We start from the raw sequence: 219,750 nt of genomic DNA on the forward strand, positions 1-219,750 counted from the left end.
GTCGGTGAAGGGGTGTCTAGAGCCACTCTCAAAGAGTCGCAACCCCCTTTTTCAAAGAAAATCACAGATTTGAGAAATTGTTCCGGAAGCGGCGTCATATCAGCGGCTTGGGATTTCGGGCAGACGGATCACCGGCACGACTGCCCCTGGGACAAGCGAGCCTCCCCGCCTGGTTCAAGGCCAGAAACCCGTCGCGACTCGCGAATCCCGCCCAAATTCGACCGGCCATCCGCGCCCGACTGGACGCTGAACGGTCCCTCAAGGTATGCCAAGGAACAGCATCGGAGAGCCCATGAAAATCGCGACGTTCAACATCAATGGCATTAAGGCCCGCATTGGCGCCCTCACGGATTGGCTCGAAGAAGCGCAACCCGACGTGGCCGTCCTGCAAGAGATCAAGTCGGTGGATGCGAACTTCCCCGCGGCCCATTTCGAGGATCTCGGCTACCAGGTCGAAACCCACGGCCAGAAGTCCTTCAATGGCGTCGCGATCCTTTCGAAGCTGCCGCTGGAAGACATCAGCCGGGGCCTTCCCGGAGATGATGCCGACGAACAGGCCCGCTATATCGAGGCCACCGTGATGGGAGACGTGCCGGTGCGCGTCTGCGGCCTCTACCTGCCCAACGGCAATCCGGCACCGGGACCCAAGTTCGACTACAAGCTGGCGTGGATGCAGCGGCTGGAAGCGCATCTCGCCACCCTCCTGCCCCGGGAAGAGCCGATGGTGATCTGCGGCGACTACAACATCATTCCGCAAGCCGAAGACGCGGCGCGCCCCGAGGCCTGGCGCGACGACGCGCTGTTCCGCCCCGAGAGCCGCGCCGCCTGGCGTCGGATCGTGAACCTCGGGCTGACCGAGGCCTTCCGTGCCTGTCATCCGCATATGCCGCCGCATCCCGGCCCGGAACATTACAGTTTCTGGGATTACCAGGCCGGAGCCTGGAACAGGAATGACGGGATCCGCATCGATCACCTGCTGCTGTCGCCGCAAGCCGCTGACCTTCTGAACGATTGCCAGATCGACAGCGCCATCCGCGGCCGCGACAAACCTTCCGATCACGTGCCGGTCTGGATCGACCTTGCGGCCTGAGCGCAATTTGGCGGGCGCTCTGTTCTACCGCGCCGCCCCGTTCTTCTTGGCCAAAATACTCACCCTGCGCCGCGCAGCGGCGCCCGGCCCAACGGGAGGCGCCCCGCAAGGGGCAACGACGGGCGGGAGCCGCCCTGCGACAGGGAGGCCACCAAGCACCTAGTCCTTGGTGACGTCGTGCCCGTGCAACCAGTCGAACCGGTTCAATGCGGCCTTGGGCGCCAGCTTGCCGCCCAGTTTCAGCGCCGCCAGCGCGCCAGACCGCAGCGGCGTGCCCAGGTGATAGGCGCGGGCGTTGGTATCGGCCCCGGCCACGATCCGGCGACAGCGGTCGATGCGCCGGGTTTCATAGGCCGCCAGCCCGGTTTCCGGTGAAGCGGCGTTTGCCAGCGCATCGGCCAGAACCCAGGCATCCTCGATGGCCATGCAGGCGCCCTGTGCCAGGAACGGCAGGGTCGCATGGGCGGCATCGCCCAGCAGGGCCAGCCGTCCCAGCGACCACACCTGCGCCACCGGCCGCTTGAACAGGCCCCACAGGTAGACCTCCTCGATATCGGCCAGCAGGGCCTGCGCCTCGGGGGCGAAATCGGAAAAGGCCGCCTGCAGGGTTTCGGGATAATCCTGCTGGGTCCAGCCCTCGCCGACCCAGTGATCCCGCTCCTTCACTGCCACCACGTTCATCGTCCGGCCATCGCGCAGGGGATAGGCCACCATGTGGCGTCCGGGGCCGAGAAAGACCTGCACCTCCGGGGCCACCGCTTCGGGCTGCGGAACCAGCACCCGCCAGGCGGTCTGGCCGGTAAACGCGGGCTCTTCCTCGCCGGCCACCACCGCGCGCGCCTTCGACCGCACGCCATCGGCCGCAATGACCAAAGGCCGGGTCAGGGTCTCGCCCGAAGCCATCTCCAGCTGCACCCCGCCATCCACCGGCAACAGGGTCTCGACCCCGGTATTCAGGCGAATTTCCACGCCGACACCGATGCAGGCCGCGTGCAGCACATCGACCAGATCGGCCCGGTGCACGAACAGCCAGGGCTGCGGCGCCTTCAGGCCGGTCAGATCCATCTCGACCACGGCCTTGCCGGTCAGCCCGTCCCGCAAGGTGACTTTCTGGCCGCGCACCGAGCGCGCGATCAGTGCATCGGCCACCCCCAGGGCGTCCAGAACCGCCATGCCGTTGGGGCTGACCTGAATGCCGGCCCCGACTTCGGTGACCTCCGCCGCCTGTTCCAGCACCTCGACCCGCGCACCGCGCATGGCCAGCGCAAGCGCTGCGGTCAGCCCGCCGATGCCAGCGCCGATGACGGTGATATCCTGTCCGATCAGCATGAGACGCCCTCCCTTGGGAAACGAAAAACACCCGGGCGAGACCCGGGTGCCTTGACAAATATCAGCTTGCGCCGAAATTCAGTCGTCGCGATGCACTTTTTCACGGCGCTCGTGACGTTCCTGCGCTTCCAGCGTCATGGTGGCGATGGGACGCGCATCCAGTCGCTTCAGCGAAATCGGCTCTCCGGTCGCTTCACAGTATCCGTATTCACCTTCGTCGATTCGGCGCAGGGCGGCGTCGATCTTCGACACCAGCTTGCGCTGACGGTCACGGGTACGCAATTCCAGCGCCCGGTCGGTCTCTTCTGACGCGCGGTCCGTCACATCCGGAAAATTCCGCGAACTGTCCTGAAGACCTTCGATGGTATCTCGGCTTTCCACCAGGATATCGTTCTTCCAGGCCGTCAGCTTGCGACGGAAATATTCCAGCTGTCGATCGTTCATGAAGGGCTCGTCCTCGGCGGGACGATAATCATCGGGCAAAAACACCTCGGCCTTCATCTCTGCTCCCCTTTTTCTCCCGGCAGGGACCTCGGGTCTCGCGGCCATACATGACCGAAATCCTTGGTAAACATGCGGGTCTGGTCCTACAGCGCCCGAATACAAGAACCCCAACAGCTTGTCACGCTGATTCCACCCTTCTTTAACGCCCGCTTGCAGCACCGGCACGCTGTGCTAGGTTCGCGCGGATACCAAGGATGGGCAGGACGAGTAGCATGAAGTTCACAGGCACGGATACCTATGTCGCCACCGACGATCTGACCGTCGCGGTCAACGCCGCCGTGACGCTGGAGCGCCCGCTGCTGGTCAAGGGCGAACCCGGCACCGGCAAGACCGAACTGGCCCGGCAGGTGGCCGAGGCGCTGGACCTGCCGATGCTGGAATGGTCGATCAAATCCACCACCAAGGCGCAGCAGGGCCTGTACGAATATGACGCCGTTTCGCGCCTGCGCGACAGCCAGCTGGGCGACGAACGCGTGCACGACGTGGCCAACTACATCCGCAAGGGCAAGCTGTGGCAGGCCTTCGAGGCGCCGGGCAAGGTGGTCCTGCTGATCGACGAGATCGACAAGGCGGACATCGAGTTTCCAAACGACCTGCTTCAGGAACTCGATAAAATGGAGTTCTTTGTCTACGAAACCGGCCAGACCGTGCGTGCCGCCCATCGGCCCATCGTCATCATCACCTCGAACAATGAAAAGGAACTGCCCGACGCCTTCCTGCGCCGCTGTTTCTTCCATTACATCCGCTTTCCGGACACCGAGACCATGAAGCGCATCGTCGAGGTGCATCACCCCGGCATCAAGCCCGCCCTGCTGACCGCCGCGCTTGAGCAGTTCTATGAGATTCGCGACACCGGCGGGCTGAAGAAGAAACCCTCCACCTCCGAGGTTCTGGACTGGCTCAAGCTGCTGCTGGCCGAGGATCTGGACCCCGCCGACCTGAAGGCCGACGCCAGCTCCGCCCTGCCCAAACTGCACGGCGCGCTGCTGAAGAACGAGCAGGACGTGCATCTGTTCGAACGGCTCGCCTTCATGGCGCGGAGCCAGCGCAGATGAGCCCGACCATCCGCCCGGTGCGGCCCGAGGATCGCACCCGGTGGCAAGCGCTCTGGACTGGCTACCTGGACTTCTATGACACCACCCTCCCCGCCGAACAGTTCGACCGGCAATTCGCGCGGCTGACCGCGCCCGCGCCCGAAATCCACGGGCTGGTGGCCGAACAGGATGGCGAGCTTCTGGGGCTGGTGCATTTCCTGTTCCACGCCCACGGCTGGAAGGCCACCGACGTCTGTTACCTGCAAGACCTCTATACTGCGCCCGCGCAGCGCGGTACCGGCATCGGCCGGGCGCTGATCGAGGCGGTTTATGCAACCGCCGACGCGCGCGGCGCGCCGGATGTCTACTGGCTGACCCAGACCTTCAACGCCCCCGCACGGCAGCTTTACGACCGGATCGGCACCGCCACGCCCTTCATGGTCTACAGGCGGTCCTGACGATGATCCGGCACGCGCGCCTGCTGGCCGCCCTCGCCGTGGCCCTGCTGCTGTCGGCCTGTGCCCAGCCGTTCGACACCCCGCCGGCCCAGCCCAGCCCCGAGATGATCGCTGCCACCCGCGCCCTGCCGCCGATGAAAACCTTCGGCGCGGCCCATCCCGAACCGCCCCGTCGCTCGAACACCGAACTGGCGCGCGATTTCATCGACTTGACCATGAAGCTGGAAAATGGCGAGAGCCTGCCGGTCTTCACTCGGTTTTCCGAACCGGTCACCATTGCCCTGACCGGCGATGTCACTCCGATCTTCCGCACCGAACTGTCGCGGCTGGTCACCCGCATCCGCCGCGAGGCCGGCGTCGACCTGCGGCAGGTCAAGGCCCCGGACACCGCCGCCATCGTGATCGAGGCCATCGCCCGCGCCGATCTGCAAAGCGAAGTGCCCGCGGCGGCCTGCTTCGTGCTGCCGCGCCATATCACCTGGGCCGAATTCAGCAGCCGCCGCCGCATCAGCGGGCTGAACTGGTCGGGGCTGACCGAACGCACCGCCGCCACGATCTTCATTCCAGCCGATGTCAGCCCGCAAGAGATCCGCGACTGCCTGCACGAGGAAACCGCCCAGGCGCTCGGCCCGGTCAACGATCTCTACCGGCTGGAAGACTCGATCTTCAATGACGACAACATGCATTCGGTGCTGACCGGCTTCGACATGCTGATCCTGAAGGCCACCTATGATCCGGCCCTGCGCAACGGCATGACAGCGGGCGAACTGGCCGCCGTGCTGCCCGGCGTCTTCAACCGCATCAACCCAGCTGGGCGCCGCTATGCCACCCGCCCCTACGAGCCATCGACCAAGTCGTGGCTGCGCGCCATCGACGGGGCGCTGACCCCCGACCGCTCCATGGGCGCGCGCCGCAATTCGGCCACCCGGGCGCTGGAACTGGCGCTCGACGCGGGCTGGGACGACACACGGCTGGGCCTGTCCTTCCTGACCAGCGGACGACTGGCCGCCGGCGGCAACGGCCCGCAGGCGCTGGAGGACTTCTTTCAGGCGGGCTATGTCTACCAGCAGCGCGACGCCACCGCGATCCATGGCGCCAACGTCGGCATCCAGATCTCGGCCTTCGCACTGGCCACCGGCGAGATGGACACCGTCCTGCGACTGGCCGACAAGCACATCCCGGCCGCCGAGCAGGCCGAGAACGCAGCCCTGCTGGCCGATTTCCTGCTGGTGAAGGCGGCAGCGCTTGACGCGCTCGGCCGGACAGGCGAAGCCAGCGCCACACGCCGCGACGGCTATGGCTGGGCGCGCTACGGGCTGCGCTCGGACGCCGACGTGTTGCGGCGGGCCGCTGAAATCGACGCATTGGTGCCGCGCGCACTGGAGGGAACATGATCATCTTGATTGCCGCATTCGCCGGCGCACTCTGGGGCAGCCACCTCGCCCGCAAGCGCAAGGGCAATCTTGCCGACATCCTGCAATACGGCGCGGGCTACGGCATCGCCTTCGCGCTGCTGGGCCTGTTCGTCACCATCCTCGTGAACCGGATCGTCTGAGGGATGTTCCTGCGCTTCTTCGAAAATCTGCGCAGCGCCAAGATCCCCGTCAGCCTGCGCGAATACCTGTCGTTCCTCGACGGCATGGCCGCCGGGCTGGTGACCTATGACGTGGACGGCTTCTATTACCTCGCCCGCACCGCCATGGTGAAGGACGAACGCCATCTCGACCGCTTCGATCTGGCCTTCGCCGAGACCTTCAAGGGGCTGGAACACGTCGATCTGTCGGAACTGGTCAGCCAGGTCGATCTGCCCGAGGAATGGCTGAAGAAACTGGCCGAAAAGACCCTGACGCCCGAGGAAAAGGCCGAAATCGAGGCCCTGGGCGGCTTCGAGAAGCTGATGGAGACCCTCAAGGAGCGTCTCAAGGAGCAGCAGGGCCGCCACCAAGGCGGCAGCAAGTGGATCGGCACCGCCGGCACTTCGCCTTTCGGCGCCTATGGCTACAATCCCGAAGGGGTGCGCATCGGCCAGCACGAAAGCCGCCACCGCCGCGCCGTCAAGGTCTGGGACAAGCGCGAGTTCCGCAATCTCGACGACACCGTCGAACTGGGCACCCGCAACATCAAGGTGGCCCTGAAACGTCTGCGCCGCTGGGCCCGCGAAGGCGCTCATGACGAGTTGGACCTCGACGGCACCATCCGCGCCACCGCCGAACACGGCTACCTCGATGTAAAAACCCGCCCCGAGCGGCGCAACGCCGTCAAGGTGCTGCTGTTTCTCGACGTGGGCGGCTCGATGGACGATCACATCGGACTGGTGGAAGAGCTGTTCTCGGCCGCCAAGGCCGAATTCAAGCATCTCGAACACTACTACTTCCACAATTGCCTGTATGAAGGCGTCTGGCGCGACAATTCCCGCCGCTGGACCGAGCAGACCCCGACCTGGGACGTGCTGCACACCTATGGCCCGGACTACAAATGCATCTTCGTCGGCGACGCCTCTATGAGCCCCTACGAGGTCATGTATCCCGGCGGCGCCAATGAACACTGGAACCAGGAAGCCGGCGAAACCTGGCTGCGCCGCGCCTGCCAGCAATGGCCCGATCATTTGTGGATCAACCCCGTGCCGGAAAAACACTGGGGCTATACCCAGTCCATCGGCCTGATCCGGCAGGTGTTCGAAAACCGCATGGTGCCGATGACGCTGGAAGGGCTGGACCGCGGGATGCGGGTGCTGGGCTAGGCCCGGCGGAAGACCCCGGCCCCGGCAAAGCGCCGGAACCGGGACGGATATGTGCGCCTAGCCCCGTTCGGACTTCAGCCCCTTGTAGATCGCCCAGCACATCAGCAGCAGGATGACCGTGAACGGCAACCCGGTCGAGATCACCATGGCCTGCAAGGCCGCCAGCCCGCCGCCGATCAGCAGCACGATGGCCACCGCGCCTTCAAAGATGCACCAGAACACCCGCTGCGGCACCGGCGCGTCGATCTTGCCGCCCGCCGTGATCGTGTCGATCACCAGCGAGCCGCTGTCCGACGAGGTGACGAAGAACACCACCACCAGGATGATGCCGATGAACGAGGTGATGCCACTCAGCGGCAACTCGCCCAGCATCTTGAACAGCTTCAACTCCAGCGGTGCCTCGCTGACGGCGGTGACGCCATCCTGCACGACCTGCTGGATCGCGGTGCCGCCAAAGACGCTCATCCACAGCACGCAGACCAGCGACGGGATCAGCAGCACGCAGATGATGAACTCGCGCACCGTGCGGCCCCGGCTGACGCGGGCAATGAACATCCCCACGAAGGGCGACCAGCTGACCCACCACGCCCAGTAGAAGGCGGTCCACCCCTGGCTGAAGTTCACATCCTCGCGGCCCAGTGGCATCGCCAGCGCCGGCAGATATTCCACGTAAGCCAGCAGGCTGTCGGCAAACCCGGTCAGGATCGCCACCGTCGGCCCCACGATCAGCACGAAGAGCAGCAGCAGAAAGGCCAGCCCCATGTTGATCTCGGACAGGATCTTCACGCCGCCATCCAGCCCGCGCACCACCGAAATCAGCGCCACGGCGGTGATTGCGGTGATCAGGATAACCTCGGTGGTCGAACTGACGGGCACCCCGAACAACTCGTTCAACCCGGCATTGGCCTGCGTCGCGCCGAACCCGAGCGAGGTCGCCAGCCCGAACAGCGTCGCAAACACCGCCAGCGTGTCGATCACATGACCCCACCAGCCCCAGACACGTTCGCCCAGCAACGGATAGAAGGCCGAGCGGATCGTCAGCGGCAGCCCCTTGTTATAGCTGAACAGCGCCAGCGCCAGCGCCACCACCGCATAGATTGCCCAGGGGTGCAGCCCCCAGTGATAGATGGTGGCGGCCATGCCCAGCCGGATCGATTCCGCCTGGTCTCCCGCAGCGCCACCCAGCGGCGCCCAGTCGGTGCGCGCGCCGTCTTCCACCGTGGTACCGCCCATCGAGGTGCCGAAATGGCTCATCGGTTCGCTGACGCCATAGAACATCAGCCCGATGCCCATGCCGGCGGCGAACAGCATCGCGAACCAGCCGATATAGCTGTAGTCCGGCGTCGCATCGGACCCGCCCAGTCGCACCTTTCCCAGCGGCGAGACGATCAGGAACAGGCAGAACAGCACGAAGATGTTGGCCGCGCCCATGAAGAACCAGTCGAAATTGCTGGTCAGCGCCGGGCGCAACCAGCCGAAGAAGCCCGCCGCCTGCTCGGGCAGGGCCAGCGCGTAGAAGACGAAGGCAATGATGCTCAGCCCGGAAATCAGGAACACCGGGTTGTGGATGTCCACGCCGAAGGGCCCGACCTGGGTTTCGAAATTGTCCTGTCCGAGGGTGTAATCGGTTTCGATGATCTCCGCGTCGCCTTCCGGCGCCGGAATACTGGTGTCGGTCGCTTCGGTCATGAGGATCTCCCTGTCAGTTCGTGTTGCCGGGCCGTGGTGATCACCGCACCACCAGCACGCTCACATGGGCGTGCCCCGCGATCTTGCCGCCATTGGTGGGCCAGACGTAATTCAGGATGCCGGGATCATGGCTGGCCATCACCACCAGATCGGCGCCGGTGTCCTTCACCGCCTGCAGCAGCGCCCCGTCCAGATCGACGGCGGGATCATGGTCGATGATCGCATGGGACTCGGTGGCGATCCCCTGCCCGGCCTGCCCGGTGGCAAAGCCCGCCAGCTTGGCCTTGTACTCGGCCGGGGTATGGGCCACCTCGGTCGGCGCCGCGGCGGTGACACCGACATAGATCACCGTGGCGTCGTAAAGCTTGGCCAGATCATGGGCGCAGGTCAGCGCCCGGGCCTGGCTGTCGAGATGCCTCAAGTCGATGGGCATCATGATGCGTTTGAACATGCCGTCTCCCTTCCTGTCCGCCCGACGGGTCCGGCCGGGCATGTCTCACCCTGCCCCACCATAGCGGAGTTCCGGTGATTGTCTCATGGATGATTGCTGACCCAGCGTAAGACAGCGCAGCCCCGGCACTGTCCCGGCAGCGCCGGGTCGGCCCGGAAATGCGACATGGCGGGGTGGGCGCGCTTTTTGCTGGCGCGTCACGGCCCGGTCTGCTTTGCCGGGGGCATGACCCTGAAAGCCCTGCATCACGTCGCCCTCATCGCCTCCGACCTCGACGCCAGCCTTGCCTTCTACGGCGATCTTCTGGGGTTCGAGGTCGTAGACCGCAATTTCCGCGCCGCGCGCACCTCGTGGAAAGTCGACCTGCGCCACCCCTCGGGCATCGGCATCGAACTGTTCACCTTTCCCGACGCGCCGCCGCGCCCCTCCCGCCCCGAGGCGCAGGGGTTGCGCCATCTCGCCTTCGCGGTTACCGACCTCGAGGCCGCGATCGCGCCGCTGAAAGCCGCCGGCATCGCGGTCGAGCCGATCCGCACCGATCCCTATACCGGGGCCCGTTTCACCTTCTTCCCCGATCCCGACGGGCTGCCGCTGGAATTCTACGAAAGCTGAGCGGCGCGCGAGCCATACACGCGCCATACGTTTTCCATACACATTCCAGCCCCTTTTTTCTTGCCGGAACCGCCCCGCGCCCCCATCTCTAGAGCATGTTGAAACTGACCCCGATCCTGCTGGCCGTGCTCTACGGTCTGGCCATGTACATGGTCTCGGCCTTCCGCACCCGGCGCGAGCTCGACGCCAAATCCACCGAACTGGTGGATCCGGGATTGTCGCGTGAATTCAACAAGCTGGCCGCCGCTCTGGACCTGCCGCGCATCAAGGTCAACCTCTACAACATCGACCCGGTGAACGGGCTGGCGGCGCCCGACGGACGGGTGTTCATCACCCGCGGCTTCTACAACAAGTACCGCGCGGGCGAGGTCACCGCCGCCGAAATGACCAGCGTCATCGCCCATGAGCTGGGCCATGTCGCCCTCGGCCACGCCCGCAAGCGACTCATTGATTTTTCAGGACAAAATGCCCTGCGTAGCGCCCTTGCAGTGGTGCTGTCGCGGTTCCTGCCAGGCATCGGCGTCTGGATCGCCAACGGCCTGGCCACCCTGCTGGCCGCGCATCTGTCGCGCGGCGACGAATTCGAAGCCGACGCCTATGCCTCCGCCCTGTTGGTCAAGGCCGGCATCGGCACCGCGCCGCAGAAATCGCTGTTCCGAAAACTCGACGGGCTGACCGGCGCCCATGGCGCCACCATGCCCGCCTGGCTGCTCAGCCACCCCAGGACCGACGCCCGGATCGCGGCCATCGAGGCGCTGGAATCCCGCTGGCAGCCCGAAGGCTAGTCCCCGGTTTTTCTTGTCAGAAATACTCATCGCGCCGCGCAGCGGCGCCCGGCCCAACCCGCCGCGCCCCGCAAGGGGCAAGGCGGGGCGGGAGCCGCCCCTCAGGCTGCGGGCCGTTGTGCGAAGGCATCATCCAGCACCGCGCGCAGGACCTCTGCCGGGACATCCTCGGTGACGAAAGCCGCACCGATGCCCCGCGCCAGGATGAATCGCAGCGTGCCGTCTACAACTTTCTTGTCCTGCCCCATCAGCGCGATCAGCGCCTCAGAACCCGGCAATTCCCCGGGAATATCAGCAAGATCGCGCTTCATGCCCATTTCCTGAAGATGCGCTCGCACCCGGCTGGGATCTTCCTGCGCACACAGACCCAGCCGCGATGACAGCTCGAAGGCCAGCGCACAGCCAATGGCCACGCCTTCGCCGTGCAACAGCCGGTCGGAAAAGCCCGTCGCCGCCTCGAGCGCATGGCAGAAGGTGTGCCCGAGATTGAGCAGCGCGCGCTCGCCCTGCTCGGTCTCGTCGGCCACCACGATCTCGGCCTTCATCTCCACCGATCGGCGCACCGCCTTGATCCGCGCGGCCTCGTCGCCCGCCCGCAGCGCCGGGCCATGTTCTTCCAGCCATTGGAAAAAATCGGCGTCGCCCAGCAGCCCGTACTTCACCACCTCGCCATAGCCGGCAAGGAAATCGCGATCCGGCAGGGTGGCCAGAACGCCACTGTCGGCCAGCACGAGACTGGGCTGGTGGAAGGCGCCGATCAGGTTCTTGCCCTGCGGCGCATTGATCCCGGTCTTGCCGCCCACCGAACTGTCGACCTGCGCCAGCAGGCTGGTCGGGATCTGCACGAAGCGGATGCCCCGGCGCAGCACCGCCGCCGCAAACCCCACCAGATCGCCGATCACACCACCACCCAGCGCGATGACCACATCGCGGCGTTCGATCTTTTCTTCCAGCAGCCATTCGACGGTGCGGGTAAACTGGGGCCAGCCCTTGGTGCTTTCGCCTGCCGGCAGCACGAGCGCGCTGCTGTCGATGCCCGCGGCCGCCAGCGCGGCCTCCAGTCCAGCCAGATGCCGCGCCGCCACATTGTCATCGGTGACGATGGCCACGCGGGGGCGTTTCAGCAATGGCGCGATGTGACGCCCGGCATCCGCCAGCAGTCCCGGCCCGATATGTACGTCATAGGCCCGGTCGCCCAGAGGGACATGAACGGTTTCAACGGCAGGCATGGTTGGTCACCTTCAGAATGTCGGGATGTTCGGTCAGCGCCCGGATCACCGCGTTGGCCATGTCATCGACGGAGTAATTGGAAAACGACGAGACATGAATTGCCGCCTTCGCGTAGACCGGCGTGCGCGCCTCGAACAGGGTTTTCAGCGTCTCATAGGGATTCTCTGTACGCAGCAGAGGCCGCGTGTCGCGATACCGCACCCGCGCCCACAGCAGGTTCAACTCGGCATTCAGCCAGACCGACACGCCCGAGGCCGCGATCAGGTCGCGGTTGCGTTCCGACATGAAGGCCCCGCCGCCGGTGGACAGGATGCAGGGCGGTCCGGCCAGCAGCCGCGCCAGCACCTGGGTTTCCTTCTCGCGGAAGAAGGCCTCGCCATAGGTCTGAAAAATCTCGGAAATCGTGGAATTTGCCGCCGCCTGGATCTCGTCATCCTGATCGATGAACGGCACTCCCAGCTTGCGCGCCACAGCCGTGCCCACGGCGGTTTTCCCCGCTCCCATCATTCCCACCAGAACGACAGTTTTTTTCAGCTCCTGCGCCAAAAGGCCGGCCCTTTCCCTCATCTGTTTATTTACGTCTCTATGACGTGATCTTGCGGCAATTCCCATATAGAATGTGATGAAAGCGGTCAAAACGCTGACAGAACAGAGGCTCAGGCATCGTGCGACTAGTCAAGATCATCTCCGTCCTTCTTCTTCTGGCTGTGCTCGGTCTGGTGGGATTCGCCTATCTGGGCGATCTCAGCCCGGCGCAGACGGAAACCCGGATCCCTGTGGATCTGAATGCGCAATAGACGCATTGCCGGGGCCCTGCTGGGCGCCTGTCTGGGCGTGGCCACCACGGTCACGGCCAGCGATGATGCGCCCTTGTCAGCCATTCCATGGCTGTCGGACACGCTGGAAGCCCCCACCGAAAGCTACGAACCGCCCGCCACTCCGCTGGACGATCCCGCCCCCATCGACGTGGCCCCGCTTGAGCCGCCGGAACTGGGCACAACCGGGCTGATCGCCCCGGCCAGCGTCGGGCTGACGACGGATCTTTGGGCGGCCTCCGACGCCGACACCGTGACCCGGCTGATGCGCGCCATGCCCGGACTGCTGCATCCTGCCCTTCAGACGCTGTTTCGCAATCTGGTTCTGGCCGAGGCGATCCCGCCCACCGGCTCGGGCGAGGCATTTCTGCTGGCCCGCGTCGATGCGTTGCTGACGCGGGGCGATCTGGTGGCGGCACAGGCCCTGCTCGAGCGCGCCGGTCCCGACACGCCCGAGTTGTTCCGCCGCTGGTTCGACATCTCGCTGCTGCTGGGAACCGAGGATCGCGGCTGCGCCACGCTGGCGGCCAAGCCCGACCTGGTGCCCAACATCGAGACCCAGGTCTTCTGCCTGGCCCGCTCGGGCCGCTGGCCCACCGCCGCGCTGACCCTGGAAACTGCCCTTGCCCTGGGCCGCATCACGCCCGAAGCGCGCGACCGCATGGCCCGGTTCCTTGATCCCGAACTGTTCGAGGGCGAGCCGTCGCCGCCCCACCCCGATCCGGTGACGCCGCTGGATTTCCGGCTGCTGGAAGCCGTGGGCGAGCCCATTCCGACCCGTGACCTGCCACTGGCCTTCGCCCAGACCGACCTGCGCCACATCATCGGCTGGAAGGCTCAGATCGAGGCCGCCGAGCGTCTGGCCCGTGCCGGTGCCCTGCCGGTGCAGGACCTGCTGGCCATCTATACCGCGCGGCGCGCCGCCGCCTCGGGCGGGGTCTGGGACCGGGTCGATCTGATCCAGCGGCTGGATGTGGCGCTGACCGCGGGCAATGCCAATGACGTCGCCAACCTGCTGCCAAGGGTCCGTGAGGCCATGCACCAGGTGACGCTGGACGCGGTTCTGGCCGCCCTCGTGCAGCCCCGGTTGGAGCGATTGCGCCTGCCCGCCAGCCTCGGCCCGCTGGTCTATGAGATGGCGCTGCTGTCCAACGGCCGCGCGCGATTGGCGGTGTCGCCGGTGCCGCCCGACACCCTGCCCTCGACCCTGCGGAATGCCGCTGCGGTTCTGGGCCAGGACGCGCCGGTGGACCCGGATGTGCCACTGGCCGCCGCCCTCGCCGCCGGGCTGAAGGCTGACACCCTACCCGCCCGCTATTCCGATCTGGTGGCACAAAACCGCACCGGCGAGGCACTGCTGCTGGCCCTGCGCGATCTGTCGGAAGGCCACGGTGGCGACCCCACCGATGCCGGTGAGGCCGTGCAATTGCTGACGGCGCTGGGGCTGGGCGACACCGCCCGCCACGCGGCGGCGCAAATCCTGCTGCTGGACCCACGGGGATGAGCGAGGCGCTCATCAGCCGGTTTCTCGAGGCGCAGGCCGCCGAACTTGGCGCGGCCCGCAACACGCTTCTGGCTTACGGGCGCGACCTGAAGGACTATCTGACGTGGTGCACGCGCCGGGGGTTGAATTTCGACACCGCACAGCGCGCCGACATCGAGGCCTATCTGGGTTTCTGCACCGATCAGGGCCTGTCCCGCGCCACCCGCGCCCGCAGGCTGGCGGCGATCCGGCAGTTGTATCGCTTCACCTTCGAGGAAGGCATGCGCGGCGACAATCCCGCGATCCAGATCAAGGGGCCGGGCAAGACCCGCGCCCTGCCCAAGACCCTGAGCGAGGCCGAAGTTTCGGCGATGCTGGATGCCGTTCCTGCGCAGGGCCGCACCGAGGCTGATCGGTTGCGCAACACAGCCCTTCTGGAAATCCTTTATGCCACCGGCCTGCGGGTCAGCGAGTTGGTGACCCTGCCGGTCTCCGCTGCCCGGGGCGATCCGCAGGTGCTTCTGGTGCGCGGCAAGGGCGACAAGGAACGGCTGGTGCCGCTGTCGCGTCCCGCCCGCGCGGCGCTGACCCGATGGCTGGAATCGCGCGACGCGACCGAAGAGGCCGCCGTCGCCGAAGGCGCCAGACCCTCGCCCTACCTGTTTCCCAGCCGCGCCGCCGCCGGCCACCTGACCCGGCAAAGCTTTTTCCTGATGCTCAAGGCGCTGGCGGTCTCGGCGGGGATCGACCCCACCAAGGTCACGCCGCACACCCTGCGCCACGCCTTCGCCACGCATCTGCTGGAACACGGCGCCGATCTGCGGGCAATCCAGACGCTGCTGGGCCACGCCGATCTGTCCACCACCGAGATCTACACCCATGTGGTGGAAACCCGCCTGCGCGAGTTGGTCCTGACCCATCACCCACTGGCGGAAAAGTAAACCGCCCGCGCCCATTGCCAGCCCGCCGCGAAGCATTAGTGTGAGCCGGAACGCAAACAATCGTCCGAGCAGACCCATGCATATTTCCCGTCGTTCCTTTGGCCTTGGGCTGGCCGCCCTCGGCCTTGCCGGATGCAGTTCCTCCATCCCGCAATCGCGGGCCGCCAGCGGGCTTTCCGCCGACCTGAAACCGGTGCCCAACGCGGCCTATGACGCCTGGGTGTCGGGGTTTCGCGGCCGGGCGCGGGCGCAGGGGATCACGAGTGCGACCCTTGATGCGGGGTTCCGGGGTGCGGGTTATCTGCCGGGCGTCGTCAAACGGGACCGCAACCAGACCGAATTCAAACGCAGCCTTGAAGACTATCTGTCCATCGCCGTCTCGGACGAGCGGGTCTCGAAAGGCCGCGCGGCCTATGCCCGGCACCGCAGCACGTTGAATGCCATCGCCAGCACCCATGGCGTCGATGCCACCATCATCACGGCGATCTGGGGGCTGGAAAGCTATTACGGCGAGCGGCGCGGCGATGTGCCGGTGATCTCGGCCACCTCGACGCTGGCCTATGACGGGCGGCGCGGCGCCTTCTTCGAGAAACAGCTCATCGCGGCGCTGAAGATCATCCAGAACGGCGATATCGCCGCCAACAACATGACCGGAAGCTGGGCCGGGGCTATGGGGCATACCCAATTCATCCCGACCTCGTACCAGGCCTTTGCCGTGGATTACACCGGCGATGGCCGCCGCGATATCTGGTCCGATGATCCCAGCGACGCGCTGGCCTCGACTGCCGCCTATCTGGCGCGCAACGGCTGGACCAAGGGCCTGAAATGGGGCGGCGAGGCCGGGGTGCCGGGCACGCCGACAGGGCGCACCATCCAGCCGCAGGCGGGCGGGCCGAAATTCGTGGTGACCCGCAATTTCAACGTGATCAAACGCTACAACAACTCGGACGCCTACGCGCTTGGCGTCGGGCTTCTGTCGGACCGGATCGGCGGCGCCGGCCCCCTGCGCGGCAGCTTCCCGCCCGATGAATACGGGCTGACCAAGGACGACCGCATCGCCTTGCAGGAGGGCCTCACGGCCCGCGGCTTCGACACTGGCGGCAGCGATGGCGTGATCGGCCCGAATACCATCCAGGCAATCCGCGACTACCAGCAGAACCGGGGTCTGCCGGTGACCGGGGAACCGTCGAAGGCCTTGCTGGCAAGTCTTGGCTAAGCCGCGCTTTCGCCCTATGTCGGCGCCATGACAGAGACACTTCACATCATCGGCGGCGGAATGGCCGGCTCCGAGGCCGCGTGGCAGGCCGCCAATCTTGGCGTGCCCGTCACCCTTCACGAAATGCGCCCCAAGGTCGGCACCTTTGCCCATCAGACCGGCAATCTGGGCGAGATGGTCTGCTCGAACTCCTTCCGCTCGGACGACAGCGAACAGAACGCCGTGGGGCTGCTGCATTGGGAAATGCGTCAGGCGGGCGGGCTGATCATGGCCACCGCCGATACCCATCGGATCCCGGCGGGCGGCGCATTGGCCGTGGATCGCGAGCCCTTTGCCGAGACCGTCACTGCCAAACTGAAGGCACATCCGCTGATCACGGTGGAGTACGGCGAGATCACCGCCCTGCCCGACGACGGCCATTGGATCATTGCCACCGGTCCGCTGACCTCGGGCGGGCTGGCCGCAGCGATTCAGGCAGAGACCGGTGCCGACGCGCTGGCTTTCTTCGATGCCATCGCCCCGATCATCCACGCCGACAGCATCGACATGTCCAAAGCGTGGTTCCAAAGCCGCTATGACAAGGGCGAGACCGAGGCCGAACGCACCGCCTATCTGAACTGCCCGATGGATCGCAACACCTACGAGGCCTTCATCGACGCCCTGCTGGCCGCCGAGAAGACCGAGTTTCACGACGGCGAAACCGCCAAGTATTTCGACGGCTGCCTGCCGATCGAGGTGATGGCCGAACGCGGCCGCGAGACCCTGCGCCACGGCCCGATGAAGCCGGTAGGCCTGACCAACCCGCACCAGCCGGACATCAAGGCCCATGCCATCGTGCAGCTGCGCCGCGACAACGCGCTTGGCACGCTGTTCAACATCGTCGGCTTCCAGACCAAGATGAAATACGGCGCCCAGACCGAGGTGCTGCGGATGATCCCCGGCCTTGAAGAGGCCCGCTTTGCCCGTCTGGGCGGCATACACCGCAACACCTTCATCAACTCGCCGACCTTGCTGGACGGTCAGATGCGATTGAAGTCGAAACCTCATATCCGTTTTGCCGGGCAGATCACCGGGGTCGAGGGCTATGTCGAAAGCGCTGCCATGGGCCTGCTGGCGGGCCGTCTGGCGGCGGCTGAAATCAAGGGGGAAACGCTGAACGCCCCGCCTGCGGAAACCGCCACCGGCGCGCTGATCACCCATATTTCCGGCGGGGCCGAGGCCAAGACCTTTCAGCCGATGAACGTCAACTTCGGCCTGTTCCCGCCCGTGGACCTGAAAGGCGGGCGCAAGAACCGGCCCGCGCGCTACAAGGCCTATACCGACCGGGCGAAGGCGCTTTGGACCGTGTGGCTGGCCGGATAGGCCCGCCCCCTTACCCCGGCGTTGCGGCGGACCGGCAAGGCTGGCACCGTTGACGGCCTACGGGTCGCGTCCCGCTGAATCGGGGCGCTCGCCCGGCGGCAGGCCGGACTTGAAACCGCTGCGGGGCTGCCCTAGGTACTGATGTAACGCGGATTAACTTCCGCTCCGCAACAGGGGTCACCCATGAACTATATCCTTGCCATCCTGCTGCCGCCGCTGTCGATCCTGATCGCCGGGCGGCCTTTCGTTGCCATTGTCACCTTCCTGATCTGGATCCCGGCGCTGATCTTCTCGGGCGGGCTGACCCATCCGATGTTCATCATCCTGGCATGGTTCCTGATCCACCAGTCGGGCACCGCTAAGATCATGCGCGAAGGCCGCTGACCGGCGCTCAGGGCAACAGGGTACCGACCGTCTGGCCAAGCCGCGCGGGGCGGCGTAATCAGACCCCATGCGCACCCGCTTTGCCCCCTCGCCCACAGGCCCGCTGCATCTGGGCCATGCCTTCTCGGCACTGGTCGCCGATGATCTGGCGCAGGCCGTGGGGGGCACCTTTCTGCTGCGGATCGAGGATATCGACCAAAGCCGTGCCCGCCCTGAATGGGAAGCGCAGATCTACGACGACCTGCGTTGGCTGGGGCTGGACTGGCCCGAGCCGGTGATGCGGCAGTCGGACCGGATGGATGCCTACGGACAGGCGCTGGACCACCTTTGGGCTGCCGGGCTGCTCTACCCCTGCGCCTGTACCCGGCGCGATATTGCCGAGGCGCTGTCGGCCCCGCAAGAAGGCGCGCCGGCCTTCGGCCCCGACGGCCCGATCTATCCCGGCACCTGCCGTCCTGTCACGGCACCCGGCGGCCCACGTCCCCGCGACGCAGTGCTGCGCCTGAACATGTCCGCCGCGCTGGCGCATCTGGGCGCATCTGACTGGAGCTTTACCGAGACCGGCATCAACGCAGGTCCGACCCGCGTCGCCTCCGATCATCTGTTGACACATGTGGGCGACGTGGTGCTGGCGCGGCGCGGCATGGGCACCTCCTATCACCTTTCGGTGGTGGTGGATGACGCCGATCAGGGCATTACCCAAGTGGTGCGCGGGGTGGATCTGGCCGAGGCCACGGCGTTTCACATCGTCCTGCAAGACCTGCTCGGCCTGCCCCGCCCGGTCTATCACCATCATTGTTTGATCCGCGACGCGAAGGGCAAACGTCTGGCCAAACGCGACGATGCCCGCGCCATCGCGCTGTATCGCGCCGAGGGCCGAACGCCCGCCGATATCCGGCGGATGGTCGGGCTCTAGCCGCGCGGCCCCATCAGTTCGACTTCGGCACCCTCTCGCACGGCGGTGTAGAAACACGTCCGGCGGTTGGTGTGGCAGGCGGGACCGTCCTGCCGGACCAGCAGCAGCAGGCAATCGCGGTCGCAATCGAAGCGCATCTCGACCAGGGTCTGCACATGGCCCGAGCTTTCGCCCTTGGCCCAGAACGCCTGCCGCGAGCGCGACCAATAGGTGACATGCCCGCCTGCCAGCGTGCGCCGGATGCTGGCCTCGTTCATCCAGGCCATCATCAGAACCTCGCGCGTGTCGATGTCCTGGGCGATGGCGGGGATCAGGCCCTGCGCGTCGAAGCGCAGGCTTGCGGGGTCGAATTTCATCACAGGTCCTTTGCGCGGGCGATCTGGGGGGCTATGTATCCGGGACGCCCAGAGGAGAAAAGCCGCGATGGCCGAAAGCGACCTGATCAATCTCTATTCCAAGCGCATTCTGGCGCTGGCCGCCGATATTCCGCATCTGGGCCGGTTGGAGGCCCCCATGGGCACGGCAAGGGTCCGCGCGCCGTTGTGCGGGTCGGTGGTGACGGTCGATCTGGATCTGGACGACGGGCGGATCAGCCGCTTCGCGCAGGACGTGAAGGCCTGTGCCCTGGGACAGGCCGCGGCCTCGGTTGTGGGGGCGGGGATTGTCGGCTCCACGCCCGCGCAGGTCGCCAGGGCCCGTGCGCAACTGGCCGCCATGTTGAAGCAAATCGGCCCGGCTCCGGATGCGCCTTTCGACGGGCTTGAAGTGCTGATGGCCGCGCGGGACTACACCAACCGCCATGCCTCGATCCTGCTGAGCCTTGATGCGACGCTGCAAGCCATCGAGGCCAGCGGCAAGACCGCCAGCGCCTGACGCTTTCCACCGCAACAGCCTGTTCCAAAAAGAAAACGCCGCACTCCCGGGCTCTGGGAGGCGGCGTAAGTAGGGGCGGTACCGGAGCCGGGTTCGGACGGGCAGGACCGAACCGGGCGGACCATTGGGGATGGAAACTTCCGGTCTCGCAGGCAGATCAGAACGTGGCAAGCAATGCCGGCAGGTGGAGGAGCGACACGAAGGTCACACCGAGAGCGGCAACACCGACGAGATCTTTCCAAAGCGTCTGGGACGAGCGGTCAAGCGCGGTTCTGACATCCTGGATCATCGGGGTTCCCTCCGGTCACATCTGATATGTTCTTGGTATGTTCTCCGCTGAGTCGTGTAAAGAACTTTTTAGGAACATTTAACGAAACACGAAGATCGGGCCGGGCAGTTTTCAAGCCGCCAGCGGGAGTATTTCTCCCAAGAAGAACGGGTTAGCCCGCACGCAGAAGCGCCAGCGCCTGATCCTGTTCCAACAGCCACAGAAGGTGACGCGCGGCCTCGCCTCGCGGCGAGGAAAGCGTCGAATCGATGGCCAGCAGGGCGCGGGCATCGTCGCGCGCGGTTTCCATCAGCCCGGCCTGGCTGTCCAGATCGGCCACGCGGAACCGGGGCAGGCCCGATTGCGCGACGCCGATCATGTCGCCGGCCCCGCGCATGGCCAGATCTTCCTCGGCCAGCCGGAAGCCGTCTTCGCTGTCGCGCAACAGGGTAAGGCGGCGGCGGGCGCTGTCGGTCAGCGGGGTGTCGTAGAGCAGCAGGCAGGTGGATTTCGCAGTACCGCGCCCGACCCGGCCGCGCAGCTGGTGCAACTGGGCAAGGCCGAAGTGCTCGGCCCCTTCGATGACCATGATCGAGGCGTTGGGCACATCGACGCCGACCTCTATCGCGGTCGTGGCCACCAGAACGCGCGTGGTGCCTGCGATGAAACCGGCCATGGCGGCATCCTTGCGCTCGGGCGGCATCTGGCCATGGACTAGTCCGACATTGCCGTCGCCCAGACGTGCGCGCAGCGCCTTGAAGCGTTCCTCGGCGGCGGTGGCATGATGGGTCTCGCTTTCCTCGACCAGCGGGCAGACCCAATAGGCCTGCCGGCCCTCGGCGATGGCTTGGCGCAGGTGATCGACCACCGTGTCGAGCTTTTCCGCCGCCATCAGGGCGGTCTTGATCGGGGTGCGGCCCGGCGGCTTCTCGTTCAGTAGGGAGAGATCCATATCGCCGTATTGGGTCAGTGCCAGAGAGCGGGGGATCGGCGTTGCCGTCATCACCAGAACATCCGGGCGCAATCCCTTGCGGGTCAGTTCCAATCGCTGGCGGACACCGAAGCGGTGCTGTTCGTCGATCACCACGAGGCGCAGGTCGGCGAAGCCCACATCGGGTTGGAACACCGCATGGGTGCCGCAAAGGATGTGGATATCGCCCTCGGCCAGTGCGGACAGTTTGGCTGCGCGGGCGGTGCCGCTGTCGCGGCCGGTCAGTACCTCCATCCGGACCCCGGCGGCCGCGACCAACGAGGCGAGGCCCGCAGCGTGCTGGCGGGCAAGGATCTCGGTCGGGGCCATCATCACCCCCTGCCCGCCCGATTCGACCGCGGCCAGCAGGGCCATCAGGGCAACAAGGGTCTTGCCCGCGCCCACATCGCCCAGAAGCAGCCGGTTCATCCGCTGCGGGGCGGCCATGTCAGACTGGATTTCGGCAATGGCGCGGGTCTGGGCGCCAGTGGGGGCGTAGGGCAGGCTTGCCAGAACCTTGTCTTGCAACTGACCGGTGGCGCGGTTTTCCCGTCCGGCCTGTTTGCGTGCGTGTTGGCGCGCCAGAGCCAGGGTCAACTGGTGGGCGAAGAGCTCATCATAGGCCAGACGAATGCGGGCCGGAGCCGAAGGCGCCAGATCGGCGCCGCTGTCGGGGTGGTGCGCCGCGTGCAAGGCGGCCGCGAAGTCCGGCCAGTCCCGGCCGGACAATAGCGGCCCATCGATCCATTCCGCCATTTCGGGCAGCAGCGCCAGCGCACCTTGCGCGGCTTTGGCCATGGCTTTCTGGGTGAGCCCGGCGGTCAGTGGATAAACCGGTTCGAACGCTGGCAGCTTTGCCGCTTCCGCCTCGGGCAGGACGTAATCCGGGTGGGAGATCTGTGCCTGCCCGTCGAAATACTCCAGCTTGCCCGAGATGGTCCGCGCCTCGCCCACCGGCAGCAGCTCTTGCAAGTAGCGCGGGTTGGGGCGGAACCATACCAGCGTGATTGTTGTTTTCGCGTCATCGACCAGAACGCGATAGGGGCGGCCCTTGCGGGCCGGGGGATGGTGGGCCAGAACCTTGGCGCTGACCGTGACCACGGCCCCTTGCGGAACGCCCTGGACGCTGGGACGCGGACGCCGATCAACCCCGCCGCTGGGCAGGGTGAACAGCAGGTCGCGCGGCTTGGTAATTTGCATCTGCTCCAGCGCTTGTGCGGATTTCGGGCCAATCCCCGGCAGGTTGGTCAGCGCTGCGAAGAGCGGGAACAGGGCTTGGGGCCGTCCGCTCATGCGCCGTCGATCAGCGCACGCCAGGCGTCTTCGTCGATGGTGTCGACGCCAAGATCGATGGCCTTCTTCGCCTTCGACCCGGCCCCCGGTCCCGCGACCACCAGATCGGTTTTCTTCGACACCGAACCCGACACCTTGGCGCCCATGGCCTCGGCCCGCGCCTTGGCCTCAGCCCGGGACATGGTTTCCAGGTTGCCGGTGAAGACCACGGTCTTGCCGGCCAGCGGCGAGCCTTCGGTCTGCGGTGCCGCCACCGGCTGGATGTCGAGATGCGCGATCAGCCGGTTGATCGAGGCGCGCTCAGCCTCCTGTCCCAACGTCGTGACCAGACTGTTGGCCATGACCGCGCCGATGCCGTCGATGGAAAGGAAGTCGTCCATGGCCTCGGCGTCCCCGGCCGCCGCCTCGGCGGTTTCGGCCAGCGCCTGCCAGGTGCCGAAGTGGCGGGCCAGAAGCTTGGCAGCAGCCTCGCCGATGTGGCGGATGCCCAGCGAGAAGATCAGGCGATCGAGCGCGATCTGGCGCTTGGCCTCGATGGCGGTGAAAAGGTTTGTGGCCGATTTTTCGCCCCAGCCCTCGCGGTTCTTCAATTGTTGCAGGCCGCTGCCATAGCGCTCCTGCAGCGCGAAGATATCAGCGGGTTCTGCGATCCAGTCGTCGGAATGGAACTGTTCGACCTGCTTGGCGCCCAGACCTTCGATGTCGAAGGCCGCGCGGGAGACGAAGTGTTTAAGCTTCTCGACCGCCTGCGCGGGGCAGATCAGGCCGCCGGTGCAGCGGCGCACGGCATCGCCCTCCTCGCGCACCGCGTCCGATCCGCAGCGCGGGCAGGTGGTCGGGAAGGCATAGGGTGCGGCATCCTTGGGCCGACGCGACAGGTCTACATCGGCCACCTTGGGGATCACGTCTCCGGCGCGATAGACCTGCACCCAGTCGCCTTCGCGAATGTCCTTGCCGTCGCGGATGGGCAGGCCATCGCCGCCGCGCCCGGCGATGTAATCCTCGTTGTGCAAGGTGGCGTTGGAGACGACGACCCCGCCGACGGTGACCGGTGTCAGCCGCGCCACCGGGCTGAGCGCGCCGGTGCGCCCCACCTGGATCTCGATCTTTTCCAGATGGGTCCAGGCCAGTTCGGCAGGAAACTTGTGAGCGATGGCCCACCGCGGCGTGGTGGAGCGCACGCCGAGCCGGGCCTGATAGGCGAGGCTGTCCACCTTGTAGACCACCCCGTCGATGTCATAGCCCAGATCGGCGCGCTGCTGTTCGATCCGGCGGTAGTGTTTCAGAAGGTCGCTCAAATCCTGGCAAACCCGGGTCAACGGGTTGATCTGGAACCCGAGGGCGCGCAGCCGCTCCAGCGCCCCGAACTGGGTCTCGGCCAGCGGCGCGGAAAGCTCTCCCCAGCCGTAGGCGAAGAACCGCAGCGGGCGGGCGGCGGTGATCCGGGCATCAAGCTGGCGCAGCGATCCGGCGGCGGCGTTGCGCGGATTGGCGAAGGTCTTGTCTCCGGCCTCGGCCTGACGCTGGTTCAGGGCGGCGAAATCCTCATGGCTCATGTAGACTTCGCCGCGCACCTCCAGCACCTCGGGGGCATTGGTCAGTTCGGTGGGAATGTCGGAAATCGTGCGGGCATTCGCGGTCACGTTTTCGCCCATGGTCCCGTCGCCGCGCGTGAGCGCATGGATCAGCCGGCCGTCTTCATAGCGCAGGGACAAGGACAGCCCGTCGATCTTGGGTTCCGCGGTCAGCGCCAGCGCTGCTTCGTCGCCCAGCCCGAGGTATTTGCGCACGGATTTGACGAATTCGGCAACATCCTCGTCCTCGAAGGCGTTGCCCAGCGACAGCATCCGTTGGGCATGAGCGGTCTTGCCGAACCCCTCCGCCACCGGCGCCCCTACTTGATCGGAGGGGCTGTCGGTGCGCTTGAGATGCGGAAACTTCTCTTCGATGGCCGCATTGCGCCGCTTGAGCCGGTCATAATCGGCATCCGGAATCTCCGGCGCATCATGGGTGTGGTAGGCGGCGTTGGCGCGGGCCAGTTCATCGGCCAGCCGCGCCAGTTCTTCGCGGGCGGATGCCTCATCCAGCTTGTCGACGTCGATCTCGGCCATGCTGCCCCCCCCTGCGCTACTGGCAAGGTGATAGGCACCTCATCAGCCGAGGTCCAGTCTCTCCATCACCATGGTCTACGCCTGAAGGGCGAGGGACGCCGCATCGGTTTCAGGATCGCGCAGCACATAGCCCCGGCCCCAGACGGTTTCGATGTAGTTGTCGCCGCCGGTGGCCTGGCTGAGTTTCTTGCGCAGCTTGCAGATGAACACGTCGATGATCTTCAACTCGGGCTCATCCATGCCGCCGTAGAGATGATTGAGGAACATCTCCTTGGTCAGGGTGGTGCCCTTGCGCAGTGAAAGCAGTTCCAGCATCTGGTATTCCTTGCCGGTCAGATGCACCGGGATTTCGCCCGCCGCGACGGTCTTGGCATCCAGATTGACCGTGATCTTCCCGGTCCGGATCAGCGAATGCGAATGCCCCTTGGATCGGCGCACGATGGCGTGGATGCGGGCGATCAGTTCCTCGCGGTGGAACGGCTTGGTCAGATAATCATCCGCACCAAAGCCGAACCCCTTGATCTTGTTCTCGGTATCGTCGGCCCCTGACAGGATCAGGATCGGCGTTTCGACCTTGGCCATGCGCAACTGGCGCAACACCTCGTGCCCGTTCATGTCCGGCAGGTTCAGGTCGAGAAGGATAAGGTCGTAATCGTACAGCTTCGCGAGATCGACCCCTTCCTCCCCCAGATCCGTGCAATACACGTTCAGATTGGCATGGGTCAGCATCAGTTCGATGCTTTTCGAGATCGTCGGGTCATCCTCGACCAGCAGCACACGCATTTTGAGCCCTCCGCAACAGCTACCGCAATACGGTTAACGTGACCAAGTATCGTTAACTGCGCGTTACTTTCGCCGACCTGCCGACGGATACCCCTAAACTTGTCTGTATTTCTGCAAGCTTGTGGTCTTCAGAGCATCTTCGCCGAAACGGTCCACGGCCATCGCCCAACTTTCGAGTTCGTCGTCGGACAGATGGTATCGAGACTTGGCCTCGTCCCGAGTAAGAAGGCCGAATTTCACCGCCTTGACAACCGTTGCCTTGCGACTCGCCACCCAACGCTGGGTTCTGGCCGACGGCAGATCGGCGCGCGACAGGGTAGAACCGTCCGGCAGCTTGACCAGACGGGGACCGTCTACTTTCTTGAGATACATAACTTTTTCCCTCACTAACCACGTGAGAGATGGTGCGCGGGGCGTGTTAACGGGCTCTGAAATCGCCCCCTTGTTTGTCCCTACACTTTTCCTATATTTTGGCGCCTGTTTCCGCAAAATCGAAATGTCGCACATATGACCCAGACCCTGAATTCCCTTGGCTTTGCCAAACCCGAGGCCGACACCCGCGTGGTGGTGGCCATGTCGGGGGGCGTGGACAGTTCTGTCGTGGCCGCGCAACTGGCCGAGGAAGGGTATGACGTGGTCGGCGTCACGTTGCAGCTTTACGATCACGGCGCGGCGCTGGCCAAGAAGGGCGCCTGTTGTGCGGGGCGTGATATCCACGATGCGCGCCGGGTGGCCGAGGAGATGGGGTTTCCGCACTATGTTCTTGATTACGAGAACATTTTCCAGGAAGCGGTGATCGATGAATTCGCCGATGCCTATCTGGGCGGCGCGACCCCGGTGCCTTGCATCCGCTGTAACGAGCGGGTCAAGTTCAAGGATCTTCTGGAAACCGCCAAGGATCTGGACGCCGATTGCATGGCCACCGGCCACTATATCCAGCGCAAGGTCGGCCCGCACGGCCCCGAATTGCATGCGGCCGTGGATGCGTCACGGGACCAAAGCTATTTCCTGTTCTCGACCACGCCCGACCAGCTCAGCTACCTGCGGTTTCCGCTGGGCCATCTGCCGACCAAGGATGCAACGCGGGCGTTGGCGGCGAAATACGGGCTGGCGGTGGCGGACAAGCCCGACAGCCAGGACATCTGTTTCGTCCCGGACGGCAACTATGCCAGCGTGATCGAGAAACTGCGCCCCGGCGCCGCCGATCCCGGCGACATCGTGGATATGAACGGCAATGTTCTGGCGCAGCACCGCGGGGTGATTCACTATACCATCGGTCAACGCCGGGGGCTGGGAATCGGCGGGCTGAGCGAGCCGCTGTACGTGGTGCGGCTTGATCCCGACAATCGTCGCGTGGTGGTCGGCCCGAAAGAGGCCCTGAGCACCCGCATCGTACCGGTGCGCGAGATCAACTGGCTGGGCGACGCCCCTTTCACCAGCCAGGCCGAATGGCATGTGTCGACCAAGATCCGCTCGACCCGCCCCCCGCGCGAGGCGATCCTGCGGCCCACCGGGCACACCACCGCCGAGGTGGAACTGCTGACGCCCGAAGAAGGGGTCAGCCCCGGACAGGCCTGCGTGTTCTACGACAGCGGGTCGAGCCGGGTGCTGGGCGGCGGCTGGATCTGGCGCGGCGATTGATCGGACGCTCCTCGTCTGAATGGCGGGGGACGCCTCCGGCGGGAGTACTTCTCCAAGAAGAAAGAGCGCCGCGCGCAATTGATCCGGGGTGTGGTTCAGGGGATGGCGCAGCGGTCTGGTTGTTGACCTGAATCATTCCGGGGTGGCAACTCGTCGGCCCCTGTGGCGCGCCCTAGCGCGCGGGGCCAAGACCGTCCAGAACCGCGCGGGCGGCGCGTAGGCCGGGGGACTCGCCCCCCCGGCCCAGGGCCTGCATGGTCTTTCGGGCCGCCAGATGCTGGGCCGCCGGATCAGCCATGACACCTGCCAAAGCGCGGGCCATCGGTTCGGGTCGGCAGTTTTCGCCCAGGAATTCCGGCACGACTCGGCTATCAGTGATGATGTTGACCAGCGTGACCGTGTCGATCAGGGCCATGCGCTGCATGATCTTCATGGTCAGCCACGCCATGTCGTAGCCGATCACCATGGGCGTATCGGCGGCGGCAAGCTCCAGCGAGACCGTGCCCGAGGCGGCCAGCGCCACATCGGCGGCCGCGAAGGCGGCGCGCTTCTCCGGCCCGTCCCCGCCGTCCAGAAGATGCAGGGGCTGTGGCCAGTCTGCTGTCAATTGTCGAACCAGATCAGCCACATGCGGGGCCGCGGGCAACAGCACCTGCATGTCGGGATGGCGGTCCCTCAGAAACGTCAGGGCAGCGCCGAAGCGCGGGGTCAGGCGCGTGACCTCGCCCTTGCGTGACCCCGGCAAGGCCAGCATCAGCGGGGCGGTCTCGGCAATGCCCAGGCGCTGACGCAGGGCCGCAACCTCGGCCGGGCTGGCCTGCGGCTGGGTGACGACCGGATGCCCGACGAAGTCGCAGCGCAGGCCCACGGCCTCCATATACGGTGGCTCGAAGGGCAGAAGGGCCAGCACCTGATCCACATGGGCGGCCATTTTCTGCGCGCGCTTGGGCCGCCACGCCCAGACCGAGGGGGCAACATAATGGACGATGCGGATGCTCGGGTCGGCAGCGCGCACGATACGGGCCACCCGCAGGCAGAAGTCCGGACTGTCGATGGTGACCAGCGCGTCGGGTCTGGCCGCCAGCACCGCCTCGGCGGTCTGGGCGATGCGGCGTTTCAGATGCCGGTATTTCGGCAGGACCTCGGCCAGCCCCATGACCGACAGTTCCTGCATCGGAAACAGGCTGTCCATGCCCTGCGCTTGCATGGCCGGCCCGGCGATGCCCTGGAACGAGATATCGGGCTGCAACTCCTTCAGACCCGCCAGCAGAGCGGCCCCGAGATTGTCGCCCGAGGCCTCGCCCGCGATCACGAACAGCCGCGTCATGTGCTGTCTCCGGCCGGGCGCACCCACAAAAACAGGCCTGCGACGTCAGCGCGGCGCACCACCTCGTCGCGGTCCAGAACCATGACGCCCTCGGCTTCGATCACGATCCCGGCCAGACCGGCCTCGGCCACGCGGGCGACGGTATCGACGCCGATCACCGGCAGGTCGATGCGCCGATCCTGTCCGGGCTTCGGTCCCTTGAAGAACACACCGCGCGCGCCGTCGGGATTGGGGCGGCAGGCGTCGGCGATCTGGGCCACATGGGCCAGCATCCGGTCGGTGCCGGGGGCGGCCTCGATCGCCAGGGCCTGTCCCTGCGCCACCACGGCCCCCTGCCCCACATCCGCCGCTGCCAAGACCGAGACGATGCGGGCAGCCCGGGCAGCATCCTTGCGGTCCCGGTCCGAAGGCTGAGCGGCTGTCAGGATGCCAGGTTTCGGCAGCAGGTCCGGGGCGAGGTCATGCGCAGCACGAATCGTGAAGCCCTCACCTTCGAAAATGCCCAGAACCGTGCGCAGCAGCCCGTCATCGCCGCCCTTGATGGCCGAGACGAATTTCGGGGCCAGCGTCATGGTCTTCAGATCAAACTTGCGGGCGTCGATCTGCGGACGCCCCACGGCGCCGGCAAAGACCAACTCCTGCACCCCGGCCTTGCGCAGCGCCTTAAACAGCGCGCCCAGCTTTTCCACGCGAAACGGGATCAGGTCCAAGCCGTCCGGATTGTCGGCGGGAAACCCGTTCATCTCGGCCAGAATCACCTCGCGGCCCCGCGCGCGCAGAGTGCGGGCCAGATGGACCGGCAACAGCCCGCGCCCTGCGATCATTCCGACGGGCCCGGCCATGGGCTATTTCGGAGTCAGGAAGTGGCGGTCGGAGTCCGACTGCAGGAAGGCCACGATTTCCTGCACATAGGGGCTGGTGGTTTCCTGTCCCAGCCGCGTCACGCGTTCCATGAAGGCGCCCTCGCCCTGCGCCAGCATCTGGAAGGCGGCCCGCAGGGCGGTGATGTCCGACCGCTCCACGCCCTTGCGCTTGAGGCCGACGAGGTTCAGTCCGTCCAGCTCGCCGCGCGGCCCCTGCACCAATCCGTAGGGCATCACATCGTTGGTCACCATGGTCACAGCGCCGATGATGGCGCCGCGGCCGATGCGGACGAACTGGTGGATGCCGGACAGGCCGCCGATGATGACATCGTCGGCAATGATGCAATGGCCGGCCAGCGCGGCCTGGTTGGCCAGAATCACCCGGTTGCCCACCTGCACGTCGTGACCCACATGGGCACCGGTCATGAACAGGCAGTCGTCACCGACGCTGGTGATGCCACCGCCGCCTTCGGTGCCGGTGTTCATGGTGGCGCCCTCGCGGATGCGGTTGCGCTTGCCCACCACCAGCCGGGTTTTCTCGCCCTTGAACTTCAGATCCTGGGGGATCTCGCCGATCACCGCGCCGGGAAACAGGATCGTGGCCTCGCCGACCTCGGTGCGCCCGGTCACCACCGCATGGCTTTTCAGAACCACGTCCGCGGCCAGCGACACCTCGGCGCCGACGACGCAGAACGGGCCGATCTCGACCCGGTCCCCGATCACCGCACCGGGTTCGATCACCGACGAACGGTGGATGTTGGCCGTGGGCGCGATGCTCACCGGCTCAGGCTCCGCGTCGGTCGATCATGGCGGTGAATTCGCATTCCGCGGCCACCTCGCCATTCACCGTGGCCTTGCCGGCGAATTTCCAGACCTTGCCGCCGCCGCGCAGGGCATCGACGCGCAACTCAAGGATGTCGCCCGGCACCACCTTGCGGCGGAACTTGCACTTGTCGACGCCCATGAAGTAGACAACCGCGCCGCTGTCCACCAGATCCAGCGAGAGCGACACCAGAACCGCCGAGGTCTGGGCCAGCGCCTCGATGATCAGCACGCCGGGAAACACCGGAAGTCCCGGGAAATGGCCCTGAAACTGCGGTTCGTTCATCGACACGCATTTGACGCCCACGGCGCTTTTCGACGGGTCGATGTCCTTGACCTTGTCCAGAAAGAGGAAAGGGTAGCGATGCGGAATCGCCCGTTGAATGAGGTCGATATCAGCCGTGGTGGGGATCGTGTCGCTCATGCTCGTATCCGATTTGCAGTAAATTCCTGCGATTGGGTAACAACTGACGGGGCCGGAAACAAGCGCGGGCCGCTATTGGGCATCCGCGTCCGGCGCCGGGGTGACATCGGGGATCGGGCTGGTATCGGCGGCGGTATCGGGGTTGTTGGGGTCGGAACCCTCGTCGGCATCGGGATTGACCTCAGCCAAGGCCCCCGATCCGACCAGTTCGTCGATGGTGGCAATGGCCCGCTCGGTAATATCCACGCCCTCGACGGCGAAAATCACCGCGTCACGATCCAGCAGCACCGATGCCCCGGCTGCGCGCAGAACCTCGATCAAGGCCGGGCCGATCAGGGACAGGAAGCGTTGCCGCTCCAGTTCGAACTTCCGCTGAAGCTCCAGCGCCTTGCGATCCTGTTCCTGCCGGATCTGCTGCACCCTGGCGTCGAAAGCATCGGCCTTCCGCGCGAAGGTGGCGGCATCCAGCAGGCTTCGCTCTTCGGTCAGGGCCAGTTCTTCGGCGATCAACTCCGATTCGATCCGGCGGTTTTCGGCTTCCAATGCCGCGCGTTCGGCCCCCAGTTCCTGCTGCACCCGGATGCCAAAGCGCGAGCGCAGGAAGATTGCATCCTGATCCAGTGTCGCCACCGGCAGGCTTGCAGCCGGTACATCCGCCACCGCAGCTTGCTGGGCCGCGACCGGAAAAGCCGCGGTCAGCGCCAGGGCCAGCAAGGCCGCAAACCGGCGCCGCAGGTCAGAAGCGGGTCGAGACCGTGAAGTTGAAGTTACGCACTTCGTCATAGTCTTCCTTCTCGATCGCGCGAGTGAAGTCGAACCGCAACGGGCCAATGGGCGTTTCCCAGAACACTGTCGCACCGATCACCTGGCGCAGGTGGAAATCGTCGTCCACCGGGCCGTTTGTTCCCTGTGTGATATCCAGTCCCCAGATCGAGCCGACGTCGTAGAAGACACCGCCACGGATGCCGTATTCTTCCGGCAGGCCCAACGGGAAATCGGCTTCCAGGCTGACCCCGAAGGCGAAGTTGCCGCCCAGGGCATCGTCGTTGATGGCCGTGGTGTCGCGCGGGCCAAGACCGTTGCGTTTGAAGCCCCTCACAGTGCCGCCGCCACGGTAGCGATCTATGACCCGGCTGGAGCCTTCGACGAAATTCAGCGCCTGGCCGATGAAATTGGCGGTCAGGCCGATATCCTCGTTGAAGACCTTTGTGCCATAGTCGGCAGAAACGATGGTCTCGACATAGTTGGTCTGCCCGCCCAGCCCGGCAAAGTTCTGACGAAACTCGAACCCGTAACGGGTGTTCGGGTCAAGGCTGGTCCGGCGCGAGTTGAAATTATAGGCATAACCGAGGGCGCTGGTGGTCAGGGCACCCGCCTCGTTCTGAATGATGATCGAACTGTCGTCGCTCACGTCCGAGATATCGTCGTCGGACAGGCGATAGTTGAGTTCCAGCCGGCCATTGTCGCTGATCGGAAAGCTGATCGACGGTTCGAACCCGAGGCTGGTGGTGTTGAAAAAGGCGCTGAATTGCTGTGTGGCCTCATAGTAGAGGTCGAACACCCCGGTGACATTGCGCCCCAGCAAGGCCGGTTCAACAAAGCGCAGCCGCGAATCCACGTTGTCGACCCCGCCAGAGATGCTGAAATCAAGCTGCTGGCCGCGGCCAAGGAAGTTCCGCTCGCTCAGGCCGAACACCAGCCCGACGCCGTCTTCAAGCGAGAAGTTGGCGCCAAGCTGCAACGATCCGGTGGGCTGCTCCTCGACGTTCACATCGACGATCACGCGGTCCGGGGCGGTGCCTTCGCGGGCGTTCACATCCGCCACGGTGAAGAATCCCAGAGCCCGGATGCGCTCGGCGCTCTCGCGGATCTCGCGCGGGTTGAACGGATCGCCCTCGACGATACGGAACTGGCTGCGGATCACCCGGTCCAGCGTGGTGGAATTGCCTTCGATATCGATGCGTTCCACGAAGATGCGCGGGCCGCGGGTCAGGTTGAAGGTCAGGTTCAGGGTCAGGTTGGTGTCGTCGCGGTCGACCACGGGATCGGCGCGGATGAAGTCGATGCCCTCTTCGATGGCGCGGCGCTCCAGCCGGGCGATGGTGTCGTCAAGCCGTGCCGGCGAATAGGTCTGGCCCTGACGGATCTTGATCGCCCCGTCGAACAGCGCCAGATCCAGTCCCGGCACGTCGGTGGCAAGGTCCACGGTTCCGATCTTGAACTTCTGACCTTCCTCGACATTGAACGTCAGGAAGAACGCGTCCCGCTCGCGCGAGAATTCGGGCGTGACGGACAACACCCGGAAATCGACAAACCCGCGCGACCGGTAGAAGTCGGTCAACACCTGGCGGTCGAACTGGATGCGGTCGTCGATATAAGTGTCGCGGCGCACAAGCTGGCGGAACAGACCGGCCTGCTTGGTGCTCAGTGCTTGCCGCAAACGGCGGTCCGAATAGCTGCGGTTGCCGACAAAACTGATGCGCTCGACCTCGACCACGGCGCCTTCGGTCACTTCGAACACCAGATCGACCCGGTTCTGGCTGCGCGGGATGATCTTCGGCGTCACCGTGGCGGCAAAGCGGCCGGCCTGGAAATAGGCATCGGTGATGGCGCGCGCGTCGGCACCGGCAATCGTCGGGCTGTAGACCCGGCGGGGCTGCGACGACAACAGCGCCTGCAGGATATCATCGTTCAGGCGGCGATTGCCCTCGATGCTGATCTGGTTGATGGTCGGAAACTCGGCGACCACGAAGGTCAGCGTATTGCGCCCGGCCTGGATGTCGACGCTTTCGAACAGGCCCGAGCCGAGAATCCGCTGTTTCGCGTCGTTGATCTGGCCGGTGGTGACCCGCTGGCCGGGCTCGATCCCGGCATAGGTCAGAACTGTCGAATCCTCGATCCGCTGATTGCCTTCGACCCGGATCGCACCAAACGACGATTGCGCCAGCGCCGCTCCGTTGCCGATCAGGCAGAGCATCGTGATCGCCATCGCGGCGACCCACACCACTTGTCTACGCAGCGCGCCCGTTGCCATATGCCTGCCCTCGCCCTTCTGCTTCTTTGCATCAGGGGTTAGTGCGGGACCGCCAAGATGTCAAAACCACACTGCACCGATGGCGCGGATATCGCGCAGCCACGCCACAGTTGTGCCGCGATCAGGGGCAGAAGATGTCGTTCGTGACGGCAAAGATCATCAGCGACAGGATCAGCGCCAATCCGCCGGCCATCAGCACCCGCAAGGCGCGGTCGCTGGGGGCCGAGCCCGTGACCGCTTCCCATGCATGGAACACCAGGTGGCCACCGTCCAGGACCGGCACCGGGAACAGGTTGATCAACCCCACCGCCGTGGACAGCACCGCGATGAACCAGATGAAGCTGACCGCGCCCTGGCTGGCCGCCGCGCCCGAGGTCTCGGCAATGCCGATGGGCCCGCTCAGGTTGCACGAGGAAATCGCGCCTGTGATCATGTGGTAGAGGCCCGACAGGCTCTGCTGCACGATGTTGCCCACCTGGCTGAAGCCGAACCCCAGCGCCGTGATCGGCCCCAGCGTCTCGGTCTCGGGCACGAAGAACAGCCCGCCGGTGACGCCGATCAGATAGCGCTGCTCGAAACCGCCGTCCTCGCTGGGCACGTCCATTTCGCGCGGGGTCAGGGTCATCGGGAAGGCGTCGCCGTCGCGCCAGACTTCCAACTCCAGCGGGGCGCCATTCGAGATCAGGACCGCGCTGCGCAGATCCTCGAACGAGGATATCCGGGTATCCCCCACCGACAGGATCACGTCGCCGGTTTCCAGCCCGGCGTCCATCGCCGCCGATTGCGGCGTGACCGAGGTGACCAGCGGCGGATAGGGATAAGGGCCGGGGAAGGTCAACTCGCGCCCGTCGCGGTCCACCGTGTAGTCCAGTTCGGGCGCCACCGGCAGGTTGTTCACGAACGTCCCGAAGCCGCTGAAGTCGGGCACGTCGCGGCCGTGGATCTCGACGATCCGGTCGCCGGGCATCAGCGCCTGCGCGCCAAAGGGCATGGGCCGCAGTTCCGCGATGGTCAGCGGCGCCTTGGCCTGCCCCTGGAACATCGCGATCAGGGCAAAGACGATGATCGACAGGACGAAGTTGAACACTGGCCCCGCCGCCACCGTGGCCGAGCGCGCCCACAAGGGTGCGTCGTGCATGGTGCGGCGACGCTCCGCCGGGTTCATTTGCTCCAGCGCCCGCGCATCCTTGCCCGAGGCCGCATCGCTGTCGCCCAGAAACTTGACGTAGCCGCCCAGAGGCAGGGCCGCGATCTGCCAGACGGTACCGCGCCGGTCCGTCCAGCGGGCCAGGACGGGGCCGAAGCCCAGCGAGAACACCTCGGCATGGATCCCGCTCCAGCGCCCGACGATGTAGTGGCCGTATTCATGCACTGCCACGATGACCGACAGGGCCACCACGAAGGCCGCGATCGTATAGGCCAGGCTGCCGAAGTTGGGGATCAATCCGATAAGTTCCAAGGGCTGGAAACGTCCTTCTTGCAAATGGGTGCCGGTATACGGCCTTGGGCGGTCAGGCCGCGGTCACGCGTGCGACCTCATCTCTGGCGATTTGGTCCACATGCAGGACATTATCAAGGGTCGGGGCCGCCGACAGGGCCGGATCGCCCGCAAGTCGGGTCAAAACCCCGTCAACCGCGGCCGCCATGTCCAGAAACCCGATGCGCCCGGCAATGAACAGATCCAGCGCCCGCTCCTTGGCGCCGTTGAACGCGGCCCCTGTCAACCCGCCCGCCGCCATCACCGCATGGGCCAGCCGCAGCGCAGGATAGCGGGCCGGGTCGGGGGCGCGAAAGGTCAAGGCGCCCACCTGTGCCAGATCGAGCCGCGCCACCGGCAGGTCGCGGCGCGCGGGCCAGTTCAGCGCATAGCCGATGGCGTGGCGCATGTCCGGCGCGCCCACATGGGCCATCAGCGCGCCGTCGCGAAAGCCCACCAGTGCGTGGATCAGGCTTTCGGGATGCACCACGGTTTCGATTTTCTCGGGCGCGATGTCGAAGAATTCATGGGTTTCGATCAGTTCCAGCGCCTTGTTGAACATCGACGCGCTGTCGATGGTGATGCGCTGGCCCATGTCCCAGTTGGGATGGTTCGAAGCTTCGGCCACGGTGGCCTTCGCCAGACGCTCCAGCGGCCAGTCGCGGAAGGCGCCGCCCGAGGCGGTGATGACGATGCGCTCCACCGCCGCCATGTCTTCGCCCACAAGCGCCTGGAACACCGCTGAATGCTCGCTGTCCACCGGCAGGATGCGGGCACCATGGGCGCGGGCCTCGGCCATCAGCAGCGGCCCGGCGCAGACCAGGCTTTCCTTGTTGGCCAGCGCCAGCGTGGTGCCGTGGCGCAGGGCGCGCAGGCCGGGCGCCAGCCCCGCCGCGCCGACGATGGCCGACATGATCCAGTCCGCGGGACGATCTGCCGCCTCGATCAGGGCTTCGGGGCCCGCCGCGGTGGCGATGCCGCTGCCCGCCAGGGCGGCCTTCAGATCATTGTGGCGGGCGGGATCGGCGGTCACCGCAAGCTCGACCTGAAACTCGCGCGCCTGCGCGGCCAGCTTGTCGATGTTCTGGCCCCCGGTCAGGGCCACAACCTGGAACGCAGATCGCCGTCGGCGGATCAGATCAAGCGTGCTGCATCCGATGGACCCGGTTGCCCCGAAGATGGATATCCGGCGCATGGCTCATCCGCCCCCCGGCGGAAACGGGACGACTTGTTCCACCAGCAGGAACAGCACCGCCGCGCCCAGTACCCCGTCGAACCGGTCGAAAAAGCCACCATGGCCGGGCAACAGGTTCGAGCTGTCCTTGACGCCGACCTGTCGTTTCAGCGCGCTTTCGGCGATGTCGCCCATCTGCGACGCCATCGAAAGCGCAATGGATATTCCGATCACCTGAGATCCGGCCATAGAGGTCTTGAAGGCGACAAACCCCACCAGCCCCGCCGCGACCCAGCCCGCCACGGTGCCCGACCAGGTTTTCTTGGGGCTGACGCGCGGCCAGAATTTCGGCCCGCCGAAGGTCTTGCCGGCGAAATAGCCGGCCACATCGGTGGCGATCACGATGCCCAGCAGCCAGACCAGCCATTTCCACGATATGTTCTCGCGCAGGTCCACAAGACCGTAGCCCGCCAGCAGCACCATCACCGAAAACAGCGCGAAGGCCAGCGGCTGGCGCCGGGCCTGCCCCACGCCCAGCAATGCGGGCAGCATCAGCAGCGGCACGCCGTAGCCGTCGGGGACCAGCGACAGCACGAGGCTGGCCACCCCGGCGGCCACCGCCACCAGCAGGCTGCGCGACACCCCGGTCATGGTGGCCAATTCCCAGGTGATCAGGGCCACGGCGACGGCCACGAAACCCACGAACCAGATGCCGCCCAGATAGATTGCCGCGATGGCCGCCGCGACCAGCACCACCGACGATCCGATCCGCGGTGCCAGATCCGCCCAGCGTCCCTTGCCGGTCCTGGCAGATGGCTGTTCGTTGCCGGTCATCCCGGCAAAACCGCTCCGAAACGCCGTTCGCGGCCGCCAAAGGTCAGCAGGATGTCCGCGAAATGTTCGGGGGAGAAATCCGGCCACAGGGTCGGGGTGAATTCGTACTCGGCATAAGCCGACTGCCACAGCAGGAAATTCGACACCCGGCTTTCGCCCGAAGTGCGGATCACCAGGTCGGGATCGGGAATCGCGGCAGTGTAGAGATAGGTGTCAAAAAGTTCTGGCGTGATGCTGTCGACGCAGACCTCGCCGGCGGCCACAGCGCGCGCCAGACGGGTGGCGGCCATCGTGATCTCGTCCCGCGCGCCATAGTTCAGGGCCACGGTCAGGTTCAGGCGCGTGTTGTCCGCCGTCTGCCGCTCCACCTGCTCCATCAACTGGACGAGCTTGGCGTTGAGCGGCGTGCGGTCGCCGATGAAGCGCACGCAGACGCCGGATTCCATCAACTCCTGCGCCTCACTGACCAGATAGCGGCGGAACAGCGCCATCAGGCCCGAAACCTCTGCCGTCGAGCGGCGCCAGTTCTCGGTCGAGAAGGCGAAGAGGGTCAGGTAGCGGACGCCGTTGTCGGGGCAGGCACGCACGATTTCCCGCACGCGGGTCGCACCGGCATGGTGGCCCTTCAGACGCGGCAAGCCGCGTCGGGTCGCCCAGCGGCCGTTGCCATCCATGATGATGGCCACGTGTTCCGGCGCGATCTGGCGGTTGTCCTTTGCCGCCATCAGTATGTCTGCCCTGGACGCATCAAGCGGGGCTCCTGTCCTGATCTGCCCTGCTTAAACCTGCATGATCTCGGCCTGTTTGGCCTCAAGCGCAGAATCCACCATAGCAACATATTTGTCGGTCAGTTCCTGGATCTCGTCGGACCAGACCTTGTTATCGTCTTCACTCATCCCGGCGGACTTGGCGCGTTTCAGCTGGTCCATCCCGTCGCGGCGCACATTGCGCACGGCGACACGGGCGTGTTCGGCATATTGCGCGGCGACGCGGGTCAGGTCCCGGCGGCGTTCTTCGTTCAACTCGGGGATCGGCAGGCGGATGATCGTGCCATCGACCACCGGGTTGATGCCCAGACCGCTGTCGCGGATGGCTTTCTCGGCCTTCTGGACCATCGACTTGTCCCAGATGTTGACGGTGATCATCCGCGACTCGGGAACGTTCACAGTGCCGATCTGGTTGAGCGGGGTCATGGCGCCATAGGATTCCACCATGATCGGATCCAGCATGCTGGCCGAGGCGCGCCCGGTGCGCAGCGACAGGAATTCCTGCTTCAGCGAAGCCATTGCCCCGTCCATCCGGCGGGTCAGATCATCGATGTCGATTTCAAGCTCGTCTTCGGCCATGTGTTCTTCCTTTCAATCGGTGCGCTTCCGACCGCCTTCAAAACCCGAACCCTACAGGGACCATTGACGGGTTTAAATGCCTATAAGGTTAACCGTGCACGGTTGTATAGGTGCCTTGGCCGCTGAGGATCCCGCGAAAGCCCCCCTGCTCGTCGAGCGAGAACACGATGATCGGCTTGTTGTTGTCCCGCGCCAGCGCGATCGCCGAGGCATCCATGACGCCCAGATGCTTTTGCAGAACCTCGTCATAGGTCACCGTGTCATAGCGTTTCGCATCCGCGTGCTTGACCGGATCCTTGTCATAGACCCCGTCCACCTTGGTGCCCTTGAAGATCGCTTCACAGGCCATTTCATTGGCGCGCAGCGTCGCGGCGGTGTCGGTGGTGAAATAGGGGTTGCCGGTGCCGGCGGCGAAGATGCACACGCGCTTCTTTTCCAGGTGGCGCACGGCGCGGCGGCGGATGTAGGGCTCGCAGACCTGATCCATCGGGATGGCGCTGACAACACGGGTATAGACCCCCATGCTTTCCAGCGCGCCCTGCATGGCCAGCGCGTTCATCACGGTGGCCAGCATGCCCATGTAGTCGGCTGTGGTCCGCTCCATCCCCTGGGCCGATCCGGACAGCCCGCGGAAGATGTTGCCGCCGCCAATGACCATGCAGATCTCGACGCCCAACTCGTGGACCGACTTCACTTCGGACGCGATGCGTTCCACGGTGGGCGGATGCAGGCCATAGCCCTGCGATCCCATCAGGGCCTCGCCCGAGATCTTGAGGAGCACCCGCTTGAACTTGATGCCGCTGTCGGAAACGTCGCCACTCATGACTTCTGCCCTGCCTTCTTCCACGTCGCCCGCACAATGAAGCAGGTTGGCCGCGCTTTCAATTGCGTTCGTTCACACTTTCGCTGCGTCGCGGCATATGATGCGTTCGCACAACGGCAACAGCGGCGGGGATTGCATCCGGGGCCGCGCTTTGCCATGCGACAGATTACATGATCCAGGACCTTCTCGAAACCCTGCCGCCCGCGCGCCCCGTCCTTCTGGCGGGTCCGACCGCCTCTGGCAAGTCGGCGTTGGCGCTGGCCGTGGCCGAGGCCCAGGGCCGGGTGGTGGTCAATGCCGATGCGTTGCAGGTCTATGACTGCTGGCAGGTGCTGAGCGCGCGCCCCGCGCCCGACGAACTGGCCCGCGCCGAACACGCGCTCTACGGCCATGTCGCCTATGACGCCGCCTATTCCACCGGGCACTGGCTACGCGAGGTTGCGCCCTGCCTGGAACGCGACCCCGCGCCAATCATCATCGGCGGGACAGGCCTGTATTTCATGGCTTTGACCGAGGGGCTAGCGGATATTCCGGCGACCCGCCCCGAGGTTCGCGAAGCGGCATCGGCGCATCGCGCGCGGGTCGGGCTGGAGACGATGGCGGATGATCTGGACCCGGCCACGCGGGCACGGATCGACCTGAACAACCCCATGCGGGTGCAGCGCGCCTGGGAAGTGCAGCAGCAAACCGGGCGCGGGCTGGCGGACTGGCAGGCCGAGACGCCGCCTGCGCTGTTGCCCGCCGATCGGGCCGCCTGCTGGCAGATTGCCGCCGACCCGGTCTGGCTGAACGCCCGCATCGACCGGCGGTTCGACGCGATGATGGCACATGGGGCACTGGACGAGGTGCGCGCCATCCTGCCGGTCTGGGATCCGGCGCTTCCCTCTGCCAAGGCCATTGGCGCGCCCGAGTTGGTTGCCCTCCTGCGTGGCGAGATCAGCGAATCGGATGCCGTGGCCCGCGCCAGGATCGCCTCGCACCAATACGCCAAACGGCAGCGCACGTGGTTCCGGCGTCGCATGACGGGGTGGCAGTTGCTGGATGCCTGTGCAATCGGAGCGTGATTGCGGCAACACACCGCTGATTCGTCTCAAGTTTTGGAAACTATTCGTAAACCCGCCTTGGACGAATCTTTCCCCCGTAAGTAATCTGACGCCAGACAGGGAGAGTCCATGTTCGACAGCCAGTCCTCAGATTCCACGCAACGGCCCCTGAAGGCCGTCCCGATCTCGCAACTGGCCCGCCAGGGCCGATGGGAAATCGACACGCCGCGCAGTTATCTCGTGCCGGTGCTGCTGTGGTTCACCTGCGGCCAGGGCCGCCTGTCCATCGATGGCGAGGTGCGGGGGTATACTGCGCATAACGCGATCTTCCTGCCGGCCAACACCGCGCACGCCTGCCAGGCCTTGGGCCGCACGCAAGGCACCGCCCTGTTCATGGGAGGACGCAAGGATATACCGGTCCCGCAAGAGGTTCTGCATCTGCGGTTGTCCACGCTTCAGGACCAGGCCGAGTTGAACCAGCTGGTCGAAGGCTTCCGCACCGACTGCCGCTCGACCCTGCCGCTGACCGACGAGGTGCTGCATCACCGCGCCAGCCTGATTTCGCTGTGGTTGACCCGCAAGCACCTGATGTCCGGCACCCGCAGGCTCATTCATCAGCCTGAACTGCCCGTCGCCCGACGCAGCGGCGCGGCGGACTGAACCGAAAACGACCCCGCGGCCGGTTGCGGTGTTTCGGTTCGGGGTTCCGCAGATCCTGTTGCCCTGAAAACAGGCGCGCGGGATGATGCGAAACCAATTCCGCCACACCTTATGCGCCAAGGGTCCGCCACCATGACTGTCCCGGTTCCTCCGCTGACCCCGCCGTACCACGTGGTTGTGTTCACCTCGCTGCTGCGCGCCCCCGATCCTGCCTATGAAGCCATGGCGCAGCGCATGGTCGCGCTTGCCCGGGACGCACCCGGATTCCTGGGAATGGACAGCGCAAGGGGCACCGATGGTCTGGGCATCACCGTCAGCTACTGGACCGATGAAGCGGCCATCGCCGCATGGAAGGCCGACACCCGCCATCTGGCAGCGCAACGGCTGGGGAATGCCGACTGGTATGCCAGCTATTCGCTGCATGTGGCGCGGGTGGAACGCGCCTATTCCGGTCCGCGCGACACCGAAACGCCTGCCTCCTGAACGTCAGGCCACACGGGGCAGCAACCTGAAACCGCCAGTGGGTCGGCTCAGGCGTCGGCGGCTTTTTCTTCCAGCGTCAGCCATTCATCCTCGGCGGCGGCCAGCGCGGTCTGGCGTTCCACCAGCGCCTCGGTCGCTTTCTGGAACTTCACCGGCGCCTCGGTGAACAGTTTCGGATCGGCCAGGAACTCTTCCAGCTTGGAGATCTCGGCTTCCAGCCGTTCGATGACGGCGGGCAGCTTATCCAAACGATGCCGCTCGGTATAGCTCAGCCCCTTGTCCGCAGCCTGCCGGGCCGCCGGCGCGGCTTGCGCGGGTTTTCGGGGGGCCGTCTTGGGGCGGGGTGCCTCCACCGGCGGGTTTTCCGCACGCTGCGCCCGGTAGTCGCTCCAGCCCCCGGCATAGACCACGGCGCGGCCATCGCCCTCCATGGCGATGGTGGTCGAGGCCACCCGGTCAAGGAAATCCCGGTCGTGGGAGACCAGCAGCACGGTGCCGTCGTAGTCGCCCAGCACGTCCTGCAGCAGGTCCAGCGTTTCCACGTCCAGATCGTTGGTCGGCTCGTCCAGCACCAGCAGGTTGCTGTCGCGCGCCATGATCTTGGACAGCAGCAGACGCGCCTTCTCGCCCCCGGACAACGAGCGTACCGGCGCGCGCGCCTGCCGCTCGTCAAACAGGAAATCCTTCAGGTAGCCGACCACATGGCGCGGGGTGCCGCGCACCATGATCTGATCGGCGCGTCCCGACACCCGCATGGTCGGATCGCCCGCAAGGGTTTCCCACAGGCTCAGGTCGGGATCCAGTTGCGCGCGGTTCTGGTCGAAGACCGCCATTTCAAGGTTGGACCCAAGAGAAACCGTGCCGCTGTCGGGCGCGACCTCTCCGGTCAACATCTTCAGCAGCGTGGTCTTGCCGACGCCGTTCGGCCCGACGAAGGCCACCCGGTCGCCGCGCAGCACGCGCAGATCGAAGGGACGCAGGATGATGCGGTCGTCGAAGGTCTTCGAAATGCCCTTGGCCTCGATCACCTTGCGGCCCGATTTCTGGCCCGCGGCCAACTGCAGGTCGGCGGCCCCCTGACGACGGATCTGGGCGGCGCGGTCGGCCCGCAGATCCTTCAGCGCCCGCACCCGGCCCATGTTGCGCTTGCGCCGGGCCGAGATGCCCTCGACCGCCCAACGGGCTTCGGCCTTGATCTTGCGATCCATCTTGTGACGCGCCTCATCCTCTTCTTCCCAGGTCTTGTCGCGCCAGGTCTCGAAGGCGGCAAACCCCTGTTCGCGCCGCCGCACCGCGCCCCGGTCGATCCACAGCGTGGCCCGTGTCAGCGCGGTCAGGAAGGCGCGGTCGTGCGAGATCAGGACAAAGGCGGCGCGGGTGTCCTTCAGGCGCTGCTCCAGCCAGCCGATGGCCTCGATATCCAGATGGTTGGTGGGTTCGTCCAGCAGCATCAGGTCGGGATCTTCGGCCAGCAGCTTGGCCAGTGCAGCGCGGCGACGCTCGCCACCCGAGGCGGCCGCGATGGCGGTGTCGGGGCTGAACTTCAGCCCTTCGGACACCATCTCGATCTTGTAGGCCTCGGCCGGATCCAGCGCGCTGGCGGCATAATCGCCCAGGGTGGCAAAGCCCGACAGGTCGGGATCCTGCTCCATGTAGCCCACCGAGATGCCGGGCGTGACCACCCGCTCGCCCCGGTCAGGCTCGACCAGGCCGGCCATGACCTTCATCAGGGTCGATTTGCCGGATCCGTTGCGGCCCACAAGGGCCACACGGTCGCCGGGTTGAACCACCAGACCGAGGTCGGAGAAGACCGGATCACCGCCGAAAGTCAGCGAGATGCCGGAGAGCTGGAGCGCGGGAGGGTTTGCCATGGCGCCGGGCTAGAGGAGCGGTGCCGCAAGATCAAGGGCCAGACGGCCCGCCCGGTCACAACCGCGTGGCTGGCGTCCCGGTTGCCTGCGTGCGTCTTGGCGATGCCCGCCCGCTGCCCTAGGTTTCAGGGGAACCGGCGTCACCGACCGTGCCGCTGCCGGACCCACGCCCGAACAGGAGGCCACCGATGGACAAGATCATCAAGACCGAGGCGGAATGGCAGGCCGAACTGTCGCCGCTGGCCCACAAGGTCACCCGCAAGCACGGCACCGAGCCGGCGCACAGCCATGACAATTTCCCCAAGGAGCCCGGCACCTATCGCTGCCTGTGCTGCGATGCCCCCCTGTTTCACCAGAACACCAAGTTCGACAGCGGCACCGGCTGGCCCAGCTTCTATGCGCCGCTCGACCCCGAGATGGTCGGCGAGAAAGAAGACCGCAGCTGGTTCATGCGCCGCACCGAGGTCCACTGCAACCGTTGCGAAGCGCACCTTGGGCATGTGTTCCCGGACGGGCCGGCGCCCACCGGCCTGCGCTATTGCATCAACGGCGTGGCCCTGACCTTCGAGCCCGAGGACGACTGACCCTATTCCAGGAAGTCGCCAGCCGTGGGCGAACCGACATTGCCGAAGATCTGGCGCAGCAGGCCGCGATCGGCAACCGACGGATTGGTGACGCGAGCGGTCAGGGTGACCACCTGGCCGTCCTGCTCGTCCAGACGGACGATGTTGCGCACGGTGCCGTTGTCGTTGAACAGGATGGCCACGACCTCGCGTTCGACCACCTTGGGGGCGCGGGCGCCGAAGGTTTCGCGGGTGCTGGCCACATAATACCAGGCCCGGTCGCCATCGATGCCCTTGTTCAGCGGCAGGCCGATCTTCTCGGCCACGCTGTCGCGGGTGTCGCGGCCGACCGAGACTTCCGAGAGTTGATCCTCGGGCGGCACATAGCCATGATTGCGCACGATGGGCTGGCAGGCCGCCACCAGCAGCACGCCTGCAACCGCAGCCAATCGGCCGCTGCGGCGGATCCGTGGGAAAAGCCCGTTCATCATCTTGCGCCTTGCCTGAGAAGTCGTCATCTGGCACCCGGATTAGCGAAGCCTCCCCCAGTGTTCAAGAATGGATGCCGCATGACACAGGAAACCCCGAACGATCGGCCCGCGTCAGATCGCCGGATCCGCCTCGATTCGCTACGCCAGCGCCGCGCGCATGACTTTGCCGTTCGCCTGACCCGCGAGGAAATGGAAGCCGCCGCCGGACGGCTGGGTCTGATCGCGCTCGACAAGGCGCGGCTGACCTGCACCCTGCGGCCCAGCGGCCAGCACGACTGGGATTTGGATGGCCAGATCGGCGCGACGGTCACGCAGGCCTGCGTGGTGACGCTGGCCCCGGTGCGCAGCCGCATCGACGAGCCGCTGACGCGGCGGTTCCGCGCCGACTATGTCGAGGCCGAGATCGAGGAAGACGCCGAGATCGAAATGCCCGAAGATGACGCGCTGGAGCCCCTGCCCGCCGCACTGGACTTCCTGGCCCTGTTCGAGGAATCGCTGTCGCTGGCCCTGCCGCCCTATCCCCGCGCCGAAGGCGCCGAGGTCATCGAGCAAAGTTTCGCCGAACCCGGCGTGAAACCCCTGACCGATGAGGATACCAAGCCCTTTGCCGGTCTGGCCGGGTTGCGCGACAAGCTGAAGGGCGGCGAAAACTGACACGTCGTTGACGGGATTCCGAAAAAACCGCTTGCGCGGCACCGGAAAACCGCTAGAAGACCGACTTCATTTCCATGCGTGCCGCTGACACCGGTCAGAGAGGTCACGCCCCTATCCGAAGGTTGAGACATGGCTGTCCAGCAGAACAAAGTCACGCGGTCCCGCCGGAACAACCGTCGCGCTCACGACGCCCTGGTCGCCGGGAATCCGAACGAATGCACCAACTGCGGCGAGCTGAAGCGCCCGCACCATGTGTGCCCGTCCTGCGGCCACTACAACGATCGCGAAGTCGTTGCTCTGGTTGAGGAAATCGAGCTGGACGACGACGCGGCATAAGCCGCCCCTTACCCCGGGATACCATGATGGCACGGATGACACGGCAAGGCTCGGTCCGTGCCGAATCAGGTCCGATCACGATTTCGGTCGACGCCATGGGCGGCGACCGGGGCCCCGGCGCAATCATTGCCGGCATGGGCCGGGCGGCCCGCGACAATCCCGATATCCATTTTCTGGTCCATGGGGCCGCGGCCAAGCTGGAACCGCTGGTCGCCAAGCGGCGTGACCTTTCGGGCCGCTGCAAGGTGCGCGATGCCGAAGGCGTCGTGACCATGGATGCCAAGCCCAGCCATGCCATGCGCAACGGCAAGGGCACCTCCATGTGGTCGGCCATCGAAGCGGTGCGCGATGGCGAGGCGCAGGTCTGCGTGTCCTGCGGCAACACCGGCGCGCTGATGGCCATGTCCATGGTGCGCCTGCGCAAGATCCCCGGCATCAACCGTCCTGCCATTGCCTGCCTGTGGCCGTCGCGCAATTCCGGCGGGTTCAACGTGATGCTGGATGTGGGCGCCGACATCCGCGCCGATGCCGAAGACCTTCTGCAATACGCACTGATGGGCACCTCCTATGCCCGCGTCGGGCTGGGCCTGCCGCGCCCGCGCATCGGCCTGCTGAACGTGGGCACCGAGGAGCACAAGGGCCGGGCCGAACTGAAGCTGGCCCATGACATGATCGCCGCCGCCTCGGAAACCGCACAATTCGATTTCGTGGGTTACGTCGAAGGCGGCGACATTCCCTCCAATCGCGTCGATGTCATCATCACCGACGGCTTTACCGGCAACGTCGCTCTGAAGACCGGCGAAGGCACCGCCAAGCTGATCCGCGAGCTTCTGCGCGAGGCCTTCAACCACACCATCCTGTCGCGGTTCGCCGCCCTTCTGGCGATCACCTCGCTGCGGCGCCTGGCCAAGCGGATCGACCCGCGCCAGGTCAACGGCGGGGTGTTTCTGGGCCTGAACGGTACGGTGGTGAAGTCCCACGGGTCCGCCGATGCCACCGGCATCGCCGCCGCGATCAAACTGGCCGCCGAACTGGGCCAGGCCGATTTCCCGGAACGTATCGCCGCACGGGTTGCATCCCTCTCCGACACGGGCCAAGGTGGCCGGACGTCCGGGCAGGTATACGGAACCCACAAATGACAACACGCGCCGCAATTCGGGGAGTTGGCCACTATCTCCCCGAAAAAGTATTTGAAAACAGCGAGTTTGCGGCGACTCTGGACTCCTCCGACGAATGGATCCGGTCGCGGTCCGGGATCGAACGGCGGCATTTCGCAGCCGAAGGCGAGACCACCTCGGACATGGCCGCAAAGGCCGCCGAGGCCGCCCTTGCGGATGCCGGCCTGGGACCGGATGACATTGACGCCATCGTGCTGGCGACCTCGACCGCCGATCTGACATTCCCGTCCGCCGCCACCATGGTGCAGGACAAGATCGGCATGACTGGCGGCTTCGCCTATGACGTGCAGGCGGTCTGCGCCGGTTTCATCTTTGCCCTGACCAACGCCAACGGGCTGATCCTGTCGGGACAGGCCGAGCGCGTTCTGGTGATCGGCGCCGAGACCTTCAGCCGGATCATGGACTGGACCGACCGTGGCACCTGCGTGCTGTTCGGCGACGGTGCCGGGGCCGTGATTCTGGAACGTGTCACGGGCGACGGCAGCAATGCCGACCGCGGCATCCTGGCCAGCGACCTGAACTCCGACGGCCGCTACCGCGATATCCTGTATGTCGACGGCGGCGTCTCGACCCATACCACCGGCCATTTGCGCATGCAGGGCAAGGAAGTGTTCCGCCACGCCGTCGAGAAACTGGCCAGCACCGCGCATACCGCGCTGGAAAAGCTGGGGCTGACCGGCGCGGATGTGGACTGGATCGTGCCGCATCAGGCCAACCTGCGCATTATCAAGGCCACCGCCCAAAAGATGGGTGTGCCGATGGAGCGCGTGGTGGTCACGGTGCAGGATCACGGCAACACCTCGGCGGCGTCGATTCCCCTCGCGCTGTCCGTTGGCAAGGCCCGCGGCCAGATCAAACCCGGCGATCTTGTGGTCGTCGAAGCCATCGGTGGCGGTTTGGCATGGGGTTCGGTGGTCATTCGCTGGTAAATGCCGCGCGACTCAAGCCATTGACACCAAAGGCATTGACAGGCTTTCGCGCCTCTCTCTATCCTGCCCTCGGACCTGGAGACGAGTGATGACTGGCAAGACCCTGACCCGTATGGACCTGAGCGAAGCCGTTTTTCGCGAGGTCGGCCTGTCCCGAAACGAATCCGCGCAGCTTGTGGAATCGGTTCTCGACCATCTCAGCGACGCGCTGGTCGATGGCGAGTCGGTGAAGATATCGTCTTTCGGCACCTTCAACGTGCGCGACAAGGCCGCCCGCGTGGGCCGCAATCCCAAGACCGGGGAAGAGGTGCCGATCCACCCGCGCCGCGTCCTGACCTTCCGGCCCTCGCACCTGATGAAGGAACGCGTGGCCCAGGGCAACAAGCGCTGATCCGCGACACCGATGCGCAAATCCGCCGAAGCCTTCCGCACCATCAGCGAGGTGGCCAGATGGCTGGACACCCCTGCCCATGTTCTGCGGTTCTGGGAAAGCCGGTTTCCCGAAATCGCGCCGGTCAAGCGGGCCGGGGGGCGGCGCTATTATCGTCCCGACGACATGCGCCTGCTGGGCGGCATCAAGCACCTGCTGCACACCGAGGGCCACACCATCAAGTCGGTGCAGGAACGGCTGCAGACCGAAGGCACGGTCGCCATCGCGGCCTTCAGCCCCTCGCTGGACCTGAAAACAGACGGTGACGCCGCCGCCGCACCCGAGACGTCAGACAGCGTGACCCCGCCCGCTGCCACACCGACAGCAGACACCACCCCATCACCGCAGACAGATGTGTCCGGCGAAGACCCGGCGCCCGGCGAGATACCCATTGCGGCGCAGAGCGAGGACATCCCGCCCATCGGGTTCTTCTTCGACGACAGCGAAGACGCGGACCCGGCCGAGGATCAAAGCGGCACCTTCGCCAGCAGCCAGATGCCGCCTCCCGAAGATCGCTCTGATCCGGCGGATGTGGCAGCACCCGAAGCCGCCATGCCGGTGGAGGTTCCGCCGCTGGCTCCTGTCCCCTATCTGCCCGGCACCAGCCACGCCCTGCGTGCCCTTGTGCCCGCCGATCTGCCCGCCGCCCATCGCGCCGCCCTGCGCGACGCCGCCACCCGCCTGCAAGCGCTGCATAGCCGGCCCTGGTGAGCCGCGTTCGGGGCTGCATTTTTTGCGATCTTCCGCCTTGCCCTGCCGCCCAGAAATGATAAACAGCGCGAACGTCGGGCCATGGCGCAGCCTGGTTAGCGCGTCCGTCTGGGGGACGGAAGGTCGTGAGTTCGAATCTCGCTGGCCCGACCATCAAAAAGGCCCGTGCCCAGTTCCGGGTGCGGGCCTTTTGTCTGAAGGAGCTCTGCCGCGCCCATGACCGACCCGAGCCCCGCCCGCCAGGGCGTCTTGCCGATCCAGACCCTCCGCGCCATGGTGGACCGAGGTCAGATCAGCGGCGATCCCGCGATCCTCGAAGACCAGTATCAGCCCGCCTCGCTGGACCTGCGGCTGGGCCGCGTCGCCTACCGGGTGCGCGCCTCCTTCCTGCCCGGCAGCCAGGCCAACGTTGCCGACCGTCTGAGCCGCTTCGAGATGCATCGGATGGATCTGGACGCCGGCGCCGTGCTGGAAAAGGGCTGCGTCTACCTGGTGCCGCTGATGGAGTCCCTGACCCTGCCCGCCGGCATCACCGCCGTGGCCAACGCCAAAAGCTCCACCGGTCGGCTCGATCTGCTGACCCGCGTCATCACCGACAAGGGCAGCGAGTTCGACCGCATCGCCGAAGGCTACACCGGCCCGCTCTACGCCGAGATCTGCCCGCGCAGCTTTTCCGTGCTGGTGCGCGCCGGCATGCGCCTGAACCAGATCCGCTTTCGCGCCGGCAAGGCCGAGTTGGACGACGCCGCCCTCACCGCGCTGCACGCCGCAGAACCGCTGGTGGACGGCGCGGCCCATATCGATCAGGGCCTGGGGTTCTCCGTCGATCTACGCCCGCGCGAAGACGGCGTTGTGGGCTACCGCGCCAAACCCCATGCCGGGGTGATCGATCTGGATCGCATCGCCGCCTATGAGCGCGCCGATTTCTGGGACGAGCTGCGCAGTGACGGCGACGGGCTGATCCTCGACCCCGGCGCCTTCTACATCCTCGTCAGCCAGGAAGCGGTCACCATCCCGCCCGACTACGCCGCCGAGATGGCCCCCTATATGGCGCTGATGGGCGAATTCCGTGTGCATTACGCGGGGTTCTTCGATCCGGGCTTTGGCCATGCCAGCGCCGGCGGCAAGGGCTCGCGCGGCGTTCTGGAAGTGCGCTGCCACGAATCGCCCTTCCTGCTGGAACACGGGCAAAGGGTCGGACGGCTGGTTTATGAACGGATGAGCGAACAGCCCTCACGCCTTTACGGTGCCGAGATCAAATCGAACTACCAGGGCCAGGGCCTGAAACTCTCCAAGCACTTCCGCTAAACTCGCTCCTCCACAAGCCCCCCCCGCGCGGCCGCTTCCGGGCGCACGCCCCCTTTTTCTTGTCCGAAATACTCCGGGGGAGCGACCGCCAGGTCGCGGGGGCAGCGCCCCCAATACCCCCAAACGAAAAAAGCGGCCCCAGTGGGACCGCCCGTCGTTTCGCGATGATCGCGCTTGTGCCTCAGGAAGCTTCGGTGATGAACTTCACCGCGTCGCCGAAGGTCTGGATGGTTTCGGCCGCGTCGTCCGGGATCTCGATGCCGAACTCTTCTTCGAAAGCCATCACCAGTTCCACGGTGTCCAGGCTGTCGGCGCCCAGGTCATCGATGAAAGAGGCACCTTCGGTGATCTTGCCTTCTTCCACGCCCAGGTGCTCGACAACGATCTTCTTCACGCGATCTGCGATGTCGCTCATGTCATATCCTCTATGTCTTTCGGGGTCTTGCCCGTTCTCGATCAACAGCTCCGAAGAGCCACTTCAGGCCACTGGGCCTTCAACTTTTCCCAGAAATGGGTCCCTGCCCCCGGGCAAGTTGCGAGGCCTATAGCATATGGAATGGGGAAGGCAAACGCTTTCGCCTTTCCCGTCCATCCTCAGATCATCGCCATGCCGCCGTTGACATGCAGCACGGCGCCGGTGGTGTAGCCGGCCTCGGCGCTGGCCAGATACAGCACCGCAGCCGCGATCTCGCCGACCTCGCCCATGCGCCCGGCGGGGATCTGGCCCAGTATCGCGCCCTTCTGGTCGTCGTTCAGCTTGTCGGTCATGGCGGTGGCGATAAAGCCCGGCGCCACGGCGTTGACGGTGATGCCGCGGCTGGCGACCTCATAGGCCAGCGATTTCGACATGCCCACCAGCCCCGCCTTGGAGGCGGCATAGTTGCCCTGTCCGGGATTGCCGGTGGCGCCCACGACCGAGCTGATGTTGACGATGCGGCCCCAGCGTTTCTTCATCATGCCGCGCAGCACGCCCTTGCTGAGGCGGAAGGCCGAGGTGAGGTTGACCTCCAGAACGCTGGACCATTCCTCGTCGGACATGCGCATGAACAGGTTGTCGCGGGTGATGCCGGCATTGTTCACAAGGATATCGACACCGCCCATGGCCTCGACCGCCTGTTTCGGCAGCGTGTTGACCGCCTCGGCGTCGCTCAGGTTGCAGGGCAGCACGTGGGCGCGTTCGCCCAGGTCCGCGGCCAGCGCCTCCAGCGGCTCCACTCGGGTGCCCGACAGGCCGACGGTGGCACCGGCGGCGTGCAGGGTGCGGGCGATCTCGGCCCCGATGCCGCCCGAGGCGCCGGTGACGAGCGCGGTTTTTCCGGTCAGATCAAACATGTGACTTCCTTCTTTTGCACGGCTCAGGCGAGCGCGGCCTTGATATCGTCAGGGGTCGAGATGGCGGTGCAGGCGATGGACCGTTCGATGCGCCGGATCATGCCCGACAGGGCCTTGCCCGCGCCCACTTCCCAGACCTCGGTCACCCCGTTTGCGGCCATGAACTGCACGCTTTCGCGCCAGCGTACAGCCCCGGTCACCTGGGTGATCAACTGCGCGCGTATCGCCTCGGGGTCCGAGGTTGCCTGCGCCGTGACATTGGCCACCAGCGGTGCAACGGGGGCAGCGATGGTCACATCGGCCAGCGCCCCGGCCATGACGTCGGCGGCGGGCTGCATCAGGGCGCAGTGGAACGGCGCGGACACCGGCAGCAGCAGCGCCCGCTTGGCGCCCTTCTCCTTGGCCAGCACCGTGGCCCGTTCGACGGCCGCCTTGTGGCCCGAGACCACGACCTGTGCGGGATCATTGTCATTGGCGGCCTGGCAGACCTCGCCCTGCGCGGCGGCTTCGGCCACCTCGGTGACGGCGGCCAGGTCCAGCCCCAGGATCGCGGCCATGGCGCCCTCGCCCACCGGCACGGCGGCCTGCATGGCCTTGCCCCGGATGCGTAGCAGGCGCGCGGTGTCGGTGACGCTCAGCGCCCCGGCGGCGGCCAGCGCCGAATATTCCCCCAGCGAATGCCCGGCCACGAAAGCGCCGTCGGCGATGGACACGCCCTCGGTCTCCAACGCGCGGACGGCGGCCAGCGAACAGGCCATCAGCGCCGGTTGCGCGTTCTGGGTCAGGGTCAGGGTGTCGATATCGCCGGTCCAGATCAACTCGGAGAGCTTCTCGCCCAGAGCCTCGTCCACCTCGTCGAATACCGCCCTGGCGGCCGGGCAGGCCTCTGCCAGGGCCTGTCCCATTCCGATCGCCTGGGCCCCTTGTCCGGGGAATACAAATGCGCGGCTCATGGCTCCTCCGTCGCGGTTCTGTGAACACTGGTTGCCGGTCGGGATAGCCCAGCGGCGCAGGGCGCGCAATCCGGCAGACCCGCGCGCATCCCCGCAGGCCGCCTGTGCGGTCAGCGCGGTTTTGGCCTGCGCACAAATGCACTAGCTTTCCCGAAAAGCTTCTTGACGGAGATCGTCCATGTCCGACGCCACCCCCCTTGGCAACACCGCCTATGCCTATGGCAATGTGACCAAGATGTTTCACTGGCTCACCGCGCTGCTGATCCTGACCGCCTTTCCGCTGGGCATGATCGCCAACGGCTGGCCCTATGACAGCTCGCAAGCCCTGATGATCAAGGGCGTGCTGTTCAGCCTGCACAAGACCGTCGGCGTGACCGTCTTCTTCGTGGCGCTGGCGCGGATCCTCTGGGCGCTGAACCAGACCAAGCCGCACCCGCTGCATCCCGACCGCCGGGTCGAGCATTTCATGGCCGAGCTTGTGCATTGGACGCTCTATGCCGGGCTGGTGCTGGTGCCGCTGTCGGGCTGGCTGCACCATGCCGCGACCACCGGCTTCGCGCCGATCTGGTGGCCTTTCGGCCAGTCGCTGCCCTTCGTGCCCAAGAATGATGCGGTGGCGCATGTGTTCGAAGGCTGGCACCTGGTCTTCACCAAGATCCTCGGCATCGCCGTGCTGTTGCACATCGCCGGGGCGGTCAAGCATCAGGTCGTTGACCGCGACCTGACACTGGCGCGGATGCTGCCGGGGCGGATCGAGGCCGGGCGGGACGGCGGCGACCACAGCCGCAGCCCGTTCTGGATGGCGCTGCTGATCTGGGCCGTAGCCATGACCGCCGGCACCGCCCTGGGCTGGCCCCCCGCCGCGCAAACCGAAGCCCGCGCCATCGAACTGGCCCCGGCACCGGTTGCGCCGACCGCCAGCGGCTGGACCGTTCAAAGCGGCACCTTGGGGCTGAGCGTGGTACAATTCGGCGCCGATGTCGCGGGCAGTTTCGCCGACTGGACGGCCGATATTGCCTTCGATCCCGACGCGCCCGGCCCCGATCTGGGCACTGTCGCGGTCGACATCGCCATCGGCTCGGTCACACTTGGTTCGGTCACTGCCGAGGCGGTGAAGCCCGAGTTCTTCGATGCCGAACAATTCCCCACCGCGCATTTTGCCGCCACTCTCCGCGCTGCGGACGACGGCGGGTACCTTGCCGAAGGCACCCTGCGCCTGAAAGGCACCGAGGTGCCGGTCACCCTGCCCTTTGACCTCACGTTGACCGGAGATACCGCCGAAATGACCGGCCAGACGACGCTGGATCGCCGCGACTTCGAGATCGGCACGACCGCCCAGAAGGACGATGCGACGCTGGGCTTTCCGGTCACCGTCTCGATCATCCTGACGGCACAGCGCAACTGACCGGCCGGGACCTGGGTCAAGGCGGCCCCGGCCGCTTTGACCAACACTTTCGTGTTTGGCCCTGTCAGGCGGTGCCGCTTGTGGTTTCACTTCGGCCAACACGACAGCAAAAAAGGGCCGCCCAATCGGGCGGCCCTTTTTGGTTCGAGAGAATAAACGTTGTCCGTTTGTTACGACGGGTTTCCGTCGGCCAGCATCGCCTCGATCGAGATCTGAACCGCCACTTCATCGCTGACGAAGGGCGCGAACTTGTCGACGCCGAAATCCGACCGCTTCAGAACGGTCGTGGCATCGAACCCCAGCCAGGGTTTCTGGGCCATGGGATGGACGCCCGCCTGGTTCAGGGTGGTGTCCAGCACAACCGCCTGGGTGACACCGTTCAGGGTCAGATCGCCGGTGATCAGCGCGGTGGTCTCGCCGGTGACCTCGATCCCTGTCGACACAAACGTCACCAGATCGTCGTCATCGGCACCGAAGAAATCATCCGACAGCAGGTGCGCATCGCGCTCTTCCCAGCCGGTGAACATCGCGGTCACGGGCATGGACACCGACACCAAGGACGCCGCCGGGTTGTCCGCGTCGAACTGGATCTCGCCCTCGAACCCCGAGAACAGACCGTAGGTCGTCGAGAAGCCGAGGTGGTCATAGCTGAACAGGATCTGGCTGTGGCTGGCATCCAGAACATAGGCCTCGGCATCGGCAAGAACCGGCGCGGCGAGGGTGGCAGTGGCAAGGCCAAAAGCGGCGGCGAGGGCGGTGGTTTTCATGATTGTACCCTTGTTGTCATATCGAAACGAGCGCTGTGCTCATGCGGATAGACATCGGGTCGCGCGCCGGAATGGACAATTCCGCGCCAGTTCACAGGACCCGTTCAGGAATGAACAGGCCACCGTGCAGGAGGAGCGCTATTCGCCGGGGCCGGGGCGCGCCAGGTCGATATACGCCGGGTCGATGGCCGGGATCCCCCGCGCTTCGGCCAGGCGCCCCAAGGTGGCCGAGGCCGCCCGCTGCAACAGGATCGGCACCGCTGCGTCATAATTGCGATAGCGTCCCAGCGCCCGCCCCACCGCGGCAAAGGCCAGCAGGTCGCGCGGCATCCCGCGCCGGTTCAGAAGGCCGGGCTTGGCCGCCATGCCAAAAAGGGTCAGGAACACGCCGAAGGTTTCTTCGAAGGCGCCGGGCTGCGGCGCCGGAAAGCGCGCGCGCTGAATGTAGACCAGCGGTGCGTCGCCGTCGTTCCATGGATGCACATGGCTTTGTCGGGGCGGCATGTGCACCGTGTCGCCGGCCTCGGCGGTATAGGATTCGCCCTGCAGGCTGTAAGTGGCGTGACCCTCGACGATCTGGAAATTCTCGTCCCAGTCCAGATGCACATGTTCCGTCACATCGGGTGCGGCGCGTGGCTGGCAGGTGATCTTGATGCTGAACCCGCAGGACCCGGTTTCCGCCGCCCCTTCCAGAACCTCCCAGCGGCTGCCGGTCAGCCGGTTTATGGCGATGGTGCCCCGTTCGATCATCATTCCCCCTCCGGCTCGACACGAACCCCCTCGGGCATCCTAGCACGACCCGGCGACATTTGCGGCACGGGGACTTGTCCCCATGGTCAAGAACTGTATAAGGGCGCGGTTCCGCAAACCATTATTCGGCGCAGCCTCTCGTGGACAGGGGCGGAACCATGTGAGCCTGTCCTATGAAATGCGCCCTGACATAGGAGCTGATATGCCGCTTTACGAGCATGTCTTCATCTCTCGGCAGGATCTGTCGAACAGCCAGGCTGAAAGCCTGGTCGAGCACTTCTCCACCGTCCTCGCGGACAACGGCGGCAAGGTCGTCGAAAGCGAGTACTGGGGCGTGAAGACCATGGCCTACAAGATCAACAAGAACCGCAAGGGGCACTATGCCTTCCTGAAAACCGACGCTCCGTCGCCGGCAATCCAGGAAATGGAACGGCTGATGCGCCTGCATGACGACGTGATGCGCGTTCTGACCATCAAGGTCGACGAACACCCCGAAGGCCCGTCCGTCCAGATGCAGAAGCGCGATGATCGCGACCGCGGTGATCGCGGCGATCGCCGTCGCTGATCGGTTCATAGAAAGGACATAAAGCCATGGCTGCAAAACCGTTTTTCCGTCGCCGCAAGGTGTGCCCGTTCTCTGGCGACAACGCGCCGAAGATCGACTACAAGGACACCCGCCTGCTGCAACGCTATATTTCCGAGCGCGGCAAGATCGTGCCGTCGCGGATCACCGCTGTCTCGGCCAAGAAGCAGCGTGAACTGGCCCGTGCCATCAAACGCGCCCGCTTCCTCGCCCTGCTGCCCTACGCCGTGAAATAAGGAGACCGACCAATGGACGTTATCCTTCTCCAACGCGTGGCCAAACTGGGCCAGATGGGTGAAGTCGTTTCCGTCAAGGAAGGCTATGCCCGCAACTTCTTGCTGCCCCAGGGCAAGGCGCTGCGCGCGAACGAGGCGAACAAGGCCCGTTTCGAAGAGCAGAAAGCCCAGCTGGAAGCGCACAACCTGGAAACCAAGGCAGAAGCCGAAGCCATGGGTGAAAAGCTGGATGGCCAGCAGTTCATCGTGATTCGCTCTGCCTCTGACGCCGGCGCCCTCTACGGTTCGGTCAGCACCCGTGACGCCGCCGAAGCGGCCACCGAGGCCGGCTTCACCGTGGATCGCAAGCAGGTCAAACTGGCCAAGCCGATCAAGGATCTGGGCCTGCACGAAGTGCATGTGACCCTGCACCCCGAAGTCGACGTGACCATCCAGCTGAACGTGGCCCGTTCGCCGGAAGAAGCCGAGCTTCAGGCCTCGGGCAAGTCGATCCAGGATCTTGCCGCGGAAGAAGAAGCCGCCGCCGAATTCGAGATCGCCGAACTGTTCGACGACATCGGCTCGGCCGCTGTGGACGACGACGAGTCGGGCGACAACACGCCCCAGCCGGACCTGACCGAAGACAAGTAAGCTTCGCGTCGATACGACCTCAGGAAAAGCCGCGCCCTCAGGCGCGGCTTTTTCGTGTCTGCGCGCCGCCGCCCTTGCCGGCTGGCCCCATCGCCCGGCGAACCCGGCTAAGCCACGCGGTTCGGATCCCCCGCACGCCCCCCACGAAAAAGGCCGCCCCGAAGGGGGCGGCCTGTGTGCGTGACTGTCTTGGGAGTTACTCGTCTTCGAGCGACTTCACAGCTTCCTGCAGGTCGTCCTTCGAGACTTCCTTTTCCGCAATCTCGGCCAGTTCGAAGATGTAGTCGACGACCTTGTCCTCGAACAGCGGCGCGCGCAGCTGCTGCTGCATCTGCTGGTTCTGTTGCACGAATTCGAAGAACTGGCGCTCCTGACCGGGATACTGACGTGCCTGGCTCATGATCGCCTGGGTCATTTCGGCGTCGGAGACCTCGACCTCGTTCTTCTGGCCCAGTTCGGCCAGGTACAGGCCAAGGCGCACACGGCGCTCGCCCAGTTTGGTGTGCTCTTCGGTCGGCTCGACTTCCGGGTGATCGTGACCCTGAACGTCCGGGTTTTCATCGTGCCACAGCTGATGCGCGATCTGCTTGGCTTCGGCCTCGACCAGGCTCGGCGGCAGGTCGAAATCAACCAGCTCGTCCAGCTTGTCCAGCAGCGCGCGCTTCATCACGGCGCGGGCGGCACCGGCGTACTCGGCTTCCAGACGCTCGCCGATCTGGGTTTTCAGCGCGGCCAGATCCTCGGCGCCGAACTTCTTGGCCAGTTCGTCGTCGATCTCGGCAGCCTTGGGCGCCTTGACCGCCTTGATCTTGCACTCGAACACCGCGGCCTTGCCGGCCAGATGCTCGGCCTGGTAGTCCTCGGGGAAGGCCACCTCGACATTCACGTCGGTGCCGGCCACGGCGCCGATCAGCTGATCCTCAAAGCCCGGAATGAACGAGTTCGACCCCAGCACCAGCGGGTAATCCTCGGCGGCACCGCCTTCGAAGGGCTCGCCATCGACCTTGCCAAGGAAGTCGATCACGACCTGATCGTCCTTCTCGGCCGCCGCACCTTCGTCACGATCTTCGAAATCCTGCGCGGTGGAGGCGAGGTTCGCCAAAGCTTCTTCCACGTCGGCCTCGGCAGCCTTGACCACCAGCTTTTCCAGCGTGATCGACTTCAGGTCGGCTTCCGGGATCTCGGGCAGCGCTTCGTAGTTCAGCGCCACGATCACGTCGTCGCCTTCTTTCCAGTCCTCGTTGGTCATCTTGACCTCGGGCTGCAGCGCCGGGCGATCGCCGGTTTCCTCGAAGTGCGAGGACATGGCGCCATCGATGCTTTCCTGCATCGCTTCGCCCAGAACCCGCGGGCCAAACTGCTTTTTCAGCAGCGCCATCGGCACTTTACCTTTGCGGAAGCCCTTCATTTCGACTTCGGGCTGCGCTTCGGCCAGTTTCTCGTTGACCTTACTGTCCAGCTCGGCGGCTGTCAGCGTGATCTCGTAGCCGCGCTTGAGGCCGTCCTTCAGGGTCTCGGTGACCTGCATGTGCTTTGTCCTTCATTCGTCTCGTGGTGCGGGTGGAGGGACTTGAACCCCCACGCCTTGCGGCGCCAGAACCTAAATCTGGTGCGTCTACCAATTTCGCCACACCCGCGAAAATCCGCACGGGCCACAGAGCGCGACCCGCAAGTTCCGGGCCTTCTAACAAAGGCGGAAAAGGGATGCGAGGGGGAATCGTGCGCGCGGCGGCCTTGTCAGACCCCCAATTGCGCAAAGATCGCCGGAAGGGCTTCGGGCAGGTCCTCGGCAATCAGCCCGGCCCCCAGATGGCGGCCCGCCGCGCCATGCAGCCAGGCACCGGTTTCAGCCGCCTGAAACGGGGAAAATCCGCGCGCCAGAAGCCCCGTCACCAGCCCGGCCAGAACATCGCCCGAGCCTGCGGTGGCCAGCCAGGGGGCCGCCGCCTTGCCGGTCAGATGCAGTTCGGCCAGATGACCCGAGGGATCGGCGATCAGCGTTACCTCGCCCTTCAGCAACACTGTTGCCCCGCAGCGGGCCGCCGCTTGGGTCACCGCCGCACGGCGCACTTCCAGACGGGATTCGCGGGGGTCGGCTTGCAACGCTTTGGCCAGATCCGGGAAGACCCGTGCAAACTCGCCCATGTGCGGGGTCAGCACCGCGTTTGAATGCAGCAGTGCAAAGAAGGCGCGGGGATCGTCGGCAAAGGAGGTCAGCGCATCGGCGTCCAGCACCACCGGGCGGCGGCTGGCCAATGCCACGCGCACATGGTTGCGGCTGACCGTGGCAATGCCCAGACCCGGCCCCATGCAGATGGCGTTCAGGCGCGGATCTTCCAGCGCCTCTTCCAGACCGGCCGAGCCGTCCAGCGGGCGCAGCATGATGGCGGTCACCTGGGCCGCGTTCTCGGCCAGGGCCTCGGGCGGGCATCCCAGCGTCACCAGCCCCGCCCCTACGCGCAGCGCGGCACGGGCGGCCAGTCGCGCGGCCCCGCCCCGGCCCGGCCCGCCGGACAGGATCAACGCGTGACCGTGGTCGTACTTGTGCTGATCGGCCCGTTTCGACAGGCGCGCGATCAGGGCCGGAGACAGTCCGGTGCGCGGCATGCGGGTCAAAGCCCGATATCCGCGATGGCAACGGCCATGCCCGAATCGGCCAGCGCCACATGCACCGGCTTGCGGCAATGAAAGGTCACCGCCAGTTCCGCCGGAAAGGCGGCATCACGGGTCAGGGTCTGGCCGTCGGCGAGTATCCCGCTGGGCACGTCGACCGACACCCGGCGGGCCTTGCGCGGCACCTGATCCATCACGCGCGCCACCGCGGGCGACAGGGGACGGGTCAGACCGATCCCGAACACTGCGTCAATCACCAGATCCGCCCCTTCCATGGCCGAAGCCGCTTCCGGCCATGGCATGACCTCGCCGCGCGCCGTCCAGCGATCATGATTGGTTTGCGCGTCGGGGGGAAGCCTGTCCGTGGCGCCAAGTGCCACCACGGTCACCGCCCACCCCTGCCCTTGCAACAGCCGCGCGATGACATAACCGTCGCCGCCATTGTTGCCCGGACCGCACAGGATGCAGGCACGCCCGGGCGCGGCCAATACGTCGGGCCACTGCCGGGAAATGGCCTGCAGGACGCCTTCGCCGGCGCGCTCCATCAAGGCGATTCCAGTGACCATTCCCGAGGCCATTGCCTGTTTTTCAAGCGCCTGCATTTGTGCAGCGGTCAGGATTTCGTCGTTTCCGCCTGTAGCCGAAGTTTTCATTTTGCTCACTTGTTGTGCAGTACGCTCAATTTTTGACATCACGACGGGGAATCCCGCGACGCGGTGAAACACGGCGACCCTAGCCAATTGTGGCCCCCCGGTTAAAGTGTTCTGACGCTCGAAACACATTCCGGCGCGGGGGACTCAGGCATGAAGAAAATCGAAGCCATCATCAAGCCGTTCAAACTTGATGAAGTGAAAGAAGCGCTGCAGGAGATTGGCGTTCAGGGCCTGTCGGTCATCGAAGTCAAGGGCTTCGGCCGCCAGAAAGGCCATACGGAACTGTACCGTGGCGCCGAATACGTGGTGGACTTCCTGCCCAAGGTGAAGATCGAGGTCGTGCTGTCGGACGACCAGCTGGATGGCGCCGTCGAGGCCATTCTGAACGCCGCCAAGACCGACAAGATCGGCGACGGCAAGATCTTCGTGTCAACCATCGAGCAGGCCATCCGCATCCGCACCGGCGAGGACGGGGACGCGGCGCTGTAAGCCATTCAATCGAAAGTACCCCGCACGGCTGCCCCGTTCGGGATCAAGTTCAACTAGCAAAGGGGAGATACGGTCCATGAGCAAGGACGCAGTTCTCAAGACGATCAAGGACGAAGGCGTCGAATACGTCGACATCCGCTTCACCGACCCGCGCGGCAAGCTGCAGCATGTCACCGTGCTGGCGGACCAGGTTGACGAAGACTTCCTGGAAGAAGGCTTCATGTTCGACGGGTCGTCGATTGCCGGCTGGAAGTCGATCGAAGAATCCGACATGAAACTGATGCCGGACACCGACAGCGCCTACATGGATCCGTTCTATGCAGAAAAGACGCTGTGCATCCACAACTCGGTCGTCGAGCCCGACACCGGCGAACCCTATTCCCGCGACCCGCGCGGCACCGCCGAGAAGGCCGAAGCCTACCTGAAGTCCAGCGGCATCGGTGACGTTGCATATTTTGGTCCGGAAGCTGAATTCTTCCTGTTCGACGACGTGCGCTTCCAGGTCGACATCAACAAGGTGTCCTACCAGGTGGACGCGCAAGACGCGTCGTGGAACACCGACACCGAATACGAAATGGGCAACATGGGCCATCGCCCGGGCGTCAAGGGCGGCTACTTCCCCGTGAACCCGGTCGACGATGCGCAGGACATCCGCTCCGAGATGCTCTCGACCATGAAGCGCATGGGCATGAAGGTCGACAAGCACCACCACGAAGTGGCCTCCTGCCAGCACGAACTGGGCCTGATCTTCGGGTCGCTGACCCATCAGGCGGACGAACTGCAGAAGTACAAATACGTCATCCACAACGTGGCGCAGGCCTATGGCAAATCGGCGACCTTCATGCCGAAGCCGATCGCCGGCGACAACGGCACCGGCATGCACGTCAACATGTCGATTTTCAAGGACGGCAAGCCGCTGTTCGCAGGCGACCAATACGCCGACCTGTCGGAAGAGGCGCTGTATTATATCGGCGGCATCCTGAAGCACGCCAAGACCCTGAACGCCTTCACCAACCCGTCGACCAACAGCTACAAGCGCCTGATCCCGGGCTTTGAAGCGCCGGTTTTGCGCGCCTATTCGGCTCGGAACCGTTCGGGTTGTGTTCGTATTCCGTGGGCGGAGTCGCCGAAAGCCAAGCGCGTGGAAGCCCGCTTCCCCGATCCCGCGGCCAACCCCTACCTGTGCTTCGCGGCACTGCTGATGGCCGGCCTCGACGGCATCAAGAACAAGATCCATCCGGGCGAAGCCTCGGACAAGGACCTGTACGACCTGCCGCCGGAAGAACTGGCCGGGATCCCGACCGTCTGTGCCTCGCTGCGCGAAGCCCTGGACAGCCTGGCCGCCGATCACGACTTCCTGCTGGCCGGCGACGTGTTCACCAAGGACCAGATCGAAGGCTACATGGATCTCAAGTGGGAAGAGGTCTACGCCTACGAGCACACGCCGCACCCGGTGGAATTCAAGATGTACTACAGCTGCTGAGTATCTCGGCACGCAAGATTGGGGGCGTCCTTCGGGGCGCCCTTTTTCGTTGTGCAACTGTCACGCCGCAGACATGCCCGTGACACAGGCCCGGCCTAAGGCTCGCAAACCCTGACATGATTTACCGAGGTTGCGATGTTCAAGCCCCTGCTGCTGTCTTCCCTTCTGGCCACCGCCTCTGCGGCAACCGCCGCCGAGCCGTTCTCCTTCGTCCTGCTGGGCGACGCCCCCTATGGCGCGCCCGAAGCCGTCTATGCCCCATTCCGCACGATGATCGACACCATCAATGCGCAAGACCCGACGCTGGTCGTCCATGTGGGCGACACGAAGTCGGGCTCGACCCCCTGCTCTGACCAGATGCTGGACGATCAGCTTGACTTCCTGAACAGCTTTGCTGCACCGACGCTGTATTCCCCCGGCGACAACGAATGGACCGACTGTCACCGCGCCAAGGCGGGCGGCTTCGACCCGCTGGAACGTCTGGACTACATCCGCAACACCTATTACGTCGATCCCGCCACCAGCTTTGGCCAGGCCCCGGTGGAGGTGACCCATCAGGGCGATGCCGGCTATCCCGAGAACACGCGGCTTCTTCTGAACGACGTGATGTTCATCACCACCCATGTGGTCGGCTCGAACAACAACTTCGAAATCCGGGATCCCAGCGCGGTCGCGGAATTCATGGCCCGCGATGCCGCCAACCTTGACTGGCTGAAGGCCAGCTTTGCCGCCGCCGACAATGCCGCCGCCATCGTTCTGGCGATCCACGCGGACATGTTCGAGTTTGGTTTCGGCACCTCGTCGAATCCGGAGGCTTTCGTGCGGCATTCCGGCTTTCAGAATTTCGGGTCTGAGCTGGTCCGCCTGGCCAACGGCTTCGGCAAGCCGGTGCTGCTGGTGTTTGGCGACAGCCATACATTCCGCATGTTCCGCCCCTTCCCCAAGACCAGCCCGCATGTGATGGCGCTGGAAACCTTCGGGTCCAAGGACATGCACGCGGTCGAGGTCACGGTGACCCCCGAGGACGCCTTTCCCTTCGCGATCCAGCCGCTGCTGAACCCGGCGGTGCCGATCACGGCGCCGCAGATGTGAGGGGGCTCGAAGCTTCCGCGAAACGCAAAGGGGCGCCCGATGGCGCCCCTTTGGTGTCTGTGATCCGGATCAGGCCGCCTTGCGCGGGCCCTTGCGGCGCGAGCGGCTGCGGGCACCGGCAGGCTTGCTGCTGCCTTGCGGCTTGCCGCCGCCGCGCCCCGGACGGGGTCCACCCCGACCCTTGCCACCACCACCACGGGCGGGCGGGCTGACATCTTCCCACGGCGTGCCTCCGGCCACCGGGATCGAGGTCTTCATGGTCCGCTCGATGTCGCGCAGCTCGCCCATCTCGTCGGGGGCGCAGAAGGCCACGGCCCAGCCGTCGGCCCCGGCACGGGCGGTGCGGCCGATGCGGTGGACATAATTGTCGGCCACATTCGGCAGGTCGTAGTTGTAGACGTGCCGCACATCGGGAATGTCGATGCCGCGCGCGGCCACATCGGTGGCGACCAGAACCTTGATCTGACCAGCCTTGAAGGCGGTGATGGCGCGGTCGCGCTGGCCCTGGCTGCGGTTGCCGTGAATGGCCGAGGTCGCAAACCCGGCTTTTTCCAGATGCCGCGCCAGACGGTCGGCCCCGTGCTTGGTGCGCACGAAGACCAGTGCGCGATCTTCATTGTGCTTGCGCATCAAGTCGATCAGCAGGTCGGTCTTGCCGGCCTTGGCGACGAAATGGATCGACTGGTCCACCTTGTCGGCGGCCTTGCCCGGAGGGCTGACGGCCACGCGCACGGCGTCGGTCAGATAGGCATTCGACAGCTCGGCCATCTGCTTGGGCATGGTGGCCGAGAACAGCATGGTCTGCCGTTCGGGCGCCAGCAGCGGCGCGATCTTGCGCAGCGCATGGATGAAGCCCAGGTCCAGCATCTGGTCGGCCTCGTCCAGCACCAGGAACCGGGTCTGGTCCAGGAACACGGCCTTGCGGTCGAGCAGGTCCAGAAGCCGCCCCGGGGTGGCGACCAGAATGTCGGTGCCGCGCTCAAGCCGCTTGATCTGGGCGTTGATGGACACGCCCCCAACCACCAGACCGATGCGGACATGGCCGCCGGCGGAATAGGCCATCAGGTTGTCGGCGATCTGCTTGGCCAGTTCCCGCGTCGGGGCCAGCACCAGGCCACGCACGCTTTTGGGCGCGGGTTTCGAGCCCATGCCCGAGATCACATGCAGCAGCGGCAGGCCAAAGGCGGCGGTCTTGCCGGTGCCGGTCTGCGCCAGACCCATCACGTCACGGCCGTTCATGGCGTGCGGGATGGCCTGGGTCTGAATGGGTGTCGGGTCGGTAATGCCAAGGTCTTTCAGCTTGGCCACAAGGCGGGGCGCAAGGCCCAGCATGTCAAAATCCATGAAGGATCGTCCTTTCGGCAGGCACAACAACGCCTGCTTGTGCCGTCTGCCAAATGCAGCGGCGGTTGCAGTGGACGCCCGGAGCGGCACGCCTTGCGCGCCGAATGGGGCCCTGACCCCTGCGTGAAATGGAACCAGAAAACGATGTCAGGCCTATGCCGTCGTCCCGATGCACGGGGCGGCTTACTGCTCACGCGGCAGTGGCCTTGAGGGGCACATGGGGCATCGCGGCGCAGATGTCAACATTTCTGCGCCCGGCCTCGCGAACTGTCACCCTTGCGTGACAGCATGGCCACCGCCCTTGTCCACGACCCGGCCCTGCCGCATCTTTGACACACTCTCAAAACGACGGGGTCGTCATGGCGACAGAACGCTTCACTTTCGAAGGGCAGGACGGCTTGCGTCTGGCGGCACAGCTGGATCTGCCGGATGGGCCGGTGCTGGCCACGGCGCTGTTTGCCCATTGCTTCACCTGCGGCAAGGATATCGCCGCCGCGCGCCGCATTGCCGGACGCCTGTCGGCCATGGGCATCGCGGTGTTGCGGTTCGATTTCACCGGGCTGGGCCACAGCGAAGGCGAATTCGAGAACACCACGTTTTCCTCCAACGTCGCCGATCTGGTCGCGGCGGCGCGGGCGCTGGACGCGCGCGGACTGTCTCCGGATCTTCTGATCGGCCATTCGCTGGGCGGGGCCGCGGTGTTGCGGGCTGCCGCCCAGATCCCGTCGGTGCGCGCCGTGGCCACCCTGGGTGCGCCCTTCGATCCCGGCCATGTCACCCATAATTTCGGCGGTGCGCTGGAGCGGATCACCACGGATGGCGTGGCCGAGGTTTCGCTGGGCGGCCGCCCGGTGCGCATCGGCAAGGGCTTTGTCGAGGATATCTCGAACGCCTCGCTGACCGAGGCCATTGGCCATCTGGGCAAGGCGCTTCTGGTTCTGCACGCGCCGCGCGACGCGGTGGTGGGCATTGAAAACGCCGCCCAGATCTTCCAGGCCGCGCGCCATCCCAAAAGCTTCGTCACGCTGGACGAGGCTGACCATCTGATCTCGCGTCCCGCCGATGCCGAATACGCCGCCGAAGTCATTGCCGCATGGGCCAGACGCTATTTGGACCTGCGCCCGCCCGCGCCGCCGCCCGGCGTGCCCGAGGGGATCATCCGGGTGGCCGAGGCCGACCCCGACGGCTTCCTGCAAGATGTATCCAGCGGCCCCAAGCATCACGCGCTGGCCGATGAGCCGCTGGCCTATGGCGGCACCGACCGGGGCATGTCGCCCTATGGATTTCTGGCCGCCGGTCTGGGCGCCTGCACCTCGATGACCATCCGCATGTACGCGCGGCGCAAGGGCTGGGACCTGGACCATGTGTCGGTGGATGTCTCCCACGACAAGATGCACGCCCAGGATGCCAATGCCGGGGTGACCCCGCGCATCGACACCTTCCATCGGCTGATCCGGCTGGAGGGCGATCTGGACGACGCGCAACGCGCCAAATTGCTGGAGATTGCCGACAAATGCCCGGTGCACCGCACGCTGGAAAGCGGCGCCAAGGTGGTCACCGAATTGGCTAACCCCGGCGCCCGCGACTGATTATTCCGCCGCCACCCGGCGCCGGGGATCGAGCATGCCCTTCAGGTAGCGCCCGGTGTGGCTGCGCGCTTCCTGTGCGATCTTCTCGGGCGTGCCCTTGGCCACGATCTCGCCGCCGCCGTCGCCGCCCTCGGGACCAATGTCGATGATCCAGTCGGCGGTCTTGATGACGTCGAGGTTGTGTTCGATCACCACCACGGTGTTGCCCTGCTCCACCAGTTCGTGCAGCACTTCCAGCAGTTTGCGCACGTCTTCGAAATGCAGGCCGGTGGTCGGTTCGTCGAGGATATAGAGGGTTCGCCCGGTCGACCGTTTGGACAGCTCCTTGGCCAGCTTCACCCGCTGCGCCTCGCCGCCCGACAGGGTGGTCGCCTGCTGGCCTACCTTGATGTAGCCCAGCCCGACCCGCATCAGCGCATCCATCTTGTCCCGGATCGATGGCACCGCCTTGAAGAATTGCTGCGCGTCCTCGACGGTCATGTCCAGCACGTCGGCGATGGACTTGCCCTTGAACTGCACCTCAAGCGTTTCGCGGTTGTAGCGCGCGCCGTGGCAGGTTTCGCAGGTCACATAGACGTCCGGCAGGAAGTGCATCTCGATCTTGATGACGCCGTCGCCCTGGCAGGCCTCGCAGCGCCCGCCCTTGACGTTGAAGCTGAACCGCCCCGGTTTGTAGCCGCGCGTCTTGGCCTCGGGCAGCCCGGCGAACCAGTCGCGGATCGGGGTGAAGGCCCCGGTATAGGTGGCCGGGTTGGAGCGCGGCGTGCGCCCGATGGGCCGCTGATCGATGTCGATCACCTTGTCCAGATGCTCCAACCCCTTGATGGTCTCGCAGGGGGCCGGGGTCTGGCGGGCCCCGTTCAGCCGCATCGAGGCGGTCTTGAACAGGGTTTCGATGGTCAGGGTCGACTTGCCGCCGCCCGACACGCCGCTGACACAGACGAAACGGCCCAGCGGAAACTCGGCGGTGACGTTTTTCAGGTTGTTGCCGGTGGCCTTGACCACCTTGACCTTCTTGCCGTTGCCCTTGCGGCGCGTGGCGGGCACGGCGATCTCGCGCCGTCCGGCCAGATAGTCGCCTGTGACGCTGGCCTCGGTCGCCATGATCTGGGCGGGCGTGCCCTTGGCCACCACCTCGCCGCCATGCACCCCGGCGCCGGGACCGATGTCGAAGACGTAATCTGCCTCACGGATGGCTTCCTCGTCATGCTCCACCACGATCACCGTGTTGCCCTGATCGCGCAGGTTCTTCAGCGTGGTCAGCAGCCGGTCGTTGTCGCGCTGGTGCAGGCCGATGGACGGCTCGTCCAGCACATAGAGCACCCCGGTCAGGCCCGAGCCGATCTGGCTGGCCAGCCGGATCCGCTGGCTTTCGCCGCCCGACAGGGTGCCGGCGTTGCGCGACAGCGTCAGGTATTCAAGGCCGACGTTGTTCAGGAAGCCCAGCCGTTCACGGATTTCCTTCAGGATGGCGCGGGCGATCTCGTTCTTCTGCTTGGTCAGATGGTTCGGCGCATCCTCGACCCAGTCCAGCGCCTGGCGGATCGACATTTGCACCACCTGCCCCACATGAACGCCCGCGATCTTGACGGCCAGCGCCTCGGCGCGCAGACGATGGCCTTCGCAGGTGTGGCAGGGGCGGTTGTTCTGGTAGCGTTCGAATTCCTCGCGCACCCAGTTGCTGTCGGTTTCGCGATAACGCCGCTCCATGTTGGGGATGACCCCTTCGAACACGCGGGAGACCTGATAGACCCGGCCGCCGTCGTCATAGCGGAACTCGATCTCTTCCTCACCCGAGCCGTGCAAGAACACCTGCTGCACATGGGCGGGCAGATCCTTCCACGGCGTCGCCTTGTCGAATTCATAGTGGCGGGCGATGGCTTCGATGGTTTGCAGGAAATAGGGCGACTTGCCCTTGCGCCACGGCGCCAAGGCCCCGTCGTACAGCTGAAGGGTCTGATCCGGCACCACCAGCCGTTCGTCGAAGAACAACTCCATCCCCAGACCGTCACAATCCGGGCAGGCCCCGAAGGGCGCGTTGAAGGAAAACAGGCGCGGTTCGATTTCCGGAATGGTGAAGCCCGACACCGGACAGGCGAAGCGTTCCGAGAAGGTGATCCGCTCGGGCTCGCCGTCTTTCGGGGCGGTTTCCAGAATGGCAATGCCATCGGCCAGATCCAGCGCCGTGCGCAGACTGTCGGCCAGCCGGGTTTCCAGACCTTCGCGCACGACGATCCGGTCCACCACCACGTCGATGTCATGGCGGAACTTCTTGTCCAGCTTCGGCGGCATGTCCAACTCGTAGAACTCGCCATCCACCTTGACCCGCTGGAAGCCCTGCTTGCGCAGTTCCAGCATTTCCTTGCGGTATTCGCCCTTGCGGTCGCGGATGATCGGGGCCAGCAGATAGCCGCGCGTGCCCTCTTCCATCTCCATGATCCGGTCGACCATATCCTGCACCTGCTGCGCTTCGATGGGCTTGCCGGTGGCGGGCGAATAGGGCGTGCCGGCCCGGGCGAACAGCAGCCGCATGTAGTCGTAGATCTCGGTCACCGTGCCAACGGTCGAGCGCGGGTTCTTCGAGGTGGTCTTCTGTTCGATGGAAATCGCCGGGCTGAGACCCGAGATGTGATCCACGTCGGGCTTTTCCATCATGTCGAGGAACTGCCGGGCATAGGCCGACAGGCTTTCCACATAGCGGCGCTGCCCCTCGGCATAGACCGTGTCGAAGGCCAGCGAGGATTTTCCCGACCCCGAAAGCCCGGTGATGACCACCAGCTGATCGCGCGGAATATCCACGTCGATGCCCTTCAGGTTGTGCTCGCGCGCGCCGCGCACCTCGATGTTCTTCTGCTCGGCCATGACCCACCTCGACGATATCCGCATAACCTAGGGGATCGGCGGCGAGTCTCCAATGAGAAACTGTGAACAAAGAGTGAACTTCATGCGCAATCTTGATGGGCGTCGGAATTGCGTTCCTGACGCGCGGTTCCCGAAAATCGGAAAATGGTTTACGTTAGGGCAGCATAACCGCCGAGGAGGCCCGTGCCATGATCCCGCCAGACATGCTCATTGTTTCTGTTGCTGCGATGGTGATCATCATCGGCTTCGCGATTTATGTAAGCGAGCTGTTCTATTCGGACCCTATCGTCAAACCAAGTTGCCGGGTTCAGATCACCGCAGCAACGGCCGCGACAATTGCCCTTGGAATACTCTATCTGCCAATGCTGATTATCTTTCCGCGCGGCTTTTTTGCCGTGACAATGACTGAAATCGCGATTGTTGCAGCAATTGTCGTGATTCTGATTCTTTTCTTCACTCAGAAAGCACTGCCACATTACAAAGCTAAGATACGCAGCAAAGCCCGACTCGACTATGGCGCTGATCTGTTCACAACCCTCATGGGAAAACCGCCGACCGGTTCATCTGGCGATCCCACTGCTGAATTGATCTCATTCTGGGACCTCGCAGCGCTTGGCGGTCTGGACAAGGAAAAACTCACGGAGCTTGCAGATCTGGCCGCGCGGCTCAAGGCAGACGAGGAGGCCGCCTATGATCCCACCGAACTCTGGGTTCATCTCGGCTCGGTTTCCGGCGGACAACGGGCGGCATTGACTGCAATCAACTACTTATTGGATGCGATCGAAACCGCATTGAAAGGCGGCGACCTGACCGATGAGGAGCGGGAAAAGCTGGAGCAACTCAAGCGGGATATTCAAGAGCTTCGTGACAAGGCCCCGACGCAGTGACCCGGCGGCCGGCGCGCCCCGTCAGCCCTTGTCGCGCCACCGGTTGACGATGGGATAGCGGCGATCCAGCCAGAAGGCGCGTTTCGACAGGCGCACGCCGGGGGCGGCCTGGTGGCGCTTGTATTCGCTGATGTAGAGCAGATGCTCGACCCGCTTGACGGTGTCGCGGTCAAAGCCTGCCGCCACCACCTCGGCGACCGAGGCGTCCTCGTCCACCAGCATCTCCAGAATGCGGTCCAGCACCTCATAGGGGGGCAGGCTGTCGTCGTCGCGCTGGTCGTCGCGCAATTCGGCCGAGGGCGGCTTGTCGATGACGCGGGGCGGGATGACCTCGCCCGCCGGGGCCAGCATCCACGGCGCGTGGTTGGCGTTGCGCCAGCGGCACATGGCGAAAACGCGAGTCTTGTAGAGATCCTTGATCGGGTTGTAGCCGCCCGCCATATCGCCATAGATCGTGGCATAGCCCACTGCCACCTCGGACTTGTTGCCGGTGGTCAGCAGCATTTCGCCGAACTTGTTGGACAGGGCCATCAGCAGCAGGCCGCGCATCCGCGATTGCAGGTTTTCCTCGGTCAGGTCGGGCTTGGTGCCCGCGAACAGCGGCGCCAGTGCTTCGGTCGCGGCATCCACCGGGCCCGAGATCGGCAGATCATCCAGACGACAGCCAAGCTGGGTTGCCACGCCCGCTGCATCCTGAAGCGAGGTCTGCGAGGTATAGCGCGACGGCAGCATCACGCAGCGCACGTTTTCGGGGCCAAGCGCATCGGCGGCGATGGCCGCGACCAGCGCCGAGTCGATGCCGCCCGAAAGCCCCAGCAGCACCTTGGAAAAGCCGCTTTTGGCCAGATAGTCCTGCAGGCCGATGACCATGGCCCGGTAATCCTGCGCAAAGCTGTCGGGCCGCGCCGGGCGGTCGCCGTCGACGATGCGCCAGCCGCCGGGGGTTTCTTCCAGATCCACATGGGTGATCGACGTGTCGAACAGCGGCATCTGGAAGGCCAGTACGCCACCGGGGTTCAGCCCGAAACTGCCGCCGTCGAAGACCTGGTCATCCTGCCCGCCGACCATGTTGAGATAGATGATCGGCAGCCCGGTCTCGATGGTGCGGGCGACCATGTGGTTCAGGCGTTCGTCGTGCTTTTCACGATGATAGGGGGAGCCATTGGGCACCAGCAGGATCTCGGCGCCGCTTTCGGCCTGTGCCTCGGCCACATCCGGATGCCAGGCGTCCTCGCAGATGGGCGAGCCGATCCGCAGCGGCCCGATCCGGTAGGGCCCGGAAATCGCGCCCGAGGAATAGAGCCGCACCTCGTCGAACACGTCGGAATTGGGCAGTTCGTGCTTGAACACCCGCGCCACCACATGCCCGTCCTTCAGAACGTGATAGCCGTTGTAAAGCTTGCCCTCGGCCATCCAGGGCGCGCCGATGGCAAGCGCCGGGCCGCCGGTCAGACCGCGCGCCAGCGCCTCGAGCGCGCCCATGCAATCGGCCACGAAGGCCGGTTTCTTCACCAGGTCCTGCGTCTGGTAACCCGACAGGAACATCTCGGGCAGCGCCACCATGTCGGCGCCCGCGTCGCGGCCGGCCTCCCACGCCTGCCGGGCCAGCGCGGCGTTGTCCTCCAGCGCGCCAAGGCGCGGGTTCATCTGGGCCAGGGTCAGGCGAAAGGTCTGCGGCATGGGCGGTCTCCTGCTCTTGCCCCTTCCTTAAATTGCTGGCGCGGTAAGGGGAAGCGCCTGTTCCGGGCATGTTGCTCCGCCCCGCGCGATGATCTAGCACTTGGGCACGAGAACCGGGAAGGCAGGCAGGTCATGATGGGGCGGAAACGCGCGGTACGGGCATTGGCGGCGACGGCACTGGCGGCACTGGTCGCAAATGCCGTCTCGGCGCAGGATCTGGGTCCGGTGGTGACGCAGCAATACACCAACGGCGGCGTCTACGAAGGCACCATGAAAAACGGCAAGCCGCATGGACAGGGCCGCTATACCCTGCCCAACGGGTATGAGTACGACGGCACCTGGGCGGATGGCGAACGCACCGGCACCGGCACCACCAAATTCGTCGACGGCAGCATCTACGAGGGCGAGGTCGAGAACGGCCTGCCGCAGGGCACCGGCCAGGTGGCGCTGCTGGATGGCTCGGTCATCATCGGCACCTGGGTCGAGGGCGCGCTCAGCGGCGAGGCCACGGCCACCTATGCCGACGGCTCGGTCTACATGGGCACCTTCGAGAACAACCAGCGCCACGGCACCGGCACCTGGACCCGCCCCGACGGCTATGTCTATGACGGCGGCTGGGACGCGGGAAAGCGCAGCGGCAGCGCCACCATCACCTTCCCCGACGGCGCCCGCTATGAGGGCGAGATGCGGTCGGACAAGCGCAACGGCACCGGCAAGCTGACCATGCCCGACGGGTTCACCTATGACGGTGCCTGGATCGACGACCAGATGAACGGCTTTGGCCGCGTCACCTATGTCAACGGCGACGTCTACGAAGGCGTGCTGGTGCAGGGCCAGCGGTCGGGCAACGGCAAGATGACCTATGCCAACAGCGACATCTATGAAGGCGCCTTCGTCGCGGACGAGCGCAATGGCACCGGCACCTTCATCGGCACCGATGGCTATCGCTACGAAGGTGAATGGGTGGCGGGCACCCATCATGGCCAGGGTCGGCTGACCTATCCCGATGGCTCGGTCTATGAAGGCCAGTTCGACAACAACCTGCCGCACGGCGCGGGCCGCGTCACCTATGCCAATGGCGATGTCTACGAAGGCGACTGGCTGGAGGGTGAGATCAACGGCCAGGGGGCCAGCCGCTATGCCAGTGGCGTGGTCTACGAGGGCAGCTTTCAGGCCGGCGTGCCGCAGGGCCAGGGCACCCTGACCGGCCCCGACGGCTATCGCTATTCTGGCGGCTGGGATGCAGGCGTGCGCGATGGCGCGGGCGAGGTCACCTACCCCGACGGCTCGCGCTATTCCGGCACCTTCCGCAACGATCAGTTCCACGGTCCGGGCCGCTGGGAAAGCGCCGATGGCGTGATCTATGACGGGGTCTGGCAGGATGGCGCCATCACCGGCGAAGGCCGGGTGACCTATGCCTCGGGCGATGTCTATGAGGGCGCGCTGGTGGACGGCAAGCGCGAAGGACAAGGCACGCTCACCTACGCCTCGGGCGAGGTGCTGACCGGCCTGTGGCGCAACGGCGTGATGATCGATGGCGAGACCCTTCCCGCACCTGAACCAGCCCCTGAGGCCGCCGCAGACACGGCCCCCGACGCCGCGCCCAACAGCGCCCCCGCAACGGACTCGCAATAGAGCGCGCAGCGCCCGCGAAAGGACACCCCATGCCCATCACCACCGTCGTCTTCGACGCCTACGGCACGCTGTTCGACGTGACCGCCGCCGCCCGCACCGCCGCGCAGTCGCCCGAGTTCCCACAACTGGCCGAGGTCTGGCAGGCGCTGGCCCGCGACTGGCGAGCCAAGCAGCTGGAGTATTCCTGGCTGCGCGCCGTCACCGGCAATCACACCCCGTTCTGGGAGGTCACGCAGGACGGGCTGGACTGGGCGATGGAGGCCAACGGGCTGCAAGGCGAAGAGCTGCGCGCCCGCCTGCTGGCCCTGTATTGGGAATTGGACGCCTACCCCGAGGTGCCGGACCTGCTGCAACGGCTCAAGGCCGAGGGGCTGACCACGGCGATCCTGTCCAACGGCTCCCCCGAGATGCTGGAGGGCGCGGTGAGCTCCGCCAGCCTTGAAGGGCTTCTGGACGGGGTGCTGTCGGTGGAAAGCTGCGGCGTCTTCAAACCCGACGCGGCAGTCTATGACCTTGTGCGCGATCAACTGGGCAAACGCGCCGACGAGGTGCTGTTCGTCTCGTCGAACGGCTGGGACGTGTGCAGTGCGGCCGCCTATGGGTTCCAGACCCTCTGGGTCAACCGCATGGGCCAGCCGCTGGATCGGCTGCCCGAACCGCCCGCCGCCATCGAACCTGACCTGAGCCGCATTCCCGACCTGCTGGCCTCGGGCCGCTTCACCCGCCCCGATCTGCACCCCGAACCGCAGTATTTCACCGCCTCGGACGGGCTGAGGCTGGCCTATCGGGACGAGGGAGAGGGCCCGGCCCTGCTGTGCCTGTGCGGGCTGACCCGCAACATAGCGGATTTCGACTTCGTCGCGCGCGACTTCTCGGATCGCGCCCGGATCATCCGGCTGGACACCCGCGGGCGCGGCCAGTCGGACCATGATCCGACCTATCTGAACTACAATCTTGGCCGCGAAGGGCTGGACGCGCTGGACCTGCTGGATCACCTTGGGCTCGACAAGGCGGCGATCCTGGGCACCTCGCGCGGGGGGCTGATCGCGCTGACGCTGGCCGTCACCCACAAGGACCGCCTGACCGGCGTCTGCCTGAACGACATCGGCCCCGAGATCGACCCCGAGGGGCTGGCCTTCATCTTCGGCTATCTGGGCATCCAGCCCGCGTTCCAGACCTATGACGAAGCCGCCGACGCGCTGGTCAAGACCACCGCCGCCCGCTTCCCCGGCGTACCGCGCGGCCGCTGGCGGCTGCACGCCGAACGGATCTGGACCGAGACCGACGACGGGTTGCGCATTCGCTATGACGCCAAGCTGCGCGACGCGGTGATCGAGCAATCGGCCACTGGCGACGTGCAGGATCTGTGGCCGTTCTTCGACGCTTTCGCCGATCTGCCGCTGGCGCTGATCCGGGGGCAGCATTCGGACATCCTGCCCGCAAAAACCGCCGCCGAAATGCGCCGCCGCCGTCCGGACATGATCCATGCCGAGGTGCCTCGGCGCGGCCATGTACCGTTTCTGGATGAACCCGAAGCCCGGCGCGCCCTGTCCCAATTCATCGACAGCTTGCCATGACTCCCGACGTCATCGCCGCCGCCGAGGCCCGCATCCGCCCGTTCCTGCGCCGCACCCCGCTGCTGGAATCGCCACAGTTGAACGCCCTGGCCGGTCGCCGGGTGCTGGTGAAGGCCGAATGCCTGCAGCACACCGGCTCGTTCAAGTATCGCGGCGCAAAATCCGCCGTGACTGCCATCGCGGCCGAAGGCGGCTGTTCCGGCATCATCGCCTATTCCTCGGGCAACCATGCCCAGGGCGTGGCCCGCGCCGCGCAGGAAGCCGGGCTGCCGGCGGTCATCGTGATGCCCTCGGATGCGCCCCGCGCCAAGGTCGAGGGCACGCGCGCCTACGGGGCCGAGGTCGTGCTGTACGATCGCTGGAAGGAAAGCCGCGAAGAGATCGGCGCGCATCTGGCCGCCACCCGCGACCTGCGGCTGGTGCGCCCTTATGACGAGCCCGAGGTGATCGCCGGACAGGGCACCTGCGGGCTGGAACTGGCCGAACAGGCGCGCGCGGCGGGCGTCACCACGGGTCAGGTTCTGGTCTGCTGCGGTGGCGGCGGGCTGACCTCGGGCATCGCGCTGGCGCTGGAACAACAGGCGCCCGGCCTGTGTGTGCGCCCGGTGGAACCCGAGGCCTTCGACGATGTCACCCGGTCTCTGGCCGCTGGCAAAATCCTGGGCAATGCCCCCGGCGGCACCAGCATCTGCGACGCCATCGTTACCCCCCAACCCGGCGACCTGACCTTCCCGATCCTGCACCGCCTGTGCGGACCTGGCCTGACAGTCAGCGATGCCGAAGCCCTGACCGCCATGGCGGTGGCCTTGCGGCATCTGAAGATCGTGGTGGAACCCGGCGGCGCGGTGGCGCTGGCCGCCGCGCTGCATCGCAGCGACGCCCTTGGTTCGGACCCGGTGATTGCCGTCGCCACGGGTGGCAATGCCGACCCCGACATTCTGGCCCATGCAGTCGCCGCGATCCCCTGATCGGGCGCCGCCCCACCGCCCGGGGGCAGTGATTGTCAAGTGGTCAAGAAGTGTTTATATTCAGTACGAGCGTTATATCCCGCTGCATCGGTACGTTTTCCCGCGACCCATCGTTTCGAAAGAAAGTACCGCCAGGGCGATCTGCGGTAGGGTGCGCCTGTCCGGATCGGACATCGAGACGACAACCGGATGGGGCGATGTGGTCGCACAGGTGCAGGAACATGAAAGGTTACGTGAGCGTTATGAACAAACTCGCGTCAGTCGAAAGAGATATTGGCAACGGGGATCCGTTGCCGCCGGAAATGGCGACCAATTCCGCCCATGCCGCGGCTTTCCTCAAGGCGCTGGCCCATGAAGGCCGGCTGCTGATCCTGTGCCATCTCAACTCGGGCGAGAAATCGGTGACCGAACTTGAAAAGCTGCTGGGCCAACGTCAGGCGGCGGTCAGCCAGCAATTGGCGCGTTTGCGGATGGAAGGGCTGGTGCGCTCGCGCCGGGACGGCAAGACCATATTCTATTCGCTGGGCGACGAACGGGCCGAGCGGATGATCGGCCTTCTCTACGACATGTTCTGCGCTTCGGACGACGACTGACGTCTTCCGAAAGACTCTGGATGGAAACGACGCCCTCTGCGTGAGGCGCCGCAGGAAAGACCGCTCGCCATGCCGCCCTCCCCCCCGGATCTTGCCGCAACCATCGCCGACACCCTGCCGCCGCCCGCATCCGGGCAGCGGCTTCTGGTGGCCATCGCCGGCCCGCCCGCATCGGGAAAATCCACGGTGGCCGAGGCGCTGGTGGCGCGGCTGGGGGCCGAGGCCATTCTGGTGCCGATGGACGGGTTTCATCTGGACAACCGCCTGCTGGAACAACGCAGCCTGCTGCCTCGCAAGGGTGCGCCCGAGACCTTCGACGCGGCGGGCTTCTGCCATGCCATCGGGCGCCTGAAGACCGAGCCGTCGGTCATCCTGCCCAGCTTTGACCGGTCCCGCGACCTGTCGGTCGCCGGGGCGATCGAGGTGACCCCACTGCACCGGATCGCCGTGGTCGAGGGCAACTATCTGCTGTTCGACGCCGACCCCTGGCGGAAACTGGCGACCCTTTGGGATTTTTCGGTCTGGACCGCGCCCGACGAGACCGTCCTGCGCAGCCGCCTGATCGCGCGCTGGCGCGACCACGGGCTGCCCCCGGACGCTGCCGAGGCGCGGGCCGAGGCCAACGACCTGCCCAATGCCCGCCGTATCCTCGCGTCCCGGCTGCCCGCCGATCAGGTGGTCTGAGCCTCCTACTTGGGCCCGGCAAAATACCAGATGATCAGGCCGATCACCGGCAGGATCGCGACCACCAGCACCCAGATGATCTTTTGCAGGGTCGTGGCACCGGATTGGATGATTTTCACGATCGCGTAGATATCGGCGACCAGGATGACAAGACCGAGAATGGCTTCCATGTGACGTCTCCCTTGGAAATTTCGCGTCCAGTCTAGCGCCACACTGCCGGGCTGTCGCGATCAGATATCAGGCAACGCGCACCATCAGCAGCAGGGCGGCCAGCGCGCAGCCGATGCCCGCGATCTCGCGCCAGGCCACCGGTTCATCAAAGACCATCACGCCGATGGCACAAAGTGCCAGCAGGCTGAACATGGCAAAAGCCACCCCGGCCTGCCCCAGCGATATTTGTTGCACGGCCACAAACCAGAACATCCCCGACAGGACGTACAGCGACAGCCCGGCCAGCCCGGCAGGGGCGTGCAGCGGTTGCCCCTGATCGGCGGCCAGCTTGATCAGCGTGTCTCCGAAGATGACCACAAGCGCGCAGAGCAGCGCGCTGCCATAGCCGATGACGATCTGCATGGTGCCCTCCCGCCTTGGTGCTCGGTAACTGAGGTTAACACGACCCAAGCAACGGGTCAGGGCGGGCATTCCGGAACCCGGACACCGGCGCCGGGCAGCAGTGATGGCGCGCAGAGTTGGCTACCCTCCTAGCTGGGATTGAGCGGCGGCACGGCCTCAGCACCATGGCTGGCGCCTGCAAGACGTCGCTGGCGTTCGGCCTGGAAGGCCGCCGACACCGCCGACCAGTCGCCGCCGCCATCGGGCATATCACCATAGCGGCCTGCTCCGATCCCTGCCAAGGCACTCTCAAGGTCTGGCGCGTCATGCCCCGGACATCTGTCGGACCAGATGGCAAGCGCGCAATGGGTGGCGGAAAGATCCTTCCGCCCGATGGCCTGCCGGACCCCACGCGCCGCATAGCCTTCGCTGGCCTCCCACGCGGTCTTTCTCCTGTCCCGAAGGCGGCGCAACGGCGGCAACGCGTAAAGGCGCAGACCCTGAGCCACAAGCAGCAGCAGGATCACTCCGCCAATCAGCAAGGCGATCTGGCGCGGCGTAAACCGCGCGGCCACCGGCGGGCCGGGCGCGTCCACGTCCAGGGTCACGCCCTCAAGTTGCGCGGTTTCCATCGACCCGGTTTCGGTGTTGAACCAGTTGATCGAGATCGGCGGCAACTCGACACTGCCCCCGTATTGCGCGACATAGCTGACGGTTTCCGTCCGGCTGCCCGACAACACGCCCCGGTCAGAGGTCTCCGCGATGGCCGGATCCTTGGGATAGGCCCGCACGGCTTCGGACTTGACGGGTGGGATCAACGAGGGAATGAACAGCGCCGAGGTGCCCGAGATCTTGGCCGTCACGCTGCGGCTGGCGGCATCGCCTTCGCCCAACGGCCCATCTGCGCCGTCGATGGTCTGTTCCAGCGTCAGGCCGCTGGCGAGGATCAGGGGGTCTAGCCCGGCGGCGTCTTCGGGCACCGTTGCGGTGAAACGGACCGGATCGAGGCTGGCCTCGAACGTCACAGGGGCCGAGGTGTCCGGATCGGCGTAGGTCACGGTGATGGTCTGGGCCGGCAGGCTGACGTCGCCGGGCACCATGGGATAAAGCCGATAGGCACGGCTGACACCCGACCAGGTTTCGCCCCCCACGGAGTCGCTGATCGGCCCCGAGGCGCCTTCGGGCAAGCGCACGATCACATTTGGCACATCCAGCGCCGGGAAGGCGGGCGGATCGGGCAGCCAGGTGGGCACCAGAACCTTGATCCGCAGAACCAGAGGCTGCCCGACGACGGCGGTGTCCGGTGTCAGCTCCGCCGTCACCTGCGGTTGGACGGCCTCGGCGGGTGGAGCGGTCGCGGCCGCGTCGTCCTGTGCAGCAACCGGACCGGGAACGGCGAATATCAGAACCGCTGCAAGCACCCGCCACTGGCGCGATAAACGGGATCGGGGCGCGGCGGTCATTGGGAGCCTCCCGCAGAATTCTCCTGCAAGAAGCGGGTTCGCAGGAAATCGCCCATGTCGGTATCCACCGACCGCATCCATTGCTCGGTGGTCTGGAACTCCGGCGCGGCGTCTTCCTCGGTGAAATCGGTCTGGGTGTCGGCGCCCCGGTTGGCCTCGTTGTCGAAGACCACGTCATCGGCCCCGATACCGGTCTCCTCGCCGGTATCGCTTTCTTCGCGGGCGATCTCGACAAACTCCAGAATGGCGCGCGTCACCGCGAGGTTCCATTCGGCCTCCGGGAAGTCGGGGCGCAGTTGCAGGGCTTTTTCATAGGCCGCGATGGCGGGCCGGTATTCGCGGTTGCGGGTCCGTGCCATGCCCTCGGCGAAGGCCGCCTCGGGCGTGTCCAGCCGCGAATAGAGATCGGCGGCTTGCGGATACTGCCCCGCGCGGAACAATGCCAACCCGCGCCACATCGGGGCCTGGAACAGCCCCGCCGCGTCGGAAAACCGCGTATCGCGGTAGGCCCGCATCCCCTGCTGGTCTGGGGTGAAAAACCAGTCCACCACATCGGCCTGCGCCGGGCCGGGGGCGGTCAGACCGGTGGCAAGCCCGACAACCAATGCCCACCGCATGGTCCAGCCGCGCCGGAACCACAGCAGCAGAAGCGGCATCGCCAGCCATGCCAGCATCCAGCCGCGATCGTCCCAGTCCAACCGCTCGTCCCCCAGCAGGGCGGCGCGATAGGCCGAGGCCGCAGCGCTGTCGATGGCTTTCAGATCCGTGTCATCGGCGGTCAGTTGCACGACCGTCGCGCCGTCCAGTTGATCCAGCGCGCTCCGCGGGCTGCCTTCGGGTGCGGCCACCAGGAACAGGACCGGCGTTTCCCGTGCTTGTACCTCACGGAAGGCAGAAAGATCGGCCTCGCTCAATTCGTCCAGAACGAACAGGATTGCGCCCGGGGTTTCGGATTTCGCCAGTTCCGCGCCCGCCAGCGTCAGCGCCGCGGTGGCATTGTCGCCCTCTTCAGGCATGACTTCGGGCGTGAGCGACTCCAGCATCGAGCGCAGGATATTCGGATCTTCGGTCAACGGGGCGACGCGATGGGCGGTGCCGGAATAGGCGATCAGCGCGGTACGGGCCCCGGCGCGGCGTTCCACCAGATCGAGGATCTTGAACTTGGCCCGGTCCAGTCGGTTGGGCGGCAGATCCGGCGCCTCCATCGAGCGGCTGACTTCCAGCGCCACCACCATCGGCGCGGTCTGGGCCAGCAGCGGGTTGGGCACCCGGCTCCACGTTGGGCCCGCAGCCGCCAGCGTCAGCAACACCAGACAGGCTACGACCCCGTCGATGGGCAGTACCCGCCGCCGCCCGGTGTTGCCGACTGTCAGCGCCTCGGCCAGATGCGGGGCAATCCCGCGCGTGGGGGCGTTTGTCGTCGCCGTCCCGCGCCGGGCGCGCCACCACAGCCCGGCGATGGGCAGCAGAGCCAGAAGCCAGAGCGGGCGCAACAGGTGCAGCGCCGCAAGCGCATCGAGAACCGCATCCATCATGCCGACCTCCGCGATGAGGACAGTTGCAGCGACAGCAGCGACAGCAGCGACAGCGAGGCGATCATCACCGCCAGGGCAAAGGCGATCCATGCCAGCGGACGCTTGGGCTGGAAGTTGACGGTTTCGGTGACGCGCGGGTTCAGACGGTCGATCTCGGCATAGATTTCCTGCAGCCCGGCCCCGTCGGTGGCATAGTAGAAGGCCCCGCCGGCGCGCTGCGCGATGTCGTCCAACGCCTGAAGATCGACCTTGTCTTCGCCCGCGCCTTCGGGATTGCCGACGCCGATGGTAAAGATCCGCACCCCCTGCTGCTGAGCGATCTCGGCGGCATTGACCGGCGACATGCGGCTGGAGGTATCGGCCCCGTCGGACAGCAGCACCAGCAGGCGCTGGTCAACCTCCGAGGTCTCGAAGGTGCGGATCGATAGACCGATGGCATCGCCGATGGCCGTATCCGGCCCGGCCATGCCCACGGTCGTCGTGTCGAGCAATTCACGGACCGAGGCGAGATCCTCGGTAAACGGCGTCTGCACGAAGGCGCGGCTGCCAAAGACGATCAGCGCGATACGGTCGCCGTCGCGTTGCTCGATGAAGTTGCCGACCACATCCTTGACCACCTGCAGGCGCTGCGCCTGCGTACCGTCCGGCCCCTCCATGTCGCGGGCATCCATCGAGCCTGAAATATCCACGGCCAGCACCATGTCGCGCGCTGCTGTTTCCACGGTGATCTTCTGACCCAACTGTTCGGGGCGCGCGAGGCCGAGCACCAGCAGCCCCCAGCACAGGATTGCGGTGATCATCTGGATGCGGGCGCGCCGCAGCACCATCGCACCGGGCTTGGGGTCCAGACCCGCCGCCTCGGTCAACTGCCGGAAGAACGGCATCCGCACCGCCGAGGTCTGGTGGCGATAGCGGGGCGCGAATTGCCACACCAGCCAGGGCAGCGGCAGCAACAGGACTGCCCAGGGGAAGGCGAAGGAATAGCTCATGCCGGGGCCTCCCGGCGATGCGCCTTCAGCCAGTGCCGGGCCAGACCGGTCACGCGCGGATCGGGGGGTTCGTCGCGCCACGGCGCCCGCAGCAGGATCTCCCCCGCATCGCCGGAAAACCCGGCCCCCGGACAGGTTTCGGACAGGAACGCCAGCCAGTCCGGCCCCAGCAGCCCGACCACCTTGCGCCGGGGATAGGCGACCAGTGCCGCGCGGCGCAGGATGTCGGCCACCTTGGCGGGGTCATCCCCGGCGGCATCCAGTTCCTTCAGCGCAGCACGACGATAGGCATTGGCCTGCCAGTGCCGCGCTGCCCGCCACCCCAGCCAGACAAGCGCGGCCAGCACCGCAAGCGACAGCCAGATCCAGCCTTGTGTTGCCGGGATCATCGAGATCGGTTCGGGTTCGGGGATCGGCTTGAGCATGTCGAGCATCTCGACAAGGTTCTTGCCCTCGGTGTCGGGGGGCTGCGCCATCAGCGTCGCCCTCCGGGCAGCCCCATGAGATCCAGCAGTTGCCGCAGGGTTTCACGCCCCGCGCTCAACGGCAGCACCGGGATGCCATAGGTGCGGGTCCAGCCGATCGCGCGGTTGATGCGCGCGCCGAAGGCGTCCTCCACCCGGTGCCTGATGTCCCCGTCCGCGCTGTCCAGTTCCACCTGCAATTGGCCATCCGAGGCGACGACCCGGAAATCGTCGGGCAGACGTGTGGCGGAGGGATCGGTGACCGGGAACAGGATCACGTCGTTGTGCTGGGCCAGCCGCCGCACAAGGCGTTCGGTCTGGTCGTCTACCTCGCCGAAATCCGAGAACACGAGGATCAGGTTGCCCGTCGTGGCAATGCGCGCCGCCGCTTCCAGCGGACGGTTCAGCGGCATCGACACCGGCACGTCAAGGTCGGCGCGCAACCGGCAATTCGCCTCGGACAGGGTCGAAATGAAGCGGTTGAGCGCAAGGTTCGACGCGCGCGGCCGCAACTCGGCGACCTCATCATCCGAGAAGATGACGCCCCCGACCCGGTCGCCCTGCGCCCGGATCCGGGTGGCCGCCAGCGCCGCCGCTTCGGCGGCGGTGACCGATTTCATGTTGAGCTGCGTGCCATAGAACATCGACATGCGCTGATCGACCAGCAACAACGCCGGGCGGTCCCGCTCTTCGGTGTAGACCCGCACGTGCGGCTCGCCGGTGCGGGCGGTGACCTTCCAGTCGATGGTGCGCGGGTCGTCGCCCACCTGATAGTTGCGCAATTCCTCGAAATTCAGCCCCCGGCCCCGCAGCCGCGAGGCATGGCGCCCGTTGAACGCCGATCGTGCCGGTTGGCGCGGCAGGAACGACAGCGCGCGCGCCGATCCCGCCAGCCGGCGCAGATGCGCAAGGTCGGTATGGATACGCGGGTCGGTCTTGCGCGGCACCTCGGGCATGATCCGGCCTCAGGGCAGCGCCACGAGCGACACGATCTCGTCGACCACGGCGTCGGTGGTCTTGCCCTCGCCCTGCGCCTCGAAGGACAGCGCGATCCGGTGGCGGAACACGTCGTGCACGATGGCGCGCACATCCGCCGGATCGACATAGTCGCGCTGCTTCAGCCAGGCATGGGCGCGGGCGCATTTGTCCAGCGCGAGACTGCCACGCGGGCTGGCGCCGATCTCGATCCAGCGCGCCAGATCCTCGGACAAAGCGGCGGGCGTGCGGCTGGCCTGCACCAGGTCGGCCATGTAGCGATCCATCGCCTCGGACACATGGATGCGCCCGATCTCGGCCCGCGCATCGAATACCGCCTGTTGCGGGATGGCGTCCGGTGGGGTGCTTTCTCCCCCGGAAGCCGAAGCCTGCTCCTCGCCACGCACGAGGCGGATGACCTCCACCTCATCCTCGACCGGCGGATACAGCACCTGCACATGCATCAGGAAACGGTCGGTCTGCGCCTCGGGCAGCGGATAGGTGCCTTCCTGTTCGATCGGGTTCTGGGTCGCCATCACGATGAACAGCGGCGGCATCTTGTGGGTGGTGCCGGAGACGGTCACCTGCCGCTCTTCCATCGCTTCCAGCAATGCCGCCTGCACCTTGGCCGGGGCGCGATTGATCTCGTCGGCCAGCACGATGTTGGCGAAGATCGGCCCCTGCTCGAAGCGGAACTGGCTGCCTTCGGGGCCCTGGTGATAGACCTCGGTGCCCGTGACATCCGACGGCAGCAGGTCCGGCGTGAACTGGATGCGCGAGAAATCGGCCTCCAGGTTTGTGGCCATCGCCTTGACCGCGCGGGTCTTTGCCAGACCGGGCAGGCCTTCGATCAGCAGGTTGCCATTGGCCAGAAGCCCGATCACCAACCGTTCGATCACATCCTTCTGGCCGATGATGGACTGCGCCATGCGATCCTGTAGGGCGGAAATCTGTTCTAGCGCGGTCATGGCCAAATCCTGCAATGGTCGTTTCGATGGAACACGGGGCGAAATAGCCCGCCGTGATTGCGTGGCAAATCACGGCGGGCCTGTTCGCAGCATGGACCAACGCCCCGGAACGGTGCAACACCGTGACAGCGCGGACGGTCAGCCGGCCAGGTGCCGCGCCAGACGGTTCTGCCGTTCGATCACGGTCGGCAGATCGATGGTGACGACCTGGCCGTCGCGCACGATCTGGCGGCCTTCCACGAAGGAATGCTTGACCCGCGTCGGACCGGCCAGCAACAGCGCCGCCGGATCCCAACTGCCCGCGCTGTCGATGCCCGAGACATCCCAGACCGCGATATCGGCACGTTTGCCCACAGCGATCTGGCCGCAATCGGGCCGGTTCAGAACCTCGGCACCGCCGCGCGTCGCGATCTCCAGCGCCTCGCGCGCCGACATGGCATCGGCGCCATTGGCCACCCGCTGCAACAGCATGGACTGGCGCGCCTCAAGGATCAGGTTGCCGGTGTCATTGCTGGCCGAGCCATCCACCCCCAGCCCGACCTTCACCCCGGCGTCGCGCATCCGGCGCACCGGTGCGATGCCGCTGCCCAGCCGGCAGTTGGAACAGGGGCAATGGGCGACGCCGGTGCGGCTGCGCGCGAACAGGTCGATTTCCTGCCCGTCCAGCTTGACGCAATGGGCGTGCCAGACGTCGGAGCCGGTCCAGCCCAGATCCTCGGCGTATTGCCCCGGCCGGCAGCCGAATTTCTCCAGCGAATAGGCGATGTCCTCGTCATTCTCGGCCAGATGCGTGTGCAGCATCACGCCCTTGTCGCGCGCCAGAACCGCCGCGTCGCGCATCAGGTCGCGGCTGACCGAGAACGGCGAACAGGGCGCCAGCCCGACCCGCACCATCGCGCCGTCCGAGGCATCGTGGAAGGCGTCGATCACGCGGATGGAGTCCTCAAGGATTGCCGCTTCGCGCTCCACCAGACTGTCGGGGGGCAGGCCGCCGTCGCTTTCACCGATGCTCATCGCCCCGCGTGTCGGATGAAACCGCAGCCCGACCTCACCCGCCGCCGCGATGGTATCGTCCAGCCGCGCGCCGTTGGGATAGAGATACAGGTGATCCGAGGTCAGCGTGCAGCCCGACAGCGCCAGTTCGGCCAGCCCCACCTGCGCCGAAACAAACATCTCTTCCGGCCCGAAGCGCGCCCAGATCGGATAAAGCGTCTGCAGCCAGCCGAACAACAGCGCATCCTGCCCGCCGGGCACTGCCTTGGTCAGCGACTGGTAGAGGTGGTGATGGGTGTTCACCAGACCGGGGGTCACAACGCAGCCGCGCAGGTCGTGGGTTTCGCCGGTCGTTGTCAGCGCACTGCCAATCTCGACGATCACACCGTCGCGGATGCGCACATCGGCCCGCGAAAGCTCGCGGCGGTCGTCGTCCAGCGTCAGGACGGTGTCGGCATTTTTCAGAAGGATCTCGGTCATTCGGGTCCATTCCTCGGCGACCGTCTCATCAGGGGGAATGCCCGGCCGGTGGAAAACGGGTAAGAACCGACCGCTGAAGTGATAGCGAACCGATCCTGCCCGGGTCAACGGATTTGTATGTGACGGGTGTGGGAGCAGACGTGTTCCTCGGGCGGCCCGCCCCCTAAACATGCAAATTACTGTGGGTGGAACAGTCAACGGAACGCCAGCTAGAATTGGACACCATAGAATGGCCCAACGGCTCCTTGGGTTTTGGAAATGATAATCCTAACGTAGTCAGACCGTGTTCTTGTCATTGTGGTTCCGTTACGGCAGCAAACATGAATTTTTGAAATCCCCCATGAAAGCAAATAGAATGTACCTAACTAAGTTCTGCCATACAAAAGACCATCCCAGCAATCGGGGGACCCTTAAACTAGGAACCTTACACAGCTACAGAAATGAAGAATTGGGAGAGATCCATGACCCCGAGGAGGGCATTTGGACTACTCAGCTTGTATTTGATCCCAGCACTCAGTTCTCCAAGTCTTGGCTGAAGGACGTATTGTTTGGTGCTGTCATTCCAAAAATGGGAAACTTTATACAACAACAACAAAAAACCATTGTTTCCTCTCCATTCGACCACCCAGGAAAAATGATCATTGACGTAGAAAAAGTTGTAACTTTAGAGGAAACGCAAACACACGCCAGACTATCCGGTCAGGCAAAAATCACAATTGACTTGGAAAACATACTCATTTTTTGCATGAGTATCGATCTGGATGGGAATATGGACAGTCCATTTAGCTACGACTCAAAGTGGTCACTCCCCAAAAGCAAAGCACCCGCATTTAGCAATCTAATTGGGGGCCTTCTCCCGAGCATACCATTAACATCCTTGGATCTCTCAACACATGATGGCATCCAACTTCATCATACCTCGGGCATCCGAATCGCTGGTAGCTATGGTGAGGTCAGGTACATAGACAAAGAAATCAAAATTCAAGAAGAAGCTGATTTTACTAAAGAAATGATGGAAGAAATATTCAAAAACTGCCACATGACCAAAGACACAAAATTCCAGCCGGAAAATGAGTTTAGATTTTGGTACCGATTCTCACTCGGCTCCAGCATCGTCCCTGTAACGGGCGACTTTTTTCCTATGGTGAACCAACTTGTTGGAATCGGCGGGCGTTAACGTCCCCGCCGCTTCACCACCCCGCCGCGCTGCCCCGGACGGCCGGCGGTGGACCGGCCCTTGCGCTTCATCGCGCTTTCGGCGGCGGCTTCGACGGCGCTTTGCCGGGCCAAAGGATCGTCGGCGATGGCCAGATCGACCGCTTCCAGCCGCTTGATCTCGTCGCGCAGGCGCGCAGCTTCCTCGAATTCCAGGTTCTCGGCGGCCTTGCGCATCTCGTCGCGCAGCCCGTCCAGATGGGCCTGCAGGTTGGCACCGACCAGCGGCTTGTCCACGGTCGCCGTGACCCGCGCCATATCGGTGTCGCCCTTGTAAAGCCCGGCCAGAACATCCTCGACGTTCTTCTTCACCGTCTCGGGCGTGATCCCGTGTTCCTCGTTATAGGCGATCTGCTTGGCGCGGCGGCGGTCGGTCTCGCCGATGGCCCGCTCCATCGAGCCGGTGACCCGGTCGGCATACATGATGACCTTGCCCTCGGCGTTCCGCGCGGCCCGTCCGATGGTCTGGATCAGCGAGGTTTCCGAGCGCAGGAAACCTTCCTTGTCGGCGTCCAGAATTGCCACCAACCCGCATTCGGGAATATCCAAGCCCTCGCGCAGCAAGTTGATGCCCACCAGCACGTCGAAGGCGCCCAGCCGCAGGTCGCGCAGGATCTCGATCCGTTCGATGGTGTCGATGTCCGAATGCATGTACCGCACCCGGATGCCCTGTTCGTGCAGGTATTCGGTCAGATCCTCGGCCATGCGCTTGGTCAGAACCGTGGCCAGCACGCGCTGGCCCAACTCGGCCACGCGCCGGATCTCGTCCAGCAGATCATCGACCTGGGTCTTGACCGGGCGGATCTCGACCTGCGGGTCCAGAAGGCCGGTGGGGCGGATCACCTGTTCGGTGAAGACACCGCCGGATTGCTCCAGCTCCCAGCCCGCCGGGGTGGCCGAGACGAAAACCGATTGCGGGCGCATGGCATCCCATTCCTCGAACTTCAGGGGGCGGTTGTCCATGCAGGACGGCAGCCGGAAGCCGTGTTCGGCCAGCGTGAACTTGCGGCGGTAGTCGCCCTTGTACATGCCGCCGATCTGCGGCACCGAGACATGGCTTTCGTCGGCAAAGACAATGGCGTTGTCGGGAATGAACTCGAACAGCGTGGGCGGCGGTTCGCCCGGGGCCCGGCCGGTCAGGTAGCGCGAATAGTTCTCGATCCCGTTGCAGACGCCGGTGGCTTCCAGCATCTCAAGATCGAAATTGGTGCGCTGCTCCAGCCGCTGGGCCTCCAGCAGCTTGCCCTCGGCCACCAGTTGATCCAGCCGGATGCGCAGCTCGGCCTTGATGCCGATGATCGCCTGTTTCATCGTCGGCTTCGGCGTGACGTAATGCGAATTGGCGTAGATGCGGATTTTCTCGAAGGTGTCGGTCTTTTCGCCGGTCAGCGGATCGAACTCGGTGATCGCCTCCAGTTCCTCGCCAAAGAAGGACAGCCGCCAGGCCCGGTCCTCCAGGTGCGCCGGCCAGATTTCCACCACATCGCCGCGCACCCGGAAACTGCCGCGCTGGAAGCCTGCGTCGTTGCGGCGGTACTGCTGGGCCACCAGATCGGCCATCACCTTGCGCTGGTCGTAGTCATTGCCGGTGTGCAGATCGACCGACATCGCCGAATAGGTCTCGACCGAGCCGATGCCGTAGATGCAGGACACCGAGGCCACGATGATCACATCATCGCGTTCCAGCAGCGCGCGGGTGGCCGAGTGGCGCATCCGGTCGATCTGTTCGTTGATCTGCGATTCCTTCTCGATGTAGGTGTCGCTGCGCGGAACATAGGCTTCGGGCTGGTAGTAGTCATAGTAGCTGACGAAGTATTCCACCGCGTTGTCGGGGAAGAAGCCCTTGAACTCGCCGTACAATTGCGCCGCCAGCGTCTTGTTCGGCGCCAGGATGATGGCGGGCCGCTGGGTTTCCTCGATCACCTTGGCCATGGTGAAGGTCTTGCCGGTGCCAGTGGCCCCCAGAAGCACCTGGTTCTGCTCCCCCTCGCGCACCCCTTGGGTCAGTTCCTTGATGGCCGTGGGCTGATCGCCGGCCGGCGAGAACTCGGTCTGCAGGATGAACCGCCGCCCGCCTTCCAGCTTTTCACGGCCGCCGGTGCGATCCACGGTGGGCGACTTGTCGGAATGGGCATAGGGCATGGCGAGTCTCGCTGACGGCTGCAACCTTGGAAACTTAGGGCCCAGCACCGGGTTGTGCCAGTGCCGGTATCGACCCCTCCTGACAGGAGGGTGTCAGGAGGGAACGCCCCTGTTTCTCGGCAGGCAGGGATATTTCCCTTCAGTCACCATTGATTCTTGAGAGAATCAATTGAAACCGATAGTGTCCCGTGATTGAAGACGAACGCTGGTCGCCGCCTCTCTGTAACTCCGACACCTACGCGTGCGGCGACCGGCTTTCTTCCCTTTCCCGTCAACAGCGCCGCTTTGCCGCTTCCCGCCCGCGCCCCGATCGTGGTATCGCACGTCAAAACACGGAGGCTGACATGCGCGCACGCATCTATCGTCCTGCCAAGACGGCAATGTCATCGGGAACCGCCAAGACCCACGACTGGGTTCTTGAATTCGCGGCTGCGTCGCAGCGCGAGGTCGATCCGCTGATGGGCTGGACCAGCAGCAGCGACACCCAAAGCCAGGTGCGGCTGCGGTTTGCCACCAAGGAAGCCGCCCGGAAATACGCGCAGGATCACGGCATCGACGCCGAGGTGAGCGAACCCAAGACCCGCAAGCCGAACATCCGCCCGCGCGGCTATGGCGAAAACTTCGTGCCGGATCGCCGGGGCGCCTGGACCCACTGAATCAGTCCCGACCCTGCCGGGCGCCGGTCACACGCGCCCGGATCCCCAGCTTTGCACCAGTTTCCGCGCGGCGATGAATTGCGCGAGCAGCCCGCTATGATCGGCCTGCGGCGTCAGGATGGTCTCCGGCGCGGCCACCAATACATCCCCGCCTGAGGCGCGCGCCGCCAGCCGCGCCACGCCCAGCGCCGTGCGCTCGGGAACTTCAGACAGGCGCAGGGACTTCCTTGTCACATCGGCCAGAAACTGGCAAAAGCCGCGATTTCGGGCCATGCCGCCATCGACGCCGATGGGGCTGGCGATGGGGCCATGACGTTCGAACTCCTGCAGGATCTCGGCCATGCGCAGGGCAACCCCTTCGAACACTGCCCGCACCATGTCATGTGGGCGGGTGTCCAGCGTCAGCCCCAGCCAGCCGCCCTTGGCCGCCTCATCCCAATGCGGACAGCCCAGCCCGGACAGCGACGGCACGAACACCAGACCACGCGCCAGCATCGGCGGGCCTTCGAGGTCGGCCAGGTCCGAGAAATCGTGGAACAGCCCCAGATCGCGGACCCAGTTCAGCGCACTTGAGGCGGTGAATATCCCCCCGTCCAGCGCGTATTGCATCGGCTGCCCCGCTTCGCGCCAGGCCACGGTGGGCAGGGCGGCAGTTGTGCTGGCGGGCGGCGTGTCGCCCAGAAGGGTCAGCGCAAAGGCGCCGGTGCCGAAGGTGATCTTGGTGTCGCCGGCCTGGTCCACCCCGTGGCCGAACAGGGCCGCCTGCTGATCGACGATGGCGCTTTGGCAGGCCAACCCCTCCGCCTGCCCCAGTTCGCCGTTGCAATCGGTGATGGCGGGCAGACTGCTTTCCGGCACCCCGAACAGCGCGCAAAGTTTTACATCCCACGTGCCGCTGTGCAGGTTCATCAGCGAGGTACGCGAGGCCGTGGCCACATCGGTTTCGAAGCGGCCGGTCAGAACATCGCGGAAGTAGGCATCGCTGGTGCCAAGCCGCAAACGCCCGACATCCCGCAGCCTGCGCGCCTCGGGCAGATGTGCGAGGCACCAAGCCAGCTTGGTGGCCGAGAAATAGGGCGACAGCTGCAGCCCGGCGCGCTCCCGCACCAAGGCCGCGTGCCCCGCCGCCTTCAGCGCGGCGCAACGATCGGCCGTGCGGGTGTCCTGCCAGACGATGATCGGGCCGAGCGGTAACTTGGTTTCCGCGTCCCACGCCAGACAGCTTTCGCCCTGATTGCCCAGCCCGAAGACCGTCGCCCCGGCCGCCTTTCCCGCCTGTAGGGCAGCGCGGATATTGTCGACGATCTCGCCCGCGTCATGTTCCACCCACCCCGATCTCGGATAGAGTTGCCGGTGGTCGCGGGAAAAGACCTTTTCGGACGTGCCATCCGGGCGGAACAGGAAGGCGGTGGTCGAGGTCGTGCTCTGGTCGATGGCAAGAACGGTCATAGCGCCTCCGGGGTCGGGTGCAGCGGCACGGTGATGCGGCGTTCGGGACGCGAGGCGATCCAGTGGCTCTGGCCCTGCACCCGCACCTGTCCCGAAAACGGCTGGCGCAGACGCATCTGCACGCGGTCGAAGGCGGGCACGGCCTGCGTTGCCGGGGCGCAGATCTCCTGCGGCAGGGCGTAGGCCAGCGCATCGCCCTGCCTTACCCCGGTCACGGCAAGCGGCGTGGCGGCATCGCGCGGCGGCAGGGAACCGTTCAGCGCGGCGGCCATGCAGCGCGCCACCCTGCGGCCCTCGTCCCAGCACCAGCCCGCAGTTTCGATGGGATGCAGCACATTGCCCGCCGAGAAATAGGCGGGATCGGTCACGCGTCCGTATTGATCGACGCGCGGCCCAAGGCTGCCGGGATCCAGCGCCAGACCGGCGGCACGCAGAAGGGCGTTTTCGGGCCGGAAGCCGCCGGTCACCACCACCCCGTCACAAGCGATGTCGCGCGACGTGTCGTTGGTCTCCACGGTGATGCCGTTCACCTGTGCGCGCCCGTGGATCGCGGTGATCCGCGTGTTCAGCAACAGCGGCACGCGCATCGCACGCGGGGCCATGGCCATGACGCCCCGCGCGGTGATCTCCGGACCCGGCTCCAGCATCGCCACCGGGCGCGCGTCAACGGTCCGGCAGGTCAGCAGCGCGGAGAAGGAGACCAGTTCGGAGCCAAGGATGACAGGATTGTGGAACGGGCGGTGCTTCGAGAAAGCCGCGAAGCTTTGCAGGGTGGCGGTGTTCATCACGCCGCCGGGCTTGGTGCCGCCGATCAGGCGCGCGGCGCGGGGGGATTCGCGGGCGCCAAGGGCCAGCAGAACCACCCGCCCCCGGATCCGGCGCGGGCCGTCTGGTGTGCTGACGTCTACTTCGCCGCCGGGATGCAGCGCGGTGACGGTGGTCTGACAGCGGATCTCGGCACCCGCGCCTTCGGCCTCCCGCACCAGACGTTTGGCATAGGCGGGGCCGAACATGAGCCGTTTCCACTCGCGCAGGCCATAGGGCGAATGCAGGCAGTGGCGCGGGATGCCGCCGGGGGTGGCTTCGCGCTCCAAAACGACCACCCGGCCGACACCCAATCGGCGCAATTCGGCGGCCGCCGACAAGCCCGCCGGACCGGCCCCGACGATCAGGGCATCGACGATTTCGGGAAGATTGCTCATGCGTCGGTGCCTTCGGCCAAAAGATCCTGCACCGCCTGCCCGCAATAGAAGCCCTGGCAGCGGCCCATGGTGGCGCGGGTGCGGCGCTTCAGACCGGCCAGCGTGTTGGGCGCCAACGGATCGGCCAGTGAAGCGCGCGCCTCGCGCCATGTGACCCGCTCGCAGTGACACAACATGCCGTCATTGCCCGGCGCTTGCCAGTCGCGCGATCCATCCTCGGCCAGCATCGCCATGCGCGGCACATGCGGTGCGGGCAGAGGCGCGGGCGTGTGCCCCTGCCCCTGCAACAGCCGCGCCACATGCGCCGCCGTGCCCAGGGCCGAACTCAACCCGGTCGAACGGATCGCCCCGACCGTGACCATGTTGCGCCCGGCATGGGCGCGGATCTGATAGTCCTTGTGTTCGCTGGCGGGACGCAGGCCGGCGTAGATACTTGTCACTTCCTCTTGCGCCAGCGCTGGCAGGATCTCGGCCCCCTTGGCGTGCAGCATGTGCAGGGTCTCGGTCTCCAGACAGGCGGTGTCGCGGTCGTCCTGGTCCTCGGCGGTGGGACCGACCAGCAGGTTGCCCCAGACCGTGCGGCAGACAACGATGCCCTTGGTGGTGGCGGTGGGCACCGGCAGCAGGATGTGCCGTGCAAGCCCGGCGGCCATCTTGTCGAAGACCACGAATTGCCCCTTGCGCGGGCGGATGGTGAACTGCGTCTGCCCTAGCAGCGCCGCGTCGATCCGGTCGCCGTAAAGGCCCGCGGCATTGACCACATGGCCTGCCTGCAGCGACCCCTGCGTGGTGTCCAGCGTCCAGATTGCCCCGTCGAACGACCCGCCCGAGACCGCGCAATTCCGCTTCAGGGTCGCGCCGTTAAGCAAGGCTTGCAGCAGATAGGCATGGGGCGCCGACCACGGATCGATCAGGCTTTCGCGCGGCACCCTGAACGCGGCGCGCACGTTCGGGTTCAGGTTCGGCTCCAGCGCCAGGGTTTCGGTCCCAGTCAGGGGGGCCACGTCATCGACCCCATTGGCGCGGGCCTGCTCCATCAGCTCGGGCAGACGGGCCTCCTGCTCGGCGCTCCACGCCAGCACCAGCGCGCCGCAGCGATCCAGCGGCAGGTTGAATTGCGCATGCAGCGTCTCGTATTCGCGATAGCCCTCCTGCACGCAGGCCAGTTCCAGCGAGTTCTTGGGGGCGTCGAAGCCGGTGTGCAGGATCGCGCTGTTGGCCTTCGACGCGCCGTCCAGAATGTCGGCGGCTTTTTCCAAAACCACCACCCGCGCTCCTTCCAGCGTCAGACGGCGGGCAATTGCGCAGCCGATGACCCCGGCACCGATCACCGCGATGTCATAGGTCTGGGCAGTCTGGGTCATGGGCAAGGGGTTCCGATTCCTGAACGCGCGCTGCCACCTTTCTGACCACGGATGACCGACCAGTCAATCCGGGCCAGAAAATCTGACTGTTCGGGCACAAATCAATTGACAGCAGCGCTCAAGGCTTGTGCAAATGGGCGGCACGGGGGGTTGATGCGCGAATGTCGGCGATGAAGAGCACACAGCGCCAGGATCGGATGGCGGCCTTCGTGGCCCACGAGGGCGAGGTCACCGTCGACACCCTTGCCGTGCGCTTTGACGTGTCGGTGGAAACCGTGCGCCGCGATCTGGCCAAGCTGGAAAATCAGGGCCGGTTGCGCAAGTTTCACGGCGGCGCCCGCCCGGTGCCGACGCAGCAACGGCTGCATGTGGAAGCCTCGTTCGAGGCCCGCATGAACGAAGAACGCGCGGCCAAACAGGCCATCGCCGCCAAGCTGACCCAGATCGTGCATCCCGGCGACACGCTGTTTCTTGACACCGGCTCGACCACGCTGGTGGCCTGTTCGGTGCTGGCCGAACTGCGCGGGCTGACCGTCATCACCAATTCCGTGGCCGCCGCGGACAAGCTGACCCTCGGCGGCCAGGGCCAGGTCTATCTGCTGGGCGGCGCCTATGCCCGCGGCAACAGCCAGACCGTCGGCCCGATGGTTCTGGAACAGATTGGCCGGTTCCGCGCCGATCACGCGGTGCTGACCCCGACCGGGCTGGATGCCGAGGCCGGTGTTACGGACGCCAACGCGGATGAGGCCGAAATTGCCCGCGCGATGATCAATTCCGCCCAAAGCGTCACATTCTTGACCGTTCCGTCAAAATTCGGCCGCAAGGCCGCCTTTCACGTTTGCGGGCTGGGTCAGATTCAGACCGTTCTCGCTGCGGGACCACCCGACGACACCCATCTCAAGGCCCTGGGCACTGCCGGCGTGGCGATCCCCTGAGGCGGACGAACAGGAAGAAACGAAGGACAGCATGCCGAAAGCACTGCAAATCTACGTCAGGACCATCGATCGGATATCGGACTATATCGGCATCGTGGCGATGTACCTGATCTTCGCCATGATCGGCATTCTGCTGATGGATGCGATCACCCGCAATGTTCTGGAAATTCCCGTGCACTGGGGCATCGAGGCGGCACAGTTCACGCTGGCGGCCTATTACTTCATGGGCGGGGCCAAGACCATGAAGGACGGCGACCATGTGCGCATGGACCTGCTGTACGATCGCCTGTCCGAGCGTGGCAAGCATCGGCTGGATGCGATCACCACCGCCTGCCTGCTGTTCTATCTGGTGGTGCTGTTCATCGGCTCGATCTCCTCGCTGGAGTACGCCATCCAGACCGACGAGCGGCGGTTCTCCATGTGGAACCCGTCGATGATCCCGATCAAGTCGCTGATGGTGGGCTGTATCGCCCTGATGATCCTGCAAACCGTGTCCGAATTCGTCAAACACATCGCCGCCCTGCGCGGGGAGGTTCTTCATGAGTCCTGAACTCATCGCGATGACGATGTTCGGAACCACCATGATACTGCTTCTGACCGGCCAGCGGGTGTTCGGCGCCATCGGCTGCGTCGGCGCGGGCATGGTGCTGATGCTGTACGGCACCGGCGGGGTCGAGATCCCCTTCTCGGCCGCCTTCAAGCTGTTCAACTGGTTCCCGATGCTGACGCTGCCCCTGTTCATCTACATGGGCTACGTGCTGTCCGAAGCGGGCATCGCCGAAGACCTGTACAAGATGCTGCACGTCTGGTTCGGGCGGGTCAGCGGCGGGCTGGCCATCGGCACGATCTTCCTGATGGTCATCATTTCCGCCATGAACGGGCTGTCGGTGGCGGGCATGGCCATCGGCGCCACCATCGCCCTACCCGAAATGCTGCGGCGAGGCTATGACAAGGTGCTGATTACCGGCGTGGTGCAGGGCGGCTCGTCGTTGGGTATCCTGGTGCCGCCGTCCGTGGTGATGGTGCTGTTTGGCATGATCGCACGCCAGCCGGTGTCGCAACTGTGGCTGGCAGGCGTGTTTCCGGGCCTGCTGATGGCCACCTTTTTCGTGATCTACGTGGTGATCCGCACCAGGATCAATCCCGACCTCGCCCCCGTGGTGTCGGACGAGGAGTTGAACATGCCCATGCGCGAGAAGCTGAAACTGCTGCGCGCCGGCATTATCCCCTTCCTGATCTTCTTTGCCATGACCGGCCTGTTCATCATGGGCATTACCTCGCTGGTGGAAAGCTCGGCGGTGGGGGCCACGGCGGCGACGCTGGCGGCCATTGCCAAGGGGCGGTTCTCGTTGCGGATGATGCATGACACGGCGCGCAAGACGCTGGGCGTGTCCTGCATGTTCCTGTGGCTGATCCTTGCGGCCCTGGCCTTCGGCGCCGTGTTCGACGGCATTGGTGCTGTGCGCGCCATCGAAAGCCTGTTCATCACCCGCTGGGAACTGACCCCCTGGCAGGTCATCATCATGATGCAGCTGTCGTTCATCGTGATGGGGATGTTCCTGGACGACACCGCAATGCTGGTCATCGTGGCACCGCTGTATGTGCCGCTGGTCAAGACCCTGGACCTGGGCTTCGACAACCAGCTGATCTGGTTCGGCGTGCTTTACACCATGACCTGCCAGATCGCCTATATCACGCCGCCCTTCGGCTATAACCTGTTCCTGATGCGCTCGATGGCGCCCAAGGACATCACCCTTCCCGACATTTACCGCTCGATCTGGCCGTTCGTCCTGATGATGACGTTCACCATCGTGCTGGTAATGGTGTTCCCGCAGATCGCGCTTTGGCTGCCCGAGGCTGTGCGGAACTGATCACCTGAGAAAATCAAGAGAACCCAACAGAGAGAGAGGTCACCATGACAAAAGACAACAAACCGGCCCCGTCCAGCAAGATCCTGTCCACCCGTCGCAAGTTTCTGGCAGGCTCGGCCATCGGCGCGGCCTCGACGCTGGCGGCCCCGGCGGTGATCGCCCAGCAGGGTCCGATCAAGTGGCGGCTGCAGACCTATTCCGGTGCACCGCTGGGCGCGCATGTGATCAAGCCGCAGATCGAGGCTTTCAACACCGCCGCGAACGGCGAGATGGAGATCGAACTGTATTACGCCGACCAGCTGGTCCCCACCGGCGAATTGTTCCGCGCCCTGCAGAACGGCACGCTGGACGCGGTGCAGTCGGATGAAGCCACCATGGCCTCGCCCGTCGATATCTCGGTCTTCGGCGGCTATTTCCCCTTCGCCACGCGCTACTCGCTCGATGTGCCGGCGCTGTTCACCTACTACGGGCTGAACGAGATCTGGAAAGAGGCCTATGACGAGGTTGACAATGTGACCTGGCTGTCGGCCGGTGCCTGGGATCCGCTGCACATCTTCACCAAGGAACCGATCCGCTCGCTCGCCGATATGCGCGGCAAGCGCGTCTTCGGCGTGCCGACCGCGGGCCGCTTCCTGTCGCAATACGGCCTGATCCCGGTGACAGTGCCGTGGGACGATGTGGAAGTTGCCCTGCAAACGGGCGAGCTGGACGGCGTTGCCTGGTGTGGCTTCACCGAGGCCTATGAGGTCGGCTGGGCCGACATCTGCAACTATGCGCTGACCAACTCGGTCACCGGTGCGTGGTTCGGCTCGTATTTCGCCAATACCGCCAGCTGGGATAAGGTGCCGCCGCACCTGCAGGAGCTGTTCAAGATCACCATCGACCAGTCGCACTATTACCGCGCCACATGGTACTGGGGCGGCGAGGCCAAGCTGCGCGTGGAAGGCGAGAAGATGGAGCTGACCTCGCTGCCGCCGGAAGAATGGGCCCAGGTCGTGGCCGATGCCGAAACCTTCTGGGACAGTGTCGCCGACAAGGGTGGCCGTCCAGCCAAGGTGGTCGAAGCGTTCAAGACCTACGCCGCGACGATGGAAAAGGCGGGCTACCCCTACCGCTGATAGACCCGATCGCGACAGGCGGGACACCCTGCCTGTCGCCCCCATGACCACGGCCAACGGTGTTCCGGCACACAAAGCTGGAGCGTCTTGCTTCCATGTCGAACCTGAGGGGGGGAATGGTGGGCGACCCTGGAATCGAACCAGGCGTGGGTCTCCCCGGCGGAGTTACAGTCCGCTGCCGCACCTTGCAGCCCGTCGCCCGTCTGCGATGCGCTGCACCGTCTGACGTGGGCCGCTGGATAGCCCCCCGCATGGAAGCCGTCAACCGGAAAATATCGCCGCCGCGCCTTGCCCGAAGATCAAGTTTCGCGCATGGTGCCGCCCCTGCCACAGCGAGGAAGCGGACCCGTGAAAAAACCGAAATGGGTGATCGAAAAGGAACAGTCCCGCCGGGCCTCGGCGCAGGAAACCGTGTGGCTATTCGGGCTGCACGCGGTGCGCGACGCCCTGCAGAACCCGGCCCGTGACCGGCTGCGGCTGGTGGTCACCAAGAACGCCGCCGACAAGCTGGCCGAGGCCATTGCCCTGTCGGGGATGGAGCCGGAAATGGCCGATCCGCGCCGCTTTCCGGTGCCGCTGGACCCCGGCTCGGTGCATCAGGGGGCGGCTCTTGAGGTCAAACCGCTGGATTGGGGCGGGCTGTCGGACTGCTGTGCACCGCGCAAGGACACCAATGCGCTGGTGGTTCTTCTGGACCGGGTGACCGACCCGCACAACGTGGGCGCCATCCTGCGCTCGGCCGAGGTGTTCGGCGCGCGCGCGGTCATCGGCCCGCAGCGCCATTCGGCGCCGGAAACCGGGGCGCTCGCCAAGACCGCCTCGGGGGCGCTGGAACGGCAGCCCTATCTGCGGATTCGCAACCTGGCCACCGCGATGGAGGAGCTGCGCAGCATGGGCTACCTGCTGCTGGGGCTGGCCGGCGAGGCCGAGCACAGCATCGAGGATACCCTGCAACCGCTGCCCCCCGGCCCGGTCGCTCTGGTGCTGGGCGCCGAAGGCCCCGGCCTGCGTGAAAAGACCCGCGACACCTGCGACAGTCTGGTCAATATCCCGGCCATGGGCGCATTTGGATCGCTCAACGTCTCCAACGCGGCTGCCGTTGCCCTATATGCTGCAAGGCACGTCCACCGGAGCTGACCCTTGCCGCAAGGAACCAAGATCGCCACCTGCTGCTATTGCGGCACCCGCGCCGCACTGGTGCTGACCGGGCGCGCGGGCCATGAACTGGCCTGCGCCTCTTGCGGCGCACCGCTGCACGATCTGAAGGCGCTGAAGACGCAACCGGCGCCAGTGAAGCCGGGGAAAACCCGGATGAAGACTTCGAAGCCCAAAAAGAAGAAGCGGAAAAAGTCGCTGTCACGAAAGCTGATGGGCGAAGCCTTCGATCTTCTGGACGATATTTTCGACTGACCTCTTCACAAGTTTGTCACCGCGACCGGGGGCCCCTTCCAATATGAGGCTTGCACCTTACATCTAACGTGTCGGCAAGCTGGAACTCTTGCCCTTTCAAACTGTCCCTCGTTCCACGACTTCAGCGCCCGGTGTTTCCCGGGCGCTTTTTTCTGCGTAAGACTGCTATGACCCTTTCCGACGAAGACCTGCGCCAGATCTGGACCGACACCAGCGTCATTGCCTGTATCGGCGCCTCGCCCAATCCGGCGCGGCCCAGCCACTATGTCTCTCAATACCTGCGCGGGCGTGGCTATCGTGTGATCCCGGTCAATCCGGGTCAGGCCGGGGCGCAGATGTTCGGCGAAACCGTGGTGGCGACAATCGCGGACCTGCCCGCCGAGGTCGAGATGATCGACGTATTCCGCAACTCGGCCCATGTGGCCGGGGTGGTAGAGGCGGCGCTGACGCATCTGCCAGCCCTGCGCACCATCTGGACACAATTGGGCGTGCGGGATGATGAAGCGGCCGCCAAGGCCCGCGCGCGAGGAATACGCGTGGTCCAGAATCGCTGCCCGATGATCGAGATCCCCCGCCTGTTCGGCCCCGGATCGCTGTAATCCCGGCACAGATGGTCGCGGTTTCCCCGCTTGCCGGGCAAAATGGGGAACATTTTAGGAACATTTAAGCGAATCCCTGCAAGACCTTAGGGCCTGCCAAGGAAAACGCTGCCATGTTTCAAACTCAATGCGCTCCGCCGCCCCGCCCGCACCCGTCGCTGATCGAAGCCGAGGTTTCCGCGGCTCTTGAGGACAACCGGATCACGCTGGCGTTTCAGCCGGTGGTTCAGGGGGCCGATCCTTCAAGGGTCGCCTTTCACGAAGGCCTGTTGCGCCTGCGCCGCCCGCACGGCGGGCTGGTGGCGGCGGGCGCGTTCATGCCGGCGGTCGAGAATCGCCCGCTGGGCTTCCGTCTGGACGTGCGCGCCCTGCAACTGGGTCTTGCAGAACTGGGCCGCCGCCCGACGCTCAGGCTGGCAGTGAATGCCGCGCCCCGGTCCCTGCGCGACCCGCAATGGTGGCACACCCTGACCACTGGACTGGCCGCCGCGCCCGATCTGGCGGAACGCCTGATCGTCGAGGTCACCGAATGCAGCCGCCTGACCACGCCGGACATGCCCGCGATCTTCGAACGGCTGCATGCGCTGGGTCTGTCGCTGGCGTTGGACGATTTCGGCGCGGGCAGCACCTGCTTCAGCACCCTGCGCGCCCTGCGCTTCGACATCCTGAAGATCGACGGCCAGTATTCCCGCAATGTGGATCACGATCGCGACAATCAGGTGTTGTTCGACGCGCTGCTGGGACTGGCCCGGCACTTCGACCTGTTGACCGTTGCAGAATCGGTCGAAAGCCATGCGCAGGCCGCATACCTGGCATCCCGGGGCGTCGACTGCCTGCAAGGTTATGCCTTCGGGCGGCCCGGCCCCAAGCCCTGTTGGCCCTCCGCCCATTCCGCACCCTGTTCCCTCGGAACCCCGATGGCGCGCTGAGACACAAAGTCAGTTGCTCCGCCGGGGTCCACCGCCTATCCAAGGCGGGTCAGGCGGTCTCCCCCGAACCGAAACGCGCCGCCTGTCGAGAGACAACGGAAGGAATACCAATGACCGACGTCGTAATCGCATCGGCTGGCCGCACCGCGGTTGGAAGCTTCCTGGGATCATTTGCGAACACCCCCGCGCATGATCTTGGTGCTGCCGTGCTGGAGGGCCTTGTCGCCCGCGCCGGAATTGACAAATCGGACGTATCCGAAACCATCCTCGGCCAGGTGTTGACCGCCGCCCAGGGCCAGAACCCGGCCCGTCAGGCGCATATCAATGCCGGCCTGCCGCAGGAAAGCGCCGCCTGGAGCATCAACCAGGTGTGTGGCTCGGGCCTGCGCGCCGTCGCTCTGGGCGCCCAGCACATCATGCTCGGCGATGCCTCGATCGTCGCCGCCGGTGGCCAGGAGAACATGTCCATGAGCCCCCATGCCGCCGCCCTGCGCGCCGGTCAGAAGATGGGCGACATGAAATACATCGACACGATGATCAAGGACGGCCTGTGGGATGCTTTCAACGGCTACCACATGGGCCAGACCGCCGAGAACGTGGCCAACCAGTGGCAGATCACCCGCGAACAGCAGGATGAATTCGCCGTGGCCTCGCAGAACAAGGCCGAAGCTGCCCAGAAGGCCGGCAAGTTCGTCGATGAAATCATCCCATTCACCGTGAAGACCCGCAAGGGCGAGACTGTGGTGGACGCGGATGAATACATCCGCCACGGCGCCACCATGGAAGCCATGCAGAAGCTGCGCCCCGCCTTTACCAAGGACGGATCGGTCACCGCGGCCAACGCCTCGGGCCTGAACGACGGCGCCGCCGGCGTGCTGCTGATGTCCGCCGCCGAAGCCGAAAAGCGCGGGATCACCCCGCTGGCCCGCATCGCGTCCTATGCCACCGCCGGTCTGGACCCGTCGATCATGGGCGTCGGCCCGATCTACGCGTCGCGCAAGGCGCTGGACAAGGCCGGCTGGGCGGTTGACGATCTGGACCTCGTGGAAGCCAACGAAGCCTTCGCCGCGCAGGCCTGCGCCGTGAACAAGGACATGGGCTGGGATCCGTCGATCGTCAACGTGAACGGCGGCGCCATCGCCATCGGTCACCCGATCGGCGCCTCGGGCGCGCGGGTTCTGAACACGCTTCTGTTCGAAATGCAGCGCCGCGATGCCAAGAAAGGCCTCGCCACACTGTGCATCGGCGGCGGCATGGGCGTCGCGCTCTGCGTGGAACGTCCCTGATCCGCGAAAGCACACGAATGAAAGGGTGCCCGCAAGGCGCCCTTTTTTTCAGGAGACTCCGCGCAGCCGGCAGGTTGCGTCAATTTACCAAGCGCAACAATGTTGCTCATGACAAATCAACTCCGTAACAGAGTTACAAGATTTTAAGCCAAACTGGAGGGACACCATGGCAAGAGTAGCACTCGTCACCGGCGGATCGCGCGGCATCGGCGCTGCAATCTCGAAAGCACTGCTGGAGGCAGGCTATCAGGTTGCAGCCACCTATGCGGGCAACGACGAGAAGGCCGCCGCCTTCACCGCCGAAACCGGCATCAAGACCTACAAGTGGGACGTGGGCAACTACGAGGCCAGCGAAGCGGGCATCGCCCAGGTCGAGGCCGATCTCGGCCCCATCGACGTGGTCGTCGCCAACGCCGGCATCACCTGGGACGGTTTCTTCCACAAGATGAAGCCCGAGCAGTGGCAGAAGGTCATCGACACCAACCTGACCGGTGTTTTCAACACCGTGCGCCCGATCTGGCCCGGCATGCGCGAACGCAAGTTCGGCCGCGTCATCGTGATCTCGTCGGTCAACGGTCAGAAAGGTCAGGCCGGTCAGGTGAACTATGCCGCCACCAAGGCCGGTGATATCGGCATCGTGCGGTCTCTGGCGCAGGAAGGCGCGCGCGCGGGCATCACCGCCAACGCAGTCTGCCCCGGCTATATCGGCACCGAGATGGTTCTCGCCATCGACGAGAAGGTGCTGAACGAGCATATCATCCCGCAGATCCCGGCAGGCCGTCTGGGCGAGCCGGAAGAAATCGCCCGCTGCGTGGTGTTCCTGGCCTCGGAAGACGCTGGCTTCATCAATGGCTCGACGATTTCGGCCAACGGCGCGCAGTTCTTCGCGTAAGCGACTGCCACATCCCAATGTTCAACGGGCCGGTACAATCGTACCGGCCCGTTTTTTCTTGGGGGTGCGGCTGGCCGGATCAGGTGGACCGCCCGAAAAGCGCGGCCATCAACGCGCGGAAGGCATCGGAACGGGCCGCATGTGCGCGGCGGTAGGCCAGGCGGCTTTGGCAGGTCGGGGTGGCTTCGAACATGGCCATGGCAGTCTCCTTTGGATGTGACCCCAAGGTGATCTTTTCCACCACGCTCTACAAACGAGACTTTTCACGCCTATAGATTAGTTTTATTTAACCATATGCCCGACCGACTTCCGCCCCTGACCGCCCTGCGTGCCTTCGAGGCCGCCGCCCGCCACCTGAGCTTTGCCCGTGCCGCGGACGAGTTGAACGTCACCCCCGCCGCGCTGAGCTTTCAGATCAAATCGCTGGAAAGCCACCTTGGGCAGCCGGTGTTTCACCGCCTGACCCGCGCCGTTGCGCTGACCGAGGCCGGCGCGCGCCTGCAACCCGGTGTCGCCGATGGCTTTGCCGCCCTGCACAGCGCCTGGGCCGCCGCCGCGCGGGTTCAGGATGAAAACGTGCTGACAGTGACCGCGGGACCGGCTTTCACCTCCACCTGGCTGGCGCCCCGCATGTATGACTTTGCCCAGGCCCATCCGGAGGTCGAGCTGCGGCTGCTGGCCTCGCTGCGCCGGGCCGACCTGGTGCGGGACGGCGTGGATGTGGCGATCCGATACGGGGTCGAGGCGCCGTCAGGGCTGCACAGCACCGACCTGTCAACGGATTGGTTCACCCCGATGATGGCACCCCAACTGGCCCGGCAGGTGTCGCAGCCGTCAGACCTGCTGCGCTTTCCCCTGGCCCGGCAGGAGGACACGCAAGTGCTGGAACCGATGATGAACTGGGCCGCCTACCTGAAAGCCGTGGGCGTCACCGACGCCCCGACGCCCGGCCCGTCGTTCTCTCATGCCGACCACGCGTCCAATGCGGCCATTGCCGGGGCCTGCATCATCCTTGGCCGCGTCACCCTGACCGCGCCGGCCCTGCGCGACGGACACCTTGTGGCGCCGCTGAAGGCGACCTTCGCCACGCGGTCCCGGTTCCGCTTCCTCTGCGTGCCCGGCACCGAAGATCGCCCCGCTATCCGGGCCTTTCTGAGCTGGCTGCGATCGGAACTGGCGCAGATCGACATCCTGACGGCGCATCGGACGATCCATCCCGCCACCCCATGAAAAAAGCATGCCCAAAGGCATGCTTTCAATCGTGAACCCGATGTCCCGCCGGGCGGGACGGACTGTCTAGTCCTGACCGGACAGGCGGTGGATTTCTTCCTTGATCTGAAGCTTCTGCTTCTTGAGGGCCGCCACGTGAAGGTCGTCGATGCTGGGACTTCGTTGGGCGCGCTCCACTTCGCTGGAGAGGACCTGGTGCTTTCTGCGAAGCTCCTGAAGATGCGCATTCATCGACATCGAATTCTCCCTTTCATGTTTGAACGTGATCAGACGACCACAGAATCCGGCGGCTGTCACGAAAAACAGACACCGCTCGTATAGATTTAGGAATTTCGCCCGCAATTCACGCGCTGGAATCGCAAGAAAACCCGGGCAGAGCTGCGACATTTCGGAACACCTCGGCGACCTCGGGGCGGTAGTCCTCGGCGTCGCTCAGATGCCGGGGGCCCGCGTGCAGCACCAGCGGTGCCCGCAGCGAAAACCGAGTGCGCCGCCCCTTGATCGCCCGCAGCAGGACAAGATGCGCCGGACGCCCTTCGCGCGGGGCCAGGGGCAGCACCTCGACCGCACCGAGGCGGCCGTCCAGCGCCGCCAGCAGATCGGGCAGACGGTCGGCTTGCTGGATCATCGTCAGGCAGCCGCCGGATTTCAGCCGCCGCGTCGCGGTCTCGACCCAGGCCGCCAGCGGCGTGTCGCCCGCCAGTGCGATGTCGCGCCCCGCATCTTTTGAGGCCGGCCCCTGACTGCGTTGGTAATACGGCGGGTTGGCCAACACATGGTCGAAGCTGCGGTTGCGCAGATCGGGCGGCAAGGCGGCGATATTGGCGGTGGCAACGGTCAGATCGACGCCGGTCTCGATCGCGTTGCGCCGCGCCAGATCGGCATAGGCGGGCTGAATCTCCACCCCGGACACCGCCAGATCCGGCACCCGCACCGCAAGGCACAGGCTGGCGGTGCCGACGCCGCAGCCCAGTTCCAGCACCGACTGGCCGGGCCGGGCCGGCACGGCGGCCGCCAGAAGCACCGCGTCCACCCCGGCGCGGAAACCCTTTCGGGGCTGCCAGATCACCACGCGCCCGCCCAGCAGCAGATCGCGGGTCAGATCGTCGGTCATGGGCTTACCCTTCGGGATCGATGCCATTGTCCACAAGGACGGCACGGGCGCGGAAATGATCGGATGCCCGCACCATGATTCGGCGCGGCAGGATGCCCACCGACCCTTCCAGCACGCTCATGTGGACGTCGATGGGAAAGCAGTCTATATCCTCACCTCGGAGGAGTGCCGAGACGAAGGCCAGCACCGTCGGATCATTGGTACGCAGAAGCTCCTTCATATCAGACAGTTATGACAGGCCACCCGGCTTGTCGAGACAGCATACGGAACCGTGATGAGCCTCGATACCGCCTCTGTGAAACCGATGGAGCGCCTGAGCGCGGAACTGGCCGACGACATGGAGCGGGTCAACGCCCTGATCCGCGCCCGGATGGTGTCGGAACACGCCCCCCGCATCCCCGAGATCACAGCCCATCTGGTCGAGGCCGGGGGCAAGCGCCTGCGACCGATGCTGACCCTGGCCACCGCGCGGATGTGTGGCTACCGGGGCGAGGATCATCTGCTGCTGGCGGCCACGGTGGAGTTCATCCATACCGCGACCCTGCTGCACGATGACGTGGTGGATGAAAGCGACCAGCGGCGTGGGCGGCCCACGGCCAACCTGCTGTGGGACAACAAGTCCTCGGTTCTGGTCGGTGACTATCTGTTCGCGCGGTCGTTCAAGCTGATGGTCGAAACCGGCTCGCTGCGGGTGCTGGACATCCTCTCCAGCGCCTCGGCCACCATCGCCGAGGGCGAGGTGCTGCAACTGACCGCCGCCCAGAATCTGGCCACCACCGAAGCGATCTACACCCAGGTCATTCGCGGCAAGACCGCGGCGCTGTTTTCCGCCGCGACCGAGGTCGGCGGGGTGATTGCCGGGGCGGATGAGGCCATCGTGCGCGACCTGCACACCTATGGCGATGCGCTGGGAATGGCCTTCCAGATCGTCGACGACCTGCTTGATTACGGCGGCAGCACCGCCACCATCGGCAAGAACGTCGGCGACGACTTCCGCGAGCGCAAGCTGACCCTGCCGGTCATCAAGGCCGTGGCCAAGGCCGATGACGAGGAGCGCGCCTTCTGGCGCCGGGTGATCGAGAAGGGCGACCAGCGCGACGGCGATCTGGAGCACGCCCTGTCCCTGCTGGACAAGCACGGGGCGATGGCCGCGGCGCGCGACGATGCGCTGGCCTGGGCCGCGACCGCCAAGGCCGCGCTGGAGCAGGTACCGCAGACCGCCCTGCGCGAGATGCTGGAAGACCTTGCGGACTATGTGGTGGCGCGGATCAACTGATCCGGCGCGCGGCCCAGCACCGGGGCCGCGGTGACCCACCAGCCCGGCTGCGCGCGGGCCAGCGCCCCGGCGGCGGCGGCGGCTGCGGCTGCCTCGGCAAACAGACCGAAACAGGTGGCCCCCGACCCTGACATGCGCGCCAATCCGCATCCCGGCTGCACCGCCAGCGCCGCAAGCACGGTGTCTATGACCGGCGCCTGCGCGCGGGCCGGGGCCTCCAGATCATTGCGCTGCACCGCGAGCCAGGCCAAGGCCGCGCCCGCATCGGCAAAAGCCGGAACATCCGGCATCGGCGGGTTGGTCTTGTTGGTCAGGGCGCGGAACACCGCTGGCGTCGGCACATCGACACCGGGATTGACCAGCACCAGCCAGAGCGGCGGCAACTCCGGCACCGGCGACAGATCCTCGCCGATCCCTGCCATCCGCAAGGGATCGCCCGCCAGACACACCGGCACATCGGCCCCCAGCGTCAGCAACGCGGCCTGGGGCGGCAAGGCCCGCCCGCCCAATTGCGCCAGCAGGCGCAGGCAGGCGGCCGCATCGGACGAGCCGCCGCCGATCCCGGCGGCCGCCGGAAGGTGTTTTTCAAGGGTCAGGGCGACCGGCACCTCGGGGCGGAACAGGCGCGCGGCCTTCAGCACAAGGTTGCTGTCGCCGGTCGGCACCCCCGCCGCGCGGGGACCGGTCACAGTCAGACGTGTTTCCGGGGCCAACTGCCCGCGCAGGCGATCGCCCACGCCCGCGAAGACCACCAGCGACTCCAGCAGGTGATAGCCATCGGCCCGCTGTCCGGTGACATGCAGTGTCAGGTTGACCTTGGCCGGCGCAAAGGCCTCAGCCGTCTTCGACAACGCCAAGAGGGGCGGCTCCCTCGTCTTCCAGAACCTGATCCAGCCCGACCTCAAGCTTGCGGCGGATGCGGGTGGCTTCGTCCTCTTCCGGGTCGAAGGACAGCGCCCGGCGCCACTGGAACTGCGCCTCGATCTGCCGGCCCACGGACCAATAGACGTCGCCCAGATGGTCGTTGATGATCGGATCCGTGGGCATCAGCGCGGCGGCGCGCTCCATATGACCTACGGCCTCGTCATAGCGGCCCATCCGGTACAGCACCCACCCCAGCGAGTCGGTGATATAGCCATCGTTGGGCCGCCCGGCGACGGCGCGTTCGATCATGTCGAGCGCCTCGTCAAGGTTGCTCTGCATCTCGACAAGGCTGTAGCCGAGGTAGTTCAGCACCTGCGGCTGCTCGGGCTGCAGTTCCAGCGCCCTGCGGAAATCGGCCTCGGCGGCCTCCCATTGTCCGATACGTTCCAGCGCGATCCCGCGCGAAAAGAACACCGGCCAGTTGGTGGCATCGGGCGTCTTGATCAGCGCAACCGCGCGATCATAGACCGGCTGCGCCTCTTCGAACCGATCAAGCCGGCGCAGGGTGTCGCCCAGCTTGTTCTGCACCTGCAACAGCTCGGGGTGCGCCTTGGCCAGCTGCTTGAGCACCTCGACGGCGGCATCGTCACGGCCAGCGGCCAGCAGCGCGTCGGCGCGACCGATCTCGGCGGTGACGAAGGCCGCATGGTCGTGCGGAACCGCGTCATAGGCGCGGGTGGCCAGGTCGTATTGCTCCAGATCCTCCAGCAGCGCGGCGATCAGCAACAGCGCATCCACGTTGCCGGGGTTCAGATGCGACGCCAACCGGGCATAGACCAGCGTATACCCATCGGCGGCCTCGCCCACCAGCGCCGAGGCGATGGAATGGAACACCTCGCCAATACCCTGGCCGGCATCGGTGGCCAGTGTGAACGGCACCTGCTGTCCGGTGGCCAGATCTTCCAGAAGCTGCGCGAAGATCGGCGCGGGATTGGCACCGAACGCCTGTTCGATCAGGTCGATGGCGCCTTCGTTGCGATCCAGTTGGCTGAGCACCTGCACATGGGCCAGAACGCCCCGGCGCGAGACCTGCAGCGGCCCCTCGGCGCGGCCCGAGAAGATCTCGTCCGCGCCTTCGAAATCCCCGACCGAGGCCAGCGCCAGCGCCTTGTGATAGAGCGCGAAGGACTTCAGCCCCTGCTGGCTGGCCACCTCGTCGAATTTCTCCAGCGCCAGACTCACCTGCCCGGCCCCCAGCATCGCCCAGGCCGCGGTCAGCCCGTCCACCAGCGCGCCCACGGACTGGCCGCTTTCGAAGCTTTCGACGATCTGGGAAAACTCGTCCTGCGCGGCCATGTCAGCCAGAACGACCATGGCGGCCACCTGGCTGGGCATTTCAGAGTCGATCATGACCTGCGCCACTGGCACGGCCCGATCGACCCAGCCGGCGTTGACGTTCACCGTCACCACGTTGTCCATCAACCCCGGATTGTTGGGATCGCGAGACAGGGCGCGGGTGAAATACTCCGCCGCCGCCACATAGTCGTTGTTGATGCCCGCATGGCGGGCCGCAAGATAGGCGCCGGAAGACCCGGCAGCCGCCGCCGAGGCGGTCAGTTGCACGGCCAGGGCCAGGGCGAACAGGGGGCGTGTCAGGCGCAAGGGGGTACTCCGTCAGACGTCTTCATCCCGAAAGGCTAGTGCGCGCCCGCCCCATTGGCAATGCGGGCCGGGACAGTCATCCCGGCGCCGCCATCACATGTTCGGGTAATTCGGCCCGTCGCCGCCCTGCGGCGTGGTCCAGGTGATGTTCTGGGCCGGATCCTTGATGTCGCAGGTCTTGCAGTGCACGCAGTTCTGGAAGTTGATGACAAACCGCGGCTGCGCGGCATCCTCCTCCTGCACGAACTCATAAACGCCGGCCGGGCAATAGCGGGTCGAGGGGCCCGCGTACTTGTTCCAGTCGACCGAGACCGCCAGATCCGGATCGGTCAGCTTCAGATGCGCGGGCTGGCTTTCCTCGTGGTTGGTCGCCGCGAAGCTGACATTGGTCAGCCGGTCGAAGCTGAGCGTGCCATCGGGCTTGGGATAGTTGATGGGCGTGTGCCGGATCGACCGCTCGGTGGCGTCCGCATCGGTCTTGCCGTGGCCCAGCGTGCCCAGAACCGAGAAGCCCAGTGTGTTGGTCCACATGTCCAGACCGCCAACCATCAGCGATGTCGTCAGACCGTATTTCGACCACAGCGGCTTGACGTTGCGCACCTTTTTCAGGTCCTTGGCGATCGGACCCGACCGCACGTCGGCATCGTATCCGTCAAGCGTGTCACCCGACCGGTCCTCGGCCAGGGCCGCATGGGCGGCTTCGGCGGCGGCCATGCCCGACAGCATGGCGTTGTGGTTGCCCTTGATGCGCGGCACGTTGACCATGCCCGCCGAACAGCCCAGCAGCGCGCCGCCGGGGAAGGCCAGCTTCGGCAGCGACTGCCAGCCGCCTTCCGAGATCGCCCGCGCGCCATAGGCCACGCGCTTGCCGCCCTTCAGCAGCTCGGCCACCATCGGATGGTGCTTGAACCGCTGGAATTCCATATAGGGCGACAGATACGGGTTCTTGTAGTTCAGGTGCACCACGAAACCGACGTAAACCTGATTGTTGTCAAGGTGGTAGATGAAAGATCCGCCACCTGCGTTCGACCCCAGCGGCCAGCCCATGGTGTGGGTAACGGTGCCTTCGCGATGCTTGTCCGGGTCGATCTCCCAGATTTCCTTCATGCCGAGGCCGTATTTCTGCGGCTCGGCATCGGCGTCCAGATCGTATTTGGCGATGGCCTGTTTCGACAGCGATCCGCGCACGCCCTCGGACAGGAAGACGTATTTGCCCTTCAGCACCATGCCCGGCTCATAGGCCGGACCGGGGGTGCCGTCGGCGTCCTTGCCGAATTCACCGGCGACCACGCCCGCGACCTCACCATCATCGCCATAGACCAGTTCGGAGCACGCCATGCCGGGGAAGATTTCGACCTCAAGCGCCTCAGCCTGTTCGGCCATCCAGCGGCAGACATTGGCCATCGACACGATGTAATTGCCGTGATTGTTCATCAGCGGCGGCATCGGGAAGTTGGGCACACGGACCTTGCCTGCCTCGCCCAGCATATAGAAATTGTCCTGGCGGACCGGCACGGTAATCGGCGCGCCTTTCTCCTTCCAGTCGGGGATCAGCTTGTTCAGACCGCAGGGATCCAGAACCGCGCCCGACAGGATATGCGCCCCCACTTCCGAGCCCTTCTCAAGCACCACGACCTGAAGCTCGGGATCGAGCTGTTTGAGACGGATCGCGGCGGACAGGCCCGCAGGTCCGGCGCCTACGATGACGACGTCATACTCCATCTCTTCGCGTTCGATCTCGGTCATTGGCTTCATCCTCTGCTGCGCGGGGTCTCGATCCCGTCGGGACCCGGACACCTGACTTCGGCTTACCGGGGTTATCGGCTGTGGCGGCCCGCAGGGTCAATTGCGACGTTGCGCCTTTTGCCCGGCCCATCACGCGACCTTGGGTAGCACCCGGCAAGCCGTTGCCACCGCCGCATTCCGCCCCTTGCAATCCGGTCTGCCATTTGTTCAGGTTGGGGCTGGTCGCGTCCGTCCCGGACAAAATCGGGATGCAGGCAGGATAAAGAGACTCATGGAAAAGATACCGCTGACCCGCGCGGGTTACACCGTGCTGGACAAAGAACTCAAAACCCTCAAGTCGGTGGAACGCCCGGCGGTCATCAAGGCCATTGCCGAAGCGCGCGAACATGGCGATCTGTCGGAAAATGCCGAATATCATGCCGCCCGCGAGAAGCAGAGCTTCATCGAGGGCCGCATCAAGGAGGTCGAATCCATCCTTGGCCGCGCCGATGTGATCGACACCTCGAAACTGTCCGGCGCCATCAAGTTCGGCGCCCGCGTGACGCTGCTGGACGAGGATACCGAGGAAGAAAAGACCTATCAGATCGTCGGCGAACCCGAGGCCGACATCGAACAGGGCCGTCTGAACATCAAGTCACCGCTGGCCCGCGCCCTGATCGGCAAGGAAGAAGGCGACAGCGTCGAGGTGCGCACCCCTGGCGGGGATCGGGCCTATGAAATCCTGACCATTGTCTATGGCTGACAGCGACCGGACGGGCCGCCCCACCGTGGGTTCCGCCCCCGGCTCGACGTCCCGGCGCGCAAGGGCCACGGCGATCATCGCCATTGGTACAGGCGCGGCCCTGGTTTGGGCGGCACTCTATCTGCTTGTGCTGCCGCGCGCGGGCGGCGGGTTGCTGGGCACAGCTCTTGGCCTTGTCCTGCCGCTGGTGCTGATCTGTCTTGCGACCGTCCTGGCCCGCGCCCTGCATCAGGCGCGCGGCGAACTTGAGACCCTGAAGGCGCAGCGCGCGCCGCAGCAGGCACGCCCGGAAAAAGCGCCGCCCCCGCGCACACCCGATCCCGTGCCGGTGTCGGTGTCGGCTATGCCGCGCTCCCAGCCACAACCGGCGCTGCCGATGGACCCGGTGCCGGTGCAACCGCTGGCCCTGCCAGACCTGATCCGCGCCCTGCATTTCCCCGAAACCCAGGACGATGCCGAGGGTTTTCGCGCCCTCGCCCGCGCCCTGAAGGATCCGCAGTCCCGACAGGTGGTTCAGGCCGCCCAGGACATGCTGACCCTGCTGTCGCAGGATGGCATCTATGTCGATGACCTGGACGTGCCCCAGCCCGATGCCGCCACATGGCAAGCCTTTGCCGAGGGCGCGCGCCAAGATGCCGCCACCGCGCTGGCCGTGCTACAGGACACGCCCGAAGCCGAAAAATGCCGCCGCCAGTTGCACACCAACACGGTCTATCGCGACACAGTGCACCATTTCCTGCGCCGCTTCGATCACCTGATCACCAGCCGCCTGCCGGATCTGGACGAACCCGCCATCACCGCCCTGACCGCCACCCGCAGCGCCCGCGCCTTCCTGCTGCTGGGCGCCGCCGCCGACATGTTCGGCCCGCGCTGAGCACAGCTGTCGGGCACCGGTCCTGGGGGAGATGGGTCATCGGGGGAGGCTCCCCTACCCGCCCCGCACCCCAAAGCTGACATAGGGCACAAAGCGCACCGGATCACCGGGAGAAATCTCGCGGGCGTCTTCGTCTAGTTCCACCAGGCCAGAGGCCCAACTCAGCCCTGAGACCCGGCCCGAGCCTTCCGAGGCAAAGACCTCTGCCCGCCCATTCGCATTCAGCCGCGCGCGCAGGTATTCCCGCCGCCCCGCTTTCTTGCGCTTGGAGAATGCCGCCGGAACCGTGAATCCCTGTGGTGCGGGCCAGTCCTGACCGGACAGCGCCGCCAGCATCGGGCGCGCGAACACCAGGCTGCAGACGAAAGCCGCCACCGGGTTGCCCGGAAGACCGACCACCGGCACCCCCTGCCACAGCGCCAGCGCCAATGGCCGCCCCGGTTTCATCGCAACCCGCCAGGTCTGCAAATGCCCCTCCGCGCGCAGCAGGGCCGAGACGTGGTCCTCATCCCCCGCCGAGGCCCCGCCCGAGGTCAGCACCGCATCCACCTGCGCCGCTGCGCCATCCAGCGCCGCGCGCACGGCGTCGCGGGTGTCGGCGACCTGCCCAAGGTCCACGGCTTCAAGGCCCCAGTCGGCGATCAGCCCCAGCAGCATCGGGCGGTTGGCATCGAAGGTCTTGCCCGGATCCATGTCCTGCCCCGGCGCCACCAGTTCGTCGCCGGTCGAGATCACACCCACCCGCAGGGGCCGGTGCACCGCGACCTCGGCCAGCCCGGTGGCGGCCAGCAGCGCCAGTTCGGGCGGTCCCAGCCGGCGGCCCGCGGCCAGAATCTCGGCCCCGGCCTGCACATCCTCGCCGGCCTTGCGCGCATTGGCGCCGGGCTTTACCGGCCCCTCGAATGCCACCTGCCCGCCACCCAGCGAACAGTCTTCCTCCAGCACCACCGTATCGACGCCCTCGGGCAGCAGCGCCCCGGTCAGAATGCGGATCGCGTGACCCTTGGGCACGCGTCCGCGATACGGTGCCCCGGCGGCGGCGCGTCCGTTTACCAGCGGCAGAACCTGCGGCCCCGCGCCGATCGAGGCGCCGGCAAAGCCATAGCCATCCACCGCTGAATTTGCTCCCGGCGGGTTGGCACGGCGCGCGATGGCGCGTTCGGCCAGCACCCGGCCAAGGGCATTCGACAAGGGCAGGCGTTCAGTGCCGGTCACCGGGCGGATCCGGGCGCGCAGGGCGTCCAGCGCCTCGGCCACCGGCGTCCAGAGAACACCCTGCGGCAGGGCGAAACAATCGTTGCGCAGCGGCGGCGGGCGCAGGGGCGAATCATCTTGCGCCGCCTGACGCAACTGCGCCTCGGCCCCGGCCCCCAGAACCCAGCCTTCCACATGCGCCCCGCTCGGCGCGGCGGCGAACAGCGGTCCAAGGCCATCCCTTGCGGCCAATCGGGACAAGGCCCGCGCCAGCACCTCGACCTGCACCGCGTCCTTGAACGATGCGGGGTCCTTTGCCATCGCCGCCGAGACCTGATTGGACAGTATCGAGGGATAGACCTCGGCCAGAACCACGTCCGCCTCGGTTACCGGTTCGAACGGCCAGACGGCCACGCGCCCGGCCAGCGCGCGCCGCAGCCGCGCCAGAACCGGCAGCCCCATCAGGGTTTGCGAGCCCACGGCGCCCGCCCCGGCCAACTGCCAACAGGAAAACGCGCCGGGCACCTGCGTTTCAACCTGCCGCCGCTCGGCCAACCCGGTGGCGGCGCGGTCCAGCCCCTTGGTACCGCGCCGCAGCCCGGCGATCTCGCGCTTCAGACCATTGCCCCAGAACGGCCCGTCGCCGGGAAACCGGGCGTTGATCTCTCCGGCCAGATCGAAGCGGTTGTTGTCCTCGGGCGCGTCGGTGATCCGCGCCTCGACCCAGTCCCACAATCCCAGCGCATCGGCGCGCCCGGTCAGCGCCTCGGCGAATCCCGCCGGATAGCCGAAGGCGAAGTCGAAGCCGGCCAGAACCCGGCGACCGGCGCGCAGTTCGGCCTCCAGAAATTCCCGCAGGGCGGCTTCGGCCACCTGACGATTGCGGTGATAAACCGGCGGCTCCACGACACCGTCGCGGGCAACGCAGGTCCAGATGGCATCGGCCTTGGGCGTGGCCCCGCGATCCTTGCCGCCGGACCAATCGACCACCAGAACCGTATCGAAGCGCGTCACAGCCCGACCTCGGACAGGATGAAATCCGCAATGGCGCCGGTGTCGTCCAGATCGAATCGTGGCACCGGCAGATCGGGCAGCACCACGTCCGACGCCACAGCCCGGATCGTCGGATCCTCGGGCGCGATCAGCGCGTGCCCGGCTGCTTGCCGCCAGGCCTCGATCTTGGGATGCCGCTCGCGCTTGTAGCCCTCGACCAGCACCAGATCGACGGGGGACAGCTTGGCCAGCAGCATCTCCAGCGGCGGCTCTGCCCGGTTGCGCAATTCATGCATCAAGGCCCAGCGATGGCCCGAGGCCACAAGAACCTCGGTCGCGCCTGCCTGCCGGTGCCGATGGCTGTCGCGCCCCGGATGATCCACGTCAAAGGCGTGATGGGCGTGTTTCACCGTCGAAACGCTGAGGCCCCGCCCGGTGATCTCGGTCACCAACCGCTCCATCAGCCCGGTCTTGCCCGCGTTCTTCCAGCCCGCGACGCCGAACAGCCTCATTGCACGCCCTCGCGCACCATCCGCTCGGCGCGGGCCAGATCCTCGGGCGTGTTGATGTTGAAGAAGGCGTCGTCATGAAAAGCGGTCGAGGCCGCGCCATGCTTGTCGGTCCACAGCACCACCTTGCGCAAACCGCCCTCAAGCGCGGCCCGCAGATCGGCGCGCAGCGCCACGGGCCACAGCCCGAAGGTCGGATGCCGGGTCATCCGCCCGCCTTCCTGCGTCGCGGCCAGCGCAATCGGCGTGGCGGCACGTTCGGCCGCGCGCGCCAGACGCGGGGCAAGGTCGGCGGGAAAGAACGGCGTGTCGGCGGCGGCGGTGACGATATGGGTCAGCCCCGCCTCGGACGCCCAGTCAAGACCGGCCAGAACCCCTGCCAGCGGCCCCGGATATCCCGGCAGGCTGTCGCCCCGGACCGGCAACCCGTATTCGGCAAAGCGCGCGGCATCGCCGTTCGCGTTCAGCATCATCGGTCCCACCTGGGGGCCCAAGCGGTCGATCACCCGGTCCAGCAGGCTGCGCCCGCCCAGCACCAGCGCGCCCTTGTCGCCGCCGCCCATGCGCCGCGCCTGACCGCCCGCCAGGATGACGCCGCCAAGGTTCAGCACCCCGAAACTCATGCGGGCGCCCCCTTGCGGCGATGGCGGCGGTCCTCGGCCGGCTGCGCCGCCGGATCCGCGTCCCAGACCAGCCGCTCGGCCCCGCTGAGGCAGACGAACCGCTGCCCGCGCATCCGGCCGATCAGGGTCAGCCCCACCTGCCGGGCGATCTCCACCCCCCAGGCGGTGAAACCCGAGCGTGAGGCCAGCACCGGAATGCCCATCAGCGCGGTCTTGATCACCATCTCAGACGTCAGGCGGCCGGTGGTATAGAGCACCTTGTCCGCGCCCGTGGCCCCTTCGGTCACCATCCAGCCCGCGATCTTGTCCACCGCGTTGTGGCGGCCAACGTCTTCCATATAGACCAGCGGCTGATCTCCCTTGCACAGCACCGAGCCATGGATCGCCCCGGCCTCTAGGTAAAGGCTGGGCAACGTGTTGATCTGCCGCGCCAGCGCGTAAAGGTCCGAGGTGCGCACCTGCGCGGGCGGCAATTCCAGCCCCTCCAGCCCCTCCATCATGTCACCAAAGACGGTGCCCACGGCGCAACCCGAGGTTCGGGTCTTCTTCTTCAGCTTGTCCTCGTGGTCGGTCTGTTCTGCGGTGCGCACCACCACGACCTCCAGTTCGGCATCGAAATCGACGCCGGTGATCGCATCATCGTCGCGCAGCATCCCCTGGTTGCGCAGGAAGCCGACGCCCAGATACTCGGGATAATCTCCGATGGTCATCGCCGTCACGATCTCGCGGCTGTTCAGATAGATAGTCAATGGCCGTTCTTCGACCACCGACAGGTCGCAGGGCTGGCCAGTGTGATCCACGCCGGCTACGGCGCGGGTCAGACCGGGGGCCTTGGGATCGGGAGCAATCAGCAATGCGCGGGTTTCGGGTCGCTCGGACAATTGCCTCTCCTGCCTGACTGGCGTAGCTCGGGCTTGTTCACAAGACGTTAAGGAGTCGCCGTGACAGGTTCCAGCGCGAATTCATCCCAAGGCGGTGTCATCGCAGGCAATTTCGGCAAGGGTGCTGTGGCCGGTGCCCCGTTCCTGCTGGTCATCATCCCCTTTGCCCTGCTCTTCGGCGTGGTCGGCACCGAGGCCGGGCTGAACCTGGCCCAGGTCATGGCGTTTTCCATGCTGGTGATCGCCGGCGCGGCCCAGTTCACCGCTGTGCAACTGATGGTCGAGGATGCGCCGACGGTGATCGCGCTGCTGACCGCACTGGCGGTCAACCTGCGCATGGCGATGTACTCGGCCTCGCTGGTGCCCTACCTCGGCGCGGCGCCGCTGTGGCAGCGGCTGCTGATCAGCTACGGGCTGATCGACCAGACCTACGCGGTCTCGATCGCGCGCTACGAACGTCCGCCCGCGATGACCGTCAAGGAACGCGTCGCCTATATCCTCGGCGCCTTCACGATGATCTCGATCCCCTGGTATGGCGCGACGCTGCTGGGCGCGGTTCTGGGCGCCGCGATCCCGCAAGGGCTGCCGCTGGACTTCGCCTTGCCCATCACCTTCCTGGCGCTGATTGCCCCGGCGCTGAAAACCCTGCCGCATGTGGTGGCAGCCCTCACCTCAACCGGCGCTGCGCTGGTCTTCAGCTGGGTTCCCTACAGCCTGGGCCTGATCGTGGCCGCCGTGCTGGCCATGGCCGCCGGGGCGGTCTGCGAAATCTGGATGGAGCGGCGCGCATGACTCAATCCGACGCCACCATCTGGGCGGTGATCGCCGGCCTCGGGATCGGCACCTACCTGATCCGCTTTTCATTTCTGGGACTGGTGGGCAATCGCCCACTGCCGGACTGGCTGTTGCGCCTGCTGCGCTATACCCCGGTGGCGGTGCTGCCGGGCCTCGTGGCGCCGCTGATCCTGTGGCCCGAGGCCACCGACGGCACGCCCGATCCGGCCCGTCTGGCCGCCGCCGCGATCACCCTCGCCGTCGGGCTCTATACGCGCAACGTCGTCGCGTCGGTGCTGGTGGGCATGGTCACGCTGTTCGGGCTTCTGGCGCTAATCCCCTGACCCTTTTTCTTGGCGAAAATACTCCCGCCGGAGGCGATCCCTCGCCCAGCAACAGGCCTAGTCGTTGAATTCCAGGTCCAGATCCGACCAGTCGTCGGGACTGTCATCCACATACAGCCGCGTGACAACACCGGGATAGGCATCGAATGCCCGCTCGGCCTTGCGCGGCCGCCAGGTCATCGGGAAATCCTCGAACCCGGGCAGTTGCCGCAGCAGGCCCGCAATCGACAGGGTACAGCGCGCTGGCCCGACCGAGCCGACCTGCTGCGCCAGCGCCAGTGCCTGCGCGGCGACCTCGGGCGGCACCTCAAGGGTCTGGGCCTTGATGCGATAGGTGATCCGCGCGTGATAGTTGAAGAACCAGTTTTCCATGCCGGGGGTGAACCCGTAATGGACATCGCCGCGTTCGGGCGCCAGCGGATGCCGCCAGCTTCCGGCGGGATTGAAGACCACCCGCTCCGGCCCGTTGATGATCAGCGCCGAATGCGCGCCGCTGTCATCGGCGTTGCGAATCGAGGTGACCAGCGTCAGCGACGGCGGCGCGCTGGACACATGGCGGGCCTGCGCGATCTCGACAGGCCCCGCTTGCGGCGTCGGCTGCGCGCAGGCGCCAAGAACAACCAATCCCGCCATCAGGACGAAGGCGCGACACAAGACAGATGAAAACCGCATCTCGGCGCGCCCGGCCCGGATCAGCCGTTGACCAGACCCATGAAGATCAGAACGCAGATGCAGAACACAGCCCCGTAGGCCACGGACTTGGTGAAGCCTTCGAAGGTCTTTTCCTGGACGCTGATGTCCATCTCGCCGTGCTTGTAATCAGACATAGGTGATCTCCCTTTTACGCCCGAACCGCTTTAGCGCAGCCAGAGTGGCGTGTCACGCCCCTGATCCCGCGCACAAAATGTCACAGCGCCTGCCACAGCCACGCGCCGTCGTCCCGCCGCCAGCGCCGCAGCTCGCCGCGTTTCATCAGATGGTTCAGATGCGCCACCGCCTCGACCAGCGCCAGGCCATAGGCGCTGCCGCCGATCTCGCGCTTGAACAGCGGCAAGAAGCAGTCCCCGGCGGTCTGCGGCGTGGCCAGATGGCCGCGCAGCCGCGCCAGCGCGCCATGGTGATTGTCCTCAAGCTGGCGCACCCGCAGCGGCAGGCCGGTGAAGGGCAGCTTGTGCCCCGGCAACACGAAATGACGCTCCTCGGCAAGGTCCGCGAAGCGTTGGCAGCTGTCGAACCAGTCGCTCAGCGGATCGGCCTCGGGCTCGGTCGCATAGACGCCGATGTTGGGCGAGATCGACGGCAGCAGTTGGTCGGCGCCCAGCACCAGGTCGTCATCGCGGCTCCAGAGCGTCGCCTGTTCCGGCGCATGGCCGTTGCCGATACGCACGTCCCAGTCGCGGCCCCCGAAGCGGATCACATCCCCTTCGGCGATTCGCGTGAAGCCCAGCGGCAGGGGGGCGACCACATCGGCAAAGTTGAAGGGCCGTTCGGCCAGACGCTGTTCCAACACCTCAGGCGCCATGCCGGCGCTGCGCCAGAAGGCCTCGGTCTCGGGGGCCACCTGCGGCTGTTCATCCAGCGTCAGCATCCGCGCGAACAACCAGGCGGTGCGGGTGCAGATCAACTCGGCCCCGTGGTCTGTCTGGAACCAACCTGCCAGCCCCATGTGATCGGGGTGATGATGGGTGACGATGACCCGCACCACCGGCTTGCCCGCCAGCGGCCCGTCCAGCAGCGCCTGCCAGGCCGCTTTCGACCGCTTGGTGCCGATACCGGTGTCGATGGCTGTCCAGCCGTCCGCATCCTCGAACAGGTAGATATTGACGTGATCCAGCGCCATGGGCAGCGGCAGCCGCGCCCAGAGCACACCTTTGGCCACCGTTGTCACCTCGCCCGGACCGGGGGCCTCGGGAAAGGGCGTCACGATCCCCGGACGCGCCGGCACGGTCACGCGCCCAGGTCTTCCAGGCTCAGAGCGTAAAGATCATCGGCCCCGACCCGCACCTCTTCCAGCAGGCCCAGGTATTCCGGCAGCAGACGTCCCATATAGACCCGCGCCAGGGCTGAGCGCGCACCGCTGCCGCCCTCGGCCAGCGCCGCCTTCAGGTGGTAATGCCCACCCAGCACGCGGGCGAAGGCGCGCAGATATGGCACCGCACCGGCGAAACGCTGGTTGGCATCGGACTGGCCGACCAGCCATTCGGTGGTTTCGCGCAGGCTTTCCGAGGTGTTCCACACCGCATCGGCCAGATCCGGCAGGGTTGTGCGGGCGGATTCGGCCTGGGTCTCGATCTCTTCCAGCAGACGATAGGCGGCCTCGCCGCCGTCCATCAGCTTGCGCGCGACCAGATCCATCGCCTGGATGCCGTTGGTGCCTTCGTAGATGGCGGTCACGCGCACGTCGCGGCTGAACTGCGCGGCGCCGGTTTCCTCGATCACGCCCATGCCGCCATGCACCTGCACGCCCTCGCGGGACACGGCGATGCCAACGTCCGTGCCGAAAGCCTTGGCGATGGGGGTCAGGAAGGCGGCGCGTGCCGACCAGTCGGCCGAGCCCGTGGCGGTTTCCATGTCGATGGCCACGGCGCAGGCCAGTTCGATGGCGCGCGCGGCAAAGATATCGGCCTTCATCGCCGTCAGCATCCGCCGCACGTCCGCATGATCGACGATGGTGGGATGCCCGGTCGGGGTGCGGCCCTGCTTGCGCTCCAGCGCATAGGCCAGCGCGTGCTGATAAGCGCCTTCCGCAGCCCCAACCCCCTGCGCCCCGACGTTCAGGCGGGCGTTGTTCATCATGGTGAACATGGCCGCGATGCCGCCATGCGGGTCGCCGACCAGCCAGCCGGTGGCCCCGTCATACTGCATCACAGCGGTGGGCGAGCCGTGCAGACCCATCTTGTGTTCAAGGCTGACCACGCTCAGGCTGTTGGCCACGCCGGGGTTGCCGGCGTCGTCGGGGATGTACTTGGGCACCAGGAACAGGCTCAGCCCCTTGGTGCCGGGCTTGCCGTCGGGCAGCCGCGCCAATACCAGATGGCAGACGTTCCCGGCCACATCGTGATCGCCCCACGAAATGTAGATCTTCTGGCCGGTGATCGCATAGGTGCCGTCGCCATTGTCCGCAGCCTTGGAACTCAGCGCGCCCACGTCCGACCCGGCCTGCGGCTCGGTCAGGTTCATGGTGCCGGTCCATTCGCCCGAGATCAGCTTCGGAAGGTACAGCGCCTTGAGCTCGTCGCTGGCATGGGCCTCCAGCGCCTCGATCTGGCCCTGGCTGAGCAGCGGACACAATTGCAGCGACAGGCAGGCCCCCGACATCATGTCGTTCACCGCCACCGACAGGGCAAAGGGCAGCCCCATGCCGCCATGCTCGGGGCTGGCCGAGATTCCGACCCAGCCGCCCTCGGCAATCGCCTTGTAGCCTTCGGCAAATCCCGGAGAGGTGCGCACCACACCGTTTTCCAGCCGCGCAGGTGTCAGGTCCCCGGCCCGGTTCAGGGGCGCCATGATGTCATCGCACAGCCGTCCGGCCTCGGTCAGGATCGCCTCGCAGACATCCGCCGTGGCCTCGGAAAACCGGTCGGTGGCCGCGACCTGAGCCAGATCCACCACATGATCCAGCGTGAACTTGAACTCCGATACGGGGGCGGTATAGGGCATCATCTTCCTCTCAAACGGCGCAACGGCACAAAGCGGGCCTGTTGTGCCCGTCCCGACACCAGACTAATCAAGCGATCATGGCAAACAATCAAGACGCGGCGTCACAACCGCCGGACCGCAAGACCCGGATGCTGGCACCGGATGCCGAGGGGATCAACGTGGCCGCCGCGTTGCTGCGCGCGGGCAAGCTGGTCGCCTTCCCGACCGAGACGGTCTACGGGCTGGGTGCGGATGCCCGCGACGATGCGGCGGTGGCCGGGATCTATGCCGCCAAGGCGCGCCCGGCCTTCAACCCGCTGATCGTGCATCTGCCGGATCTGGACGCGGTCCGAACCATCGCCGAGGTCGGCCCCGCTGCGGAAGACCTGGCTGCCGCCTTCTGGCCCGGTCCGCTGACGCTGGTGTTGCCGGTGCGAGACGCCAGCGAGCTGTCGCGGCTGGTCACCGCCGGGCTGGAGACTGTGGCCGTGCGCGTGCCGGCCGCGCCGCTTGCGCAGGAATTGCTGCGCGCGGCGGCGATCCCGGTGGCCGCGCCCTCGGCCAACCCCTCGGGCCGGATCAGCCCGACCCATGCCGCCCATGTGATGCAGGGGCTGGTGGGGCGCATCGATGCGGTGCTGGACGGCGGCGCCTGCGAGGTCGGGGTGGAAAGCACCATTCTGGACGTGACCGGCCCACCGAAGCTGCTCCGCCCCGGCGGCCTGCCCGCCGAGGCGCTGGAAGCGGCCCTTGGCGCCCCCCTGGCCCGGTTGCCGGACCATCAGCCCGACCGGCCCTCGGCCCCCGGACAACTGACGTCGCACTATGCCCCCAACGCCCGGCTACGCCTGAATGCGGAAGTGCTGCGCAAAGGGGAAACGCTGCTGGGCTTCGGCCCGGTGCCGGATGCCGCGCTGAACCTCTCTCCCACGGGTGACCTTGTGGAAGCGACGGCGAACCTGTTTGCCATGCTGCATCGGTTGGACACCCCCGAGGTCACCACCATCGCGGTCTCGCCGATCCCCGACCATGGGCTGGGCACGGCCATCAACGATCGGCTGAAGCGGGCCGCGGCGCCGCGCGTGTGACCTGCGCTGGTCACGCCGGATCTGGCGGGTGAGGATTGTGGCGGGGTTGGATGAGTATTTCTGACAAGAAAAAGCAGTCGCCCGCGCGGCGGCTCAGGCGCGCCCGGCGGCGCCGGACAGGGTCAGCGGATCGATGCCCATGAGGGCCAACGCAGCTGTCCATTTGGCGGAGCTGTCGGCGGAAAACACGATCTGTTCGTTGGCCTCGCCCACGAGCCAGGCGTTTTCCTGCAATTCGGTCTCGATCTGCCCCGGCCCCCAGCCGGAATATCCCAGCGCCAGCAGGCAGTCATGCGGGCCAATGCCGCGTGCGATGTCTTCCAGGATGTCCATCGTCGCGGTCATGCCGAAGCGGGCGTCGACCTGAAGCGTGCCCGCCGCGCCGTGATAATCCGCCGAATGCAGCACGAAGCCGCGCGCGTGTTCCACCGGCCCGCCGAGATAGACCACCGGCATGGGCGCCTGGCCCGCGCCGGGATCGATCGACAGTTGTTCCAGCAACAAGGGGAAGGACAATTCCCGCGCGGGGTGGTTGATGACCAGTCCCATGGCGCCTTCGTCCGAATGCGCACACAGGAAGATGACGCTTTTCTGGAAGCGCGGGTCGGCCATGCCCGGCATGGCGATCAGCAGTTTGCCACTGAGATCCATCGCTGTGTCGTCACCCTGTGTCATCCTTTAAGGATGGGGCAAACACCGCCCTTTCTTCAAGGGGGCGCGACACCTTGGTAACACACTCTCCGGATTGTGACTTTTCTCGGGGATCGGGGCATGTCAATCCGGTTGTCATGACATCATTTCGCGCCCTGATTGCATCCTCTGCCTTTGCCCTGTGGGCCGGGGCGTCTTCTGTCGCGGCCCAGGATATGGGCGATCTGATCGGGATCACCGTTCTGGATGGCTGGCAGACCGAACGCGGCACCGTGATGGCGGGGCTGCGGATCACGCTGGACGCCGGGTGGAAGACCTATTGGCGCAATCCGGGCGACAGCGGCATCCCTCCGCAGTTCGACTGGGGCGCGTCCGACAATCTGAGGGCGGTTCAGGTTTATTGGCCCCGGCCCGAGATTTTCCAGGAAGCGGGGGCTGAAACCCTTGGCTACATGAATGAATTCGTCCTGCCGGTGGAACTGTTCCCGCGCGATGCCGCGGCCCCGATGCGGCTGGACGGGCTGGCCTCGGTCGGCGTCTGCCGCGAGGTCTGCGTGCCGGTGGAGGCGGTGTTCGGCGGCACGGTCGGCCAGGGCGACCCGGGCCATGCGCAGGCCATTCGCGGCGCGCTGGCCGCGCAGCCTGACCGGGTGGACGGGCCGCGCACGGTGTCCTGCCGGGTGACACCCATTGCCGATGGCCTGCAACTGACGGCGCGAATCGCGGTGCCGTCGCAGGGCACGACGGAACGGGTGGTGTTTGAAACCGGGCGGCAGGATTTGTGGATTTCGGCGCCCGTGACCTCACGCGAGGGTCACATTCTTGTGGCCACCGCCGAGCTGGTACCGCCCGAGGCCCGGCCCTTTGCCTTCAGCCGGTCGGAGCTGCGGGTGACCGTGCTGGGCCAGACCCGCGCGGTGGAGATGAAGGGTTGCAAGGCCTCCTGAGGGGTCAGGCGGCCCCGCGCCGCAGTTGCAGCATCGCGGCCACCAGATAGACCAGAAGGGTGGCCATGACGGCGCCCACAGCGAAGATCGCGAAGGCCATGCCGATGGCGCCGATCTCGTGCAGCGGTCCCAGCGGCAGCAGCATGGTCCCGGTCACGATCTGTGCCCCCAGCGTCACGGCAAACCAGCCCGCCAAAGCCACGGCCAGACCCGCCGATGCCCAGGACGCCACTCCGCCCCTCCGCCCGGCCCGCAGCGCGCGCCGCCCGGCCCGCAGGCTTTGCGAGAAGTCCTGCCCCGCCGCCAGCAGGGCCGGCACCACGAACAGCACCATCACCACGCCGAAGCCCAGCCCGTAGACCAGTGTGATCACCGTGGGCTTGAGGAACTGCGCCTGCACCGAACGTTCATACAGCAGCGGCGCAAGCCCCAGCACCGTGGTCAGCGTGGTCAGCAGCACCGGGCGCAGACGATCGCAGACCGCATCGATAATGGCCGGACGCAGCCCGCGCGACTTGCCGTAGTCGTCCACGGTGGTGATCAGCACGATGGAATCGTTGATGATGATGCCGGTCATGCCGATCAGCCCGACGACCGAGAACATCGACAGCGGCACATCCCAGATGTAGTGACCCCAGATCGTACCGACCAGGCCGAAGGGAATGATCGCCATGATCACCAGCGGCCGCGCCCAGCTGGCAAAGATCCACGCCAGCGTCAGATAGATCCCCAGCAGGCACAGGGTGAAACCGACCGAGGCATCGGTGAGGAATTCGTTTTCCTGCTCGGCCAGCCCCGACAGACGCCAGCTGACCTGATACTCGGCCTCGATCCTGGGCAGGATCTCGGCGCGCAGGGTTTCGACGATTTCTTCGGCGCGGGCCGCGTCATCGTCTGAAATATCGCCGCTGACGGTGATGGTCTGCACCCCGTTCTTGCGGGTGATGGTCGAGAAGCCCGGCTCTTGCCGCACGGTGACCAGATCGGCCAGCGGCACGTATTGCCCCGACGGCGCCCGCAGCAGCAGGCTTTGCAGGTAATCGGCGGTTTGTTCTTCCTCGGCGACCTCGACCCGGATCGTGGCGGTGCGGATGCCATCGGGGAAGCGCGCGGCCTCGATCCCGTTCAGGCGCTGGCGCAGGACCCGCCCGACATCGTCGATGGTGAAGCCCAGAACCCGGGCCTGCGGGGTCAGGTCGAGGATGATCTCGTCCTTGTCCCACGACATGCTGTCCTGCACCGCCGAGACCTCGGGATAGATCACCACTTCGCGCTTCAGCGCTTCGGCGGCTTCCTTCAGGCGACGCGGATCGGTGCCGTAGAGCCGCACGTCCAGCGCATCGCCGCCGGGGCCGGAACGCCAGCCGCGAAAGCTGATTTCCTCGGTCTGCGGCAGGCGGCGGGTTTCTTCCTGCAGGGCGGCGACGAAGGCAAAGGCGGAATAGGGGCGCAGATCGGCGTCGATCAGGTCGATGGCCAGCGATCCCAGCAGATCGTTGTCCTTGTTCTCGGCCGAGGCGATGCCGCGCCCGGTGGTACCGCCCAGCTGCGCCAGCACATAGGCCAGCGGGTTGGCGCCATGTTCGGCTTCCAGACGCTCGGCCACCACCTCGGCGGCGCGCTGCATCTCGACCATCTGGGCAAAGGTGTCTTCGCGGGTGGCGCCTTCGGCCATGGCGAAATTGCCGGTGACCGAGCCCTGTTCCGGCGCATTGAAGAACCGCCAGGTCACCTTGCCATCCAGGAACAGCACCACCTGCGTGGACAGGATCAGCAGCACCCCGGCAATCACCGGGTAGCGGGCGGTGATGACCAGCCCGATCAACGGGCGGAACAGATGTTCGCGCAGCCAGCGGAAGCCGTCGTTGAACTTGCGGCTGGGCCAGTCGTACCAATGGTCCTGCGCCGTGTGCATCAGCGCATGGCGCATGTGGTGCGGCAGGATCAGGAAGCATTCCACCAGCGAGGCCGCCAGCACCGCCACCACGGTGATCGGAATGTCGCGGATCAACTCTCCGAAACGGCCGCCGATGGTGGTCAGGGCCCAGAAGGCGATGATCGTTGTGATGGTGGCCGAAAACACCGGCAGCGCCATGCGGCGGGCGGCGTTGATGGCGGCGTCCTCGGGGCTTTCGCCCAGCCGCCGGGCGCGGAAATCGGCGTGTTCGCCGACCACGATGGCATCATCCACCACGATGCCCAGCGTGATGATCAGCCCGAACAGCGAGATCATGTTCAGCGACACGCCGCCTGCATACATGATCGCCACCGCCGTCAGCATCGCCACCGGAATGCCGGCGGCCACCCACAGCGCGGTGCGGGCGTTGAGGAACAGGAACAGCAGCCCCACCACCAGCGCCAGCCCGGTCAGCCCGTTGGTGAGCAGGATGTTCAGACGCCCGGTGATGGCTTCGGACCGGGTGCGGATCAGGTCGATGTGGACGCCGGCGGGCAAGTCCAGTTCCATCTCGCGCGCCACGTCCTCGACGGTGTTCTGCAGGTCGATGGCATCGCCCTGGGCCGAGCGGTCTACCCGCAGCGAAATCGCCGGGTTGGTGCCCACGAAATAGGCCTGTTCGCGATCCACGCCGCCGGTTTCAAGCCGGGCGATATCGCCGATGGTCAGGGTCGTGCCATCGGGTTCGGACCGCAGGGCGATGGCGGCGATCTCGTCGGCGCTCCGCCGCTCGGTGCCGCTGCGCAACCGGGCGTTGGCGGCATCGACCTCACCGGCGGGTTCGGCGGCGGCCTCGGCACCGATGGCGGCGGCGATCTCGGCCAGCGAGGTATCGTGCCGGATCAGGTCCCGGGTTTCGACGATCACCAGGATCTCTGGCGCGGCCACGCCGCGCAGGGTGGTGCGGGTGACCCCCGCCTCGAACAGGCGCAGGGTCAGGTCATCGGCGAAGCGCGCCAGTTGCTCGACCCCGACGGGGCCGGTGATCACCACATCCGTGACCCGGTCGCGCCACGCCCGGCGGGTGACCTCGGGCGGATCGGAATCAGCGGGCAGATCGGTGACCGAGGCGACGGCGGTTTCCACGTCCGCCTGCGCCTGTGCCATGTCCCAACCCGGTTCGAACTCCATCGTCAGGATGGCACGGCCTTCGCGGGAATTGGCGGTGGTTTCCACGGCGCCATCCACGTCGCGCACCGCCGGCAGCAGCGGGCCGATGATGGCGCGGTCCACGTCCTCGGGCCCGGCGCCGTCCCAGTCGACGCGGATGTTGATTTCTTCCAGCACCACGTCGGGAAAGAACTGGGCGCGCATCTGGGGGGCGGCGGCCAGCCCCAGCACCACAAGAATCACCAGCAACAGGTTGGCGGCGGTGCCGTGGCGGGTGAAATAGGCGATGATGCCGCCGCGCATCGCGTCACCTGAGGGCAGATGGGGCAGATGCATGGCCTAGCCCCCCATCCGCTCTTCGATGCGTTCGACGACGCTTGCGGGCACCTCGTCCTGCGCAAGGATCGACAGCACGCGGTCGCGCGCCTCGGCCGGCATCCGGTTGTTGCCCTGCACCGCCGCGATAAGGCGGGCGCGGTGTTCGGGCGTCAGGGTGACCATGGGTTCGGGCGCGGGCGCCTCCGTGCCTTCGGGGCGGATCGGGCGGACCTTCAGGCCGGTGCCCAGCGACGGGATGCGCTGCGCCACCACTTCGGCCCCGGCAAGATCGGGGGCGCGGACCAGCACCGTGTCACCCTGCCGCCGGATCAGTTCCACCGGTTGCGCCTGCAGCCGGTCGTCGTCGCCCACCACCAGCACTGCGCCGTCGCTGCCAAGGGCGCGGGCGGGCAGACGGGCGACGCCGCCGATGGGTGCCTCGCGGATCTGCACGGTGACGATATCGCCGGGGCGGAAGCCCACGGAGGTGCTGAGCCGGGCAAAGACCTCGCGCCCGGACTGGCCCTCGCCGACCTCGGCGCTGACCCGCTCGATGGCGCCCTCGGCGCGCAGGTTCAGGCCGGCCACATCCATCCGCACTTCGATCGGTGCGCGGCGCAGGTTACCGCTGTCATCCAGAAGACGGGCGTATTGGGCGGTGGACAGGCGAAAGGCCACCTCCAGCGCCGAAGGATCGACCAGCCGCGCCATGCGTTCGTTGGCCGAGACCAGCCCGCCCTCGACCACCGTGACATCCGACAGGGTGCCGGTGAACTTGGCGCGGATGCTTTTTTCGTCCAGCAGCCGCTGGGCTTCCTCCATGGCGATGCGGGACCGGTCGCGCTTGGCCGCCGCCTGTTCGATGCGGGTTTCCGCCGTGGCCACGGCCTGCCGCCGCGATACCACCGATTGCCGTGCCTGCGCCGCGGCCAGCGCGGCGGTTTCCACGGCCGAGACGCTGCCGACCCCGCGGTCCGACAGGTCATTCTGCCGCGACAGCGCCTGTGCGCGCAGATCGGCCTGTTCGATGGCCACGTCCAGTTCATCCTGTGCCAGCTCCAGCGCGCGGCGGGAATCGCGCAGATCGGCCTCGGCCTCGGCCAGATCGGCGCGGGCCAGCGCCAGGTCGGCCTTGGCCTTGGCCGGGTCGATCAGGGCCAGCAGATCGCCCTCGGCCACCTCGCCGCCATCGCGGAAATCGGGCGAAAGCTCGATCAGCTTGCCGGTACTGGTGGCACGCACTTCCAGAATGCGATGCGAGCGGATCTCGCCGAACACATCCATCACCGGCACCACGCGCTCGGGCGCCACGGTCACCACGTTCACCGCCAGCACGACCTCACGCGCGGGGCGCTGACGGTCCTCTTCGGCCAGCATCGCCTGCACGGCCCGATAGACCGAAGCCCCGGCCCAGCCGAGCGCCCCGAAGGTCAGGGCAAAGAGCAAAACGCCGGTCAGGGCGCGCCGCAGGAACAGCATCAGGTGACGTCCTTGTTACTCGGGTCCGGCGTCCCGGACCCCCCGTCAAATCTAGTCCGCGCAGACCGCGCATCCAAGTTACAGTGTCTTGAACGGGTCGCGCGCCTACTTCCGTCGCAAATGTTCGTCCAGACGCGGCAAAATTTCCACGAAATTGCACGGCATGTGCCGATAATCGAGTTGGTTGCTTAAAATCCCGTCCCAGGCATCCTTGCACGCGCCCGGAGAGCCGGGCAACGCGAACAGATAGGTGCCCTGCGCCACACCGCCAGTGGCGCGGCTTTGCACCGCCGAGGTGCCGATCTTCTCCATCGACAGCAGGGTGAAGACCGTGCCGAAGGCCTCGATTTCCTTTTCATAGACATCGCGGTGCGCCTCGACCGTCACATCGCGGCCGGTCAGCCCTGTGCCGCCGGTGGAGATCACCACATCGATCTGCGGATCGGCGCACCAGGCGCGCAACTGGTCGGCGATCTCGGCACGCTCGTCGCGCAGGATCTTGCGGTCGGCCAGAACATGACCCGCCGCCGCGATGCGGTCCACCAGCACCTGCCCCGAGCGGTCGTCTTCCATCGCCCGGCTGTCGGACACGGTCAGGACCGCGATGCGAACCGGGATGAACTCTTTGCTGTCGTCGATGCGCGCCATGGGATGTCTCCTTGCAATGGACGCACCTAATCAGGGGCTTGGCGCAAGGTCCAGCAAGCCTGCGTGATTCCCACTGGTCGCGCGCGTCTGGCGCTGGCATGGTCGCGGCGCCACTGCCCGGAGGTCCCATGTCCAACCGCCCCCTGCTTGTCGCCGCCGCCTTCGCCACGCTGGCCCAGCTACTGTGGGCGGGCAATTTCATCACCGCGCGGGCGCTGCGCGAGGTGATCGACCCGATCAACCTGAACTTCCTGCGCTGGTTGCTGGCGGCGCTGATCCTGCTGCCGCTGGTGCTGCGCGACCGGCGCGCGATTGCAGCCGCCCTGCGCGCCCAGCCGTTGCAGATCCTGATGCTGTCGGCACTGGCCATCACCGGGTTCAACACGCTGCTGTACGCAGGCCTGCAGACCGCCACGGTGGCCGAGGCGGGGATCATCACCGGGCTGGCGCCGATCCTGATCCTGCTGCTGGCACGGTTCTGGGACGGCACCGCCCTGACCGGCGGCCAGATCGCCGGCGGTGCGCTGGCGTTTCTGGGCGCGCTGCTTGTGCTCAGCGGCAAGGAGGGCGGCGGCGTCAGCGGCATCCGCGGCCCGGCCTTCCTGCTGGGCGCCGCCACGGCCTGGGCGGCCTATACGGTCGCCTACCAGCGCTTCAAGATCCCGCTGAAACCGCTGTCGGCGCTGGGTCTGTTCGCGGCACTGGGCAGTCTGCTGATGCTGGCGCTGGTCCCCTTTGCGCCCACGCCCATCGGCCAGATCCCCCTGACCGGCGAGGTGATCTTCGGCCTGACCTATATCACCCTTGGGGCGTCCATCCTGGCGCTGTATTCCTGGAACCGGGGGGCCAGCGTGCTGGGCCCGGCGCGGGTCGGGGTGTTCCTGCAGCTGATCCCGGTCTTCGCGATGATCCTGGGCGTGCTGATCCTGGGCGAGACGGTGACCCCGATGCAGATCGCCGGTCTGGCCTGCGTGTTCGGCGGGGTGCTGGTGGCGCAGCGGCGCGGGCGGGTCTCAGCCGTTCAGGCGGGCGCGCAACGCTAGCAGGTCGGCCCAGGCCTCGCGCTTGGCGGCCGGGTTGCGCAGCAGGTAGGCCGGGTGGAACATCGGCAGCGCCGGACGGCCAGCGGCCTCGCCCCAGGTGCCGCGCAGGCGGGAGATGCCCTTCTTGCCCAGCATGCCCTGACAGGCGACATTGCCCATCAGCACCAGAACCTCGGGCGCGGCCAGATCCACATGCCGACGGATGAACGGGCCCAGCATGGCGATTTCCTCGGGCGTCGGCGTGCGATTTTGCGGCGGCCGCCATGGCAGGATGTTCGAGATATAGACCGCGCGGTCTGGATCCCCGGCCTGCCGGTCCAGCCCGATGGCGGCCAGCATCCGGTCCAGAAGCTGCCCGGCGCGGCCCACGAAGGGCTTGCCCTGCTGATCTTCCTCGCGCCCTGGCGCCTCGCCGACGATCATCACCCGCGCGCCCGGCACCCCGTCCGAGAACACCAGTTGCGTCGAGCCCAGCTTCAGGTCGCAATGAGTGAAGGACTCCATCGCTTCACGCAGCGCCGGCAGATCGGCGGCGGCATCGGCCATGGCCTGCGCCTCGGCCACCGGATCGACCTGCGGGGCGGCGATGGGCACGGCTGTCGCCGCAGGTGATGCAGGGGCAGCTTGCGCGGGTCGCATCGGGTCCACCGGATCGGCATAGCGGTTCACCGGCGCCTCCCCGATGGGAAGGTCCGCGCCCAGTTCTGCCTGCCAGTCCAGCAGGGCCTTCAGCGCTTCGGCTTCGGTTCCGTGATCCATGGCCGCGACCCTATCGCCGCGCGCAGGCCCGCGCAATTGCGCCGGCGCCGCTTGCCGCCTTTGACCCGCCCCCGTATAACCCCGGCGACACGCAGACAGATCGGGGCGCGCATGACTTACCGCGGACGGCACCTTTTGGGCATTGAACCGCTTCACCCGACCGAGATAACGACGCTTCTGGATCTGGCCGACAGCTATGTGGACCTGAACCGGCGGTCGAAAAAGCGCTCGGACGTGCTGGCCGGCCTGACCCAGATCAACATGTTCTTCGAGAATTCGACCCGCACGCAGGCCAGTTTCGAACTGGCAGGCAAGCGTCTGGGCGCGGACGTGATGAACATGGCGATGCAGGCCAGTTCGATCAAGAAGGGCGAAACCCTGATCGACACGGCCATGACCCTGAACGCCATGCATCCCGACCTGCTGGTGGTGCGGCACCCGCATTCGGGGGCGGTGGACCTGCTGGCCCAGAAGGTCAATTGCGCGGTGCTGAACGCCGGCGACGGCCGCCACGAACACCCCACGCAGGCGCTTCTGGACGCGCTGACCATCCGCCGCGCCAAGGGCCGCCTGCACCGGCTGAACATCGCCATCTGTGGCGATATTGCCCACAGCCGCGTGGCGCGGTCCAACATCCTGCTGCTGGGCAAGATGGAAAACCGCGTCCGCCTTGTGGGTCCGCCGACGCTGATCCCCGGCCCGATGAAGGATCTGGGGGTCGAGGTCTATGACGACATGCGCGAGGGTATCGCGGGCTGCGACGTGGTGATGATGCTGCGGCTTCAGAAGGAGCGTATGGATGGCGGCTTCATCCCGTCCGAGCGCGAATACTACCACCGCTACGGGCTGGATGCCGAGAAGTTGAGCTGCGCGAAACCCGACGCCATCGTCATGCATCCCGGCCCGATGAATCGCGGAGTCGAGATCGACGGCACGCTGGCCGATGACATCAACCGCTCGGTCATTCAGGAACAGGTGGAAATGGGCGTCGCTGTGCGCATGGCGGCGATGGATCTGCTGGCCCGCAACCTGCGAGCGGAGGCTGCCTGATGGATCTGGACCCCAACGTCGCCCCCCATGAAAGCGGCGTGCTGCGCCTGTACCGGCTGGACACCGACAGCGCCGAGGGCGCGGCCCTGCGCACGGCGCTGGCCACCGAGGCACCCGAGGCCGCCGATCTGGCCGCGCAGGCTTTCGGCGTGGCCTCGGTCGATCCGTGGTGGCTGACCCTGCTGCCCCTGTCCGACATTCAGGACATGGGCCTGCACGCCTATCTGGCCGAAGGCCACGACGTGCCCCGTGACCAACTGGACGCCGAGGCCGCGCGGCTGGCCACGCTTGACGGCACCCTGTTGATCGCCCAGTCCCGCGCCTTCGACGGCGGCGACGTCACCCTGCGCCCCGCCGCCTGTCTGACGCCGGTGCTGATGCTGGACAGCACCCGCGCGCCCGCCACCGCGCGCCCGTTGGCCCGCGCCAAGGTGGACCCGGTCGCGGTCACACCGCCCGCAACCGCGCAGCCGCCGCAGAAGGCACCCGCCGGAAAATGGATGCTGGCCGCGCTGCTGGCCGCTGGCCTGCTGGTGCTGACGGTGGCCTTTTTGGGCACAGGGGGCTGACGTGACAGGCAACGGCTGGGACGACATCCTGGAGCCCGGGGAAGAGCTGCTCTGGCAGGGCCAGCCCGACCCGCGCCCGGACTGGCGCGCCCAAACCCTGCGCGAGACCCTGTTTGGGCTGGCGGTGACCGCGTTTTCGCTGTTCTGGATGGCCAAGGCGCTGGGGATCGGCGCCGATGCGACCTTCATGGGGCTGGTGTTTCCGCTGATGGGGTTGCCGTTTCTGGTGATGGGGCTGAACCGGGCGGGCGGCAAGATCGCGCTGGGGGTCTGGCGTCGCCGCCACACCTGGTACTCGCTGACCACCCGGCGCGCCTTCATTGCCACTGACCTGCTGGGACGCCGCACGCTTGACGCCTATCCCATCGGCCCGGCCACGCCGCTGGACCACGAGGAAGGCCCGCCCGATCACATCTGGTTTGCCACCGATTTCGTGAAGACCGCACAAGGCAGCAAGCGCCGCCGCATCGGATTTACCCATCTCCCCGACAGCCGCGCGGTCTATGACCAGATGCGCCGCCTGCAGCGAGAGGCCCTATGACGCTACTTTTCCACAATGCCCGCCTGATCGACCCCGAGGCCGGAACCGAGGCGCCCGGCGCATTGCTGGTGGACCGGGGCGTGATCGCCCGCGTGCTGCCCGCAGCCACAACGCCCGCCGATCATCCCGAGGCCACCGCCGTCGACTGCGATGGCCAATGCCTGGCCCCCGGCATCGTCGACATGGGCGTGAAAGTGGGCGAACCGGGCGAGCGTCACAAGGAAAGCTTCAAGACCGCCGGTCTGGCCGCCGCCGCAGGTGGGGTGACGACCATGGTCACCCGCGCCGACACCGCGACCCCGATCGACAACCCCGAAACGCTGGAATTCGCCATGCGGCGCGGCTATGACGCCTGCCCGGTGCGCATTGCCCCCATGGCCGCCCTGACTCGCAACCGCGACGGCCGCGAGATGGTCGAGATCGGCTTTCTGAAGGATGCCGGCGCCGTCGCCTTTTCCGATGGCGACCGGGTGCTGACCAACACCAAGGTGTTTTCGCGCTGCCTGAGCTATGCCGCCGGTCTGGGCGCGCTGGTGGTGGCGCACCCGCAGGAGCCGGGGCTGAGCGCCGGGGCGGCGGCCTCGGCGGGCAAATTCGCCACGCTGCGCGGCCTGCCCTCGGTCTCGCCCATGGCCGAGCGCATGGGGCTGGAGCGCGACCTGGCGCTGGTCGAGATGACCGGGGCGCGCTATCACGCCGACCAGATCACCACCCGCGCTGCCCTGCCCGCCCTGCGCCGCGCCAAGGCGGCGGGGCTGGATGTGACCGCCGGGATCTCGATCCATCACCTGACCCTGAACGCGCTGGACGTCGGCAACTACCGTACCTTCTTCAAGGTCAAGCCGCCCCTGCGGGACGAGGACGACCGGATGGCCATGGTCGAAGCGGTGCGTGAGGGGCTGATCGACACGCTCAGTTCCTTCCACACCCCTCAGGACGAGGAATCCAAGCGCCTGCCGTTCGAGGAGGCCGCCAGCGGCGCCGTGGGTCTGGAAACCCTGCTGCCCGCCGCGCTGCGCCTGTATCACGCGGGCCAGATGGACCTGCCGGGGCTGTTTCGTGCCATGGCGCTGAACCCGGCCCGGCGGCTGGGTCTGCCCGGCGGGCGGCTGGCCGAGGGCGCCCCGGCGGACCTGGTGCTGTTTAACCCCGACACGCCCTTCGTGCTGGACCGTTTCGACCTGCATTCGAAATCCAAGAACACGCCCTTCGACGGCGCCCGCCTGCAAGGCCGGGTGCGCGGCACATGGGTCGGCGGCACGCGGGTGTTCTGCGCATGATCCCCGCACTGACCACCCCGCTGGCCGGCCTCGCCCTGACCGCGCTGCTGGCCTACCTCCTGGGCTCGATGCCCTTCGGCATCGTCATGGCGCGCGTCTTCGGGCTGGGCGACCTGCGCCAGATCGGCTCGGGCAACATCGGTGCCACCAACGTGCTGCGCACCGGCAACAAGCTGGCCGCATTCCTGACGCTGGTGCTGGATGCGGGCAAGGGCGCCATCGCGGTGCTGACCGCCCGCGCGCTGGCGGGCGAGGACGCGGCGCAACTGGCGGGATTTGCCGCCTTCCTGGGCCATTGCTTCCCGGTCTGGCTGGGCTTCAAGGGCGGCAAGGGCGTGGCGACCTTCCTGGGCACGCTGCTGGCGCTGTCCTTTCCGGTGGGGCTGGCCGCCTGCGCCACCTGGGCCGTGATGGCCGCCGTCCTGCGCTATTCCTCGCTGGCGGCGCTGACGGCGGCGGCACTTTCTCCGCTCTGGGCCCTTGCCTTGGGACAATCCGGGCTTACGCTTCTGAGCATTGCCCTGGCCGTTCTGGTTTTCTACCGCCACAGCGCGAACATTCGCCGCCTGCGGGACGGAAGCGAACCAAGGATCGGCCGCAAATCCTGACCGGAGACGCCCAATGAATTTCCAGACCGCCATTCAGACATGTCTGAGCAAATATGCCACTTTCTCGGGACGCGCCACGCGGCCCGAGTTCTGGTGGTTCGTCCTGTTCGTGATCCTTGTCGGGGTCGGCGGCAGTATCCTAGATGCGATGATCTTCGGCACCGGGCCCGAGGATGGGCAGCCGATTTCGATGCTGGCCAGCCTCGCACTGTTGCTGCCCTATCTGGCGGTCGGGGTCCGCCGCCTGCATGACATCGGCCGCAACGGATGGTGGATGCTGCTGATCCTGCTGCCCCTCATCGGCACGCTGATCATCCTTTACTGGATGGTGCAACCCAGCAAGGACTGACCGGACAAGGGGCAGCACGCTGCGCCGCCCCCATCGTTGTTCAAGGGATCAGCCGGGTCAGGAGGCCCGGCTCTGCCGCGCGCCCATGTGGCAGATGACCCGTGCGGCCATCGCGGCACCGCGTTCCCCGGCACGGGTCACATCCTCGCCCATGGCCAGCCCGCCCAGGAACCCGGCGGCAAAGGCATCGCCCGCGCCGGTGCTGTCCACGACCTTGGCCACCGGCACCGCCGCGATCTGAACCACCGGGCCGCCATCGCTGACCAGCGCGCCATGTTCGCTGCGGGTCAGGGCGACGGTGCCCACATGATCCAGCGCCCAGTGCAGGGCGCTCATCGGATCGCGCGCCGACGACAGCGCGGCCAGTTCCAGCTCGTTGCCGATCAGGATGTCGCAATCGCCCTCGATCAGCGCCAGCATGGCGTCGCGCTGACGTTCGACACAGGCCGGGTCCGAGGGCGTCAGCGCCACTTTCGCCCCCACCCCATGGGCCAGTTCCACGGCGTGCGCGATGTTGGCGGCCCCCTCAGGCACGTCGAAGTGATAGCCCTCGATCAGCAGGATCTCGGTTTCGGGCGGCAGCGCATCGGGCATCCCCCCCGGCACCAGCCGCTCGCAGGCGCCGAGGTGGGTGGACATGGTGCGCTCGCCATCCGGCGTCACCATCACCACGCAATGGCCCGTCGCCGTGCCATCGGTCAGCGAGGTCACCGGCACCGCGATGCCCAGTTCGGACATGTCCCGGCGGAACACCGCGCCCAGATCATCGTCGGCCACTTGCCCCAGAAAGGTGCCCTGCAATCCCAGATCGCCGATATGCGCGATGGTGTTGGCGACCGAGCCGCCCGATTGCTGCATCCCCGGCCCGATCTCGGCGTAAAGTTTCGCGGCGGTCTCGGCATCGACCAGATGCATCTCGCCCACGATCAACCCGTGACGGGCGGGGCCTTCGGGATCGATCGAGGCCAGTACATCGACCAGCGGGTTGCCAATTCCGGCCACCTGGGGCACGCGTTCACTCATCAGAAGTCTCCTGCAACGGCTTTGCGGGGCGCATAGCGCAAAGCCGCCCGCTTGTCACAGAATAACACGCCGCAGGGGTCAGCCCTTGCTGCCGCGCAGCCCCCGCACCATCGGAACGACCGCCTTGGTGACAATAGGCACAAGGATCAGGCCCAGCACGAAGCCGACCGCCACCGACAGCAGCGCCGTCACCAGCCACGACACCGTTGCCTGCAGCCCGCCCGCCAGTTGCCCCAGCGCATGGGCGGTGTCATGCACCAGATGCGCGGGTCCGGCCAGACCAAGCACCTCGGCGCCGTGCAGCAGGATACCGCCGCCCACCCAGAGCATCGCCACGGTGCCGATGGTCGCCAGCAGTTTCAGGAACCCCGGCATCACATGCACGATCCCGCGTCCCAGCGACCGTGTCAGGCCCAGCCGCCCGCGCTGGGACATGGCTACGCCCACGTCATCGGCCTTCACGATCAGCGCCACCGACCCATAGACAACCAGCGTGATCCCGGTGCCGACCAGGGCGAGCACCATTGCCTGCTGCCAGAAGCTGGCTTCGGGCACCGCCGACAGGGTGATGGCCATGATCTCGGCGGACAGGATGAAATCGGTCTTGATCGCGCTGGCGACACGCTGGTCTTCCAGCCCCTCAGGCGTGCCGGGGACGACCACTTCGCCCTCGCCATGGCCGTGCGCATGGGGATGCAGCATCTCCAGCACCTTCTCGGCGCCCTCGAAACACAGGAACAACCCGCCAAACATCAGGATCGGCGTGATCGCCCAGGGCGCTAGCAGGCTGAGGATCAGCGCGCCGGGCAAAAGCACCAAAAGCTTGTTGCGCAGCGAGCCACGGGTGATCTTGTAGATGATCGGCAATTCACGCTCGGCGGTGAAACCCACCACGTAGCGCGGGGTGACGGCGGCGTCGTCGATCACCACGCCCGCCGATTTCGCCCCGGCCTTGGCCGCCAGCGCGGCGGTATCATCGACCGAGGCCGCCGCCACCTTGGCAATGGCCACCACGTCATCCAGAAGTGCCAAAAGACCTGAACTCATACCAATCTCCGCAGCTTGCGTTTGAAACGAGCTATGCCAGAAACACGCAGCGCGTGCACCCCTCTCGCACCCCCGCGACAGGTTTTGCCGTGCCGGCGGGGCCGCGTGACAATCCGCGACCCCGGCCCTAAGGTCACGCCAACGCCGCCAGACCACGAGTTGCCCCATGTTCGACACCGCCCCGCAGTTTCAATGCCCTGCCTGTCAGGCCTGGGGGCCGGTCGTGCCGGAAACCACCGACTGCACCGCCTGCAAAGCGCCCTTCCCGCGCACCGAAGGCATCCTGGATCTGCGCGCCGACCGCAGCCGCGACACGCTGCTGGATCTGGACAGCTATGACGCGGATCACGGGGTCGGGCAGGCCTCGCGCCGGATCGCGACCACCTATGCGCGGCTGTTGCAGGGCGCAGGCGTCGCGCGCGCCGCCCATGTGCTGGAGATCGGCGCCGGGTCCGGCAACCTGACCCTCGGGCTGGCGCAGGAGCCGTATTTCGAAAGCATCCTGTCCACCGACATCTCGGCAGGGTTCCTGAAGCGCCTGATCGGGCGCCTGTCGGACACCGGGGCCGGGAACGTGTCGCTCGCGCTGGTCGACGGCAACAGCCTGCCCTTTCACCCCGGCGGGTTCGACGCGGTCATCGGCCATTCCATCCTGCACCACATCGCGCGGTTCGAGGACACGCTGGCCCAATGTCACAAGCTGGTCAGACCCGGCGGCGCCTGCGTGTTCGGGGAACCGATCCTCGACATACATGCCTTCGCCTCGCTGCTGGCGCAGAACATCCTGCTGGCGGCAGAGATGAGCGGCCATGTCTTTGGCAAGAAGGAACGGCAGGTGCTGACCGCCGTGGCAGGCCGGTCGGCGATCAAGCATGGCAACCTGATGGGGGATCGCGATGCCCTGGCGCAGGTCGAGGACAAGTTCCAGTTCTCGATCGACCGGATGGCCGAGCTGGGCCGATCGCTGGGATTTTCCGAGGTGACCTGCCTGAACCGCGGCACCAAGATGCCGCTGGGCCTGCGGGCCATGGACATGCTGCGCCGGGTTTGCGGCCAGATGAAGCTGGATCCTGGGTTCCTGACGCCTTTCGACGGGTTTGCCGAGGCGCTCAGCACCACCTATGGCACTCCGCTGGGCTTGTCGGACCGGGTCCAGTTCGGGTTTTTCGTCTTTCGCAAGTGACGGGCAGCGGGGCGGGACCGCGCTGCCCGGACCGCCCTAGTAGCGGTAGTGCTCGGGCTTGAACGGGCCTTCGGGCTTGACGCCGATATAGGCGGCCTGTTCGGGCGAAAGTTCGGTCAGCTTCACGCCGATCCGCTTGAGATGCAGGCGCGCGACTTTCTCATCCAGATGCTTGGGCAGGATGTAGACGTCGTTCTTGTAGGCGTCGCCCCGCGTCCAAAGCTCGATCTGCGCCAGCACCTGGTTGGTGAAGCTGGCCGACATCACGAAGGACGGGTGGCCGGTGGCATTGCCGAGGTTCAGCAGGCGGCCTTCGGACAGCAGGATGATGCGGTTGCCCGAGGGCATCTCGATCATGTCCACCTGTTCCTTGATGTTGGTCCACTTGTGGTTCTTCAGCGCCGCGACCTGAATTTCGTTGTCGAAGTGGCCGATGTTGCCGACGATGGCCATATCCTTCATCTCGCGCATATGCTCGATGCGGATGATGTCCTTGTTGCCGGTGGTGGTGATGAAGATGTCGGCGCTGGCGACCTCGTCTTCCAGCGTCACCACCTCGAACCCGTCCATGGCGGCCTGAAGCGCGCAGATCGGATCGACCTCGGTCACCTTCACGCGGGCACCCGCGCCGCGCAGCGATGCCGCCGAGCCCTTGCCCACATCGCCATAGCCGCAGACCACGGCGACCTTGCCGGCCATCATGGTGTCGGTGGCACGGCGGATGCCGTCGACCAGCGATTCCTTGCAGCCGTACTTGTTGTCGAACTTCGACTTGGTGACGCTGTCGTTGACGTTGATCGCCGGGAACGGAAGCTGGCCTTCCTTGACCAGTTCGTACAGGCGATGCACGCCGGTGGTGGTTTCTTCCGAAACACCGACAATCTGGTCGCGTGTCTTGGTGAACCAGCCCGGGCTTGCCGCCATGCGCTTGGCGATCTGCGCCTTGATGGCCTCTTCCTCTTCCGAGGTCGGCACCGGGATGATGTCTTCGCCCGCTTCGGCGCGCGCGCCCAGCAGAACATACAGCGTCGCGTCGCCGCCATCGTCCAGGATCAGGTTCGGACCGTCGGGGAACATGAAGGACCGGTCGAGGTAATCCCAATGCTCTTCCAGCGACTGGCCCTTGACAGCAAAGACCGGCACCCCGGCTTCGGCGATGGCCGCTGCGGCGTGATCCTGCGTCGAGAAGATGTTGCACGAGGCCCAGCGGACATCGGCGCCCAGGTCCACCAGCGTTTCGATCAGAACCGCGGTCTGGATGGTCATGTGCAGCGAGCCGACGATGCGCGCGCCCTTCAGCGGCTTGCTGTCGCCGTACTCCTCGCGCAGGGACATCAGCCCCGGCATTTCGGTTTCGGCGATGGTCAGTTCCTTGCGGCCGAACCCGGCCAGCGAAATATCCTTGACGATGTAATCGGTCACGTGCTTGCTCCGCAGCTCATCATTTCATGTGTGATTGGGGTGCAGCTAGCACCCCACACCGGACCCGGCAAGGCGGGCACCCCGCCAAACCGCGCGCGCCGCCCCATCGGGACGGCGCGATTGTCGGGTCAGGCGCTGATCTTGTCGGTGCCGTAGATCCGGGCCAGTTCGTCGGCCAGATCGGTCTTTTCCCAGGAAAACCCGCCATCGGCCTCCGGCGCGCGGCCGAAATGGCCATAGGCCGAGGTGCGGGCATAGATCGGTTTCAGCAGATCCAACTGGTTGCGAATGCCGCGCGGGGTCAGGCGCACCATCTCCTGCAGGGTCTTCGAGATCGCATCCTCATCCGCCCGGCCGGTGCCCTGCGTGTCCACATAGACCGCCACGGGTTCCGGTACGCCGATGGCATAGGCCAACTGGATCAGGCATTTCTCGGCCAGACCCGCCGCGACGACGTTCTTGGCCAGGTAGCGCGCCACATAGGCCGCCGAGCGGTCCACCTTGGTGGGATCCTTGCCCGAGAACGCGCCGCCGCCATGCGGAGCCGCGCCGCCATAGGTGTCGACGATGATCTTGCGCCCGGTCAGACCGGCGTCGCCATCGGGGCCGCCGATCACGAAGCGCCCGGTGGGGTTCACGATCAGGCGCTTGTCGGACACCTGCCAGCCTTCGGGCATGGCGGCGGTCACATAGGGGCGGACCAGTTCGCGCACGCCTTCGGTGCCCAGTTCCTCGGCATGCTGGGTCGAGACCACGACCGCATCCACCGCCACCGGCTTGCCATTCTCATAGCGCAGGGTGACCTGGCTTTTGGCATCGGGGCCAAAGCCCTTCTGCACACCGGATTTGCGATCCTCGGCCATGGTCCGCAGGATGCGGTGGGCCAGCAGGATCGGGGCCGGCATCAGTTCCGGGGTTTCGGTGCAGGCATAGCCGAACATGATGCCCTGGTCCCCAGCACCCTCCTCGCCCTTGCTGCCTTCGTCCACGCCTTGCGCGATGTCGGCGGATTGCTCGTGCAGCAGGTTTTCAACGGCGCAGGTCTTCCACGAAAACCCGTCCTGCTCATAGCCGATGTCGCGGATCGCATCGCGCGCGATTTCCTCGACGCGCTGGCGCACTTCGTTGGGGCCGCGCACCTCACCGGCGATGGTCACATGATCGGTGGTGGCCAGGGTTTCGCAGGCCACGCGGGAATGCGGGTCTGCTGTCAGGAAGGCATCCAATACGGCGTCCGAAATGCGGTCGCAAACTTTGTCGGGATGCCCTTCGGACACGGATTCACTGGTAAACAGCCAGCTTTTCGCACTCATATCTCATCTCTCCTTGGGCACGGCCAGAACCGGGATGGGGCGGGGTCAGGCGGCGCTGTCGGTCGTCCTTGGCTTCGAAATTGGCTTATACCCCAAATTCGGCGCAAGCCAGCCCTCGATTTCCTCAAGGGTAACCCCCTTGCGCCGGGCATAGTCCTCTGCCTGATCCTGACCGATGCGACCGATGCCGAAATAGGCGCTTTCGGGATGGGCGAAATACAGGCCTGACACCGCAGAGGCCGGCCACATGGCGCAGCTTTCGGTCAGGATCAGCCCGGCAGTCTCGGGCGCATTCAGCATGTCGAACAGGCGCCGTTTCTCGCTGTGGTCGGGGCTGGCGGGATAGCCCGCCGCCGGACGGATACCGCGATAGGTCTCTGAAATCAAATCGTCATTCGACAGGTTTTCATCCGCCGCATAGCCCCAGAGCGCCCGGCGCACCCGCGCGTGCAGCGCCTCGGCAAAGGCTTCGGCCAGACGGTCGCCCAGCGATTGCACCAGGATCGAGTCGTAATCGTTGCCCTCGGCCTTGTAGCGTTCGGCGATGGCGTGAACCTCGACGCCCGCGTTCACGGCAAAGCCACCGACCCAATCCGGCGTGCCTGTGGGTGCGACGAAATCCGACAGGCACATGTTGGCCCGTCCGGCGGATTTTCCACCCTGCTGGCGCAGCATCGGGAAGCGCGTGGCCTCGACCGTGCGGGACTCGTCGGTCCAGACAATGATGTCGTCGCCGTCGCTGTTGGCAGGCCACAAGCCCACCACCCCGCGCGGGGTGAACCAGCCTTCTTCCTTGATCCGGGTCAGCATGGCCTGCGCGTTTTCGAACAGATCCCGCGCCGTCGGCCCCATCTGTGGGTGCTTCAGGATCTGCGGGTACTTGCCGCGCATCTCCCATGTCCAGAAGAACGGCGACCAGTCGATGTAGGGCTCGATATCGGCGATGCTCATGTCGTCGATGACCGACAGGCCCGGCGTTTGCGGCGCGGGCGGCGCATAGGTATCCCAGCCGCCGTCGAAGGCGTTGGCGCGGGCGTCGGTCAGGCTGGTGCCGACGCGATCCCCGGCATCGGCGCGGCCCTTGCGCAAGGCTTCCTGCTGGGCCGCGATCTGGGCCAGGAATTCTGGCTTGCGGGTGGCGTTGAGCAGGGTTGAGACCACGCCAACCGCCTTGGAGGCATCGTCCACATGCACCACGCCATGGGCGTATTCCGGCGCGACCTTCAGCGCCGTGTGCTTCTTCGAGGTCGTCGCCCCGCCGATCAGCAACGGCAGATCCATGCCCTGCCGGGTCATTTCCGAGGCCACATCGACCATCCGGTCCAGCGACGGCGTGATCAGCCCCGACAGCCCGATGATGTCGGCCTTTTCTTCCTGCGCGCGGGTCAGGATATCCTCGGCGGGCACCATCACACCCAGATCGACCACGTCGTAATTGTTGCACTGCAGGACCACGCCGACGATGTTCTTGCCGATGTCATGCACATCGCCCTTCACCGTCGCCATCAGGATCTTGCCCTTGGCCGACGTGTCGCCCGAGCGTTTCTTTTCCTCTTCCATATAGGGGATCAGATGGCCCACGGCGGCCTTCATCACGCGGGCCGATTTCACCACCTGCGGCAGGAACATCTTGCCCTCGCCGAACAGGTCGCCGACCACGTTCATCCCGTCCATCAACGGGCCTTCGATCACGTCCAGCGGCTTGTCGGCGGCCTGCCGGCATTCCTCGGTATCGGCGATGACGAAATCGGTGATGCCATGCACCAACGCGTGGCGCAGACGCTCCTGCACCGGGGCCTCGCGCCATTTCGGGTCGGCCTTTTTCGAGGCCTCTCCGGCACCCTTGTACTTGTCGGCGATCTCCAGCAGGCGGTCGGTGGCGTCGTCGCGGCGGTTCAGCAGCACATCCTCGACCCGCTCGCGCAGTTCCTCGGGGATGTCGTCATAGACGGTGATCTGCCCGGCGTTGACAATCGCCATGTCCAGCCCCAGCGGGATGGCGTGGTACAGGAAGGCCGAATGCATCGCCTCGCGCACCGCGTTGTTGCCCCGGAAGCTGAACGAGACATTCGACAGCCCGCCCGACACATGGGTCAGCGGCATGGCTTCCTTGATCATCCGCGTGGCTTCGAAGAAGGCCACGGCGTAATCGTTGTGTTCCTCGATCCCGGTTGCCACGGCGAAGATGTTGGGATCGAAGATGATGTCCCACGGGTCAAACCCGGCTTCCTGCGTTAGCAGGTCGTAGGACCGCTTGCAGATCTCGAACTTGTGCTGCGCGGTTTCCGCCTGTCCGCCCTCGTCGAAGGCCATGACCACCACGGCCGCGCCATAGCGGCGCACGATCCGGGCCTGTTCCAGAAACGCTGCCTCGCCTTCCTTCAGCGAGATCGAATTGACCACGCAGCGGCCCTGCACGCATTTCAGCCCGGCCTCGATCACCTCGAACTTCGAGCTGTCGATCATCACAGGCACGCGCGAAATATCGGGTTCCGCAGCGATCAGGTTGAGGAATGTGGTCATCGCCTTCTCGGCGTCCAGCAACCCCTCGTCCATGTTGATGTCGATGATCTGGGCGCCGTTTTCCACCTGCTGCCGCGCCACATCCAGCGCGGCGGTGTAGTCGTCGGCCATGATCAGCTTCTTGAACCTGGCCGAACCGGTGACATTGGTGCGTTCGCCGATGTTGATGAAGCGCGCGATGCTCATGCCGCGCCCTCCGCTTCGAACATCTCAAGCCCCGACAGGCGCAGGCGCTGTCGCGAAGCCGGCACTCTGCGCGGCGGCTTGCCCTCCACCGCCTTGGCAATCGCCGCGATATGCTCGGGCGTGGTGCCGCAGCAGCCGCCCACCAGGTTCACCAGCCCGCTGTCGGCCCATTCTTCCAGATGCGCGGCGGTTTCTTCCGGCGTCTCGTCATAGCCACCCATTTCATTGGGCAATCCGGCATTGGGATAGGCGCTGATCAACGTGTCGGCGACCTCGCCGATGGTGCGCACATGGGCGCGCATCTCGGCGGCGCCAAGGGCACAGTTCAGGCCCACCGCAAAGGGTTTGGCGTGGGACATTGAGACCCAGAACGCCTCGGGCGTCTGTCCGGTCAGGGTGCGGCCCGAGCGGTCGGTGATGGTGCCCGAGATCACGATCGGCGGAATCTCCAGCCCCTCGTCGCGCAGGCTGTCGATGGCGAACAATGCGGCCTTGGCGTTCAGCGTGTCGAAGATGGTTTCCACCAGCAGGATATCGCAGCCGCCTTCGACCAGCCCCCGCGCCGCCTCGCCATAGGCGGCGGCCAGTTGGTCAAAGGTCACCCCGCGATAGCCCGGATCGTTCACGTCCGGGCTGATCGAGGCGGTCTGGTTGGTCGGCCCGATGCCCCCCGCCACCCAGCGCCGCTTGCCGCCGACACGGGCGATGGCCTCGCGCGCCAGTTCCACCGAGGCCCGGTTCATCTCGTAGGACAGATCCTCCATGCCATAGTCGGCCTGGCTGATCCGGTTGGCCCCGAAGGTGTTGGTGGTCAGAATGTCGGCCCCGGCGCGCAGGAAATCCTCGTGAATGTCGCGGATCATCTGCGGCTGGGTCAGGCTCAGCAATTCGTTGTTGCCGCCCACGTCGCGCGGATGATCGGCGAATCGCGTTCCCCGGTAACTGGACTCATCGGGCTTGTGCCGCTGAATCATCGTCCCCATGGCCCCGTCCAGCACCAGAATGCGCTTGTTCGCTTCGGTTTCCAGTTCCTTCGATCCCGACATGAAACCCCCTGTCCGGTGCCTTGGACGCCACGCCCGTCGCGTGCCGATTTCGGGGCTACATACAGTCCAGAATGCGGGACTTCCAGTCACCACTGCCATGGGCGCGGGCACCGGCGTCGTAACAGCACGCAAATCCGACGTTTTCTCTTGCCTGAGCCAAATTGCTGGGCTAGCAGATTCAGGCACGGTGGGAGAATCTGGACTTATCCAGTGCCGAAGGAGCAACCGCCCCGGTAAACTCTCAGGCAAACGGACCGTCGTGCACAAGGACTCTGGAGAGAGGCGCAAAACGCGTCCGCCGAAGGGATAACGATCTCAGGCAATCGGACAGAGGGGGCATCACGGGTGCGTGGCACCCGCCTGATGCCGGTCCCCTGCCCGGCGCCGACCAGAGGAGCCGCCATGGGCGATTTGAAACAGACACCCCTGCACGCCTTGCACCTGTCGCTGGGGGCCAAGATGACGGCCTTCGCGGGCTATGACATGCCGGTGCAATACAAGCCCGGCGTGCTGAAGGAACACCTGCAGTGCCGCGCCGAAGCCGGGCTGTTCGACGTCAGCCACATGGGCCAGATCCTGCTGACGCCGAAGTCGGGCGAGCTGACCGACGCCGCACTGGCGCTGGAAACGCTGGTGCCGGCCGCCATCGCCGGGCTGGCCGAGGGGCGGCAACGCTATGGCCTGTTCACCAATGACGACGGCGGCATTCTGGACGACCTGATGATCGCCAATCGCGGCGATCATCTGTTTCTGGTGGTCAACGCCGCCTGCAAGGATGCCGATCTGGCGCATCTGCAGGCGCATCTGTCGGCCACCTGCGAGATTACCCCGATTGCCGACCGCGCCCTGATTGCCCTGCAAGGCCCCGCCGCCGAGGCTGCGCTGGCGGCCCTTGTGCCCGCCGTGCGCGACATGCGGTTCATGGATGTTGCCGTCACCGCCAGCGCCTTTGGCGATCTGTGGATCTCGCGCTCGGGCTACACCGGCGAGGATGGGTTTGAAATTTCGGTGGCGGCAGACCGGGCCGAGGCCGTCGCCCGCGCCCTGCTGGACAACGACGCGGTGGCGCCCATCGGCCTTGGCGCCCGCGACAGCCTGCGGCTGGAAGCCGGGCTGTGCCTCTACGGCGCGGACCTGGACACCACCACCAGCCCCGTCGAGGCCGATCTGACCTGGGCGATCCAGAAGGTGCGTCGCACCGGCGGGGACCGCGAAGGCGGATTTCCCGGTGCCGCGCGTATCCTGATGGAACTGGACAAAGGCCCCGCCCGCAAACGCGTCGGCCTGCGCCCCGAGGGCCGCGCCCCGATGCGCGCCGGCACGCCGCTCTTTGCCGGGGCCGAAGGCGGCGACCCCATCGGGCAGGTCACCTCGGGCGCCTATGGCCCCACGATCGAGGCGCCCATGTCCATGGGCTATGTCACCGCTGCCCACGCCGACACCGGCAACACGATCTATGGCGAGGTGCGCGGCAAGCGCCTGCCCGCCAAGGTTGTGGAAATGCCATTCCGCCCCGCCACATACAAACGCTGACCCACTGGAGATCCGAGAATGAAATTCACCGAAGAACATGAATGGCTGCGCGAAGAAGATGGTCTGATCGTCGTCGGCATCACCGAACATGCGGCCACCCAACTGGGTGATCTGGTGTTCGTCGAACTGCCCGACACAGACATCGAGGTCGCCAAGGATGACGAGATCGTGGTGATCGAATCGGTCAAGGCCGCCTCGGACATCATGGCCCCCATCGACGGCACCATCGTCGAGGTCAACGACGCCATCGTCGCCAACCCCGAACTGGTGAACGAGGATCCGCTGGGCGACGGCTGGTTCTTCAAGATGAAGGCATCGGACGCATCCCAGATGGATGACATGATGGATGCCGACGGCTACGCGAAATTCATCGGATAAGGACCGCGACATGCCCTTCACGCCCACCGATTACCTGCCCTACGACTTTGCCAACAGGCGCCATATCGGCCCGTCGCCCGACGAAATGGCCGAGATGCTGAACGTGGTCGGTGCGGCGTCCCTGGACGACCTGATCGACGAAACCGTCCCGGCCAGCATCCGCCAGGCCGAGCCGCTGAAGCTGGGCCGTCCCAAATCCGAGCGCGAACTGCTCTACCACATGGCCGAAGTGGCCAAGCAGAACACGGTTCTGACCTCGCTGATCGGCATGGGCTATCACGACACCGTCATGCCCCCGGCGATCCAGCGCAACGTGTTCGAGAACCCGGCGTGGTACACCTCCTACACGCCCTACCAGCCCGAAATCAGCCAGGGCCGGCTAGAGGCGCTGCTGAACTACCAGACGATGATCTCGGACCTGACCGGGCTGGCAATCGCCAATGCCTCGCTTCTGGACGAGGCCACGGCCTGCGCCGAGGCGATGACCATGGCGCAACGCGGGTCGAAATCGAAGGCGACGGCCTTCTTCGTCGATGAAAACTGCCACCCGCAGAATATTGCTGTCATGCAGACCCGCGCAGCCCCGCTGGGGATCGAGGTGATCGTCGGCGCCCCCGAGGATCTGGACCCGGAGGCCGTCTTTGGCGCGATCTTCCAGTATCCGGGCACCTATGGCCACCTGCGCGACTTCACCGATGTGATCGCAGCCCTGCACGACGCCAAGGCGGCGGCCATCCTGTCCGCCGATCCGCTGGCGCTGACCATTCTGAAGGAACCCGGCGCCATGGGGGCCGACATTGCCGTCGGCTCGACCCAGCGTTTCGGGGTGCCGCTGGGCTATGGCGGCCCGCATGCAGCCTATCTGGCCTGCCGCGACAGCTACAAGCGGTCGATGCCCGGACGGCTGGTGGGGGTGTCGGTGGACAGCCACGGCGACCCGGCCTACCGGCTGTCGCTGCAAACCCGCGAACAGCACATCCGGCGCGAGAAAGCCACGTCGAACGTCTGCACGGCGCAGGCGCTGCTGGCGGTCATCGCCTCGTTCTACGGGGTGTTCCACGGGCCCAAGGGGCTGAAAGCCATCGCCCAGCGGATCCATCGCAAGACCGTCCGCCTGGTGCGCGGGCTGGAAGAGGGCGGCTTCCAGGTGGAGCCGGAGGCCTATTTCGACACCATCACCGTCAACACCGGCCCGATGCAGGGGGTGATCCTGAAATCGGCCCTGGCCGAAGGCATCAACCTGCGCAAGATCGGCGCGGATCGCATCGGCATCTCGCTGGACGAATGCACCCGCCCCGCCACCATCGAAGCGGTCTGGCGCGCCTTCGGAATTGACCGCAAGGACGACGACTGGACCCCGCACTACCGGGTGCCCGACGGGCTGATCCGCGACAGCGATTTCATGACCCATCCGGTGTTCCACATGAACCGGGCCGAGACCGAGATGATGCGCTATATGCGCCGCCTGTCGGATCGCGATCTGGCGCTGGACCGGGCGATGATCCCGCTGGGCTCCTGCACCATGAAGCTGAACTCGGCCGCCGAGATGATGCCGGTGAGCTGGCCCGAGTTTTCCAAGATCCACCCGTTTGCCCCGGCCGATCAGGTACAGGGCTATACCACTTTGATCAGGGAACTCAGCGCGGCGCTGTGCACGATCACTGGCTATGACGACATGTCGATGCAGCCCAATTCGGGCGCGCAGGGTGAATACGCGGGGCTTCTGACCATCGCCGCCTATCACCGGGCGCGCGGCGACAGCCATCGCAACATCTGCCTGATCCCGGTCAACGCCCATGGCACCAACCCGGCCTCGGCGCAGATGTGCGGCATGAAGGTCGTCGTCGTGGCCTGCACCGCCAATGGCGACATCGACCTTGGCGACTTCCGCAAGAAGGCCGAGGCGGCGGGCGACAACCTGGCCGCCTGCATGATCACCTATCCCTCGACCCACGGCGTGTTCGAGGACACCGTGCGCGAGGTCTGCGACATCACCCACCAATACGGCGGGCAGGTCTATCTGGACGGCGCCAACCTGAACGCCATGGTCGGGCTGTCGAAACCCGGCGAGATCGGCTCGGACGTCAGCCACCTGAACCTGCACAAGACCTTCTGCATCCCGCATGGCGGCGGCGGCCCCGGCATGGGGCCGATCGGCGTGAAGGCACATCTGGCCCCCTATCTGCCCGGCCATCCGGCCACTGGCGGCAGCGAGGGGCCGGTCAGTGCCGCGCCCTATGGCTCGCCTTCGATCCTGCCCATTTCCTGGGCCTATGTGCTGATGATGGGGGGCGAGGGGCTGACGCAGGCAACCAAGGTGGCGATCCTGAACGCCAACTACATCGCCAAGCGGCTGGAGGGGGCCTTCGACATCCTGTTCAAGGGCCAGAACGGGCGCGTGGCGCACGAGTGCATCCTCGACACCCGCCCCTTCGCCGAAGCCGGCATCACCGTGGATGACATCGCCAAGCGGCTGATCGACCACGGCTTCCACGCCCCGACCATGAGCTGGCCGGTGTCCGGCACGCTGATGGTGGAGCCCACCGAATCGGAAACCAAGGCCGAACTGGACCGCTTCTGCGCCGCCATGCTGGCGATCCGCGACGAGATCGCCGATGTGGCCGAGGGGCGGATCGACCGGGACAACAACCCGCTGAAGAACGCCCCCCACACCACCGCCGATCTGGTGGCCGAATGGGACCGCCCCTATACCCGCGAGGCCGCATGCTTCCCGGCGGGCGCGTTCCGGGTGGACAAGTACTGGCCGCCGGTGGGCCGGGTGGACAATGTCTTTGGCGACCGCCACCTGGTGTGCACCTGCCCGCCGCTGGAAGACTATCAGGACGCCGCCGAATAGGCCGCGTTCCGGCGGGGGCCGCGCAGCCCCCGTCCCCCGGTCCTGACCCGCGATCCGCGAACCGCCCTGCGCGGCGCCGTTGCAATCTGCTGCCGGCAGGGTCATATACCGCCCGACGATCCCTGGAGTGGCCATGCATACCTATCTCGACTTCGAAAAACCGCTCGCTGAAATCGAAGGCAAAGCCGAAGAGCTGCGCGCGCTGGCGCGGTCCAATGAAGGGATGGATGTGGAGGGCGAGGCCGCGGGGCTGGACAAGAAAGCCGCCGACCTTCTGAAAACGCTCTATTCCGACCTGACGCCCTGGCGCAAATGCCAGGTGGCGCGGCATCCGGACCGGCCGAACTGCAAGGACTACATCCGCGAATTGTTCACCGAATACACGCCGCTGGCTGGCGACCGGAACTTCGCCGATGATCAGGCGGTTCTGGGCGGGCTGGCGCGGTTCAACGATCAGCCGGTGATGGTGATCGGCCATGAAAAGGGCCACGACACCCAGACCCGCCTGCACCACAATTTCGGCATGGCGCGGCCCGAAGGCTATCGCAAGGCCGTGCGGCTGATGGATCTGGCCGACCGCTTCCGTCTGCCGGTGGTGACGCTGGTGGACACCCCCGGCGCCTATCCCGGCAAGGGCGCCGAAGAGCGCGGCCAGTCCGAAGCCATCGCCCGGTCGACCGAGAAATGCTTGCAGATCGGGGTGCCGCTGGTGTCGGTCATCATCGGCGAGGGCGGCTCGGGCGGCGCTGTGGCCTTTGCCACCGCCAACAAGGTCGCGATGCTGGAACATTCGGTCTATTCGGTGATCTCGCCGGAAGGCTGCGCCTCGATCCTGTGGAAGAACGCCCAGAAGATGCGCGAAGCGGCCGAGGCCCTGCGCCTGACCGCGCAGGACCTGCAGCAGCTTGGCGTCATCGACCAGATCATCGCCGAACCGGTCGGCGGTGCGCAACGCGATGCCAAGAAAACCATTCGCCGCGTCGGGCGCGCGATTTCCGAGCTTCTGGAAGAGATGGAAGGCATGGATGCCGCCGCGCTGGTGAAAGCGCGGCGGCGCAAGTACCTGGACATGGGCCGTCAGGGGCTGGCCGGCTGATCCGGCCGACCGGTCAGAAGCGGAAGGTCGCGGTGAACTTCACATAGGGCAGGACGCTGGGGGCATCATCCTCGGCATCCTTGATTTCCTTGTTCAGGTCGGCTTGCGAGACCTGCCCGGACTTGTCCGTCAGCGACACATCAAAGCCACCGGTATACATCGCCCCAAGATCGGCGCTGAGGGTCCAGCGCGGGCTGACCTGGCCGTCATAGCCCAGCGAGATCATCGGCATCACCGCATTCTTGGTGTCGGCGCTGTAGCGCAGGTTCACGTTGTTGTAGGTGTTGTCGCCCAGGGTGCCGCTGCCGCGCCCGGTGCCATCCACGTCATAGCCGCTGAGCATGGCGCCGCCTGTGATCCTGAGCCCGCCGATCCCGGTATAGTAATCCCCCAGTAGGCCAATGCCACCAAGCTGGGAGTCATAGTCATACTTGATACCGTCATCGGTTTCCGTGTCATCGACCGACAGGTAGCCCAGTGGCACGCGCAATCCGAACCGATCGCTGACGCGATATGTGCCTTCCAGCGTGGCGCCCAGGGTGGACAGGCCGAAGCCCAATCCGAATTCTCCCGGCTCTTGCGAAAGGGCGGAAGCGGGCACAATGCCAGCGGCGATGAGGATCAGGGCCTTGGTCACGTTTTCCATGGAATCATCTTGGCAGCTGAGAAATCCATGGGTCCACTAAGACCGATAATCCCTAACAAGTCATGTGAAAACCGCGTGATAGAGCCGCCAGAATGCCGTCTGATGCAAATAAATTACGTTGCGTCAAACTTCAGCCCGGCTTCGACCATCAGCTGCCTGGAACGTGCCTCGACGACCTCTTCAAGCGCGGCCATGAAGGGCTCGATCTCCTGGCCCGGCGGGATCGGATCAAGGAATTCCACCACCGCCGTGCCGGGTTTGCGCAGCACCCCCGACCTTGGCCAGAACACGCCCACATTGGTGGCGGCGGGCACGCAGGGCTGGCCCAGCTTCCGGTACAGCACCCCGGTGCCGATCTTGTAGGGCATGGTGGCGCGCGGCGCGACACGGGTGCCCTGCGGATAGATGATCAACTGGCCCGGCGCACTGCGCCCGGCGGCCACGTCCCGGACCATCTGCTCCATCGCCGGGCCGCGCTTGCCGCGATCCACCGGCACACAGCCGATGCGCAGGGCGTACCAGCCCAGGATCGGCGCCCGCACCAGTTGCTTCTTCATGATGAACTTCGGGCGCGGCACGACCGAACAGATCATGATGATGTCGAAGAAGCTTTGATGTTTCGAGGCGATCATCACCTCGTCGCGGGGCACCTCGCCGCGAATCTCGGACTTCAGGCCGATCATCCAGCCCGCCGTCCAGCGCACATAGCGGCAATAGGCACGGATGCCGGCGAAGGCGCCGCGCCGGTCAAACAGGGCCCAGGGGGTATAGATCACCGCCAGAACCGCCATCATCAGATACATCTGGCCGTTGAAGATCAGCGACCGAAGCCATTGAATCGCCTGCACGCCGTTCCCCCTTCCGCGTCACTTCCGCCTGTCTATGCCTGCCCGACCCCCCAAGCGCAACCGCGCGATGCTTTGCGCCGGCGTAGCGGGGGGCCTATAGTCGCCGCACCAGAACCGAAAGGGCGCGTGAGCGAGCATATGCGGATCATCTGTCCTGACTGCCAGGCGAAATACGACATTCCCGACGCGGCCATCCCCGACGCCGGGCGCGAGGTCCAATGCGCCCGCTGCGCCCACGCCTGGTATCAACTGCCGCTGACCGGGGCGGCGGCGGGTGCAGTGCCGCGCGACTTGGCGCGTGACGACGGGGAAGACGAGGACACCCCGCCCCCCGAGGCCACGGCGCGGCAGGACACGGAAACCGGCGCGCCCTCGCCCCGGCGCGAGCTGGACCCGAGCCTGCTCTCTGTGCTGCGCGAAGAAGCCAAGCGCGAGGCCGCGGTGCGTGCCGGCAAGGAAGAGATCCTGCCGCCCGCCGCCGCAACGCCGGAACCCGCCGCGCCTTCGGGCGCCAGCGCGCGTCTGGCGCGCCTGAAGGCCGCAGAGACCTCTGGAACGCCGCTGACGCCCGATACGGAAGCGGCGGTGGAAGATCCGGGTGCGGCCACCCGCAGCCCGCAGCCGCCGCTTCTGACAGCCTCTGAGGCCACTGCCAAACCGGCACGGCCTGGACGCGATCTGCCGGTACCGATTTCCTCGACCGAGCTTGCGGTGATCGCACAGCGGCGGCTGCGCACCGGGTTTCGTCTGGGCTTCGGTCTGACCGCAGGGCTGGCTTGTCTGGCGGTGGGGGTCTATCTGGCCGCCCCGCATGTGGCCGCGATCCTGCCGCAAGGCACGCCCTACGCGGATCTGGTGATTGCCCATGGCAACCGGGTGCAGGCACAGCTGATCGAGGCGCTCAGCCAGCTTCTGGCACCGCGCTCGGCGCTCTAGAACCGGTCCAGCAGGCGGCGCAGGTAGTCCAGTTCGACTTCGGGGCGGGTCTGATCGCCCGAGCGGCGGCGGATCTCGTCCAGCAGGTCGCGGGCGCGGCGATAGACATCCTCGTTCTGCAACAGTCGTTCGCGGGTGCCGAACTGGCCGTCGCCGGTGGCCTCGCGGCCCAGTGGATCAAGGCGGTTGCCGGGGGCGGTCTCGCCCAGCTGTTCGCCGCCCGGCCCCTGACCGGGCTGTTCCTGCGCCAGTTCGCGGCCCAGATCGCGGATGCCGTCGCGCAGGCGGTCCATGGCTTCGGACTGGCTGTCCATGGCGCCGGCCAGATCATTGCGGCGCAGGGCGTCTTCGGCCTCTTCCATGGCGCGGCCGGCGCCTTCCAGCGCCTCGCGCGCGGCGTCCGAGCCTTCGCCGGTGCCCGGCAGCGATTGTTGCTGGTTGCGCAGGGTGTCGCGCAGGGCCTGCTGGCGGTCGGCCAGATCCTGCGCCAGCCCTTCGGTGCCCTGCGAGGGGCCGTTTTCACCGCCCGGCTGACCGTTCTGCCCCTGTCCGGGCTGTCCCTGCCCCTGGCCCAACTCACGCCCCGGCTGCTGGCCCTGCAATCCCTGAAACGAGTCGTCGGACAGGTTCTGCTGGTCGCGCAGGGTCTCGCGCAAGCCGTTCAGCGCCTGCTGGCCCTGGCTGCCCTGCCCGCCGGGCTGGCCTTGCGCCATCTGCATGTTCTGCATCATCCGGGCGATCTGATCGAGCAACTGCTGCGCCTCGGCCATCCGGCCTTCCTGCATCAGTTGTTGCAGCCGGTCGAGCAGGTCTTCGAGCTGCTGGCCGGTGATCTCCTGCCCTTCGGCGAACTGGCGTTCCTGATCGCTGTCGCGCTGCTGCTGCGCCAGTTGCCGCATGACGTCCTGCATCGCTTCGCGCAACTCCTGCATCAACTGATCGATCTCGCTGTCGGACGCTCCGTCGCGCATGGCTTCGGCCAGCTTCTCCTGCGCGCGGCGCAGGCGGGCCATGGCATCGGACAGATCGCCTTCTTCGATTTTCAGCGCCAGTTCCCACAGGGTTTCCGCCATGTCCTCCTGCAACATCTGGTCGATGTCGGCGGGCGCCGAGGCCTCCAGCGCGCGGGCGATGGTGCGGACCCGCAGATAATCGGTCTGGGTCTGGAACAGGCCCTCGGGCCGATGCGAGATCGCCCGCAGCAATTGCGCCACGCGCGGCGCGTTGGCCCGCGCCCAAAGCAGATCCCGGCGCTGTTCGATCAAGGCCTGCGCCAGCGGTTCGAAGAACCGGCGGGCGGGCAAGGTCAGGGTCTGGGGATCGCTGGCGCCTTCGTTGCCTGCGGCATCACTCACCCGGAAGGTCATCATCACCGGCAGACCGGCCCAGGGGTGCTTCGAGAGATCCTCGACGAAGACCTCGGCAAAGTCCTCGCGCCCGCCGGTGATCGGCATCGGCAGGGCGGCAATCACCGGCTCGCGCGGGTCAGGGTCGGCAGCCAGACCAAAGCTGCGCGGCACCGCGGCCAGATCGAGGGCGAATTCGACCTCTCCGGTCTCGACGCCATAGTCGTCGCTGGCCGCAAAGGGTTGCGAGAACTCGCCGTCGACCTTCACGTCCAGCGGGCCTTCCAGCGCCACCTGCGGCGGCGCATCGGTGGTCAGGGAAATGGTCCATTCGGCGCCGCCCTCGCCGAGGATGGCCAGATCTCCCGGTTGCGTGACCTCGAAGGCCTGCGACGGGGCCGCAGCGCTGTCCAACTCGCCGGTGCGGCCCGAGACGGTTTCCGACACCGCCAGATCGCCCGGCGTGCCGTAAAGGCGCAGGTCGATCCGGGTGCCTGCGGGCAGGTCCAGCGGTCCGGGCGGCAGGTCGTTCAGGTACAGGCTGGGCCGTCCGGTATAGGCGGGCGGGGTCAGCCAGCCCTCCCACGACGGGCCGGCAATCACCGTGCCCGGCCCCGCAACTGGGCTGTTGTGCGTTGGGTCCAGCCGCAGGGCCGAACCGAACAGAAGCGCGATGGCAAACAGGGTCAACGCGGTGTAGCGCAGCCCGTATCGGTCGAAGCGAGACAGGTGAAGATCGGGCACCACGGCGCGGGCACGGGTCAGACGCGCCGCCATGCGTGCACGATGCGCGGCCCAGACCTGTTCCGACCCGGCATCTCCGGCACCGATCGCCTGCGCATCGCGCAGTGCCGCGATCGGGCGACCGGACAGCGAGGCATCGAGCCGCGCCTCGGCCTCGGCCCGGGACGGCCAGCGGAACCGGCGCAGCGCCCACCACAGGCTGCTGACCCCGGCCAGCGCGGCACACAGGAAAGCGCCCCAGTAAAGCTCGACCGGGGCCTGCTCCAGCAGCCCCAGCATGGCCACCGAGACAACGGTCAGCAGCACCGCCCAAAGCGGCCAGAAGGCGCGCACGCCGCGTTCGGCCACCAATCCCAGAAGGGTCAGCCGCAACGGCCAGCGCAGACGCTTGGCCGGATCGTGGATCCGGGTGGAGGGAGAAGTCATGCCGACCTCCGCGGCGCTGGGGTACAGCGTGTCACGCCCCAACGGTATCTCAGCGGCGCAAAAGGTCAAAGGCCGGGGCGATCACAAATCACTGCCACGGCAGATTTTCGCAGGCCATGTGCCTCAGGCGTCGGCCTCCAGCCAGTCGGGCACCTGATCGCGGCCGATCATTTCCTCGAAGCTGGGCCGCGACCGGATCACCGCCCATTTGTCGCCCTGTACCAGAACCTCGGGGATCAGGGGGCGTGAGTTGTATTCCGACGCCATCACCGCGCCATAGGCCCCGGCCGAGCGGAAGGCGACCAGATCGTCGGGCTGCAATACGGGCATCGGGCGTTGCCGGGCGAAGGTATCGCCGGTTTCACAGACCGGGCCGACGATGTCATAGGGCTGCTGCTCGGCCCCGGCGGCAGGCTCGATCACCGGCACGATGTCGTGGTGCGCGTCATACATCGACGGGCGCACCAGATCGTTCATCGCGCCATCGAGGATCAGGAAGTCCCGGCCCTCGCCGGATTTCACGTAGATCACCTTGCTGACCATGATCCCGGCGTTGCCGGAAATCAGGCGGCCGGGTTCGATCTCGACCTCGCAGCCCAGATCGCCCACGGTGCGCTTGATCAGATCGCCATAATCGCGCGGCAGCGGCGGCGCCTCGTTGGATCGTGTGTAGGGGATGCCCAGACCGCCGCCCAGATCCAGACGCCGGATGTCATGGCCGTCGTCACGCAGGGCGCGGGTCAGTTCGGCCACCTTGGTATAGGCCAGTTCGAACGGCTCAAGCTCCACCAGTTGCGAGCCGATATGGACGTCGATGCCCACAACCTCGATTCCCGGCAGGGCGGCGGCTTCGGCATAGACCTCGCGGGCGCGCGCGATCGGAATGCCGAACTTGTTCTCGGATTTGCCAGTGGCGATCTTGGCATGGGTGCGGGCATCCACGTCCGGGTTCACGCGGATGGCAATGGGCGCGCGTTGGCCCATCCCGGCAGCGACCTCGGAAAGCGCCCGCATCTCGGGCTCGGATTCCACGTTGAACTGGCGGATGCCGCCTTCCAGCGCGGCGCGCATCTCGTCTCGGGTCTTGCCGACGCCGGAAAACACGATGCGATCGCCGGGCACGCCGGCGGCGCGGGCGCGGGCGTATTCGCCGCCCGACACCACGTCCATCCCGGCGCCTTCTGCGGCCAGCAGCTTCAGCACCGCCAGGTTGGAATTGGACTTCATCGCGAAGCAGACCAGATGGTCCAGCCCGTCCAGCGCCTCGTCGAACAGGCGGAAATGGCGGGTCAGCGTGGCGGCGGAATAGCAGTAGAACGGCGTGCCGACCTGCGCGGCGATCTCGGCCACGGGCACATCCTCGGCGTGCAGCACGCCCTCGCGATAGAGAAAATGATCCATGACCCTGGCCCCCGGCAATCCACACCCGCGCCTCTTACCAGACAGAAGCCGGTAATCAACAGAACAGATCTGGTCTAGGCTGGGGTCATGACCGATCCGCTGATCCGCCCCGCCACCACCGCCGATGCCCCGGCCCTGACCGCCTGTTTCAGCGCCGCCTACGCGCCGTGGCGGGCGCGCCTGCCGGATCTGCCGGATGTTTCGGGCGGGTTGGACGACGACATCCGCGACCACATGGTGTTCGTGGCCGAGGACGACAGCGGCCTTCTGGCGGGCATCGTGCTGGTGCAGCGCGGGGATGTTCTGCATGTGGCCAATCTTGCGGTGCATCCGCAGGCCTCGGGCCGGGGTCTGGCGCGCCGGTTGATGGACGCGGCCGAGGCGCAAGCGCGGGCCTCGGGTTGCCACCGGATGTATCTGGCCACGCACCGGGACATGCCGGGCAATGTGGCGCTGTACCGGCATCTGGGCTGGCGGGTGGTGGAAACCGGCCCGCGCAAGGTGACCATGGAAAAGGGGCTCTAGCGCCGGCCAAGCCGCAGGAAGGCGAACAGCGGCAGGCCGCAGCTGACCCCGATGCAGAAGGTCGCGGGGATCGCCAGAAGGCAGGACCAGCGCCGGGTTTGCAGGGTGTCGCGCAGGATCCAGACCGTCAGGGCGATGGCCGCGATGGTCAGATCCCAGGTCAGGCCGGTGGTGCTGTCATTCACGTACCAGGCGTCGATCAGACCGCCCAGACCACCGCCCTCGGCCTGCATGAAGCGGAGGAAGTAATACATCGGATGGATGGCGCCCCAGATCGCAAGGATCAGGAACAGGCCACGCCAGGACAGCAGGTTGCGCATCAGGACCTCGCTTGCAGGATGTCCCGATACCTAGCGCAGCCCTGGCGGAAGTCGCGCCGGATCAGCGCCAGACCACGCCCATGCGCGCATCGCCCGTCACCTTGACGCCGGTGGCGGGTCTTTCCTTGGGCTGCGGAGCGACCGGCGGGCCTTCCAGCCCGCAGCCGGTCAGCAGAAGGGCCAGCCCGAAAGCCGTGGCGAGACGGATCATCAGATGCCCAGCCTCAGGCCGCCGGTGCCCAGACCGACGCGCACCGGGCTGTTGCCGACGCGGACCGAGGCGCCGGCCCCATGGGTGCCCACGGTCACATCGACCTTGTCGGTTTGCACCACGTCGACGGCGGCATAGGTGCCCGAGGTGCTGACCCCGGCGCTGACGCGGCCCGACTGCACCCCGGCATGGGCCGCCGGCCCTCCTGTGCCGACCGAGGCACCCAGATCGGGTTGCGGCGGGCCACAGGCAGTCAGCCCGGCGGCCAGAATCAAGGCGGCGAACAGTCGATAGAGGCGGGCGAGGGTCATGCGAGGGTCTCTTTCCATCGGGCAATCTGGGTCCGCACCTGGTCTGGCGCGGTGCCGCCATAGCTGGTGCGGCTTGCCACCGATTTATGCACACCCAGCACGTCAAAGATATCCCCCCGGATGCCGTCGTGCACCGATTGCATGTCCTCAAGGCTGAGATCGGGCAGATCGACGCCGCGGCCCTCGGCCATGGCCACCAGCGCGCCGGTGACATGATGGGCGTCCCGGAACGGCAGGTTCAGCTCGCGCACCAGCCAGTCGGCCAGATCGGTGGCGGTGGAGAATCCCGAGGACGCCGCAGCTTCCAGCGCATCCTTGTTGCCGGTCATATCCGTGGCCATGCCCGTCATCGCTGCCAACGCCAGCATCAGCGTGTCGGCGGCATCGAAGACCTGTTCCTTGTCTTCCTGCATGTCCTTGGAATAGGCCAGCGGCAGCCCTTTCATCACCGTCAGCAGGGCCACATTGGCCCCGACGATGCGGCCGATCTTGGCGCGGATCAGTTCCGCCGCATCCGGGTTCTTCTTCTGCGGCATGATCGACGAGCCGGTCGAGAACCGGTCAGACAGCGTCACGAAGCGGAATTGCGCCGAGGACCAGATCACCAGCTCTTCCGACAGGCGCGACAGATGCATCGCGCAGATCGAACTGGCGGCAAGGAATTCCAGCGCGAAGTCGCGGTCGCTGACCGCATCCAGCGAGTTGGCCATGGGCCGGTCAAAGCCCAAAGCCGCCGCCGTGGCATGGCGGTCGATGGGGAAGGACGTGCCCGCCAGCGCCGCCGCCCCCAGCGGGCTTTCGTTCATCCGCGCACGGGCGTCGGCGAAGCGCGACTTGTCGCGGCCGAACATCTCGACATAGGCCATCATGTGATGGCCCCAGGTCACCGGCTGGGCGGTTTGCAGATGGGTGAAACCGGGCATCACCCAGTCGGCCCCGGCCTCGGCCTGCGACAGCAGCGCCTTTTGCAGCGCCTCCAGCCCTTCCACAGCGGCGTCGCATTGGTCGCGCACCCACAGGCGGAAATCGGTCGCCACCTGATCGTTGCGCGACCTTGCGGTGTGCAGACGGCCCGCCGCCGCGCCGATCAATTCGCGCAGCCGCGCCTCGACGTTCATGTGGATATCTTCCAGCGCCGCCGAGAAGGCGAACTCGCCGCCGTCGATCTCGGCCTTCACACGGGTCAGACCGTCGGTGATCGCGGCCAGATCCTCCCCCGAGATGATGCCCTGCGCGGCCAGCATTGCCGCATGGGCCATGGAGCCGGTGATATCCTGATCGCTGAGACGCTGGTCATAGCTGATCGAGGCGTTGATCGCCTCCATGATCGCGTCGGGCCCGGCGCTGAACCGCCCGCCCCACATCTGATTGCTCGACCGCTCGCCCATGGTGACCCTCGCTGTGAAATCCTGCGCGACTCTATAGGCAAGCCGCCGGGGCGGCGCAAATCGCTTCACAACCCCGCGTGCTGGGGCCCGGCCCGCTTGACCTTGTGGGGCGAGACGGCACATCTGGACGAAATACAGGAGACTGCGATGAAATCCGTGATCCTGGCCACGCTGCTGGCCCTGACCCCCATGCTGGCTCTGGCCGACACCGATCTGGACAGCCTGAATGCCCTGCGCGACGGCGACATGAAAAAGCTGGTGTTCCACGAGACGCCCAAGCCGGTCTCGCAACAGGCCTTCTCGGATGTCGACGGAAGCACCCTGACGCTGGCCGATTTCGAAGGCCAGATCGTGCTGCTGAATTTCTGGGCCACATGGTGCGCGCCCTGCCGCAAGGAAATGCCAGGGTTGGACCGCATCCAGGCCGAGATGGGTGACGACGATTTCCGCGTGGTGACCCTGGCCACCGGCCGCAACAACCCCGCCGGGATCGAGCGTTTCTTCGCCGAGAACGGGATCACGCACCTGCCGCGCTACACCGACCCCAAGCAGGCCGTGGCGCGGGAAATGAGCATCCTGGGCCTCCCGATCACCGTGATCCTGAACCGCGACGGACAGGAGATCGCCCGCCTGCGCGGCGATGCGGAATGGGACAGCGACAGCGCCCGCGCCATCCTCACAGCCCTGAAAAGTGCCGGTGCCGGCTGACACCCGACCCCGATCTTCGGGAAACTGTGACATGGCTGACAAGAATCCGTCACGCTGGGCCCCTAGCCTACGCGCCTAGCCGTCGGGTGCGCTTGTGCTCCGGCCGCCAATGGACAGGAGCCATTCCATGAAAAAGACGGTCGCCTTGCTGCTTGCAGCAACCGCTTTGACCTCCGCCGCGCAGGCCGACAGCCTGGTGCGCGTGCTGACCGCCCCGCTGGGCGCTGAAATCACCGGATTGTACGAACAGGGCGGTGATCTGTTCGCCAACATGCAGCATCCCGACGGCGAGATCGGCGGCGCCTTTTCCAAGGCCGTCGTCGGCGTGATCTCGAACGTCAACTGGACCGGCGGCGAACATGCCGCGCCGACCGATGAGGCCGCCAGGAAAACCGTGACCTCGACGCTGGGCGACTACCAGATCCTGCTGAGCGAGGGCGAAAACGGCGTCGGCGTCATCACCTCGATCGCGGGCGAAGAACTGCTGGTCTCGAACGACCCCGATTTCAACGGTTTCATCCCCACCGGCGCCAACACCGGCTTCTTGTTCACCAACTGGGAAAACCGCCCCGGCGGCATGTCCCGCGCCGCGCTGACCCGCGCAGACAATGGCCGCTGGTCGGTGGACGGCGTCGAGATGCTGGACTTCTCCTCGGTCGGCGGCACCTGGGTCAACTGCTTTGGCACCGTGTCGCCCTGGGGCACGCCGCTGACCTCGGAAGAGCTGTATTTCGACGACACCGCCGACTGGAACAACCCCGAGTACAAATACGTCGAGGACACCAAGGTTCTGGCCGCCTATCTGGGCGAAGATCAGTACCCGAACCCCTACGACTATGGCTATATCGTCGAGATCACCGATCCCACCGACACTGCCGCGCCGGTCAAGCACTTTGCCCTGGGCCGCTTCAGCCATGAAAACGCCGTGGTCATGCCCGACCAGAAAACCGTCTACCTGTCGGACGACGGCACCGGCGTGGTGTTCTTCAAGTTCATCGCCGACACGGCGGGCGACCTGAGCGCCGGCACGCTGTTCGCCGCCAAGATCGTCCAAGACGGCCCTGCCGGTGCCGACGCGGGCGAAACCGCGCTGAACATCCACTGGATCGAACTGGCGCATGGGTCGAACGACGAGATCGCGAGCTGGATCACCGAATATGACGGCATCGGGCTGGATGACTACTCGGCAGACGCGACCAACTACATCACCGACGAAGACGTCGCGGCCTGGGCTGCCGGAGAGGCCACCGACAACCGTGTCGCATTCCTGGAATCCCGCAAGGCCGCCGTTGCCAAGGGCGCCACGGGCGAGTTCCGCAAGATGGAAGGCGTGAACATCAACCTAGACGGCGCCGCCGATGGGTCGGTTCCCTTCATGTACATGGCCATGTCGTCAATCGGCAAAACCATGTCGGATGGCGAAGGCGACATCGATCTGGCCGAGAACAAATGCGGCGTGGTCTACGAGATGGAGCTGGACGCCAGCTTTGACGTGGCCCGCATGGTACCGGTTGTGGCCGGCTTCGGCTACAACAAGGACAATGCCCCCAACGCCTGCCCGGTCGCATCGGTGTCGAACCCCGACAACCTGATCGTGCGCAAGGATGGCTCGGTCCTGATCGGTGAAGACACATCTTCACATGAAAACAACGCCCTGTGGATCTACACCAAGGGTCAGCAGTCGTAAGCTGACATCGCGGGAGGGCATTTTGTCCCTCCCGCACCTTTTCCGATAAAATCTGTCGGAAAGGGCTTTCCTGACAAAAACCATCACCTAATGTCCGCACAATGCCCGCCCCTTTCCGGCGGGCCTTGATTTAAGGAGATACCATGCCCCGTCCCACCCTGCGCCTTGCTGCATTGCTGCTGTCCGCAGCCCCGCTGGCCACCGCGGCCCATGCCGCCGATCCCGCCGCCGTTGTCGCCAATTATGCCGACATCGCCCATGCCGGATACGAGGACAGCCTGATCCGGGCGGGCGAATTGAACGCCGCCATCGATGCCCTGATCGCCGCGCCCTCCGACGCCACGCTGGACGCCGCCAGGGCCGCCTGGATCGCCGCTCGCGTACCCTATCAGCAGACCGAGGTCTTCCGGTTCGGCAACCCGGTGGTCGATGACTGGGAAGGCAAGGTGAACGCCTGGCCGCTGGATGAAGGGCTGATCGACTATATCGACCCGATGCTGGGCGCCAATGACGAGAACCCCTATTCGGTGGTCAACGTGATCGCCAACCCGACCTTCGAGATTTCCGGCACCACCGTCGACGCCACCGAGATCACCCCGGCGCTGCTGGAAAGCCTGCACGAGATCGACGGCATCGAGGCCAATGTGGCCACCGGCTATCACGCTATCGAATTCCTGCTCTGGGGGCAGGATCTGAACGGCACCGGCCCCGGCGCGGGCGCGCGTCCGGCCAGCGATTTCGATCCGGCCAGTTGTACGGGCGGAAACTGCGACCGCCGTGTTGCCTATCTGAAAGCCGCCACCGACCTGCTGATCGCGGATCTGGAAGACATCGTTGCCGCCTGGGGCGAAGGCGGTCAGGGCCGTGCCGATGTGACCGCCGATCCGCAACAGGGCATGGTCATGGCCTTCACCGGCATGGGTTCGCTGTCCTACGGCGAACTGGCGGGCGAGCGCATGAAACTGGGCGTGCTGCTGCACGACCCGGAAGAAGAGCACGACTGCTTCTCGGACAACACCCACGCCAGCCATTTCTTTGACGGTCTGGGCATCCGCAACGTCTATACCGGCAGCTATACCCGCATCGACGGCAGCATCGTCGAAGGCCCCTCGCTGCAAGACATGGTGGCCAGCGCCGATGCCGATCTGGCCGCCAACCTGCTGAGCGACCTGGATGCCAGTGTCGCGGCTCTGGGCGGGGTGGTGGCGTCGGCCGAGGCCGGCACCGCCTATGACCAGCTGCTGGGCATGGGCAACCCCGAAGGCAACGCGCTGGTTCAGACCGCCATCGACGCGCTGGTCGGCCAGACCCGCAACATCGAACGGGCGGTGGATGTGGTCGGGCTGGATGGTGTCGGCATCGAAGGCTCCGACAGCCTGGATGCGCCCAACGCCGTGTTCGAATAACCCAGACTAGACCCACTGCGACGGGCGGCGTTCCAGCCGCCCGTGCGCTTTTCCGGTCGTCCTGCCCGACCTGATAGCCCAAACCGCGACGCCCCCAATGATCCGAACCGCCCTTCTTGCTCTGGCCGTGACAGCCGCCACACCGCTGGCCGCGCAGACCCCGCCTGCCGGGCCGTGGGGAGAGCCGCATCTGCCGCCCGCACCGCGCAGCCCGGTCGAGGCGGCCCGTATCGCCCGCGTCACCGCCCCCACGCAATCCTTCGACGCCGCCGAGACGTATGAGACTCATCCCGCCGGGGCCGCCACCAAATTCGCCGCGCCCTCACGCAATGCGTTTTCCTTTCCCTCGGCCAACATGGGTTTCGCCCGCGAGATGGATTTCAGGCTGGGCAACGGGCTGTTCAAGAAGCTTTGGGTCACGGCACCGGCGTCGACCAGATCCTCCGACGGGCTGGGGCCGCTGTACAATGCGCGGGCCTGCCAGCGTTGCCATATCAAGGACGGGCGCGGCCATCCGCCGTCCGGGTCCGAGGACAGCGGTGTCTCGATGCTGCTGCGCCTGTCGATCCCTGATACGGCCTCGGACCTGCCGGCCGAGACGCTGGCCTATCTGTCGAACGCGCCCGAACCCACCTATGGGCTGCAACTTCAGGACAAGTCCATTGCCGGGCTGGCCGCCGAAGGCCGTATCGCGATCAGCCACACACCGGTGCCCGTGACGCTGGGCGATGGCACAACCGTCACCCTGCGCCAGCCGCAGTACACGGTCGTTGACCCGGCCCACGGCCCGCTGCATCCCGACACCCAGATCAGCCCGCGCATCGCGCCGCAAATGATCGGGCTGGGGCTGATCGAGGCGATCCCCGAGGCCGACATTCTGGCCCATGCCGACCCGCAGGACCGCGACGGCGACGGCATCTCGGGCCGCCCCAACGTGGTCTGGTCGACGGCGCACGGGCAATGGATGCTGGGCCGATTCGGGCTCAAGGCAGGCTCCCCCAGCCTGCGCGAGCAATCGGCGGATGCGTTTTCCGGCGATATCGGGCTGTCTACCGCGCTGCACCCGGCGGCCTGGGGCGATTGCACCGAGGCCCAGCCGCTGTGCCGCACCGCCCCCGATGGCGCCCTGGGCGCGCCTGACGGTCTGGAAGTGTCCGATCAGGTTTTGGACCTTGTCATCTTCTACAGCCGCAACCTGGCCGTGCCCGCCCGCCGCAACCCCGAAGACCACCGGGTTCTGCGCGGCAAGGCGCTGTTCTACCAGGCCGGCTGTGCCGCCTGCCACAGACCGAAATACGTCACCCACCGCCTGCCCGATCGCCCCGAACAAAGCTTTCAACTGATCTGGCCCTATTCCGACTTCCTGCTGCATGACATGGGCGCGGGACTGGCCGACAACCGCCCCGAATGGCAGGCGACGGGCCGCGAATGGCGCACCCCGCCGCTGTGGGGGATCGGGCTGACCGCAACGGTTTCAGGCCATACCCAGTTTCTGCACGATGGCCGCGCAGGCTCGCTCCTTGAAGCGATTCTGTGGCATGGCGGAGAGGCCGAAGCCGCCCGCGAGGCCGTCCGCATGATGCCCGCCGAAGACCGCGACGCCCTGATCCTGTTCCTGGAGTCCCTGTGATGATCCGCCTGACCGCCCTGATGTTCACCGCCGCCCTGCTGGCGTCCCCGTTGGCCGCGGAAAGCGAGGTCCCGGAGACCCCGTCCGATGGCAGCTACAACACCGAGCTTGGCCTGCCCTACGGCGCGCCGGGACGGGGCGAGATCGACCACGAAGCCCTGCGCCGCCGGTCTCTGGAGGTGCTGGAACGTCAATTCGGCGCCTTCGACAGCGCCGCCGCCGGGCTGGCCGAAGTGGCCGCCGCCCATTGCACGGGCGAGGTCAGCGAGGACGCCCTGAAAGCGCAATTCGCGGCCACATGGCTGGCCTGGGCGCCGCTGGACAGCTACCAGTTTGGCCCGATCCAGAACATCGGCGCCGCGCTGACCGTGAATTTCTGGCCCGACAAGAAGAACTTCGTGGGCCGGGGCCTGCGCGCACTGCTGGAACTGCCGCCGGAGCAACAGGCCGACCCATCGGTTGTGGCTGGGGCTTCTGCCGCGGCGCAGGGCCTGCCGGCGCTGGAGACGCTGCTCTATACCGATCTGCCGCCCTGCCCGGCGGTGGTAGGCATATCGGGCTACATGGCGGGGCTATCCAACGCGCTTTACCAGCTATGGTTCGGCCCGGACGGCTGGGCCGATCTGGCACGCACGACGGGGCCGGACAACCCGGTCTACCTGTCGGCAGAGGAATTCACCAAGACGCTCTACACCGCCGTGGACTTCGGACTTGTCCGCATCGAAGAGGCGCGGCTGGGCCGCCCGTTGGGCACCTATGAGCGCAGCTTCCCCACACGGGCCGAGGCCTGGCGCTCGGGCCTGACCAACCCGATCATCCACGCCCAGTTGCGCGGGCTGGAGGATCTGATCGCGCTTGGCTTTGCCGGGGATGTCCGCGAACCCGACCGGGCGTGGATCCTTCAGGTCTTTGAACAGGCCCATGACCGGCTGGACGCCATTGGTGTGGACATCAGCACGGCAGTTGAGGACCCGGCCACGCGCTTCCGGGTGGAGTCCCTGCAGGACAAGATCGCCTATCTGCGCAGCGAGTTGGCCCAGACCATCGGCCCGGAACTGGGCGTGGACACCGGCTTTTCCGCAGCTGACGGAGACTGAGCCGATGCGCCGCCGCAGCTTTCTGGCCCTCTCCGCCGCCGCCCTTGCCGCCCCGGCGTGGAGCGCGACCGGCGCCCGCTTCGTGACGGCAGCCTCGCGCCCCGACAACTCCACATGGCTGGTCGGCCTGTCGGACAGCGCCGAAGTGCTGTTCCAAATCCCGATCCCGGCGCGGGGCCATGCCGCCGCCACCCACCCGCATCAGGCGCAAGCGGTGGCCTTCGCCCGGCGGCCCGGACGGTTCGCGGTGATTCTCGACTGCCTGACGGGCCGCGAAACCGCGCGTCTGACCGCCCCCGAGGGCCGGCATTTCTATGGCCATGGCGCGTTCACCGCAGACGGGCGCTATTTGCTGACCACCGAGAACGACTATGACGGGCCAGACGGGCGCATCGGCATTTGGGATGTGACCGCCGGGTATACGCGCATCGACGAGGTTCCCTCGGGCGGAATCGGTCCGCATGAGATCCGTCGCCTGCCCGATGGAGGGTTTGCCGTGGCCAATGGCGGCATTCAGACCCACCCGGACTACCAGCGCGCCAAGCTGAACCTGCCGACCATGCAGCCTAACCTGACCTACTTTGACCCGCAGGGGCAGATCACCGAACAGGCCGCACCACCGGCTGACCTGCACCAGAATTCCATCCGCCACATCGACGTGGATCGCGCGGGCCGCGTGGTGATGGCCCTGCAATGGCAGGGCGATCCGCGCCAGCCGGTGCCACTGGCGGCTTCGCACCGCCGGGGCGAGGAACTGCGCTTTCACCCCCATCCCGACACCGCGAAACTGCGCCAGTATGGCGGCTCGGTCGCGGTTGCGGGCGACGGGTCGGAATTTGCCGTGACCGGGCCAAAGGGCGATCACATCTTGTATTTCCGGGGCGCCGATGCGGTCCCGGCAGGCGGTGATGCCTTGCCGCAGGCCAGCGGCGTGGCGCAGATGGGCGACGGGCTGGCCATCACCCGCACCGGCGGCCTGACCCTGCGCCAGAACGGGCGGATGGTCGATCATGCGACCGGGGACAACTGGACCTGGGACAACCACCTGGTGCCGATCTGACAGATTTCGTGAACTGCCCTGCGCGTCAGTTTCGTTGCGTCTTTACCAAAAATTTGGCAGGCTTCGCGCATTAATCACCGCAGAGTGACTTCAGAGGCAGATCATGGCACCCCATCGCACCATCCCGCTCTTCGCAATTGCGACCGCGCTTACGGTTCTGACCGCCCCGCTGGCAGAAGCCGGGCGCATCGAACAGGCCTGCAAGCAATCCGACCGCGCCTCTGGCCGCGGCTCGGTCTGCACCTGTATCCAGCAGGTCGCCGACCAGATGCTCAGCCGCCGCGACCAGAAGCTGGCGGCAAGCTTTTTCCAGGACCCGCACAAGGCGCAGGAAATCCGCCAGTCGGACAACCGCCGCGACGAGAAGTTCTGGAAACGCTACAAGCAGTTCGGCTCCACCGCCGCGCGTTCCTGCAGCTAGGACAACGGCCCGCCCCTACAGGTCGTGCGTCGCGATGAAGCCCCGGCTGGCCGCTTCGATCAGGTCCAGGGCTTCGTTGAAATCGCGCGTGTAATAGGGATCGGGCACTTCCCGCACCGGCTGATCGGGCGCATAGTCCAGAAACAGGCGGACCGGCGTCGGGACGCCGGACGGGCGCTGCGCCTCCACATCCGCCAGATTGCTGCGATCCATCACCAGGATTTCGTCAAAAGCCACGAAATCGCGGTGGGAAAACTGCCGCGCCCGCAGGGCCGACAGGTCATAGCCGCGAGCCCTTGCGGCGCGGATCGCCGGGCCATAGGGCGGCTCGCCCACATGCCAATTTCCGGTTCCGGCGCTGTCGATCTCCAGATCCGGCGCCAACGCCCGCAGCACGCCTTCGGCGGAAGGCGACCGGCAGATGTTGCCAAGACAGACGAACAGGACGCGGCGCACGGGTGATCGGGTCATGGGTCTGTGCTATTACATTGGACAGTATTTTCAAAGACCTCGGAGGCGGTGATGCCCGCGATTGTTGTGTTGAGTGGTGCCGGACTGTCGGCGGAAAGCGGGCTGGGAACGTTTCGCGACACCTCGGGGCTGTGGGCCCGATACGATCTGAGGGATGTGGCCACGCCCGAAGGCTTTGCCCGCAATCCGCAACTTGTCCATGACTTCTACAACGCCCGCCGCGCCAATGCCCTGGCCTCAGAGCCCAACGCCGCGCATCGCGCCCTGGCACGTCTGGAAGCAGCCCTTGGGCTCGAGATGTACTGTGTCACCCAGAACATTGATCCGCTGCTGGAGCAGGCCGGGATGCGCCGGGTGGTGCACATGCATGGGCAGTTGATGCGCATGCAATGCGCCGGATGCGGCCACCGCTGGGATGCGCCTGCGTCCACACGGGCGGACGATCCCTGCCCGGCCTGCAACGGGCCCCACACCCGCCCCGACGTGGTCTGGTTCGGCGAGATCCCCTATTACATGGATGAAATCGCCGAGGCGTTGGAAAGCTGCGCCGTCTTCGTGTCGATCGGCACCTCAGGCAGCGTCTATCCGGCAGCAGGCTTCGTGCAGATCGCCCGCGAGGCCGGGGCGCATACGGTCGAGTTGAACCTCGAAGCTTCCGAGACCGCCTCGCAATTCGACGAGTTGCGGCAGGGTCCGGCCAGCGCGGTTGTGGCGCAATGGGTAGAAGAAATCCTCTCCGCTCACCGGGACACCAACCCGGTCTAGGCACGCGGCGATCCGCGCGGCCCCGCAAGGACACGAATCGGGCGATCCCCACCTGTGACACGCACCACTTCTGCCCCTAGACTGATCGGCACATCATCCTGCGCATTTCTGGAGGAAACATCATGCGTATCATTTCCCTTGTCGCGGGGCTGAGCCTTCTGGCCGGCCCGCTGTTCGCCTGGACGCTGGACAACGCCGCCTCGTCGATCAGCTATGTCACCACCAAAAATGGCAGCACATCCGAGGCCAACCTGCTGTCCGACCTCTCAGGCACGGTGGGCGACGACGGCACTGCAACCGTCGAGATCTCGCTGGGCTCCGTGGAAACCTTCATCGACATCCGCAACGAGCGGATGCGCGAGTTCGTCTTCAAGGTCGTGGATTTCCCGATTGCCACCGTTTCTGCGGCGCTGGACCCGGCCGCGATGGCAGGCATGGCGCCGGGCAGCACCACCGAGGCCAGTTTCGAGGTGACCGTTGCCGCCAATGGCACCGAGGCCAGCTATGAGGCGACGGCCTATGTCACGCAGGTCGGCGAGGATCGGGTGCTTGTGGCCTCAAAAGCGCCGATCATCGTGCATGCCGAAGATCTTGGCTATGACGAGGGCATTTCGAAACTGCAGGAGATCGCCGGGCTTGATTCGATCGAACCGACGGTCCCGGTGGCCTTCCACCTGGTCTTCGACCGATAGGGTCGTGGGGGGGCCGCGCGGCCCCCGCCGCAGGGATCAGTTGCCGTGGCCCTGCTTGTGCATGCCGTGGCCGCCGTCGGCCGGCTTGCGGTCCAGATCGACCACCACGTCCACGGTCATCTCGCCGGCCTTTTCGAAGGTCAGGGTCAGGGGGAAGGTTTCGCCCTGCTCCATCGGCTGGGTCAGACCCATGAACATGACGTGGTCGCCGCCACGCTTCAGCATGTGCATACCCCCGGCGGGCACCGGGAAGCCTTCTTCCACATGGAGCATCTGCATGACGCCGTTGTCGGCTTCCTTGTGGGTGTGCAACTCGACCCGCTGCGCCACCGGTGCTGAGGCGGCGACCAGGCGGTCATCCTCGGCGCCGGTGTTCTCGATCACCAGGAAGGCGGCGCCGGATTTGGCGGCCTTGCCGGCGCTGCGGGCATAGGCATCGGAGACGACGATATCTGCGGCGGCGGCAGAGGCGAAGGCCAGGCCAGCGGTCAGCGCCGCGGCCAGAAGGGAAAATCTGGAGGTCATTTCGGTATCCTCGAATCACGGAATTGGGCTTGGGGAAGGGATCAGAGGATCCGCGGCGGTCCCCGCGCCCGGTGCGCGATCAAGGGGGCCGCTTCGGCCTGTGTCTGCGCCTGCGTGAACACCAGTTTCCGGGGCTGAACCTGCCGCGCGGTCAGGTCGAGGGGCGCGGCAAGCCCGGCCATGGCCGACATCACGCAATCGGGGCAGACATGGGGGCGGCTGACCGGCTGTCCGTCGCGATCCACGGTCACCGCGACCGGGCCGGTGCCGGTGCACAGCACCACGGTTCCGGCAACCCGCGCGGTGCCGCGCGACAGGCCCAGATGCACGCTGGTGAGGGAAACCAGCACGATCAGACACAGGCCGACGAAAAGGCGGATCAGGGACAGCATTGCCGCCAGCGTTAGCCCCGCCCTCGGCCCGCGCCAAGGCATGGCGCACGGTCTGCGACAGCGTGCTGCATCAAACGCAAAAAGCCCCGCCAGAAGCGGGGCCTTGCCTCGGAACATCGGGCGATCAGGCGGTGGCCTGTGCCTTTGCGATGTCCTTCTTGATCTTCAGCGCATCCGAGGACAGCTCGGCATCCTTGGCTTTCGCAAGGTAGGCGTCCAGACCCCCGCGGTGATCCACCGAACGCAGCGCGGCGTTCGAGATCCGCAGCTTGAACGAGCGGCCAAGGGTGTCGGAAATCAGCGTCACGTCCTGCAGGTTGGGCAGGAACCGGCGCTTGGTCTTGTTGTTGGCGTGGCTGACATTGTTGCCAGACATCGGGCCTTTTCCAGTCAGTTCGCAGCGGCGCGACATGGCGGTTTCCTTTGTGTTCTCTATACGGCGGGGTTCGGGCGGTCCCGAACGCGGCAAGGGTAAAACAAAGGGGCGCCGACCAGCAGCGCCCAAATGCGTTGGGAGGCTTTAGGCCCTGCGCGCTGGGGCGTCAAGCGCTTTGTACCGATGGCGGCCGCCGCCGGGTCTCGCGCCACAGGGAATACAGGCCCGCGCCCAATATCAGCGCGCTGCCAATGTAGACCGGCAGTCCGGGCGATTCGCCGAAGACGAACATGCCCAGAAGCACCCCGAACAGCAGGCGGGTGTAGCGAAACGGTGTGACAACAGAGACTTCGCCGGTCCTCATCGCCTGTGTCAGGGCCGAATAGGCGGCCACGCCGACCACGGTGGCAATCGCAATGAACCCCAGCGCCGGGGCCATAGCCCCACTGCCCGCGCCCAGTCGCCCACCAATTCCGGTGGCCAGCAGCAGCGCCCCGGTGGGGATCAGAACCGCGAATCCGCACAGGCCTAACTGCCAGTTCGACAGGCTGCGGGGAGAGGCCCGCGTGGCCAGATCGCGGCCCGCGAATCCGGCCATGCCGAGCAGCGCGAAGATCGCCACCGGCCCCAGCCCCTCGCCGCCGGGCCGCAGAATCAGCATCACCCCGCTCAGCCCCACGGCGATGGCCAGCCAGCGCCGCCAGCCCACCTTTTCATGAAAGATCAGTGCCGCCCCCGCGACCACCACCAGCGGTGTCGCCTGCAGGATTGCCGACACGGTGGACAGCGGCATCAGCGCGATGGCCATGGTGTAGCCCAGCCGCCCCAGCATCTCGGAGGCCGCGCGCAGGATCATCGGGCGCGAAGCCATGTCGGGATGCCACAACCCCTGCCGGGCGATCTTGGCCAGCAGCGCGTAAAGCAGCGCACCGCCCGCCCCGAACAGCATCAGCACCAGACCCACCGGGAAGGTACCGGCGGCGGACTTCAGGAACACGTCCTCGATCGCGAAGCCCGCCATGGCGGCGATCATCAACCCGGCCCCTTTCAAGTTGTCCGAGACCGGATGTGGGCTCATCGCCCGAGCCAGCGCAGCATCTCTTCGGCGGCCGGACCCGGCATCTTGTCACCTGTCGCCACGGCCTTGCCTAGGTCCACCATGCGCGCGCGCGCCTCGGCCGAGCCGGTGAGTCGCGCCAGCAGCCCTTGCCGCACTTCTTCCTCGAACCAGTGGCGGGCCTGGGTGGCGCGGCGCGAGTCCCAATGGCCATTTTCGCGGCGCCATGCGGTCAGGGTTTCCATCTCGGCCCAGGCATCCGCCAGCCCGGTTTCCTCGGTGGCCGAGACCATGACCGCCTTGGGAAAGCCCTGCGGATCCTGCGGCCGCTTGCGCAGCAGCCGCAGCGCCCCCGCGTAATCGGCACAGGTGCGGGTTGCCACCGGTTTCAGGTCGCCATCGGCCTTGTTGACCACGATCAGGTCGGCGATCTCCATGATGCCGCGCTTGACGCCCTGCAATTCGTCGCCGCCCGCCGGGGCCATCAGCAGCACGAACAGGTCGGACATCTCGGCGACCATGGTTTCGGACTGGCCGACGCCCACGGTTTCGATCAGCACCACGTCGAACCCGGCTGCTTCGCACAGCGTCACCGCCTCCCGCGTGCGGCGGGCGACGCCGCCCAACTGGGTCTGGCTGGGCGAGGGGCGGATGAAGGCCAGCGGATCGCGGCTCAGCCGCTCCATCCGCGTCTTGTCGCCCAGGATCGAGCCACCCGACCGGGCCGAGGAGGGATCCACCGCCAACACCGCAACGCGCTTGCCCTGCCCCGTCAGCATCTTGCCGAAAGCCTCGATGAAGGTGGATTTGCCGACGCCCGGCGTGCCCGACAGCCCGATCCGCAAGGCCTGCCGGCCCGCCCCCCTGACCGCGTCCAGCAGCGCGTTGGCCTGCGCCCGGTGATCGTCGCGGCCGCTTTCCACCAGGGTGATGGCCCGCGCCAGCGCGCGGCGTTCCCCGCGCAGGATGGCTTGGGCAAGCGTATCTTGAGGGGCGGTCGTCATCGCCTGGGACATGGCGGCGGATCCTCCTGAACTGTCTTTGCGTTGTCTTGCCTTGGGGGCGAAGGTATGTCCAGACCAGCGGCTCTGGCGACAGGATGTGACAAATGCGCGGATTTCTTCTTGGCGGTCTGGTGCTGGCGGGGCTGGCCGGCCCGGCGCAGGCCGAAACGGCCACCTACAATGTCAGCTTCGCGGGCATCCGCGCCGGGATTCTGGCCTTCGACGGGGCCGAAAAGGGCGGGCGCTATGCGGTCAATGGCGCGGCCCGGCCCAGCGGGCTGCTGAAGGCGCTGTTCGATGCCTCGGTCGACACCCATGCCGCGGGGCGGGTGCAGGGCAACAGCTATCGCCCGGCCAACGCCCGCGAGATTACCCGCGACGACGGCGACACCGTGACCCGCACCGTCAGCTTCTCGGGCAGTGGCGTGCCCAGCTACACCCGCACCCCGCCGCGCAAGAAGCCGCCCGCACATGCTGCGCCCGCCGCGCAGCAGAAGGGCACGGTGGACACCACCACCGCCGCCTATGCCATCCTGCGCGATCGCCCCGCCCATCTGGCCTGCAAACTGGACATCGAGATCTTCGACGGCGCCAAGCGGCATCGCATCCGGCTGCAGGATCCTGCGCCAACCCGCAACGGGCTGACCTGCTCGGGCACCTACAGCCGGGTCGCCGGGTTCAGTCCCGAGGAAATGGCCGAACGCGTCAACTGGCCCCTGAGCATGGACTATGAACAGATGGCCAACGGCACGATGCGGGTGACCGGCCTGACCTTCCCCACCAGCTTCGGCAAAGCCCGCATCCGCCGCCGGTGACCCAGACCCTGCCTGCCCTGCCCATCGACCCGCTGCTGCCCGAGATCTGCGCGGTGCTGGCCGCGCAGGGCCGCGCCGTGCTGCAAGCCCCGCCGGGGGCCGGCAAGACCACGCGGGTGCCGCTGGCCCTGTTGCAGGCGGGCGTGGACGGCCGCATCCTGATGCTGGAGCCGCGCCGCATCGCCGCCCGCGCCAGCGCCGAACGCATGGCCGCGACGCTGGGCGAAAAGGTCGGCGACACCGTCGGCTACCGCATCCGGGGCGAGGCCAAGGTGTCGAAAGCCACCCGGATCGAGGTGGTGACCGAAGGCATCCTGACCCGCCGTCTGCAAAACGATCCCGAACTGTCGGGCGTCGGCGTGGTGATCTTTGACGAATTCCACGAACGCTCGCTTCAGGCCGATCTGGGGCTGGCCCTGACCTGTGAAGTGCGCGCCGCCCTGCGCGAGGATCTGCGCCTGCTGGTAATGTCGGCGACGCTGGACGCCGCGCCGGTCGCCGCCCTGCTGGACGACGCCCCGGTGCTGACCGCCGAGGGCCGTGCTTTTCCGGTGGAAACCCGCTGGCGCGACACCCCGCTGCCGCCCAAAGCTCGGCTGGAACAGGCTGTGGCCGAAACCGTGCTGGAGGCGCTGGCCGAAACCGAGGGCGGCGTGCTGGTGTTTCTGCCCGGTGAAGGCGAGATCCGGCGCACGCAAGCGGCCCTGGAGGGGCGCTTGCCGCCCGGTTGCCACCTGCGCCCGCTCTATGGCGCGCTGCCGCACAAGGATCAGCAGGCCGCCATCGCGCCCGCCACATCGGGCCGCAAGATCGTGCTGGCCACCGCCATCGCCGAAACCTCACTGACCATTCAGGATGTGCGGGTGGTGGTGGATGCGGGCCTGTCGAGGCGCGCGCGCTTCGATCCGGGCTCGGGCATGTCGCGGCTGGTGACCGAAAAGGTCACGCGCGCCGAGGCCGAACAGCGCCGGGGCCGCGCCGGTCGGGTGGCGCCGGGCGTGTGTTACCGGCTCTGGACGCGCGGCGCCGAAGGGGCGCTCGCCGCCTATCCCCCGGCAGAGATCGAGGCCGCCGACCTGACCGGGCTGGCGCTGGATCTGGCGCAATGGGGGGCGGCGCCCGGCGATCTGGCCTTCCTGACCCCGCCGCCCGAGGCCGCGCTGGCCGAGGCACAGGCGCTGCTGCGCGATCTGGGCGCGCTGGACGCACGCGGCGGGATCACTGCGCACGGGCGTATCCTTGCCGGTCTGCCCCTGCACCCCCGTCTGGGCCATATGCTGACCCTTGCCGGTCCGCAGGCCGCGCCGCTGGCCGCCCTTCTGGAAGACCGCGACCCGCTGCGCGGGGCGGGCGCAGATCTGGATCTGCGCCTGCGCGCCCTGGCTGGCGACCGGCCCGCCGTCCCCGCGCATCCGGGCGCGCTGTCGCGCCTGCGGACCGAGGCGAAACGGCTGGCCCGCCTGGCCGGACCGAAGGCCGCCCCGCTGTCGGCCGGGGAAATGGCCGCGCTGGCCTATCCCGACCGCATCGGCCTGCGCCGCCCCGGCGATGCACCGCGCTATGTGCTGTCGGGCGGCAAGGGCGCGATTCTGGCCGACAGCGATTCATTGGCCGGTCAACGCCTGATCGTGGCCACCGATCTGGACGGCAACCCGCGCGAGGCCAGGATCCGGCAGGCCGCGACCTTGTCTGAAAGCGCCCTGCGCGCGCTCTATGGCGACCGGTTCGAGACCGCCCATGTCTGCGCCTGGTCGCGCCGCGACCGCCGCGTGCTGGCCCGTGTGCAGGAACGGCTCGGCGCGCTGGTTCTTGGCGATCAGGTCTGGCGCGACGCCCCGCCCGAGGCCATCGCCGAAGCGGCGCTTGAGGGCCTGCGCGACCTTGGCCTGCGGGTGCTGAAAACGGCGCCGAAGTTCGACCTGCTGCGCGCCCGCCTTGCCATTGCCCGCAGCGCGCGTCCCGATCTGCCTGACCCTGCCGAAACGGCGCTGCTGGACACGGCCGACACCTGGCTTCTGCCCTTCCTGAACGGGCTGCGCAGCGAGGCCGACCTGAAAGGCTTCGACCCGGCCCCCGCGCTTCTGGCAGCCCTGACCCACGATCAAACGCAGGCGCTGAACCGCATCGCGCCCCCGGCCTATACCACGCCGCTGGGCCGCAAGATCGCCATCGACTATTCCGGCGAGGCCCCCGAGATCGCCCTGCGCCTGCAGGAGCTGTTCGGCGAAACCCGCCATCCACAGGTGGGCGGCCAGCCCCTGCGTGTGACCCTGCTGTCGCCCGCGGGCCGTCCGGTGCAGACGACGATGGATCTGCCGGGCTTCTGGGCCGGCTCCTATGCCGATGTGCGCAAGGACATGCGGGCACGCTATCCCCGCCATCCCTGGCCCGAGGATCCGACGCAGGCCGATCCGACCCTGCGCGCCAAGCCCCGGAAATAGCGCGCGCGTCGATTTCGGCGCGCCAAGCGCCGCTTGACCTTCGCCTTCCCGGCGCCCCCCGGCTATGGTGGCGCAAAGGAGTCCCCTCGCATGTTCCTGTCCGTCTTCGACATCTTCAAGATCGGCATCGGCCCATCCTCGTCCCACACCATGGGTCCGATGACCGCCGCGGCGCGCTTTCTGGGCGACCTGCGCGGCGGCGCCGAGAAGATCCCCGGGGCGGGGGATCTGGCCAGCCTGAAGGCCTCGCTGCACGGCTCGCTGGCCTTCACCGGCAAGGGCCATGCCACGGATCGCGCGGTGATCCTGGGCCTCTGCGGGCATCTGCCGGATACGCTGGACCCCGACCGTGCCGAGGCCGAGGAAGCCCGCGTGCGCGCCGACAAGCAAGTCACGCCACAGGGCCTGCCGCCGCTGCACTTCGATCCCGACACCGATCTGGTCTTCGACTACGGCCCGCCCCTATCGGGCCATGCCAACGGCCTGATCCTGCGCGCCTTCGACAGCGCCGGGAACCCTTATCAGACGCAGACCTATTACTCGGTCGGTGGCGGCTTCGTGGTGACCGAGCAGGAGCTGGACAATCTCAACCAGGGGCCCGCCGAGGCCTTCCATGCCGAGAAGGCCGCTCATGGCTATCCCTATCCCTTCGGCTCTGCCGCCGAGATGCTGGCGATGGGCCGCAAGGCGGGCAAGACCATCGCCCAGATGAAACGGGCCAACGAACAGGCCCATTCGCCGGGCATCGAGCTGAACGCCCGCCTCGACAGCCTGTGGGACACCATGAACAGCATCATCGACCGGGGCCTGCGGATGGAGGGCATCCTGCCCGGCGGCCTGAAGGTCAAACGCCGCGCCCGCGCCATCCACGAACAACTGTTGGCCGAGGCCGGCAAGAACCTGGCCCAGCCCCATGTGGCCAACGACTGGATGTCGGTCTACGCCATGGCGGTGAACGAGGAAAACGCCGCCGGGGGCCGGGTCGTGACCTCGCCCACCAATGGCGCGGCGGGGGTGCTGCCCGCCGTCGTCCGCTATTACCACGACCATTGCATCGGCGCCCATCAAGAGGGCATCCGGATCTTCCTGCTGACCGCCGCCGCCGTGGGCGGGCTGATCAAGCACAACGCCTCGATCTCGGGTGCCGAGGTGGGCTGTCAGGGCGAGGTCGGCTCGGCCTCGGCCATGGCGGCGGCGGGGCTGTGCGCGGCGCTGGGGGGCAGCAACGAACAGGTGGAAAACGCCGCCGAGATCGCACTGGAGCACCATCTTGGCATGACCTGCGACCCCGCCGCCGGGCTGGTGCAGGTGCCCTGTATCGAGCGTAACGGGCTGGGCGCGATCAAGGCGGTCTCGGCGGCCTCGCTGGCACTGCGCGGCGACGGCACCCATTTCATGCCGCTGGACAATTGCATCGAAACCATGCGCCAGACCGGGCTGGACATGAGCGAGAAGTACAAGGAAACCTCGCAGGGCGGGCTGGCGGTGAACCTGCCAGAATGCTGAGGGCCGCCCCGTCGATCGGGGCGGCGGAGACTCAGGCTTGCGGTTTCTTCATCCGCATCAGCACATCGGTCTTCAGCACGAACTGGTGATACAGCGCCGCAGCCACATGCAGCAGCACCAGCAGCATCAGGATGGCTTTCAGAAATTCATGGGTTTCGGCGGCGGGCTCGACCAATCCGAACCAGGCCACCGCCCCTGACACGGGCAACATCAGCATCAGCGCGTAGAAAGTCCAATGGGTGGCATGCGCTGCCAGCTTCAGCAGGGGATGCTCGTTCTCCGGCGGCGGCGGCGCGCCCCGGCGCAGGCGCAGGACCAGCCGCCAGAGCACCAGCAGCCCGATCAGGACGCCCCCCGCCACATGCTGGGCGACCAGCGGATTGAAGGCGATCTGGCGGCCTTCCATCGCCATGTCGAACGCGTCGGAGATCGACTCATGCAGCACGAACTGCAGCACGATCAGCCCGGCGACGATCCAATGCAGGCGGATCTGCGCGCGGGAATAGCCGGTGGGGGAAGCCATGGGAAATGTCCTTTCGGAAAGACGGTCAAACGGGGTCGTGTATTCTACGGGCGGGCACGAAATTTCCGGCGTCCCGAAGTCATATTCTTTTAATACTATGTATTCCGCCGCGCCACAATGCGACACGCCGGCGACAAGGTGGCTTCCCTTCCGCCACGACCGCTGCTAAGAGCCGCGCCATGGATCCGAAAGCCGCACTCCGACGCCGACGCGCGACCCTCTGACCCCGCCACTGTCGCGGGGGCTGCTGCCTTTCGTCCTATCACCAACCTGAAATCGTTGACTTGCTCCTGTGCCTGCGGCACCAACGGAGTTTCTTGCAAGGGTATCCCCTATGATCGCCTCTGTTCTTCCGACCTATAACCGTGCGCCCCTGACCTTCGTGTCGGGGCAAGGCTGCTGGTTGACCGAGGCGGACGGGCGACGCTTTCTGGATCTGGGCGCGGGCATCGCCGTGAACGCGCTTGGCCATGCGCATCCGGCGCTGGTCAAGGCGTTGAGCGATCAGGCCGCCCAGCTTTGGCATGTGTCGAACCTCTACAGGATCCCGCAGCAACAGGCGCTGGCCGATGCACTGGTCGAGGCGACCTTCGCCGACACCGTGTTCTTCACCAATTCCGGCACCGAGACCTGCGAACTGGCCGTCAAGATGGCGCGGAAATACTGGTTCGAGAAGGGCGATGCGGAGCGGATCGAGATCATCGCCTTCGACGGCTCGTTCCACGGCCGGTCATCGGCAGGCATTGCCGCGGCCGGGTCCGAGAAGATGACAAAGGGCTTCGGGCCGACCCTGCCGGGGTTCACCCATCTGCCGTTTGGCGATCACGAGGCATTGCGCGCCGCCATCAGCGACCGGACCGCCGCCGTGCTGGTGGAACCGGTGCAGGGCGAAGGCGGCATCCGCCCGCTGCCCGACGCCTGCCTGAAAGGGCTGCGCGACCTGTGCGACGAGACCGGCGCGCTGCTGATCCTGGACGAGGTGCAATGCGGCATGGGCCGGACCGGCAAGCTGTTCGCCCATGAATGGGCCGGGATCGAACCGGACATCATGATGGTGGCCAAGGGCATCGGCGGTGGCTTCCCGCTGGGCGCGCTGCTGGCGACTGAATCTGCGGCCAGCGGCATGACCGCAGGCACCCATGGCTCGACCTATGGCGGCAACCCGCTGGGCTGCGCCGTGGGGCTGGAGGTCATGCGCCATGTGGCCGATCCGGAGTTACTGGCCGAGGTGAACCGCAAGGCGGGCCTGCTGCGGCAGAAGCTGGAAGGGTTGGTCGCCGCGCATCCGGCGGTCTTTGACCATGTGCGCGGCGCGGGCCTGATGCTGGGCATCGTCTGCAAGGCGCCCAACACCGATGTGGTGCAGGCCGGGTACGACCAGCAGGTGCTGACCGTGCCCGCCGCCGACAATGTGGTGCGCCTGTTGCCGCCCCTGACCATTACCGACGATGAAATTGACGCCGCAGTGGCCCGGCTGGACACCGCCGCCGCAAGCCTGGCCTGAGCCGACGAGAGCGAGACCCATGCCCCATTTCCTGGACATTCATACCACCGACCCGGCGCAATTGCGCGGGATCCTCGATCAGGCCGCGGCGATGAAAGCCGCCCGCGCCGGTCTGCCCAAGGGCACCCGCGACCCCGAAACGCCTTTTGAAGGCCAGATGGTCGCGCTGGTGTTCGAAAAGCCCTCGACCCGCACCCGTGTCAGCTTTGACGTCGGCGTCCGGCAGCTGGGCGGCGAAACCCTGGTGCTGTCGGGCTCGGAAATGCAACTGGGCCACGGCGAGACCATTGCCGACACCGCCCGCGTGCTGTCGCGCTATGTGGATCTGATCATGCTGCGCACCTTTCAGGAATCGACGCTGCTGGAACTGGCCGAACACGCCTCGGTGCCGGTCATCAATGGGCTGACCGACCGCACCCACCCCTGCCAGATCATGGCCGACATCCTGACCTATGAGGAGCATCGCGGCCCGATCGCCGGCAAGCGTGTGGTTTGGGCCGGGGATGGCAACAACGTCTGCGCCTCGTTCCTGCACGCGGCGGGGCAGTTCGGCTTCGACATGACCTTCACCGGGCCGGAGCCGCTGGACCCCGAAGCCGAATTCGTGGCGGCGGCGCGGGCGGCCGGATCCGACATCCGCATCGAACGCGATCCGTTCAAGGCCGTGGCCGGGGCCGATCTGGTGGTCACCGACACCTGGGTGTCGATGCATGATCCCGCCTCGACCCGCGAGCGGCGTCACAACCAGTTGCGCCCCTATCAGGTCAACGACGCGCTGATGGCCGCTGCCGGGGATCAGGCCGTGTTCATGCATTGCCTGCCGGCGCACCGCGAGGAAGAGGTCACCAGCTCGGTCATGGACGGCCCGCAATCGGTGATCTTCGACGAGGCCGAGAACCGGTTACACGCCCAGAAGGCCGTCATGCGCTGGTGCCTGGGGGTGTAACTTTCTTGCCTTCGGCGAGAGTATTTGAACCAAGAAAAAGATCTGCCGCCCCGAAGCCGGAAGTGAATGGCACGCCGGGGCCGGAACGAACCCGGAGGGTCCATGACCGTGATCACCGAGATCGAGGATCTCAGGCGTCTGTACCGGCGCCGGGTTCCGAAGATGTTCTACGATTACTGCGAGACCGGAAGCTGGTCGCAGCAGACCTTTCGCGAGAACACAACGGATTTCGACCAGATCCGGTTCCGGCAGCGTGTCGCCATCGACATGACCAACCGCTCCACCGCCGTCGAGATGCTGGGTCAGGAGGTGGCGATGCCGGTGGCGCTGGCCCCGGTGGGGCTGACCGGCATGCAGCATGCGGATGGCGAGATCCTGGCGGCGCGGGCGGCGGAGAATTTCGGCGTGCCCTTCACCCTGTCCACCCTGTCGATCTGTTCGATCGAGGATGTGGCCGCGCACACCCGCAAACCGTTCTGGTTTCAGGTCTATACCCTGAAGGACGACGACTTCATGCAGCGCCTGATGGCGCGGGCGCATGACGCGGGTTGTTCGGCGATTGTCATCACGCTGGACCTGCAGGTGCATGGCCAGCGTCACAAGGATTTGAAGAACGGGCTGTCGGCGCCGCCGAAACTGACCCCGGCCGCGCTGGCCAACATGGCGACCAAGATCGGCTGGGGGCTGAAGATGCTGCGGACGCCGCGCCGCGGGTTCGGCAATGTCATCGGCCATGCCGAAGGTGTCTCGGATCCTTCGTCGCTGAGTGCCTGGACGGCGGAGGCTTTTGATGCCGCGCTGGACTGGGACCGGGTGCGGCAGCTGATCGACATGTGGGGCGGCAAGGTGATCCTGAAGGGCATCCTGGATGTGGAGGATGCGAAGAAAGCCGTGGAGGTCGGCGCCGATGCCATAGTGGTCTCGAACCACGGCGGGCGGCAGTTGGATGGTGCGCTGAGTTCGATCCGCGCCCTGCCCGCCATCGTCGACGCGGTCGGCGACCGGATCGAGGTGCATTTCGACAGCGGCATCCGGTCCGGACAGGATGTGCTGAAGGCCTGGGCGCTGGGCGCGCGCGGCTGCATGATCGGGCGGGCCTTCGTCTACGGGCTGGGCGCCATGGGCCAGGCCGGGGTGACCAGGGCGCTGGAGCTGATCCACAAGGAGCTGGACACCACCATGGCGCTGTGTGGCCGGCGCACCCTGGCCGATGTGGATCGCGATATCCTGCTGGTGCCCGAGGGGTTTGAGGGCCGCTGGGCCTGAGGCCCGATGCGCGCCTTTCCGCTGGTGCCAAAAAACGTGATTTGCCAGAAGATCAGGGAATGCGCATCTGGACAACAGTTGAAACAGCTACGGCAACTTCCATGCTTCGTCCTGCCCTGACCGGCGCCCTTCTGTGCCTTCTTGCGGCCTGCGCCACCCCGCCCCCCGAGGCGACGCGCGCCGCGATTCCGCTGCATCCGAACGAGACCCCGGAACTGCGCGCCAGCATCAATCACTGGGCCGACTACTATGACCTCCCGCGGGAGTTGGTGCATCGCCTCGCGATCCGCGAAAGCACCCATCGCCCGACCGCGCGCAACGGACCCTACTACGGGCTGCTGCAGGTGCTTCCGGCCACCGCGCGCTCGATGGGATACAGCGGGCCCAACACGGGGCTACTGGATGCGGACACCAACCTGCAATATGCCCTGAAATACCTGGACGGCGCCTATCTGGTGGCCGAGGGCGACCCCGACCGGGCCATCAGGCTGTATGCCAAGGGCTATTACCCCGAGGCCAAGGCCAAGGGGCTGCTGGATGAAACCGGCCTGAGATAGCCCTCCGGGGCCCGGTTTTCGCCCGAAACCCCGCCGGATCTGCCGGAATCGGGGTTTCCAAGACGCGGGATCTCGGCTAAGAGCGCCGCTTCACCGGGCATACACCCTTGGAGGATGCCCACCAATTTAGGAGAATTCTCATGGCTGGAAAGATCCCAGATCTTCACGCCGAGGTACGGACGGGGACGGGCAAGGGGGCCGCTCGTCAAGCACGCCGCGAAGGCAAAGTACCTGGCATTGTCTATGGCGGCGAATCCGATCCGCTGGCAATCAACATCCCCTTCAACGTGCTGCTGAAGAGCCTCAAGCAAGGCCGCTTCCTGTCGACCCTGTTCAACATGAAGGTCGACGGCCACGATGACGTGCGGGTGATCTGCCGGAACGTGCAGCGCGACGTCGTCAAGGACCTGCCGACCCATGTGGACTTCATGCGTCTGCACCGGAACTCGAAGATCAACCTGTTCATTCCGGTCGAGTTCATCAACCACGAAGAAAGCCCCGCCCTGAAGAAGGGTGGCATGCTGAACGTGGTGCGCCCGGAAGTCGAACTGATCGTGACCGCAGGCGACATCCCCGAAAAGCTGGTTGTCGACCTGGCTGGAACCGTGATCGGTGACACCATCACCATCTCGTCGATCGACGTGCCGGCCGGCGCCAAGCCGACCATCGACCGCGATTTCGTTGTGGCCAACCTTGCCGCTCCGGCCGGTCTGGGCAGCAGCGATGACGAAGACGAAGCCGGTGAAGAAGCCGCCGTCGAAGAAGTGGCCGCCGAAGAGTAATCCTCGGTCCCTTCGAAAAGGCATTGATGCGCGGTCCTTCGGGGCCGCGCTTTTTTTTTGGCACATATCAGATGAAGTTTTTGCGACAGATCAAGGACGGTTTTGGACCAGGGTGCTAGGTCGGCAGGGATTTTACATTACGGAGGTGACCATGACCGAAACCAAACCCGCGAGCCTGCAAGTTGTGGAACCGGACGCCTCTGAAACCACCGACACTGCCGCCCCGGCCCCGGTGGCCGCCCCGGCACAGGTGGAACGCAAGCCGGATTTCGACTCGTCCAGCGAATACCCCTACGACCGCAAGATGACGCGCCGCACCTATGAGCGTCAGAAGGCCAAGCTGCAGGCCGAGCTTCTGAAGGTGCAGCTGTGGGCGCAGGAGACCGGGCAGAAATTCGTTCTGCTGTTCGAAGGCCGCGATGCCGCCGGCAAGGGCGGCACCATCAAACGGTTCACCGAGCATCTCAACCCGCGCCAGGCGCGCGTGGTCGCCCTGAACAAGCCCACCGATGCCGAGCGTGGCCAGTGGTACTATCAGCGCTACGTGGAGCATCTGCCGACCTCGGGAGAAATCGTGCTCTATGACCGCTCGTGGTACAACCGCGCCGGGGTGGAACGGGTCATGGGGTTCTGCGAGCCGGGTGAATACCTGGAATTCATGCGCCAGACCCCGGAATTCGAACGGATGCTGACCCGCTCCGGCGTGCAGCTTTACAAGTTCTGGTTCTCGGTCACCCGCGCCGAACAGCGCCGCCGCTTCGAAAGCCGCGAAACCGATCCGCTGAAGCGCTGGAAGCTGAGCCCGATCGACAAGGCGAGCCTCGACAAGTGGGAGGACTACACCGAGGCGAAAGAAGCGATGTTCTTCTACACAGACACCGCCGATGCGCCCTGGACGGTTATCAAGTCCGATGACAAGAAACGCGCCCGCCTGAACTGCATGCGGCACTTCCTGTCATCGCTGGACTACCCGGACAAGGACCGCAAGATCGTGCAGGATCCCGATCCGTTGATCGTCGGCCGCGCCGGACATGAGATCCACAAGTCCGACCACATTCTGGGCGGCGGCCTGTAGGCCAGCCGACCCCGGAACAGACACGCCCCGCACCGTCACCGGCTGCGGGGCGTTTGTGTTAGGGACGCAGGTTCAGGTCAGGGCCTGCACGGTTTCGAAAATTTCCAGTTCCGGTGCGCCGTTGTACAGGTCGGCATTGCCGCCCGCATTGGCATGGGCCTTGCGGAAGGCGTCGGACCGGGTCCAGTCGCGAAAGGCCGCTTCGCTGTCCCACGCGGTGTGCGAGGCATAGAGTACATGGTCGGCTGTCTGCGGGCCTTTCAGCAGGTGGAAGGCCACGAACCCCGGCACCGCCTTCAGGTGGCTGTCACGGCTCTTCCAGACGCGTTCGAAGGCCTCTTCCTGTCCGGGCTTCACCTTGAAGCGGTTCATGGTCAGATACATCGGGGTCTCCTGTCGTGGCCATGCGCCGGATGGCTGGCCTTTGGCGCCAATTCACGGCAGAACGGGGCCATCGTCAATGCCGGACAGGACAGGAGCAGGCCGTGAAGCTTTTCGTGGGATTGGGCAATCCGGGCGGTAAATACGCTCAGAACCGGCACAACATCGGCTTCATGGCGCTGGATCGGATCGCCGGGGATCACGGGTTTGCCCCCTTCCGCGCCAAGTTCCAGGGCCAGCTGTCCGAAGGCCGTCTGGGCCGCGAGAAGGTGCTGCTGCTGAAGCCCGAGACCTTCATGAACCGCTCGGGCCAATCGGTGGGCGAAGCGATGCGGTTCTACAAGCTGGAGCCGGCGGACGTGGTGGTCTTTCATGACGAGCTGGATCTCGCGCCTGGAAAGGCACGCGTCAAGACCGGCGGCGGCCACGCGGGACACAATGGCCTGCGGTCGCTGCATGCCCACATCGGCGAGGCTTACGGCCGGGTGCGGCTGGGCATCGGCCATCCCGGCCACAAGGATCGGGTGGCGGGCTATGTGCTGTCGGATTTCGCCAAGGCCGATCAGGACTGGCTGGACGACCTGCTGCGCGGCATCTCGGACGGGGCGGTCTCGCTGGCCGAGGGCGACACCGGGCGGTTCATGAATGCGGTCGCCCTGCGGGTGGCGCCGCCGCGCTCCTCCACCACCCAGCCCAAGCCACGCGCCGTGCTGGACAAGCCCGCCACCGCCGAGGCCCCCTCGACCCCCGAAGACACCCGCAACCCGCTGCAGAAGCTGCGCGACCGGTTCCGCTAGGTCAAAAATACACACACCGAGTGCATGTTTTCAGGCTTTGCCGGTGCCCGACATTTGGCTAGGCTTTGGTCATTCTTATGACGGAGGCATTCTTGGAACGTTCCCCTTCCCGCAATGTCCTTGGGACGGCGCTTGACAGCTGCTCGGCCGCGCCGCTGACCGGGTATTTTCGCAATGGCAGTTGCGACACCTGTGACACCGACCACGGCAACCACACCGTCTGTGCGGTGATGACGGCGGAATTCCTCGCCTTTTCGAAATACGTCGGCAACGACCTGAGCACTCCGCGCCCCGAGGTCGATTTCGTCGGGCTGAAACCCGGTGACCGCTGGTGCCTGTGCGCGGGCCGCTTCCTGCAGGCCCATGACGAAGGCTGCGCCCCCAAGGTCAACCTGGCCGCCACCCACGAACGCGCACTGGATGTGGTGCCGATTGAAGTGCTGGAAGCCCACGCGCTGGCCGAACAATGAACGTCCACGATCCCGGCGGTCTGCCGGTGCCCTGCAACGCGCAGATTGACGGGCGTCATGTCAGCTGGATGGACGCCGGACCGGAAGATGCGCCGCCCGTGGTGCTGTTGCATGGCGGAGGATTGGACCGGGCGTCGCTGTCCTGGCGGCTGCTGATGCCAGAGTTGGCTCGGACCCACCGCGTGATTGCGCCGGACTGGCCGGGACATGGCGACAGCGCCGGTCTGAACCGCCCGTTCGTGATCGCCGATCTCGGGGCATGGCTTCTGGACGTGCTGGATCATCTTGCCGTGCCGAAAGCCGATTTTGTCGGCATCTCGATGGGGGCGGGAGTGGCGCTGTGGCTGGGGCTGCACCATCCCGACCGGGTGCATCGCATCGTGGCCGCCGGGGCTTATGGCCTGCATGACCGTGCGCCGGCGCATCCGTTGTCATGGCTGGCCACACGCCTTCCGCTTGCGCCGTTGGGCATGCATCTGGTCGGCGGCAACCGCTGGTTGGTACAGCAGGCCGTTTCGACGCTGTTCGCGCGCCCGGACAGGGTGAGTGACGACCTGATCGACGAAATGCTGGAAACGCTGAAAGCTCCACGCGCGGGCGATGCCTTCGCCGATTTCCAGCGCGGCGAGATCGGGCCAGGATCGCTGCACACGGTTCTGACGCCGCAATTGCCGCTGCTGGCCGCCACGGTGCTGTTCCTGCACGGGCGCGAGGACGGTCTGGTGCCGCTGTCGGCGGTCGAGACCGCCGCGCGGGCCTGTCCACAGGGCCGGTTGCAGGTGCTCGACACCGGCCACTGGCCGATGCGCGAAAGCCCCGCGGAATTCAACCGCCTGACCGCAGACTTCCTGGCGGACCCGACCCCCGCCTAGCCGCTGGCGGTGTTCATCTCGACGCCAAGCGCCTTGGCGACGGTGAAGATGTCCTTGTCGCCGCGTCCGCACATGTTCATGCAGATGATGTGATCTTCAGGCAGTTCCGGCGCGATCTTCAGCACATGGGCCAGCGCATGGCTGGGCTCCAGCGCCGGGATGATGCCCTCGGTCTGGCAGCAGACCTGGAAGGCCGCCAGCGCCTCGGTATCGGTGATCGAAACATATTGCGCGCGGCCGATCTCGTGCAGCCAGGCGTGTTCGGGACCGATGCCGGGATAGTCGAGACCCGCCGAGATCGAATGCCCCTCAAGGATCTGCCCGTCGTCGTCCTGCAACAGGTAGGTGCGGTTGCCATGCAGCACGCCGGGACGCCCACCGGTCAGCGAGGCGCAATGTTCCATCTTCAGGTTCACACCCTTGCCGCCCGCTTCGACGCCGATGACGTTGACTTCCTTGTCGTCAAGAAACGGAAAGAACAGCCCCATGGCGTTCGAACCGCCGCCGATGGCCGCGATCACCGTGTCGGGCAAACGCCCTTCGGCAGCCAGCATCTGCTCCTTGGCTTCCTTGCCGATGATCGCCTGGAAGTCGCGCACCATCGCCGGATATGGATGCGGACCGGCCACGGTGCCGATGCAATAGAAGGTGTCGTTGACGTTGGTCACCCAGTCGCGCAGCGCGTCGTTCATCGCGTCCTTCAGGGTGCCACGACCGCTGGTCACGGGAACCACATCGGCCCCAAGAAGTTTCATGCGGAAGACGTTGGGCATCTGCCGTTCGACGTCATGCGCGCCCATGTAGACCACGCATTTCAGGCCGAACTTGGCACAGACCGTGGCCGTCGCCACCCCATGCTGCCCGGCCCCGGTTTCGGCGATGATCCGGGTCTTGCCCATGCGGCGGGCCAGCAGGATCTGGCCCAGCACGTTGTTGATCTTGTGCGCGCCGGTGTGGTTCAGCTCGTCCCGCTTCAGGTAGATCTTGGCGCCGCCGCAATGCTCGGTCAGGCGCGGGGCAAAATACAGCGGGCTGGGGCGGCCGACATAGTTGGTCCACAGATCGTTCATCTCGGCCCAGAAGCTGTCGTCGGTCTTGGCGTGTTCGTACCGGGCTTCCAGTTCCAGGATCAGCGGCATCAGGGTTTCCGACACGAAGCGCCCGCCAAAATCGCCGAAACGGCCTTTCTCGTCCGGGCCGGTCATGAAGCTGTTGATCAGATCGTCGGGCATGGGGGCTCCTGCTGGTTACGCGCCGTACCGGCCGTGCATACGCGCGGCGGGCGGCAATTTCCACCGCGAAAAGTAGCGCGCACGCCCCGATCCTGCTAGGGTGCGGCCAGCAAGAACAGGAGTGCCCTGCCCGTGATCCTCTGAGCCTTCCGCCCAACCAGCCGCTGACGCGGCGGACAGAAGACAGACCGCAGGAGCTTCCCATGCACCCGATCATCTATGACGTGGCCGTTTCGGCCGACGGCTTCATCGCCGACACCCAGGGCCGTGCCCATATGTTCCCCGCAGAGGGCGCCCATGTGGCCGCCTATATGGGGCGTCTGGCCGGCTATCGCATCGCCCTGATGGGCACGCACACCTACACCTTCGGCTATCAGTTCGGACTGACGCCGGGGGCCAACCCTTATCCGCATATGACCAGCATCCTTGTCAGCCGGTCGCTGAAGCTGCCCGCCGGGGCCGAGGTCACCCGGTGGCGCGACGGGCTTGAACAGCGCACGCGTGCCTTGAAGGCCGGCGCCGAGGGGCCGATCTATCTGTGCGGCGGCGGGCATCTGGCCGGGCAGCTTCTGACGGCGGGGCTGATCGATCGGCTGATCGTGAAACGCGCGCCGGTGCTGATCGGCGCGGGCATTCCGCTGTTTGCCGGGGTCGCCGCGCCGGTGGCGCTGACCCGGACCGAGGGCACGACCTATGGCAATGGTGTCGCGCTTGAATGCTTCGACGTCGGGCCGGTCATGCCAGCGCCTTCTTGAAGCCTTCGTGGCTGGGGGTGTAGCCGAGCCTGCAATAGAAGGCATGGGCGCGCGTGCGGGCCTTGTTGGTGGTCAGCTGCATCACCCCGCAGCCCGCCGCGCGGGCCCGTGCTTCGGCATCGCGGATCAGGTCCGCGCCCAACCCTTGCCCGCGCAGGTTGGCGGCGACCCGCACCGCCTCGATCTCGGCGCGGCGGGTGCCGGCGTGCGACAGGCCCGAGATGAAGATCAGCTGATAGGTGGCCACGATCCGGCCCGAAACTTCGCCGACGATCAACTGGTTGCCGGTCTCGGCCGCCATGGCGTCGAAGGCAGCAAGATAGGGCGTCAGATCCGCCAGATGCTCGCGCCCTTCCCCCAGCAAGTCGTCGTGCAACAGGGCCACCACCGCCGCCACATCTTCGCGGCGCGCGGGACGACAGCGCAGGGTCACGACTGCGCGGCCTGCACGAAGGCGGCGATGCGGGCGGCGTCCTTCAAGCCGGGCGCGGATTCCACGCCCGAGGAGACATCGACCATCGGCGCGCCGGTCAGGCGGATCGCCTCGGCCACGTTGCCGGCCTCCAGCCCGCCCGCCAGCATCCACGGCACCGGCCAGCGCCGCCCGGTCAGCAGGCGCCAGTCGAAGGCCAGCCCGTTGCCCCCCGGAAGGGCAGCCCCTTTCGGCGGCTTGGCATCCACCAGCAGCATGTCGGCCACCCGGCCATAGGTGTCGAGCGCGGCCAGATCCGCGGCCTCGGCCACGCCTACCGCCTTCATCACCGGCAAACCGCTGCGCGACCGCACGGCGGCCATCCGTTCGGGGGATTCCGATCCGTGCAATTGCAGGATGTCGAGCGGCACCTCGCCCAGAATGGCGTCCAGCAGCGCATCCTCGGCATTCACCGTCAGCGCCACCTTGGCCACCCCCGGCGGAACCGTCAGGGCCAGCTTGCGCGCGGTGGCGATCTCGACGTGACGGGGGGATTTGGGAAAGAACACCAGCCCAACGAAAGAGGCGCCTGCCGAAACAGCCGCCTCCATATCCTGCGCACGGGTCAGCCCGCAGATCTTGACCCGAATGTCCTTCGGCATGGGATCAGGCGGCCCTGTTGTCGTCCAGCAGTGCCAGGATGTCGTCCTTGCCTTCGTTGCGGTCGGCCTTCATCTTCTCGACTTCCTTGGCGAGAACGGCCTTTTCGCGGCGCTGATGCACGGCTTCCGAACGATGCTTGGATTCGCGGATCCACTCCCAGATGAAGCCCAACAGCAGCCCGACACCGATGGAGCCGAGCACGACAACATACAGCGGCAGCGACACCGCGTAGTTGAACTTCAGGAAGGGCACCAGGTCGTCGGGCAGCAGTGTCAGGATCACCGATTGACGGTTGGCAAAGCCGATGGTGATCAGCAGCACCGCCACGATGGCCAGGAACAGATACTTGATGGTCCGCATGGGATCTCCGTTATTTCCCGTTCAGCCGGTCGCGCAGCAGTTTTCCGGTCTTGAAGAACGGCACGTGTTTTTCCTCCACCTCGACCGATTCACCGGTGCGGGGGTTGCGGCCCACTCTCGCGTCTCGCTTCTTGACGGAAAAGGCCCCAAATCCGCGCAGTTCAACACGGTCGCCGCGCGCCATCGCCTCGATGATCTCTTCGAAGATGGTATTCACGATGCGTTCGACGTCGCGCTGGTACAGATGCGGATTCTCATCCGCGAGTTTCTGAATCAGTTCCGAGCGGATCATGGTGCGTCCCCTGTTGGCTATCCCTCTTTTTTCTCAGAGGCTTGCGGGCACTCTACAAGGCCAGCCCCCGGTTTGAGAAGCGGTTTTCCCACTTTGTGGGGTGATTCTGGGCCGCCTTTCCGGACCTTGCCACGGGATTCCGGCAGATTCCCTGCCGTGGCGCACAGCCCACGCCGCCGATCCGACGGCATGCGGCGAATCGAAAAGGCGCGCCCGGTTGCCCGGACGCGCCCCAAAATCGTCAGTCCCTGATGGGATTATTCGTCGCCCTTCAGCGCCGCACCAAGGATATCGCCCAGCGATGCACCCGAGTCCGAGGAGCCATACTGCTGCACGGCCTCTTTCTCTTCGGCGATCTCGCGCGCCTTGATCGACAGACCCAGACGGCGGGTCTTGGGATCGACGTTGGTGACGCGGACGTCGACCTTGTCGCCGACCTGGAAGCGCTCGGGGCGCTGCTCGGCCCGGTCACGCGACAGATCCGAACGACGGATGAACGACTTGGTGCCTTCGTAGGACACTTCGACGCCACCATCTTCGATCGCGGTCACTTCGACGGTGATGATCGAGCCGCGCTTGACGCCGGCCACGGCCTCGGCAAACGGATCGCCGCCCAGAGCCTTGATCGAGAGCGAGATACGCTCCTTGTCGGTGTCGATCTCGGTGACAACGGCCTGCACCACATCGCCCTTGCGATAGTTGCCGATCACGTCCTCGCCACGACCTTCCCAGGTCAGATCCGAGAGGTGCACCATGCCGTCGATGTCGTCGTCGAGACCAATGAACAGACCGAATTCGGTGATGTTCTTGACTTCGCCTTCGACTTCGCTGTTGACCGGGTACTTCTCTTCGAACAGCTCCCACGGGTTGCGCATGGTCTGTTTGAGACCCAGCGAAACGCGGCGCTTGGCCGGATCGATTTCCAGAACCATGACCTCAACCTCTTGCGAGGTGGACACGATCTTGCCCGGATGGACGTTCTTCTTGGTCCAGGACATTTCGGAAACGTGCACCAGACCTTCGACGCCCGGCTCCAGCTCCACGAACGCACCGTAGTCGGTGATGTTGGTGACGCGGCCCTTGTGGACGGTTTCCAGCGGGTACTTGGCCTGAACCGATTCCCACGGATCTTCCTGCAGCTGCTTCATGCCGAGGCTGATACGGTGGGTTTCCTTGTTGATCTTGATGACCTGAACCTTGACGGTTTCGCCGATCGACAGGATCTCGGAAGGATGGTTCACACGGCGCCATGCCATGTCGGTGACGTGCAGCAGGCCGTCGACACCGCCCAGGTCCACGAAGGCCCCGTATTCGGTGATGTTCTTGACCACGCCGTCGACCGCATCGCCTTCGTTCAGCTTGCCGATGACCTCGGCGCGCTGTTCGGCACGGCTTTCTTCCAGGATGGCACGGCGCGACACAACGATGTTGCCACGGCGGCGGTCCATCTTCAGGATCTGGAACGGCTGCTTCAGACCCATCAGCGGGCCGGCGTCACGCACCGGGCGGACGTCAACCTGCGAACCGGGCAGGAAGGCCACGGCGCCGCCAAGATCGACGGTGAAGCCACCCTTGACGCGGCCGAAGATCGCGCCTTCGACGCGGTTCTCATCGGCATAGGCCTTCTCAAGACGATCCCAGGCGGCTTCACGGCGCGCCATTTCGCGCGAGAGCACGGCTTCGCCACGGGCGTTCTCGACCTGGCGCAGGTAGACTTCCACCTCGTCGCCGACTTCGATTTCCGGAGCTTCGCCAGGGTTTGCGAATTCTTTCAGCTCGACACGGCCTTCCATCTTGTAGCCGACGTCGATGATGGCCTGACCCGCTTCAATTGCGATGACACGACCTTTGACAACCGACCCTTCCTGGGGGGTGTCGATTTCGAAGCTTTCGTTCAGGAGGGCTTCGAATTCCTCCATCGATGTGTTCTGAGCCATACGGTCTCTGAGATCCTATTCTATCTTCGTTTCTGGCCGAGCGGTTGTCTCCGCCGGTCTTTGGGGTTGGTCTTCCACCGCACCGCAGTCCAGAACGAACAAGGGCCGGAGGTTTCCCCGACCCTGCTCAGATCATGGTCTGCGACTCTTGCGGCCTGCTTGACAGCGCCCATTTAGGCGTCTTGGCCAAACTATGCAAGCTTTCTGAATGTGTCGGATGCCCTCAGCCCAGCAGCGGATCCTCGAACCCGGTCTCCATGGCAACGCCGTTGGTGCCCCAGACCGCGTCGATGTCGACGGGGTCTGCTACGGGGGCCGTCCGCGCGACGCCATTGGTGCCCCAGACCGCGGTTACATCGATTTGGCTTTCCCCGGCAATATCGGGGATTTTCGCAAGGTCGTCTTCAATGGAGCCAAACGCGCGGAAAATGAATGTATCGGCCATTACGGTCCCTCTCTTCAACTGACTTGGGAATAGTTAACACCCCCTCGCTTTATGGATGAAGTCAGGCAACCCCAACCCGGGGTCAGGACATCCCGACCTCCACCGCCGCCACGGCCTGGGCCACAGCCTCGTCGATGCTCAGGTGCGAGGTGTCCAGCACCAACGCGTCACCCGCAGGTTTCAGCGGCGCCGTGGCGCGGGCGCTGTCGCGGGCATCGCGGTCGCGCAGGTCCTGCAAGACCTGCGCCAGCGTCAGATCGGGATCGGAAGGGGACAATTCGGCAAACCGGCGCTGCGCCCGCGTTTCGTCCGAGGCGGTGACATAGAGCTTCACCTCTGCCGCCGGGCAGATCACCGTGCCGATGTCGCGCCCGTCCAGAACCGCGCCGCCGGGCCGCCGGGCAAAACCCTGCTGAAAGGCCACCAGTGCCGCGCGCACCTCGGGGATCGCCGCCACCTTGCTGGCCGCCGTCCCCGCCGCGCCCGAGCGCAGATCATCCCGTTGCAAATCCTGAGGAGACAGGCTTTCTGACGCCGCCACCGGCGTCATGCCTTCGGCCACCTTCGCCCCGGTCGCCCGGTACAACAGGCCGGTGTCCAGATAGGCAAAGCCGAAATGCGCCGCCACCGCGCGCGCAATGGTGCCCTTGCCCGAGGCCGCCGGCCCGTCGATGGCCACGGTAAATGCTTTCTCCATGCGCCTCTCCCTGTGCTGCGCCTTTTCTTCCCGCGTTCCGCCGCCGGCCACAAGCCCCGCCGGTCACACCGCCACGGGCGCGATCAGGTCTTCGCCGCGCGCCCGGTTGGAATTCACCGCCGTGCCGACGCGATGGTAGGTCAGGACATCATCCGGGGCCGGGCGCATCAGGGGGGCGGCGCCGCGGCCGGCCTCGCCCAGCCACAGGCCCCAATCCTCGGGGGCCAGCACCACCGGCATCCGGTGATGAATGGCCGACAGCCGGTCATTGGCGGCACAGGTGACAATGGCGCAGGTGGCCAGGCGCGACCCGCCTTCTTTCGGCTCCCAGTCCTGCCAGACCCCGGCGAAGACCACCGGGGCGGCATCGGCGCGATGGATGTACCACGGCAGCCGCGCGCCGTCGGCATCCTTGGTCCATTCGTAGAAACCGGTGGCCGGGATCAGGCAACGGCGCTGTCGGCAGGCATCGCGGAAGGCGGGTTTCTCGGCGATGGTCTCGGCGCGGGCATTGATCAGCAGCGGCCCGTCGCCGGGGGTCTTGTACCAGCGCGGCACGAAGCCCCAGCGCAGCGCCGCCAGACGCCGCCCGCCCGTGTCGCCCCCGCCCAGAACCGCGACGACATCATTGGTCGGGCAGATGTTGTAATTCGGCCCCTGCGGTAGATCGTTGCCGGGCGCGGCTGCGAACAGCTGCGCCATGGCTTCGACCGGCAGGGTCAGGGCAAAACGTCCACACATGGGCGCAGCCTAGCCGTGCCGTGACGGGCTGACCAGTTCTTGACTTTGCCCGCCCCAGCGGGCCGTCTGGGACGAAACAGCCCCCATACGGAGACCCAGATGCGTATCCCTGCCCTTGCCGCCGTCGCCCTTGGCCTTGCGGCCTGCGCCCCGTCCGCCAACGACAACCTTGCGACCATGGTCGGTGCTGGCAATGCCGCGGCGATCGAGGCGGCCACCGCCTGCAATTTCGACACCGCGCTGGCACAAGCACAACGCGAAGCCAATTCCCCGCGCGGCGAAACGCAGCTGTTCAGCCAGTTCACCCAAGCCGCGATCTATACGGAAACCGGCCAGGGCGCGAAGGCCGCCGCGGCCGTGGAAACGGCGACCAACAGCGCCGCCATGAACCCCGATGGCGCCAGCCGCGATCAGATGCAGCAAGGCGCCAACGGTGTTCTGAACATGGTGCGGGACCGCCGGTATGAACTGACCGGCAACCCCGATTGCTGAGCCGACGCCTTACTTGGCGTAGCTGATGCGACCATCCGTGTAAGGCTGGTAGGGCGAGTTCGTGGCCAGGAATTCGGCCATGACCTCGGCCAGGTCCGGCCCGAAGTCATAGACATCGCTGGCCGATTTGAACATCGCGTAGCCGTCGCCGCCGTTGCGCACGAAGTTGTTGGACACCACGCCATAGGTCTTGCCGGGGTCCAGTGGCGTCGGGGTACCGTTCTCGATCACCATGATGTCCGAAATGCGTTCGCCGGTGGGCGCGTCCGGATTGATGACGAAGGTCATGCCCGCGACCTGCGGGAAACGGCCATCCTTTTCGGGATCGTCGAACTGCGCCATGCCGTTTTCCAGCGCGTCCTTGATGGTCGCCCCGGTGACGAAGAAGGTCGACAGCGTGTTCTGGAACGGCAGAACCGTATAGACCTCACCCATGGTGATCTCGCCCCCGTCGATCGAGGACCGCACGCCGCCGCCGTTCTGATAGGCGATCGAGATGCCCTGATCCTTGACGCGGGCCAGCATCGCATCGGCGACAAGGTTGCCCATGGCGCATTCGCCGGTCCGGCAGACCGAGCGCTCCCCGTCGATGGGTGCTGCAGCCTCGGCCACGACCTTGTTGCGGATATCGTCCAGCGGCACGGCCAGCATGGCAATCCGTTCCACGTATTCCGCGATCTCGGGCACTTCGGCATCCATGATCAGCGGCTCACCGGCGGCGGAGACCACATTGCCGGCGTCGTCGAAATTCACCTCCAGCGCGCCCAGGAACTTGCCATAGGCATAGGCCTGCACGATGGCGGTGTCGCCGACCATGGTGGGATAGGGGCCTTCGGCCCGGTCGGATGTGTTCGACAGGTAGGTGTTGGAATGACCCCCGACGATCACATCGACGCCGGTCGTCTCCTGTGCCACGCGCAAATCCACGTCATAGCCCGAATGGCTCAGCACCACGATCTTGTTGATGCCTTCCGCGGTCAGCTTGTCGACCTGCGCCTGCACCGCTTCGGACGGGTCCGAGAAGGTGATGTTGGGACCGGGCGAGGAGATCTCGGGGTTGTCCTGCGGGGTCAGGCCGATCATTCCGATCTTCTCACCGCCGATCTCCAGCACCGTCGAGGGCATGATCTTGTCGGACAGCAGCGCCTCGGCGGAATAATCGGCGTTCGACATCAGCACCGGGAAATCCACCCGTTCGACGAAAGCCGCCAGCGTCTCGGGCCCGTCGTCGAATTCGTGGTTGCCCACGGTCATCGCGTCATAGCCGAGCTTGTTCATCATCTCGGCGGCCACTTTGCCCTTGTAATAGGTATAGAACAGCGTGCCCTGGAACTGGTCGCCGCCATCCACGAGGATCGAGTTGCCCGCCGCGTCGCGCGCCTCGGCGATGGCCGAGGCCAGCCGCGCGGTGCCGCCAAAGCACTTGCCCTCGGCGTTGTCCTCTGCGCCGCAGGAGCTGTCGTACTTGCTGATCGGTTCGAACCGGGCGTGGAAATCGTTTGTGTGCAAAATGGTCAGCGCGTAGTCGGCCTGGGCCGATGCTGCCGCCAGCATGGCACCCGCCGACAGGCAAAACAGGCGTTTCATGAGAACCTCCGAGGTCTTTTCTTGTGAATCTCTGCAGGCACCTTGGCACGCTTTGCCTCAGGGGCAAAGCACCTTGCGCGGTTGACCCGGCGCCTTGTGCACGGCACATGAACCCCATGATGATCTTCAAGATATTCCGCGCCGACGAATGGGCGGTCTTGTGCGCCGACGGGCAAACTTTGGGCGCTCCGGTGGACCTTGCCGATGGTTTCATCCATTTCTCGACCGCCGCGCAGGCAGCCGAAACCGCAGCCAAACATTTCGCCGGTATCGACGGTCTGATGCTGGCCGGTGTGGACGCCGACACCCTTGGCCCGGATCTGAAATGGGAGCCGTCGCGCGGCGGCGCCTTGTTCCCGCATCTGTACCGCGCACTGGCCCGCGCCGAGGTGGTCTGGACCGCCCCGCTGCCGCTGACCGCCGATGGCCATGACTTTCCGGAGTTGCCCGCATGAGCATGCTTGAACGCCTTGGGCTGAAGGCCCTGCATCAGATGAACCCCGAAACCGCCCATGGGCTGGCCCTGTCGGCGCTGAACGCCGGGCTGGTGCCGGGCAGCGGGCCGGTGACCTCGCCCCGGCTGGCAACGTCGCTGGCGGGGCTGTCGCTGCCCAACCCTGTAGGGCTTGCCGCCGGGTTCGACAAGAATGCCACGGCACTTGACGCGCTGGCGCGCAGCGGGTTCGGCTTTCTGGAAGTTGGTGGCGCCACCCCGCGCCCGCAGCCCGGCAACCCGCGCCCGCGCCTGTTCCGACTGGCCCGCGACCGCGCCATCATCAACCGCTTCGGGTTCAACAACGACGGCGCCGCGGCCATCGCCGCACGGCTGGCCACCCGTCCCGACACATCCATCGTCGGCCTGAACCTGGGCGCCAACAAGGACAGCGAGGACCGCGCGCAGGACTATGTGACCGTGCTGGAAACCTGCGGCCCGCATGTGGATTTCGTCACCGTCAACGTGTCCTCTCCCAACACCGAGAACCTGCGCGACCTTCAGGGGCGCGCCGCCCTTTGGGCGTTGCTGACCGGGGTGATGGATGCGCGCGGCCAGATGGACCGCCCGATTCCGGTGTTCCTGAAGATCGCCCCCGACCTGACCGACGCCGAGATCGCCGACATTGCCGAGGTTGCCACCGACAGCGCCATCGACGGGATCGTCGCCACCAACACCACGCTGGCGCGGCCGTCGCTGCAAAGCCACGACCGGCTTGAGGCGGGCGGCCTGTCCGGCGCACCGCTGTTCGAGAAATCCGCCCGCGTTCTGGCCCGCCTGTCGCAACTGACCGAGGGCAAGCTGCCGCTGATCGGCGTTGGCGGCATCGGCTCGCCCGAGCAGGCCTATGAAAAGATCCGCGCCGGAGCCTCGGCGGTGCAGATCTATTCGGCGCTGGTCTACGAAGGGTTGTCGCTGGCCACCCGCGTCGCCGAAGGGCTGGACGCACTGTTGGAACGCGACGGGTTCGCCACCGTGGCCGAGGCCGTGGGCAGCGGGCGCGACGACTGGCTGTGACCGCCTAGAACGGCAGGCGCGCCAGCGGATACTCGGCCATCAGGTCATAGACCGCCCCCGAAGAGGTCAGGGTCGAGCGATAGAGGCCGAAGGCGCGCGGCGCGAAGACCGGCAGGCGCAGTTGCGCGTGGGTCTGCAAGGCGCGGCCCAGCTTGTCCAGATCCTCGGGGCGCATCTCCTTGCGGAAACGAACCAGCGTTACATGCGGGCGAAACCGCCGCCGTTCCAGCGTGATCCCCGCCCGCCGCGCCGCCCGCGCCACCTGCCCTTGCAACGCGATCAACGGATCGGTCAGCGTGACCCCGGCAAAGGCTATCGCCGGGCCGCCCTGGGTGTTCAGACCCGCGATTTCCACCGCCAGACCGTCCTGGCGGATCTGTTCCAGTTCAAGATGCAGGTCGTCCAGCACCTCGACCGGCTGGTCATCCATGAAGGCCAGCGTCACATGGAAATTCTCGGGCGGTACCTTGCGGCCCGACGGCAAGGCCTGCTGCACTTTTTCCAGGGAATCGGTCTGCAACGCCGGGACGGCGAGGGCCACGAAACAGCGCATCTCAGGCGGCCTCCGCTTCCAGCGCCGGATAGCGCAGGCCCAGCGTCAGACCGCGCACCACGAAGCTGACCAGCAGTGCCGCCCACAGCCCGTGATTGCCAAAGGCGGGCATCAGCAGAGCCAGCGCCAGGCCATAGGCCAGAACCGAGATCACCATCATGTTGCGCATGTCGCGCGACCGGGTGGCGCCCACGAAAATGCCATCCAGCATCCAGGCTGCCGCGCCGAAGACGGGCACCACCATCATCCACGGCAAAAACGCGCGCGCCTGCGCCCGGACATCCTCGGCCGTGGTCATCAGATCGACGATCGTGCCGCCTGCCACGGCAAAGCCGACGGTCAGCAGCAGCCCCGCAATGCCGCCCCAGAAACTGGTCAGCACCGCGCTGCGGCGCAGGATCTGCCGTTGCCGCGCGCCCATCGCCTGCCCCACCAGCGCCTCGGCTGAAAAGGCGAACCCGTCCAGCGCATAGGCGGTGATGTGCAGGAATTGCAGCAGCACCTGGTTGGCGGCCAGCGTGGCGTCGCCCAGATCGGCCGCGAAGAACAGGAACGACACGAAGATCGCCTCCAGCAGCAGCGACCGGATCAGGATATCGCGGTTCAGCGTCGCCATGCGCAGCATCCGCGCCCGGTCGAACACCGCCGCCCAGGCCCGCGCCGCCGGGGCCATCAGCGCGCCGCGGCAGATCCAGAGGCCCAGGGCCAGACCGCTCCATTCCGCGATGAAGGTGGCCACCGCAACGCCGTTCACGCCCCAGCCAAAGGACAGAACGAACAGCACGTCCAGCCCCATGTTCAAACCGTTCATCCACAATTGCAGCAGCAGCACCGCGCGTGTGCGTTCCTGCGCGATCAGCCAGCCGGTGATGCCATAGAGCGCAATCGCCGCCGGGGCCGACCAGACCCGGATGCCGATATAGCCGCGCGCCATGTTTTCAACCTCGGCCGAGGCCGGCGACAGGGCAAAGGCCCCCGCCATCATGGGCCATTGCAGCACGATCAGCCCGACGCCGCCGATTGCTGCCACCAGCAGGGCGCGCGACAGGATTGCCACGACCTCGTCGCGGTCGCCGGCCCCCTGCGCCTGCGCGGTCAACCCGGCGGTGCCCATGCGCAGAAAGCCGAACACCCAGTAGATCGACGTCAGGATGACCGCGCCGATGCCCACCGCGCCGATGGGGGCCGCCGCCCCCATCTGGCCGACCACACCGGTATCGACCAGCCCAAGGATCGGCACGGTCGCGTTCGACAGCACGATGGGCAGGGCGATCCGCAGCACCCGGCGGTGGGTCGGCGGGGCCATTTCGACCGGGGTTCGGGTCATCTCAGCCCTTCCGGCGCGGCGCCTGCATCACGAAATGCCCGGTCGCCTGCGCGAACAGACGGTCGCGGTTGTCCTGCCAGCCTTCCACATGGACACTGGCATAGCGCCGCCCCATCCGGTTGACCCGCGCCCGCGCATAGGAATCGCGCGGCAGGCCCGAGCGCAGATAGTCGATGGTGAAATCCACGGTCTTGGGCATCCGGATCGCCTCCGGGTCGGCCAGATCCTCGGGCGTGACCCGGCCCGCCTCGACATCATCCCAGATGATCGACCAGGTCAGTTCGATCACAGCGGCAACTTCCAGAAATCCCGCCGTGGCCCCGCCATGCAGGGCCGGCAGCATCGGGTTGCCGATCAGCTTTTCATTGAACGGCAGAATCGCTGTCAACTCGTCACCGCGACGCTCGAACACGATGCCCAGCGTGCGAATGTAGGGAACCCGCCCGACCAGCGCGTTCAACGTCGCATCGCGGCGTTGTTTGACGATCTGAACCGGTTCGGGGCGCGGGAAATCAACGGGCATCTGGGGTTCCTTGGCTCAGGACGTGAAGGCGCCAGTGGCCATGGCGATGGGATCGTCACGCTCGTCCCGCGTCGTCGCGCGCACAAAGGCGATGGAGCGGGTCACATGCACGCATTCGGCCCGCGCCCGGATGGTCTGCCCCGGCACCGCCGGACGCATGTAGTCGATGCGCAGATCCAGCGTGGCCGTGGTCGGTCCGGTCTCGGGATGGCTCATCACCGCCGCGCCGCAGGTGGTGTCCAGCAAGGCCGATACGGTGCCGCCATGCATCACCCCGGTGGCCGGATCGCCCGCCAGATCGGCGGAATAGGGCATCTCCATCTCGGCCCAGCCTTCGCCGAAATCGGTCAGCACCAGCCCCAGCGCATGGGCATAGGGCAAGGCCGCAATCAGGGCCCGCGCATTTTCAAGACTGCTGTCACTCATCGCCGTACCTGTCGCTGCGTCCCGCCAAGCTCTAGTCCCGCCCCCCGGTCGCGTCTACCCCCCCGGCGTGTGACGCAACGGGCCGGATGCGTTGACCTTCCCGGCGATATACGGTTCCCTCAAGGGCAGGAGTCAGACGGGCAGGAGGACACCATGACCGAACAGCAACGGCTGTCGTTCAAGGAAATGTGCGAGAAATTCGATGTGACGCCGCGAACGCTGCGGTACTACGAATACATCGAGCTTTTGCAGCCCGAAAAGGAAGGCCGGTCCCGGTTCTACACCCCGCGCGAAGTCGCCCGGATGGTGCTGATCAAGCGTGGCCGCCGATTTGGTTTCAGCCTTGAAGAAATCCGGCAGTGGCTGATGATCTACGAAGAAAAGGGCACCCACGCGCAAATGGAAGCCTGGGTCGACCTGGCCACACGTCAGCTTGACGTGCTGGCCGAACAGCGGCAGCAGTTGGATGCCTCGATCTCTGAACTGGAAGAATTGCGCGACAAGGTGGCCGGTAGCCTTTAGGCGTGGGCACAAACTCGGCGCCTGAAGGCAACGCACGCCTTTAACATATGCCTCAGATGCAGATTTGTGATCTCACGCGCGCGCCCTCGGGAACACGTCGCGATATCTGGATCGGGCGCCGAGCCGCCGACCCAGACTATGCCTGACAAAGGTGTATCGGCACGGGGCGACTCCCTTGCAGCGCCGAAAACGGACCCCCTGTTAACCAATTTCGCGAAATCTTGACCCTGCGGGAATGGCCCGGATTGGGCCTTCCGGTATCATTTCATCCCTGAAATCCCTGGCAAACGGCGGTTCGGACTCAATTTTCCTTCAGTTGGGCAAGAAAATGCCTTTCCGGGCCTCCACCAGGGTCAACGTCTTGTCCTTTGCAGCGCAAACATCAAATAACGTAACGCTCTCTCTTGGGATGACGCGACGTTTCGTTTACGTGCACGTCACCCTGTCTACTAGATTGGCGTCAGCGGCCTTAGGTCGGTGGTGTCACACGACCTCAACGACCTAGGACAAGTTGAACGATGAACGAAACAATGACCATTCGGGAAATGTGCGATGCTTTTGATGTCACGCCCCGTACGCTCCGCTTCTATGAATCCAAGGAGCTTCTGGCACCGATCCGTCAGGGCCAGAAGCGGCTTTTCACACGCCGTGACCGGGCGCGCCTGAAGCTGATCCTGCGCGGCAAGCGGTTCGGGTTCAGCCTGGAGGAAATCCGTCAACTGCTGGATCTGTATGACGTGGATGACACCCGCCAGACTCAACTGCGCCATGCCGTGGAGATCGGGCAGAAACATCTCGAAGAGATGCTCGCCCAGCAACGCGCGCTGGAAGATGCCATTGCAGATCTGCGCGAACAACTGGTCACCGGCCGGGCGCAGATCGCCGAATACGACGCCGCCGGAAAAGCGGCGGAATAGACAAGGGGGCCATATCCGTAGCGTCTGGCCCCACCCCAACACCCAAGGGAGAGAGCCATGCCCATCTACACCGCCCCGATCAAGGATCTGCAGTTCGTGCTGCAGGACGTGCTGAACGCCGCCGACAGCGGCATTCCCGGCTATGACGAACTGGAAGCCGACTTCACCGCGGCCGTTCTGGAAGAAGCCGGCAAGATCTCGGAACAGGTTCTGGCCCCGCTGAACCTGTCCGGGGATCGGGAAGGATGCCGGTTCGAGAACGGTGTGGTTTCGACGCCCAAGGGCTTTGACCAAGCCTTCCAGGTGATGAAAGACGGCGGCTGGACCGCGCTGGATTGCGATCCCGACTATGGCGGCCAGGGTATGCCCTATGTGCTGGCCACGGCGGTGGGCGAGATGTTCGTCTCGGCCAACATGGCCTTCAACATGTACCAGGGCCTGACCCACGGTGCCTATTCGGCGATCCACACGCATGGCACGGACGCACAGAAGGCCGCCTATCTGCCCAAGATGGTGTCCTGCGACTGGACCGGCACCATGAACCTGACCGAGCCGCATTGCGGCACCGATCTGGGCCTGATGCGCACCAGGGCCTTGCCGCAGGATGATGGCACCTACCAGATCACCGGCCAGAAGATCTTCATCTCGGCAGGCGACCATGACCTTGCCGAGAACATCATCCATTTGGTGCTGGCCAAGATCCCCGGCGGGCCAGACGGCATCAAGGGCGTGTCGCTGTTCATCGTGCCGAAGGTTCTGGTGAACGAGGACGGCTCGCTGGGCGCCCGCAACGGCGTTTCGGTCGGCAAGATCGAAGAAAAGATGGGCATCCACGGCAATGCCACCTGCGTCATGAACTATGATGCGGCCACTGGCTATTTGCTGGGAGAAGCGCACAAGGGCATGCGCGCCATGTTCACCATGATGAACGAGGCCAGGCTCGGCGTCGGCCTGCAAGGCTACGCGGTGGCCGAGGCCGCCTATCAGAACGCGGTGTTCTACGCCAAGGACCGGCTGCAAGGCCGCGCCGTGACCGGCGCGGAAAACCCCGACGGTCCCGCCGACCCGCTGATCGTGCATCCCGACATCCGCCGCAACCTGATGGACCAGAAGAGCTTTGTCGAAGGCGCCCGCGCCTTCACCCTGTGGGGGGCGCAACTGATCGACCGCTCGCACCGCGCCGGTGACGATGCGGCCGAGGACATGATCTCGCTTCTGACCCCGGTGCTGAAGGGCTTCCTGACCGACAAGGGATTCGAAATGTCTTCGGCCGCGCAGCAGGTCTATGGCGGCCACGGCTATATCGAGGAATGGGGCATGTCTCAATTCGCCCGAGATGCCCGAATCACCATGATCTACGAAGGCGCCAACGGCGTGCAGGCGCTGGATCTGGTCGGCCGCAAGCTGCCATCGAAGGGCGGCAAGCCGGTAATGGCCTTCTTCGAGATGGTCAAATCGTTCCTGAAGGACAACGAGGGCAACGAAGCCCTGAAGGCCGATTTCCTGGACCCGCTGAAAGCCGCCTCGAAGCACCTGCAGGAGGCGGGGATGTATTTCATGGCGCAGGGCATGAAGAACCCCAACAATGCGCTCGCCGGCTCGTATGACTTCATGCATCTGTTCGGGCATGTCTGCCTGGGGTTGATGTGGGCCCGCATGGCAAAGGCCGCCCAGGCACAACTGGAGACCGGAGACGGCGACAACGAATTCCTGAAGGCCAAGATCATCACAGGGCGCTACTATATGGCCCGGCAGCTTCCGATGACGGCGACCCATCTGGCCCGGATTCAGTCCGGGGCGGCGCCTGTGATGGATCTGGACGAAGCGCACTTCTAGAAGCGCGCGGAAGAGAGGGGGCGCTGCCCCCTCTGGACCAGCGGTCCATTCACCCCCGGAGTACTTGAGACAAGAAAAAGAGCTGGGTTCAAAGGCCACCCCGCAACCGTGCCAACGCAAGGCATCGGTCACCTCGCCGAAGTTGACTCGGTCGCGGGGCTTTTCCTTGTACGGTCATCGGCGCTCCCGCCTGTACCGCGCAGCCAGAATGCGCGCCTTATGGTTACCGGTCGGTGAATCGTGACTTTTTCTTGTCAAAAATACTCATGCCCGACCGGCCAGAGTCGCGACGCAGCGTTCCGGTGCACAAGTCTTGCACCAGGCATCATCCTGCGCCCAGATAGGACAAGGGAGAACTTGCATGACACTTCAATTGCATTGTTTCGGGGAGAGCGGCAACGCCTACAAGGCGGCGCTGGCCCTGCAGCTTTCTGGGCTCGAATGGGAGCCTATCTTTGTTGATTTCTTCAACGGAGCCGCGCGTTCGGCGGCGTATCGTGAAGAGATCAACCCGATGGGCGAGGCGCCGGTTCTGGTCGATGGCCCGTTCCGACTGTCGCAATCCGGGGCGATCCAGCAGTTTGTTGTCGAACGCAGCGGCGCGCTGGGCGGACGGGAGGAGGATCGTTTCGAGGTTCTGCGCTGGCAATTCTGGGACAATCACCGGATGTCGAGCCAGGCCGGCATGACCCGCTTCCTCTGCAACTACTTGTCGGAAGAAAGACGCGCGGCCATGGGCGATGTGATCGCTTTCAACCAGGCGCGCCTGTTGTCGGCCTTGCAGGTTCTCGACCACCATCTGGCCACCCGCGACTGGGTGGTGGGCGACGGGGTGACCATCGCCGATCTCAGTTGTTGCGGCTACCTGTACTACCCCGAACCTTACGGCTTCATCCGCAAGGATCACCCGCATATCGACGCCTGGCTGGACCGCATCGCCGCCCTGCCCGGCTGGAAGCACCCTTATGACCTGATGCCGCCCGCGCGGCCCGAGAACCAGAAAGGACCGGCCTGATGACCGATGCCTATATCTATGACGCTGTCCGAACCCCGCGCGGCAAGGGCCGCAAGGACGGCGCGCTGCACGAGGTGACCTCGGCGCGGCTGTCCGCGCAGATCCTGAACGCGGTGAAGGCGCGCTCGGGACTGGACACCACCGAGATCGAGGACGTGATCTGGGGCAATGTCACCCAGGTGGGCGAACAGGGCGGCTGCCTTGCGCGCACCGCCGTGCTGGCCTCGGAGTTTGCCGAGAGCGTGCCGGGCCTGTCGATCAACCGCTTCTGCGCCAGCGGCATGGAGGCCGTGAATCTGGCCGCCAACCAGGTCAGGGGCGGCGCCGGCCGCGCTTATGTGGCCGGCGGGGTCGAGATGATGGGCCGGGTTGCCATGGGCTCCGACGGGGCGGCGATTGCCGTCGATCCGTCGATCGCCATGGAGACCTATTTCGTACCGCAGGGTATCTCGGCCGATATCATCGCCACCGAATACGGGTTTTCCCGCGATGACGCCGACGCGCTGGCGGTGGAATCCCAACGCCGCGCCAAGATCGCCTGGGACGAGGGCCGCTTTGCGCGCTCGGTGGTGCCGGTGACCGACCGCAACGGGCTGACCATCCTTGACCACGACGAATACATGCGGCCCGGCACCGACATGCAGAGCCTTGGCGGACTGAAGCCCGCCTTCAAGGACATGGGTGAGGTCATGCCCGGCTTCGATCAGGTGGCGCTGATGAAATACCCGCATCTGGAGCGGATCGCGCATATCCACCACGCCGGCAACAGCTCGGGCATCGTGGATGGGGCGGCGGCGGTTTTGATCGGCAACAAGGCCTTCGGCGAGGCCCACGGCCTGACACCCCGCGCCCGCATCCGGGCCACCGCCAAGATCGGCACCGATCCCACCATCATGCTGACCGGCCCGGTGCCGGTGACCGAGAAGATCCTGCGCGAGAGCGGGTTGAGCATCGGCGACATCGACCTGTTCGAGGTCAACGAGGCCTTCGCCTCGGTGGTGCTGCGCTTCCTGCAGGCCTTCGACGCCGATCCGGCGAAGGTCAATGTCAACGGCGGCTCCATCGCCATGGGCCATCCGCTGGGCGCCACCGGGGCCATCATCATCGGCACCCTGCTGGACGAGTTGGAGCGGCAGGACAAGGAACTTGGCCTTGCCACCCTGTGCATCGCCTCGGGCATGGGTGCCGCCACCGTGATCGAACGGGTCTGAGCCATGGACGGCGCCGCTGCGACCCCCACCGAAATCGTCCAGACCTGGCTGGACCGTGTGTCCGACACCTTCTTCCGGGATGATTTCGACGGCTTCGCGGCGGCGATCGACCTGCCTTTCGTGCTGACCACGCAGGCAAGCCGCACGGTATTGACCAGCCGCGACGACTTGCGCGCCGGTTTCGACGCCTGGGTGAAGATGATCCGCGGCCACCGCGCCACGCATCTGATCCGCACGGCCCGCGAGGTGCAACAGATCACGCCCAACCTGATCACCGCCACCTATGACAGCGAAATGCTGCGCAATGGCACGCGGCTGGTGCCCGGTTTCAGCTCGTGGATGATGCTGGTCCGGCGCGACGGGGTCTGGCGATCGGACCAGCTGATCAGCGGTATCGTCAACGCCAGCTATCCGTTCAGCCTTTTGAAGGTCGACCCCACTGCCCCGGCGCCGGACCCGTGCAGCATCCCAAAGCCGCCCGCGCCCGACGCCTGATCCCCAAGGAGCCTCCCGTGCCAAAGATCGATCCCGCCACCGTCCCACTGAAGACCGGCTCCATCTATCCCGCGCCTTACGATGCGCAGATGGCGGGACGCAGTTCGCTGCGGCTGGGCCAGGCCGGGGGGCTGACGCAGTTCGGCGTCAACCTGGTGATCCTGCAACCCGGCGCGCGATCCTCGTTGCGCCACTGGCACCTGAACGAGGATGAGTTCGTGATGGTGCTGGAAGGGGATCTGACCCTGGTCGACGATGACGGCGAAACCGCCATGGGGCCGGGCGACTGCGCGGCATTTCCGGCGGGCGATGCCAATGGCCATTGTTTCGTCAACCGGTCCGAGGCTGAGGGCCGGTTCCTGGTGGTGGGCAGCAAGGCCCCGCACGAGGTGGCGACCTATTCCGACATCGACCTGAAGGTGACGATGGCCGAGGGCACCGCAACATTCACCCGCAAGGATGGGTCCCCCTACGCCGACAAAGGGAACGGATGATGCCGAAACTTGATCTGAATGCCCTGCCCCGCGAGCAGGCCCCGCCGCACTGGAACCCGATGAGCTGGATGACCCTGGGGGATCCGGGCGGGCTGTCGCAGTTCGGCGTGGCGCTGGAAACGCTCGAACCGGGCAGCCGCAGCAGCGATCCGCACTGGCACGAGAGTGAAGACGAATTCCTGTTCGTTCTGTCCGGTGAGGTGACGCTGTGCGAAGACACCGGCGACACCCTGTTGCATCCCGGCGATGCGGCGGCCTTTCCGGCAGGCACCCCGCTGGGGCACTGTCTGGTGAACCGTTCGGGCGCTCCGGCGACCTATCTGATCGTCGGCACGCGCGCCGCCCATGACCGGGTGCATTACACCACGCTCGACAAGATCCGCACGCGGGCAAACGGGATCGAGACCCTGACCCGCCGTGACGGCACCGTTCTGGAACCGGAGCTGTGACGCCGCGCATCCCTGCCCTGTCCACGGAAACTCAACACGGCAACGACTTGTTGCAGATACAGAAGACTGCTCCCGGAGGAGACCTCAGATGACCGATTTCACCTATGACGTGGACGCCGAAGGCGTCGCCACCATCACCTGGGACGTGCCCGGAAAATCCATGAACGTCATGAGCCTTGACGGACTGGCCGAACTGGAGGGGTTCATCGACCAGGCGCTGGCCGACGACGCGGTCAAGGGCGTGATCCTGACCTCGGGCAAGGACAGTTTCGCCGCCGGGATGGATCTGAACATCATTGCGCAGATGAAAGCCTCGGCCGGGGACAATCCGGCGCAGGGGCTGATGGACGGGCTGACCCGCATCCACGCCATGCTGCGCAAGATCGAACGCGCGGGCATGGACCCCAAGACCCTGAAGGGCGGCAAGCCCATCGTCGCGGCGCTGCCCGGCACCGGGCTGGGGCTGGGCTATGAGATCCCGCTGGCCTGCCACCGGATCATCGTGGCCGACAATCCCAAGGCCAAGATCGGCCTGCCCGAGATCATGGTCGGCATCTTCCCCGGTGCGGGCGGCACCACCCGGCTGTCGCGCAAGCTGGGCGCGATGGCGGCGGCGCCCTTCCTGCTGGAGGGCAAGCTGTCGGATCCCAAGCGCGCCAAATCGGCCGGCCTGATCGACGACGTGGTCCCGATGGCCGACCTGTTGGACGAAGCCCGCAACTGGGTGCTGTCGGCCAGCGACAAGGACATCGTGAAACCCTGGGACCAGAAGGGCTGGAAGATGCCCGGCGGCGCGCCCTATCACCCGGCGGGTTTCATGACCTTCGTCGGCGCCTCGGCGATGGTCAACGGCAAGACCAAGGGCGTCTACCCGGCGGCCAAGGCGCTGCTGTCGGCGGTCTATGAAGGCGCACTGGTGCCATTTGACACCGCCATCAGGATCGAATCCCGCTGGTTCACCAGCGTCCTGTTGAACCCGTCTTCCACCGCGATGATCCGCTCGCTCTTCATCAACAAGGAGGCGCTGGAGAAAGGTGCCAACCGGCCCGATGCGCCGGACCAGAAGGTGAAGAAGCTGGGCGTCATCGGCGCGGGCATGATGGGCGCGGGCATTGCCTATGTCTCGGCGCAGGCCGGGATCGAGGTGGTGCTGATCGACCAGACACAGGAGTCCGCGGATCGCGGCAAGGCCTATTCCGAGGGGCTGCTGGACAAGGGCATCAAGCGCCGCAAGGTGACGGAACAGAAGAAGGCGCAGGTGCTGGGCCGGATCACCGCCACCCCCGATTTCGCCGCGCTGGCGGGCTGTGATCTGGTGGTCGAGGCGGTGTTCGAAGACCCCAAGGTCAAGGCCGAAACCACCGCGCGGGCCGAGGCGCATCTGCCCGCCGACGCGATCTTCGCCACCAACACCTCGACCCTGCCGATCACCGAACTGGCCAAGGCCAGCCGGTCGCCAGAGCAGTTCATCGGCATCCATTTCTTCTCGCCGGTGGACAAGATGCTGCTGGTCGAGATCATCAAGGGGGCGCAGACCGGCGACCGGGCCGTCGCCAAGGCGCTGGATTTCGTGCGCCAGATCCGCAAGACGCCGATCGTGGTCAACGACGCGCGCTATTTCTACGCCAACCGCTGCATCCTGCCCTACACCAACGAAGGCATCCGCATGGTCCGCGAAGGGGTCGCCCCGGCCCTGATCGAAAACGCCGCCAAGCTGGTGGGAATGCCGCTGGGCCCGCTGCAACTGACCGACGAGGTGTCCATCGACCTTGGCGCCAAGATCGCCCGCGCCACCCGCGCCGCCATGGGCGACGCCTATCCCGATGCCGATGTGGACGAGGTCGTGTTCTGGCTGGAAGACGAGGGTCGTTTGGGCCGCAAGGCCAACGCGGGCTTCTACGCCTATGACGACGCCGGCAAGCGCACCGGCCTGTGGGAGGGTCTGGCCGCGAAATACCCGCGTGCCGACGCCCAGCCCGAACTGACCGAGGTGCAGCACCGTCTGCTGATGATGCAGGCGCTGGAAGCGGTGCGGGCGTTCGAGGAGGGCGTGCTGATGGACATCCGCGAAGGCGATGTGGCGGGGATCCTCGGCTGGGGCTTCGCGCCGTGGTCCGGCGGCCCGATCAGCTGGCTCGACATCCTTGGCGCGGCACGGGCGGTCGAGATCTGCGATCGGCTGGAAGCGGCCCATGGCGCCCGCTTCCGTGCGCCTGCGCTGCTGCGCGATCTGGCCGACAGCGGCGAGACCTTCTATGGCCGGTATGGCGATGGAAAGGCCCTCGCCGCCGCTTGAGGAGCGCCCATGCCCGCCACGCCCCCCGCTGCACTGCCCCGCCTCGGCTGGAGCCTTGTTCTGAGGATCGCGGCGGGGCTTCTGGTGCCGATCCTGCTGACCTTGACCTTTACCCCCGAGGCCTCGCTGGCGGCGGTCGGCGGGGCGCTTCTGGGCGCGGTCGGCAGCCTTGTGGGCAGTTCGCGCCGCAGCCTTCTGGGCGCGGCGGTGCTGCTGGGGCTGTTGGGGCTGGATCACTGGCTTCCGGGCAGCTTCGGCCTGTTGCCCATCGCCCTGATCCTTGCCCTTGCCGCCGGGGTTGAGAGCGCAACCACCGGCGGGCGCAGCCTGACCATGGCCCTGTTCGGCGCCGTGATGCTGGCCGGCGCGGTCTTTCGCGACGGCGCGGCCCCGTCAACGGCCGCCATGGTCTTTGCCGCCAGCCTTGTCTACGGCGCGCTTCTGGCGGTGACGCTGAACCTGCACGGGCGCGCGGCCCTGCCCGCCAATTCCGCGCGGGGCGGGATCGAACAGGCGGTGTTTCTGTGTGCCGGGTTGCTGCTGACCCAGGCCCTCATGGCCGGGTTTGACACCACCCAAGCGCTGTGGACCGCGCAGATGTTCGTGATGCGGGCCATGGCCTCGCCGGACCTGAGCCCGCGCCGTAGCCTGCAATATGTGGCCGGGGCGGCGATCGGTGCCGGGCTGGCCGCGGCCTGGCAGGAGCTGGGCCTGACCGCCGAGATCCCTTGGCTGCGCTTGCTGCTGGCGGCGGTGTTCCTGCTGCTGGGGCTTCGCTATGCCATCGCCGCGCGGGTGTTCTCGGCGGCGGCGCTGACGCTGGCGGTGCTGCTGTCCTCGGCGGCAACACCGGGTCAGGCGCTGATCCGGTTCGAGGCCGCCGGGCTCAGCGCGCTTCTGGCCCTGTTGCTGCTTCTGGCATTGCAGGTGCTGGGGGCGTGGCTGTGGCGGCCCCGCGATCCCTGAGCACCATCACCGCGCCCGACCCCACGATCACCGCGATGCCTGTCAGCGCCCAGCCATCCACGGTCTGCCCCAGCAGCACATAGCCCCAGAACACCGCGAAGATCAGCAGCGCATATTCGAAGACCGCCACGAAGGACGCCTCGGCGCTCTGGTAGGCGCGGATGATCAGGCCCACGGCAAACATCGACCCCAGCGCCTGCGCCACGGTCCAGACCCAGGCCGCCGCCGACATCTGCCCCCACAGCCGCCAGGGAAAACCCACGGCACCCTCGGGCACCGGTTGGGGAAACAGGCTCAGCCCCGCCAGACCGACCAGCCCCCACAGGCCAAGAGCGGCGAAAAAGGCAAACAGCAGGGTCAGCGCGGTTTCCCCGGCACACCATTCGCGCGTGGCGATCTGGGCCAGCGCATAGAGTACCCCCGAGAGCAGCGGCAGCACCGTCAGCCATGTCAAACTGCCAGTGTCGGGGCGCAGCACCAGCATGACCCCGATGAACCCGGCCAGCACCGCGACGATCCGCACCCGTCCAAGGGATTTGCCGAAGAACATCGCCGACAGCAGCAGCACCCAGATCGGCGCGGTGAACAACCCGGCGATGACCTCGGAAATCGGCAGCAGTACCAGCGCCCCGAAATAGGTGACCAGTGCCACCGACATGATCGCGCTGCGCGCCACCACTGGCCGCCAGCGCCGGGGCCGCAATTGCGCGCCGGTCAGCCGGGCGTAGATCGCCAGAAGCGCTAGGCACATGGACGACCGGATCACATGGAACTGCCACAGCCCTGTGGTCTCGGCGATCACCCGTACGTAGTTGTCGATCAGCCCCATGGTCGCCATGGCGGTCAGCACCATGGCAGCGGCGGTCAGCGGATGATGGGCGGCGGCAAGGCGGGTCATACCTCCATTGGCCGTGTGTCGCGGCCAAGGTCAAGATGCTGCGATTTTGAGCGATTGTATCGCCCCGTCCCCTCCCCTAGTCTGGCGTCAGGCAGAACTCAGGCAGGCAGGCCCGTCCGAATGACGGCGTTGGACAAATTCGAGAAGCTGGAATGTCCCGGGCTTTGGCGTGAAACCCTGTCCGGGCAGCGCCGCAATGTCTTCGTGTCGCTGGGCGATGCCACCCTCATCATCAAGGATGCCACCGACACCGCGCTGGCGCATTGGTCGCTGCCAGCGGTCGAGCGCAGCAATCCCGGCAGCGAGCCTGCGCTCTACACCCCCGGCGGCGATGCCGAGGAAGAGCTTGAGATCGACGACGATACCATGATCGAGGCGATCCGCACCGTGCAGCAGGCAGTGGCGCGGACCAAGCCCCAGCGCGGGCGGTTGCGGCGTGTGATCCTTGGGCTCAGCCTGCTGGCGGTGGTCGCACTGGCGGTGTTCTGGCTGCCCGGCGCGCTGGTGCGGCACACCGCACAGGTGCTGCCCGACACGGTACGCCAGGAGATCGGCCAGCGGCTGCTGAAGGATCTGGTGCCCTTCACCGGTGCCGCCTGTACCGATGCCACCGGCACCCGCGTTCTGAACCAGTTGAAGCGGCGCACCCTTGGCCCGGACTCGTGGAACGTGGTCGTCGTGCCCAGCGGCCCGGCCCTGTCGACGCATCTGCCCGGCGCGATGATCCTGCTGCGCAAGGACGTGATCGAGGACGCGCGCACCCCGGATCTGGCCGCCGGCGCCATCGTGCTGGAGGCCGCCCGCGCCCGCCATGTCGATCCGCTTCTGGCGGTGCTGGACCAGGCCGGCCCCTTCGCCACCCTGCGCCTGCTGACACAGGGCGAGATCGGCGACGCGGTGCTTCAGGCCGCGGCCCAGACCTATCTGGTGACGCCGCCAGTGTCGGTCCCCGAGGCGCACCTAGCCGAAAGGTTCCGGGCGGCGCAGGTCGATCCTGCCGCGATTGCCGCGCGCAGCGGGCTGTCGATCCCGCCGCTGTCAACGCCCCCAGACAAGCCCCTGCTCAGCGACAGCGCGTGGCTGCGGCTGGGCGCGATCTGTTCGGGCTGAGGCGTGGCCTAGATATCAAAGCGCCCGGCCGCGACATTCTTGTCCAGATGCGCGGCGGGCAGTACCCGCCCGTTCATCACCCCGTAGATCCCGGGGGGCAGCGTTTGCGCCGCGACCACCGCACCGCCAAGGTTGAACGACCCGTCCGAGGCGCTGAGCGAATGCGGCCGCATGGCGCCGGTCAGCACCACCGTCTTGCCCTGCACCCGGTCCGCCAGCCAGCGCGCGGTCTCCCCCATGGTGCCGGTGCCATGGGTGATGACCAGCGCGGTTTCGGGGGCGGCCAGCACCGCGTCGGATATGGCGGTGCGGTCGGCATCGTCGAACTCCAGACTGTCCTTCAGCAGCACCTTCTGGATCACCGGGTGATGGCAACGCCCCATGGCAAGAATATCGGGGATCTGGGTGGCGCCGTCCCTGGCAAAGACGATGGCCTCGATCCTTGGATCATGCACCTTGTCGATCGTGCCGCCGGTCACGAGGATCCGCACATCCGGAAAGTCTGGTAGGGTCATCGGGGGTCTCCTAGCCGCGCATGAGGCTTCGGATCACACCTGCCAGAAAGAGCAGCGTCAAGAGCGGAAACACCACCAGCCGCAGGGTGTAGATCGCCACGATTTCGAGCGAGGCATCGAAAATCGCCGTGCCGCGTTCTTCGACCTGATCCATGTCCGGCAGATGCGCCGACAGGTCGGACCAGGCCCCGGTGACCGAACTCGCCATCCCGTCCAGCACACGGGTCATCAGCCCCGGCGCGGGGTCGTCGGGATCATCGGGGACGGGGGTTTCGGCCAGCGCCTCCAGCCCGCGGGTCAGGGTGGCTTCTTCCCCCTGAAGCTGGGCCACGGCGGTCTCTAGCCGATCATGGGTTGTCAGATCGCCAAGCCAGCCGCCCGCCGCATAACTGAGCGGCAACACCAGCCCGATCACAAGGCCAAAGCGGGTGACCGTTGCGAACCCCCGTTCCAGCCCGCGCAGGCGCGGCGCGCGCGCGGGGCGCGGCGCATCGCGCAGCCCCCATTGCGCCGCCAGACCGACCGTGGCCAGGGCCAGCCCGACCGTTCCCAGCGGCGCGAAGGCCACGGCCAGCAGCGCCGAAAGCCCGGCCAGCAGGAACACCGCATCCGACACCCGCGCCACGGTTTCATCCAGCGGATCGAGGATCATCGCCGGCTTGCCTTCGACGGCGCCGACGAATTCCACCCCGACCGAGGTCTGCTTGGCCGTGGACAGCACCGCGTTGATGGTGCGCAAGGCCGCATAGGTGGCCCCGGCGCTGGTCAGGACGCGGGTGTTGAACTCCTGCGCGGCGCGCAGCCCCGGCGGGCCGGTGACCACCAGCGCCAGCAACACGGCCGCCACCGCCAGCCGCCAATGGCGCAGGACGCGCGACGGGGACAAGACCGGTGCGGCGCGCATCAACGGGCTACATCACGCCCGGCACGACCTGATCCGGCGGCCGGTGGCCATCGGCGAAGGTCTTGATGTTGATGATGACCTTCTCGCCCATCTCGATGCGGCCTTCCTCGGTAGCCGAGGACATATGCGGCAGCAGCACCACGTTGGGCAGTTCGCGCAACACGTCGTTGATCTCGACCCCATGCTCATAGACATCCAGACCGGCCCCGGCCAGATTGCCCGCCCGCAACTCGCGCGCCAGCGCGTTCTCGTCCACCACATCGCCGCGCGATGTGTTCACGATCACCGCCGAGGGTTTCATCAGCTGCAAGCGGCGGGCGTTGATCAGGTGGAAAGTGTCGGGCGTCGAAGGGCAGTTGATCGACAGCACGTCGACCCGCTTGACCATCTCGTCCAGATCTTCCCAATAGGTCGCGCCCAGCTCGGTCTCGATGCTTTCGGCGACGCGGCGGCGGTTGTGATAATGCACCTGCATGCCGAAGGCCTGCGCCCGGCGCGCCAGCGCCTGCCCGATGCGGCCCATGCCCAGAATGCCCAGCCGACGCCCGCCGATGCGGCCGCCCAGCAGGGCCGTCGGCGCCCAGCCGGTCCAGCTTTTGCTTTGCACCATGGCCAGCCCTTCCGGGATGCGGCGGGTCACCGCCAGCATCAGCGCCATCGCCATGTCGGCAGTGTCTTCGGTCACGACGCCGGGGGTGTTGGACACCAGAATGGCGCGGCTGCGGGCCGAGGCCACGTCGATGTGATCCACGCCCGCGCCATACGACGCGATCAGCTTCAGATCGGGCCCGGCCTGCGCCATCATCGCGGCGTCGATGTGATCGGTGACGGTGGCCACCAGCACCTCGCAGCTTTGCATGGCTGCAATCAATTCAGCGCGGCTCATCTGGGTATCCTCGTCGCGCAAACGCACGTCGAACAGATCCTTCAGCCGGTTCTCCACCGGTTCCGGCAACCGTCGTGTCACCACAACTCTCACGCGCTTTGCGGGCATACTGGAACTCCTCGTCTTCTAATCCGTCGGTTTGGCTGGCAAGGTGACTTATAGGGAACCGACGCACAAGCGCCGGGATCGGATAGCGACAAAAACACGCCGGATAACGGGCAGGACAACATGAGCAAGCACTGGCGGCAGACCCCGTGGCGCAAGGCCATGGCGGTGATTTCGACGATGATGGTGATGGCGCTGGCCAGCGGCGCCGGGGCCGAGCGGTTGGGACCGGTCACGAACCTGCCGATTCCGCGCTTCGTCTCGATCAAGACCAACGAGGCCAACATACGCCGCGGCCCCTCGACCACCCACAGGATCGACTGGGTGTTTCGCCATCAGGGGATGCCGGTGATCGTCACCGGCGAATACGGCCACTGGCGGCGGGTGGTGGATCGCGACGGCGTCGGCGGCTGGATCCACTATGCCCTGCTGTCGGGCACCCGCACGGTGATCGTGGATGCCGACGAGGTCTTCCTGCGCAGCCAGCCGTCGCCCAACGCCAAGGTCAAGGCGCGTGCCGAGAAGGGCGTCATCGCCCGGCTCGGGGACTGCGAAAGCGACTGGTGCGAGATTCGCGCCGACGGCTATCGCGGCTGGGTTGCCGCCGACGCCCTGTGGGGGCTGGACGTCAACGACGTGCGCGGCGCCCCCGAGGATTAGGCCGCCGTCAGACCCCGGCCCTTCAACAACGCCTCGACCCCCGGCAGACGCCCCCGAAACCGGGTATAAAGCGCCTTGGCATCGACGCTGCCGCCCCGGGACAGCACGTGGTCGTGCAACGCCTGCGCGGTGGCCGGGTCGAAGGCATCGCCCGCGTCTTCGAAGGCCTCGAAAGCATCGGCATCCATGACCTCGGACCACATGTAGCTGTAATAGCCCGAGGAATAGCCGTCGCCGGAAAAGACATGGGCGAAATGCGGGCTGGCATGGCGCATGGGGATGGCGCGGGGCAGCCCGATGTCGGTCAGCACCTCGGCCTGCCGCTGCATGACATCTTCTGGCGCGCTGCCTTCGTGAAACGCCAGATCGACCAGCGCCGAGGCGACATATTCCACCGTGGCGAAGCCCTGATCGAAGTTCTTGGCCTTCAGCAGGCGGTCCAGCATGTCGGCGGGCATCGGGGCGCCGGTGTCTGCATGGGTGGCGAATTCGGCCAGAACCTCGGGCACCTCCAGCCAGTGTTCGTACAACTGGCTGGGAAGCTCGACGAAGTCGCGCGCCACCGAGGTGCCCGAGATGCTTTCATAGGTCACGTCCGACAGCATCTGGTGCAGCGCATGGCCGAATTCGTGAAACAGCGTGCGCGCGTCGTCATAGGACAGCAGCGCCGGCTGGCCGGCCTCGGGCTTGGCGAAATTGCACACGTTGATGACCACGGGGCGGATGTTCCCGGCCAGTTTCTGCTGGCTGCGCATGGCCGAGCACCAAGCGCCCGACCGTTTGGACGCCCGTGCGAAGTAATCCCCGATGAACAGCGCCAGATGTTCGCCGTCGCGGGTGATCTCCCACGCGCGGCAATCGGGATGGTAGAGCGGCACATCGACCGGCCGGGCCTCGATCCCGAACAGCCGGTGCGCACAGGAAAACGCGGCCTCGATCATCCGGTCCAACTGCAGGAAGGGCTTCACCTCGGCCTCGTCCAGATCATGCTCGGCCTTGCGGCGCTTCTCGGCATAGTACCGCCAGTCCCAGGGCTCCAGATCGCCGTTGATGCCATCGGCGCGCATCATCCCGGTCAGCACATCGGCATCGGCCTCGGCCATGGCGCGGGCAGGCTCCCAGACCGCCATCAGCAGCTCGCGCACGGCGTCCGGGGTTTCCGCCATCTCGGTTTCCAGCTTGTAGGCGGCGAAACTGTCATAGCCCAGCAGCGCCGCGCGTTCCTCGCGCAGCTTCAGGATCTCGGCGGCGACGGCGCGGTTGTCCGTCTCGCCGCCGTTAGCGCCGCGCGCCACCCAGGCGGCGAAGGCCTTCTGGCGCAGGTCGCGGCGCGGCGAGAATTGCAGGAACGGCACGATCAGCGAGCGCGACAGCGTCACCACCGGCCCGTCCTGCCCGCGCTCGGCCCCGGCGGCGCGCGCGGTGGCCTTCACGAAGTCGGGCAGGCCTTCCAGATCGGCCTCGGCCAGCGGCAGGAACCAGTCCCGTTCATCGGCCAGCAGGTTCTGGGTGAACTGCGTGCCAAGGCTGGCCAGACGCTCCTTGATCTCGCCCAGACGGCTGCGCGCGGCCCCTTCCAGCTGCGCCCCGGCGCGCACGAACCCGCGCCGGGTCAGCATCAGGACGCGGGCCTGTTCTTCGGTCAACTCCAGCGTGTCGCGCGCCTGCCACAGGGTTTCGATCCGGGCGAACAGATCGGCATTCATGGTGATCTCGCTGCCGTAGGCGGCCAACTTGGGCGAGAACACCCGCATCAGGTCTTCGCGGGCGGGCGTCGCATCGGCCCCGGCCACCGCATAGAAGGCACCCAGCACCCGGCCCAGTGTCTCATCGGCGCATTCCAGCGCCTCGATGGTGTTGGCGAAGGTCGGGGCGTCGGCCTGATCGGTGATGGCCTTGATCGCGGCGCGGCCTTCGTCCAGCGCGGTCTCGACCGCGGGGGCGAAATCCTCATCCCGGATGGTGTCATAGGGCGGCAGGTCGAAGGGCGTGTCCCAGGGGGCAAGCAGCGGGTTGGTCATGAAGACTCCGTCGAAGGGACTGCGCCGCACACCGGGCAGTCGGGGTTCCGGGTCAGGGCGATGCGGCGGGTTTCGCCCCACAGCCCGTCATAGATCAGAAGGGCGTCGTTCAGCGGCGCGCCGATTTCGCAGATGCGCTTGATCGCCTCCACCGCCATCATGGTACCGATGACGCCGGGCAAGGGGCCGATGACCCCGCCCTCGGCGCAGGAGGGCGCCAGCCCGGCGGCGGGTTCCTGCGGAAAGATACAGGCATAGCACGGCCCGCCCGTGGCCGGGTCGAACAGGGCCAACTGGCCTTCCCACTGGGTGATCGCGCCCGAGATCAGCGGTTTGCCAAGGGCGACGCAGGTGCGGTTGACCAGCGCGCGCGTGGCGAAGTCGTCGCAGCCGTCCAGCACCAGATCGTAACCGGCGATCAGGTCTTCGGCGATCTCCTCGGTCAGGCGGCGGTGATAGGGGCGGACGATCACATTCGGGTTCAGGTCGCGCAGGCGGGTCTGGGCCGAGAACACCTTGGGCATCCCCAGCGTCGCCGCCGAATGGATCACCTGACGTTGCAGGTTGGAGGCATCGACCACATCGTCGTCGATCACCCCGAGGGTGCCGACACCGGCCGCGCCAAGGTATTCCAGCACCGGCGACCCCAGACCGCCCGCACCGATCACCAGCACCTTGGCGGCTTTCAGACGACGCTGGCCCATGCCGCCCAATTCGCGCAGCACGATGTGACGGGCATAGCGGTCCAACTCGGCATCGGTCAGGGGCGCGGACTGGTCAGGTTCCTCTTGCGGGGTGTCGGCCTTGTTTTCGGGGCGCACGCGGGCGCGCAGGCGCTTCAGCATCCCCGCATAGCCATAGGCCAGCGCCCCCAGCGCCCCCAGCACCAGCCAGTTGCCCGCCGAGCCGCCCAGCGTCTGCCGCAGCGGCGCGCCTTCGGGCAGCACCAGCAGGGCCGCGATCACCGCCAGATAGAGTAACCCGATCATCAGGCCCCGCGCCTGAAGGGGCATCCTGAGCATCCAGCCCAGCCCCCAAAGCCCTGCCGCCGCCGCCAGAAACAGCGTCATCAGCCGGTTCCGGTCGAGCCGAACCCCCCGGCCCCGCGCGCGGTGTCGTCCAGCGTTTCGGCCAGAACGAAGCCCGCTTGCAGCACCGGGGCCAGGATCATCTGGGCAATGCGGTCGCCATGCGAGATCACGAAGGGCTGTTCGCCCATGTTCATCAGAATCACCCCCAGCGGTCCGCGATAGTCGGCGTCGATGGTGCCGGGCGCATTGGGCAGGGTGATCCCGTGCTTCAGCGCCAGACCGGAACGCGGGCGAATCTGCACTTCGTAGCCTTCGGGGATCGCCAGCCGCAGCCCGGTAGGCACCAGCCCACGCGCGCCGGGATAGACCGTCATGCCGCTTTCGCGCAATCCAGGGGCGAAATTGGCGCGCAGATCGGCACCGGCGGCCTGCGGGGTTTCATAAGACGGCAGCGGCAGGGTGCGGTCGGCCTCGTCGGTCCAGGCCAGGGTCACGGGAATGCGGGTCATGTCAGCGCCTCGGCCATGCGTCGGGCCAGCCGGGCCGAAACCTCGGCCTTGCCCATGCGCGGCCAGTCCTCGGCCCCGGCCTCGGTGATCAGGGTTACGGCGTTTTCGGT

General features: G+C 66.0%; 224 protein-coding genes, 3 tRNA genes, 1 pseudogene and 2 riboswitches (1 of these 230 only partly in view). Of the genes and pseudogenes, 114 read left to right on the plus strand and 114 right to left on the minus strand.

Going from position 1 to position 219,750, the window contains the following annotated elements; genetic code table 11:
* The first annotated feature begins 292 nt into the window (after positions 1-292).
* Positions 293-1,090: an exodeoxyribonuclease III gene (xth, locus tag AB0T83_RS01995; RefSeq protein ID WP_366191105.1), complete on the plus strand. Its 798-nt coding sequence runs from the start codon at positions 293-295 to the stop codon at positions 1,088-1,090.
* Positions 1,091-1,249: 159 nt separating this feature from the next.
* Here the strand turns inward: xth and AB0T83_RS02000 are convergent, their stop codons facing one another.
* The gene (locus AB0T83_RS02000) at positions 1,250-2,419 is read right to left on the minus strand and encodes an FAD-dependent monooxygenase (RefSeq protein ID WP_366191107.1); all 1,170 of its coding nucleotides are present in this window, start codon (positions 2,417-2,419) and stop codon (positions 1,250-1,252) included.
* Positions 2,420-2,497: 78 nt separating this feature from the next.
* Positions 2,498-2,920 carry an RNA polymerase-binding protein DksA gene (gene dksA / locus AB0T83_RS02005; RefSeq protein WP_193140740.1) on the minus strand — a complete coding sequence of 141 codons (423 nt, stop codon included), beginning with the start codon at positions 2,918-2,920 and terminating at the stop codon, positions 2,498-2,500.
* Positions 2,921-3,135: 215 nt separating this feature from the next.
* On the opposite strand from dksA, the gene AB0T83_RS02010 reads away from it, so the two are divergent.
* The 5 genes from AB0T83_RS02010 to AB0T83_RS02030 are packed head-to-tail and all read left to right on the plus strand — an operon-like array spanning position 3,136 to position 7,155.
* Positions 3,136-3,978, plus strand: a complete 843-nt coding sequence (locus AB0T83_RS02010; RefSeq protein ID WP_366191109.1) for an AAA family ATPase — start codon at positions 3,136-3,138, stop codon at positions 3,976-3,978.
* Entirely contained in the window at positions 3,975-4,415 is a 441-nt protein-coding gene (locus AB0T83_RS02015) for a GNAT family N-acetyltransferase (RefSeq protein ID WP_366191111.1), read from the plus strand. Before AB0T83_RS02010 ends, AB0T83_RS02015 begins: the two co-directional genes overlap by 4 nt.
* A gap of 2 nt (positions 4,416-4,417) precedes the next feature.
* The gene (locus tag AB0T83_RS02020; RefSeq protein WP_366191112.1) at positions 4,418-5,809 is read left to right on the plus strand and encodes a DUF2927 domain-containing protein; all 1,392 of its coding nucleotides are present in this window, start codon (positions 4,418-4,420) and stop codon (positions 5,807-5,809) included.
* A complete protein-coding gene (locus AB0T83_RS02025; RefSeq protein ID WP_366191114.1) occupies positions 5,806-5,970 on the plus strand; it encodes a hypothetical protein in 165 nt (54 codons plus the stop codon). Before AB0T83_RS02020 ends, AB0T83_RS02025 begins: the two co-directional genes overlap by 4 nt.
* A gap of 3 nt (positions 5,971-5,973) precedes the next feature.
* A complete protein-coding gene (locus AB0T83_RS02030; RefSeq protein ID WP_366191115.1) occupies positions 5,974-7,155 on the plus strand; it encodes a vWA domain-containing protein in 1,182 nt (393 codons plus the stop codon).
* 57 nt (positions 7,156-7,212) lie between these two features.
* On the opposite strand, the gene AB0T83_RS02035 is transcribed toward AB0T83_RS02030, so the two are convergent.
* Together AB0T83_RS02035 and AB0T83_RS02040 are read right to left on the minus strand one after the other, a co-directional pair.
* The gene (locus tag AB0T83_RS02035) at positions 7,213-8,844 is read right to left on the minus strand and encodes a BCCT family transporter (protein ID WP_366191117.1); all 1,632 of its coding nucleotides are present in this window, start codon (positions 8,842-8,844) and stop codon (positions 7,213-7,215) included.
* Between the two features lie 40 nt (positions 8,845-8,884).
* Complete coding sequence (locus AB0T83_RS02040) at positions 8,885-9,295, minus strand: universal stress protein (protein WP_366191118.1); 411 nt, start codon at positions 9,293-9,295, stop codon at positions 8,885-8,887.
* 165 nt (positions 9,296-9,460) lie between these two features.
* Between AB0T83_RS02040 and gloA2 the strand changes: the two genes are divergently transcribed.
* A complete protein-coding gene (gene gloA2 / locus AB0T83_RS02045; protein ID WP_366191120.1) occupies positions 9,461-9,907 on the plus strand; it encodes an SMU1112c/YaeR family gloxylase I-like metalloprotein in 447 nt (148 codons plus the stop codon).
* Positions 9,908-10,002: 95 nt separating this feature from the next.
* Positions 10,003-10,692, plus strand: coding sequence for a M48 family metallopeptidase (locus AB0T83_RS02050; RefSeq protein WP_366191122.1), 690 nt, complete (start codon positions 10,003-10,005; stop codon positions 10,690-10,692).
* Between the two features lie 101 nt (positions 10,693-10,793).
* Here the strand turns inward: AB0T83_RS02050 and aroB are convergent, their stop codons facing one another.
* Positions 10,794-11,921, minus strand: a complete 1,128-nt coding sequence (aroB, locus tag AB0T83_RS02055) for a 3-dehydroquinate synthase (protein WP_366191123.1) — start codon at positions 11,919-11,921, stop codon at positions 10,794-10,796.
* Positions 11,908-12,489: a shikimate kinase gene (locus AB0T83_RS02060; protein WP_366191124.1), complete on the minus strand. Its 582-nt coding sequence runs from the start codon at positions 12,487-12,489 to the stop codon at positions 11,908-11,910. Before AB0T83_RS02060 ends, aroB begins: the two co-directional genes overlap by 14 nt.
* Before the next feature lie 98 nt (positions 12,490-12,587).
* On the opposite strand from AB0T83_RS02060, the gene AB0T83_RS02065 reads away from it, so the two are divergent.
* The 7 genes from AB0T83_RS02065 to gluQRS all read left to right on the plus strand — a co-directional run bounded on the left by AB0T83_RS02065 (position 12,588) and on the right by gluQRS (position 19,039).
* Positions 12,588-12,719, plus strand: coding sequence for a hypothetical protein (locus AB0T83_RS02065; protein WP_264299175.1), 132 nt, complete (start codon positions 12,588-12,590; stop codon positions 12,717-12,719).
* Positions 12,709-14,241 (plus strand): hypothetical protein, encoded by a 1,533-nt coding sequence (locus AB0T83_RS02070; RefSeq protein ID WP_366191125.1) that lies wholly within the window; start codon positions 12,709-12,711, stop codon positions 14,239-14,241. Before AB0T83_RS02065 ends, AB0T83_RS02070 begins: the two co-directional genes overlap by 11 nt.
* Complete coding sequence (locus AB0T83_RS02075; RefSeq protein WP_366191126.1) at positions 14,238-15,161, plus strand: site-specific tyrosine recombinase XerD; 924 nt, start codon at positions 14,238-14,240, stop codon at positions 15,159-15,161. Before AB0T83_RS02070 ends, AB0T83_RS02075 begins: the two co-directional genes overlap by 4 nt.
* A gap of 76 nt (positions 15,162-15,237) precedes the next feature.
* Complete coding sequence (locus AB0T83_RS02080; protein WP_366191128.1) at positions 15,238-16,377, plus strand: lytic murein transglycosylase; 1,140 nt, start codon at positions 15,238-15,240, stop codon at positions 16,375-16,377.
* 27 nt (positions 16,378-16,404) lie between these two features.
* On the plus strand, positions 16,405-17,739 hold the full coding sequence (trmFO, locus tag AB0T83_RS02085) for a methylenetetrahydrofolate--tRNA-(uracil(54)-C(5))-methyltransferase (FADH(2)-oxidizing) TrmFO (RefSeq protein ID WP_366191130.1): 1,335 nt from the start codon (positions 16,405-16,407) through the stop codon (positions 17,737-17,739).
* Between the two features lie 183 nt (positions 17,740-17,922).
* Positions 17,923-18,123: a hypothetical protein gene (locus AB0T83_RS02090; RefSeq protein WP_193140723.1), complete on the plus strand. Its 201-nt coding sequence runs from the start codon at positions 17,923-17,925 to the stop codon at positions 18,121-18,123.
* A gap of 67 nt (positions 18,124-18,190) precedes the next feature.
* Positions 18,191-19,039: a tRNA glutamyl-Q(34) synthetase GluQRS gene (gene gluQRS / locus AB0T83_RS02095; RefSeq protein WP_366191132.1), complete on the plus strand. Its 849-nt coding sequence runs from the start codon at positions 18,191-18,193 to the stop codon at positions 19,037-19,039.
* Here gluQRS and hisI read toward each other — a convergent pair.
* Positions 19,036-19,395 carry a phosphoribosyl-AMP cyclohydrolase gene (gene hisI, locus AB0T83_RS02100; RefSeq protein WP_366191134.1) on the minus strand — a complete coding sequence of 120 codons (360 nt, stop codon included), beginning with the start codon at positions 19,393-19,395 and terminating at the stop codon, positions 19,036-19,038. The genes gluQRS and hisI overlap by 4 nt on opposite strands.
* Positions 19,396-19,462: 67 nt before the next feature.
* Here hisI and AB0T83_RS02105 point away from each other — a divergent pair, with 67 nt between their 5' ends.
* The gene (locus tag AB0T83_RS02105) at positions 19,463-19,912 is read left to right on the plus strand and encodes an iron-sulfur cluster assembly scaffold protein (RefSeq protein WP_366191135.1); all 450 of its coding nucleotides are present in this window, start codon (positions 19,463-19,465) and stop codon (positions 19,910-19,912) included.
* A gap of 157 nt (positions 19,913-20,069) precedes the next feature.
* Here AB0T83_RS02105 and AB0T83_RS02110 read toward each other — a convergent pair whose 3' ends face one another.
* The 5 genes from AB0T83_RS02110 to sciP form a co-directional block, all read right to left on the minus strand.
* On the minus strand, positions 20,070-20,201 hold the full coding sequence (locus AB0T83_RS02110) for a hypothetical protein (protein ID WP_366191137.1): 132 nt from the start codon (positions 20,199-20,201) through the stop codon (positions 20,070-20,072).
* A gap of 151 nt (positions 20,202-20,352) precedes the next feature.
* Positions 20,353-22,443, minus strand: coding sequence for an ATP-dependent DNA helicase RecG (gene recG / locus AB0T83_RS02115; RefSeq protein ID WP_366191138.1), 2,091 nt, complete (start codon positions 22,441-22,443; stop codon positions 20,353-20,355).
* A complete protein-coding gene (gene ligA / locus AB0T83_RS02120; RefSeq protein ID WP_366191140.1) occupies positions 22,440-24,554 on the minus strand; it encodes an NAD-dependent DNA ligase LigA in 2,115 nt (704 codons plus the stop codon). The genes recG and ligA overlap by 4 nt, the downstream gene beginning before the upstream one ends.
* A 75-nt stretch (positions 24,555-24,629) precedes the next feature.
* Positions 24,630-25,337 carry a response regulator transcription factor CtrA gene (gene ctrA, locus AB0T83_RS02125; RefSeq protein WP_366191142.1) on the minus strand — a complete coding sequence of 236 codons (708 nt, stop codon included), beginning with the start codon at positions 25,335-25,337 and terminating at the stop codon, positions 24,630-24,632.
* A 93-nt stretch (positions 25,338-25,430) separates the two neighbouring features.
* Entirely contained in the window at positions 25,431-25,709 is a 279-nt protein-coding gene (sciP, locus tag AB0T83_RS02130; RefSeq protein ID WP_193140716.1) for a CtrA inhibitor SciP, read from the minus strand.
* 135 nt (positions 25,710-25,844) lie between these two features.
* On the opposite strand from sciP, the gene mnmA reads away from it, so the two are divergent.
* The gene (gene mnmA / locus AB0T83_RS02135) at positions 25,845-26,978 is read left to right on the plus strand and encodes a tRNA 2-thiouridine(34) synthase MnmA (RefSeq protein ID WP_366191144.1); all 1,134 of its coding nucleotides are present in this window, start codon (positions 25,845-25,847) and stop codon (positions 26,976-26,978) included.
* A gap of 172 nt (positions 26,979-27,150) precedes the next feature.
* On the opposite strand, the gene lpxB is transcribed toward mnmA, so the two are convergent.
* The 12 genes from lpxB to pyrH form a co-directional block, all read right to left on the minus strand.
* Positions 27,151-28,305 (minus strand): lipid-A-disaccharide synthase, encoded by a 1,155-nt coding sequence (gene lpxB / locus AB0T83_RS02140; protein WP_366191146.1) that lies wholly within the window; start codon positions 28,303-28,305, stop codon positions 27,151-27,153.
* Positions 28,302-29,147, minus strand: a complete 846-nt coding sequence (locus tag AB0T83_RS02145; protein WP_366191148.1) for an LpxI family protein — start codon at positions 29,145-29,147, stop codon at positions 28,302-28,304. The genes lpxB and AB0T83_RS02145 overlap by 4 nt, the downstream gene beginning before the upstream one ends.
* 3 nt (positions 29,148-29,150) lie before the next feature.
* Positions 29,151-29,948: an acyl-ACP--UDP-N-acetylglucosamine O-acyltransferase gene (lpxA, locus tag AB0T83_RS02150; protein ID WP_366191150.1), complete on the minus strand. Its 798-nt coding sequence runs from the start codon at positions 29,946-29,948 to the stop codon at positions 29,151-29,153.
* Positions 29,949-29,952: 4 nt separating this feature from the next.
* Positions 29,953-30,414, minus strand: a complete 462-nt coding sequence (fabZ, locus tag AB0T83_RS02155; protein ID WP_366191152.1) for a 3-hydroxyacyl-ACP dehydratase FabZ — start codon at positions 30,412-30,414, stop codon at positions 29,953-29,955.
* 72 nt (positions 30,415-30,486) lie between these two features.
* Entirely contained in the window at positions 30,487-31,128 is a 642-nt protein-coding gene (locus AB0T83_RS02160) for an OmpH/Skp family outer membrane protein (RefSeq protein WP_366191154.1), read from the minus strand.
* A 22-nt stretch (positions 31,129-31,150) separates the two neighbouring features.
* Positions 31,151-33,403: an outer membrane protein assembly factor BamA gene (bamA, locus tag AB0T83_RS02165; protein ID WP_366191156.1), complete on the minus strand. Its 2,253-nt coding sequence runs from the start codon at positions 33,401-33,403 to the stop codon at positions 31,151-31,153.
* Positions 33,404-33,569: 166 nt separating this feature from the next.
* Positions 33,570-34,907, minus strand: a complete 1,338-nt coding sequence (gene rseP, locus AB0T83_RS02170) for an RIP metalloprotease RseP (protein ID WP_366191158.1) — start codon at positions 34,905-34,907, stop codon at positions 33,570-33,572.
* 52 nt (positions 34,908-34,959) lie between these two features.
* Positions 34,960-36,120, minus strand: a complete 1,161-nt coding sequence (gene dxr / locus AB0T83_RS02175) for a 1-deoxy-D-xylulose-5-phosphate reductoisomerase (RefSeq protein ID WP_366191160.1) — start codon at positions 36,118-36,120, stop codon at positions 34,960-34,962.
* 3 nt (positions 36,121-36,123) lie between these two features.
* Positions 36,124-36,933 carry a phosphatidate cytidylyltransferase gene (locus AB0T83_RS02180; RefSeq protein ID WP_366191162.1) on the minus strand — a complete coding sequence of 270 codons (810 nt, stop codon included), beginning with the start codon at positions 36,931-36,933 and terminating at the stop codon, positions 36,124-36,126.
* Entirely contained in the window at positions 36,930-37,658 is a 729-nt protein-coding gene (uppS, locus tag AB0T83_RS02185) for a polyprenyl diphosphate synthase (RefSeq protein WP_366191163.1), read from the minus strand. Before uppS ends, AB0T83_RS02180 begins: the two co-directional genes overlap by 4 nt.
* A gap of 54 nt (positions 37,659-37,712) precedes the next feature.
* Positions 37,713-38,279: a ribosome recycling factor gene (frr, locus tag AB0T83_RS02190; protein WP_366191165.1), complete on the minus strand. Its 567-nt coding sequence runs from the start codon at positions 38,277-38,279 to the stop codon at positions 37,713-37,715.
* Positions 38,280-38,367: 88 nt separating this feature from the next.
* The gene (pyrH, locus tag AB0T83_RS02195) at positions 38,368-39,102 is read right to left on the minus strand and encodes a UMP kinase (protein WP_366191167.1); all 735 of its coding nucleotides are present in this window, start codon (positions 39,100-39,102) and stop codon (positions 38,368-38,370) included.
* A 170-nt stretch (positions 39,103-39,272) separates the two neighbouring features.
* Here pyrH and miaA point away from each other — a divergent pair, with 170 nt between their 5' ends.
* The 3 genes from miaA (at position 39,273) to AB0T83_RS02210 (ending at position 41,288) form a co-directional block, all read left to right on the plus strand.
* Positions 39,273-40,166, plus strand: coding sequence for a tRNA (adenosine(37)-N6)-dimethylallyltransferase MiaA (gene miaA / locus AB0T83_RS02200; RefSeq protein WP_366191169.1), 894 nt, complete (start codon positions 39,273-39,275; stop codon positions 40,164-40,166).
* Positions 40,167-40,274: 108 nt separating this feature from the next.
* The gene (locus tag AB0T83_RS02205) at positions 40,275-40,805 is read left to right on the plus strand and encodes a hypothetical protein (RefSeq protein WP_366191171.1); all 531 of its coding nucleotides are present in this window, start codon (positions 40,275-40,277) and stop codon (positions 40,803-40,805) included.
* Positions 40,806-40,937: 132 nt separating this feature from the next.
* Positions 40,938-41,288 carry an antibiotic biosynthesis monooxygenase family protein gene (locus AB0T83_RS02210; RefSeq protein ID WP_366191173.1) on the plus strand — a complete coding sequence of 117 codons (351 nt, stop codon included), beginning with the start codon at positions 40,938-40,940 and terminating at the stop codon, positions 41,286-41,288.
* Between the two features lie 47 nt (positions 41,289-41,335).
* Here the strand turns inward: AB0T83_RS02210 and AB0T83_RS02215 are convergent, their stop codons facing one another.
* On the minus strand, positions 41,336-43,159 hold the full coding sequence (locus tag AB0T83_RS02215; RefSeq protein WP_366191175.1) for an ABC-F family ATP-binding cassette domain-containing protein: 1,824 nt from the start codon (positions 43,157-43,159) through the stop codon (positions 41,336-41,338).
* Between the two features lie 188 nt (positions 43,160-43,347).
* Here AB0T83_RS02215 and msrB point away from each other — a divergent pair, with 188 nt between their 5' ends.
* A complete protein-coding gene (gene msrB, locus AB0T83_RS02220) occupies positions 43,348-43,743 on the plus strand; it encodes a peptide-methionine (R)-S-oxide reductase MsrB (protein WP_366191177.1) in 396 nt (131 codons plus the stop codon).
* Between the two features lie 2 nt (positions 43,744-43,745).
* Here msrB and AB0T83_RS02225 read toward each other — a convergent pair whose 3' ends face one another.
* Positions 43,746-44,210: an outer membrane protein assembly factor BamE gene (locus AB0T83_RS02225; RefSeq protein WP_366191178.1), complete on the minus strand. Its 465-nt coding sequence runs from the start codon at positions 44,208-44,210 to the stop codon at positions 43,746-43,748.
* Positions 44,211-44,291: 81 nt separating this feature from the next.
* Between AB0T83_RS02225 and AB0T83_RS02230 the strand changes: the two genes are divergently transcribed.
* The 8 genes from AB0T83_RS02230 to AB0T83_RS02265 all read left to right on the plus strand — a co-directional run bounded on the left by AB0T83_RS02230 (position 44,292) and on the right by AB0T83_RS02265 (position 49,759).
* Positions 44,292-44,867: a YceD family protein gene (locus AB0T83_RS02230; RefSeq protein WP_366191180.1), complete on the plus strand. Its 576-nt coding sequence runs from the start codon at positions 44,292-44,294 to the stop codon at positions 44,865-44,867.
* 129 nt (positions 44,868-44,996) lie between these two features.
* Positions 44,997-45,203: a 50S ribosomal protein L32 gene (rpmF, locus tag AB0T83_RS02235; RefSeq protein WP_193140698.1), complete on the plus strand. Its 207-nt coding sequence runs from the start codon at positions 44,997-44,999 to the stop codon at positions 45,201-45,203.
* A 35-nt stretch (positions 45,204-45,238) separates the two neighbouring features.
* On the plus strand, positions 45,239-46,342 hold the full coding sequence (gene plsX, locus AB0T83_RS02240; RefSeq protein ID WP_366191569.1) for a phosphate acyltransferase PlsX: 1,104 nt from the start codon (positions 45,239-45,241) through the stop codon (positions 46,340-46,342).
* On the plus strand, positions 46,339-47,310 hold the full coding sequence (locus AB0T83_RS02245) for a beta-ketoacyl-ACP synthase III (protein ID WP_366191182.1): 972 nt from the start codon (positions 46,339-46,341) through the stop codon (positions 47,308-47,310). The genes plsX and AB0T83_RS02245 overlap by 4 nt, the downstream gene beginning before the upstream one ends.
* Before the next feature lie 88 nt (positions 47,311-47,398).
* On the plus strand, positions 47,399-47,701 hold the full coding sequence (gene ihfA, locus AB0T83_RS02250; protein WP_193140696.1) for an integration host factor subunit alpha: 303 nt from the start codon (positions 47,399-47,401) through the stop codon (positions 47,699-47,701).
* A 12-nt stretch (positions 47,702-47,713) separates the two neighbouring features.
* On the plus strand, positions 47,714-48,451 hold the full coding sequence (locus AB0T83_RS02255) for a MerR family transcriptional regulator (RefSeq protein ID WP_366191185.1): 738 nt from the start codon (positions 47,714-47,716) through the stop codon (positions 48,449-48,451).
* A 75-nt stretch (positions 48,452-48,526) separates the two neighbouring features.
* Positions 48,527-48,604: transfer RNA gene (locus tag AB0T83_RS02260), tRNA-Pro, on the plus strand.
* Between the two features lie 63 nt (positions 48,605-48,667).
* Entirely contained in the window at positions 48,668-49,759 is a 1,092-nt protein-coding gene (locus AB0T83_RS02265; protein WP_366191186.1) for a 2'-deoxycytidine 5'-triphosphate deaminase, read from the plus strand.
* A 181-nt stretch (positions 49,760-49,940) separates the two neighbouring features.
* Here AB0T83_RS02265 and AB0T83_RS02270 read toward each other — a convergent pair whose 3' ends face one another.
* From AB0T83_RS02270 to fabD, 3 genes are all read right to left on the minus strand, one after another.
* The gene (locus AB0T83_RS02270) at positions 49,941-50,174 is read right to left on the minus strand and encodes an acyl carrier protein (protein ID WP_193140693.1); all 234 of its coding nucleotides are present in this window, start codon (positions 50,172-50,174) and stop codon (positions 49,941-49,943) included.
* A 179-nt stretch (positions 50,175-50,353) separates the two neighbouring features.
* Positions 50,354-51,091, minus strand: coding sequence for a 3-oxoacyl-[acyl-carrier-protein] reductase (gene fabG, locus AB0T83_RS02275; RefSeq protein ID WP_366191187.1), 738 nt, complete (start codon positions 51,089-51,091; stop codon positions 50,354-50,356).
* A gap of 23 nt (positions 51,092-51,114) precedes the next feature.
* Complete coding sequence (gene fabD, locus AB0T83_RS02280; RefSeq protein WP_366191189.1) at positions 51,115-52,044, minus strand: ACP S-malonyltransferase; 930 nt, start codon at positions 52,042-52,044, stop codon at positions 51,115-51,117.
* 178 nt (positions 52,045-52,222) lie between these two features.
* Here fabD and AB0T83_RS02285 point away from each other — a divergent pair, with 178 nt between their 5' ends.
* On the plus strand, positions 52,223-53,449 hold the full coding sequence (locus tag AB0T83_RS02285) for a cytochrome b/b6 domain-containing protein (RefSeq protein ID WP_366191191.1): 1,227 nt from the start codon (positions 52,223-52,225) through the stop codon (positions 53,447-53,449).
* Between the two features lie 170 nt (positions 53,450-53,619).
* On the opposite strand, the gene AB0T83_RS02290 is transcribed toward AB0T83_RS02285, so the two are convergent.
* Both AB0T83_RS02290 and AB0T83_RS02295 read right to left on the minus strand, forming a co-directional pair.
* A complete protein-coding gene (locus AB0T83_RS02290; RefSeq protein WP_366191193.1) occupies positions 53,620-54,216 on the minus strand; it encodes a YceI family protein in 597 nt (198 codons plus the stop codon).
* Between the two features lie 138 nt (positions 54,217-54,354).
* Positions 54,355-54,969 (minus strand): cupin domain-containing protein, encoded by a 615-nt coding sequence (locus tag AB0T83_RS02295; RefSeq protein ID WP_366191195.1) that lies wholly within the window; start codon positions 54,967-54,969, stop codon positions 54,355-54,357.
* Between the two features lie 199 nt (positions 54,970-55,168).
* On the opposite strand from AB0T83_RS02295, the gene rpsF reads away from it, so the two are divergent.
* From rpsF to rplI, 3 genes are read left to right on the plus strand one after another with little or no spacing between them, the layout of a single operon-like run.
* Positions 55,169-55,531 (plus strand): 30S ribosomal protein S6, encoded by a 363-nt coding sequence (rpsF, locus tag AB0T83_RS02300; RefSeq protein WP_366191571.1) that lies wholly within the window; start codon positions 55,169-55,171, stop codon positions 55,529-55,531.
* Between the two features lie 26 nt (positions 55,532-55,557).
* Positions 55,558-55,785: a 30S ribosomal protein S18 gene (gene rpsR / locus AB0T83_RS02305; protein ID WP_005982441.1), complete on the plus strand. Its 228-nt coding sequence runs from the start codon at positions 55,558-55,560 to the stop codon at positions 55,783-55,785.
* 12 nt (positions 55,786-55,797) lie between these two features.
* Positions 55,798-56,415 (plus strand): 50S ribosomal protein L9, encoded by a 618-nt coding sequence (gene rplI, locus AB0T83_RS02310; protein WP_366191197.1) that lies wholly within the window; start codon positions 55,798-55,800, stop codon positions 56,413-56,415.
* A 196-nt stretch (positions 56,416-56,611) separates the two neighbouring features.
* On the opposite strand, the gene tig is transcribed toward rplI, so the two are convergent.
* The 4 genes from tig to AB0T83_RS02330 all read right to left on the minus strand — a co-directional run bounded on the left by tig (position 56,612) and on the right by AB0T83_RS02330 (position 59,681).
* Positions 56,612-57,943, minus strand: coding sequence for a trigger factor (gene tig, locus AB0T83_RS02315; protein WP_366191199.1), 1,332 nt, complete (start codon positions 57,941-57,943; stop codon positions 56,612-56,614).
* A gap of 24 nt (positions 57,944-57,967) precedes the next feature.
* Positions 57,968-58,052: transfer RNA gene (locus AB0T83_RS02320), tRNA-Leu, on the minus strand.
* A gap of 100 nt (positions 58,053-58,152) precedes the next feature.
* Positions 58,153-59,022, minus strand: coding sequence for an NAD(P)H-hydrate dehydratase (locus AB0T83_RS02325; RefSeq protein ID WP_366191572.1), 870 nt, complete (start codon positions 59,020-59,022; stop codon positions 58,153-58,155).
* Between the two features lie 5 nt (positions 59,023-59,027).
* Positions 59,028-59,681, minus strand: coding sequence for an NAD(P)H-hydrate epimerase (locus AB0T83_RS02330; RefSeq protein ID WP_366191201.1), 654 nt, complete (start codon positions 59,679-59,681; stop codon positions 59,028-59,030).
* Between the two features lie 150 nt (positions 59,682-59,831).
* Between AB0T83_RS02330 and AB0T83_RS02335 the strand changes: the two genes are divergently transcribed.
* The 3 genes from AB0T83_RS02335 to AB0T83_RS02345 all read left to right on the plus strand — a co-directional run bounded on the left by AB0T83_RS02335 (position 59,832) and on the right by AB0T83_RS02345 (position 62,745).
* Positions 59,832-60,170 (plus strand): P-II family nitrogen regulator, encoded by a 339-nt coding sequence (locus tag AB0T83_RS02335; protein ID WP_366191202.1) that lies wholly within the window; start codon positions 59,832-59,834, stop codon positions 60,168-60,170.
* A gap of 76 nt (positions 60,171-60,246) precedes the next feature.
* The gene (glnA, locus tag AB0T83_RS02340; RefSeq protein ID WP_366191204.1) at positions 60,247-61,653 is read left to right on the plus strand and encodes a type I glutamate--ammonia ligase; all 1,407 of its coding nucleotides are present in this window, start codon (positions 60,247-60,249) and stop codon (positions 61,651-61,653) included.
* Between the two features lie 135 nt (positions 61,654-61,788).
* The gene (locus tag AB0T83_RS02345; protein ID WP_366191206.1) at positions 61,789-62,745 is read left to right on the plus strand and encodes a hypothetical protein; all 957 of its coding nucleotides are present in this window, start codon (positions 61,789-61,791) and stop codon (positions 62,743-62,745) included.
* A gap of 69 nt (positions 62,746-62,814) precedes the next feature.
* Here AB0T83_RS02345 and AB0T83_RS02350 read toward each other — a convergent pair whose 3' ends face one another.
* Positions 62,815-64,089 (minus strand): DEAD/DEAH box helicase, encoded by a 1,275-nt coding sequence (locus tag AB0T83_RS02350; RefSeq protein ID WP_366191207.1) that lies wholly within the window; start codon positions 64,087-64,089, stop codon positions 62,815-62,817.
* Positions 64,090-64,448: 359 nt separating this feature from the next.
* Here AB0T83_RS02350 and AB0T83_RS02355 point away from each other — a divergent pair, with 359 nt between their 5' ends.
* Positions 64,449-65,678: a bifunctional alpha/beta hydrolase/OsmC family protein gene (locus AB0T83_RS02355; protein ID WP_366191209.1), complete on the plus strand. Its 1,230-nt coding sequence runs from the start codon at positions 64,449-64,451 to the stop codon at positions 65,676-65,678.
* On the opposite strand, the gene uvrA is transcribed toward AB0T83_RS02355, so the two are convergent.
* Positions 65,679-68,540 carry an excinuclease ABC subunit UvrA gene (uvrA, locus tag AB0T83_RS02360; protein ID WP_366191213.1) on the minus strand — a complete coding sequence of 954 codons (2,862 nt, stop codon included), beginning with the start codon at positions 68,538-68,540 and terminating at the stop codon, positions 65,679-65,681.
* 188 nt (positions 68,541-68,728) lie between these two features.
* Here uvrA and AB0T83_RS02365 point away from each other — a divergent pair, with 188 nt between their 5' ends.
* On the plus strand, positions 68,729-69,427 hold the full coding sequence (locus AB0T83_RS02365) for a hypothetical protein (RefSeq protein ID WP_366191214.1): 699 nt from the start codon (positions 68,729-68,731) through the stop codon (positions 69,425-69,427).
* 21 nt (positions 69,428-69,448) lie between these two features.
* Here the strand turns inward: AB0T83_RS02365 and AB0T83_RS02370 are convergent, their stop codons facing one another.
* A complete protein-coding gene (locus AB0T83_RS02370; RefSeq protein ID WP_366191216.1) occupies positions 69,449-71,107 on the minus strand; it encodes an NAD+ synthase in 1,659 nt (552 codons plus the stop codon).
* A 132-nt stretch (positions 71,108-71,239) separates the two neighbouring features.
* Between AB0T83_RS02370 and AB0T83_RS02375 the strand changes: the two genes are divergently transcribed.
* From AB0T83_RS02375 to AB0T83_RS02395, 5 genes are all read left to right on the plus strand, one after another.
* Positions 71,240-72,742, plus strand: a complete 1,503-nt coding sequence (locus AB0T83_RS02375) for an MORN repeat-containing protein (RefSeq protein WP_366191217.1) — start codon at positions 71,240-71,242, stop codon at positions 72,740-72,742.
* Between the two features lie 29 nt (positions 72,743-72,771).
* On the plus strand, positions 72,772-74,319 hold the full coding sequence (locus tag AB0T83_RS02380) for a haloacid dehalogenase type II (protein WP_366191219.1): 1,548 nt from the start codon (positions 72,772-72,774) through the stop codon (positions 74,317-74,319).
* On the plus strand, positions 74,316-75,287 hold the full coding sequence (locus AB0T83_RS02385; protein WP_366191221.1) for a threonine ammonia-lyase: 972 nt from the start codon (positions 74,316-74,318) through the stop codon (positions 75,285-75,287). The genes AB0T83_RS02380 and AB0T83_RS02385 overlap by 4 nt, the downstream gene beginning before the upstream one ends.
* Before the next feature lie 302 nt (positions 75,288-75,589).
* Positions 75,590-75,880: an ArsR/SmtB family transcription factor gene (locus AB0T83_RS02390; RefSeq protein ID WP_366191223.1), complete on the plus strand. Its 291-nt coding sequence runs from the start codon at positions 75,590-75,592 to the stop codon at positions 75,878-75,880.
* A 69-nt stretch (positions 75,881-75,949) separates the two neighbouring features.
* Positions 75,950-76,564: a nucleoside/nucleotide kinase family protein gene (locus AB0T83_RS02395; protein ID WP_366191225.1), complete on the plus strand. Its 615-nt coding sequence runs from the start codon at positions 75,950-75,952 to the stop codon at positions 76,562-76,564.
* A 5-nt stretch (positions 76,565-76,569) separates the two neighbouring features.
* On the opposite strand, the gene AB0T83_RS02400 is transcribed toward AB0T83_RS02395, so the two are convergent.
* From AB0T83_RS02400 to AB0T83_RS02440, 9 genes are all read right to left on the minus strand, one after another.
* Positions 76,570-76,734, minus strand: coding sequence for a PLDc N-terminal domain-containing protein (locus AB0T83_RS02400; protein ID WP_366191226.1), 165 nt, complete (start codon positions 76,732-76,734; stop codon positions 76,570-76,572).
* Positions 76,735-76,801: 67 nt separating this feature from the next.
* Positions 76,802-77,137, minus strand: coding sequence for a hypothetical protein (locus AB0T83_RS02405; protein ID WP_366191227.1), 336 nt, complete (start codon positions 77,135-77,137; stop codon positions 76,802-76,804).
* A gap of 128 nt (positions 77,138-77,265) precedes the next feature.
* Entirely contained in the window at positions 77,266-78,579 is a 1,314-nt protein-coding gene (locus AB0T83_RS02410) for a hypothetical protein (RefSeq protein WP_366191229.1), read from the minus strand.
* The gene (locus AB0T83_RS02415; RefSeq protein ID WP_366191230.1) at positions 78,576-80,114 is read right to left on the minus strand and encodes a VWA domain-containing protein; all 1,539 of its coding nucleotides are present in this window, start codon (positions 80,112-80,114) and stop codon (positions 78,576-78,578) included. The genes AB0T83_RS02410 and AB0T83_RS02415 overlap by 4 nt, the downstream gene beginning before the upstream one ends.
* Positions 80,111-81,103, minus strand: a complete 993-nt coding sequence (locus AB0T83_RS02420) for a VWA domain-containing protein (RefSeq protein ID WP_366191232.1) — start codon at positions 81,101-81,103, stop codon at positions 80,111-80,113. The genes AB0T83_RS02415 and AB0T83_RS02420 overlap by 4 nt, the downstream gene beginning before the upstream one ends.
* Positions 81,100-81,579, minus strand: a complete 480-nt coding sequence (locus tag AB0T83_RS02425) for a DUF4381 domain-containing protein (protein WP_366191233.1) — start codon at positions 81,577-81,579, stop codon at positions 81,100-81,102. Before AB0T83_RS02425 ends, AB0T83_RS02420 begins: the two co-directional genes overlap by 4 nt.
* Positions 81,579-82,523: a DUF58 domain-containing protein gene (locus AB0T83_RS02430; protein WP_366191235.1), complete on the minus strand. Its 945-nt coding sequence runs from the start codon at positions 82,521-82,523 to the stop codon at positions 81,579-81,581. The genes AB0T83_RS02425 and AB0T83_RS02430 overlap by 1 nt, the downstream gene beginning before the upstream one ends.
* Positions 82,524-82,532: 9 nt before the next feature.
* Positions 82,533-83,510, minus strand: a complete 978-nt coding sequence (locus AB0T83_RS02435) for an AAA family ATPase (protein ID WP_366191237.1) — start codon at positions 83,508-83,510, stop codon at positions 82,533-82,535.
* Positions 83,511-83,648: 138 nt separating this feature from the next.
* On the minus strand, positions 83,649-84,983 hold the full coding sequence (locus tag AB0T83_RS02440) for an 8-oxoguanine deaminase (RefSeq protein WP_366191238.1): 1,335 nt from the start codon (positions 84,981-84,983) through the stop codon (positions 83,649-83,651).
* 340 nt (positions 84,984-85,323) lie between these two features.
* Here AB0T83_RS02440 and AB0T83_RS02445 point away from each other — a divergent pair, with 340 nt between their 5' ends.
* On the plus strand, positions 85,324-86,160 hold the full coding sequence (locus AB0T83_RS02445; RefSeq protein WP_366191240.1) for a hypothetical protein: 837 nt from the start codon (positions 85,324-85,326) through the stop codon (positions 86,158-86,160).
* Here the strand turns inward: AB0T83_RS02445 and uvrB are convergent.
* Positions 86,157-88,340, minus strand: coding sequence for an excinuclease ABC subunit UvrB (gene uvrB, locus AB0T83_RS02450; protein WP_366191242.1), 2,184 nt, complete (start codon positions 88,338-88,340; stop codon positions 86,157-86,159). The two genes, AB0T83_RS02445 and uvrB, sit on opposite strands and share 4 nt — an antisense overlap.
* Positions 88,341-88,684: 344 nt before the next feature.
* On the opposite strand from uvrB, the gene AB0T83_RS02455 reads away from it, so the two are divergent.
* Complete coding sequence (locus AB0T83_RS02455; RefSeq protein ID WP_366191244.1) at positions 88,685-88,996, plus strand: ETC complex I subunit; 312 nt, start codon at positions 88,685-88,687, stop codon at positions 88,994-88,996.
* A gap of 27 nt (positions 88,997-89,023) precedes the next feature.
* Here the strand turns inward: AB0T83_RS02455 and AB0T83_RS02460 are convergent, their stop codons facing one another.
* From AB0T83_RS02460 to AB0T83_RS02470, 3 genes are read right to left on the minus strand one after another with little or no spacing between them, the layout of a single operon-like run.
* Positions 89,024-90,445, minus strand: coding sequence for an FGGY family carbohydrate kinase (locus AB0T83_RS02460; protein ID WP_366191246.1), 1,422 nt, complete (start codon positions 90,443-90,445; stop codon positions 89,024-89,026).
* A complete protein-coding gene (locus tag AB0T83_RS02465) occupies positions 90,442-91,647 on the minus strand; it encodes an NAD(P)/FAD-dependent oxidoreductase (protein WP_366191248.1) in 1,206 nt (401 codons plus the stop codon). Before AB0T83_RS02465 ends, AB0T83_RS02460 begins: the two co-directional genes overlap by 4 nt.
* Positions 91,644-93,011: an NAD(P)/FAD-dependent oxidoreductase gene (locus AB0T83_RS02470; protein WP_366191250.1), complete on the minus strand. Its 1,368-nt coding sequence runs from the start codon at positions 93,009-93,011 to the stop codon at positions 91,644-91,646. The genes AB0T83_RS02465 and AB0T83_RS02470 overlap by 4 nt, the downstream gene beginning before the upstream one ends.
* 170 nt (positions 93,012-93,181) lie before the next feature.
* Between AB0T83_RS02470 and AB0T83_RS02475 the strand changes: the two genes are divergently transcribed.
* The 4 genes from AB0T83_RS02475 (at position 93,182) to dctP (ending at position 96,935) form a co-directional block, all read left to right on the plus strand.
* On the plus strand, positions 93,182-93,946 hold the full coding sequence (locus tag AB0T83_RS02475) for a DeoR/GlpR family DNA-binding transcription regulator (protein WP_366191251.1): 765 nt from the start codon (positions 93,182-93,184) through the stop codon (positions 93,944-93,946).
* Between the two features lie 31 nt (positions 93,947-93,977).
* Positions 93,978-94,496, plus strand: a complete 519-nt coding sequence (locus AB0T83_RS02480; protein WP_366191253.1) for a TRAP transporter small permease subunit — start codon at positions 93,978-93,980, stop codon at positions 94,494-94,496.
* Positions 94,486-95,817: a TRAP transporter large permease gene (locus AB0T83_RS02485; RefSeq protein WP_366191254.1), complete on the plus strand. Its 1,332-nt coding sequence runs from the start codon at positions 94,486-94,488 to the stop codon at positions 95,815-95,817. Before AB0T83_RS02480 ends, AB0T83_RS02485 begins: the two co-directional genes overlap by 11 nt.
* Positions 95,818-95,900: 83 nt before the next feature.
* Entirely contained in the window at positions 95,901-96,935 is a 1,035-nt protein-coding gene (gene dctP, locus AB0T83_RS02490; RefSeq protein ID WP_366191573.1) for a TRAP transporter substrate-binding protein DctP, read from the plus strand.
* A 117-nt stretch (positions 96,936-97,052) separates the two neighbouring features.
* Here the strand turns inward: dctP and AB0T83_RS02495 are convergent.
* Positions 97,053-97,136 (minus strand) — tRNA-Tyr (locus AB0T83_RS02495).
* A gap of 111 nt (positions 97,137-97,247) precedes the next feature.
* On the opposite strand from AB0T83_RS02495, the gene rlmB reads away from it, so the two are divergent.
* The 7 genes from rlmB (at position 97,248) to gcvA (ending at position 103,281) form a co-directional block, all read left to right on the plus strand.
* Positions 97,248-98,072 (plus strand): 23S rRNA (guanosine(2251)-2'-O)-methyltransferase RlmB, encoded by an 825-nt coding sequence (rlmB, locus tag AB0T83_RS02500; protein WP_366191574.1) that lies wholly within the window; start codon positions 97,248-97,250, stop codon positions 98,070-98,072.
* 3 nt (positions 98,073-98,075) lie between these two features.
* Positions 98,076-98,345 carry a hypothetical protein gene (locus AB0T83_RS02505; protein WP_366191256.1) on the plus strand — a complete coding sequence of 90 codons (270 nt, stop codon included), beginning with the start codon at positions 98,076-98,078 and terminating at the stop codon, positions 98,343-98,345.
* A 167-nt stretch (positions 98,346-98,512) separates the two neighbouring features.
* Entirely contained in the window at positions 98,513-98,944 is a 432-nt protein-coding gene (locus tag AB0T83_RS02510; protein ID WP_366191258.1) for a CoA-binding protein, read from the plus strand.
* 113 nt (positions 98,945-99,057) lie between these two features.
* Entirely contained in the window at positions 99,058-99,873 is an 816-nt protein-coding gene (locus AB0T83_RS02515) for an EAL domain-containing protein (protein ID WP_366191260.1), read from the plus strand.
* Positions 99,874-99,983: 110 nt separating this feature from the next.
* A complete protein-coding gene (locus tag AB0T83_RS02520; protein ID WP_366191264.1) occupies positions 99,984-101,159 on the plus strand; it encodes an acetyl-CoA C-acetyltransferase in 1,176 nt (391 codons plus the stop codon).
* Positions 101,160-101,325: 166 nt separating this feature from the next.
* The gene (gene phbB, locus AB0T83_RS02525) at positions 101,326-102,051 is read left to right on the plus strand and encodes an acetoacetyl-CoA reductase (protein ID WP_366191265.1); all 726 of its coding nucleotides are present in this window, start codon (positions 101,326-101,328) and stop codon (positions 102,049-102,051) included.
* A 294-nt stretch (positions 102,052-102,345) separates the two neighbouring features.
* Positions 102,346-103,281 carry a transcriptional regulator GcvA gene (gene gcvA, locus AB0T83_RS02530; RefSeq protein WP_366191267.1) on the plus strand — a complete coding sequence of 312 codons (936 nt, stop codon included), beginning with the start codon at positions 102,346-102,348 and terminating at the stop codon, positions 103,279-103,281.
* A gap of 66 nt (positions 103,282-103,347) precedes the next feature.
* Here gcvA and AB0T83_RS02535 read toward each other — a convergent pair whose 3' ends face one another.
* The 3 genes from AB0T83_RS02535 to AB0T83_RS02545 form a co-directional block, all read right to left on the minus strand.
* Positions 103,348-103,518 carry a YdcH family protein gene (locus AB0T83_RS02535; protein WP_366191269.1) on the minus strand — a complete coding sequence of 57 codons (171 nt, stop codon included), beginning with the start codon at positions 103,516-103,518 and terminating at the stop codon, positions 103,348-103,350.
* Between the two features lie 106 nt (positions 103,519-103,624).
* Complete coding sequence (locus tag AB0T83_RS02540) at positions 103,625-104,395, minus strand: tRNA1(Val) (adenine(37)-N6)-methyltransferase (RefSeq protein WP_366191271.1); 771 nt, start codon at positions 104,393-104,395, stop codon at positions 103,625-103,627.
* A 4-nt stretch (positions 104,396-104,399) separates the two neighbouring features.
* Positions 104,400-104,615 (minus strand): putative signal transducing protein, encoded by a 216-nt coding sequence (locus AB0T83_RS02545; RefSeq protein WP_366191273.1) that lies wholly within the window; start codon positions 104,613-104,615, stop codon positions 104,400-104,402.
* 54 nt (positions 104,616-104,669) lie between these two features.
* On the opposite strand from AB0T83_RS02545, the gene AB0T83_RS02550 reads away from it, so the two are divergent.
* Positions 104,670-105,671, plus strand: a complete 1,002-nt coding sequence (locus AB0T83_RS02550; protein WP_366191275.1) for a polyprenyl synthetase family protein — start codon at positions 104,670-104,672, stop codon at positions 105,669-105,671.
* Here AB0T83_RS02550 and AB0T83_RS02555 read toward each other — a convergent pair.
* The 3 genes from AB0T83_RS02555 to AB0T83_RS02565 all read right to left on the minus strand — a co-directional run bounded on the left by AB0T83_RS02555 (position 105,647) and on the right by AB0T83_RS02565 (position 109,943).
* Entirely contained in the window at positions 105,647-106,522 is an 876-nt protein-coding gene (locus tag AB0T83_RS02555; protein WP_366191575.1) for a 4-(cytidine 5'-diphospho)-2-C-methyl-D-erythritol kinase, read from the minus strand. The two genes, AB0T83_RS02550 and AB0T83_RS02555, sit on opposite strands and share 25 nt — an antisense overlap.
* Entirely contained in the window at positions 106,506-108,197 is a 1,692-nt protein-coding gene (locus tag AB0T83_RS02560; protein WP_366191276.1) for a tetratricopeptide repeat protein, read from the minus strand. The genes AB0T83_RS02555 and AB0T83_RS02560 overlap by 17 nt, the downstream gene beginning before the upstream one ends.
* Before the next feature lie 93 nt (positions 108,198-108,290).
* Positions 108,291-109,943 (minus strand): electron transfer flavoprotein-ubiquinone oxidoreductase, encoded by a 1,653-nt coding sequence (locus tag AB0T83_RS02565; protein WP_366191278.1) that lies wholly within the window; start codon positions 109,941-109,943, stop codon positions 108,291-108,293.
* A 271-nt stretch (positions 109,944-110,214) separates the two neighbouring features.
* Here AB0T83_RS02565 and greA point away from each other — a divergent pair, with 271 nt between their 5' ends.
* Together greA and AB0T83_RS02575 are read left to right on the plus strand one after the other, a co-directional pair.
* Entirely contained in the window at positions 110,215-110,685 is a 471-nt protein-coding gene (gene greA / locus AB0T83_RS02570; protein WP_366191280.1) for a transcription elongation factor GreA, read from the plus strand.
* Positions 110,678-111,559: a hypothetical protein gene (locus tag AB0T83_RS02575; protein ID WP_366191282.1), complete on the plus strand. Its 882-nt coding sequence runs from the start codon at positions 110,678-110,680 to the stop codon at positions 111,557-111,559. Before greA ends, AB0T83_RS02575 begins: the two co-directional genes overlap by 8 nt.
* 54 nt (positions 111,560-111,613) lie before the next feature.
* Here AB0T83_RS02575 and AB0T83_RS02580 read toward each other — a convergent pair whose 3' ends face one another.
* The 4 genes from AB0T83_RS02580 to AB0T83_RS02595 are packed head-to-tail and all read right to left on the minus strand — an operon-like array spanning position 111,614 to position 115,759.
* The gene (locus AB0T83_RS02580) at positions 111,614-113,767 is read right to left on the minus strand and encodes a molybdopterin-binding protein (RefSeq protein ID WP_366191284.1); all 2,154 of its coding nucleotides are present in this window, start codon (positions 113,765-113,767) and stop codon (positions 111,614-111,616) included.
* Complete coding sequence (gene mobB, locus AB0T83_RS02585) at positions 113,764-114,258, minus strand: molybdopterin-guanine dinucleotide biosynthesis protein B (protein WP_366191286.1); 495 nt, start codon at positions 114,256-114,258, stop codon at positions 113,764-113,766. The genes AB0T83_RS02580 and mobB overlap by 4 nt, the downstream gene beginning before the upstream one ends.
* On the minus strand, positions 114,255-114,878 hold the full coding sequence (mobA, locus tag AB0T83_RS02590) for a molybdenum cofactor guanylyltransferase MobA (RefSeq protein WP_366191288.1): 624 nt from the start codon (positions 114,876-114,878) through the stop codon (positions 114,255-114,257). Before mobA ends, mobB begins: the two co-directional genes overlap by 4 nt.
* Positions 114,875-115,759, minus strand: coding sequence for a formate dehydrogenase accessory sulfurtransferase FdhD (locus tag AB0T83_RS02595; RefSeq protein WP_366191289.1), 885 nt, complete (start codon positions 115,757-115,759; stop codon positions 114,875-114,877). The genes mobA and AB0T83_RS02595 overlap by 4 nt, the downstream gene beginning before the upstream one ends.
* A 60-nt stretch (positions 115,760-115,819) precedes the next feature.
* Between AB0T83_RS02595 and AB0T83_RS02600 the strand changes: the two genes are divergently transcribed.
* Together AB0T83_RS02600 and AB0T83_RS02605 are read left to right on the plus strand one after the other, a co-directional pair.
* Positions 115,820-116,551 carry an AzlC family ABC transporter permease gene (locus AB0T83_RS02600; protein ID WP_366191290.1) on the plus strand — a complete coding sequence of 244 codons (732 nt, stop codon included), beginning with the start codon at positions 115,820-115,822 and terminating at the stop codon, positions 116,549-116,551.
* Positions 116,548-116,877, plus strand: coding sequence for an AzlD domain-containing protein (locus AB0T83_RS02605; RefSeq protein ID WP_366191292.1), 330 nt, complete (start codon positions 116,548-116,550; stop codon positions 116,875-116,877). The genes AB0T83_RS02600 and AB0T83_RS02605 overlap by 4 nt, the downstream gene beginning before the upstream one ends.
* 57 nt (positions 116,878-116,934) lie before the next feature.
* On the opposite strand, the gene AB0T83_RS02610 is transcribed toward AB0T83_RS02605, so the two are convergent.
* The 4 genes from AB0T83_RS02610 to AB0T83_RS02625 form a co-directional block, all read right to left on the minus strand.
* Complete coding sequence (locus AB0T83_RS02610; RefSeq protein ID WP_366191294.1) at positions 116,935-117,510, minus strand: hypothetical protein; 576 nt, start codon at positions 117,508-117,510, stop codon at positions 116,935-116,937.
* A gap of 59 nt (positions 117,511-117,569) precedes the next feature.
* Positions 117,570-117,704 carry an aa3-type cytochrome c oxidase subunit IV gene (locus AB0T83_RS02615; RefSeq protein ID WP_366191295.1) on the minus strand — a complete coding sequence of 45 codons (135 nt, stop codon included), beginning with the start codon at positions 117,702-117,704 and terminating at the stop codon, positions 117,570-117,572.
* A gap of 80 nt (positions 117,705-117,784) precedes the next feature.
* The gene (locus AB0T83_RS02620) at positions 117,785-118,828 is read right to left on the minus strand and encodes an MBL fold metallo-hydrolase (protein ID WP_435891133.1); all 1,044 of its coding nucleotides are present in this window, start codon (positions 118,826-118,828) and stop codon (positions 117,785-117,787) included.
* Positions 118,825-120,537 carry an acyl-CoA dehydrogenase gene (locus AB0T83_RS02625; RefSeq protein ID WP_366191578.1) on the minus strand — a complete coding sequence of 571 codons (1,713 nt, stop codon included), beginning with the start codon at positions 120,535-120,537 and terminating at the stop codon, positions 118,825-118,827. Before AB0T83_RS02625 ends, AB0T83_RS02620 begins: the two co-directional genes overlap by 4 nt.
* A 77-nt stretch (positions 120,538-120,614) precedes the next feature.
* Here AB0T83_RS02625 and AB0T83_RS02630 point away from each other — a divergent pair, with 77 nt between their 5' ends.
* Positions 120,615-121,604 (plus strand): L-threonylcarbamoyladenylate synthase, encoded by a 990-nt coding sequence (locus tag AB0T83_RS02630; protein WP_366191297.1) that lies wholly within the window; start codon positions 120,615-120,617, stop codon positions 121,602-121,604.
* A 93-nt stretch (positions 121,605-121,697) separates the two neighbouring features.
* Here the strand turns inward: AB0T83_RS02630 and AB0T83_RS02635 are convergent, their stop codons facing one another.
* Positions 121,698-122,255: a YqgE/AlgH family protein gene (locus AB0T83_RS02635; RefSeq protein WP_366191580.1), complete on the minus strand. Its 558-nt coding sequence runs from the start codon at positions 122,253-122,255 to the stop codon at positions 121,698-121,700.
* Between the two features lie 137 nt (positions 122,256-122,392).
* On the opposite strand from AB0T83_RS02635, the gene AB0T83_RS02640 reads away from it, so the two are divergent.
* Positions 122,393-123,202: a protein-disulfide reductase DsbD domain-containing protein gene (locus AB0T83_RS02640; protein WP_366191299.1), complete on the plus strand. Its 810-nt coding sequence runs from the start codon at positions 122,393-122,395 to the stop codon at positions 123,200-123,202.
* A gap of 4 nt (positions 123,203-123,206) precedes the next feature.
* On the opposite strand, the gene AB0T83_RS02645 is transcribed toward AB0T83_RS02640, so the two are convergent.
* The 3 genes from AB0T83_RS02645 to moaB form a co-directional block, all read right to left on the minus strand.
* Entirely contained in the window at positions 123,207-126,605 is a 3,399-nt protein-coding gene (locus AB0T83_RS02645; RefSeq protein WP_366191301.1) for an efflux RND transporter permease subunit, read from the minus strand.
* A gap of 3 nt (positions 126,606-126,608) precedes the next feature.
* Positions 126,609-128,066 carry an efflux RND transporter periplasmic adaptor subunit gene (locus AB0T83_RS02650; protein ID WP_366191303.1) on the minus strand — a complete coding sequence of 486 codons (1,458 nt, stop codon included), beginning with the start codon at positions 128,064-128,066 and terminating at the stop codon, positions 126,609-126,611.
* Between the two features lie 105 nt (positions 128,067-128,171).
* Complete coding sequence (gene moaB / locus AB0T83_RS02655; protein ID WP_366191304.1) at positions 128,172-128,714, minus strand: molybdenum cofactor biosynthesis protein B; 543 nt, start codon at positions 128,712-128,714, stop codon at positions 128,172-128,174.
* A 128-nt stretch (positions 128,715-128,842) separates the two neighbouring features.
* On the opposite strand from moaB, the gene AB0T83_RS02660 reads away from it, so the two are divergent.
* Positions 128,843-129,757 (plus strand): DMT family transporter, encoded by a 915-nt coding sequence (locus tag AB0T83_RS02660; RefSeq protein ID WP_366191306.1) that lies wholly within the window; start codon positions 128,843-128,845, stop codon positions 129,755-129,757.
* On the opposite strand, the gene AB0T83_RS02665 is transcribed toward AB0T83_RS02660, so the two are convergent.
* Positions 129,728-130,516, minus strand: coding sequence for a uracil-DNA glycosylase (locus AB0T83_RS02665; RefSeq protein WP_366191307.1), 789 nt, complete (start codon positions 130,514-130,516; stop codon positions 129,728-129,730). The genes AB0T83_RS02660 and AB0T83_RS02665 overlap by 30 nt on opposite strands.
* Before the next feature lie 111 nt (positions 130,517-130,627).
* Here AB0T83_RS02665 and AB0T83_RS02670 point away from each other — a divergent pair, with 111 nt between their 5' ends.
* The 6 genes from AB0T83_RS02670 to AB0T83_RS02695 are packed head-to-tail and all read left to right on the plus strand — an operon-like array spanning position 130,628 to position 134,913.
* A complete protein-coding gene (locus AB0T83_RS02670; RefSeq protein WP_366191309.1) occupies positions 130,628-131,566 on the plus strand; it encodes an aspartate carbamoyltransferase catalytic subunit in 939 nt (312 codons plus the stop codon).
* Positions 131,566-132,135 (plus strand): hypothetical protein, encoded by a 570-nt coding sequence (locus AB0T83_RS02675; protein ID WP_366191311.1) that lies wholly within the window; start codon positions 131,566-131,568, stop codon positions 132,133-132,135. The genes AB0T83_RS02670 and AB0T83_RS02675 overlap by 1 nt, the downstream gene beginning before the upstream one ends.
* Position 132,136: 1 nt before the next feature.
* Positions 132,137-132,676, plus strand: coding sequence for a hypothetical protein (locus tag AB0T83_RS02680; RefSeq protein WP_366191312.1), 540 nt, complete (start codon positions 132,137-132,139; stop codon positions 132,674-132,676).
* Complete coding sequence (gene pyrC / locus AB0T83_RS02685; RefSeq protein ID WP_366191313.1) at positions 132,673-133,956, plus strand: dihydroorotase; 1,284 nt, start codon at positions 132,673-132,675, stop codon at positions 133,954-133,956. The genes AB0T83_RS02680 and pyrC overlap by 4 nt, the downstream gene beginning before the upstream one ends.
* Entirely contained in the window at positions 133,956-134,564 is a 609-nt protein-coding gene (gene plsY, locus AB0T83_RS02690; protein WP_366191581.1) for a glycerol-3-phosphate 1-O-acyltransferase PlsY, read from the plus strand. Before pyrC ends, plsY begins: the two co-directional genes overlap by 1 nt.
* A 13-nt stretch (positions 134,565-134,577) precedes the next feature.
* Positions 134,578-134,913 carry a DUF805 domain-containing protein gene (locus AB0T83_RS02695; RefSeq protein WP_366191315.1) on the plus strand — a complete coding sequence of 112 codons (336 nt, stop codon included), beginning with the start codon at positions 134,578-134,580 and terminating at the stop codon, positions 134,911-134,913.
* A 57-nt stretch (positions 134,914-134,970) separates the two neighbouring features.
* Here the strand turns inward: AB0T83_RS02695 and AB0T83_RS02700 are convergent, their stop codons facing one another.
* Positions 134,971-135,936: an adenosine kinase gene (locus AB0T83_RS02700; protein ID WP_366191317.1), complete on the minus strand. Its 966-nt coding sequence runs from the start codon at positions 135,934-135,936 to the stop codon at positions 134,971-134,973.
* Between the two features lie 78 nt (positions 135,937-136,014).
* Positions 136,015-136,983: a DUF808 domain-containing protein gene (locus AB0T83_RS02705; protein ID WP_366191319.1), complete on the minus strand. Its 969-nt coding sequence runs from the start codon at positions 136,981-136,983 to the stop codon at positions 136,015-136,017.
* 166 nt (positions 136,984-137,149) lie between these two features.
* On the opposite strand from AB0T83_RS02705, the gene AB0T83_RS02710 reads away from it, so the two are divergent.
* Positions 137,150-138,166: a class I SAM-dependent methyltransferase gene (locus AB0T83_RS02710; protein WP_366191320.1), complete on the plus strand. Its 1,017-nt coding sequence runs from the start codon at positions 137,150-137,152 to the stop codon at positions 138,164-138,166.
* Between the two features lie 36 nt (positions 138,167-138,202).
* Here AB0T83_RS02710 and ahcY read toward each other — a convergent pair whose 3' ends face one another.
* The 3 genes and pseudogenes from ahcY to metH form a co-directional block, all read right to left on the minus strand.
* Positions 138,203-139,588, minus strand: coding sequence for an adenosylhomocysteinase (gene ahcY, locus AB0T83_RS02715; RefSeq protein WP_366191322.1), 1,386 nt, complete (start codon positions 139,586-139,588; stop codon positions 138,203-138,205).
* 128 nt (positions 139,589-139,716) lie between these two features.
* The gene (gene metK / locus AB0T83_RS02720) at positions 139,717-140,901 is read right to left on the minus strand and encodes a methionine adenosyltransferase (protein ID WP_366191324.1); all 1,185 of its coding nucleotides are present in this window, start codon (positions 140,899-140,901) and stop codon (positions 139,717-139,719) included.
* 45 nt (positions 140,902-140,946) lie between these two features.
* Positions 140,947-144,656, minus strand: a pseudogene (metH, locus tag AB0T83_RS02725) (methionine synthase).
* A 178-nt stretch (positions 144,657-144,834) separates the two neighbouring features.
* Positions 144,835-144,923: riboswitch (glycine riboswitch) on the plus strand.
* Between the two features lie 3 nt (positions 144,924-144,926).
* Positions 144,927-144,989, plus strand: a riboswitch (glycine riboswitch).
* Between the two features lie 69 nt (positions 144,990-145,058).
* Between metH and gcvT the strand changes: the two are divergent.
* The 4 genes from gcvT (at position 145,059) to AB0T83_RS02745 (ending at position 150,520) form a co-directional block, all read left to right on the plus strand.
* Positions 145,059-146,189 carry a glycine cleavage system aminomethyltransferase GcvT gene (gcvT, locus tag AB0T83_RS02730; RefSeq protein WP_366191326.1) on the plus strand — a complete coding sequence of 377 codons (1,131 nt, stop codon included), beginning with the start codon at positions 145,059-145,061 and terminating at the stop codon, positions 146,187-146,189.
* Between the two features lie 18 nt (positions 146,190-146,207).
* A complete protein-coding gene (gcvH, locus tag AB0T83_RS02735) occupies positions 146,208-146,567 on the plus strand; it encodes a glycine cleavage system protein GcvH (protein ID WP_366191328.1) in 360 nt (119 codons plus the stop codon).
* Positions 146,568-146,577: 10 nt separating this feature from the next.
* Positions 146,578-149,424 (plus strand): aminomethyl-transferring glycine dehydrogenase, encoded by a 2,847-nt coding sequence (gcvP, locus tag AB0T83_RS02740; RefSeq protein WP_366191330.1) that lies wholly within the window; start codon positions 146,578-146,580, stop codon positions 149,422-149,424.
* A gap of 133 nt (positions 149,425-149,557) precedes the next feature.
* Complete coding sequence (locus AB0T83_RS02745; protein WP_366191332.1) at positions 149,558-150,520, plus strand: acetyl-CoA carboxylase carboxyltransferase subunit alpha; 963 nt, start codon at positions 149,558-149,560, stop codon at positions 150,518-150,520.
* A gap of 13 nt (positions 150,521-150,533) precedes the next feature.
* Here the strand turns inward: AB0T83_RS02745 and AB0T83_RS02750 are convergent, their stop codons facing one another.
* On the minus strand, positions 150,534-151,166 hold the full coding sequence (locus tag AB0T83_RS02750) for a hypothetical protein (protein WP_366191334.1): 633 nt from the start codon (positions 151,164-151,166) through the stop codon (positions 150,534-150,536).
* A gap of 113 nt (positions 151,167-151,279) precedes the next feature.
* Positions 151,280-151,969: a lysophospholipid acyltransferase family protein gene (locus AB0T83_RS02755; RefSeq protein ID WP_366191582.1), complete on the minus strand. Its 690-nt coding sequence runs from the start codon at positions 151,967-151,969 to the stop codon at positions 151,280-151,282.
* Between the two features lie 171 nt (positions 151,970-152,140).
* Here AB0T83_RS02755 and AB0T83_RS02760 point away from each other — a divergent pair, with 171 nt between their 5' ends.
* On the plus strand, positions 152,141-152,950 hold the full coding sequence (locus tag AB0T83_RS02760) for a zinc-ribbon domain-containing protein (protein ID WP_366191336.1): 810 nt from the start codon (positions 152,141-152,143) through the stop codon (positions 152,948-152,950).
* Here the strand turns inward: AB0T83_RS02760 and AB0T83_RS02765 are convergent.
* Together AB0T83_RS02765 and lysA are read right to left on the minus strand one after the other, a co-directional pair.
* A complete protein-coding gene (locus tag AB0T83_RS02765; protein ID WP_366191338.1) occupies positions 152,947-155,466 on the minus strand; it encodes a TIGR02302 family protein in 2,520 nt (839 codons plus the stop codon). The genes AB0T83_RS02760 and AB0T83_RS02765 overlap by 4 nt on opposite strands.
* A 123-nt stretch (positions 155,467-155,589) precedes the next feature.
* The gene (lysA, locus tag AB0T83_RS02770) at positions 155,590-156,867 is read right to left on the minus strand and encodes a diaminopimelate decarboxylase (RefSeq protein WP_366191340.1); all 1,278 of its coding nucleotides are present in this window, start codon (positions 156,865-156,867) and stop codon (positions 155,590-155,592) included.
* Positions 156,868-156,954: 87 nt separating this feature from the next.
* Here lysA and AB0T83_RS02775 point away from each other — a divergent pair, with 87 nt between their 5' ends.
* Positions 156,955-157,392, plus strand: a complete 438-nt coding sequence (locus AB0T83_RS02775; protein ID WP_366191342.1) for a GNAT family N-acetyltransferase — start codon at positions 156,955-156,957, stop codon at positions 157,390-157,392.
* Here the strand turns inward: AB0T83_RS02775 and AB0T83_RS02780 are convergent.
* The 4 genes from AB0T83_RS02780 to argH all read right to left on the minus strand — a co-directional run bounded on the left by AB0T83_RS02780 (position 157,389) and on the right by argH (position 159,622).
* Entirely contained in the window at positions 157,389-157,712 is a 324-nt protein-coding gene (locus AB0T83_RS02780; RefSeq protein WP_435891134.1) for a DUF2834 domain-containing protein, read from the minus strand. The genes AB0T83_RS02775 and AB0T83_RS02780 overlap by 4 nt on opposite strands.
* A 61-nt stretch (positions 157,713-157,773) precedes the next feature.
* Positions 157,774-157,923: an argininosuccinate lyase gene (locus AB0T83_RS02785; protein ID WP_366191344.1), complete on the minus strand. Its 150-nt coding sequence runs from the start codon at positions 157,921-157,923 to the stop codon at positions 157,774-157,776.
* On the minus strand, positions 157,923-158,234 hold the full coding sequence (locus tag AB0T83_RS02790; RefSeq protein WP_366191346.1) for a hypothetical protein: 312 nt from the start codon (positions 158,232-158,234) through the stop codon (positions 157,923-157,925). The genes AB0T83_RS02785 and AB0T83_RS02790 overlap by 1 nt, the downstream gene beginning before the upstream one ends.
* Complete coding sequence (gene argH / locus AB0T83_RS02795) at positions 158,231-159,622, minus strand: argininosuccinate lyase (RefSeq protein ID WP_366191348.1); 1,392 nt, start codon at positions 159,620-159,622, stop codon at positions 158,231-158,233. The genes AB0T83_RS02790 and argH overlap by 4 nt, the downstream gene beginning before the upstream one ends.
* 147 nt (positions 159,623-159,769) lie before the next feature.
* On the opposite strand from argH, the gene AB0T83_RS02800 reads away from it, so the two are divergent.
* The 7 genes from AB0T83_RS02800 to AB0T83_RS02830 all read left to right on the plus strand — a co-directional run bounded on the left by AB0T83_RS02800 (position 159,770) and on the right by AB0T83_RS02830 (position 167,631).
* Entirely contained in the window at positions 159,770-160,330 is a 561-nt protein-coding gene (locus tag AB0T83_RS02800; protein ID WP_435891135.1) for a TlpA disulfide reductase family protein, read from the plus strand.
* A gap of 127 nt (positions 160,331-160,457) precedes the next feature.
* Positions 160,458-162,017: a PhoX family protein gene (locus AB0T83_RS02805; protein ID WP_366191350.1), complete on the plus strand. Its 1,560-nt coding sequence runs from the start codon at positions 160,458-160,460 to the stop codon at positions 162,015-162,017.
* Between the two features lie 143 nt (positions 162,018-162,160).
* On the plus strand, positions 162,161-163,423 hold the full coding sequence (locus tag AB0T83_RS02810) for an imelysin family protein (RefSeq protein ID WP_366191352.1): 1,263 nt from the start codon (positions 162,161-162,163) through the stop codon (positions 163,421-163,423).
* Positions 163,424-163,520: 97 nt separating this feature from the next.
* Positions 163,521-165,053, plus strand: coding sequence for a di-heme oxidoreductase family protein (locus tag AB0T83_RS02815; protein ID WP_366191354.1), 1,533 nt, complete (start codon positions 163,521-163,523; stop codon positions 165,051-165,053).
* Entirely contained in the window at positions 165,053-166,150 is a 1,098-nt protein-coding gene (locus AB0T83_RS02820) for an imelysin family protein (RefSeq protein ID WP_366191356.1), read from the plus strand. Before AB0T83_RS02815 ends, AB0T83_RS02820 begins: the two co-directional genes overlap by 1 nt.
* Before the next feature lie 4 nt (positions 166,151-166,154).
* The gene (locus AB0T83_RS02825; protein WP_366191357.1) at positions 166,155-167,210 is read left to right on the plus strand and encodes a DUF1513 domain-containing protein; all 1,056 of its coding nucleotides are present in this window, start codon (positions 166,155-166,157) and stop codon (positions 167,208-167,210) included.
* A gap of 103 nt (positions 167,211-167,313) precedes the next feature.
* Positions 167,314-167,631, plus strand: coding sequence for a hypothetical protein (locus AB0T83_RS02830; RefSeq protein WP_193140599.1), 318 nt, complete (start codon positions 167,314-167,316; stop codon positions 167,629-167,631).
* 15 nt (positions 167,632-167,646) lie between these two features.
* Here the strand turns inward: AB0T83_RS02830 and AB0T83_RS02835 are convergent, their stop codons facing one another.
* Positions 167,647-168,102: a low molecular weight protein-tyrosine-phosphatase gene (locus AB0T83_RS02835; RefSeq protein WP_366191359.1), complete on the minus strand. Its 456-nt coding sequence runs from the start codon at positions 168,100-168,102 to the stop codon at positions 167,647-167,649.
* A 51-nt stretch (positions 168,103-168,153) separates the two neighbouring features.
* On the opposite strand from AB0T83_RS02835, the gene AB0T83_RS02840 reads away from it, so the two are divergent.
* Both AB0T83_RS02840 and AB0T83_RS02845 read left to right on the plus strand, forming a co-directional pair.
* Positions 168,154-168,867, plus strand: a complete 714-nt coding sequence (locus AB0T83_RS02840; RefSeq protein WP_366191361.1) for an NAD-dependent deacylase — start codon at positions 168,154-168,156, stop codon at positions 168,865-168,867.
* A 122-nt stretch (positions 168,868-168,989) separates the two neighbouring features.
* The gene (locus tag AB0T83_RS02845) at positions 168,990-169,559 is read left to right on the plus strand and encodes a YceI family protein (protein ID WP_366191363.1); all 570 of its coding nucleotides are present in this window, start codon (positions 168,990-168,992) and stop codon (positions 169,557-169,559) included.
* A gap of 36 nt (positions 169,560-169,595) precedes the next feature.
* Here the strand turns inward: AB0T83_RS02845 and AB0T83_RS02850 are convergent, their stop codons facing one another.
* The 5 genes from AB0T83_RS02850 to meaB form a co-directional block, all read right to left on the minus strand.
* The gene (locus tag AB0T83_RS02850) at positions 169,596-170,084 is read right to left on the minus strand and encodes a copper chaperone PCu(A)C (protein ID WP_366191365.1); all 489 of its coding nucleotides are present in this window, start codon (positions 170,082-170,084) and stop codon (positions 169,596-169,598) included.
* Positions 170,085-170,125: 41 nt separating this feature from the next.
* Entirely contained in the window at positions 170,126-170,476 is a 351-nt protein-coding gene (locus AB0T83_RS02855) for a hypothetical protein (protein ID WP_366191366.1), read from the minus strand.
* A gap of 124 nt (positions 170,477-170,600) precedes the next feature.
* Positions 170,601-170,888: a 50S ribosomal protein L28 gene (gene rpmB, locus AB0T83_RS02860; RefSeq protein WP_366191368.1), complete on the minus strand. Its 288-nt coding sequence runs from the start codon at positions 170,886-170,888 to the stop codon at positions 170,601-170,603.
* A gap of 130 nt (positions 170,889-171,018) precedes the next feature.
* The gene (locus tag AB0T83_RS02865; protein ID WP_366191370.1) at positions 171,019-171,930 is read right to left on the minus strand and encodes a DMT family transporter; all 912 of its coding nucleotides are present in this window, start codon (positions 171,928-171,930) and stop codon (positions 171,019-171,021) included.
* Positions 171,927-172,925 carry a methylmalonyl Co-A mutase-associated GTPase MeaB gene (gene meaB, locus AB0T83_RS02870; protein ID WP_435891136.1) on the minus strand — a complete coding sequence of 333 codons (999 nt, stop codon included), beginning with the start codon at positions 172,923-172,925 and terminating at the stop codon, positions 171,927-171,929. Before meaB ends, AB0T83_RS02865 begins: the two co-directional genes overlap by 4 nt.
* Before the next feature lie 92 nt (positions 172,926-173,017).
* On the opposite strand from meaB, the gene AB0T83_RS02875 reads away from it, so the two are divergent.
* The 3 genes from AB0T83_RS02875 (at position 173,018) to AB0T83_RS02885 (ending at position 177,675) form a co-directional block, all read left to right on the plus strand.
* A complete protein-coding gene (locus tag AB0T83_RS02875; protein ID WP_366191372.1) occupies positions 173,018-173,728 on the plus strand; it encodes a DUF3108 domain-containing protein in 711 nt (236 codons plus the stop codon).
* Between the two features lie 8 nt (positions 173,729-173,736).
* The gene (gene hrpB / locus AB0T83_RS02880) at positions 173,737-176,169 is read left to right on the plus strand and encodes an ATP-dependent helicase HrpB (RefSeq protein ID WP_366191588.1); all 2,433 of its coding nucleotides are present in this window, start codon (positions 173,737-173,739) and stop codon (positions 176,167-176,169) included.
* Between the two features lie 90 nt (positions 176,170-176,259).
* The gene (locus AB0T83_RS02885) at positions 176,260-177,675 is read left to right on the plus strand and encodes an L-serine ammonia-lyase (RefSeq protein WP_366191374.1); all 1,416 of its coding nucleotides are present in this window, start codon (positions 176,260-176,262) and stop codon (positions 177,673-177,675) included.
* Between the two features lie 31 nt (positions 177,676-177,706).
* Here the strand turns inward: AB0T83_RS02885 and AB0T83_RS02890 are convergent, their stop codons facing one another.
* Entirely contained in the window at positions 177,707-178,198 is a 492-nt protein-coding gene (locus AB0T83_RS02890) for a cytochrome b (RefSeq protein ID WP_366191375.1), read from the minus strand.
* Positions 178,199-178,532: 334 nt separating this feature from the next.
* Here AB0T83_RS02890 and AB0T83_RS02895 point away from each other — a divergent pair, with 334 nt between their 5' ends.
* The 6 genes from AB0T83_RS02895 (at position 178,533) to ppk2 (ending at position 184,328) form a co-directional block, all read left to right on the plus strand.
* Positions 178,533-179,702, plus strand: a complete 1,170-nt coding sequence (locus AB0T83_RS02895; RefSeq protein ID WP_366191377.1) for an aspartate aminotransferase family protein — start codon at positions 178,533-178,535, stop codon at positions 179,700-179,702.
* A gap of 19 nt (positions 179,703-179,721) precedes the next feature.
* Complete coding sequence (gene argF / locus AB0T83_RS02900; RefSeq protein WP_366191378.1) at positions 179,722-180,648, plus strand: ornithine carbamoyltransferase; 927 nt, start codon at positions 179,722-179,724, stop codon at positions 180,646-180,648.
* Positions 180,649-180,750: 102 nt separating this feature from the next.
* Positions 180,751-181,914 (plus strand): alpha-hydroxy acid oxidase, encoded by a 1,164-nt coding sequence (locus AB0T83_RS02905; protein WP_366191380.1) that lies wholly within the window; start codon positions 180,751-180,753, stop codon positions 181,912-181,914.
* A 101-nt stretch (positions 181,915-182,015) separates the two neighbouring features.
* Complete coding sequence (locus tag AB0T83_RS02910) at positions 182,016-182,471, plus strand: transglycosylase SLT domain-containing protein (protein ID WP_366191382.1); 456 nt, start codon at positions 182,016-182,018, stop codon at positions 182,469-182,471.
* 140 nt (positions 182,472-182,611) lie between these two features.
* Complete coding sequence (locus tag AB0T83_RS02915) at positions 182,612-183,253, plus strand: 50S ribosomal protein L25/general stress protein Ctc (protein ID WP_366191384.1); 642 nt, start codon at positions 182,612-182,614, stop codon at positions 183,251-183,253.
* 151 nt (positions 183,254-183,404) lie between these two features.
* Complete coding sequence (gene ppk2, locus AB0T83_RS02920) at positions 183,405-184,328, plus strand: polyphosphate kinase 2 (RefSeq protein WP_366191385.1); 924 nt, start codon at positions 183,405-183,407, stop codon at positions 184,326-184,328.
* Positions 184,329-184,400: 72 nt separating this feature from the next.
* Here the strand turns inward: ppk2 and hmuQ are convergent, their stop codons facing one another.
* Entirely contained in the window at positions 184,401-184,712 is a 312-nt protein-coding gene (gene hmuQ / locus AB0T83_RS02925; protein WP_366191387.1) for a heme-degrading protein HmuQ, read from the minus strand.
* A gap of 101 nt (positions 184,713-184,813) precedes the next feature.
* Between hmuQ and pth the strand changes: the two genes are divergently transcribed.
* The 3 genes from pth (at position 184,814) to AB0T83_RS02940 (ending at position 186,848) form a co-directional block, all read left to right on the plus strand.
* Positions 184,814-185,506 (plus strand): aminoacyl-tRNA hydrolase, encoded by a 693-nt coding sequence (gene pth / locus AB0T83_RS02930; RefSeq protein ID WP_366191389.1) that lies wholly within the window; start codon positions 184,814-184,816, stop codon positions 185,504-185,506.
* 92 nt (positions 185,507-185,598) lie between these two features.
* Positions 185,599-185,976: a DUF2237 family protein gene (locus AB0T83_RS02935; RefSeq protein ID WP_366191391.1), complete on the plus strand. Its 378-nt coding sequence runs from the start codon at positions 185,599-185,601 to the stop codon at positions 185,974-185,976.
* Entirely contained in the window at positions 185,973-186,848 is an 876-nt protein-coding gene (locus AB0T83_RS02940; RefSeq protein ID WP_366191393.1) for an alpha/beta fold hydrolase, read from the plus strand. The genes AB0T83_RS02935 and AB0T83_RS02940 overlap by 4 nt, the downstream gene beginning before the upstream one ends.
* Here AB0T83_RS02940 and trpB read toward each other — a convergent pair.
* Positions 186,845-188,080: a tryptophan synthase subunit beta gene (trpB, locus tag AB0T83_RS02945; protein WP_366191395.1), complete on the minus strand. Its 1,236-nt coding sequence runs from the start codon at positions 188,078-188,080 to the stop codon at positions 186,845-186,847. The genes AB0T83_RS02940 and trpB overlap by 4 nt on opposite strands.
* Positions 188,081-188,283: 203 nt before the next feature.
* On the opposite strand from trpB, the gene AB0T83_RS02950 reads away from it, so the two are divergent.
* Positions 188,284-188,835 (plus strand): dihydrofolate reductase family protein, encoded by a 552-nt coding sequence (locus AB0T83_RS02950; protein ID WP_366191397.1) that lies wholly within the window; start codon positions 188,284-188,286, stop codon positions 188,833-188,835.
* On the opposite strand, the gene AB0T83_RS02955 is transcribed toward AB0T83_RS02950, so the two are convergent.
* The 8 genes from AB0T83_RS02955 to AB0T83_RS02990 form a co-directional block, all read right to left on the minus strand.
* Positions 188,816-189,268, minus strand: a complete 453-nt coding sequence (locus AB0T83_RS02955) for a GNAT family N-acetyltransferase (RefSeq protein ID WP_366191399.1) — start codon at positions 189,266-189,268, stop codon at positions 188,816-188,818. The genes AB0T83_RS02950 and AB0T83_RS02955 overlap by 20 nt on opposite strands.
* Positions 189,265-189,909 (minus strand): phosphoribosylanthranilate isomerase, encoded by a 645-nt coding sequence (locus tag AB0T83_RS02960; RefSeq protein WP_366191401.1) that lies wholly within the window; start codon positions 189,907-189,909, stop codon positions 189,265-189,267. The genes AB0T83_RS02955 and AB0T83_RS02960 overlap by 4 nt, the downstream gene beginning before the upstream one ends.
* Positions 189,910-189,913: 4 nt before the next feature.
* The gene (locus AB0T83_RS02965) at positions 189,914-190,270 is read right to left on the minus strand and encodes a LapA family protein (RefSeq protein WP_366191403.1); all 357 of its coding nucleotides are present in this window, start codon (positions 190,268-190,270) and stop codon (positions 189,914-189,916) included.
* Positions 190,271-190,280: 10 nt separating this feature from the next.
* Entirely contained in the window at positions 190,281-190,562 is a 282-nt protein-coding gene (ihfB, locus tag AB0T83_RS02970; RefSeq protein WP_193140577.1) for an integration host factor subunit beta, read from the minus strand.
* A 257-nt stretch (positions 190,563-190,819) separates the two neighbouring features.
* Positions 190,820-192,499 (minus strand): 30S ribosomal protein S1, encoded by a 1,680-nt coding sequence (gene rpsA / locus AB0T83_RS02975; RefSeq protein WP_366191405.1) that lies wholly within the window; start codon positions 192,497-192,499, stop codon positions 190,820-190,822.
* Positions 192,500-192,722: 223 nt separating this feature from the next.
* Complete coding sequence (locus AB0T83_RS02980; RefSeq protein ID WP_366191407.1) at positions 192,723-192,944, minus strand: hypothetical protein; 222 nt, start codon at positions 192,942-192,944, stop codon at positions 192,723-192,725.
* A gap of 82 nt (positions 192,945-193,026) precedes the next feature.
* Positions 193,027-193,641, minus strand: a complete 615-nt coding sequence (locus AB0T83_RS02985; protein ID WP_366191409.1) for a (d)CMP kinase — start codon at positions 193,639-193,641, stop codon at positions 193,027-193,029.
* Between the two features lie 63 nt (positions 193,642-193,704).
* Positions 193,705-194,382 (minus strand): SOS response-associated peptidase, encoded by a 678-nt coding sequence (locus AB0T83_RS02990; protein ID WP_366191411.1) that lies wholly within the window; start codon positions 194,380-194,382, stop codon positions 193,705-193,707.
* A gap of 99 nt (positions 194,383-194,481) precedes the next feature.
* On the opposite strand from AB0T83_RS02990, the gene AB0T83_RS02995 reads away from it, so the two are divergent.
* A complete protein-coding gene (locus AB0T83_RS02995) occupies positions 194,482-194,874 on the plus strand; it encodes a hypothetical protein (RefSeq protein ID WP_366191413.1) in 393 nt (130 codons plus the stop codon).
* Positions 194,875-194,883: 9 nt separating this feature from the next.
* Here AB0T83_RS02995 and AB0T83_RS03000 read toward each other — a convergent pair whose 3' ends face one another.
* Entirely contained in the window at positions 194,884-196,461 is a 1,578-nt protein-coding gene (locus tag AB0T83_RS03000; RefSeq protein WP_366191415.1) for a bifunctional metallophosphatase/5'-nucleotidase, read from the minus strand.
* 116 nt (positions 196,462-196,577) lie between these two features.
* On the opposite strand from AB0T83_RS03000, the gene AB0T83_RS03005 reads away from it, so the two are divergent.
* Complete coding sequence (locus AB0T83_RS03005; protein WP_366191417.1) at positions 196,578-196,916, plus strand: DUF952 domain-containing protein; 339 nt, start codon at positions 196,578-196,580, stop codon at positions 196,914-196,916.
* A complete protein-coding gene (locus tag AB0T83_RS03010; RefSeq protein ID WP_366191419.1) occupies positions 196,913-197,971 on the plus strand; it encodes a quinone-dependent dihydroorotate dehydrogenase in 1,059 nt (352 codons plus the stop codon). Before AB0T83_RS03005 ends, AB0T83_RS03010 begins: the two co-directional genes overlap by 4 nt.
* A 4-nt stretch (positions 197,972-197,975) precedes the next feature.
* Here AB0T83_RS03010 and thpR read toward each other — a convergent pair whose 3' ends face one another.
* The 4 genes from thpR to AB0T83_RS03030 are packed head-to-tail and all read right to left on the minus strand — an operon-like array spanning position 197,976 to position 200,800.
* Positions 197,976-198,524 carry an RNA 2',3'-cyclic phosphodiesterase gene (gene thpR / locus AB0T83_RS03015; RefSeq protein ID WP_366191421.1) on the minus strand — a complete coding sequence of 183 codons (549 nt, stop codon included), beginning with the start codon at positions 198,522-198,524 and terminating at the stop codon, positions 197,976-197,978.
* A 1-nt stretch (position 198,525) separates the two neighbouring features.
* Entirely contained in the window at positions 198,526-199,851 is a 1,326-nt protein-coding gene (locus AB0T83_RS03020) for an MATE family efflux transporter (RefSeq protein WP_366191423.1), read from the minus strand.
* Position 199,852: 1 nt separating this feature from the next.
* Positions 199,853-200,374 carry a PaaI family thioesterase gene (locus tag AB0T83_RS03025; protein WP_366191425.1) on the minus strand — a complete coding sequence of 174 codons (522 nt, stop codon included), beginning with the start codon at positions 200,372-200,374 and terminating at the stop codon, positions 199,853-199,855.
* 15 nt (positions 200,375-200,389) lie between these two features.
* Positions 200,390-200,800, minus strand: coding sequence for a PaaI family thioesterase (locus tag AB0T83_RS03030; protein ID WP_366191427.1), 411 nt, complete (start codon positions 200,798-200,800; stop codon positions 200,390-200,392).
* Positions 200,801-200,953: 153 nt separating this feature from the next.
* Between AB0T83_RS03030 and AB0T83_RS03035 the strand changes: the two genes are divergently transcribed.
* The 10 genes from AB0T83_RS03035 to AB0T83_RS03080 all read left to right on the plus strand — a co-directional run bounded on the left by AB0T83_RS03035 (position 200,954) and on the right by AB0T83_RS03080 (position 211,001).
* Positions 200,954-201,322 carry a MerR family transcriptional regulator gene (locus AB0T83_RS03035; RefSeq protein WP_366191429.1) on the plus strand — a complete coding sequence of 123 codons (369 nt, stop codon included), beginning with the start codon at positions 200,954-200,956 and terminating at the stop codon, positions 201,320-201,322.
* A gap of 530 nt (positions 201,323-201,852) precedes the next feature.
* A complete protein-coding gene (locus AB0T83_RS03040; protein WP_366191431.1) occupies positions 201,853-202,239 on the plus strand; it encodes a MerR family transcriptional regulator in 387 nt (128 codons plus the stop codon).
* Positions 202,240-202,296: 57 nt separating this feature from the next.
* On the plus strand, positions 202,297-204,075 hold the full coding sequence (locus AB0T83_RS03045) for an acyl-CoA dehydrogenase C-terminal domain-containing protein (RefSeq protein ID WP_366191433.1): 1,779 nt from the start codon (positions 202,297-202,299) through the stop codon (positions 204,073-204,075).
* A 361-nt stretch (positions 204,076-204,436) separates the two neighbouring features.
* Entirely contained in the window at positions 204,437-205,090 is a 654-nt protein-coding gene (locus tag AB0T83_RS03050; protein WP_366191435.1) for a glutathione S-transferase family protein, read from the plus strand.
* Positions 205,090-206,301 carry an acetyl-CoA C-acetyltransferase gene (locus AB0T83_RS03055; protein WP_366191437.1) on the plus strand — a complete coding sequence of 404 codons (1,212 nt, stop codon included), beginning with the start codon at positions 205,090-205,092 and terminating at the stop codon, positions 206,299-206,301. Before AB0T83_RS03050 ends, AB0T83_RS03055 begins: the two co-directional genes overlap by 1 nt.
* Before the next feature lie 3 nt (positions 206,302-206,304).
* Positions 206,305-206,796, plus strand: a complete 492-nt coding sequence (locus AB0T83_RS03060) for a hypothetical protein (RefSeq protein ID WP_366191439.1) — start codon at positions 206,305-206,307, stop codon at positions 206,794-206,796.
* A gap of 17 nt (positions 206,797-206,813) precedes the next feature.
* Entirely contained in the window at positions 206,814-207,290 is a 477-nt protein-coding gene (locus AB0T83_RS03065; protein WP_366191441.1) for a cupin domain-containing protein, read from the plus strand.
* Complete coding sequence (locus AB0T83_RS03070) at positions 207,290-207,739, plus strand: cupin domain-containing protein (protein ID WP_366191443.1); 450 nt, start codon at positions 207,290-207,292, stop codon at positions 207,737-207,739. Before AB0T83_RS03065 ends, AB0T83_RS03070 begins: the two co-directional genes overlap by 1 nt.
* An 88-nt stretch (positions 207,740-207,827) precedes the next feature.
* A complete protein-coding gene (locus AB0T83_RS03075; protein ID WP_366191445.1) occupies positions 207,828-210,035 on the plus strand; it encodes a 3-hydroxyacyl-CoA dehydrogenase NAD-binding domain-containing protein in 2,208 nt (735 codons plus the stop codon).
* Between the two features lie 9 nt (positions 210,036-210,044).
* Entirely contained in the window at positions 210,045-211,001 is a 957-nt protein-coding gene (locus AB0T83_RS03080) for a hypothetical protein (protein ID WP_366191447.1), read from the plus strand.
* Here AB0T83_RS03080 and AB0T83_RS03085 read toward each other — a convergent pair.
* Positions 210,922-211,899 (minus strand): DMT family transporter, encoded by a 978-nt coding sequence (locus AB0T83_RS03085; RefSeq protein ID WP_366191449.1) that lies wholly within the window; start codon positions 211,897-211,899, stop codon positions 210,922-210,924. The genes AB0T83_RS03080 and AB0T83_RS03085 overlap by 80 nt on opposite strands.
* Before the next feature lie 120 nt (positions 211,900-212,019).
* On the opposite strand from AB0T83_RS03085, the gene AB0T83_RS03090 reads away from it, so the two are divergent.
* Positions 212,020-213,009 carry a hypothetical protein gene (locus AB0T83_RS03090; RefSeq protein ID WP_366191451.1) on the plus strand — a complete coding sequence of 330 codons (990 nt, stop codon included), beginning with the start codon at positions 212,020-212,022 and terminating at the stop codon, positions 213,007-213,009.
* An 8-nt stretch (positions 213,010-213,017) separates the two neighbouring features.
* Here AB0T83_RS03090 and AB0T83_RS03095 read toward each other — a convergent pair whose 3' ends face one another.
* The 3 genes from AB0T83_RS03095 to AB0T83_RS03105 are packed head-to-tail and all read right to left on the minus strand — an operon-like array spanning position 213,018 to position 215,422.
* Positions 213,018-213,524: an asparaginase domain-containing protein gene (locus tag AB0T83_RS03095; RefSeq protein WP_366191453.1), complete on the minus strand. Its 507-nt coding sequence runs from the start codon at positions 213,522-213,524 to the stop codon at positions 213,018-213,020.
* A gap of 10 nt (positions 213,525-213,534) precedes the next feature.
* Positions 213,535-214,410, minus strand: coding sequence for a hypothetical protein (locus AB0T83_RS03100; RefSeq protein ID WP_366191455.1), 876 nt, complete (start codon positions 214,408-214,410; stop codon positions 213,535-213,537).
* A gap of 25 nt (positions 214,411-214,435) precedes the next feature.
* On the minus strand, positions 214,436-215,422 hold the full coding sequence (locus AB0T83_RS03105; protein ID WP_366191457.1) for a 2-hydroxyacid dehydrogenase: 987 nt from the start codon (positions 215,420-215,422) through the stop codon (positions 214,436-214,438).
* Between the two features lie 120 nt (positions 215,423-215,542).
* Between AB0T83_RS03105 and AB0T83_RS03110 the strand changes: the two genes are divergently transcribed.
* The gene (locus tag AB0T83_RS03110) at positions 215,543-216,079 is read left to right on the plus strand and encodes an SH3 domain-containing protein (RefSeq protein WP_366191459.1); all 537 of its coding nucleotides are present in this window, start codon (positions 215,543-215,545) and stop codon (positions 216,077-216,079) included.
* Here the strand turns inward: AB0T83_RS03110 and AB0T83_RS03115 are convergent.
* The 4 genes in view from AB0T83_RS03115 to coaBC are tightly spaced (each overlapping or abutting the next) and all read right to left on the minus strand, a layout consistent with a single transcriptional unit that may run on beyond the window.
* Entirely contained in the window at positions 216,076-218,100 is a 2,025-nt protein-coding gene (locus AB0T83_RS03115; RefSeq protein ID WP_366191461.1) for a M3 family metallopeptidase, read from the minus strand. The genes AB0T83_RS03110 and AB0T83_RS03115 overlap by 4 nt on opposite strands.
* The gene (locus AB0T83_RS03120; RefSeq protein WP_366191463.1) at positions 218,097-219,170 is read right to left on the minus strand and encodes a HesA/MoeB/ThiF family protein; all 1,074 of its coding nucleotides are present in this window, start codon (positions 219,168-219,170) and stop codon (positions 218,097-218,099) included. Before AB0T83_RS03120 ends, AB0T83_RS03115 begins: the two co-directional genes overlap by 4 nt.
* Positions 219,170-219,640 carry a dUTP diphosphatase gene (gene dut, locus AB0T83_RS03125; RefSeq protein ID WP_366191465.1) on the minus strand — a complete coding sequence of 157 codons (471 nt, stop codon included), beginning with the start codon at positions 219,638-219,640 and terminating at the stop codon, positions 219,170-219,172. Before dut ends, AB0T83_RS03120 begins: the two co-directional genes overlap by 1 nt.
* Positions 219,637-219,750, minus strand: the final stretch of a protein-coding gene (coaBC, locus tag AB0T83_RS03130) for a bifunctional phosphopantothenoylcysteine decarboxylase/phosphopantothenate--cysteine ligase CoaBC (RefSeq protein WP_366191466.1). The gene runs 1,080 nt beyond the window's last position; 114 of the gene's 1,194 nt are visible here — the last part of the coding sequence; its start codon lies beyond the right edge, outside the window; its stop codon occupies positions 219,637-219,639. Before coaBC ends, dut begins: the two co-directional genes overlap by 4 nt.

Source organism: Meridianimarinicoccus marinus, from assembly GCF_040689105.1.
GTDB classification, from domain to species: Bacteria; Pseudomonadota; Alphaproteobacteria; order Rhodobacterales; family Rhodobacteraceae; genus Meridianimarinicoccus; species Meridianimarinicoccus marinus.

What these genes read in the sequence shown, in the direction of transcription:
- tig (WP_366191199.1), bottom strand. Translation starts at nt 57,943, where the DNA reads ATGCAGGTCACCGAGACCCTGAAGGACGGCCTCAAGCGCGGCTACGAG.
- AB0T83_RS02995 (WP_366191413.1), top strand. Translation starts at nt 194,482, where the DNA reads ATGCGTATCCCTGCCCTTGCCGCCGTCGCCCTTGGCCTTGCGGCCTGC.
- AB0T83_RS02245 (WP_366191182.1), top strand. Translation starts at nt 46,339, where the DNA reads ATGACAACACGCGCCGCAATTCGGGGAGTTGGCCACTATCTCCCCGAA.
- frr (WP_366191165.1), bottom strand. Translation starts at nt 38,279, where the DNA reads ATGGCCGAAGACGAGCTTGAAATCGACATCGATGATCTGACCCGCCGG.
- AB0T83_RS02990 (WP_366191411.1), bottom strand. Translation starts at nt 194,382, where the DNA reads ATGTGTGGACGTTTTGCCCTGACCCTGCCGGTCGAAGCCATGGCGCAG.
- AB0T83_RS02850 (WP_366191365.1), bottom strand. Translation starts at nt 170,084, where the DNA reads ATGACCTCCAGATTTTCCCTTCTGGCCGCGGCGCTGACCGCTGGCCTG.
- AB0T83_RS03115 (WP_366191461.1), bottom strand. Translation starts at nt 218,100, where the DNA reads ATGACCAACCCGCTGCTTGCCCCCTGGGACACGCCCTTCGACCTGCCG.
- AB0T83_RS02675 (WP_366191311.1), top strand. Translation starts at nt 131,566, where the DNA reads ATGGATCTGGACCCCAACGTCGCCCCCCATGAAAGCGGCGTGCTGCGC.
- AB0T83_RS02775 (WP_366191342.1), top strand. Translation starts at nt 156,955, where the DNA reads ATGACCGATCCGCTGATCCGCCCCGCCACCACCGCCGATGCCCCGGCC.
- AB0T83_RS02695 (WP_366191315.1), top strand. Translation starts at nt 134,578, where the DNA reads ATGAATTTCCAGACCGCCATTCAGACATGTCTGAGCAAATATGCCACT.
- dut (WP_366191465.1), bottom strand. Translation starts at nt 219,640, where the DNA reads ATGACCCGCATTCCCGTGACCCTGGCCTGGACCGACGAGGCCGACCGC.
- ihfA (WP_193140696.1), top strand. Translation starts at nt 47,399, where the DNA reads ATGACTGGCAAGACCCTGACCCGTATGGACCTGAGCGAAGCCGTTTTT.
- AB0T83_RS02575 (WP_366191282.1), top strand. Translation starts at nt 110,678, where the DNA reads ATGGCTGACAGCGACCGGACGGGCCGCCCCACCGTGGGTTCCGCCCCC.
- AB0T83_RS02210 (WP_366191173.1), top strand. Translation starts at nt 40,938, where the DNA reads ATGACTGTCCCGGTTCCTCCGCTGACCCCGCCGTACCACGTGGTTGTG.
- pyrC (WP_366191313.1), top strand. Translation starts at nt 132,673, where the DNA reads ATGACGCTACTTTTCCACAATGCCCGCCTGATCGACCCCGAGGCCGGA.
- lpxB (WP_366191146.1), bottom strand. Translation starts at nt 28,305, where the DNA reads ATGACGCGGCTGTTCGTGATCGCGGGCGAGGCCTCGGGCGACAATCTC.
- uvrA (WP_366191213.1), bottom strand. Translation starts at nt 68,540, where the DNA reads ATGGCCGAGCAGAAGAACATCGAGGTGCGCGGCGCGCGCGAGCACAAC.
- lysA (WP_366191340.1), bottom strand. Translation starts at nt 156,867, where the DNA reads ATGGATCATTTTCTCTATCGCGAGGGCGTGCTGCACGCCGAGGATGTG.
- sciP (WP_193140716.1), bottom strand. Translation starts at nt 25,709, where the DNA reads ATGTATCTCAAGAAAGTAGACGGTCCCCGTCTGGTCAAGCTGCCGGAC.
- AB0T83_RS02405 (WP_366191227.1), bottom strand. Translation starts at nt 77,137, where the DNA reads ATGCAGATCGTCATCGGCTATGGCAGCGCGCTGCTCTGCGCGCTTGTG.
- AB0T83_RS02035 (WP_366191117.1), bottom strand. Translation starts at nt 8,844, where the DNA reads ATGACCGAAGCGACCGACACCAGTATTCCGGCGCCGGAAGGCGACGCG.
- AB0T83_RS02905 (WP_366191380.1), top strand. Translation starts at nt 180,751, where the DNA reads ATGACCGTGATCACCGAGATCGAGGATCTCAGGCGTCTGTACCGGCGC.
- glnA (WP_366191204.1), top strand. Translation starts at nt 60,247, where the DNA reads ATGAGCAAGGACGCAGTTCTCAAGACGATCAAGGACGAAGGCGTCGAA.
- AB0T83_RS02385 (WP_366191221.1), top strand. Translation starts at nt 74,316, where the DNA reads ATGACTCCCGACGTCATCGCCGCCGCCGAGGCCCGCATCCGCCCGTTC.
- gloA2 (WP_366191120.1), top strand. Translation starts at nt 9,461, where the DNA reads ATGGCGGGGTGGGCGCGCTTTTTGCTGGCGCGTCACGGCCCGGTCTGC.
- AB0T83_RS02460 (WP_366191246.1), bottom strand. Translation starts at nt 90,445, where the DNA reads ATGACCGTTCTTGCCATCGACCAGAGCACGACCTCGACCACCGCCTTC.
- AB0T83_RS02230 (WP_366191180.1), top strand. Translation starts at nt 44,292, where the DNA reads ATGACACAGGAAACCCCGAACGATCGGCCCGCGTCAGATCGCCGGATC.
- AB0T83_RS02765 (WP_366191338.1), bottom strand. Translation starts at nt 155,466, where the DNA reads ATGACTTCTCCCTCCACCCGGATCCACGATCCGGCCAAGCGTCTGCGC.
- AB0T83_RS03090 (WP_366191451.1), top strand. Translation starts at nt 212,020, where the DNA reads ATGACGGCGTTGGACAAATTCGAGAAGCTGGAATGTCCCGGGCTTTGG.
- AB0T83_RS02745 (WP_366191332.1), top strand. Translation starts at nt 149,558, where the DNA reads ATGCATACCTATCTCGACTTCGAAAAACCGCTCGCTGAAATCGAAGGC.
- AB0T83_RS02400 (WP_366191226.1), bottom strand. Translation starts at nt 76,734, where the DNA reads ATGGAAGCCATTCTCGGTCTTGTCATCCTGGTCGCCGATATCTACGCG.
- AB0T83_RS03045 (WP_366191433.1), top strand. Translation starts at nt 202,297, where the DNA reads ATGCCCATCTACACCGCCCCGATCAAGGATCTGCAGTTCGTGCTGCAG.
- AB0T83_RS02610 (WP_366191294.1), bottom strand. Translation starts at nt 117,510, where the DNA reads ATGGCGGGATTGGTTGTTCTTGGCGCCTGCGCGCAGCCGACGCCGCAA.
- AB0T83_RS03020 (WP_366191423.1), bottom strand. Translation starts at nt 199,851, where the DNA reads ATGACCCGAACCCCGGTCGAAATGGCCCCGCCGACCCACCGCCGGGTG.
- AB0T83_RS02365 (WP_366191214.1), top strand. Translation starts at nt 68,729, where the DNA reads ATGATCCCGCCAGACATGCTCATTGTTTCTGTTGCTGCGATGGTGATC.
- AB0T83_RS03110 (WP_366191459.1), top strand. Translation starts at nt 215,543, where the DNA reads ATGAGCAAGCACTGGCGGCAGACCCCGTGGCGCAAGGCCATGGCGGTG.
- AB0T83_RS02805 (WP_366191350.1), top strand. Translation starts at nt 160,458, where the DNA reads ATGAAAAAGACGGTCGCCTTGCTGCTTGCAGCAACCGCTTTGACCTCC.
- AB0T83_RS02015 (WP_366191111.1), top strand. Translation starts at nt 3,975, where the DNA reads ATGAGCCCGACCATCCGCCCGGTGCGGCCCGAGGATCGCACCCGGTGG.
- AB0T83_RS02815 (WP_366191354.1), top strand. Translation starts at nt 163,521, where the DNA reads ATGATCCGAACCGCCCTTCTTGCTCTGGCCGTGACAGCCGCCACACCG.
- dksA (WP_193140740.1), bottom strand. Translation starts at nt 2,920, where the DNA reads ATGAAGGCCGAGGTGTTTTTGCCCGATGATTATCGTCCCGCCGAGGAC.
- rpmB (WP_366191368.1), bottom strand. Translation starts at nt 170,888, where the DNA reads ATGTCGCGCCGCTGCGAACTGACTGGAAAAGGCCCGATGTCTGGCAAC.
- AB0T83_RS03055 (WP_366191437.1), top strand. Translation starts at nt 205,090, where the DNA reads ATGACCGATGCCTATATCTATGACGCTGTCCGAACCCCGCGCGGCAAG.
- AB0T83_RS02010 (WP_366191109.1), top strand. Translation starts at nt 3,136, where the DNA reads ATGAAGTTCACAGGCACGGATACCTATGTCGCCACCGACGATCTGACC.
- AB0T83_RS03070 (WP_366191443.1), top strand. Translation starts at nt 207,290, where the DNA reads ATGCCGAAACTTGATCTGAATGCCCTGCCCCGCGAGCAGGCCCCGCCG.
- thpR (WP_366191421.1), bottom strand. Translation starts at nt 198,524, where the DNA reads ATGCGCTGTTTCGTGGCCCTCGCCGTCCCGGCGTTGCAGACCGATTCC.
- AB0T83_RS02430 (WP_366191235.1), bottom strand. Translation starts at nt 82,523, where the DNA reads ATGCCCGAGGTGCCGCGCAAGACCGACCCGCGTATCCATACCGACCTT.
- metK (WP_366191324.1), bottom strand. Translation starts at nt 140,901, where the DNA reads ATGAGTGCGAAAAGCTGGCTGTTTACCAGTGAATCCGTGTCCGAAGGG.
- AB0T83_RS02890 (WP_366191375.1), bottom strand. Translation starts at nt 178,198, where the DNA reads ATGGCTTCCCCCACCGGCTATTCCCGCGCGCAGATCCGCCTGCATTGG.
- AB0T83_RS02630 (WP_366191297.1), top strand. Translation starts at nt 120,615, where the DNA reads ATGGCAAACAATCAAGACGCGGCGTCACAACCGCCGGACCGCAAGACC.
- AB0T83_RS02825 (WP_366191357.1), top strand. Translation starts at nt 166,155, where the DNA reads ATGCGCCGCCGCAGCTTTCTGGCCCTCTCCGCCGCCGCCCTTGCCGCC.
- bamA (WP_366191156.1), bottom strand. Translation starts at nt 33,403, where the DNA reads ATGGCGATCACGATGCTCTGCCTGATCGGCAACGGAGCGGCGCTGGCG.
- AB0T83_RS02545 (WP_366191273.1), bottom strand. Translation starts at nt 104,615, where the DNA reads ATGAAGGAGCTTCTGCGTACCAATGATCCGACGGTGCTGGCCTTCGTC.
- AB0T83_RS02265 (WP_366191186.1), top strand. Translation starts at nt 48,668, where the DNA reads ATGACCGACCCGAGCCCCGCCCGCCAGGGCGTCTTGCCGATCCAGACC.
- AB0T83_RS02350 (WP_366191207.1), bottom strand. Translation starts at nt 64,089, where the DNA reads ATGGATTTTGACATGCTGGGCCTTGCGCCCCGCCTTGTGGCCAAGCTG.
- AB0T83_RS03095 (WP_366191453.1), bottom strand. Translation starts at nt 213,524, where the DNA reads ATGACCCTACCAGACTTTCCGGATGTGCGGATCCTCGTGACCGGCGGC.
- fabG (WP_366191187.1), bottom strand. Translation starts at nt 51,091, where the DNA reads ATGTTTGATCTGACCGGAAAAACCGCGCTCGTCACCGGCGCCTCGGGC.
- AB0T83_RS02755 (WP_366191582.1), bottom strand. Translation starts at nt 151,969, where the DNA reads ATGTATCTGATGATGGCGGTTCTGGCGGTGATCTATACCCCCTGGGCC.
- AB0T83_RS02940 (WP_366191393.1), top strand. Translation starts at nt 185,973, where the DNA reads ATGAACGTCCACGATCCCGGCGGTCTGCCGGTGCCCTGCAACGCGCAG.
- AB0T83_RS02980 (WP_366191407.1), bottom strand. Translation starts at nt 192,944, where the DNA reads ATGGCCGATACATTCATTTTCCGCGCGTTTGGCTCCATTGAAGACGAC.
- AB0T83_RS02875 (WP_366191372.1), top strand. Translation starts at nt 173,018, where the DNA reads ATGCGCGGATTTCTTCTTGGCGGTCTGGTGCTGGCGGGGCTGGCCGGC.
- AB0T83_RS02895 (WP_366191377.1), top strand. Translation starts at nt 178,533, where the DNA reads ATGATCGCCTCTGTTCTTCCGACCTATAACCGTGCGCCCCTGACCTTC.
- AB0T83_RS02285 (WP_366191191.1), top strand. Translation starts at nt 52,223, where the DNA reads ATGTCCGACGCCACCCCCCTTGGCAACACCGCCTATGCCTATGGCAAT.
- AB0T83_RS03010 (WP_366191419.1), top strand. Translation starts at nt 196,913, where the DNA reads ATGAGCATGCTTGAACGCCTTGGGCTGAAGGCCCTGCATCAGATGAAC.
- AB0T83_RS02070 (WP_366191125.1), top strand. Translation starts at nt 12,709, where the DNA reads ATGCGCAATAGACGCATTGCCGGGGCCCTGCTGGGCGCCTGTCTGGGC.
- AB0T83_RS03050 (WP_366191435.1), top strand. Translation starts at nt 204,437, where the DNA reads ATGACACTTCAATTGCATTGTTTCGGGGAGAGCGGCAACGCCTACAAG.
- AB0T83_RS02325 (WP_366191572.1), bottom strand. Translation starts at nt 59,022, where the DNA reads ATGCCGCGCACCGGACTGTCTCCGGCCCTGATCGCGCGCCTGTCGAAA.
- AB0T83_RS02390 (WP_366191223.1), top strand. Translation starts at nt 75,590, where the DNA reads ATGGCGACCAATTCCGCCCATGCCGCGGCTTTCCTCAAGGCGCTGGCC.
- AB0T83_RS02270 (WP_193140693.1), bottom strand. Translation starts at nt 50,174, where the DNA reads ATGAGCGACATCGCAGATCGCGTGAAGAAGATCGTTGTCGAGCACCTG.
- AB0T83_RS02830 (WP_193140599.1), top strand. Translation starts at nt 167,314, where the DNA reads ATGGCACCCCATCGCACCATCCCGCTCTTCGCAATTGCGACCGCGCTT.
- AB0T83_RS02520 (WP_366191264.1), top strand. Translation starts at nt 99,984, where the DNA reads ATGACCGACGTCGTAATCGCATCGGCTGGCCGCACCGCGGTTGGAAGC.
- AB0T83_RS03040 (WP_366191431.1), top strand. Translation starts at nt 201,853, where the DNA reads ATGACCATTCGGGAAATGTGCGATGCTTTTGATGTCACGCCCCGTACG.
- AB0T83_RS02370 (WP_366191216.1), bottom strand. Translation starts at nt 71,107, where the DNA reads ATGCCGCAGACCTTTCGCCTGACCCTGGCCCAGATGAACCCGCGCCTT.
- AB0T83_RS02040 (WP_366191118.1), bottom strand. Translation starts at nt 9,295, where the DNA reads ATGTTCAAACGCATCATGATGCCCATCGACTTGAGGCATCTCGACAGC.
- rlmB (WP_366191574.1), top strand. Translation starts at nt 97,248, where the DNA reads ATGGTGCCGCCCCTGCCACAGCGAGGAAGCGGACCCGTGAAAAAACCG.
- AB0T83_RS02415 (WP_366191230.1), bottom strand. Translation starts at nt 80,114, where the DNA reads ATGATGGATGCGGTTCTCGATGCGCTTGCGGCGCTGCACCTGTTGCGC.
- xth (WP_366191105.1), top strand. Translation starts at nt 293, where the DNA reads ATGAAAATCGCGACGTTCAACATCAATGGCATTAAGGCCCGCATTGGC.
- mnmA (WP_366191144.1), top strand. Translation starts at nt 25,845, where the DNA reads ATGACCCAGACCCTGAATTCCCTTGGCTTTGCCAAACCCGAGGCCGAC.
- miaA (WP_366191169.1), top strand. Translation starts at nt 39,273, where the DNA reads ATGATCCAGGACCTTCTCGAAACCCTGCCGCCCGCGCGCCCCGTCCTT.
- AB0T83_RS02080 (WP_366191128.1), top strand. Translation starts at nt 15,238, where the DNA reads ATGCATATTTCCCGTCGTTCCTTTGGCCTTGGGCTGGCCGCCCTCGGC.
- ihfB (WP_193140577.1), bottom strand. Translation starts at nt 190,562, where the DNA reads ATGATCCGCTCGGAACTGATTCAGAAACTCGCGGATGAGAATCCGCAT.
- AB0T83_RS02335 (WP_366191202.1), top strand. Translation starts at nt 59,832, where the DNA reads ATGAAGAAAATCGAAGCCATCATCAAGCCGTTCAAACTTGATGAAGTG.
- AB0T83_RS02540 (WP_366191271.1), bottom strand. Translation starts at nt 104,395, where the DNA reads ATGACCGACGATCTGACCCGCGATCTGCTGCTGGGCGGGCGCGTGGTG.
- mobA (WP_366191288.1), bottom strand. Translation starts at nt 114,878, where the DNA reads ATGAGTTTCGGGGTGCTGAACCTTGGCGGCGTCATCCTGGCGGGCGGT.
- recG (WP_366191138.1), bottom strand. Translation starts at nt 22,443, where the DNA reads ATGAGCGGACGGCCCCAAGCCCTGTTCCCGCTCTTCGCAGCGCTGACC.
- AB0T83_RS03085 (WP_366191449.1), bottom strand. Translation starts at nt 211,899, where the DNA reads ATGACCCGCCTTGCCGCCGCCCATCATCCGCTGACCGCCGCTGCCATG.
- AB0T83_RS02845 (WP_366191363.1), top strand. Translation starts at nt 168,990, where the DNA reads ATGCGTATCATTTCCCTTGTCGCGGGGCTGAGCCTTCTGGCCGGCCCG.
- pyrH (WP_366191167.1), bottom strand. Translation starts at nt 39,102, where the DNA reads ATGAGTGGCGACGTTTCCGACAGCGGCATCAAGTTCAAGCGGGTGCTC.
- AB0T83_RS02180 (WP_366191162.1), bottom strand. Translation starts at nt 36,933, where the DNA reads ATGACCGGCAACGAACAGCCATCTGCCAGGACCGGCAAGGGACGCTGG.
- AB0T83_RS02455 (WP_366191244.1), top strand. Translation starts at nt 88,685, where the DNA reads ATGCGCGCACGCATCTATCGTCCTGCCAAGACGGCAATGTCATCGGGA.
- AB0T83_RS02380 (WP_366191219.1), top strand. Translation starts at nt 72,772, where the DNA reads ATGCCCATCACCACCGTCGTCTTCGACGCCTACGGCACGCTGTTCGAC.
- AB0T83_RS02535 (WP_366191269.1), bottom strand. Translation starts at nt 103,518, where the DNA reads ATGTCGATGAATGCGCATCTTCAGGAGCTTCGCAGAAAGCACCAGGTC.
- phbB (WP_366191265.1), top strand. Translation starts at nt 101,326, where the DNA reads ATGGCAAGAGTAGCACTCGTCACCGGCGGATCGCGCGGCATCGGCGCT.
- meaB (WP_435891136.1), bottom strand. Translation starts at nt 172,925, where the DNA reads ATGTCCCAGGCGATGACGACCGCCCCTCAAGATACGCTTGCCCAAGCC.
- AB0T83_RS02565 (WP_366191278.1), bottom strand. Translation starts at nt 109,943, where the DNA reads ATGACCGAGATCGAACGCGAAGAGATGGAGTATGACGTCGTCATCGTA.
- rpsA (WP_366191405.1), bottom strand. Translation starts at nt 192,499, where the DNA reads ATGGCTCAGAACACATCGATGGAGGAATTCGAAGCCCTCCTGAACGAA.
- AB0T83_RS02710 (WP_366191320.1), top strand. Translation starts at nt 137,150, where the DNA reads ATGTTCGACACCGCCCCGCAGTTTCAATGCCCTGCCTGTCAGGCCTGG.
- AB0T83_RS02215 (WP_366191175.1), bottom strand. Translation starts at nt 43,159, where the DNA reads ATGGCAAACCCTCCCGCGCTCCAGCTCTCCGGCATCTCGCTGACTTTC.
- AB0T83_RS02700 (WP_366191317.1), bottom strand. Translation starts at nt 135,936, where the DNA reads ATGAGTGAACGCGTGCCCCAGGTGGCCGGAATTGGCAACCCGCTGGTC.
- AB0T83_RS02030 (WP_366191115.1), top strand. Translation starts at nt 5,974, where the DNA reads ATGTTCCTGCGCTTCTTCGAAAATCTGCGCAGCGCCAAGATCCCCGTC.
- ligA (WP_366191140.1), bottom strand. Translation starts at nt 24,554, where the DNA reads ATGGCCGAGATCGACGTCGACAAGCTGGATGAGGCATCCGCCCGCGAA.
- greA (WP_366191280.1), top strand. Translation starts at nt 110,215, where the DNA reads ATGGAAAAGATACCGCTGACCCGCGCGGGTTACACCGTGCTGGACAAA.
- gcvP (WP_366191330.1), top strand. Translation starts at nt 146,578, where the DNA reads ATGCCCTTCACGCCCACCGATTACCTGCCCTACGACTTTGCCAACAGG.
- rpsF (WP_366191571.1), top strand. Translation starts at nt 55,169, where the DNA reads ATGCCGCTTTACGAGCATGTCTTCATCTCTCGGCAGGATCTGTCGAAC.
- AB0T83_RS02665 (WP_366191307.1), bottom strand. Translation starts at nt 130,516, where the DNA reads ATGGATCACGGAACCGAAGCCGAAGCGCTGAAGGCCCTGCTGGACTGG.
- aroB (WP_366191123.1), bottom strand. Translation starts at nt 11,921, where the DNA reads ATGCCTGCCGTTGAAACCGTTCATGTCCCTCTGGGCGACCGGGCCTAT.
- AB0T83_RS02060 (WP_366191124.1), bottom strand. Translation starts at nt 12,489, where the DNA reads ATGAGGGAAAGGGCCGGCCTTTTGGCGCAGGAGCTGAAAAAAACTGTC.
- AB0T83_RS02800 (WP_435891135.1), top strand. Translation starts at nt 159,770, where the DNA reads ATGAAATCCGTGATCCTGGCCACGCTGCTGGCCCTGACCCCCATGCTG.
- ctrA (WP_366191142.1), bottom strand. Translation starts at nt 25,337, where the DNA reads ATGCGTGTGCTGCTGGTCGAGGATGACCCGACGATCTCGAAAAGCATC.
- msrB (WP_366191177.1), top strand. Translation starts at nt 43,348, where the DNA reads ATGGACAAGATCATCAAGACCGAGGCGGAATGGCAGGCCGAACTGTCG.
- rplI (WP_366191197.1), top strand. Translation starts at nt 55,798, where the DNA reads ATGGACGTTATCCTTCTCCAACGCGTGGCCAAACTGGGCCAGATGGGT.
- gcvA (WP_366191267.1), top strand. Translation starts at nt 102,346, where the DNA reads ATGCCCGACCGACTTCCGCCCCTGACCGCCCTGCGTGCCTTCGAGGCC.
- AB0T83_RS02840 (WP_366191361.1), top strand. Translation starts at nt 168,154, where the DNA reads ATGCCCGCGATTGTTGTGTTGAGTGGTGCCGGACTGTCGGCGGAAAGC.
- AB0T83_RS02785 (WP_366191344.1), bottom strand. Translation starts at nt 157,923, where the DNA reads ATGATCCGTCTCGCCACGGCTTTCGGGCTGGCCCTTCTGCTGACCGGC.
- AB0T83_RS02225 (WP_366191178.1), bottom strand. Translation starts at nt 44,210, where the DNA reads ATGAACGGGCTTTTCCCACGGATCCGCCGCAGCGGCCGATTGGCTGCG.
- AB0T83_RS03030 (WP_366191427.1), bottom strand. Translation starts at nt 200,800, where the DNA reads ATGAGTGACAGCAGTCTTGAAAATGCGCGGGCCCTGATTGCGGCCTTG.
- AB0T83_RS02255 (WP_366191185.1), top strand. Translation starts at nt 47,714, where the DNA reads ATGCGCAAATCCGCCGAAGCCTTCCGCACCATCAGCGAGGTGGCCAGA.
- AB0T83_RS02205 (WP_366191171.1), top strand. Translation starts at nt 40,275, where the DNA reads ATGTTCGACAGCCAGTCCTCAGATTCCACGCAACGGCCCCTGAAGGCC.
- rpmF (WP_193140698.1), top strand. Translation starts at nt 44,997, where the DNA reads ATGGCTGTCCAGCAGAACAAAGTCACGCGGTCCCGCCGGAACAACCGT.
- gcvH (WP_366191328.1), top strand. Translation starts at nt 146,208, where the DNA reads ATGAAATTCACCGAAGAACATGAATGGCTGCGCGAAGAAGATGGTCTG.
- AB0T83_RS02670 (WP_366191309.1), top strand. Translation starts at nt 130,628, where the DNA reads ATGACTTACCGCGGACGGCACCTTTTGGGCATTGAACCGCTTCACCCG.
- hmuQ (WP_366191387.1), bottom strand. Translation starts at nt 184,712, where the DNA reads ATGTATCTGACCATGAACCGCTTCAAGGTGAAGCCCGGACAGGAAGAG.
- AB0T83_RS02290 (WP_366191193.1), bottom strand. Translation starts at nt 54,216, where the DNA reads ATGAAAACCACCGCCCTCGCCGCCGCTTTTGGCCTTGCCACTGCCACC.
- AB0T83_RS02865 (WP_366191370.1), bottom strand. Translation starts at nt 171,930, where the DNA reads ATGAGCCCACATCCGGTCTCGGACAACTTGAAAGGGGCCGGGTTGATG.
- AB0T83_RS02780 (WP_435891134.1), bottom strand. Translation starts at nt 157,712, where the DNA reads ATGCGCAACCTGCTGTCCTGGCGTGGCCTGTTCCTGATCCTTGCGATC.
- AB0T83_RS02025 (WP_366191114.1), top strand. Translation starts at nt 5,806, where the DNA reads ATGATCATCTTGATTGCCGCATTCGCCGGCGCACTCTGGGGCAGCCAC.
- fabZ (WP_366191152.1), bottom strand. Translation starts at nt 30,414, where the DNA reads ATGAGCGACACGATCCCCACCACGGCTGATATCGACCTCATTCAACGG.
- AB0T83_RS02355 (WP_366191209.1), top strand. Translation starts at nt 64,449, where the DNA reads ATGGCGACAGAACGCTTCACTTTCGAAGGGCAGGACGGCTTGCGTCTG.
- AB0T83_RS03060 (WP_366191439.1), top strand. Translation starts at nt 206,305, where the DNA reads ATGGACGGCGCCGCTGCGACCCCCACCGAAATCGTCCAGACCTGGCTG.
- fabD (WP_366191189.1), bottom strand. Translation starts at nt 52,044, where the DNA reads ATGAGCCGCGCATTTGTATTCCCCGGACAAGGGGCCCAGGCGATCGGA.
- AB0T83_RS02475 (WP_366191251.1), top strand. Translation starts at nt 93,182, where the DNA reads ATGAAGAGCACACAGCGCCAGGATCGGATGGCGGCCTTCGTGGCCCAC.
- AB0T83_RS02550 (WP_366191275.1), top strand. Translation starts at nt 104,670, where the DNA reads ATGAGCCTCGATACCGCCTCTGTGAAACCGATGGAGCGCCTGAGCGCG.
- uppS (WP_366191163.1), bottom strand. Translation starts at nt 37,658, where the DNA reads ATGGCGGCAAAGGACAACCGCCAGATCGCGCCGGAACACGTGGCCATC.
- AB0T83_RS02835 (WP_366191359.1), bottom strand. Translation starts at nt 168,102, where the DNA reads ATGACCCGATCACCCGTGCGCCGCGTCCTGTTCGTCTGTCTTGGCAAC.
- AB0T83_RS02000 (WP_366191107.1), bottom strand. Translation starts at nt 2,419, where the DNA reads ATGCTGATCGGACAGGATATCACCGTCATCGGCGCTGGCATCGGCGGG.
- AB0T83_RS03075 (WP_366191445.1), top strand. Translation starts at nt 207,828, where the DNA reads ATGACCGATTTCACCTATGACGTGGACGCCGAAGGCGTCGCCACCATC.
- AB0T83_RS02810 (WP_366191352.1), top strand. Translation starts at nt 162,161, where the DNA reads ATGCCCCGTCCCACCCTGCGCCTTGCTGCATTGCTGCTGTCCGCAGCC.
- AB0T83_RS02705 (WP_366191319.1), bottom strand. Translation starts at nt 136,983, where the DNA reads ATGAGTTCAGGTCTTTTGGCACTTCTGGATGACGTGGTGGCCATTGCC.
- dxr (WP_366191160.1), bottom strand. Translation starts at nt 36,120, where the DNA reads ATGCGCCGGATATCCATCTTCGGGGCAACCGGGTCCATCGGATGCAGC.
- AB0T83_RS02615 (WP_366191295.1), bottom strand. Translation starts at nt 117,704, where the DNA reads ATGTCTGATTACAAGCACGGCGAGATGGACATCAGCGTCCAGGAAAAG.
- AB0T83_RS02050 (WP_366191122.1), top strand. Translation starts at nt 10,003, where the DNA reads ATGTTGAAACTGACCCCGATCCTGCTGGCCGTGCTCTACGGTCTGGCC.
- hisI (WP_366191134.1), bottom strand. Translation starts at nt 19,395, where the DNA reads ATGAAATTCGACCCCGCAAGCCTGCGCTTCGACGCGCAGGGCCTGATC.
- AB0T83_RS02960 (WP_366191401.1), bottom strand. Translation starts at nt 189,909, where the DNA reads ATGCCGAAGGACATTCGGGTCAAGATCTGCGGGCTGACCCGTGCGCAG.
- AB0T83_RS02020 (WP_366191112.1), top strand. Translation starts at nt 4,418, where the DNA reads ATGATCCGGCACGCGCGCCTGCTGGCCGCCCTCGCCGTGGCCCTGCTG.
- AB0T83_RS02465 (WP_366191248.1), bottom strand. Translation starts at nt 91,647, where the DNA reads ATGAGCAATCTTCCCGAAATCGTCGATGCCCTGATCGTCGGGGCCGGT.
- AB0T83_RS02515 (WP_366191260.1), top strand. Translation starts at nt 99,058, where the DNA reads ATGTTTCAAACTCAATGCGCTCCGCCGCCCCGCCCGCACCCGTCGCTG.
- trmFO (WP_366191130.1), top strand. Translation starts at nt 16,405, where the DNA reads ATGACAGAGACACTTCACATCATCGGCGGCGGAATGGCCGGCTCCGAG.
- AB0T83_RS02395 (WP_366191225.1), top strand. Translation starts at nt 75,950, where the DNA reads ATGCCGCCCTCCCCCCCGGATCTTGCCGCAACCATCGCCGACACCCTG.
- AB0T83_RS02645 (WP_366191301.1), bottom strand. Translation starts at nt 126,605, where the DNA reads ATGCATCTGCCCCATCTGCCCTCAGGTGACGCGATGCGCGGCGGCATC.
- AB0T83_RS02625 (WP_366191578.1), bottom strand. Translation starts at nt 120,537, where the DNA reads ATGCCCTATACCGCCCCCGTATCGGAGTTCAAGTTCACGCTGGATCAT.
- AB0T83_RS02635 (WP_366191580.1), bottom strand. Translation starts at nt 122,255, where the DNA reads ATGGATCTCAGTGGCAAACTGCTGATCGCCATGCCGGGCATGGCCGAC.
- AB0T83_RS02295 (WP_366191195.1), bottom strand. Translation starts at nt 54,969, where the DNA reads ATGATGATCGAACGGGGCACCATCGCCATAAACCGGCTGACCGGCAGC.
- AB0T83_RS02650 (WP_366191303.1), bottom strand. Translation starts at nt 128,066, where the DNA reads ATGCTGTTCCTGCGGCGCGCCCTGACCGGCGTTTTGCTCTTTGCCCTG.
- AB0T83_RS03120 (WP_366191463.1), bottom strand. Translation starts at nt 219,170, where the DNA reads ATGACGCTGTTTCTGGCGGCGGCGGCAGGGCTTTGGGGGCTGGGCTGG.
- plsX (WP_366191569.1), top strand. Translation starts at nt 45,239, where the DNA reads ATGACACGGCAAGGCTCGGTCCGTGCCGAATCAGGTCCGATCACGATT.
- AB0T83_RS02950 (WP_366191397.1), top strand. Translation starts at nt 188,284, where the DNA reads ATGCACCCGATCATCTATGACGTGGCCGTTTCGGCCGACGGCTTCATC.
- AB0T83_RS02375 (WP_366191217.1), top strand. Translation starts at nt 71,240, where the DNA reads ATGATGGGGCGGAAACGCGCGGTACGGGCATTGGCGGCGACGGCACTG.
- AB0T83_RS03080 (WP_366191447.1), top strand. Translation starts at nt 210,045, where the DNA reads ATGCCCGCCACGCCCCCCGCTGCACTGCCCCGCCTCGGCTGGAGCCTT.
- AB0T83_RS03035 (WP_366191429.1), top strand. Translation starts at nt 200,954, where the DNA reads ATGACCGAACAGCAACGGCTGTCGTTCAAGGAAATGTGCGAGAAATTC.
- trpB (WP_366191395.1), bottom strand. Translation starts at nt 188,080, where the DNA reads ATGCCCGACGATCTGATCAACAGCTTCATGACCGGCCCGGACGAGAAA.
- AB0T83_RS02435 (WP_366191237.1), bottom strand. Translation starts at nt 83,510, where the DNA reads ATGACCGCGCTAGAACAGATTTCCGCCCTACAGGATCGCATGGCGCAG.
- AB0T83_RS02915 (WP_366191384.1), top strand. Translation starts at nt 182,612, where the DNA reads ATGGCTGGAAAGATCCCAGATCTTCACGCCGAGGTACGGACGGGGACG.
- AB0T83_RS02075 (WP_366191126.1), top strand. Translation starts at nt 14,238, where the DNA reads ATGAGCGAGGCGCTCATCAGCCGGTTTCTCGAGGCGCAGGCCGCCGAA.
- AB0T83_RS02445 (WP_366191240.1), top strand. Translation starts at nt 85,324, where the DNA reads ATGAAAGCAAATAGAATGTACCTAACTAAGTTCTGCCATACAAAAGAC.
- AB0T83_RS02510 (WP_366191258.1), top strand. Translation starts at nt 98,513, where the DNA reads ATGACCCTTTCCGACGAAGACCTGCGCCAGATCTGGACCGACACCAGC.
- AB0T83_RS02640 (WP_366191299.1), top strand. Translation starts at nt 122,393, where the DNA reads ATGACATCATTTCGCGCCCTGATTGCATCCTCTGCCTTTGCCCTGTGG.
- AB0T83_RS02885 (WP_366191374.1), top strand. Translation starts at nt 176,260, where the DNA reads ATGTTCCTGTCCGTCTTCGACATCTTCAAGATCGGCATCGGCCCATCC.
- uvrB (WP_366191242.1), bottom strand. Translation starts at nt 88,340, where the DNA reads ATGCCCTATGCCCATTCCGACAAGTCGCCCACCGTGGATCGCACCGGC.
- AB0T83_RS02605 (WP_366191292.1), top strand. Translation starts at nt 116,548, where the DNA reads ATGACTCAATCCGACGCCACCATCTGGGCGGTGATCGCCGGCCTCGGG.
- rpsR (WP_005982441.1), top strand. Translation starts at nt 55,558, where the DNA reads ATGGCTGCAAAACCGTTTTTCCGTCGCCGCAAGGTGTGCCCGTTCTCT.
- AB0T83_RS02790 (WP_366191346.1), bottom strand. Translation starts at nt 158,234, where the DNA reads ATGACCCTCGCCCGCCTCTATCGACTGTTCGCCGCCTTGATTCTGGCC.
- AB0T83_RS02440 (WP_366191238.1), bottom strand. Translation starts at nt 84,983, where the DNA reads ATGACCGAGATCCTTCTGAAAAATGCCGACACCGTCCTGACGCTGGAC.
- AB0T83_RS02345 (WP_366191206.1), top strand. Translation starts at nt 61,789, where the DNA reads ATGTTCAAGCCCCTGCTGCTGTCTTCCCTTCTGGCCACCGCCTCTGCG.
- AB0T83_RS02425 (WP_366191233.1), bottom strand. Translation starts at nt 81,579, where the DNA reads ATGGCGCAGCCCCCCGACACCGAGGGCAAGAACCTTGTCGAGATGCTC.
- AB0T83_RS02420 (WP_366191232.1), bottom strand. Translation starts at nt 81,103, where the DNA reads ATGAGCTATTCCTTCGCCTTCCCCTGGGCAGTCCTGTTGCTGCCGCTG.
- AB0T83_RS02410 (WP_366191229.1), bottom strand. Translation starts at nt 78,579, where the DNA reads ATGACCGCCGCGCCCCGATCCCGTTTATCGCGCCAGTGGCGGGTGCTT.
- mobB (WP_366191286.1), bottom strand. Translation starts at nt 114,258, where the DNA reads ATGAGGCTGTTCGGCGTCGCGGGCTGGAAGAACGCGGGCAAGACCGGG.
- AB0T83_RS02985 (WP_366191409.1), bottom strand. Translation starts at nt 193,641, where the DNA reads ATGGAGAAAGCATTTACCGTGGCCATCGACGGGCCGGCGGCCTCGGGC.
- AB0T83_RS02110 (WP_366191137.1), bottom strand. Translation starts at nt 20,201, where the DNA reads ATGATCCAGGATGTCAGAACCGCGCTTGACCGCTCGTCCCAGACGCTT.
- AB0T83_RS02470 (WP_366191250.1), bottom strand. Translation starts at nt 93,011, where the DNA reads ATGACCCAGACTGCCCAGACCTATGACATCGCGGTGATCGGTGCCGGG.
- AB0T83_RS02660 (WP_366191306.1), top strand. Translation starts at nt 128,843, where the DNA reads ATGTCCAACCGCCCCCTGCTTGTCGCCGCCGCCTTCGCCACGCTGGCC.
- AB0T83_RS02820 (WP_366191356.1), top strand. Translation starts at nt 165,053, where the DNA reads ATGATCCGCCTGACCGCCCTGATGTTCACCGCCGCCCTGCTGGCGTCC.
- ppk2 (WP_366191385.1), top strand. Translation starts at nt 183,405, where the DNA reads ATGACCGAAACCAAACCCGCGAGCCTGCAAGTTGTGGAACCGGACGCC.
- AB0T83_RS02485 (WP_366191254.1), top strand. Translation starts at nt 94,486, where the DNA reads ATGAGTCCTGAACTCATCGCGATGACGATGTTCGGAACCACCATGATA.
- moaB (WP_366191304.1), bottom strand. Translation starts at nt 128,714, where the DNA reads ATGGCGCGCATCGACGACAGCAAAGAGTTCATCCCGGTTCGCATCGCG.
- AB0T83_RS02145 (WP_366191148.1), bottom strand. Translation starts at nt 29,147, where the DNA reads ATGGCCGGGCCCGTCGGAATGATCGCAGGGCGCGGGCTGTTGCCGGTC.
- AB0T83_RS03025 (WP_366191425.1), bottom strand. Translation starts at nt 200,374, where the DNA reads ATGCCCGTTGATTTCCCGCGCCCCGAACCGGTTCAGATCGTCAAACAA.
- gluQRS (WP_366191132.1), top strand. Translation starts at nt 18,191, where the DNA reads ATGCGCACCCGCTTTGCCCCCTCGCCCACAGGCCCGCTGCATCTGGGC.
- gcvT (WP_366191326.1), top strand. Translation starts at nt 145,059, where the DNA reads ATGGGCGATTTGAAACAGACACCCCTGCACGCCTTGCACCTGTCGCTG.
- AB0T83_RS02090 (WP_193140723.1), top strand. Translation starts at nt 17,923, where the DNA reads ATGAACTATATCCTTGCCATCCTGCTGCCGCCGCTGTCGATCCTGATC.
- AB0T83_RS02105 (WP_366191135.1), top strand. Translation starts at nt 19,463, where the DNA reads ATGGCCGAAAGCGACCTGATCAATCTCTATTCCAAGCGCATTCTGGCG.
- AB0T83_RS02330 (WP_366191201.1), bottom strand. Translation starts at nt 59,681, where the DNA reads ATGAAAACTTCGGCTACAGGCGGAAACGACGAAATCCTGACCGCTGCA.
- AB0T83_RS02910 (WP_366191382.1), top strand. Translation starts at nt 182,016, where the DNA reads ATGCTTCGTCCTGCCCTGACCGGCGCCCTTCTGTGCCTTCTTGCGGCC.
- AB0T83_RS02965 (WP_366191403.1), bottom strand. Translation starts at nt 190,270, where the DNA reads ATGCGGACCATCAAGTATCTGTTCCTGGCCATCGTGGCGGTGCTGCTG.
- AB0T83_RS02855 (WP_366191366.1), bottom strand. Translation starts at nt 170,476, where the DNA reads ATGCTGTCCCTGATCCGCCTTTTCGTCGGCCTGTGTCTGATCGTGCTG.
- AB0T83_RS03105 (WP_366191457.1), bottom strand. Translation starts at nt 215,422, where the DNA reads ATGCCCGCAAAGCGCGTGAGAGTTGTGGTGACACGACGGTTGCCGGAA.
- AB0T83_RS03000 (WP_366191415.1), bottom strand. Translation starts at nt 196,461, where the DNA reads ATGAAACGCCTGTTTTGCCTGTCGGCGGGTGCCATGCTGGCGGCAGCA.
- AB0T83_RS03005 (WP_366191417.1), top strand. Translation starts at nt 196,578, where the DNA reads ATGATGATCTTCAAGATATTCCGCGCCGACGAATGGGCGGTCTTGTGC.
- argH (WP_366191348.1), bottom strand. Translation starts at nt 159,622, where the DNA reads ATGGGCGAGCGGTCGAGCAATCAGATGTGGGGCGGGCGGTTCAGCGCC.
- AB0T83_RS02750 (WP_366191334.1), bottom strand. Translation starts at nt 151,166, where the DNA reads ATGGAAAACGTGACCAAGGCCCTGATCCTCATCGCCGCTGGCATTGTG.
- argF (WP_366191378.1), top strand. Translation starts at nt 179,722, where the DNA reads ATGCCCCATTTCCTGGACATTCATACCACCGACCCGGCGCAATTGCGC.
- AB0T83_RS02480 (WP_366191253.1), top strand. Translation starts at nt 93,978, where the DNA reads ATGCCGAAAGCACTGCAAATCTACGTCAGGACCATCGATCGGATATCG.